The following is a 226,778-nucleotide window of genomic DNA, read 5'->3' as shown; positions in this document are numbered from 1 at the left end:
ACCGCCGGACCGCCGACCGGGATGTCGTCTGGGCCGAGATCAACCGAAAGGCAATGACGTGACGACTCCCCAGAACAGTGCCGGGAACGACGCCGGTCACGCGTCGGAAAGGCTGCTCGTGCTGATCAGCCGCGCGCTGGCCCCGTACGCCTTCAAGCCGGAGGCCGACAACCTCACCGAGCTGACGGCCGAGCTGCTCGCCCATACCCGGACCCTCCTGCCGGCTGCCGAGCGGCTCCGCGACGGCGACCAGCGGGTGGCCGGGGCGCTGGGCGACTGGGAGCAGCTGACCGCCGAGGGGGCCGGCAGCGGGCCGCTCGGGCCGTGGAACTACACCCGCGGGCTGGCCCGCGTCGCCCGCACCCTGCACCAGGCCCTCGGCCTGCACGGGTGCAGGCCCGAGCCGGAGTACGGGGTCGTGGCGGCGCCCTCGGCGTTCGGCCGGTGGCCGGGGTGAGCCCGGCCGGGCAGGTCGGCTACGTCCTGTGCTGCCTGGCGGTCCTCACCGCCGTCCTCCTGGCAGTCCTCTGAACCGGGGGCGGTCTGCGGGACGGGAGCCGTCGCCGCGGCGGCGGGGGGCTGCGGGGCGTCGTGCGCCGGGGTCTGCGCCGCCCTTCGCGCCGGGGCGGCCGAAGCCGGTGCGGGCGCCGCGGGCGGGACGGCGGCGGACGTACCCGGCGGGGGTCCGGAGATCCGGAACTGGTGCGTCGGCTTCCTCCCGTGCGTGCGCACACGTGCACGACCGCCGCCGGGGGCGAAGGGTGGTACGGGAGGAGGGGAACCGGCGGGTACGGCCCGGAAACGGGTCGCCACCAGGGGCGCTGCGTGCCCGGAGCCGGACTCGAACCGGCACGGCCTAAGGCCAGCGAGGTTTAAGCTCGCCGTGTCTGCATTCCACCATCCGGGCGAGGCGGGCGGCTCCGCGCGGAGCCTTGCAACGCAGGGTGAGCCTATCCGGAACCGCGACTCCGAACACGGGATGATCGTTTCTATGTTGTCTGATTTTATTGGCGCTTGAGGGATCGTCAGGCGCCAGAACGGGAAGTGGGCCCCCTGTGCGGCCCGCCCCGAAGCCGTGAACGCCTGTGTGGAATTGACGAGATTTCGATGGCCCGGGAAGGGATCCCGCCACCGGTGCGCGCCACCCTCCGCCACCCCCGCCCGCCCGGACCGAATGTCATACCAAAGGAGGAGGGCCCGGGTCCCCCGGTCAGACTCCAGTGGGCCGGAGAACCCGCACGGCGGCTGATTCCGCGGCGGCGTCCCGCCGCGAGGATGGAATACGTCCCGCAGACCGTGAGAGCAGTCCCCCAGGAGCCCCCCGTGACCACCATGAACCTCACCCCCCGCAGCACCGCCGTGGCCGCCCGCGCCACGCAGCTGTCCAAGGTGTACGGCCAGGGCGAGACCCAGGTGGTCGCGCTCGACAACGTGTCCGTGGACTTCGTCCAGGGCCAGTTCACCGCCATCATGGGCCCCTCCGGCTCCGGCAAGTCGACCCTCATGCACTGCGTCGCCGGACTCGACACCTTCTCCGGCGGCTCCGTCCGCATCGGCGAGACCGAGCTCGGCACCCTCAAGGACAAGCAGCTCACCCAGCTGCGCCGCGACAAGATCGGCTTCATCTTCCAGGCCTTCAACCTGCTGCCGACCCTGACCGCGCTGGAGAACATCACCCTCCCCATGGACATCGCCGGCCGCAAGGCCGACAAGCAGTGGCTGGACAAGGTCATCGAGATGGTCGGCCTCTCCGGCCGGCTGAGCCACCGCCCCACCCAGCTCTCCGGCGGCCAGCAGCAGCGCGTGGCCGTGGCCCGCGCCCTGGCCTCCAAGCCCGAGATCATCTTCGGCGACGAGCCCACCGGAAACCTGGACTCGCGCTCCGGCGCCGAGGTCCTCGGCTTCCTGCGCAACTCCGTGCGCGAGCTCGGCCAGACCGTCGTCATGGTCACCCACGACCCGGTCGCCGCCTCCTACGCCGACCGCGTCATCTTCCTCGCCGACGGCCGCATCGTCGACGAGATGCTGCGCCCGACCGCAGACGGCGTGCTCGACCGCATGAAGGCCTTCGACACCAAGGGCCGCACCAGCTGAGGCCCGCAGGCCGCCGCTCCCCCGGCGGCCGCGCCCAGCCCGCCCGCGCTCCTGATCCCGGCCCGGCCCCCGGCCCCGGCCGCGGCCCACCACGACCTCCTGGACTCCTCCACCATGTTCCGTACCGCGCTGCGCAACGTCCTCGCGCACAAGGCCAGGCTGATGATGACGGTGCTCGCCGTCGTCCTCGGCGTCGCCTTCGTCTCCGGCACCCTCGTCTTCACCGACACCCTCGGCAAGGCCCTCAGCGGCCAGTCCGCCAAGAGCTACGACAACGTCGCCGTCGTCGTCACCCACCACGGCTCGGCCCGCGGCGAGGACGGCGCCAAGGGCGAGCCCGGCATCAGCCAGAAGCGGGTCGACAAGGTCGCCGCCCTCGACGGGGTCGCCTCCGTCTCCGGCCGCGTCACCGGCTTCGCCGGCGTGGCCGACGCCAAGGGCAAGCTGATCGGCAACGGCTGGGCCAACGCCGGTTCCAACTTCGCCCCCGGCAAGGACGGCAAGGACCCCCGCTACGCGTTCACCGAGGGCAGCGGCCCCGCGGAGGACGGCGGGGTCGCCCTCGACAAGGAGACCGCCGCCAAGGGCGGGTACCAGGTCGGCGACCGGGTCCGCGTGGCCACCAACGGCCCGGTGAAGGAGTACACCCTGACCGGTGTCTTCACCACCGACGACGGCCAGGTCAACGCGGGCGGCAGCCTCGTCCTCTTCCACACCCCCGTCGCGCAGAAGCTGTACCTCCAGCCCGGCTTCTACTCCGAGCTGTCCGTGGCCGCCGAGCCCGGCGCCAGCGCCTCGGCGATCCAGCAGGAGATCCTGCCGGTCGTCGGCAAGGACCCGACCGTCCAGACCGGCGCCGCCCTCGCGGAGCGCCAGGCCAAGGACATCGAGGAGGGCATGAGCGGCATGAACCAGGTGCTGCTCGCCTTCGCCGCCATCGCCCTCTTCGTCGGCGTCTTCCTCATCTACAACACCTTCACCATGCTGGTCGCCCAGCGCACCAAGGAGCTCGCGCTGCTGCGCGCCGTCGGCGCCTCCCGCCGCCAGGTCAAGCGCTCCGTGCTCCTCGAAGCCCTCGTGGTCGGCCTGGTCTCCTCCGCGATCGGCCTCGCCGCCGGCGTGGGCCTCGCGGTGGCCCTGCGCTCCGCCATGGACGGCTTCGGCGCCAAGATCCCGGCCGGCCCGCTGGTCATCGGCCCGGACACCGTCGTCACCGCCCTGGTCATCGGCATCCTGGTCACCATGCTGGCCGCCTGGCTGCCGGCCCGCCGCACCGCGAAGATCGCCCCGGTCGCCGCCATGGGCAGCGCCCACCTGCCGGCCACCGCCAAGTCCCTGGTCGTCCGCAATTCCATCGGCGCGGTCCTCACCCTGGCCGGCCTGGCCGCGGTCGTCGCCGGCGCCTCCATGGGCTCCGACGGCCGCACCGTGATCGGCGGCGGCGCCTTCTTCGCCCTCATCGGCGTGATCGTCCTGATCCCGATGCTGTCCCGCCCGTTCATCGCCGCGATCCGCCCGCTGCTCCAGAAGGCCTTCGGGGTCTCCGGCAAGCTCGCCGCGCAGAACGCCGTCCGCAACCCGCGCCGTACCGGCGTCACCGCCGCCTCCCTGGCCATCGGCCTGACCCTGGTCACCGGCCTGACCGTGCTCGGCGTGACCGTCGGCCAGGCCGTCGACCGGATGACCACCGACGTGGTCAAGGCCGACTACATGGTCACCATGGCCAGCGGCGACAGCCTCGACAAGTCCGTGCTCCCCGCCCTGCGCAAGGCCCCCGGGGTCGAGGCCGCCAGCATCCAGCAGGCCGGCTGGTTCAAGACCGGCGGCGACACCTTCAGCTCGGTGTCGGGCGTCACCCCGAACGACGTCGACAAGGTCCTCGCCCTCGACGTGCTCAGCGGCTCGATGTCCTCGCTCGCCGACGGACAGGTCGCGGTCTCGGAGAAGACCGCGAAGAAGGCCGGTGTGAGCGTCGGCGGGACCGTGCAGGCCACGTTCGACGACGGCAAAAAGGCCTCACTGAAGGTCGGGGCGATCTTCAAGGAGAACGAGTTCGTCTCCCCGTACGTCCTGGACTCGAAGATCCTCGACGCCCACGCCAACGGCGAGCAGCCCCAGATCCGCGAGATCTTCGTCAAGACGGCCGGCGGGGAGTCCTCCGCCAACGAGCAGAAGATCATCGACGCGCTCGGCAACAACCCCGCCATCAGCGTCCAGGACCAGACCGACATCCGGAACACCTTCGGCGGCATCATCAACATGATGCTGAACATCATGTACGGCCTGCTCGGCATGGCCCTGCTGATCTCGGTCCTCGGAGTGGTCAACACCCTGGCGATGTCGGTGTTCGAGCGCCAGCAGGAGATCGGCATGCTGCGGGCCATCGGCCTGGACCGCGGCCGCGTCAAGAACATGATCCGCCTGGAGGCCGTGGCCATCTCCCTCTTCGGCGCGGTCCTGGGCGTGGGCCTCGGCACCTTCCTCGCCTGGGCCATCGGCCAGACCGTCAAGAGCTCGATCCCCGGCTACTCGCTGGTGGTCCCCTTCGACCGGATCGGCCTCTTCCTCCTGCTCGCCGCCCTGGTCGGCGTCCTGGCCGCCATGTGGCCGGCCCGCAGCGCCGCGAAGCTGAACATGCTGACGGCGATCAAGACCGAGTAGCAGGACCCCGGCACCCGGCACCGGGTACGCGCGAGGGCCCCGCGGCAGCACGCCACGGGGCCCTCCGCCGTTCCCGGCCGGACCGCCCCGGGGCCGCACCGGCCGGATCCGGCCTCAGCCCTCCTGCCACACCCGGGTCCGCAGCGGCAGCGCCGAGCCGCCGCGCCCGTCCGGGCGGACCGCGAGCACCTGGTTCACGCCCAGCCGGTTGTGCTCGAAGCCCAGCGCCGACGCGGCCATGTACAGCTGCCAGACCCGGGCCCGGCCCGGGGAGGTCAGCCGGACCGCCTCCGCCCAGTGCTCCTCCAGCCGCGCCACCCAGGCCCGCAGGGTCAGCCCGTAGTGCTCCCGGATCGACTCCACGTCCCGGACCTCGAAACCGGCCCGCTCCAGCTCCCCGACCGTGCTGCCCAGCGGGGACAGCTCCCCGTCGGGGAAGACGTACGCGTCGATGAACGCGTCGATGCGGTACGCCGATTCGTCCGGCTCCGGGCGGCGGGCGATCTGGTGGTTCAGCAGCCGGCCCGCCGGGCGCAGCAGCCCGTACAGCGTGCCGGCGTACTCGCGGTACCGGTCCGCGCCCACGTGCTCGGCCATCCCGGTCGAGGAGACCGCGTCGTACGGGCCGTCGCGGACGTCCCGGTAGTCCTGGACGCGGATCTCGATCCGGTCGGCGAGCCCCTCGCGGGCGATCCGCGCGCGGGCGTACGCGGCCTGCTCGGCGGAGAGGGTGATGCCGGTGACGCGGGCGCCGTGGGCGCGGGCGGCGTGCAGGGCCATGGAGCCCCAGCCGCAGCCCACGTCCAGCAGCCGGTCGCCCTCGGAGAGGGCCAGTTTGCGGCAGACCAGGTCGAGTTTGGCCCGCTGGGCCTCCTCCAGGGTGCTGCCGGGACTCCAGTAGGCGCAGGAGTACACCATGGACGGGCCGAGGACGCGCTCGTAGAAGGTGTTGCCCACGTCGTAGTGGTGGCTGACGGCCTGGCGGTCGCGGCCGCGGGTGTGCCGGGCGCCGGTGCGGCCGCGGGCCTCCTCGGGCGGCGGCGGGGGCGGGGGCCAGGGGCGGGCGATGCGGACGAGCTCCCCGGCGGCGGCCCGGACGGCGGGGTCCCGGAGCCGGGCGGCGGCCCTGGCGGGGGGTTTGGCGGGGGCCGCGGGGGCTGCGGCTGCCGGGTCCTGCGGGCCGCGCTCCCAGAGCAGTGCGCCGACCTGCTCCAGCAGCCCGTACAGGTCCCCGTCGGCGTCGAGCTCCCCGGCCACCCAGCCGCGGGCCAGGCCCAGCTCGCCCGGTTTCCACAGCAGCCGGCGCAGGGCCCGGCGGCGGCGGACCACCAGGACGGGGGCCCCGGGCGGGCCGGATTCGCTGCCGTCCCAGGCGCGGATCCGCAGTGGGAGGGGGGAGCCGAGCAGGGTCTCGGCGAGGGCGGTCAGCCGCGGAGCGGCGTCGGTCATGGCGAACACCTCCTGAGGGGCTCAACCAACCGCCCTACCCCGCCGCCTGCCCGCACAATCGGTGCGGACACGCCGGAGGGGGCCCTGAGCGGCCCCCGCGGGAACGCCGGAGGGGCCGCCCGCGAGGCCTCGGAAGGGCCCCGCCGGGAACGCCGGAGGGCCCCGCGGGCACGCCGAAGGGGCCGCCCGCACCACGGATGGCGGACGGCCCCTTCGGGGACGTGCGGTGCGGCGGCCCCCGCAGGGGGCGCTGCCGCGGGACCCCGGTCAGGGGGTCCGGTCGGACCGGGCCGGGGCCCGGGTCAGGAGGCCTTGGCCTTCTCGGCCTTCTCCACGGGGGCCGCGGCGACCGGGGCCGGCTTGGCGGCCTCGTAGAACTCCTCGCGCGGGGTCTCCAGCGCACCGAGGGAGACGACCTCGCGCTTGAGGAACATGCCGAGGGTCCAGTCAGCGAACACGCGGATCTTGCGGTTCCAGGTCGGCATGGCCATGCCGTGGTAGCCGCGGTGCATGTACCAGGCGAGGCGGCCCTTGAGCTTGATCTTCATCTTGCCCATGACGATCATCGCCACGCCCTTGTGGAGGCCGAGGCCCGCCACCGCACCCTTGTTGTGGTGCTCGTACTCCTTCTGCGGGAAGCCCCGCATACCGGAGACCACGTTGTCGCCGAGGACCTTGGCCTGGCGCAGCGCGTGCTGGGCGTTCGGCGGGCACCAGGCGTTCTCGACACCGGACTTGCGCAGGGCCATGTCCGGGACCTGGGCGTTGTCGCCCGCGGCCCAGATGTAGTCCGTGCCCTGCACCTGGAGGGTGGCGGCGGTGTCCACGTGGCCGCGGGGGCCGAGCGGGAGGCCGAAGCGGGCGAGGGCCGGGTTCGGCTTGACGCCGGCGGTCCACACGATGGTGTTGGAGTCGACCTCGAGGCCGTTCTTCAGCACCACGTGGCCGTCCACGCAGGAGTCCATGGAGGTGTTGAGGTAGATCTCGATGCCGCGGGACTCGAGGTGCTCCTTGCCCCAGGTGCCGAGCTTGGGCCCGACCTCGGGGAGGATCTTGTCGGCCGCGTCGACCAGGATGAAGCGCATGTCCTCGCGCTTGATCGTGGAGTAGTACTTGGCGGCGTCGCGGGCCATGTCCTCGACCTCGCCGATCGTCTCGGCACCGGCGAAGCCGCCGCCGACGAAGACGAAGGTGAGGGCGCGGCGGCGGACGTTCTCGTCCGTCGTCGACTCGGCCTTGTCGAGCTGCTCGAGTACGTGGTTGCGCAGGCCGATGCCCTCCTCGACGCCCTTCATGCCGATGCCCTGCTCGGCGAGGCCGGGGATCGGGAAGGTGCGGGAGACGGCGCCGAGCGCGATCACCAGGTAGTCGAAGGGCAGCTCGTACGCCTCGCCGACCAGCGGCGTGACGACGGCGACCTTGCGGTCCTGGTCGATGGTGGTGACCCGGCCGGTGAGAACCTCAGCCTTGGGCAGCACGCGTCGCAGCGGGACGACGACGTGCCGAGGCGAGATGTTGCCTGCGGCCACTTCGGGGAGGAAGGGCTGGTAGGTCATGTACGACCGCGGGTCGACGACCGTGACGGTCGCCTCGGCGTAGCGCATCTTCTTGAGAATGCGCTTGGCCGCGTACAGGCCTACGTACCCACCTCCTACAACGAGGATCCTGGGACGCTCCGTGGTGCTCATGCATCCGAGTATCCAGCACCCGTTGGAGGGCTGCTCGTGCGCCCCTTCACAAGGTACGGAAGGCCCTCTGTTACACTGCGCGGCCCGCGTGACCCAGGTCATGTTCCGGTACGGGAACCGCAGGGCCCGTGCACACGTTGTACACCCGCCCTGAACTGGTCTCCAGCCCTGTCCGCGGACTGGACCACCACCTTCGTTCATACGTCTGACACGGATGGCACACCCTCCGGCAATCAGACGAAAAGGGCCCGTCGACCTTGGATCGGCGCCGAAATACCCCTCGAACGCCTTCCATTGAGGCCGACAGGCTCTTTTTCCTTGTGAAGAACTTCACGAACTTTCTCCGGAGGCCGGGACCAAAGTCCCTCCGCGGGGGCCCTCCGGGGGCCCCGCGGGCCTCCGGAGGATGCCGGCGGAACCGCTCAGGCCAGCGACCAGGCGATGCCGTCGAGGATGTCGTGCTCGGAGACGACGACCTCCGCGGCGCCGGTGCGCTCCATGATCGCGAGGAGGACCAGGGCGCCCGCGCCGATGACGTCCACGCGGCCGGGGTGCATGACCCCGTACGCGGCGCGCTCGGCGTGGGTGGAGGTCAGCATCCGCCCGGTGATCTCGCGGACCGTCTCGTACGGGATCCGGGCGTGGTGGATGGCCGCGGAGTCGTACGCGTCCAGGCCCAGGGCGATCCCCGCGACCGTGGTCACGGAGCCGGCCAGGCCGACCAGGGTCCGGGCCCCGGCCAGAGGGACCGTCTCGGCCGCCAGATCGAGGGCGGCCTCGATGTCGGCGCGGACCGCCGCGACCTGCTCCGCGGTCGGCGGGTCGGTCACGGTCCCGTCCACGACCAGGTGCCGCTCGGTCATGCGGACGCAGCCGATGTCCACGGAGCGGGCGGCCTGCACGCGGTCGGCACCGACCACGAACTCCGTGGAGCCGCCGCCGATGTCCACCACCAGGAACGGCCGCTCCAGGTGCTCGTGCGCGGTCAGCTCCCTGGTGGCCCCGGTGAAGGAGAACTCCGCCTCCTGCTCCCCGGAGATCACCTCGGGCTCCACGCCCAAGACGGCGAGGACCCCGGCGGTGAACTCCTCGCGGTTCTCGGCGTCGCGGGAGGCCGAGGTGGCCACGAACCGCAGCCGCTCGGCGCCCAGCTCCTTGATCACGGCGGCGTACTCGCGGCAGGCCGCGAAGGTCCGCTCCAGGGCCTCGGGCGCCAGCCGGCCGGTCCGGTCCACGCCCTGGCCCAGCCGGACCACGGTCATCCGCCGGTCCAGCTCGACCAGCTCGCCGGTGGCCGGGTCGCAGTCCGCGACGAGCAGCCGGATGGAGTTCGTACCGCAGTCGACGGCCGCGACCCGGGTCACGCGGTCTCCTCCGTCCGCTCCCCGCACGCGGTGACGCAGGGGCCCTTGGCCCACCACTCGGGGAGCAGGGCCAGGGCCTCGTCGCCGAAGGGGTTCACGCCCGGGCCCGCGACCAGGGAGTGCCCGACGAGCACGTGCAGGCACTTGACCCGGTCCGGCATCCCGCCGGCGCTGGGGAAGCCCTCCAGCACCTCGATCGCGTCGCGGCGGCGGATGTAGTCCTCGTGCGCGGCCCGGTACTGCGCGGCCAGTTCGGGGTCGGTGGAGAGGCGGTCCTGCATCTCCTTCATCAGCCCCGAGCCCTCCAGGGTGCCGATGGCGGAGGCGGCCCGCGGGCAGGTCAGGTAGTACGTGGTGGGGAAGGGGGTGCCGTCGGGGAGGCGCGGGGCGGTCTCGACCACGTCGGGCTGTCCGCAGGGGCAGCGGTGCGCGATGGCCCGCAGTCCGCGCGGCGGACGGCCCAGCTGCTGCTGGAACGCGTCGATGTCGGCGGCCGTCGGCTCGGTGCGGTCGGTCTGGGGCGGGGGCGTCTGCATGCCTGCGGAAGTCTCTTCGTTCGGGTCCGGCGGACCGGCGCGGTCCGCGTCTGACTAGTTGTCTTCTGGGTGGTCGGCCTTGTCGACGCCGTCCCAGACGTTGGAGTACCAGGGCCGGTCGCTGGTGCCCTCCCCGGCGCGGCGGCGCTCCTCGGCCGCCTCCTCCGGGTCGATCACGGTGTAGCCGACCTCCCCGGGCCGTACGTAGTGGAGGTGGCGGCGGGCCTGCTGCTCGACGTACGCCGGGTCCTGCCAGCGCGCCTTCTCGTCCCGCAGCTCCTCCAGGCGCTGGCGGGCCTCGTCGGCGGTGCGCTGCTGCTCGGAGATGTCCGAGCGCTGGGACACGTACTGCCGCATGGGGTACGCGAGGGCGACGATCAGCGTGCACAGGACCAGGGCGAGCAGGGCCGCGCGGCCGGTCAGGCGGCTGCGCCGGACCTGGCGGCGGGACTGCGAGCGGTACACGTGGGCGGCGGTCCGCTCCCCGAGCTGCTTGAGCCTGGTCGCGGTGGAGAACCGGTCCCGGTTCCCGGCCATGTGTCCGCCTCCCTCACCTACACACGTACGTCCCCGCACACGGTACGGGACCGGGGGCGGGGACGTACGGAGGCTAGTGCTGCGATCGGAAAGGTTTGCCGTGGGCCGGTGCACCCTTCCGGTCGCAGCGCTGGACCTGCGGGGAGGTGATCAGCCCTTGAAGCGGGGGAACGCGCTGCGGCCCGCGTACACGGCGGCGTCGTCGAGGATCTCCTCGATGCGCAGCAGCTGGTTGTACTTGGCGACGCGGTCCGAGCGGGCCGGGGCGCCGGTCTTGATCTGGCCGCAGTTCACGGCGACGGCGAGGTCGGCGATGGTGACGTCCTCGGTCTCGCCGGAGCGGTGCGACATCATGCACTTGAAGCCGTTGCGCTGGGCCATCTCGACGGCGTCGAGGGTCTCGGTCAGGGAACCGATCTGGTTCACCTTCACGAGCAGGGCGTTGGCGGAGCCCTCCTCGATGCCGCGGGCGAGGCGCTCGGGGTTGGTGACGAAGAGGTCGTCGCCGACGATCTGGACCTTGGCGCCGAGCTTGTCGGTGATGACCTTCCAGCCGGCCCAGTCGTCCTCGAAGAGCGGGTCCTCGATGGAGACGAGCGGGTAGGCCTCGACGAGCTCCGCGTAGTACTCGGTCATCTCGGCGGCCGAGCGGGACTGGCCCTCGAACTCGTACTTGCCGTCCTTGTAGAACTCGGACGCGGCGACGTCGAGCGCGAGCGCGATGTCCTTGCCCGGGACGTAGCCGGCCTGCTTGATGGCCTCGACGATGAGGTCGAGGGCGGCGCGGTTGGAGTCCAGGTTCGGGGCGAAGCCGCCCTCGTCGCCCAGGCCGGTGGAGAGGCCCTTGGTGTGGAGGACCTTCTTGAGGGTGTGGTAGACCTCGGCACCCCAGCGCAGGGCCTCGGAGAAGGACTCGGCGCCGATCGGCGCGATCATGAACTCCTGGATGTCGACGTTGGAGTCGGCGTGCGACCCGCCGTTGAGGATGTTCATCATCGGAACGGGCAGCAGGTGCGCGTTCGGGCCGCCGAGGTAGCGGAACAGCGGCAGGTCCGAGGCCTCGGAGGCGGCGTGCGCCACGGCGAGGGAGACGCCCAGGATGGCGTTGGCGCCGAGGGAGCCCTTGTTGTCCGTGGCGTCCAGGTCGAACATGGCCTGGTCGATCAGGCGCTGCTCGGTGGCGTCGTAGCCGACGAGCTCCGGGCCGATCTGCTCGATGACGGCCAGGACGGCCTTCTCGACGCCCTTGCCCATGTAGCGGTTGGGGTCGCCGTCGCGGAGCTCGATGGCCTCGAAGGCACCGGTGGAGGCTCCGGACGGGACGGCAGCACGGCCGGTGCTGCCGTCGTCGAGGCCCACCTCGACCTCGACCGTGGGGTTGCCTCGGGAGTCCAGGATTTCCCGGGCTACGACGACGTCGATGGACGGCACGAGCATCTCCTTCTGGGATGTGACGCTGGGTGTGCGGCGGCGTGTGGGCCGTGCGGTGGCCCTGCCGGTCTAGAGCCTAACCGGCTCGGGGGGGTCGGCCGCCCGACCGCCCGGGTCCTGGGACGAAAAAGGGTCCGAATACCCGCCTTACAGGACATAAGACCCTTGATCAACTCCCCCGGGACACGCCGCCGCCCGGCGCGTCGGGGGGGATGACGCGCCGGGCGGGGCAGTCCGGTGCCGGGCGGGCCCGCGCGGGGCGCGGGCCTTCCGGTGACCCTGCGGATTCACCGCGGACGCGCAGGGCCGGGGGGGGTCAGGAGAGCTTGAGCATCTGGCCCGGGTAGATGAGGTTGGCGTCGGAGACGATGTCCCCGTTCAGCTCGAAGAGCTTCGCCCAGCCGCCGGCCACGCCGTTGGCGTCGGCGATGGTGCCGAGGGTGTCGCCGGCCTTGACCTCGTAGGAGCCGGTGCCCTTCTTGAAGCCCTGGGCCGCGCCGCGCTCGGAGCGGGTGGTGGGCGCGGACTCGCTGCGGGTCTCGGCGCGCTTCTCGGCCTTCTTCGTGGCGGAGGGCTTCGGGGCGGCGGGCTTCGAGGAGGAAGAGGAGCCGCTGCCGGCCTCGGAGGAGGCGTCGTTGGCGGCGCGGGAGAGGCCGACGCCGCAGCTCGGCCAGGCGCCCTTGCCCTGGACCGCGAGGACCTTCTCGGCCACGGCGATCTGCTGGGACTTGGAGGCCTGGTGGGCGTTGGGGGCGTACGCCGTGCCGCCGAAGCCGGCCCAGGTGGACGGGGCGAACTGCAGGCCGCCGTAGTAGCCGTTGCCGGTGTTGATCGACCAGTTGCCGCCGGACTCGCACTGGGCGACGGCGTCCCACTCGGAGGTGGTGGCGGCGCTGGCGGTGCCCGCGGCCATCAGCGGGGCGGCGATGGCGACACCGGTGACACCGGCGGCGGTCGCGATGCGGGTGGCCTTCGAGGGGCGGCGGTGCTTGCCCTTGCCGGAAAGCAGCATGGAACTTCTCCTCACCGACGCCTGCGAGGTGAGCTGTCGGGTTCGGGCGGTGAAGTCGCCCGGCCGTGCGTCTGGCGCACGGCTTCACCCCTAGCCGTCCCGTGACCGTCTCTCAACGGCCGGGCGCGGCACCTACCTTGGGTCCCCCGCTCCTGCCTTCGGCGCTTGCGCGACGACTGTTCCCCCCGGCCGCCGGCAGGATTCGGCGATGCGGTCGAAGGAGCCCGCGGTGGCGAGCGGTTCAGACCGTAGGCAGACGCCTCCCCGATGTTCAAGGACGGACATCGGGGAGAAAACGCCCATAGTTGACTCACCCACAGGAACGTTTGCGCAGGTGAGCGCGCGTATTACGGAATCATCACGGCGGGGCGCGCCAGTTGAGGCGAAGAGACGCATGTCTCATTTCCTCGAACTCGGACATTTAGTCCTGTAACGGGGCATCAAACCCGCGTCGAGCGGCCCGAAGTGTCCCTATTTCTCGCTTAGATCGAGATTCTGGCCGGGCTTGATGAGGTCCGCGTCCCCGCCGATGACGGACTCGTTCGCCTCGTACAGGGCGCCCCATCCGCCCTTCACACCCTTGGCGTCCGCGATCTCCGACAGGCTGTCACCCGCCTTGACGATGTACACGGGCTCCTCGGCCCCGGCCGCCGACGTGCCGTCAGCTCCGGTGCCGCCGGACTCGTCCGCGGGCGCGCCGCGGTGCTTGCCGGTGCCCTCGCCCGGGGCGGGAGTGGTGGCGGGACCCTCCGGGGTGGCGGGGACGGCCGGGCCGCCGGGGGTCGCCGGGATGCCCGGCGAGGCCGGGTCCGTGGCCCCGGGGGTGGCCGGGGTCGTCGGCGTGCCCGGGGTGGCCGGCGTGCCGGGGGTCGGGGTCGCCGGGTCGGTCGGGGTGCCGGGCGTGCCCGGGGTGGCGGGGACGGTCGGCGTGCCAGGGGTCGCGGGGACCGTGGGCGTACCGGGGGTGGCCGGGACGCTGGGCGTGCCCGGGGTCGCGGGCGGGGTGGGCGTACCCGGGGCGGCCGGCGGGGTGGGCTTCGCGGGGGCCTCCGGGGCGCCGGGGACCACGTGGTCGGGGCGCACCGGGGCCGGGCTGACCGGGCGGACGGAGTCCGCCGAGCCGGGGTCCACATCGGCCTTGGGGCCGGACTTGGTCAGTCCGGACGGGCCGGCGCACAGCGGCCAGGCCTCCGGGCCCTGCGCGGCGAGCACCCGCTCGGCCACGGCTATCTGCTGGGAGCGGGAGGCGAGGTCGGGGCGGGAGGCGAACTCGGTGCCGCCCGCGCCCTTCCACTGCTCCTGGGTGAACTGGAGCCCGCCGTAGGAGCCGTTGCCGAAGTCGGCGCTCCACGTGCCGCCGCTCTCGCACTCGGCGACCTTGTCCCACGTGGCGGTGTCGGCGGCTGATGCGGAGCCGGCGGCGAGCAGGGGCAGCGCGAGCGCCGAGCCGGTGACACCGGCCGTGACGACGATCGCGGGGGCCTGACGAGGCTTTCTGTGGCGGCCGTTCCCGGAGCGCATGAGGGTGGACCCTTCCCGTGGGCTGAGCAGGTGACGGCGAACGTAGCGGGCTTCGAACGCTTGTTACAAGTCGATGCAGCGCAGATCACGTAAAGATCACATTCCTGATGGTCCGTCAGGAATGATTGACTCCGGTTCAGTTCGCCCGCGGGGTGAACTCCACCGGCAGCGTGCGCAGTCCGCGCATGATGAGCCCGCCGCGCCAGCGCAGTTCGGACGGATCGACCGCGAGCCGCAGGTCCGGCAGCCGGGTCAGCAGGGTGGCCAGGGCCGTCTGGCCCTCCAGCCGGGCGAGCGGGGCGCCGAGGCAGTAGTGGATGCCGTGCCCGTAGCCCAGGTGCTGGTTGTCGGCGCGGGACAGGTCCAGGGAGTCCGGCTCCGCGAACCGCGCGGGATCGCGGTCCGCCGCCGCCAGCACCACGAGGACGGGGTCCCCCGCCGCGATCTCCCTGCCGCCCAGGGTCAGCGGGCGGGTGGCGAACCGCCAGGTGGCCAGCTCGACCGGGCCGTCGTAGCGCAGCAGCTCCTCCACGCCGGTGGCCAGCAGCCCCGTCTCCCCCGCGGCCAGCGAGGCCTGGAGGCGGGTGCGCTGGCCGGGGTTCGCGAAGAGGGAGTGGAGGCCGTTGCCGATGAGGTTCACGGTGGTCTCGAAGCCCGCGAAGAGGAGGATGAAGGCCATCGCGGCCGCCTCGTTCTCCGTCAGGTGCTCGCCGTGGTCGCTCGCCCGGATCAGCCCCGAGATGAGGTCTTCGCCCGGCTCGTCCCGCTTGCGGTGGATCAGCTCGACGAGGTAGTTGCGCATCTTCTTGACGGAGCGGGCCACCCCGCCCCGGGGGCCGCCGCCGTGCCGGATCATCATCCCGGCCCAGTCGCGGAAGTCGTCCTGGTCCTCCCGCGGTACGCCGAGCATCTCGCAGATGGCGTAGATGGGGAGCGGGAACGCGAACTCGTGGATGAGGTCCGCCTCCCCCCGCGCGGCGAACCCGTCGATGAGGTGGTCGGTCAGCTCCTGCACCCGCGGGGTGAACTCCGCGACGCGGCGCGGGGTGAAGGCCTTGGAGACCAGGCGCCGCAGCCGGGTGTGGTCCGGCGGGTCGATGTTGAGCAGGTGGGTCATCAGCTCGGCCTTGCGCTCACCGGGGATGCCCGTCTTGCCCTTGGCGTGGGCCGGCTCCGCGTGGTGCGCCGGATTCTTGCTCAAGCGCTGGTCGGCGAGGGCTTGGCGGGCGTCGGCGTACCGGGTGACGAGCCAGGCCTCCACCCCGCTGGGCAGCCGGGTGCGGTGCACGGGGGAGTGCTCGCGCAGCCACGCGTACGCCGGGTACGGATCGGTGGCGAACTCCCAGTCGAACAGGGTCGGGGCCGGGGGTGCGGCGGCGGCAGCGGCTGCTCCCCCGACGGGGCAGCCGGGGGCGGCGGGGTTCTCTTCGTGCACCTCCCGACCGTATCCCCTGCCGCGGGCACCCGCCCGAAGCACCCCATTTGGCCCCTTCGCCAAGGCTGTCCGTAGATCGGACAGGTCTTGACCTGGGGCGAGGAGGCGTTCCTACTTTCCGTTCTGTGGATGTGAAGATCTTGAAAAGCAGTTTCGCGGTGGTGGAGAGACGGGCCGAGCACGCGGTCAAGTTCTTCTACTCCCACCTGTTCTGGCACAACCCGGGGGTGCGCGCGATGTTCCCGCCGGACCCCGCGGACATGGAGCGGCAGCGGGACCGGCTCTTCGCGGCGCTCACGCACGTCATCGCCCACCTGGACGACGAGGCCGTCGGCCCGTACCTGCGCGACCTGGGGCGCGACCACCGCAAGTACCTCGCCGGCCCCGAGCACTACGCCGCCGTGGGCACCAGCCTCCTCGCCGCGCTCGCCGAGACCTCCGGCGAGGCCTGGACCCCCGCCGTGGAGAAGGCCTGGAGCGAGGCCTACTCCGTGATCGCGGAGACCATGATGGCCGGGGCCGCCGCCACCACCGAGCCGCCGTGGTGGGACGCCGAGATCGTCCGCCACCTCCAGTACGGGGAGGACATCGCGGTCCTGACCCTGCGCCCGCACGCCCCGCTCCCCTACTCCCCCGGCCAGTACCTCAGCCTGGGCACCGACCGGGTCCCCACGACTTGGCGCACGTACTCCATAGGCAACGCCCCCCGCCCCGACCACACCCTCGACCTGCACGTCAGCCGGATCGAGGAGGGCCGGGTCAGCACCGCCCTGGTCCGGGACGTGCAGCCCGGGGAGCGGGTCCGGCTGGGCGCGGCGGGCGGGTCGACGACCCTGCGCCGCGGGGCGGGCCGGCCGCTGACCTTCATCGCGGCCGGTACGGGCTGGGCGCCGGTGCGGGCGATGCTGGAGGAGCTCGTGCGCCACCCTCCCGATCAGGACGTACGCCTCTTCGCCGTGGCCCGCGACGCGGCGCACCTGTACGACCGGCCGCTGATCGACGGCTGGCAGCAGCGGCTGCCGTGGCTGTCCGTCACGTACATCACCCCCGCGCCGGGGCAGCACCGCAACCAGGCCACGGACCGGCTGCTGACCGCGCTGAGCAACCGGGGCCTGTGGCCCGACCAGGACGTCTACCTCAGCGGCCCGCCGCTGTTCGTCGAGGAGACCGCCCACCTCCTGGAGGAGCTGGGCGCGGACCCCGCGCGGCTGTTCCACGACTCCGTGCCCGCCGCCGGGACGGGCCGGACGCGGCCGACGGGCTTCGGCGAGTGGTTCCTCAACACCCCCGCCGTCCACTGGCACAACCCGTCCGGGCGGGCGCCCCGCGGCTGATCCCGTGCCGGGACCCGGACCGGCCCCTTTGGACCGGCCCCTTCCGCGCCAGCTCCTCCCGGCCTGCCGCGGCTAGTCCCCGAGGCCCTCCGCGGCCCGGATCGCGACCCGGTAGGCCCGGGCCGCCGCGCGCAGCGCGGTCTCCGGATCCACGCCGTCCGCCTCGGCGCGCGCCGCCAGGGCCAGCAGCTCGTACCCGATCCCCTCGCCCCGGGGCAGGTCCACGTCCAGTCCGCCCGTGCGGGCCCGGCCCGCGAGCTTGGTGGCCAGCGCCAGTCCGGGCTGCGTCAGCGGGACCCCGTCGGTCACCGAGTCGCGCTGCTTCTCCTCCGCCTTGGTGCGCATCCAGTGGGCCTTGACGTCCTCGGGGGTCTGCGCGGTCGCGTCCCCGAAGACGTGCGGGTGGCGGTGGACGAGCTTCTCGACGATGGTGGCGGCCACGTCGTCGATGGAGAAGGCGCCCCCGCCGTCCTCGCCGTCGGCGTCCCCGTCCTCCCCGTCCCCGTGGCCGTCCGCCCCGCCCGCTGCCCCCGCGGGCAGGCCCTCCTCGGCGATCCGGGCGTGGAAGACCACCTGGAGGAGTACGTCCCCCAGCTCCTCGCGGAGCTCCGCGCGGCTGCCCTGCTCGATGGCCTCGACCAGCTCGTAGGCCTCCTCGATCCCGTACTTCGCCAGCCCCTCGTGGGTCTGCCGGGAGGACCAGGGGCATTCGCGGCGGATCCGGTCCATGACCTGGACCAGGTCGAGCAGCCGGGCGCCGGGCAGGTCGTAGGAGCCGGGGAGCAGTTCGAGGTCCGGCATGCTGTGGCGGCCGGAGCCGGCGAGCCGGGCGAGTCCGTCGGTGAGCCGCCGGTCCCCCTCGCCGTCCAGGACGAGGACCACGGTGCGGCCGCCGGCGCAGGCGGCGACCAGCTCCCGGGCGTCCGGGCTCGTGTGCTCGACGGCGACGCCCGCCTCGTGCAGGTACGGCAGCTGCGGGTGGCCGGGGTCGGCGCACAGGACCAGGTCGGCGCCCCGCAGGGCCTGCCAGGCCTGCCAGGACAGCAGGCCGGGGGCGACCCGGTGGCTGGTGGTCAGCAGGACGATGCGGCCCGGGGACGGGGTCCCCGGGGCAGCGCTGTCGGCGGGGGCGGCGGGGCCGTGGGCGGAGGCGGGAACCGGAGCAGTCACCCTTCGAACCTACCTCCGCCGGGGGCTCAGCCCGTCACGGGTGCCCCGGCCGCCGCCTGCTGGGGCTTGCTGACCTGCCGGATCCACGAGGTGGTGCCGGCGGTCACGGCGAGCTGGGCGGGGTCCCAGGAGCCGTAGCGCGGGTTGACCTCCACGCCGAGCTCCTTCGCGGCCGCCGCGGCGGGCTCGGTGATCTTGCCCTCGCCGTACTTCTCGGTGAGCTTGGCCAGGATCACCTGGTCGCGGATGGCCCGGTCGATCTGGTCCGGGGCCAGCCCGCCCTTCTGGAGGGCGAGGGCCTCGAACTCGGCCCGGCCGCCGGACTGGGAGATCCGCTGCTTGCGGGCCTCGTCCAGGTCGGCGGTGGTGACCCGGATGCCCGCGTTCTCGGCGGTCCGGTCCAGGACCCGGCTCTGGATCATGGCGTTGAGCTTGTACTTCTCCAGCCCGGCCGTGTCGGCGATGAGCTGGGCCGCCTGCGGGGAGCGGGCCTGCGCCGCGCGCACGTCCTTCATCTGGGCCTGGAGGGCCGAGATCGTGATGCGTTCGCCGCCGACGACGGCCGCGGTGCCCGGCCGGGCCTCGCCCGAGCAGGCGGCGAGCAGGGGGGCCGCGACCAGCAGGGCGGCGGAGACGGAGAGCGCAGTGCGACGGTGCAAAGGAGCCTCCGGGCAGAGGGGGGCGGACGATTGTGCTTCGGTGCACAAGGCCGTGCGGTGACCGATGGTATGCAGTCGGGGTGGTCCGGGCCACCGATTCGACCAACGAGTCCCCGGGCGGGAGGGTGCGCCCGCCCGTACGGCCCTCCCGGCGCCCCTCCGCCCCGCTTCCCGGGGGCTGCCCCCGGGGTGCGGGCCTCAGCCCTGGACCTGCCCCAGCCAGTGCAGGGTGCGGCGCACCTCGCCGGGGAAGGGGTGGTGCGGACCGTGCAGCCGCTCGGCGTCGAAGAGCAGCCGGGCCAGGGTCTCGTGCGCGGCCGGCCGGTCCCCCAGAGTCAGCAGCAACTGGCCGATGCGGCGGCGGACTTCGAGGGGCAGCTCGCGGTCGTCGTTCGCGTACTGGTTCTCGAAGTAGGGCAGCAGCGAGCGGTACTCGGCCAGGGCCGCGGCCGGTTCGCCGAGCTGCTCCAGGCACTGCGCGGCCTCGTAGCGGAACCGCAGGGACCGCGGGTCGCCGGCGCCGGACTCGCGCGCGTACTCGTCGGCGAGCCGGCGCAGTTCGGGCAGGGCCCGCCGGTACTGGCCGTCGTCCATCAGCGTGGCCGCGTACTGCTTGCGCAGGGAGCGGACCACGGGGGAGTTCTCCCCGTGCTCCGAGGCGGCCGCGGGCAGGATCCCGCCGAGGATGTCCACGGCCTGGGTGAGCCGGCCCTCGTCGAGCAGCCGCTTGACCTCCTCCACCGCCCCGGCCACGTCGGCGCGGCCGGGCAGCGGCGGCACCGGGACGGAGGCGGGGGCCGCCGCCCGGTCCGGCCAGGGCGCGTGCGGGCGGACGAAGGGCCGGGTGGGGTCCAGGGGCCCGGCGCCGGCCGCGGCGGCCGTGCGCCCCGGGAGCAGCGGGGCCAGGGCCTCGTACACCTCCTGCGCGGAGCCGGGGCGGTGCTGCGGGTCCTTGGACAGCAGCCGCAGCACCAGGTCCTCCAGCAGCTGCGGCACCTCGGGGCGCAGCCGGCGCACCGGGACCGGGGGCTCGTACAGGTGCCGGTGGAGCACGCCGAGGGCGGTGGAGCCGGCGAAGGGGACCCCGCCGCTGAGGAGTTCGTGGAGGACCACGCCGAGGGCGTAGAGGTCGGTGGCCGGGCCGACGGCCCCGCCCATCGCCTGCTCGGGGGCCATGTACGCGGGGCTGCCGATGGGGGAGCCGGTGTGCGTCAGGCGGGTGGTGTCGGAGTCCATGACGGAGGCCACGCCGAGGTCGAGCACGACGACCGAGCCGTCCGGGCGGACCATCACGTTGCGCGGCTTGAGGTCGCGGTGGACGATCGGCACCGCGTGCACCGCGGAGAGCGCGGCGCACAGCTGCGCGGCCACGGAGACCGCCCAGGGCCAGGGGTAGGGGTCGTGCTCGGCGAGGTGGTCGGCGAGGTCGGCGCCCTCGACGTACTGCATGACGAGGTAGAGGTCGTCCACGTCGCTGCCGGCGTCGTGGACGGTGACCAGGCCGGGGTGGTCGACCTGGGCGGTGACGCGGCACTCGCGCACGAAGCGCCGCTTCATCTCCTCGGCGGCGGTGGCCCCGGGGCCGGTGACCTTGTCGGGGCGCAGCAGCTTGACGGCGACCCGCCGGTCGAGCCGCTGGTCGTACGCCGTCCAGACCTGGCCCATACCGCCCTGCCCGAGCAGGGTGGCGAGCTGGTACCGGTCCGCGATGACGCGTCCGCTCACTGGTCGCGCTCCTGGCGGCGCAGCAGCTCGCTGAGCTCGTCGAGTTCGGCGCGGACCTGCCCGATGCGGCGGGGCCCGGCGGGGTGCTGCGGGGCCGGGGGCTGGGGGGCGGGGGTCTGGTGCTGCTGCGGCACGGGCGTGTGGTGGGGCTGCGGCGGTACGGGCGTGTGCTGCGGGGGCGGGCCGGGGACGGGGGTGTGCTGGGCGGGCTGCACGGAGACCGCCGGGTATCCGTACCCCGGCTGGGGGGCCTGGACCTGGGCCGGGGGCTGCGGGCCCGGGCCGAGCCGCTCGAAGTGCTTGAGCTCGGCGTACAGGTAGTACGTCAGCACGCCGACGGTGTTGAGGCAGACCCACAGCAGGATGGTGACGGCCGTGCCGTCGCTCATCTCCTGGCTCTCGTCGTCCGGGACCTTCACGCCCGCGTAGATGAGCAGGCCCAGGTTCGACACCAGGGACAGGCCCACCAGCATCCAGTGCAGGGCCCGGCGCGTGACGATCGCAAGCCGCAGCATGGGCGCGAAGTTGAGGAACCCGCAGCTGAGCAGGGTCAGTGCGGAGAAGAGCGCGCGCAGCGCGGCCAGAGTGCTGCCGGCGGGGCGCCCCGGCTGCCGGGGGGCATGGCCTTGGCCGTGCATTGCTGCTCCTGACGGGTACGTGCCGGTTCGGGCGGGTCTGGGCTGGTGTGCGGTCCGGGCGGCGGACGACACCGGACGGACGGTCTCTTGAGCGTATACAGGGACGCCGACAGCGGGCCCCGGTTGTACCGAACCGTTGCGGAACCGAACCGTTGCGGGGCCGGACCGTTGCGCGGCCGTCAGGCCGGCACGCTGCCGTCGCCCAGCCCGTCGTACAGCCCCTGGACGAGCTGCTCCCCGAGCCGGCCGGCGGTCCGCAGGGCCTCCTCGAACTCGGCGAGGGCGCGGAACCGCTCGCCGTAGCGCTGCTGTTCGGCGGGCGGCAGCCGGGGCAGCTGGAGCCGGCGGGCGTCGAGCCGGCTGGCGGTGGAGGCGTAGCTGCTGGCCTGGCGGTGGTTGGCGGTGCCGCGCAGGAAGCCGGCCAGGAACCAGGGGTCGAGCGCGGCCGGATCGGGGCGCAGCAGCTGGAGGTTGCGCCCCAGCGGCTCCCCGGCGCCGGCGGCGTCGACGACCCGGACCGCGGATCCGGCGCCGACCACGGGCACGACCACGTCCCCGGCCTCGGTGAGCACGGGCTCCTCGGCGGCCCCGGCGGAGAGGATCACCAGGGCGCCTGCGCGGGCGAGTTCGCCGAGGGTGGTGGTGGTGCGGGTGAGGGCCCCGGGCGCGGGGGGCGCCCCGGCGGGGGCGCCGGGGGGCGGGGCGAGCCGGGCGGCCAGCGCGAGGGCCGCGTCGAGGCGGGCGCGTACGGAGCCCAGTTCGGCGGCGCCGCCTGCGGCGGCCGGGGGCGGGAGGTAGCGGGCGGGGGTGAGGTCCACGTCGTCGTCGAGGAGTTCGATGACGGGCACGGAGCGGGCCGTGCCGGGTACGGTCTCCAGCCGGCCCGCCTTCCCGAAGGCGGCCCAGGCCTCGGTGACGGCGCGGTGCACGGCGGGCCAGGAGGCCTTGTCCCGGCCGGTGTCCGCTGCGGCGTCCGGGCCGGCGCCCGCGCCCGTACCCGCTCCGATGCCCGCGGTCTCGACGAGGAGCAGTTCGGGGGCGGGCGCGGCGGCGGGGGCGGGCCGGCGCAGCACCCACAGGTGCAGCGGGATCCCGTACGGGGGCGCGGCCCCGGCGGGCAGGGCGATCACGGCGCGCAGGGCGCCGCGGCGCAGCAGGTCGGCGCGGATCCGGCGGCCGGAGCGGCGGGCGGCGGCGGCCGGGGGCATCAGCAGGACGGCGGTGCCGCCCTCGCGGAGCCGGGCCAGGGCGTGCTGGACCCAGGCGAGCTCGGACTCGGTGCGGGCGGGGAAGCCGTACTCCCAGCGCGGGTCGTAGGCCAGCTCCTCGTGCCCCCAGTTGCGCTCGTTGAAGGGCGGGTGGCAGAGCACGGCGTCGGCGCGCAGGGCGGGGAAGGCGTCGGCGCGCAGGCTGTCGGCGGCCGCGGTGCGCACGGCCGCGTCCCCGTGCAGGGCCAGCCGCAGGGCGGTGAGGGCGGCCAGCTCGGGCTGGGCGTCCTGGCCGTGGAGGGCGGCGGCCCGGGGGACGGCGCGCAGCAGTCCGCCGGTGCCGCAGGCCGGGTCCAGGACGGTGAGGGGGGCCGCTGCGGCGCCCGCGGGGGCGGCGAGGGCGGCCATCAGCTCGGCGGGGCCGGGCGGGGTCAGCGTGTACTGGCGGGGGTTGGCGTCGAGGTGGCGGCCGAGGAGGAACTCGAAGGCCTGGCGGGCGCCCAGTTCGGCGGCGAGCTCGGCGGCCCCGCGCAGCAGGGGGACGGCAGCGGCCGGGATGCCGGCGGCCGGGACCGGGTGCGCGGGGCCGAAGCGGGCGGTGAGCACCTGGTCGAGCACGGCGGGGAGGCGGGCCGCGAACTCCTCGTCGGAGGCGCGCGCGGGGGCCGCGCCCGCGCCGCTGCCGCCGCCCGCGCCGCCGGCCAGCTCCAGCCAGTCGGTGGGGCGGTCCCGTACGACGAGCAGGGCGCAGCCGGCGTGCACGAGGGCGGTGACGGCCCCGCCGGGGTGGCCGGACAGCTGCTGCCAGACGCGCTCGCGCAGCGGGACCTCGGCGAGCTTGCCCTGGTCGCGCAGCCACCGCTCGACCTCGGCGAGGGCGAAGGAGGGGCTGGTCTCGGTGCCGCCCGCGGGCTTGGGGAAGTCGGCGTGGCGGCGGCGCCAGTTGCTGACGGCGGCCCGGCCGACCCCGGCGAGCCGCGCGATCTCGGCGGCGGTCACCTCGGTTCCGGCGGTTCCGGCGGTTCCGGCGGTTCCGGCGGTGGGCTGCTCCCCGTGGTCCGGCACTGTGCTCGCTCCCTGTCAGGCGTCGGGCGTCCCGCGCTGTGCGCCGAGCATACCCGTACACATCCGAGAACCCTCTTCACGGCGTGAATCAATGAATCCCCGTGAGTCTTGTTGACTCGGTTCACAGCTTCTGCTGTGATTGCCTCAGTCTCCCCCACACCGCTCTGCCCGACCCCACCCAGGGAGTTCTCCCATGCGCACCACCACCCTCACGGCCACGGCCCTCGTCTCCGCCGCCCTGCTCGGGCTCACCGCGTGCGGCGGTGCCGGGAGCGGCAAGACGTCCGGCACCCCCGGCTCCGGCACCGGCTCCGGTTCCAAGCCGTCCGCGTCCGCCGAGCCCGCGCCGTACGCGGACCTGACCGGCCCGCAGCTGCTGGAGAAGTCCCTCGCCGCCAGCCGCAAAGCCGCCTCGCTGAGGGTCAAGGGGCAGGTCCTGGAAGAGGGCAAGGCCATGACGATGGACCTGGCCCTCAGCACGAAGGACGAGTGCCGCGGCACCATGCGCACGGCGGACGAGGGCGGCTTCGAGGTGATCAAGTCGGCCGGCACCGCCTACATCAAGGCGGACGAGGCCTTCTACCGCGCCGCGGGCAAGGGCGAGCCGAAGGAGCAGACCGACGCCGTCGTCGCCATGCTCGCGGGCCGCTGGATGAAGGCCCCCGCCTCCTCCCCCGACGCGAAGGACTTCGCCGGGATCTGCGACCTGGACGAGCTGCTGAAGGCCTTCGAGTCCGACACGAAGGGGGCCCGCAAGGGGGCGGTGGCCACCGTCGACGGGCAGAAGGCCGTCACCCTGACCGTGCCCGCCGACGAGGGCACCGCCACCGTCTACGTCGCCGCCGAGGGCGAGCCGTACCTCCTCAAGGCGGTCCAGAAGGGCGGCACCGACCCGGGCGAACTGGCCTTCTCCGACTACGACGAGCCCGTGGACGCCACCCCGCCCGCCGACAAGGACGTCATCGACGTCTCCAAGCTCGGCTGAGCCCCGCCGCCCGGCCGGTGCAGCCGCCCCGCGAGGGGAGGGCGGCTTCACCGGCCGCCGGGCCGGGCATATCCGTCAGGCGTACGACGCACAGGGGGGATCCACATGCACCAGCACGCCCGCATTCGCACCCGCTGCCGCGCGCTCGCCGCGAGCGCCCTCGCCTCCGTCGCCCTGGCAGGACTGACCGCCTGCGGCGGCGGCCCGGACGGCCCCGGGACCGGCAGGTCCGGCACCTCCGACGGCAAACCCGCCGCCACCCCGTCCGCCCCGCCCGAGGCTCCCGCCGAGCCGTTCGCCGAGCTCTCCGGGCCCGAGATCCACGCGAGGGCGTACGAGGCCACGAAGCGGGCCGAGTCCCTGCGGATCGCCGGCCGGGTCCGCTCGGACGGCAAGGAGATGGAGATGGACATCGCCCTGAACCTGAAGGGCGAGTGCGAGGGGACGGTGGTCCTCGGCGGCGGCGGCCGGGCCGAGATCGTCAAGTCCACCGCGTACCTCTACTACAAGGCCGACGAGGCCCTGTACCGCTCGCAGTCGAAGAACATGCCCCGGCGCCAGGTCGACGCGGTGGTCGCCTCGCTCGCGGACCGCTGGCTGAAGATGCGCGCCGACAGCCCCCAGGCCCGGCAGTCGGCGGGCATGTGCGACCTCGGCAAGCTCCTCGGCTCCTTCGGCAGCAGCCCGGTGGCCCGCAAGGGCCGGCTGTCGCAGGTCGGGGGGCAGGAGGCGATGACCGTCACCGCACCGAGCGCGGACGGGGGCACGGAGACGTACTACGTGGCCACGGACGGCAAGCCGTACCTGCTGCGCGCCGCCAAGACCGGCGGGACCGAGCCCGGGGACGTCACCTTCTCCGAGTACGACCGGCCGGTGGACGTCTCACCGCCCGCCGACAAGGACGTCGTCGACGCCGACAAGCTGCGCGGCGCGGGGCGCACGGCCTGACGGACGGCCCGGCGCACGGCCCGGCCTCGACTCCCGGCCCCGGTCCCGCCCGCCCGCCCTCAGCGGGCCAGGCGGGCCGGGGCCCGGGTCGGGCTGCCGCCCTCCGGCAGCCGCTGCTGCGGGCAGCGCTCCAGCACCCGCTTCATCGCGTCCCGCTCCGAACGGGTCACCCACAGCCCGTACTTGCCCTTCACCGCGACCTGCGAGGCCACGTACGCGCACCGGTGGGCGCGGTCGGCGGGCAGCCAGGTCGCAGCGTCGCCGTCGCCCTTGCGGCGGTTGGCCGAGGAGTCCACGGCGAGCAGGTTCAGCGGGTCGTTTATGTCGGCAGCCGTAACTGTCTCATCGATCTCTCCGTTATGTGCGCGTACAGCTTGTCTCACACGGGGAGGGTGGCTTGCACGCGATGGAGTCAGAGGACACGGGTACCGGCACCGAGACACCGGTACTGCTGCACCGGACAACACTCGGCCATGCAGTTCCCTTCGATGGGGACGCGGTGCTTCGGCGAGCCGGCGCCGACAAGGGCAGACCCTTCATCCTCGGGCCGGACGGCACCTACGACCTCCACCTCAACCGCTTCCTCCGCGACCTGGAGCACTGGGGCGTGCGATCGGAGAACAGCCGCATCGCCTACAGCACCGACGTCATGCTCTACTGCCGCTTCCTCCACGAGTCCCGGGGCGGCAAGTCCATCTGGGACACGGACGGCGCCGACCTCCGTGCATACAAGGCCGTACGCCTGCACGGCGACGGACCGGGCAGCGTGTCCGTGGCGACCTGGAACCGTTCCATCGCCGCGCTCGACAAGTGGGTGCAGTGGTCGCTGTGCGAGGAACTGCTGTCAGCGGAGCCGTTCCGGTACGTCGACAAGACCGTGGTGTCGCCGCAGGGACCGCAGCGAGTACGAGTCAACGCGGACGCCGAGCCCGAGACGCCCCGGCAGCCGATCCGGTTCCTGTCGCACGAGGACTTCATGCTCTGGCGGGACGTCGGCCTGCGAGGACTGCTGCCGGACGGCTCCCCGGACGCCAAGTGGCGTGGGCGCAACGGCGAACGCAACGCTCTCTTCGCCGATCTCCTGGTGTGCACCGGCATGCGGTTGGGCGAGGCCGCGAGCCTGCTGACGACGGAACTGCCGCCGGTGACCGGCAGACGTCTGATCGGCGACATCACCGTCTCGGCCGCCGTGGCAAAGCGCGGCAAGGCACGCACGGTGTACGTCCGTCCCCGGGTGGCCCGCGACCTGCACCACTACGTCGGTATCGAGCGGGACGAGCTGGTGCAGCGACGAGGCGTCCAGAACGTGTACGAGGCGCTTGCGGACCGTCTGCCGGTACGTCGGGCGAACCGGCACGCGCTCGTAGTCGAAAACGGATCCAGCTGGTCCTACTCGCGTATCGGCGCGGCGGACCGGGCACGGCTCGTCCAGGTCGACGGTCGAGGAGGAGTGGTCGGCCCCCTCTGTCTGTGGCTCGGTGAGAACGGGTTGCCGCTGCGGCGCAGTACCTGGCAGTCGGTCTTCCAACGGGCGAACGAGCGGTGTGCCGCCTTCGGGCTCGATTTCGACGTCCACCCGCACACCCTGCGGCACACGTTCGCGGTGCACATGCTCGGCCTCCTGCTGCGGCAGACCGTCCGGGCGCTCGGCATGCGCGAGGACCGCCGATTCACCCACGCGGAGGTGAAGCGCCTGCTCATCGGCAACCCTCTGCGCAAGCTCCAGCTCCTGCTCGGCCATCGCCACGAAGCGACCGTCTACTCGTACCTCGACGTGCTTGACGAGGCCCAGGAGATCGTGCTCGCGGCACTCGGCGACTGGGACGAACAGGCCGCCGCCTTCGAGCGGATCAGCTTGAACGCGGAGGAGAATCGGTGAGCCCGCGCCGCGTCCGCTTCCCTGCCGCTGTCGAGACCCCCGCCGCGGCCGCGCCCGTACCGACGATCGGTCCGGTGATCTTCACCGTGGATCTCAATGGAAGTCCCGAGAGTATCGACCTGTCAGGACTCCCGTGTCCGCGTCTCACCCGAGCTCTCGGCACTGCACTCGCTGAAGTCGTCAGCGCTCCCGGCACCCTGCGTGACCGGAATGGCGTCCGCTATGTCGTCAAACGCATTCGGGAGTTTGTCCAGTTCACGGCCGCCGCTCTCCCGGACTTCGCCGCCGACCTGCGTCTGAGTGACCTGAAGCCCGATCTCCTGGACGCGTTCGAGACGCGCCTGATCGCTCAGTACGGAGAGACGAGCAAGGAGCCGTACCTCACCATGACGTACCTCGTGCGGCTGCTGAAGCTGGTGCACGAGGCGCACCCCGACGCCTTCGGGGCCGCGTTTCACGCCCGTCTGGGCTTCACGTCGGCATCGGCCCACCGGGCGTCGAAGCCTCTCGACGCGTATCCGTTCCCAGTGCTCGACGCATTGGAGACCGCTGCCAGGGACGATGTCGCCCGCATCCGCGACCGAATCCTGGAGGGTGAGAAGCTGGCAGCTACGGGCCGCGACCCGCGCCAGCACGGATGGGACCGGCTGGAGAACATCCTCTGGTACATCGCCCACCACGGCCCGCTGACCCCCGACGACGCCTCGTACAAGATCCTGCGGTCCTGGGGCGGAAGAGAAGAACTCAACGGTCGTCTCCATCTCACCGCAAGGGACCTGGTGCCTTTCCTGCTCCTGCTCGCCTGCCAGACGGGCATGGAACCCGAGTGCATCCGACAGCTGCGCTCCGACTGCCTGGCGAGTCCGGCACGCGGCTACGTCAGCATTGCCTACGTCAAGAAGCGCGCCCCGGGTTCCACGCACAAGACGGTCAGGGTCACCGATGGCGGCTCGCTGCGCTTCCCCGGTGGCGTGATCCGACTGGCCCTACGTCTGACGAAACGCACCCGCGAGCTGATCGGCAGCGACGCCCTGTGGTGCGACGTCGGTCGTCACGGGCAGGCCCGGTCATCCTTCGACGGTCCGCAAGGATCGGCCATGAGCCGGCAGTGGATGTCCGAGCATGGGCTCGACCGCCTCACCGACCGCGACGGCGGGCCGGTCGCCCTGGACCTGCGGCGGGTACGCAAGACCGTCAAGTCCCGTCAGTACCTGCGCGCCGGCGGGGCCCTTGAGGACTTCGCCTCCGGCCACACCCGGCCGGTCGCCGCGAAGCATTACGCGGACATCGGCGCGCACGAGGAGACCCACGAGCAGGCAGTGGAGGCGGGCCTTAAGCAGGCGCTCGGCGCGGCGCTTTCACCACCTGTAGTGCTGTCCGACGACGGCGCACGACTCGACGACGGCCAGGCGGCGCTGACCACGCGGGAGATCGAGTCGGCGCTCTCCGGCGAGCAGGACGTATGGCTCGCCTCCTGCCGTGACTTCTTCGCCTCACCGTTCGCGCGCAAGCCCGGGGCGGCCTGCCCCGTCCCGGCCTGGGGCTGCCTGGAATGCCCGAACGCGGTGTTCACCAGCCGCCACCTGCCGAGCCTGCTGTCCTTCCTGGACTTCCTGGAGCGACAGCGCGAGGGGTATCCGGCCGCTGAGTGGACCGCGCGGTTCGGTCTCGCGTGGGATCGCATCGTCCACGGTGTCCGCGCCCGATTCAGTACGCGTCAGATCGCCACGGCGCAGGCCATCGCCGAGGGCGGCAGCGATCACCTGCTGCTGCCCGCGTCGTTCCTGGAGGTCATCGCATGACCGCCGTCCCCAAGCCACGAACCGGTGATCACGACCTGTCCTCGGCCTCGGAGTACGTGCTCCCGGAGCGGCTCACTCTGGGCCTGCCGAGCCGAGGTCCGCTCCTGTCCGAGGACGTCTGGGACCTGCGGTGCGTGCTGCCCCGCACCTGGCGGACGTGGCGGCTCGACTTCACGCAGATCGGCGATCCGCTGACACGGCGTACGGCCAAGGAGTACGTCGCCTCCCGCCTCCACCGGGGCTCCCTGGGCCTCGGCCCCATGAAGGCCACAGCAGCGGCCGGAGAGCTGCGCGTCTTCATCGCCGTGATGAACGACCTTCGGGAGATGGGCGCCCCACGGTTGGCCGCCGTCAGCCGCACCCACCTGAACGCCGTGCTGACGAGGTGGAGGCCCAGCCCGGGCAATGCCGTCCGTAACATCACGCTTCTCAAGCACCTGGCTGCCCACGGGCCGTTCCTGTCCCAGGACCGGCTGAACGTCCTGCCCTGGAACGGCCGCAGTGCCTATGCCGTCGCCGGGGTGCGGCGGGTCAAGGGAGAGAACGCCACCCCACGCATCCCCGAGGAGGTCCTCGCGCCGCTGCTGCGGGCAGCGCTCTTCTACGTGGAGAAGGCCAGCGGCGACGTCCTCGCCGCCCAGCGGGAGGTCTCCGCGCTCGAAGCAGCGCGCAAGGGCCAGAACCTCGGCCACGGCCAGGCACGCGAAAGGGTTCTGGCCCTTATCTCCGAACGCCGAGCGGCCGGTCGAGGCATCCCCGCGCTCCCCCGCGAGACCGCGCACACCGTCCCCGACGCCGTCACCGTCGACGGCGTACCGCAGAGCCCCAACCACCGCCTCGTCTCCCTTCTGAGCGGCTGCGGCAACTCTGCACATCTCCGACCGTTGATGGCCCAGGCCGGCGAGGACATCGGCTACGAGGAAGGCGGCCTGGACACTCCGATGTCCGAGTGGCCGACCACCGGCAGGCCGTGGCGCCCACGACTCAGCCCCTTCACGTTGGCCAACGAGCTGTCCTTCCTGCGAACGGCGTGCTGGATCGTCATCGCTTACCTGTCAGGGATGCGGGACGTGGAAGTTCGTGAGCTGGACCGCGACTGCGCCACTACCGAAACCGGCGCCGACGGGCGGCCCCGGTACAAACTCCGCGGACGGGTCTACAAGGGGAAGGACCGCAAGCTCAGCGGGGACGAGGCAGAGTGGGTGGTCCTCGATGTCGTACACAGGGCTGTCGCCGTTCTCAGGGAGATCAACGACGACCCGGGCCACCTCTTCGGCTACGACGGTGGCGGCCGCAACGGGTACGTACTCCTCAGCAACATGCCCCGGCGCATCAGAGCCTTCCGCGACCACCTCAACGATCTCTTCAGCACGGCGGATGAGCTCTACATCCCGCTGACGACAACGCCCCCGGACGCGCACTCACCGGACGCAGAAGACGAGGTCGAGGAAGACGCGCCAGAGCCCACGGCGCTTCCCTGGGCCTTCGACACCAGGCAGTTCCGGCGCAGTCTCGCCTGGCACATCGCCCACCAGCCCTTCGGCGTGGTCGCGGGCGCCCGCCAGTACAAGCACGCCGCGATCACCATGTTCGAGGGATACGCGGGAACCTCCGCCTCCGGCTTCGCCGACGAGGTCGCCGCCGAGGAAGCCGTTGCCAAGCTCGACTACGTCGAGGACCTCTACCACGACTGGAACGAGGGCGGTCGTTCCGCAGGTGGCGCCGCCCAGCGCATCGAGGCCGAGTTCGACCGCATCCGCCGTGAACTCGGGGACCTGCCGGGCGCGGTGGCCAGCCCGTCCCGGCTGAGGACGCTGCTGCAACACCTGACGAAGACCCTGCACCCCGGCGTCCTGAACGACTGCTTCTACCAGGCGGAGACGGCCGTGTGCCGCAAGCGGGCCAAGCCACTGGGACGCCCCGTCCCCATGCTCGACATGTGCATGCGCTGCCCCAACTCGCGGCGCTCCGCCGTCCATCTGCCTCGCCTGGAGCGGGCACACGACATGGCACAAGCAGAACTGGGCGAGGCAACCGACCTCCCGCGACTCCAGCACCTCGCCATCACCGAGCACCTGGCCACGCTCACCCACCTGATCGCCGAGATCAACCACGAGGACACCCGCCGATGACGGATTCCACGAACGAAACCCTCCTGACCGTCCGCACAGCCTTCGCCCGCCTGGCCCGGGAGAACCCCGGCCTGACCGACATCGATCACAAGATCATGCGCGCCTTCGAGCAGCTCATGCTCGGCCGCCCCGAGATCACCGATGGCCAGACATCGGCGGTGAACATCTGCGCCGAAGCCGGCGTCTCCAGGGCCTCGTACTACCGATCTCCCGTCGCCGCAGTGATCAAGGGGATTCTCAGCTCTCCCGAGGCCAGGCGTCCGGAGTCCGACGAGCTCAGGCAGGAGATCACCCGCCTGAAACAGTCCGAGCGGGAGCTCCGGAAGGAGAAGGCGGACGAGATCAGGGAACTGCGTGCCACCGTCGCGGCGTACGCGAACCAGATCCAGGTCCTGGCCCTCAGGAACGCGGAGCTGGAGGCGGATGCCCGTCGGCTCCAGGGTCAACTTGCCAGGGGACAAGCAAGTGTGGTCAGGCAGCTCAACCGCCTGGACACACGCGACGAGCCTCCTCTCTGTCCGACTTGAGTGTTGTCTGCCGGGCAGCCGTAAGAGGCGGAATCAGAAGGGGGGATCGTTGAAGAACGAGCCGGTCTGGGCAGGCACAACCGGCTCGCAAGCACGCTGCTGAAGGAGTGCGACGGCGTCGTTGACGCGCCCCAGGTCGATGAGGTGGTTGGCAAGGTCGTTTCTGTTCGCGGAGGCGTGCTGTTCGAGAACGACAACAGCCTCCTCGATGCGTCCGGCGCCGGCGAGCAGCTCGGCGATGTGCGGCGCCGCGTACGAGGTTCCGCCCTCGGGGTGGGATCGGGCCCGTGCGTCGCTTCGTCGATACGGCCCTGGCGTTCCCGGATGGTGGCAAGCAGCCCGATCGCGTAGTCGGGGTCGAGGCCGCGGCAGCACCATGGGCTGTCACAGCGGTGCTGCGCCGGGATCCGCGCAGCCAGCAGCGCGGCGATGTCTTCGTCCCGGCCTGTTCCTCCGACGATGTCGACCAGCGCGGCGGCGAGAAGGGGGTCTTCGATTCCGGCGCTCAGTCGAGTGACCGCCTCGTCCGTATGCCCGTACCGGGCCAGCAGGCGCGCGAAGAACTCCAGGGGGGACCCTCCCGTGCTCGCATACGGGCGGGACAGAGTGATCGCCTCCTCTGCCCGCCCCCAGCTCTCCAGCAGTTCCGCCTGGTGCCGGGCGGCCGGCCACCAGCCCGTGGCAACGTACGGAGCAAGCACCTCCAACGCCTGGGTTTGCCGACCCTGGTCACCGATCAACCGCGCCCATGCCCGCGCGCAGAACCATTCCCCACAACGAGCCTGGGACTCCACCTCGTCATGGTGGCCGAGCTCAAGAAGCCGGGAGACCAGGAGAGGGGGAATGCAGCCGGACAATGTCCGGGCCTGATGGTCGAGATCAGCAGCGTCCATGACTGCGCACCTTAGCCACCACGTCCGGCGGGGGCTGCGTAGCCCCGGGTCGGGACGGTCATGGGGATGCTGTCAGTCCTGGCACTGCTTCAACATCGTCGCCCTATCCGCTGGCGTCACGGCGAGGTCGTACTTGAGCGCCACCTGGGCGAACCGCACCGCGTACGAGCAGCGGATCGCCTTGTTCGGCGGCAGCCAGGACGCCGGGCCCGAGTCCCGCTTGGCGGAGTTCGCGGAGCCCGAGACCGGCAGAAGATTCAGCACGTCGTTGGCCAGCCGCTGCCGCTTCTCCTTGCTCCAGCGGGCCGCGCCCATCTGCCACGCGTAGGACAGCGGCACTACGTGGTCTATTTGGACCTCCGCGGCCTTCGACTTCTTCCAGACGATGTCCTTGCCGGTGTACGGGTCGTACAGGTCCATCGACACGACCACGCAGTCGGAACCGGCGCGGAACCGAACGTTGCGTCCGTGGAGTTTCAGCAAGTCGTTCCGCGTGTCACAGCCGTTCCTCGCCAGCGGTACGCCGTCCGCCGTGTCCATCCACGCGTAGCCGAACTCGCCGCGGTCATAGCCCGTCTTCGGCCCTCGCCCCTTGGTCGGCAGCTTGGAGATCAGCTCATGAGCTGCCGTCTCGTCCTTCTCGGACGAGACGGGGGCCAGCCCCGGCTTCGTGCCGTCGGGCGCGGCCAAAGGGCTGGATCCGTACTTGGCTGACGATGACGAGCCACCGCCCGACGAACCGCCTTCTCCGGAGAGTCCGCCGCCCGTGCAGCCCGCCAGGACCGTCCCGACAACCAGTACAGCCCCGGCATGCAGCACGCCGCTCGTGAGACACCGCCTGGCCACGCGACCACCTCTCCCCTGCGACACACCACCGTGAGACATCTAAACCGCCAACATAAGGTCGTTGGCGAACGCGATCCGCTTGCGGCGCTCCCAGCCCCCGGCCCCCTTCTGCCAGGCGTCCGACAGCGCGACCACGTGGTCGACGTCTATGGAGCCGTCCCCGCGGCGGAACTCCAGCCGGCGGCCCGTGTACGGGTCGCGCTCCAGCACCCCGGAGGCCACCTTGCAGCGGCGGGCGTCCTTGTACCGGGTGTCCTTCAGGTCGCGGGCGAGGATGTCCTCGCGGGTCCCGCAGCCGTTGCCGTCGGTGTCCAGCCAGGCCCGGCCGAACTCCTCGCGCGCGTAACCCGTCTTCGGGGCCCGCCCCTTCACCGTCAGCGCGTCCACCGCGGCCAGCGCCGGGCCGCCGGCCGCGGCGCCCGCCCCGCCCGGCCCCGGCCCGGCCCCCGCACCCCCCTGCCCCGTACAGCCCGCCAGGGCGGCCGCAGCCGTCAGGGCGCAGGCGAGGAGCAGGGCGGCGGAGGCGGGGTGACGGCGCATGGGGCCCGATCCTAGACACCGTGCCGTCCCGGGCTTTTCACCCCCTCGGCGAGCGAAAACCCCGAAGGGCGCGTACCGTCACAAACGGGACACGGAAGGAGCCCTCGCATGGGGATTTTCGACAGGTTCAAGGGTGGCCGGGACAAGGCGAAGGAGATGTCCGACGCCGCCGAGCAGCAGATCAACGAGAAGACCGGCGGCAAGTACGCCGACAAGGTCGACCAGGCCCAGCAGCAGATCGAGACCAAGCTCGGCATCGACGAGGACCCCACCAAGTAGGGCACTTCGGGAGCCGCCCGCGTCCGGCGCGGGCGGCTCCCGGTTTGTCCGGGCCCGGGATCCGGGGATCCGGGACCGCGGTCAGGACCCCAGGATCGTGGTCAGGAACTCCCCGGTCCAGGCGAGCAGTTCGCGTCCGACCAGCGGCTTGCCGCCGATCTTGCCCGTCTTCGGGCGCGGGATCAGCACCTGCGAGGCGGCCGGCTTGAGCACCGCCCCGGGGTAGAGCCGCTTGAGGCGCAGCTCCTGGGACTCCCTCAACTCCACCGGACCGAAGCGGATGTTGCTGCCCTGGAGGGTGATGTCGCCGACCCCGCAGGCCCGCGCGAGCATCCGCAGACCCGCCACCAGCAGCAGGTTCTCCACCGGCTCGGGCAGCTTGCCGTACCGGTCGGTGAGCTCCTCGCGGACCGCCCGGATGTCCTCCTCGGAGTTCGCGGAGGCGATGGCGCGGTAGGCCGCCAGGCGCAGCCGCTCGCCGGGGGCGTAGTCGTGCGGGACGTGCGCGTCGACGGGCAGCTCGATCTTGACCTCCAGCTGCTCCTCCTCCGCGCCCTCCCCGCCGTCCTCCAGGGACTTGCGGTAGTCCGCGACGGCCTCGCCGACCATGCGCACGTACAGGTCGAATCCGACGCCCGCGATGTGGCCGGACTGCTCCCCGCCGAGGAGGTTGCCCGCGCCGCGGATCTCCAGGTCCTTCATGGCCACGTACATGCCCGCGCCCATCTCGGTGTGCTGGGCGATGGTCGCGAGCCGCTCGTGCGCGGTCTCGGTGAGGGGCTTCTCCGGCGGGTACAGGAAGTAGGCGTACCCGCGCTCGCGGCCGCGGCCCACCCGGCCGCGCAGCTGGTGCAGCTGGCTGAGGCCGAAGTTGTCGCCGCGCTCGACGATGAGGGTGTTGGCGTTGGAGATGTCGATGCCCGACTCGACGATCGTCGTGGAGACGAGCACGTCGAACTTCTTCTCCCAGAAGTCGACCACGACCTGCTCCAGGGCCTGTTCCGACATCTGGCCGTGGGCGGTGGCGATCCGCGCCTCGGGCACGATCTCGCGCAGCCTGGCCGCGGCCCGGTCGATGGACTCGACGCGGTTGTGGATGTAGAAGACCTGGCCCTCGCGCAGGAGTTCGCGGCGGATGGCCGCGCCGATCTGCTTCTCCTCGTACGGGCCGACGAACGTGAGGACGGGGTGCCGCTCCTCCGGCGGGGTGGTGATGGTCGACATCTCGCGGATGCCGGTGACCGCCATCTCCAGGGTGCGGGGGATCGGGGTGGCGGACATGGTGAGGACGTCCACGTTGGCGCGGAGCTTCTTCAGCTGCTCCTTGTGCTCGACGCCGAAGCGCTGCTCCTCGTCGACGATGACGAGCCCGAGGTCCTTGAACTTCGTCTCGGAGGAGAACAGCCGGTGGGTGCCGATGACCACGTCCACCGAGCCCTCCTTGAGCCCCTCCAGGGTGGCCTTGGCCTCGGTGTCGGTCTGGAAGCGGGACAGGGCCCGGGTGACCACGGGGAACTGGCTGTAGCGCTCGGAGAAGGTGCCGTAGTGCTGCTGGACGAGCAGGGTGGTGGGCACCAGCACGGCGACCTGCTTGCCGTCCTGCACGGCCTTGAAGGCGGCCCGGACGGCGATCTCGGTCTTTCCGTAGCCGACGTCGCCGCAGATCAGCCGGTCCATCGGGACGGACTTCTCCATGTCCTCCTTGACCTCGGCGATCGTGGTCAGCTGGTCGGGGGTCTCGGCGTACGGGAAGGCGTCCTCCAGCTCCCGCTGCCAGGGGGTGTCGGGGCCGAAGGTGTGCCCGGGGGCCGCCATGCGGGCGCTGTACAGCTTGATGAGGTCGGCCGCGATCTCCTTGACGGCCTTCTTCGCCCGCGCCTTGGTCTTCGTCCAGTCGGCGCCGCCCAGCCGGTGCAGGGTGGGGGCCTCCCCGCCGACGTACTTGGTGACCTGCTCCAGCTGGTCGGTGGGGATGTACAGCCGGTCGCCGGGCTGGCCGCGCTTGGCGGGGGCGTACTCGACGAGCAGGTACTCGCGGGTGGCGCCCTGCACGGTGCGCTGCACCATCTCCAGGTAGCGGCCGACGCCGTGCTGCTCGTGGACGATGTAGTCGCCCGCGGCCAGGGTGAGCGGGTCGATGGTCTTGCGGCGCCGGGTGGGCATCCGGCCCAGGTCCTTGGTGGCGGTGCGCTGGCCGGTCAGGTCGGTCTCGGTGAGCACGGCCAGTTTGAGGACCGGGGCGACGAAGCCGGTGTCGAGGGAGCCGCAGGAGACGTGGACGAGCGCGGGTTCGAAGGCGGCGAGGTCGGCCTCCAGGCGGGCGGGGATGCCCTCGCCGCCGAGCACCTCGACGGTACGGGCGGCCGGGCCGTGGCCCTCGGTCAGGTACGCCGTGCGCCAGCCGTCGGCCAGCCAGCCCTTGGTGTCGGCGAGGGCGCGGGCGGTGTCGCCGCGGTAGGACTCGGCGGCGTGCATGCCGAGCTTGAGGGTGTCGCTGCCGGCCTCCTCGTCGGCGGCGAAGGGGGACACCGACCACCACATCATGCCGAGCTCGCGGGCCCGGTCGCGGACGTCCGCGATGCCCCACAGGGAGGCGGCGCCCACGTCGATGGGGGCGTCGCCGCCGCCCGCGGTGGCGGCCCAGGAGGCCTGGAGGAACTCCTGGCTGGTGGCCACCAGGTCGGAGGCCCGGGTGCGGACCCGCTCGGGGTCGCAGACCACGGCCATCGCCCCGGCGGGCAGCACGTCGAGCAGCAGCTCCATGTCGTCGACGAGGACCGGGGCCAGGGACTCCATGCCCTCGACGGCGATCCCCTCGGCGATCTTGCCGAGGAGCTCGCCCAGCTCGGGGTGGGCCGCGGCCAGCTCCGCGGCCCGCGCCCGGACCTCCGGGGTCAGCAGCAGCTCGCGGCAGGGCGCGGCCCACAGCCCGTGCTCGGCCACCTCCAGGGAGCGCTGGTCGGCGACCTTGAAGTAGCGGATCTCCTCGACCTCGTCACCCCAGAACTCGATGCGCAGCGGGTGCTCCTCGGTGGGCGGGAACACGTCGAGGATCCCGCCGCGCACGGCGAACTCCCCGCGCTTCTCCACCAGCTCCACCCGGGCGTACGCGGCGGCCGCCAGGGCCTCGGTGACCTCGCCGAGGTCGGCGCTCTCCCCCTGCCGCAGGGCCACCGGCACCAGGTCGCCCAGCCCCTTGACCTGCGGCTGGAGCACGGACCGGATCGGGGCCACGACCACCGAGACGGGGCCCGCGGCCGGGTCGTCCTTGCCGGGGTGCGCGAGCCGGCGCAGTACGGCCAGCCGACGGCCGACGGTGTCGCTGCGGGGCGAGAGCCGCTCGTGCGGCAGGGTCTCCCAGGACGGGTAGTCCACGACGGTGTGCGCGAGGTCCGCGGGCATCAGCGAGCGCAGCGCGGCGGCCAGGTCCTCGGCCTCGCGGCCGGTGGCGGTGACGGCGAGCACGGTCCGCCCGGTCCGCCGGGCCAGCGCGGCCACCGCGAAGGGCCGCGCGGCAGCGGGCCCGACGAGGTCGACGTGCATGCGGTTGCCGTCGCCGGCGGCCTTGACGGCCTCGTCCAGCGCGGGATCCTGGATGACGGCGTCGAGCAGTCCGTGCAGGCTCATGAGGAGGCTTTCCATCCGTGGTGGTCGGCGGTTCTTCCGGGACCGGGCCCCGGTTGCGCACCCGGTCGTCGCCTCGCGAAGAGGCCACGCGAAGCACCCGACACGTGGCACGGGCCGGGGCCTCCCACCCTACGGCGCCGCCGCCCAGCCCGCGCGTGGGAATGCCGTCACTCCGGAATCTCCGACGATCCCGACGATCCCGGGTTCGCCGAGGCCTTCGGGCCGAGTACCCCGGAGCAGACGTGACCCGCGACCAGTACATCCCTCTCTACGACGTGCCCGTCCTGGCCGTCTGAGGCGGGGCGCAGAGACCCCGGCCCGCACCGTGCGGGCCGGGGTCCTTCGCGTTCCCGGGCGGGGGGAGGCGAAAAAACGTGCGGATGCGTGTCAACCGGGGGGCGGGGCCCGTGCGTATACCCGGTGAGACCTGTCCACCACCGGGAGCCGTTTTGACCGTCGAGGAGTTCGAGGAGTTCTACGCTCACTCGGCCCAGCAGCTGGTGGGACAGGTGTACCTGATGACCGGCGACCTGCACGAGGCGCAGGACGTGGTCCAGGAGGCCTTCGTGCGGGCCTGGGACCGCCGGGCCAGGATCAGCCGGGACCTGGGGCCGCAGGCGTGGATCCGTACGGTGGCCTGGCGGCTGGCCGTGAGCCGGCGGCGGCGCCGTCGGGTGTCCGCGGAGGCCTGGCGGCGGCACGGGGCGCCCGGGGCCGCCCCGGCCCCGGAGCCCGGGACCGTGGCCCTGGTCGAGGCGCTGCGCGGGCTGCCGGAGCGGCAGCGGCGGGTGGCCGTCCTGCACTACGTGTGCGACCTGTCGGTGGAGCAGGTCGCCGCCGAGACGGGGATCTCCGCCGGAACCGTCAAGACCCACCTGTCCCGTGCCCGGGCCGCGCTGCGGCCCCGTCTGGAGGAGACCGCCGATGTCTGATCCGCTCGCCGAGGCGCTGAAGGGCGCCGCGCGGGAGGCCGGGAGGCTGGCCGTGCCCGCGGACGTGTCGGAGGTGGTGCGGCGCGGCAGCCGGCGGCGGCGCAGGCGGCTCGCGCTGCTCGCCGCGGGGGCCGTGTGCGTGCTCGCCGCGGGCGGGGTGCTGGGCGGCCTGGCGCTGGGGGCGCAGCCGGAGCTCGTGCGGCCTGCGGGTCCGGGGCCGGACCGGCAGGGGCAGCAGCAGCCGGAGCTGCCCTCGGAATCGGGCACGGCACCGCCGGTCGCACCGGGCTCGGGTACGCCCTCGGGCTCGGGTACGCCCTCGGGCTCGGGGGATCCTTCGGGGTCCGGGGAGCCGTCGGGGGCGGACGGCTCCTCCGGTGCCGGGGACCCGTCCGGGTCCGGGGACCCCTCGGGGGCCGGAACGCCCTCGGGGTCCGGGGCGCCCTCGGGTACGGGCCCGGGGGCGGACTCCGGGGCCGGGGCGTCCTCGCCGTCGTACGGGCCGCCGCCGACCGCGACGGCCGCCGGTGCCGCGGCCGGTCCGGCGGGCTCGCCTTCGCCTCCCGGGTCCACCTCGGCGTACGGTTCGACGGCGGGCCCGCTCCGGGGCCCGACCACGACGGCCGTCCCGCCCAGCACCGACGGTGCGTACCACCCGACCTTCCCGCCGGCCGGCTGAACCGAGGACCCCGCACATGCCCACCCCCTCCCGCCTCCCCGATTCCGCCGCGCCCGAGTCCCCCGACCACAGCGGCACCACCGCCGCGGCCGCACCCCCGCTGCCCGGGCCGCGGCCCGCCCCGGCCGGCGGACCCCGGCCGCAGGGGGCGCGGCCGGTCCGGGACTGGGTGCCGTACACCCCGTACGCCCTGGCCGGGCTGCTCTTCGCCGCGTACACGGCGCTCAGCGTGCTGCGGTACCGGCGGCTGGAGACGATGTCCTGGGACCTCGGGATCTTCGAGCAGGCGATCCGCGGGTACGCGCACCTCCAGGCGCCGGTGTCCGACCTCAAGGGCCCGGGCACGCACATACTCGGCGACCACTTCAGCCCGGTCACCGCCCTGATCGCCCCCGCGTACCGGCTCTTCCCCTCCCCCGTCACCCTCCTCGTGGTGCAGGCCGCCCTGTTCGCGCTGGCCGCGATACCCGTCACCCGGGCCTCCCAGCGGCTGCTGGGGCCCGGGCGGGGGCTCGCGATCGGGGTGGCCTTCGGGCTGTCCTGGGGGATCCAGCGGGCGGTGGAGTTCGACTTCCACGAGATCTGCTTCGCGGTGCCGCTGCTCGCCTTCTCCCTGGAGGCCCTGCTCGCCCGCCGCCACCGGGCCGCCCTGCTGTGGGCCCTGCCGCTGGTCCTCGTCAAGGAGGACCTCGGGGTGACGGTGGCCGCCCTCGCCCTCGTGGTGGCCCTGCGCGCCTGGAGAAACGATCCTCGGGCCGCCCGCTGGGCCCTCGCGGCCGCCGCCTTCGGGATCGTCGCCGCCGTCCTGACCTTCTTCGTCCTCATCCCCGCCTTCAACACCGGCGGCGACTACGACTACTGGAACAAGATCCAGGACGCCCGCGGCCCCCTCGACGGGCTCGGCACCAAGCTCCGCACCCTGCTGTGGGTACTGCTCCCCACCACCGCCCTGCTCGCCCTGCGCTCGCCCCTGCTGCTGGTGGCCCTGCCCACCCTCGGCTGGCGCATGGTCTCCGGCGACGACCACTACTGGGGCACGGACTGGCACTACAACGCCGTCCTGATGCCCGTGGTCCTGCTCGCCCTCGTCGACGCCGTCGACCGCTCCCGGCGCAGCTCCCGGCCCTGGCTGCGCTCCGCCGCCCTCCAGCTGCCCGCCGCCGCGGCCGCCGCCGCCCTGGCCCTGACCCCCTCGCTGCCGCTGGGCACCCTGACCGAGGGCCGCACGTACGAGAAGACGCAGCGCGTCACCGAGATCGAGGAGCTGTTCGCGCGGATCCCCGACGGCGCGAGCGTGGAGGCGGACATCGCGCCGATCTCGCGGCTGGCCTCCCGCTGCCGGGTCTTCTGGATCGGCGGGGCCAAGGACGAGGTGCCCGACTGGATCGTCTTCGACAACTCCACCGACTGGGTCCCCGACCCCCTCGGCTACGCCCGCCAGCTGCACCCCTCGGCCGAGTACGTCCGGGCCGGCACCGCCCACGGGTTCGTGCTCCTCAAGCGCACCGGCTGACGGCGGCCGCACCGGACGCCGCACCCCGTACGCGGAGGGGCCCGGTCCGCCGCGTACGGCGTACCGGGCCCCGCTGCTCCCCCGACCCGCGGCTCAGTCGGTCGCGATGGCGTTCAGGACGTTCATCCGGCCGGCCCTGAAGGCCGGGACCAGGGCGGCGGCCAGACCCACGAAGGCCGAGCCGACGAACACGGTCAGGATGGTCGGCCAGGGGATCTCGAGCACGTTCAGGCCCTCCAGCGCGAGGAGCTGCTGGGCCGCGGCCCCCCAGGTCATGCCCAGCCCCAGCCCCAGCAGGGCGCCGAAGAGGGCGATGACCACCGACTCCAGGCGGATCATGCGGCGCAGCTGGCGGCGGGAGAGGCCGATGGCGCGCATCAGGCCGATCTCGCGGGTCCGCTCGACCACCGACAGGGCCAGGGTGTTCACCACGCCCAGCACCGCGACGATGATCGCGAGGGCCAGGAGCCCGTACACCATGTTGAGCAGCTGGCCGACCTGGTCCTTCAGGTCCTGCTTGTAGTCGGCCTGGTCGAGCACCTTGTACTGCGGGTAGGCGGCCAGGGCCGTCTTGAGCTGCTCGTACGTGGCGTCGGCCGTGCCCTCCTCGGCCTTGGCGAGCAGCATGAACGGGCGGGGCATCCGGTCGGCGGACAGGTACCGCTCGGCCGTGGCCGTGCTGACGTACATGGCGCCCTTGTCGAGGTTGCCGCTGTCGGAGGCGATGGCGGCCACCCGCAGGGAGGCGGTCTCGCCGCCCTTGAAGGCGACCTTGAGCCGGTCGCCGACCCTGACCTTGTGCGCGTCGGCGTAGAGCGAGCCGACGGCGATGGCGTCCTTGCCGTAGGCGTCGGCGTGCTTGCCGGCGACCATCTCGCGGCGGACGTCCTCGGCGTAGGTCGGGTCGGTGGTGCTGAGGCTCTCCTGGACCTTCTTCCCGTCGGGCGAGGTGATCGTGGCGTCGACCCCGCGGTACGCCGTGACGTGGGCCAGGCCCTCGACCTTGCGCATGGCGGCCTCGGTCTGCGGCATCACCGGCTGTCCGGTCTGCGAGGTGACGATGTAGTCGGCGCCCACGGAGCGGTCCAGCTCCTCGGTCGCGGAGGCCACCATCGAGGAGCCGACCACCGACAGGCAGGCCACCAGGGCCAGGCCGATCATCAGGGCGGCGCCGGTGGCGCCGGTGCGGCGCGGGTTGCGCAGGGCGTTGCGCTCGGCGAGGCGGCCGACGGAGCCGAAGGGCCGCAGCACGACCCCGGAGAGCACCTTGACCACGGCGCCCGCCAGCAGCGGGCCGATCACGATGAACCCGACCAGGGTCAGGACCACGCCCAGGCCCAGCCACAGCGAGCCCTTGGCGGCCGCTTCGGCCGCAGTCGTCAGGTAGAGGCAGGCGGCGCCGGACCCGGTGAGGACCAGGCCCAGGACGGCCCGTACGACGCCCGCCTTGCGGTCCATCGGGGAGCCGGAGTCGCGCAGCGCGGCCATCGGGGAGACCTTGCCGGCCCGGCGGGCCGGGACGTACGCGGCGACGACGGTGACGACGATGCCGAGGAACACGCCGAGGGCCGGGGTGGTCCACAGGACGGTCAGGTCGTCGGTGGACAGGTTCATGCCCATCTGGCCCATGAGCTTCATGAGCCCGACGGCCAGGCCCACGCCCGCGCCGACGCCCAGCACCGAGCCGACGATGCCGAGGAGCAGGGCCTCGACGAGCACGGAGCGGTTGACCTGGTCGCGGCCGGCCCCGATGGCGCGCATCAGGCCGATCTCGCGGGTGCGCTGGGCGACCAGCATGGAGAAGGTGTTGAAGATCAGGAAGATGCCGACGAGGAAGGCGATCCCGGCGAAGCCGAGCATCACGTACTTCATCACGTCGAGGAAGGAGCCGATGTCCTTGCGGCCCTCGTCCGCGGACTCCTTGGCGGTCAGCAGCTTGTAGCCGGTGCCCAGTTCGGCGGCGACGGCCTTCTTCAGCTGCTCGTCGGAGACGCCCTCCTTCGCGACCACGTTGATGTGGGTGAACGCGCCGGGCTTGCCGAGCAGGGCCTGCTGGGCGGTGGGGGTGTCGAAGTAGACCACCGCCGCACCGGGGTTGGTCACCTTGAAGGAGGCGATGCCGGAGATCTTCGCGCGGACGTCGCCGGTGACGGCGATGGTGCGCAGCTCGTCACCCAGCTTGAGCCCGTGCTTGTCCGCGGTGTCCGCGTCGACCATCACCTGGGTGGGGCCGCGCGGGGCGTTCCCGGAGGTGATCTCCATCGAACGCAGCTCGTTGGCGTTCCAGTTGGCGGCGATGGTGGGGGCTCCGGTGGTGGAGCCCATGTTCTCGTTGTCCGCGTCCACGACGGTCACCGCGGTGGAGAAGACCACGCCCTCCGCAGACGCGGCGCCCTGCGCCTTCGCCGCCCTGTCCACCGCGGAGGCAGGCAGGGACTCGGGCTTGCCGCGCTGCGGGGTGTCCCCGCCGCCGCCCGCGCCCTTGGGGCTGACGGTGACGTCGGCGGCGCTGACGGCGAAGAGCTTGTCGAAGGTGGTGTTCATGGTGTCCGTGAACACCAGCGTGCCGCAGACGAAGGCCACGGACAGCAGGACCGCGACGGCGGACAGCGCCATGCGCCCCTTGTGCGCGAGGAAGTTGCGCATCGAGGTCTTGAGGACGGTCATGACGTCCGCCCGCGCGCGTCGAAGTCCTTCATGCGGTCGAGGACCTGCTCGGCGGTGGGGTTCTGCATCTCGTCCACGAGCCGGCCGTCGGCGAGGTAGAGCACCCGGTCCGCGTAGGAGGCGGCGACGGGGTCGTGGGTGACCATCACGATGGTCTGGCCGAGCTCGTCCACCGAGCGGCGCAGGAAGCCGAGGACCTCGGCGCCGGCCCGGGAGTCCAGGTTGCCGGTGGGCTCGTCCCCGAAGATGATCTCGGGGCGGGCCGCGAGGGCCCGGGCCACGGCCACGCGCTGCTGCTGGCCGCCGGAGAGCTGGGTGGGCCGGTGCTTCAGGCGCCCGGCCAGGCCCACGGTCTCCACGACCCGGTTCAGCCACTCCGCGTCGGGCTTGCGGCCCGCGATGTCCATCGGGAGCGTGATGTTCTCCAGGGCGTTGAGCGTCGGCAGCAGGTTGAACGCCTGGAATATGAAGCCGATCCGGTCCCGGCGCAGCTGCGTGAGCTTCTTGTCCTTCAGGCCGGTGATCTCGGTGTCGTCCAGGAAGATCTGCCCGCCCGAGACCGTGTCCAGCCCGGCCAGGCAGTGCATCAGCGTGGACTTGCCGGAGCCCGAGGGCCCCATGATCGCGGTGAACTGGCCGCGGAGGATGTCCACGTCCACGTGGTCGAGCGCGACGACCCGGGTCTCCCCCGACCCGTACGCCTTCAGCACCTGGCGCGCCCGCGCGGCGACGGCCGTACGCCCGCCCGTACCCCCGTGCCGGGGAATGGTCACAGCCGTAGTCACGGTTCTTCTCCTCGTTCGATCGTCTGGCGTCTTCGGGAAGTCTGTCCGGGCGGTTCCCCCTGCGCCCTGGTGCCCCTGGGCGTATCGCTCCGGGGGTTAGCCCCACCCCCGCCCTGTAGGAACCAGTTAAGGACACCGTCCGGCCGCTCACGTCCTCCGCCGGGACGAAAGGCCCCTGGGCCGAAGTACGGAAGTCCCCCTAGGGGATGTCCGCCCCTCGGACGAGGCGCTCTCGGGGATTCCCCCGGGCGCCGCCCGGTGAGAAGGTGTCCCGGGCAACTACATGCACAGTGAAAGGACTTCGGTGGGCGCAGGGGAGAGCGGTCCGCACGGCAGCACCGACGGCAGCGCGCACGGCCGCACGCACGGCAGCGCCACCCGGACCGGCCGCGGGGCCGCGCCCGGTGCGGCCCCGCCCGCCGGGCCCGGCCGGCCCGTGGTCGCCGCGATGATGCTCGCCATGGCCCTGGTGGCCCTCGAAGGCACCGTGGTCTCCACCGCCGTACCCCAGATCGTCGGCGACCTCGGCGGGTTCTCCGTCTTCTCCTGGCTCTTCTCCGGCTACCTCCTCGCCGTCACCGTCTCCCTGCCCGTGTACGGCAAGCTGTCCGACGCCCTCGGCCGCAAGCCCGTCCTGCTCTTCGGCGCGGCCCTCTTCCTCCTCGGCTCGGCCCTGTGCGCCGCCGCATGGGACATGGCCGCCCTGATCGCCTTCCGGATCCTCCAGGGACTGGGCGGCGGCGCCCTCCAGGGCACCGTGCAGACCCTGGCCGCCGACCTCTACCCCCTCAGCGAGCGGCCGCGGATCCAGGCCCGGATGTCCAGCGTCTGGGCCGTGTCCGCGGTGGCCGGCCCCGCCCTCGGCGGACTCCTCGCCACGTACGCCGACTGGCGCTGGATCTTCCTCGTCAACCTGCCCGTCGGCGCCCTGACCCTCTGGCTGACCGCCCGCCACCTGCGCGAGCCGCAGCGCGAACGGGCCGCCCGCCGCCCCCTCGACTGGCCCGGCGCCCTCGGCGTGTTCCTCTGCGGCGGGCTGCTGCTCCTCGCCCTGGTGCAGGGCGGGACGGCCTGGCCCTGGCTCTCCGCGCCCTCCCTGGGCCTGTTCGCCGCGACCGCCGTGCTCGCCGCCGCCGTCGTCGCGGTGGAGCGCCGCGCCGCGGACCCGATCCTGCCCGGCTGGGTCTGGCGCCGGCGCACCATCGCCACCGTCAACCTGGCCATGGCGGCGCTCGGCGTGCTGATGATCGCACCCGTGGTCTTCGTGCCCACGTACGCCCAGTCGGTGCTCGGACTCGACGCGGTGGCCGCCGGGCTGGTCATGAGCACCATGACGCTGAGCTGGCCGCTGTCGGCGGCCCTCAGCCAGCACGTCTACCGGCGCATCGGCTTCCGCAACACCGCCGTCCTCGGCATCACCCTCGCCCTGCTGTGCCTGGCCGCCTTCCCGCTGCTCCCCCACCCCGCGCAGCCCTGGCAGCCCGCCCTGCTCATGTTCGCCCTCGGCGCCGCCCTGGGACTCTTCCAACTCCCCCTGATCGTCGGGGTGCAGTCCACCGTCGGCTGGTCGGAGCGCGGCACCACCACCGCGTCCGTGCTCTTCTGCCGCCAGGTCGGCCAGAGCGTCGGCGCGGCCCTCTTCGGGGCCGTCGCCAACGCCACCCTCGCGGCGCGGCTCGCCGGGGCCCCCGTACCCGGAATGCCGGACCACCTCGACGGGGTCGCGCGGGCGCTGGAGCGGCCGGGGGCCCTGGGCGCGGAGGGTACGGAGTACCTGCGGTCGGCGGTGACCGCGGCCGTGGACCACGTCTTCCTCGGCGCCGCCGCCGCGGCCCTCGCCGCCCTCCTCGTCCTCCTCTGCGCGGCCCCGCGCCGCTTCCCCGTCCTCCCCGAGAACTCCTGACGCCCCGAAGGGAGTTGCGGCGGAGCGGGGGCTTGCCGCGGGGCGGGGGCGCGGGGTACCACTGCGGAGACCCGCGCGGCCGGACGGGGGCCACGGCGGACCACCGTGCCACGGCGGACCGCGTGCGGGTGACCGCACCACCTTCACGGGGGAACACGTATGACTGCTGCCCACTGGGCTGCGCTGGGCTCGCTGCTCCTGCTCGCCGCCGCCGGGTACCGCACCCTGCGCACCCGCCCCGAACCGGTCACCGGGCGGGACGGCCGCCTGTCCACCTCCAAGGCCCTCGCCCTGGGCTGGACGGCCGTCCTGCTGTGGATCCTGCTCTTCCTGCTCGGCTACGGGCTCACGGCAGGCGGCGGCACCCGCTGGTTCGAGGGCCCGGACGGCCCGCTCGACCGGCTGACCTCGGTCTACCTGCCGCTGCTCGGCGGCCCGTACGTGGCCCTCATCGGAGCCAAGGGCCTGGTCGGCGCCCGCCTGCGCAACGGCACCCTCGTCAAACCCCCGAAACCGGAAACCCCGTCGACCCTGCTGGCCCCGTCGGCCCTGCTGGCCCCGTCGGCCTTGCCGACCCCAGCGACCTCGCCAGCCCTGCCGACCCCGGTGACTCCGGCGACCCTGTCGGCCCCGTCAGCCTTGCCGACCCCAGCGACCTCGCCAGCCCTGCCGACCCCAGCGGCCCCGGTAGCCCTGCCGACCCCAGAGACCCTGTCGGCCCTGCCGACCCCAGCGGCCCCGGTAGCCCTGCCGACCCCGCCCGGCCGGGTCCCGCCCCGCCGCCGGCTCCCCCTCTCCGAGCTGGTCTCCAACGACAGCGGCCGCACCGATCTGGCCGACCTCCAGTACGTGGCCTTCAACCTGGTGACGATGGCGTACGTCGTCCTCTTCTTCGTCCGCGAGCCGGCGGCCGGGCTGCCGCACCTGCCGGACGAGATCTGGGCCCTGACCGGGGCCCCCGCGGTCGCGTACCTCGCCGGCAAGGCGGCCGGGCCGCCGAATCCGGTGATCACGCGGGTGCGGTGGGAGGGGGACGTGGTGACCGTCGAGGGCGGCGGGTTCACGGACGGGCTCGGCCAGGCGACCGTCACGGTCGACGGCACCCCCCAACCGGCCTCCCTGACCCCGGCCACCGGCGCCCCCTACGCGGCCGACACCTCCCCCACCGCGGCCGCTGGCTCCGCCGAGGCCTCTGCCGGTGCGGCGATCGGCGCACCCGCCCCCGGAACCCTCGTCTTCCCCCGCCCCCGCACCTCCCCACCCACCTTCACGGTGACGGTCACCACCCCCCACGGCCTCCGCAGCGACCCGTACACCTACCCGGGCTCTCCCTGACCCCCACGCCTCAATCGCCGGCGAGGCTAAAAGCCCCCGGGGCTCCGCCCCGGACCCCGTTCCGCGCGCTCCGCGCCCGGTGCGCTCAATCGCCGCGCGGGCTTGATATTGCCGCTGCGCGGCAAATCCAGCCCCGCCAGGGGGTCCCCCCGGACGAAGTCTGGGGGAGTTTGAGGCGCGGGGGTGTGGGGGCGGAGCCCCCGCTTCGGGAAGGGGCGGGGTGGGGAACAGGCCCCGGGCAAGCGGGGGGCGTCAGCCCTCGGCCGGGGTCGGGCGGGACGTCAGGGCGGCAAGGCTGGCCCGGACATGGTCCATATGCGCCCGCACCTCGTCCGCCCGCTCCGCATGTCCCCGCACCACCCCCTCCGTCTCCCGCACGACCCTCTCCTCCCGCACCCGCGCCGCAGCGACCAGCTCCGCGGCCCGCGCCTCCGCGTCCTCCTGCCCGTGCCGCGCCTCCTCCTCCGCACGGGCCCCGGCCCGCCGCGCCTCCGCGAGCCGGTTCTGCGCGTACTCCTCCAGTTCCGCGCAGCGCGCGTCCAGCTCCGCGGCCCGCGCCGCGTACCCCCGCTCGGCCGCCTCCCAGCGCTCCGTGTGCTCCCGCTCCTGCTCGGCCAGCAGGTCGGCCGCCCGCTGCCGGGTCTCCCGCAGCGCCGCCTGCGCCCCGGCGCGCCACTCCTCCGCGTCCCGCCGGGCCGCGGCCCGCAGTTCGTCGGCCTCGTCCGCGGCCCGCTGCAGGCCCTGCCGGGCCCGTACCTCCGTCTGCTCGCGGACCGCGTCCGCATCCGCGCGCGCGAGGTCCGCGAGCCGCTCCGCGCGGGCCTCGCCCGCCGCCCGCAGGTCGGCGGCGTCCGCGCGGGCGGTGATGCCGAGCTCCTCGGACTCCTCCTGGGCGAGGGCGAGGATCCGCCGGGCCCGCTCGGTGAGCAGTTCGTACGACGGCGGGGCCAGCCGGGACACGGCCTCGCGCAGCCGGGCCGCCTCGGCCTCCATCTCCTTGGCGAGGACGGTCAGCCGTGCGGCCCGCTCCCAGGCCTCGTCCCGGCTCGCGGAGAGCCGGGCGATCCGCTGGTCGACCTGCTCCATCCGGTACCCGCGGCCGCGAACGGTCGCGAAACCACGAGGTGACACGGCTGCACACATCCTGGGAGCCCCTCTCTCGGACTGCGGCGCACGGGCGCGGCGGCGCACGGCGCGGCGACGCGCCGCACCGCAGCCGGCCGGGACCGGGGCAGGGTGTGACACGACGGACAACACGGATCCGTTCTAGGATGCGCCATTTGCCGCCGGAAGCCGGAATCCGGACACGCGAAACGGCCGGCACCGCTCGACCAGCCAGGCCCACAGACCTACCGGCCTACAGCAGGCCGTCCCACATCTGCTCCAGCAGCACGGACCACCAGTTCTCCGGCGAGGCAGCGGCCGCCGGGTCCAGCCCGGCCAGGTTGGTCTGGAAGTCGACCGTCCAGCGCCCGGCCTGCTCCGGGGTCAGGTGCATCCGCAGCCGCCACATGTGCCCGAGCATCGCGAGGCAGCGCGCGAACTGCGGGAGGCTGGAGTTCACGAACTGCGGGGCCTGCGGCCCGCCGTCGGGACCGGCCTCCACCGGCACGGCGACGATGTGCGCCGTGCCGTACTGCACGCACAGCGCCTTGCCGAAGTCCGAGCCGACGACGAGGTACGAGGCCGCGTCCGGGGCCGCCTGCACCCCGCGCTGGGCGGCCAGCTCGGCCAGGGTCGGGACGGGCTGCCCCGGGGTCGCCTGCGCCCAGAAGAACGGACCGAAGTCCAGCGGCAGACCCGCCACGACCAGCGTGTGCGCGACGACCTCGGGCACGCCCTGCCGGGACACGGCCCGGTGGTCGTACCGGAACACGCCCTGCGGCCCGAAGGCCCCCACCAGCTCCTGCCCGATGGCCTCCATCGGGATCGCCGGCTGGAGCGGCACCTGCGGCAGCGGGGCCCGCACGGGCGCCGGCCGGGCCGGACCGTCCGCGACCTGGTGCAGCTCGCCCTGGTGGGTGAGCAGGTGGCGCATGCCCTGCTGGCGGCCGGCGTGGTCGGTGCCGTACGGGGCGACGCTCGTGATCCGGACCTGCGGCCAGGTCTCCCGGATCATCCGGGCGCAGTAGCCGCCGGGCAGCTCACAGGACTCCAGCTCGGTGTGGAGCTCCAGCACCTGCTGCGGCGGCACGTTCATGGCGCGCAGCTCGTACAGGATCTGCCACTCCGGGTGCGGGGTGCCGGGCGCCGAGCGGCGGATGAGCTGCTGCTCGGAGCCGTCGGGGCCGCGGTAGCGCAGGACGGCCTGGTAGCCGGGGCCGACCACGGGCACGCCGGGCGCGGGCTGCGGCCCGCCCTGCGGCGGCTGGTGCACGGGCGCGCCGGGCGGACCGGGCGGCGCCGGGACCCCGGCCGGAGCCGGGCCCGCCAGCATCGTGGCGGCGTGGTGGACGTCGCCGCCGGGCGCGCCGGGGGCCCCGGGCGGACCGGGGGGCACCGGCGGACCGGGGGGCGGGGGCACGGAGGGCCCGGCGAGCATGGTCGCCGCGTGCGGCGCGTCCCCGCGGGGGGCGCCGGGCGCACCGGGCGGCCCCGGGGGCGCGGGCGGGCCGGGCGGCGGCGGTACGGGGCCGGGGCCGCCGGTGACCGGCGGACCGGCCAGCATCGTGGCCGCGTGGTGCACCTCGTCCCGGCCGGGGGCTCCCGGCGGGCCGGGCGGCGCGGGCGGCGGCACCGGGCCCGCACCCGCGGCGCCGGGCACCCCGGGCGGACCGGGGGGCACGGGCGGCGGCGGTACGGAACCCGCACCGGGGCCCCCGGCCGGCGCCGGACCCGCGAGCATGGTCGGCGCGTAGTGCGCGTCACCGCCGCCGGGCGCGCGCGGCGCGTCGCCGGACGCCCCGTCGGCCGGGGCGGGGGGATCGGCAGGGGCCGGGCCGGCGACGGCCGGGTTCACGACGGTCCGGGGCAGGCTGCTGCCGCCCGCCATCAGCGTGGTCCTGGCCTCGGGGGCCACTCCGGAACCGCGGTCCTCCTCGGCATCCACGCCCGAGAGCGGGGGCGCGAAGACGGTCGCGGGCAGGGGTACGGAGCCGTCCTCCGACCCGGGCCGCGGGTTGGTGTCCGTACCGGCCCAGGGGGTCGCGTCCGCGGGCACCCCGGCGGACCCCGCCGGCTCGTACCCCGCTCCGGCAGCCGGCGCAGGGGGTACGGGGGGTACGGGAGGCGCGGCCGGAACCGGCGGCGCGCCCGGCACGGCCTCCGCCACGGGACCCGCAGCAGCCCCGGAACCCGACCCGGCCCCGAACCCGGAGCCAGAGCCAGACCCAGACCCGAACCCGGCCCCGGCCCCGGCCCCCGAGCCAGACTCGGAGCGAGACCTAGACCCGGCCCCCGACCCGGCCCCGGAAAGTCCCTCAGAGAGCGGCTCCGGTGCGGAAGGGGTCCCGGCCGCCAACCCGGCCGCGGACGCGTCCGCCCCCGCGGTCCCGCCCGGGATCCCGGCCCGGTCCGCGGCCTCCTGGAGCCACTCCGGCGGGCTCAGCATGAACGAGGTCTGCTCGGAGTCGATCCGCTGCGGCGGCACCGAGGCGTCCCCGCCCGCGGCGGGCTCGCCCCCGTACGCCTCCTCGAAGCGGCGGATGACCTCGCCGACGGGCAGCCCCGGCCACAGCGTGGCCTCACCGCTGTCCCGCGCGATGACCAGCCGCTGCCGGCCGCCGCCGGACACCGGCACGCCCGCCCGGTCCTCCGCCCACACCACGAAGCCGAGCCCGAACTCCCGCACCCGCACCTCGCGGTGCTGGTACGCGGGCACGTCCCCGTTGATCCACTCCTCGGCGCGCTCCTGCGCCTGCGCGAACGTCACCATCGGGTACTTACCCCTCCACCGGGACGACGCGCGCGAAGCCGCCGTCCACCATCAGCCCGGCCACCGTCTCCAGCTCCGGCGGACTGCCCGCCAGCCGCTCCAGGAAGCCGTCGAAATCGGCGCCGCAGGGCAGCAGCAGCCGCTCCACGCGCTCCTGCACCGACCAGCCGTCCTGGTCGCGCGCATCGTCGTACGGGCAGAACCACACCGAACCGGCGCCCTCGCCGCGCACCTTGACCGCGAGCAGGCCGCCCTGCACGAAGGCCGCGCAGAGGTAGTCCTTCGTCAGGTGGTCCCGCAGGCACTTGTTGACGTACACGAGGTCGTTGACCGCCGCCTCGTCGCGGACCGTCAGGAAGGGCTGGTCGACCAGCATCCCGAGCTCGGCGTCCAGCGCCACGCCCGCGGGCGCGCAGCCGCCCGCCACCTTCAGGAAGGAGCGGTACGACTCCGGCAGCCGGTAGCCGAGGTCCTCCTCGACGGCCTGGAGCTGCACCTCCGGGACCGCGACCACGGACTTCGACAGCCCGAGGTGCGCCGGGCGGCGCTCCTGGAGCGGCCGCGTGCCGCGCTTGGCGTGGTCCACGGCCGTGGTGGTCAGGCCCGCGTGGTGCCGCAGCAGTGCCTTGACCTCGACGGGGACCAGCTCCAGGCGCCGGGTGCCGGCGGCGTGGTGCCAGGTCCAGCCGTGCGGGGTCGCCACGGCGGGGACGGTGCCCCACAGCTCGTGGCCCGCGGCGTGCATCGCGGCGTTCGCGGACACGTAGTCCGTGAGGCGCAGCTCGTCGACGCCGAAGCCCTCCGGGGGATCGGCGATCTCGACGGCAGCGCGCGCGTACGGGGAGAAGTCGGGATGGCCGTTCCCGTCGATGCGCACGCCCCGGGGATAGCGGGCGGCACGGACCGGGTCGGGAAACTGCACGACCTGACCGGAGTACGCGGCGTTGGGTGGCGCGGCGTGCTGCCCGAGCCGACCTGTCGTCATGGCGGTAGCCCCCTGCTGGATCTGGCTGGTTCCGCACAGCCTATGCGGTAGGGCAACCCGGCCACCCTCCCCGTGCACCGCCCCCTCGCCCGCGGCCGGGAAGATCCGAATTGATACGAATATTCGACCCCGCTTCCGCACTGCTGCCGGTATTTGGCAGGCTGTGCCGACAGCACGGGGGCGTGCGCGACGGCGGAACCACCGCGGGGCCACGGGAGGGACAGCACCACCATGCAGAACACGGCAACACGCAACGACCGGGCACCGGAAGCCGCCGGAGACCCGCGGCGGCCCTGGAACGGCACCGAATCCGGCCGGGCGCCCGTCCTGCGCTTCCGCCGCGACGGCATCCTCCCCACCGTCGCCGCCGCCCTCTCCGTCCGCGGCGAGACCCTCACCGGCACGGCGGGCAAGGGCGACCGGCCGCCCGCCCTGCACCCCCTCGTCCAGGACTTCCTGGACACCCTCCCCACCGGGCGCCGCGAGCGCTTCACCGGCAGGTGTCCGGAGGCGATCCTGCTCTCCCGCCACCTCGCCGCCGCCGAGGCCGCCCGCAGCAGGCGCGCCTCCCGCAAGCCCCTCACCCACGGCGAGGCCCGCCGCTCCCTGCGCCAGGCCCGGATCACCGCCCGCCGCATCCGCGAGGACGGCGACCCGATGCACGGCACCTACGCCCCGCCCTGCCGGTCCTGCGAGGCGCTGCTCGCCCACTTCGGGGTCCGCCCCGTCGACCCGGCCCCGCCGGCCGGCGGCTCCGGCCAGACCACCCGCACCGACCGCCTGAAGGGTTGACCCGCCGATGCCCGCCGCACCCCGACCGGCCCGCCAGGCCCGCACCTCCCGCACCGCGCCCGCCGCCCGCACCGCGCAGCCCGCCGACCCCGGCGCTGCCGGCAGTGCCGGCCCTGCCGGTGCCGCCCCCGGCTACGCCGCCTCCTACGACCGCTCCTCCGCGACCCGCTTCCCGGTGTCCGTGGACACGGCGCTGCGCGCGGCGGGCTGGGAGCCGGGCCGCTGGGACATCAAGCAGGCCGAGTACTGGGCCGACGCCCTGCGCGACCACACCACCCCCGCCGGACACCGGCACACCGTCTTCCCGGCCGCAGTCGAGGCCTGGGCCGAGTTCGGCGGACTCGCCGTGGCCGCCGCCGGACCGGGCCGCCAGATCGCCCCCTCGGCCGTCCGGCTCGACCCCCTCACCGGGCTCCACCTGGCCCGCACCTTCGCCGACCTCGGCCGCGCCCTCGACGCCCCCGTCTGCCCGCTCGGCGTCGAGACCGGCGCCGGGTCCGGACCGGGCGCGGAGGACCGCGCCCACCTCGCCATCGACGCGGCCGGCCGCGTCTACTCCGTCGACCACACCGGAGACTGGTACCTCGGCGCGGGCATCGACGAGGCCCTCACCGCCCTGCTGACGGGCCTCCAGCCGATCCGCCTCACCACCGGCTGACCCCGCCGCCCCGCCCCCCTGCCTGCCCGCCTACTCCCCTTCCCCTTCTCCGTCCCCGCTGCCGCCCCCCGGCAGCACGGCCGACACCCGGAACCCGCCCGCGTCCGTCGGCCCCGACACGAACACCCCGCCCAGCCCGAGCACCCGCTCCCGCATCCCCACCAGCCCGTTCCCGCCGGACGGCAGCCCGGCATCCGCCACCGCGCCGTCCGAGGGCCCGTTCTCCACCTGCATCGCCACCTCGGCGTCCCGGTGCGCCAGCCGTACGGTCACCCGCGCCCCCGGCGCATGCTTGTGGCAGTTGGTCAACGCCTCCTGGACCACCCGGTACGCCGTCTGCTCCACCTCCGGCGGATAGCCGCGCACCTCCCCCTGGACCAGCAGCTCCACGGCCATCCCGGCCGCCCGCGACTGCCCCACCAGCACGTCGATCTCGGCCAGCGCCGGCCCCTCGTCCGCACCCGGGGGCGAGGACACGGCCGCAAGGGCCACGACCGCCGGACGGACCGCCGCCTGCGGCCGCGGCGCCTCGCTGGCCCGCAGCACGCCGAGCATCTCCCGCAGCTCGGTCAGCGCCTGCCGCCCCATGTCCCCGACCAGCGCCGCATTGCGCACCGCCTTCGCCGGATCCTTGACCGCCACCGCCTCCAGCGCCGCCGCGTGCACCACCATGAGGCTCACCCGGTGCGCCACCACGTCGTGCATCTCCCGGGCGATCCGGGTCCGCTCCTCCTGCCGCGCCCACTCCGCGCGCTCCTCGGCCCGGTCCGCGAGCAGCGACAGCTCCCGCTCCAGCGAGTCCGCCCGCTCGTGGAGGCTCTCCATGAGCCGCCGCCGGGCACCGACGTACAGCCCGAGCAGCACCGGCGGCGCGGTCAGCGCCACCGCCATGAACCCGCTCAGCATCAGCGTGTACGCCCAGCCCGCCTCGACGCCCCCCGGCGTGCGCGCGTACGTGACGACGAAGGTGCCCGCCAGCGACATCGAGGCCAGCACGGCCGTGATCCGCCGGGGCACCTCGGAAGCGGCCAGGGTGTACAGCCCCACGATCGACAGCAGGAACCCCATGGCCGCGGGCGTCACGGCGATCCCCAGCAGCACCACGGCCACCGGCCAGCGCCGCCGCAGCACCAGCACCGACCCGACCACCAGGCCGAACGGCACCCCCAGCGCCTCCGGCAGCCCCGCCTCCCCCGCGAAGAGCGCCCCTTCCACCGCGCACTCGACGGCCGACACCGCGCCGAGCGAAACATCGAGCACGGCGCTGCGCCGCCGCTCCCACCACCAGGGCCCGTCCCGCCCGGCCCCACCGTGCTGATCCCCCGTACCGGTCATACCGCCCAGCCTACGGGCGCACCCTCTGACGTACGCGAACGGAAATACCGGTGGATCGGCGGAGGCGCGCCGGACCGGGGCCGCAGACCGTCGCACCGGAGGGGCAGGGTGCGGCATAGTAGGTGCCGTCGGCGCGATCACCTGCGATCAACGGCGCCGAATGTCGGTTTTGGGTTGATTTGCCATCCCCTGTGGTGTAATGGCAGCACTGAGGTTTTTGGTACCTTAAGTCCGGGTTCGAATCCTGGCGGGGGAGCACACACATCCGGGTCCTGGCCTTCGCGGTCGGGACCCGCGCTCGTTACGGGTGCGTAGCCCCCCGGTATCCTTCGGAAGTCCACCCCCGAAAAGCCGAAGGGCACACCCGTGAGCGCCAACCGCCCGGCAGCCGTCGTCGTACTCGCAGCGGGTGAGGGCACCCGCATGAAGTCGGCCACCCCCAAGGTTCTCCACGACATCTGCGGGCGGTCGCTCGTCGGACACGTCGTCGCCGCCTCCCGCGAGCTGGAGCCCGAGCACCTCGTCGTGGTCGTCGGCCACGCGCGGGAGCAGGTGCAGGCCCACCTCGCCGAGATCGACGCCGGGGTCCGCACGGCCGTCCAGTACGAGCAGAACGGCACCGGCCACGCCGTGCGCATGGCGCTGGAGGAGCTGGGCGGGGTCGTCGACGGCACGGTCGTGGTCGTCTGCGGCGACACCCCGCTGCTGACCGGCGAGACCCTGGAGCAGCTGGTCGCCACCCACGGCGCGGACGGCAACGCCGTCACGGTCCTGACCGCCGAGGTCCCCGACTCCACCGGGTACGGGCGGATCGTCCGCGACCCGGCCACCGGGGCCGTCACCGCGATCGTGGAGCACAAGGACGCCTCCGAGGCCCAGCGCGCGATCCGCGAGATCAACTCCGGCGTGTTCGCCTTCGACGGGAAGCTGCTGGCGCAGGCCCTGGGCCAGGTCCGCACGGACAACAGCCAGGGCGAGGAGTACCTGACCGACGTGCTCGGCATCCTGCGCGGGGCCGGGCACCGCGTCGGCGCCGCCGTGGGCGGGGACCACCGGGAGATCCTGGGCATCAACAACCGCGTGCAGCTCGCGGAGGCCCGCGCCCTGCTGAACGCGCGCCTGCTGGAGCGGGCGATGCTCGCGGGCGTGACCGTGGTCGACCCGGGCAGCACCTTCGTGGACGTGACGGTGACCTTCGGGCAGGACGCCCTGGTCCACCCGGGCACGCAGCTGCACGGGGCCACCCACATCGCCGAGGGCGCCGAGGTCGGCCCGAACACCCGGCTGAGGAACACCCGCGTGGGCGCGGGGGCGCGGGTGGACAACACGGTGGCGGACTCCGCGGTGATCGACGCGGGCGCCAGCGTGGGCCCGTTCACGTACCTGCGGCCGGGGACGCACCTGGGGCCGAAGTCGAAGGCCGGCGCCTTCGTGGAGATGAAGAACGCGCAGGTCGGCGAGGGCTCCAAGGTCCCCCACCTGTCGTACGTCGGCGATGCGACGATCGGCGAGTACTCCAACATCGGCGCCGCGAGCGTGTTCGTGAACTACGACGGCGAGAGCAAGCACCACACCACGGTCGGCTCGCACTGCCGCACGGGGTCGGACAACATGTTTGTGGCTCCGGTCACCGTCGGGGACGGCGCGTACACCGCGGCCGGCTCCGTGATCACCAAGGATGTGCCGCCCGGCGCCCTGGCCGTGGCCCGCGGCCAGCAGCGGAATATCGAGGGCTGGGTGGCCCGCAAGCGTCCGGGAAGCGCCGCCGCACAGGCGGCTCAGTCGGCGGGTTCGCCTGCCGCCGGCGAAGTCTGACCGGAAACAGGTACGTCGTCGACGGCGTACCGTGATAGGTGCACGCAATTCGGCTGGCTCACCGTGCGCGGGACGGACGCGCGCGGGGGCGCAGCAGCAATCAACACGTCTGAGGAGACAGTGCTGTGACCGGGATCAAGACGACCGGCGAGAAGAAGCTGATGCTCTTCTCCGGCCGCGCCCACCCCGAGCTGGCCGAGGAGGTCGCGCACCAGCTGGGTGTCGGCCTCGTGCCGACCAAGGCCTTCGACTTCGCCAACGGTGAGATCTACGTCCGCTTCCAGGAGTCCGCGCGCGGCGCCGACTGCTTCCTGATCCAGAGCCACACGGCTCCGATCAACAAGTGGATCATGGAGCAGCTCATCATGATCGACGCGCTGAAGCGCGCGTCGGCCCGCTCCATCACCGTGATCATCCCGTCCTACGGGTACGCCCGCCAGGACAAGAAGCACAAGGGCCGCGAGCCGATCTCGGCCCGTCTGGTCGCGGACCTGCTGAAGACCGCGGGTGCGGACCGCATCCTGACGGTCGACCTGCACACCGACCAGATCCAGGGCTTCTTCGACGGCCCGGTGGACCACCTGTCGGCCCTGCCGGTCCTCGCGGACTACGTGGGCGCGAAGGTGGACCGCACGAAGCTCACGGTGGTCTCCCCGGACGCCGGCCGCGTGCGCGTGGCCGACCGCTGGTGCGACCGACTGGACGCGCCGCTGGCGATCGTCCACAAGCGCCGCGACAAGGACGTCGCCAACCAGGTGACCGTCCACGAGGTCGTCGGCGAGGTCAAGGGCCGGGTCTGCGTCCTGGTCGACGACATGATCGACACCGGCGGCACCATCTGCGCGGCGGCCGAGGCGCTGTTCGCGCACGGCGCCGAGGACGTCATCGTGACGGCCACGCACGGCATCCTGTCGGGCCCGGCGGCCGACCGCCTGAAGAACTCGAAGGTCTCGGAGTTCGTGTTCACGAACACCCTGCCGGACCCCTCGGACCTGGAGCTCGACAAGATCACCGTGCTGTCGATCGCGCCGACGATCGCGCGCGCGGTGCGCGAGGTCTTCGAGGACGGCTCCGTGACCTCGCTGTTCGAGGAGCAGGGCTGAGGGCTGAAGCCCGAAACCAGGCGCCTGAGGGCTGCGGCCTGAGGGTTCCGTAGATCGTTTTGGGGTGCGGCCTCCCCGCCGGGTAGACTCGCGAAGTTGCTCGGCGAGGGAGGCCGTACCTTTCGGTACGGCGATCCGTTATCGACGCGCTCTTCGTAGCAGGCCGTTAGTGGCCGGGTGACCCCTTCGTTTTCCGTCGTCACCCCACGAGGAGTGAGCATGTCCGAGGTCAAGCTTTCCGCTGAGCTCCGTACCGTCTTCGGCAAGGGCTCCGCCCGCCAGGCCCGCCGCGCCGCCCAGACCCCCGCGGTCATCTACGGCCACGGCACCACCCCGAAGCACGTCAACGTCGAGGCCCACGCCCTGATGATGGCCCTGAAGACCCCGAACGTCCTGATCTCCCTGGACATCGCGGGCGACGGCACCGAGCTGGTCATCCCGAAGGCCGTGCAGCGCCACCCCCTGAAGCCGGTCATCAACCACGTCGACTTCCTGATCGTCAAGAAGGGCGAGAAGGTCACCGTCGAGGTTCCGGTCCACACCGAGGGCGACCTGGCCGCCGGTGCGAACATGCTGGAGACCCTGCTGACGACCATCACGGTCGAGGCCGAGGCCACCCACATCCCCGAGGCCGTCACCGTCTCCATCGAGGGCCTGGAGGCCGGCGCCACGGTGCACGCCTCCGACCTGGTCCTCCCGAAGGGCACCACCCTGGCCGTGGACGGCGAGACCGCCGTCCTGCAGGTCGTGGCCCCGCAGGCCGAGGAGCCGGCCGCCGAGGCCGCCGAGGGCGACGAGGCCTGATCCTCCGCCTCGCATTGCCGAGCGACCGCCGTCCGGCTCCACTGGAGCGGGGCGGCGGTCGTGCCGTTTCTGGAGTTCTGGGAGCAAGGAGCCTCTCTCATGTCGGACGACTCGGCCCCCTGGCTGGTCGTGGGCCTCGGTAACCCGGGCCCGGAGTACGCGGGCAACCGCCACAACATCGGCTTCATGGTGGCGGACCTGCTGGCCGAGCGGATCGGCGGGAAGTTCAAGGCCCACAAGGCGCGGGCGCAGGTGCTGGAGGGCCGGATCGGCCCGCCGGGGCCGGCGAACCGCCGGATCGTGCTGGCCAAGCCCATGTCGTACATGAACCTGTCCGGCGGGCCGGTGACGGCGCTGCGGGACTTCTACAAGGTGCCGCTGGAGCGGATCGTCGCGGTGCACGACGAGCTGGACATCGACTACGCGACCCTGCGGCTGAAGCTGGGCGGCGGGGACAACGGGCACAACGGCCTGAAGTCGATGACGAAGTCGATGGGCCCGGACTACCACCGGGTGCGCTGCGGGATCGGCCGGCCGCCGGGCCGGATGCAGGTCGCGGACTTCGTGCTGAAGGACTTCTCCTCGACGGAGCGCAAGGAGCTGGACTGGTTCGTGGACCGGTCGGCGGACGCGGTGGAGTGCCTGGTCCTGGAGGGCCTGGAGCGGGCGCAGTCGGCGTACAACTCCTGATCCCGCGGCAAACGGCGGAGGGCCCCGCACCACACCGGTGCGGGGCCCTCGTGCGTGCGCGGCCGGGTCAGCCGGTGTTGCGCAGGCCGGCGGCGACGCCGTTGACCGTGAGCAGGAGGGCCCGGGACAGCAGCGGGTCCGGGTCCTCGCCGCGGGCGGCGGCGGCGCGCTGGCGGGCCAGCAGGGAGACCTGGAGGTAGGAGATCGGGTCCAGGTAGGCGTCCCGTACCGCGAAGGTCTGCTGGAGGACCGGCTGGGAGTCGAGGAGCTGCTCGCCGCCGGTGATGCGCAGGACCTCGGCGACGGTGAGGGCGTGCTCGGCCTCGATGACGGCGAAGACGTGCTTGAGCTCGTCGGGGACGAGGGTGTCGACGTAGTGGCGGGCGATCCGCAGGTCGGTCTTGGCCAGCGTCATCTCGACGTTGGAGAGGAAGTTGCGGAAGAAGTGCCAGCGCTCGCCCATCTCGGTGAGCACCTCGTCCTGGCCGGCCTCGCGCAGGGCCCTGAGGCCGGAGCCGACGCCGAACCAGCCGGGGACGATCTGGCGGGACTGGGTCCAGCCGAACACCCACGGGATGGCGCGCAGTCCGTCGAGGCCGGCGCCGGAGTCGGGGCGGCGGGAGGGCCGGGAGCCGAGGTGCAGGTCGGCGAGCTGGTCGACGGGGGTGGCCGCGAAGAAGTACGCGGGCAGGTCGGGGTCCTCGACGAGGCGGCGGTAGGCGGCGTGGGCGGCGTCGGAGACGATCTCCATGGCGCCGTCCCAGCGGGTGAGGGCCTCGTCGGACTGGCGCGGCGCGGTGTGCAGGGCGGAGGCCTGCAGGGTGGCGGCGACGGTCAGTTCGAGGTTCTCGCGGGCCAGCGAGGGGACGAGGTACTTGTCGGAGATGACCTCGCCCTGCTCGGTGACCTTGATCTCGCCTTCGAGGGTGCCCCAGGGCTGGGCGAGGATCGCGTCGTGGGAGGGGCCGCCGCCGCGGCCGACGGTGCCGCCGCGGCCGTGGAAGAGGCGCAGGCGGACCCCGTAGCGGTGGGCGACGTCGCGCAGCCGGCGCTGGGCGCGGTGGATCTCCCACTGGCTGGTGGTGATGCCGCCGAACTTGGAGGAGTCGGAGTAGCCGAGCATGACCTCCTGGACGTCGCCGCGCAGGGAGACGAGGCGGCGGTAGGAGGGGTCGGCGAGCATCTCGTCGAGGATGACGTCGGCGGCGCGCAGCTCGTCGGTGGTCTCCAGGAGCGGGACGATGCCGATCTTGGCCCAGCCGGCGTGCAGGTCGACGAGTCCGGCCTCGCGGGCCAGCAGGGCGGCGGCGAACACGTCGTCGGCGCCCTGGCACATCGAGATGATGTACGACTCGATGACCTCGGGGCCGAACTTCTCGAAGGCGTCCTTGATGGTGCCGAACACGCCGAGGGTCTTCTGCCCGGCCGCGTCGAGGGGCGCGGGGGTGGGGGCGAGGGGGCGGCGGGAGCGGAGCTCCTTGGCGAGGAGCTTCTGCCGGTACTCCCGGGGCATGTCGGCGTAGCGCCAGGACTCCTCGCCGAGCCGGTCGAAGAGCTGGCCGAGGGCGTGGTGGTGGGCGTCGGCGTGCTCGCGGACGTCCATGGTGGCGAGCTGGAGGCCGAAGGCGGCCAGGGTGCGGATGGTGCGGTCCATGCGGCCGTCGGCGAAGAGGCCGCCGCGGTGCTCGCGCAGGGAGGTCTGGATCAGGGTGAGGTCGGCGAGGAGCTCGGCGGTGCCGAGGTAGTCGCGGCCGTCCTCGTGGGAGGTGCCCTTGGCGAGGCGCTCGCGGGTGTTGAGGAGCTTCTGCCGGATGCAGGTGGCCTTGAGGCGGTACGGCTCCTCGGAGTTGAGGCGCTTGTACCGGGGGCTGATCTCGGGGAGGCGCTCCAGGTCGGCCTGGAGGGAGGTGAGCAGCTCCTCGGTGGCTCCGGCGTAGCGGATGGAGTTCGAGAGGAGGCCCCGCAGGAAGTCGACCAGCTCGAGGGCGTCGGTGATGCCGTGCTCGTGCTGGAGGATCAGCACCTCGCGGGTGACCTCGGGGGTGACGTTGGGGTTGCCGTCGCGGTCGCCGCCGATCCAGGTGCCGAAGGTCAGCGGGCGGGTGCCGGCGGGCAGCTCGACGCCGACGCGCTGGAGTTCCGCGGCGAGGTCCTCCAGGACGTCGCCGACGGCGCCGGCGTGCAGCTCGTCGAGGTAGTAGATGGCGTTGCGGGCCTCGTCGGCGGGTTCGGGGCGGGTGACCCGGAGCTCGTCGGTCTGCCAGACGAGGTCGATGTTCTCGGCGAGGCGCAGGTCGTGGCGGCGGCGGTCGCCGCTGCCGGTGACCGGCTCCTCCAGCAGGGCCGCGATGCGGCGGAGCTTGTTGAGGACGCTGCGGCGGGCCGCCTCGGTGGGGTGCGCGGTGAAGACGGGGCGCACGTTGAGGTTGCGGACGGTCTCGCGCAGGTGCTCGGGGTCGGCGTCCTTGAGCATGTCGGCCGTCCGGGCGAGCAGGCCGCCCTCGGCTGCGCGGTGGGCGCGCAGCTCCTTGCCGCGGTGCACCTGCTCGGTGACGTTGGCGAGGTGGAAGTAGGTGGAGAAGGCGCGCACGAGCTTGGCGGCGGTCTCCAGGTCGGTGTCGCCGAGGAGGGCGGCTGCGGCCTCGCCGTCGGTGCGGGTGAGGGCCCGTACCCGCTCGACGAGGTCGAGGAGCTCCTGGCCCTCCTGGCGGACGAGGGTCTCGCCGAGGAGGTCGCCGAGGCGGCGGATGTCCGCGCGCAGCTGGGCGTTCGCCGTGTCCGCCGGGGCTGATGCGCCCTGTGCGGCGGGGGTGGCGGGCGTGGTGGGGGTCTGGTCAGCACTGCTCACAGGTGCGGCTCCTTGCAGTGTTCGAGCGCCTTCTGGAGGTGGGCGGGCCGGGGGTGCGCGCGGCGTGGTGCCGCTCCTGGTGCACAGCTCCCGGTGCTGCCCGTGCGGACCGCGCTGTCCGACGGAGCTAAGGATAGGTGGCGTCGGCGCTGGTCCGGGCCATGTCTTGGGGGCTGGACACGGGGCTCGAGGGTCCCTCTTGCCGGATGGCCCCGCGCTGGGATACTTACGTCGCCGTAGGTTACGGGGCCGTAGGGTCGCGGCCGCGGCTCCTTCCTGCTTCCACACCCTCAGGGGACGCCCCATGACCATCAGCGCCGACGTGCTCGACGAGACCCCCGGGGAGGCCGGCGGTCCGCCGGTGTCCGCGACCCGGGGCGGAGAGAACAAGCGGTCCGTCGAGCAGGTCGCGCTGCTCCTCTTCATCACGGTGCCGTTCGTGGCGCTGGCCGCCGCGGTGCCGCTGGCCTGGGGCTGGGGGGTGAGCTGGCTGGACCTGGGGCTGATGGTCTTCATGTACTTCCTGGCCTGCCACGGCATCACCGTCGGCTTCCACCGGTACTTCACGCACGGCTCCTTCAAGGCGAAGCGGCCGCTGCGGATCGCCCTGGCGGTCATGGGCTCGCTGGCGGTGGAGGGGCCGCTGGTGCGCTGGGTGGCCGACCACCGCAAGCACCACAAGTACTCGGACCACGAGGGCGACCCGCATTCGCCGTGGCGCTTCGGCGAGTCGGTCCCGGCCCTGATGAAGGGCCTGTGGTGGGCGCACATCGGCTGGCTGTTCGACGAGGAGCAGACCGACCAGCAGAAGTACGCCCCCGACCTGATCAAGGATCCGGCGATCCGGCGGATCAGCCGCGACTTCATCTTCTGGACGATGCTGTCCCTGGCGATCCCGCCGCTGGTGGGCGGCCTGGTGACGATGTCCTGGTGGGGCGCCTTCACGGCGTTCTTCTGGGGTTCGCTGGTGCGGGTGGCGCTGCTGCACCACGTGACCTGGTCGATCAACTCGATCTGCCACGCCGTCGGCAAGCGCCCCTTCAAGTCGCGCGACCGCTCCGGCAACGTGTGGTGGCTGGCGGTGCTGTCCTGCGGGGAGTCCTGGCACAACCTGCACCACGCCGATCCGACCTCGGCCCGGCACGGGGTGCTGCGCGGCCAGGTGGACTCCAGCGCGCGTCTGATCCGCTGGTTCGAGCTGGCCGGCTGGGCCTCCGACGTGCGGTGGCCGTCCGCCTCGCGCATCGACGCCCGGCGCAAGGAGAATGCCGCGAACCCGGCATGATGGGGGACGTGGCGATCGACGGCAGCACCCCCAGCAGTGACAAACCCCGGCGTGGCCGCCGGGTCCGGATGACGGGTGCCGAGCGGCGCCAGCAGCTGCTCGACATCGGTCGCGCCCTGTTCGCGGAGAAGGGCTTCGAGGGCACCTCCGTGGAGGAGATCGCGGCGAAGGCCGGGGTGTCCAAGCCGGTGGTGTACGAGCACTTCGGCGGCAAGGAGGGCCTGTACGCGGTCGTCGTGGACCGGGAGATGCGGCAGCTGCTGGACGGGGTGACCGGGGCGCTCACGGCCGGGCATCCGCGGGAGCTGCTGGAGCAGGCCGCGTTCGCGCTGCTCGACTACATCGAGAGCTATACGGACGGGTTCCGGATCCTGGTCCGGGATTCCCCGGTGGCGCAGTCCACGGGTACCTTCGCCTCGCTGATCAGCGATATCGCCACGCAGGTGGAGGACATCCTCGGGCTGGAGTTCAAGGCCCGCGGATTCGACCCGAAGCTGGCCCCGCTGTACGCGCAGGCGCTGGTGGGGATGGTGGCGCTGACCGGGCAGTGGTGGCTGGAGACGCGCCGCCCGAAGAAGGCGGAGGTGGCCGCCCACCTGGTGAACCTGGCCTGGCACGGGCTGGACGGCCTGGAGGCCAAGCCCCGGCTGATGGGGCACCGCAAGAGCTGAACCGCCCCGCGGGTGGGACCCCGGCGGGAGCCCGGGCGGTGCGGACCGCCCGGGCTCCCGCATGTCCGCACCTGCCCGTACGCCATCTCGCGAAAAGGTTGTACTGAGATCATCTTCTTTTTTCCGAATGCGTCCGGATAGCCTCGGATTACATTCCGGGGGGATTCCTCTTGTGCGCCCGACCAGGCGCGGAAGGCCGCTGAACCGACCAGCCCCCCTCCCGGGACCCGCACTCGCGCAGACCTTCCTGGGGGGACCTTGTACGCCACGCGCGCCCGCCGCTTCGGCCGTACCGCCGCAGCCACCGCCGTCGCCCTCGCCGCCGGCACCCTGCTGGGTGCGGCCCCGGTCTCGGCCGCGGCGCCCGCCGCCCCGGCCGCGCCCGCCGCCCCGGGCCCGAAGCCGCGCTTCGACGCGGACGGAGACGGCAGGTCGGACGTGCTGTTCCGGGACCTCCAGGGGCGCTGGGCGGTGCTGACGAAGGACCTGCGGGATGCCGTGATCCGGCCGGAGCCCAAGGTCCAGATCGGGGCCTCGGCCACGACGGACTTCAAGGACGTCATCCCGCTCGGCGACCTCGGCAACGGCACCGGCCCGCGGCCCGAGGTGCTCACCCTGACCACGGACGGCAAGCTGTCGCTGCACGTGGACGCGGACACCGCCGCGGGCGGCACCGACTCGGTGGGCCCGTGGACCGGCGCGGGCTGGCAGATCTACAACAAGGTCCTGTCCCCCGGCGACCTCACCGGCGACGGCCGCTCCGACCTGCTGGCCCGCACCCACTCCGGCGACCTGTACCTGTACGAGGCCACCGACCACCCGAGCGTCCCCTTCGGGCCCCGCGTCAGGATCGGCGCGGGCTGGCAGAAGTACGACCAGCTGGTGGGGGTCAACGACACCGACGGCGACGGGATCGCCGAGCTGCTGGCCCGCGACACGGCGGGCACCCTGTACCGGTACACGGGCACGGGATCGGCGGGCGCCCCCTTCAAGCCGCCCGTCAAGGCCGCCACCGGCTACCAGGCCTACAGCTACCTGGCCGGTGTCGACGACCAGAACGGCGACGGGAGGCCCGACCTGCTGGCAGGCATCTCCCGGGGCGGCCACCCGGACCTGCTCCTGGGCAACTCCGCCGGCGGCTTCGACGAGGCGGGCACCCCGACCTTCTCCGGCGGCGCGGGCTTCGCCTCCACCGTCGCGGGCCAGGGCGGCAACCCTCACTTCGGCCGCCACGGGCTCCTCACCCGGGACTCCGCCGGCACCCTCTGGTGGTTCTGGGGGACCAACGGCGGCCTGAGCATGCCCCGCCAGGTCGGCGCGACGGGCGAGTTCAAGGGGCAGCGCATCAACGCCGCCTCCGGGATCGGCCACGACAGCGGCAGCACCAAGGTGCTGCGGATCACCGCCGGCGGCGCCCTGGAGCTCAACCGGAAGGCCGTGGCCTCCGGCTGGGGCGGCTACGACTACGCCTTCGGCCCCGGAGACCTCACCGGCGACGGGAAGGGCGACCTGCTCTCGCGCGACAAGGCCGGGATCCTGTGGCTGCACCCGGGCGACACCGACGGCACCGCGTTCGGGGCCCGCGTGCGGATCGGCGCGGGCTGGGGCGCGTACAACAAGATCACCGGCGCCGGCGACCTGACGGGCGACGGCCGCGGGGACCTGGTGGCCCGCGACGCCAAGGGCGACCTGTACCTCTACCGCGGCACCGGGACCGCCAAGGCCCCCTTCGCCGCCCGCGTGAAGACCGGCCACGGCTACCAGGTCTACAAGCACCTCGTCGTGGTCGGCGACATGACCGGCAACGGCCTCGCCGACCTGCTGGGCGTCCAGGCCGACGGCACCACGTGGCGCCACGAGCCCTCCGGCACCGGATCGCTGGAGCCGCGCATCAGGACCGGCTCCACCCAGGGCCTGGACTTCGCGCGCTTCCCGAACCTCTACTGACCCGCTCCCCCCGCCGGCCCGGGCGCCGGCACCCAAGCACTGGAGACAGCTTGAACACCTCGCGCCACCGGCGTGCGGGCCGCCTCGCGGCCTGCACCGCCCTCGCCCTCGCCGCCGGCACCCTGCTGGCCGTCGCCCCCGCCTCCGCCGCGGGCCCTGACGGCCCCCGGCGCGGCGCCGCGGAGCGCACCGCACCCGAGGCCCCGAAGCTCGACCTGCCGCTGCCGGAGGCCGCCCCGCGCCGCGCCGCCCTCGCCGCCGCGGGCGAGCCCGCCGCGCCCCGCTTCGACGCGAACCGCGACGGGGTCCCGGACCTCCTGTACCGGGCCCTGAGCGGCGACTACTACGTCGCGACGGGCGCCGACGCCGCCGACACCAAGATCTCGGTCGGCCAGAGCAACGAGTACCTCTCCTACAAGGACGTCATCCCGCTCCGCAACGGGGACGGGTACTCCGACCTGCTGACGCTGAGCACCGACGGCAAGCTGTCCCTGTTCGAGGGCTACGGCGAGCTGGGCAGCGCGTACACGCCCAGCTGGACCGGCAGCGGCTGGCAGATGTACAACAAGGTCCTCTCGCCGGGCGACCTGACCGGCGACGGCCGGGCGGACCTGCTGGCCCGCACCCACGCGGGCGTGCTCTACGTGTACGAGGGCACCGGCAGCCGCAGCCGGCCGTTCGGCGGCGCCGTGCGGATCGGCGGGGGCTGGCAGGCCTTCGACCAGGTCACCGGCACCAACGACGTCAACGGGGACGCGATCGCCGACCTCGTGGCCCGCGACTTCTCCGGCAACCTCTTCTCGTACATCGGCACGGGCAAGGCCGCGGCCCCCTTCAAGCCCGGCGTGAAGACCGGCTACGGCTACGGGATCTACAACCAGCTCGTCGGCGCGGACGACCTCACCGGCGACGGCCTGGGCGACATCGTCGCCCGCACCCCCTCGGGCGACGCGTACCTGTACGCCTCGAACGGCAGCGGCGGGGTCAAGGCGCGGGTCAAGCTCGGCTCCGGCTTCCACCCCATCAGCCAGTTCGCGAACCAGGGCGGCGTCCCCGACTTCGACCGCGCCGACCTCTTCGGCCGCGACGCGGCCGGCACGCTGTGGTGGTACTACGCCAAGGGCGACGGCACCCTGTCGAAGCGCCAGCAGGTCGGCGACAAGGCCGGCTGGAAGGGCGCGAAGATCGGCACCGCGTCCTCCCTCAAGCCCGTGCACGGCTTCGCGAACCTGCTGGAGGTGTTCAACAACCGCCTGTACGTCGACGGGACCGATCTGACCTCCGGCTGGAGCACGTACAACCACGTCACCGGCGCAGGCGACCTGACCGGGGACGGGAAGGGCGACCTGCTCGCCCGCGACAAGGCCGGGGTCCTCTACCTCTACAAGGGCAACGGGGCCGGCACCGGCTTCTCCTCCCGCATCCGGATCGGCTCGGGCTGGGGCGCCTTCAACAAGATCACCGGCGCCGGGGACCTGACCGGGGACGGCCGCGCCGACCTGGTCGCCCGCGCCGCCGACGGCGCCCTGTACCTGTACGCGGGCACCGGCTCCGCCACCGCCCCCTTCAAGGCCAAGGCCAGGATCGGCACCGGCTACCACATCTACAAGCAGCTGGTGGTGACCGGCGACCTCAACGGCGACGGCCGCGCCGACCTGGTCGCGACCGACTCCGCCGGCAGCCTCTGGCGCTACACCTCGTACGGAACCGGAAAGCTGACGGCCCGCGCGAAGATCGGTACCGGTTACCAGATCTACCCGAACCTGTACTAGTTTCCGAAGGTGCCCCGATCCCAAGGGTCGGGGCACCTCTGTGTGCATTGGGGGATCCTTTGACTAAGAATCTGGGCCGCGTCGCGGCCTGCACCGCACTGGCCCTGGCCGCCGGCACCCTGCTGTCGGCCCCGGCCCATGCCGCCGGCGACGACCGGCCGCCGCACCGCACGGTCGAGCGCTCCGCCCCGCAGTCCGGCGGGCACCCCGACCTCGACGTCTCGCTCCGCCAGGCCCCGCGCGGCACCTTCGCGGCCGCCGCCGGGCGCCTCGCACCGCGCTTCGACGCGGAGAAGGACGGCTTCCCGGACGTCCTGTACCGGGCCATCAACGGCCGGTACTACGTCCAGCCGGGCGCCACCGACCGGGACTTCGAGTACCGGGTCGGCACCGGCATCCGCGAGGACTTCGCGTACAAGGACGTCATCCCGGTCGGCAACCTGCGCGGGAGCGCGTACAGCGACCTGCTGACGCTGACCGCGGACGGCACCCTCGCCCTCTTCCGGGGCTACTCGAAGACGGCCACCGACTCGTCCGCCAACTGGTCGGGCCGCGGCTGGCAGATCTACAACAAGGTCTTCTCGCCCGGCGACCTGACCGGCGACGGCCGCGCCGACCTGCTGGCGCGCACGTACGGCGGCGTGCTCTACCTGTACCCGAGCAACGGCTCGGCCTCGGGCGACCCGTTCAAGTCCCGCGTGAAGGTGGGCTCTGGCTGGCAGGGCTACGACCAGATCACCGGCGCGAACGACCTCAACGGCGACAAGCACGCCGACCTCGTGGCCCGCGACGGCGCGGGCAACCTGTACACCCACCTGGGCACCGGAAAGGCCTCCGCGCCCTTCAAACCCCGCCTGAAGTCCGGCTTCGGCTGGCAGATCTACAACCAGGTGGCCGGCCTGGACGACCTGGACGGCGACGGCCGCGGCGACCTGCTCGCCCGCACCGTCGGCGGGTCCGCGTACGTGTACCTGAGCGACGGCCGGGGCGGCTTCAAGCCCCGGGCCGGCTTCGGCGCGGGCTGGAACATCGCCCGCCAGCTCGCGGCCCAGGGCGGTACGCCGGACATCGGCCGCAACGACCTGCTGGCGCGGGACGCGGTCGGCACCCTGTGGTGGTACTACTCCAAGAACAACGGCACGCTGGGCGCCCGCAAGCAGATCAGCAAGCCGGGCGGCTGGAAGGGCGCGACGCTCACGTACGTGTCCTCGCTGGACAACGACGACGACGCCGACATCCTCGAACTGTGGGACGGCGCCCTCTACATCGAGGGCCGGAAGATCGGCGTGGGCTGGGGCGTGTACAACCACGTCTTCGGCCCCGGCGACCTGAACGGCGACGGCCGCGGGGACCTGCTCGCCCGCGACAAGTCCGGGGTCCTGTGGCTCTACAAGGGCTACGGCACCAAGGTCTCCCCGCGGATCAGGGTCGGCTCGGGCTGGGGGGCGTACAACAAGCTCATCGGCGCGGGCGACCTCACCGGCGACGGGCGCGCGGACGTCGTGGCCCGTGCGGCCAACGGCAACCTGTACCTGTACCCGGGCACCGGCTCGGCCTCGGCGCCGTTCAAGTCCCGCGTCAAGATCGGCTCGAACTACGGCATCTACCGCCAGCTCGTCGTCACCGGCGACCTGACCGGCGACGGCCGCGCCGAGCTCGTGGGCACGGACTCCGCGGGCAAGCTGTGGCGCTACGACACCTACGGCAGCGGCAAGCTGGCAGCCCGCGCCAACATCGGCACCGGCTACGGGATCTACCCGAACCAGTACTGAGCGGACCGCACGGCCCCGGTGCCCCGTCCCCTCCCGCGAGGGGGCGGGGCACCGCCGTGTCCGCGGCCCGGCCGGTGCGCGGGCCGCCCGGCCGCACCCCCCCCGTTATGTTTTTCGCGGTCCTGCAACGGGACCGCTGGCCTCCGGGCCCGGTATGACTGTGTCCCCTCTGTCGAACGGATGGCCTGGGGGGTGGTGTCGCCGGGCCCGGCAGGTGCCGTCACAGACGCTGATGAGAGACCCGGCCGCCGCCCGGTCCGGCGCAATGCCGGGCAGTTCACGGGCGGCAGGTCTGCATAACGTGGATGCGCGAGCACGGTGCCACCGCCGAGGCCGGCACGGTCAACCACCTGCGGAAGGGTGCGATGTTAGACACCGAAGGCATAGGCGTCTTCCTCGGGATGGACGTCGGCAAGACCGCCCACCACGGCCACGGGCTCACCCCGGCCGGGAAGAAGGTCTTCGACAAGCCGATGCCCAACAGCGAACCCAAGCTGCGGGCCGTCTTCGACAAGCTCAAGACCAAGTTCGGCACCGTCCTGGTGGTCGTGGACCAGCCCGCCTCGATCGGGGCTCTGCCGCTGACCGTCGCCCGCGACGCCGGCTGCCAGGTCGCCTACCTGCCCGGACTGGCGATGCGGCGGATCGCCGACCTCTACCCGGGCGAGGCGAAAACCGACGCGAAGGACGCGGCGGTGATCTCAGACGCGGCCCGGACGATGCCGCACGTCCTGCGGTCGCTTGAGCTGACCGACGAGATCACCGCCGAACTCACGGTGCTGACCGGCTTCGACCAAGACCTCGCCGCCGAAGCCACCCGCACCTCCAACCGGATACGCGGCCTGCTCACCCAGTTCCACCCGTCGCTGGAACGCGTGCTCGGTCCCCGGCTGGACCACCCGGCCGTCACCTGGCTCCTCGAACGCCACGGATCGCCAGCCGCACTGCGCAAGGCCGGTCGCCGCAGACTCGTCGAGCTCATCCGCCCGAAGGCACCGCGGATGGCTCAGCGACTGATCGACGACGTCTTCGACGCCCTCGACGAACAAACCGTCAGGGTCCCGGGAACCGGGACCCTCGACATCGTGATCCCGTCCCTGGCTGCCTCGCTCACGGCGGTCCACGACCAGCGCCGGGCCCTGGAAGCCCAGATCAGCACCCTGCTGGAGGCCCACCCTCTTCACGCGGTCCTGACCTCGATGCCCGGGGTCGGCGTCAGGACCGCCGCAGTCCTGCTGGTCACCGTCGGCGACGGCACCAGCTTCCCAAGTGCCGCCCACCTCGCCTCATACGCCGGCCTCGCTCCCACGACGAAATCGTCGGGGACCTCGATCCACGGCGAACACGCACCACGAGGCGGAAACCGGCAGCTCAAACGCGCGATGTTCCTCTCCGCCTTCGCCTGCATGAACGCAGACCCGGCATCACGCGCCTACTACGACCGGCAGAGAGCCCGCGGCAAAACCCACACCCAGGCCCTCCTGCGACTCGCCCGCCAACGCATCAGCGTCCTGTTCGCCATGCTCCGAGACGGCACCTTCTACGAGTCCCGAACCCCCACCGTCACCCTCGCGGCATGACCACCCCAAACGACCCATACTCGGCACCACATCCTTGACGAAGGACATAGAGACACCCCCCCGCCCGTGTGGCCCGATCGTGACCGGTGGAGCCGGATAACCACTTCTGCCGCGGGATTCGCAGATGTACGCTGCACGCACACATCCCGGGGGGGGATACGCCGCTTCCGCGCGCACTGCGAGCCCTACTTCCGCGCGCCCTGGCCCGGCGACCAGATCCCATCCCCCGCAGCTTTCGTCCCAGGGGGGACCTTGAACATCTCGCGCCACAAGCGCCTCGGCCGCATCGCGGCCTGCACCGCCCTCGCCCTGGCCGCCGGCACGGCCCTCGCGGGCCCGGCCGCCGCGGACCAGGTCCGCCCGCCGAAGTCCCCGGTGCTGCAGGAGGGCCACGACGCCCCGCGGCCCGAGGCCGTCCGCCCCGCGCAGCGCGGCGCCCTGTCCGCGGGCAAGCCGGGGGCGTCCCGCTTCGACGTGGACGGCGACGGGTTCAGCGACCTGCTGTACCGCCAGATCGGCAACGAGTACCTGCTGAAGACCTTCTACGCGGAAGACGTCACCGTCACCTTCCCGGACAGCGACTCCGCGCAGACCTACAAGGACGTCGTCCCGCTCGGCAACGTCACGGATTCGGCGCAGCCCGAGGTCCTGACGCTCACCGTGAACGGCCGCCTCAGCCTGCTGCAGATGGAGCGCGGCGGCTCCCTCACCGACCTGGGCTGGTCCGGTGCCGGCTGGCAGATCTACAACAAGCTCGTGCCGGTCGGCGATATGACCGGCGACGGCCGCAACGACCTGCTGGCCCGCACCCACGGCGGCGACCTGTACCTCTACCCGGCCAGCGGCCGGGGCTACGGCGCCGACCCGTTCCGGGCCCGGATCAAGATCGGCGGCGGCTGGGGCGCGTACGACCAGCTCGTCGGCATCGGCGACACGGACCTGGACGGTGCCGGCGACCTCGTCGCCCGCACCCCCGGCGGGAAGCTCTACCACTACGCGGGCACCGGCAAGGCCGCCGCGCCGATGCGCAAGCCGGTCCAGATCGGCACCAACTGGCAGATCTACAACCAGCTGTTCACCGCCGACGGCGGCGACGTCATCGCCCGCGACCTCAGCGGCGTGATCTGGTACTACTCGCCGGTGCGCAACGGGCAGCTCAAGCCGCGCAAGCAGTTCGGCAAGGGCTGGCAGTACACGGACCTCTTCGCCGGCCAGGGCGGCATCCCCGCCCACGGCAAGTACCAGATGCTCGGGCGCAGCACCGGCAACACGCTGTACGAGTACACGGCCCGGAAGAACGGCACGTTCTGGCCCCGGGAGAAGGTCAGCGACGCGGGCGGCTGGCCCGACGACGCCCCGATCACCTTCGCGTCCTCGCTGAACAACCGCGGCTACGGCTCCTTCCTGTACGTCTACCAGGGGCACCTGTACCGCAGCGGCGAGCACGTCGGCGCGGGCTGGGGCGTCTACAACGCCCTGGCCGGGGTCGGCGACCTCAGCGGCGACGGCTACGGCGACCTGCTGGCCCGCGACAAGTCGGGCGTCCTCTACCTGTACCGCAGCTACGGCAGCGGACCGCACTTCTCCGCCCGCATCCGGGTCGGCTCGGGCTGGGGCCAGTACAACAAGCTCGTCGGGGCCGGCGACTTCACCGGGGACGGCCGGGCCGACCTGCTGGCGCGGACCGGGTCCGGGAACCTCTACCTGTACGCGGGCACCGGCGTCGCCAAGGCCCCGTTCAAGTCCCGGGTGAAGATCGGCACGGGCTGGGGGATCTACAACCGGCTCGCCGCCCCCGGCGACCTGACCGGCGACGGCCGCGCCGACCTGGTCGGCACCGACGCCAAGGGCAACGCGTACCGCTACGCCTCGACCGGTCTCGGCGGCTCCGCCACCCTGTCGAAGCGGGTCCTGCTCGGCGGCGGCTGGAACACGTACAAGAACCTCTACTGACCGGCCCGTCCGCCCCTGCGGCCCGTCCGGCGCGCCCCGTTCCCGCACTGCGGGGGCGGGGCGCCGCCGTGTGCGGCCCCGGCGGCCCGGCGGGCGTCAGGCGAGGGGCTCCAGGAACTCCAGGCGGTTGCCCACCGGGTCCTCGGAGAAGAAGCGGCGGTGCCCGGGGAGGTCCTCGTCCCAGACCACCTTGGCGCCGCGCTCGGCGAGCCGGGCCGCGTACTCCCGGATCCCGCGGACCCGCAGCCCCGGGTGGGCCTTGGCCGCGGGCCGGAAGTCCGCCTCGATGCCGAGGTGCAGCTGTACGGGCCCGGCGGCGAACCAGCAGCCGCCGCGGGCCGCGAGCACCGGCGGCTTGGGCACCTCGGTCATGCCGAGGACGTCGCGGTAGTAGCCGCGCAGCAGGTCCTCGCTGCCGGCGGGGGCGGCGAGCTGGACGTGGTCGACGGATTCGATCATGGCGCGGCTCCTAGTGCTGGGGGGCGGTGTTCTTGACCGCGACGGCGAACAGCCGGCGGAAGGGGTAGACCGTGCCGTGCGGGGCGGGCGGGTAGGCCTCGCGCAGGAGGTCGCGGTACTCGGCGAGGAAGGCCCCGGTGGCCTCCGGGTCCTGCGCGAGGGCGGTCAGGACGGGCCGCAGGGCGGTGCCCTTGACCCAGTCGAGCACCGGGTCGGTGCCGGTCATCACCTGGAGGTACGTGGTCTCCCAGACGTCGGCGGTGCAGCCGGCGGCGGTGAGGCGGGCGAGGTAGTCGGCGGGCTCCAGGGCGTGGCCGGAGCCCTCTCCGCGGCCCGAGAGCCGGTCGCGCCAGCGCGGGGACTCGACGAGTGCGGCGAGGAGGCGGTGGCTGGGCGCGGTGCCGTTGCCGGGGACCTGGAAGGCGAGGACCCCGCCGGGCGGGAGGGAGTCGATCCAGCCGGGGAGGGAGTCCCCGTGGCCGGGGACCCACTGGAGGGCGGCGTTGGAGACGATCAGGTCGTACGGCTCGGCGGGGGTCCAGCCGGCCAGGTCGGCGGGGCGGAAGTCCATGCTGCCGCCGCCGGGGGTGGGGCCGCCGTACCCGGCTGCGGCCTTCTCCAGCATCTGCGGGGAGTTGTCGAGGCCGGTGATCCGGGCGGCGGGCCAGCGCTCGGCGAGCAGGGCGGTGACGTTGCCGGCCCCGCAGCCGAGGTCGGCGATGCGCGGGGCCCGGGGGGCGCCGGGTGCGGCGGCCGCGGTCTGCGGGTCCGGGATGCGGGCCAGCAGGTCGAGGAAGGGGCGGGTGCGGTGTCCGGCGTGGTTCAGGTACTGCCGGGGGTCCCACACGGGTGTCGCAGGGGTCGAAGGCATGTCCATACCTCAAGATCAGCACGGAGATATCTTGATGTCAAGAGACTTCATATCGACAGACCCTTTACACTGATCGACATGGAGGACGAGGTCGACCGACTGGTCGCGGCATGGCGGCGGGAGCGCCCTGACCTCGACGTGGAACCGCTCGAAGTGCTCAGCCGGGTCAGCAGGCTCGCGCGCCACCTCGACCGGGCCCGTCGGCTTGCCTTCTCCGAGCACCAGTTGGAGCCGTGGGAGTTCGACGTGCTCACCTCGCTGCGCCGCGCCGGGGAGCCCTACCAGCTCTCCCCCGGGCAGCTCCTGACGCAGACCCTGGTCACCTCGGGCACGATGACGAACCGCATCGACCGGCTCGCGAAGAAGGGCCTGGTCGAGCGGCTCCCGGACCCCAACGACCGGCGCGGGGTCCTGGTCCGCCTGACCCCCGAGGGCCGCGACCGCGGCGACCAGGCGCTCGCCGGGCTGCTCGACCAGGAGCGGGCCATCCTGGCCCAGCTCCCGCGCGCCCAGCGGATGGAGCTGGCCGGGCTGCTACGCCGGCTGACCGCTCCGTTCGACAACATCCCCGGCTAGGTCCACGGGCCTGACCCCGGCCCGCCGGGCCAGGGCCACGGCCGCCAGCGTGGAGTGCACCCCGAGCTTGCCGAGCACGTTCTGCATGTGCGTGCGGACCGTGTGCGGGGACAGGAACAGCCGGGCGGCCACGTCCTTGCGGTTGAGCCCCGCGACCATGCAGCGCAGCACCTCGTGCTCGCGCGGGGTCAGGGACTCCACCAGCCGCTCGCTGTCCGTACGGTTCTTGCGGGCGGCCGTCAGCTCCCGCAGCACCCCCGTCAGCAGGGCGGGCGGCAGGTGCGTCTCCTCCCGCAGCACCCCGCGGATCACGGCGAGCAGCCGCGACAGGGAGCAGTCCTTGGCCACCCAGCCGGAGGCGCCCGCCTGGAGGGCCAGGGCGGCCCGGCGCGGATCGTCCCGCTCGGCCAGCACCACCGTGCGCACCGCGGGCTGGCTGGACCGCACGCCCGCGACCAGCGCGATCCCGTCGGGGGCGGCCGCGGGACCGCCCGCGGACGGCTCCGCCACCCGCACCGCCGCACCGGCCGCCGCCCCCGGCGGCCCGCCGGCCGCGGCGCCGAGGTCGGCGTCCACGAGCAGCACGTCGTACCTGCGCCCTTCCGAAGCACCGCGCTCCAGACAGCGCGCGGCAGCCGCCGCACTGCCCGCCGCGGACACGTCCACGTCGGGCTCCGCGGCGAGCGCAGCCGCGAGCGATTCGGCGAAAATACGGTGGTCGTCGACCACGAGAACCCGGATACGTACCACAGACACCCCCAAGGGTCGGGGAACGGACCGGCGCGGGTACGGCGCCCGGATCGGAGATGGATCAGCAGCTGCCGCGGCCGCCGCCGCAACTGGACTGCTACCCCGGTCCGGACGTCGTACCCGACTGTCTCGACCCCTGAATCAACACCGGCCCCCACCGGTGCTGTGCATCAGCGTAAGGGCCGCGGCGGGGAGCAGTTGGCCGAATCCCGGAAGTTCTTCGGAGGGATTTCCGCGGCGCGGCCCCCCAACTCCCGCGTACCGGAAGGTAGCTGTGCGGAAGGGTAGACCCGCGGGCGGACCGGTCCGGACCAGGACCCGACCGACATGGCCGGAAATGACCGCCGGGCCGCGGTGGCCGCCGTCAGCTCCCGTCGGCCTTCTCGGCCTCGCGCCGCAGGGCGAACTCCCAGGCGTCCCGGACGATTCCGGCCAGGTCCGAGCGGGTCGGGGTCCAGCCCAGCCGCTCCCGGGCGGTGGCCGCCGAGGCCACCAGCACCGCCGGGTCCCCGGCCCGGCGCGGGGCGGTCACCTCGGGGATCTCCCGCCCGGTCACCTTGCGGACGGTCTCGACCACCTCGCGGACCGAGAAGCCGTTGCCGTTGCCGAGGTTGCAGACCAGGTGCTCCCCGGGCGCGGCCGCCCTCAGCGCGGCGAGGTGCGCCTCCGCCAGGTCCGCCACGTGGATGTAGTCGCGCACGCAGGTGCCGTCGGGGGTCGGGTAGTCGTCCCCGTACACCGCGATGGAGGGGCGCTGCCCCAGGGCGACCTGGAGGACCAGGGGGATCAGGTGGGTCTCGGGGTCGTGGCGCTCGCCGTACCTGCCGTACGCCCCGGCCACGTTGAAGTAGCGCAGGGAGACGGCGGCGAGCCCGTGGGCCGTGCACTCCCCCGCGATCATGTGGTCCACGGCCAGCTTCGAGGCCCCGTACGGATTGGTCGGGGCGGTGGGCGAGGACTCGGTCAGGAGGCCTTCCGCGGGCTCGCCGTAGGTGGCGGCGGTGGAGGAGAAGACCAGCCGGCGGACCCCGGACTCCCGCATGGCGGTGAGCAGTTCGAGGGTGCCGCCCACGTTGTTGGCCCAGTACTTGCCCGGGTCGGCCACGGACTCGCCGACCTGCGAGGAGGCCGCGAAGTGCAGGACGGCGTCGTACGTGGGGTCGAGGTGGCGGGCGGCGTCCTGGATGCGGCCCTCGACGAGCCGGGCGCCCTCGGGGGCGCCGGCGGCGTGGCCGGTGGAAAGGTCGTCCAGCACGGTCACCTCGTGCCCCGCTTCGAGCAGGTGGGCCGCCACGACACTGCCGACGTATCCGGCTCCGCCGGTGACCAGGTACTTGTTCACTTGCCTGCCTCTCAGGGGAATGCGCCGATGGCACACGCTCGTACCGGATGAGGAGCCTCCGGGGAACGGCGCATGGCCGGCATCCCGCGCGCCGGTGAAGAACCGGTCCCCGTCAGTCCCTGGGCCCCGCCTGGGCCGGGACGACCGCCCGGTCCAGCAGACCGGTACGGGCGGCCAGGGCGGCGGCCTCCAGCCGGGAGCCTACGCCCAACTTCATGAGTACCCGCTGCACATGTGTGCGGGCTGTGCTCGGCGCGATGCTCATGCCGGCCGCGATCAGCCGGGTGTCCTCGCCCTCCGCGACCCGGACGAGCACCTCCACCTCGCGCGGGGTCAGCAGCTGGAGCAGCCGGCTGCCCTCGTCGTCGGGCTGCGCGGCCGGGTTGAGCAGCTCCGCGAAGGCGCCCTGGAGCAGCTGGGGGGCGACGGCGGCCTCGCCCGCGCGGGCCTTGGCGAGGGCCCGCTCCACCCCCTCGATGCGCTCGTCCTGGCGGACGTACCCGGAGGCGCCCGCGGCGAAGGCGGCGGCGATCCCGCGCGGGCTCGGCACCGGGCCGAGGACCACGACGGCGATCTGCGGCCGCTCCCGCTTGATCTTCACGATGGGGTCGAAGACCCCCGGCTCGGCAGGGGTCGCCGTGCCCAGCAGGCAGACCTCGGGGGCCCGGCTGATGACCAGCTCGGCCGCCCCCGCCGCCGGCGCGGCGGCGGCGAGCACGCGGTGTCCGCGCAGCTTCAGCGCCGAGGCCAGTGCCTCGGCCAGCAGCCGGTGCTCGTCGACCACCATGACCCGTACGCCCATGAGAGCCCCCAACCCGGTCCCGTCTGACCCGGCAAGCTACACGCTTGTTCGACGCCGTGGGCCTGATACCGCGCAGAAGCCCCCGGAAGGCCGAAGTGGGTGCCCCCCGTGTCCGGGAGGCACCCACCTCTGTCCGTGCGCGTCCGTACCGCCGCCTGCTCCTAGCGGGCCCGGTAGCCGACGATCAGGAAGTCCCGGCCCACGTCGGCGCTGTACGGCTTGTCGATCATGGTCTCGGAGCTGAAGAGGTAGCCGCCCGCGTACCGGATCTCCGCGTAGTTGCTGGAGAAGCTGGTCTCCTTGGCGCGGATGTCGGTGTCGGCGGGGTTCTCCATCAGCACGGTCGGCTTCATCGTCTTCGGGTCGATGCTGAGGATCTGGCCGCCCGTCTTGTACGAGGGCCACTTGTAGGCGATGAGGTTCGGGCCGTCCATCCGCAGCGGGAAGAGCAGGCGGCCGGTGCCCGCGTCGGCGCGGTCGGTGGTCTGCTTGCCCGTGGTCAGGTCGAAGGAGACGATCTCGTTGGTGCGCCCGTACTTCTCGCCCGGGTCGTCGTGCTCGGCGGACGGCAGGTAGATCCGGCCGTTGCCGACGGCGACCTTCTCGCAGACCTCGACGCCCGTGCCGGTACGGCAGTTGGGGGCGTACTTCTTCTTTCCGAGGCCGATGCGGGTCTTGAGGGCGCCGGTCTTCTCGTCGATGGAGAAGACGTCGCTCATGGTGCCGGTGTTGTTCAGGTCGGTGCTGACCACCAGCGGGACGGTGGAGACGATGCTGGCCCAGGAGATGCCGGGCGGCATCTTGTACGTGGACAGGGGCGCGCCGGTCTGCCGGTCCAGGAACTGGGCCTGGAGGTACTGGGCGCCGTAGTCCCCGCACTTGCGGATGACCGCGAGGCCGGGGCCGCCGCCGTAGCCCATGTCGTAGCAGGAGTCGGCGTCGACCTTGGGGGTCCACAGGTTGCGGCCGTCCGAGAGCTTCCAGGCGGCGCCGCCGCCGAGGCCGCCCGCGGCGACGGTGTCGCCGCTGACGGTCACCTCCTTGAAGTCGACCTTCTCGTCCCCGCTGGTGCTCCCCTTGGTGGAGTTGCGCCACAGCAGCTTGCCGGAGGCGAGGTCGACCACGCCGACCTCGCTGCAGGGCTGGCGGTTGTACTTGCCGACCCGGGGCGCGGCCTCGAAGACGATCGGGGTCTTCCCGCCGCTGACGTGCTTGGTCGTGGCGCAGACCTGGCCGGGCAGGTCGAGGGTCCACTTCGGCTTCAGGGTGGCGGGGTCGTACCCGACGATCTTGCGGATGCCCGTCTTGGCGTACACCGAATCGGTGATCCAGGAGCCGGCCACGTTGACGAGGATCTCGGTCTTGGGGACCGGGACGGCGGCCACGAGCTGCGAGGCCGGGTCCGCCGGGGGCTTCTCCGAGGCGGCGGCCGCGGGGGCGTCCACGGCTCCGGAGGAGCCGCCGGAGCCGGCTCCCTTGCCGTCCGTGCCCTGGGCGGTGGGCTTCTTCAGGCCCGGCTCGTCCGCGGGCTGGGCCGCGTACCAGAAGCCGCCGACGACGATCAGCGCGATGGCGGCCACGGCGGCCGTGACGATCAGCAGCTGGTTGCGCTTGTCGTTGCCGCCGCCCTTGCCCGCGGGACCCGCGGGGGGCTGCGGCGCGCCCGGCCCGTACATGGGCTGGGTCGGGGGCTGCGGGGCGTACTGCGGATAGCCGTAGCCGGCCTGCGGGGGCTGCTGCGGGTACCCGTATCCGGGCGGAGCCTGGGGGTAGCCGTAACCGGGGTCCCCCTGGTGGCCGGGCATCGGCGGCGGCGCCCCGAAACCGCCCGCCGGCGGCTCCTGGGGCGCTCCGAAACCGCCCTGCGGGGGCTGGTTCGGGGGTGGGGGCGGCGGGGTGCTCATCGGGTGGCTTCTGCCTCTCGGGTTGCGTGCGGGGTCACTTGCCGAAGGCCAGGAGGAGCTTCTCCTTCACGCCGTCCTTGCCCAGGAGGCGGGTGGCGGAGAGGTAGAAGCGGCCGTCCGCGTAGGCGATCTGCGGGGTGTAGAAGGAGTCCTCCACGTCCTTGGCCGCGTCCGGGTGGCGCAGGACCGTCGTGGGCTTCGAGGCCCCGGGCGCCAGCGCGACCACGGAGCCGCCGCTCTTGTACGAGGGCTCCTGGTAGGCGTACAGGGTGCCGTTCTCGGCGCGGAGGGGGACGAGGCTGTGGCCGGGGGCGGCCTTGACCCGCTGGCCCGCCTTGCCGGTGCCGAGGTCGAAGGAGACGATCTCGTTGTCCCGGCCCGCGGTCATCAGCTGGAAGACGCTGCCGTTGACCACGGCGCCGGTGCAGCCCTGGAGGTCGCGGCCGGACACGGTGAACGGGCAGTTCGGGGCGAACTTGCCCCGGCCTGCCAGCGAGCTGCGCTTGGTGCCGTCGGCGTTGAGGACGACGATGGCGCGCTGGTTCTTGTCCTTGCTGGCCGTGTCGATGACGACGGGGTCCACGGAGTAGACCTTGGCGACCTTGAAGGTGGCGGGGAGCTTGTAGGTCCAGCGGACCTTGCCGGTGGCCGGGTCGATGCCCTCGACCTGCTCGTCGCGCTTCTCCGCGCCGAACGAGCAGGTGGTGACGGCGACCAGGCGGCTGCCGCCCGCGTACTCGTCGGCCAGGCAGGGGCCGTCGGCGCGAGCAAAGAGCTTGGAGCCGTCGCTGACCTTGAAGGCGCTGGAGGGGCCGATGCGGCTGACGGCGACGGTGTCCCCGCTGATGGCGAGGTTGAGGCGGGTCATGATGTCGAAGAGGCCCTCCTTGAGGACCTCCTTCGTCCAGCCGACGGCGCCGGTCTTGATGTCGATCTGCTTGAGCTGGTTGCAGTCGGCCGACTTGCCGTCGTTCTCCTTGAAGGCGACCACGGTCTTGCCGTCGGCGGTGGTCTGGCGGGAGGCCCCGCAGATCTCGCCGGCCAGCGGGACGGTCCACTTCCTGCGCCCGTCGGTGGCCGAGTAGCCGGTCACCGAGGTGTACGCGCCCTTGGCGACGATGCCGCCCGCGATCCACATGCCGGGGGCGTCGGCGCCGTCGCCGGGCACGTCGATGTCGTTGGTCTTGAGGAAGAGGACCTTGTCCTCGCCCTGCTTGCGGCCGGCGTTGAAGTCGGTCTCGGCCTCGCCGCCGTCGCCGGTGCCGTCGCCGAGGTCCACGCTGGGCGCGGGGGCGGGCTTGCCCTTGCCGTCGGCGGGCTGGGCGGCGGGCTTCTCCGGCTCGTCCCCGGAGAGCAGCAGGTACCCGCCCCCGCCGAGCGCGAGGACTCCGGCCACGGAGGCGGCGACGACCGCGAGGAGCTTCCCGCGGGGCCGCGGGCGCGGGCCGCCGGGGTGCGGTCCGGGGCCGCCGGGCGGGGGCGGCGGCGGGTAGCCGTGGCCCGGCTGCTGCTGCGGCTGTCCGTAGGGGGGCGGCGGCTGCTGCCCGAACGGGGGCTGCTGCGGGGGCTGCTGGGCGTACGGGTTCGGCTGCTGCGGCTGGCCGTACTGGTTCGGCTGCTGCGGCTGCTGTCCGTACGGGTTCGGGGGCTGCTGCGCGTACGGGTTCGGGGGCTGCTGGGGGTATCCGTAGCCGGGCTGCGGCGGGCCGGGCAGGTGTCCGTAACCGGACGGTACGGGAGGCTGGTTCGGCGGCTCGTGGGGCGGCTGAGTCATCAGCTCGTACCTTCTGCTTCGGGGCGCGGGGACGGCGGGCGACGTTCTTTCTATCACCACCGACCGCATGCGAACGGGCCGGTCCGCCCCCTGTACCCAAGGGAGGACCGGCCCGTGACACCGCCGTTATCAGGCCGTCCGGCGGCCGGACGGGGGTGTGTCCTACGCGTCCTCGGCCAGCTCCAGCCAGCGCATCTCCAACTCGTCGCGCTCCCCGATCAGTTCCCGGAGCTCCGCGTCGAGCTTGGCGACCTTCTCGAAGTCGGTGGCGTTGTCGGCGATCTGGGCGTGCAGGTGGGTCTCGCGGTCCGAGATCTTGTTGAGCTGGCGCTCGATCTTCTGGAGCTCCTTCTTCGCGGCGCGCGCGTCCCCGGCGGACTTCTCCTTCGCGGGGGCGGCCTGCGCGGCGGGCGCGGCGGCCGGGGCGGCGGCCTCGGCCATCCGGCGGCGGCGCTCCAGGTACTCGTCGATGCCGCGGGGCAGCATCCGCAGGGCCTGGTCCCCGAGCAGGGCGAGCACCGTGTCGGTGGTGCGCTCGATGAAGAACCGGTCGTGGCTGATGACGATCATCGAGCCGGGCCAGCCGTCGAGGAGGTCCTCCAGCTGGGTCAGGGTCTCGATGTCGAGGTCGTTGGTCGGCTCGTCGAGGAAGAGCACGTTCGGCTCGTCCATCAGGAGGCGCAGGATCTGCAGGCGGCGGCGCTCGCCGCCGGAGAGGTCGCCCACGGGCGTCCACTGCTTCTCCTTGGTGAAGCCGAACTGCTCGCACAGCTGCCCGGCCGTCATCTCGCGGCCCTTGCCGAGGTCCACCCGGTCGCGGACCCGCTGTACGGCCTCCAGCACCCGCAGGGAGGGGTCGAGCTCGCCGACCTCCTGGGAGAGGTAGGCGAGCCGTACGGTCTTGCCGACGGTGACGGTGCCCCCGGCGGGCTGGGCCTCGCCCTGGGTGCGAGCGGCCTCGGCGAGGGCCCGCAGCAGGGAGGTCTTGCCGGCGCCGTTGACGCCGACCAGGCCGATCCGGTCGCCGGGGCCGAGCTGCCAGGTGAGGTGCTTGAGGAGGGTCTTGGGGCCGGCCTCGACGGTGACGTCCTCGAGCTCGAACACGGTCTTGCCGAGGCGGGCGTTGGCGAAGCGCATCAGCTCGGAGCGGTCGCGCGGCGGCGGCACGTCGGCGATGAGCTCGTTGGCGGCCTCGATGCGGTAGCGGGGCTTGGAGGTGCGGGCCGGGGCGCCGCGGCGCAGCCAGGCCAGCTCCTTGCGCATCAGGTTCTGCCGCTTCTGCTCCTCGGTGGCGGCGATCCGCTCGCGCTCGGCGCGCGCGAACACGTAGTCGCTGTAGCCGCCCTCGTACTCGTGCACCTCGCCGCGCTGCACGTCCCACATGCGGGTGCAGACCTGGTCGAGGAACCAGCGGTCGTGGGTGACGCAGACGAGGGCCGAGCGGCGCTCCTGGAGGTGGCCGGCCAGCCAGGCGATGCCCTCGACGTCGAGGTGGTTGGTGGGCTCGTCGAGGACGAGGAGGTCCTGCTCGGCGATGAGCAGCTTGGCGAGGGCGATGCGGCGGCGCTCGCCGCCGGAGAGGGGGGCGATGACGGTGTCGAGGCCGTTCTCGAAGCCCGGCAGGTCGAGTCCGCCGAAGAGGCCGGTGAGCACGTCGCGGACCTTGGCGTTGCCGGCCCACTCGTGGTCCGCCATATCGCGGATGATCTCGTGGCGGATGGTGGCGGCCGGGTCCAGGGAGTCGTGCTGGGTGAGGATCCCCAGGCGGGCGCCGCCGGTGTGGGTGACGCGGCCGGTGTCGGGCTCCTCCAGCCTGGCGAGCATCCGGATCAGGGTGGTCTTGCCGTCGCCGTTGCGGCCGACGACTCCGATCCGGTCCCCCTCCGAGACGCCGAGGGAGATGCCGTCGAGCAGGGCGCGGGTGCCGTACACCTTGCTCACTGCCTCGACATTGACCAGGTTGACGGCCATCAGACGCGCTCCAATTCGGGGGTTCAGCTCAGCCCCTCACCCTAACCTTCCGCGCGGACCCGCAGCGCTCCACCAGCGCCCACCCGGCGAGGGCGGCCGCGAGGGCGGCGGGGGCGGTGACGGGTACGGCGACCAGCACGGCGCTGTGGCCGTCGAGCAGTCCGCCGAGCCCGGTCATGGACAGCCCGAGGATTCCGAACAGGGACAGGGTGGTGCCGGCGGCGGCGAGGGCGCCGGAGCCGGGTGCGGGGGCAGCGGGGGTGGAGGCAGAGGCGGGCCCTGCCGCACGCGGGCGCCCGCCCGGTGCCTCGAACCGCCGGAACGCGGCGACGAGCAGGGCGGTCAGTGCGGCCGCGGCGAGCAGCCGTACGGGCACCTGGGCCCACCAGGCCGCGGTGGCGGGTTCGGGCAGCCGGGCGCCGAGGGCGAGCTGGGCGCCGTACACGCCGAGCATGGCGGTGAGGTGCCAGAGGAAGGCGGTCATGGCGATCCCGTTGGCGGCGACGACGGCCCGCCAGGGCCGGGGGCGGGCGAGCAGGGCGGCGGCGGGGCGGCGCAGCAGCTCGACGGCGCCGGTGAGCCAGAGCCCGTGGCAGAGCAGGGCGAGGGTGGGCGGGGCCATGTTGGAGACCTTCTCTCCGGGCATCCCGACCATGGACAGCGGGTACGGGCCGAGGGCGACCAGCAGGACGGCCCCGGCGGCTCCGGCGGCGGCGAGCAGCGCGGGCCGGGTGAGGCGGCCGTCGGCGCGCAGGAAGCCGAGCTGGTGGACGGCGAGCCAGACGAAGGCGAAGTTCAGGAACTCGGCGTACGGGACCCCGGCGGCGAACCGCAGCAGGTCCACGGCGGCCGCGGCTCCCGCGAGTGCGGCGAAGGCCCCCCAGCCGTAGCGCTCGTGGAGCTTCAGCAGGGGCGGGGTGAGGGCGACCGCGGCGAGGTAGATGCCGACGAACCAGAGCGGCTGGGTGACCAGCCGCAGCGCGGCCCCGGTGAGTCCGGCTCCCCCGCCCGCGAGCTGTACGGCCAGGGCGGCGGCGGTCCACACCAGGACGAAGGCGAGGGTGGGCCGCAGCAGCCGGCGCAGCCGGGCCCGCAGGAAGACGGCGTAGACGGGCCCGGCGGGCATCCGGCGGACCAGCGACCGGTAGGACAGGGCGTGCGAGAAGCCGCCGACGAAGAAGAACACCGGCATCACCTGGAACACCCAGGTGAGCACCTGGAGCCCGGGCAGCACGGCGAGGAGGTTCCCGATCCGCCCGTCGGCGCCCACGGCGGCCATCAGCCAGTGCCCGAGCACCACGGTCCCGAGCGAGGCGACCCGCAGCAGGTCGACGTACCGGTCGCGCGACTGCGGTGTGGCCGCGGCGAGTTCGGAGGCTTTGTGTCCCATGCCCCCACCGTCCCGCCCCGTCCGGCCCGGCGGTAGCGCTCGGGTACTCAGCCCGGCCTGAGTACGCGGGGGCTCAGCCCGGGAGGACCGTGGCGCCCGGGGCGGGGGAGGTGGCGGTGCGGGTGGTGCGGCAGGTGGTGGAGGCTTCGAGGGCGGCGGCGACCTTGGCGGCGGACTCCGGGTCGCGGACCAGGAAGGCGGTGGTGGGGCCGGAGCCGGAGACCAGGGCGGCGAGGGCGCCGCCGCCGAGTCCGGCGGCGAGGGTGCCGGCCAGCTGCGGGCGCAGGGAGAGGGCCGCGGGCTGGAGGTCGTTGGTGAGGACGGCGGCCAGCGCGTCGGGGTCCCCGGCGCGCAGGGCGTCGAGGAGGGCCGGGGAGGCCTGGGGCGCGGGGACCGCGCGGTCGGCGGCGAGCCGGTCGAACTCGCGGAACACCGCGGGGGTGGACAGCCCGCCGTCGGCGAGGGCGAAGACCCAGTGGAAGGGCCCGGCGGACAGCCCGGTGAGGTGCTCGCCGCGGCCGGTGCCGAGGGCGGCCCCGCCGACCAGGCTGAAGGGGACGTCGCTGCCGAGTTCGGCGCACATGTCGAGGAGGTCCGCGCGGGGGGTGCGAAGGCCCCACAGGGTGTCGCAGGCCAGCAGGGCGCCGGCGCCGTCGGCGCTGCCCCCGGCCATGCCGCCGGCCACGGGGATGTCCTTGGCGATGTGGAGGTGCACGTCGGGGTCGATCCCGTGCCGGGCGGCGAGGAGTTCGGCGGCCCGGGCGGCGAGGTTGCCGCGGTCGAGGGGCACCTGGTCGGCGTACGGGCCGGAGCAGGTGACGGACACCCCGGCGCCGGGGGCGGCGGGGGTCGCGGTGACCTCGTCGTACAGGGAGACCGCGAGGAAGACGTTGGCGAGGTCGTGGAAGCCGTCGGGGCGGGCGGGGCCCACCGCGAGCTGCACGTTGACCTTCGCGGGCACGCGGACGGTGACGGGGGCGGGCGCGGCGCCGGTCCCCGGGGCGGTGGCGGTCACAGGGCGCCCTTCTCCGGCGCGGGCTTGTTCTCGGCGATGCGGGCGAACTCCTCGACGGTGAGGGCTTCGCCGCGGGCCTGCGGGGAGATCCCGGCGCCGACCAGCGCGGTCTCGGCCGCGGCCGCGGTGCCGGCCCAGCCGGCCAGGGCGGCGCGCAGGGTCTTGCGGCGCTGCGCGAAGGCCGCGTCGACCACCGCGAAGACCTCGGCCTTGGTGGCGGTGGTCTTCACCGGCTCGGCCCGGCGGACCAGGGAGACGAGCCCGGAGTCCACGTTGGGCGCGGGCCAGAACACGTTGCGGCCGATGGCTCCGGCGCGCTTGACCTCGCAGTACCAGTTGGCCTTGACGGAGGGCACGCCGTAGACCTTGTTGCCCGGGCGGGCCGCGAGCCGGTCGGCGACCTCCGACTGCACCATGACGAGGGTCCGCTCGATGCTGGGGAAGCGGTCGAGCATGTGCAGCAGCACGGGTACGGACACGTTGTACGGGAGGTTGGCGACCAGCGCGGTCGGCGCCGGGCCGGGCAGCTCCTGCACCAGCAGGGCGTCGGAGTGCACGAGCGCGAAGCGGTCCTTCCTCGCGGGCAGCCGGGCCTCGATGGTGGCGGGCAGCGCGGCCGCGAGGACGTCGTCGATCTCGACGGCGGTGACCCGGTCGGCGGCCTCCAGCAGGGCCAGGGTCAGCGAGCCCAGTCCGGGCCCGATCTCGACCACGACGTCGTCGGGGCGCACCCCGGCCGTGCGCACGATGCGGCGCACGGTGTTGGCGTCGATGACGAAGTTCTGGCCCTTCTGCTTCGTCGGGCGCACGCCGAGGACCGTGGCCAGTTCACGGATGTCGGCGGGCCCGAGGAGGGCGTCGGAGGCCTCGGACGGGCTGTCGGGGGCCTCGGGGGCTGCGGCTTCTTCGGGCTGCGGTGCGGTGCTCACCGGTAAAGCCTACGGCCGCAGTGGGGCCACGGACTCGCCCCCCGCTGCACGTAGAGCTTCTTGGCCCGGTACGTCTGCTCGCTGGCGCTGGCGTCCTGGGCCCGGCCGCTGCCGCCGAGCCCCCGCCAGGTGCCCGGGTCGAACTGGTACAGGCCCCCGTACGTGCCCGAGGGGTCCACGGCCCCGGGCCGCCCGCCGGACTCGCACTGGGCGAGCGCGGCCCAGTCCAGCCCGTCCGCACCGGCCACGGAGGTCGGCAGGGGCTTCGTACCGACCTTGACGACCTGGGTGACGGGGGTGCGGACGATCTCCTCGGTGACCCGGCGGGGCTTCTGGCGGACCCCGTTGACGGTGCGCAGGGCGTACGTGACCCGGCGGGCGCCGGGCCGGCCGGCCCGTTCGACGATTTCGGTGCCGGCGAAGACGGACGGGTCCTTGATCCGCTCGATGTCGTACGGGATCTGCTCCTCGCGGACCTCGCGGGAGCCGGTGATGCGCAGCACGGTGACGGTCTGGCCGTCGCGGGGGAAGGAGTCGGGGGCCACGGAGGTGGTGTCCTCGCCGTGGAGGGTGATCCCGGCCTGTTCGAGGGCCTCGCGGATGGTGGCGGCGTTGGTGCGCAGGGTGCGTTCGCGGCCGTCGGCCATGAAGGTGACGGTGCGTTCGGTGCGGACGCTGAGGGCGAGTCCGCGACGGGAGATCGGCGCGGAGCGGGAGGCGGAGAGGTAGGCGCCCTCGGCGCGGACCCCGAGCTGGCGCAGGGCGCCGTCCACGGTGCGGGCGGTGGTCCACACCTGGCGGCGGCTGCCGTCGAGGGTGAGGAGGAGGGGGCGGCCGTAGCGCAGGACCACCTCGTCGCCGTCGGAGAGGGCGGCGTCGGGGGCGGGGGAGACGAGGTCGTGGTCGCCGACGCCGAGGCCTTCGGCGGCGAGCAGTTCGTCCACGCCGCCGGCGAAGGTGTGCAGGTTGCGGGGGACCCCGTCCACGGTGAGGCGGACGGCCTTGTCGGTGGCGACGAAGGCGGTGGTGCCGCCGGCGAGGAAGGCGACGACGAGGGCCTGCGGGACGATCCGCCGCCAGCTGTCCGCGCCGGGCGAGCGTCGGGACTGCCGGGCCGGGCGGCCCCGCGAACCCTGCCGTCGGGCCCGGGCGGGCGGGGCGGCCGGCGAGGGCCGTCCCGCGGAGCCGGGCTGGGCGGGCCCCGCGGGCTGACCGGCGGGGTCGGCGGGACCGGCGGGGTCGGTGAGGAGGTCCGGGGGAGCTGCTACGTCTACGAGGTCTACGAGTTCTGCGGGATCCATGAGGCTCGTGAGGCCTGCGAGGTCGGCACGGTCCGTGAGACCTGCAAGGTCGGCACGGTCCGTGAGACCTGCAAGGTCGGCACGGTCCGCGAGGCCTGTGGGAGCCGCGGACCGGTCCCGCCCGTCCCTGCGGTCGCGCCGGTCGCGCGTGTCCCGGCGGTCCCGGGGGTCGGGGGGGTCCTGGTCCGGGAGGGTGGCCCGGCCGGACGGTTCGGCCCGGGCGCTCCGGCTGCCGCGGCCGGTCCGGGCCCCCTGGCGGCGGCGGGCCGCCCGGCCCGGGGGCGGAGCCCCGCCGCCCTCCGGACCGGAGGCCGGGACGGGGTCGCCGGCGGGGTCCGCGGGGGCGCCACCGGAGCCGGCGGGGGAGGCCCCGCCGTCGCCGTACGGGGCGGCGGCGGACGGGTCGGGGGCGTACGGGTCGTACGGGTCCGGACCACCGTCCGCGTACGGATCCGCAGTCCCTCCTCCATACGTATCCGGGCCACCGTCCGCGTACGGATCCCCGGCACCGCCTGCATAAGGATCTGGACCACCGCCTGCGTACGGGTCCGCGGCACCGCCTGCGTAAGAGGTCGCGGTCGCGGCTGCGGTGGCGGCTGCGTGGCGGGCCGCCCCGCCGTGGTCGGAGCCGCTCCCGTAGGGGGCACCTGGGGCGTACGGCGCGCCCGCGTACCCGGGGTCCGCCTGCGGCGCGCCCTCGTACGGGAGGCCCGCGCCCCCGTACGGGGAGCCGCCGTACGGCCCGTCGTCCGCGTACCCGCCCCCGCCCGCGTAGGCGTCCACCACCGTGTACCCGGGACCCGCTCCGTACCCGTCGGCCTCCGGCCCGTAGCCGGAACCGGGGCCGGCGCCGTAGGGGTCACCGGCGCCGTACGCACCACCGCCGCCACCCCCGCCGTACCCGTACGGATCCCCGTCCCCGTACGGATCCCCCGCCGCGTACGGCGACCCGCCGGAAACGGCCGCCCCGCGGCGGCGGCGCCCGGTGCCCGGGGCGGGTCCGGCGGCGGGCGGCGGGGGTCCGCCCTGCTCCGGTACGGGAGCGGCGGCGGTGGCCGGTCCCGTACCGGGGACCGCCCGTCGGCGTCCGGAGGCCCGGTGGCTGCCCTGCGTTTCGCTCACGACGCTCGCTCCCTGGTGGTTCGGGCAGGGGAGACTAGCGGAGCACCGGTCACGCAACAAAGCGGCACGACTACGCTGCGTACGGACTCTGCGGTGCGCCCGGTCACGCCCCGGTCACGCGCGCGTCGTGCCGTCCGCCCCCGCAGGACCCGGCGGCGGGCCGCCACGGACCCCGCGGCGGCCTCAGTAGGCGAAGGCGCGGGCCGTGTTCGCGGCGAGGGCGGTGGCGAGGGAGTCCTCGTCGGTGCCCCGGGCGGCGGCCATCGCCCGCACCGTGATCGGAATGAGATACGGGGCGTTGGGCCGTCCGCGGTACGGGGCGGGCGTCAGGTACGGCGCGTCCGTCTCGACCAGGATCCGCTCCAGGGGGGTCACGGCGAGCGCGTCGCGCAGCCCCTGGGCGTTCTTGAAGGTGACCGTCCCGGCGAAGGACAGGTAGTACCCGGCGGCGGCGCACTCGCGGGCCATTTCGGCGTCCCCGGAGTAGCAGTGGAAGACGGTCCGCTCGGGGGCGCCCTCCTCGCGCAGGATCCGCAGCACGTCGGCGTGGGCCTCGCGGTCGTGGATGACGAGGGCCTTGCCGAGCCGCTTGGCGATCTCGATGTGGGCGCGGAAGGAGGCCTCCTGGGCGGCCATGCCCTCGGGGCCGGTGCGGAAGTAGTCGAGCCCGGTCTCGCCGACGGCCTTGACCTGCGGGAGGGCGGCGAGGCGCTCGATCTCGGCGAGGGCGTCGTCGAGGGCGGCCTGCCCGCCGCCGGGCCGGGCCCCCTGGCGCGACCAGCCGTCGGGATCCCCGTGCACGATGCGGGGAGCCTCGTTGGGGTGCAGGGCGACGGCCGCGTGCACGTTCTCGTACCGGGCCGCGGTCTCGGCGGCCCACATCGAGCCCTTCACGTCGCAGCCCACCTGGACGACGACGTCCACCCCGACGGAGGCGGCCTTGGCGAGGGCCTCCTCGACCGTGCCGCCCTGCATGTCCAGGTGGGTGTGGGAGTCGGCCACCGCCACCCGCAGGGGCTCGGGCAGCGGCGGCGGGGCGTCCTTGGAAGAGCTCATAGGCCGATCTTATGAGGAGCCGCCGGGCCGGAACACGCCCCTGATCCGGGCCATGAGCCCCGGGGGGCCCGCCGGCTCGGCCTCCGTGACCGCGACCGGCCCGGGGGCGTCGTGGGCCTCGGGGCCCGCGTCGGGGTGGTGCCGGCCGTGCCGCCGGCCGCGGTCGTCCCCGGTGGAGGGGACGGGGCCCGCGATGCCGGGGGCGATCCGGTGGTGGAAGAGCCGGTCGACCACCGCGTCGACGGAGGAGACCTGCCCCGCCCGCATGATCCGCACCACGTGCCCGCCGCAGTTCATGCAGGTGGGCCGCGACAGCGGGGAGGGCACCCGCTCGCCGTTCACGGTGTAGACGATGAAGGGCTGGCCGCGGCCGTCGGTGTGGTGCTGGATCTCGTAGGACTGCTCCCAGCCGTACCCGCACCTCATGCACGCGAAGGAGTACGCCTCGTGGACGGTGCCCGCGCCGGGGGCGGCGGGGGCGGGAACGGGGGTGTCTGCGATCTCACTCATGCCAGCTCCTCTGGTCCGCTGGTGACACTTGCCAGTGGACGCCTCTTCCGGCGGGAGCGCATCAGGCCCTGTCGAGTATTGGACCGCCTTTGGACAGTTCATGCCCAAAGCGCCCGGTGCGCGGCCTAAGCTTTGCTTTTCAGGTTAGCCCTTTACCGGCTTATGGCACCTTGTGTTCCGCATTCTTTGCCGCGACGACGGCGTCGAACACCTCCCGCTTGGGAAGGCCCGCCTCGGCGGCGACGGCCGCGATGGCCTCCTTGCGCCGCTCCCCCGCCTCCTCCCGCACCCGCACCCGCCGCACCAGCTCCGCCGGGTCGAGCTCGGCGGGCCCGGTCTCGGCCGCGCCCTCGACCACGACGGTGATCTCGCCGCGGACCCCCTCGGCGGCCCAGGCGGCCAGCTCGCCGAGCCCGCCGCGCTTGACCTCCTCGTAGGTCTTGGTCAGTTCGCGGCAGACGGCGGCCCGCCGGTCCGCGCCGAAGACCTCCGCCATCGCGGCGAGGGTGTCGTCCAGCCGGTGCGGGGCCTCGAAGTAGACGAGGGTGCGCCGCTCGTCCGCGACCTCGCGCAGCTTCCCGAGCCGCTCCCCCGCCTTGCGCGGCAGGAAGCCCTCGAAGCAGAAGCGGTCCACGGGCAGTCCGGACAGGGCGAGCGCGGTCAGCACCGCGGAGGGCCCGGGCACGGCCGTGACCTTGATGTCCTTCTCCACCGCGGCCGCGACCAGCCGGTAGCCGGGGTCCGAGACCGAGGGCATGCCGGCGTCGGTGACCAGCAGCACCCGGGCGCCGCCCTCCAGGGCCTCGACCAGCTCGGGGGTGCGGGCGGACTCGTTGCCCTCGAAGTACGAGAGGACCCGGCCGGAGGTGTGGATGCCGAGGGCGCGCGTGAGCCCGCGCAGCCGCCGGGTGTCCTCGGCCGCGATCACGTCGGCGGTCTCCAGCTCGACCGCCAGCCGGGGCGGGGCGTCGCCGATCTCCCCGATGGGCGTGCCGGCGAGGACGAGGACCCCGGCACCGGATGCGGAGCCGGCGGCGGAAGGCTGCTGTTCAGTCACCCGACCATCCTCGCAGCCCCGATCACCTGAATCGCACAGATGCGTTCCCTACGATGACCCGGTGACCAGTACAGCGACCTCCCCCACCGGCCCCGCGGGGGCTCCGCCCGGACCCCCGGGCGCCGAAGAGCCGCCCGCCTGGGCGAGCCGGCTGCGCCGCTTCGGCTACACCCCGTCGGCCGCGGGGCGCGCGGACGTGCGCACCCGTCTCGTGCCGCCGTACGCGCAGCCGTCCGCGCACCTCTGGTCGGCCCTGGGCGTGTCCGCGGCCTCGGCGGCGGCGCTCCAGCGGGTGCTGGCGTGGGCGGGTCCGCTGCTGGTGGCGCTGGTGGCCGGGGTGCTGCGGTTCGTGGACCTGGGCAGCCCGAAGGCGGTGATATTCGACGAGACGTACTACGCCAAGGACGCCTGGGCCACGATCCGGCAGGGCTACGAGGCCAGTTGGCCCAAGGACATCGACAAGTCGATCATCGCGAACCCGGACGGGGTCAGCCTGCCCGTGGACCCCGGGTACGTGGTGCACCCGCCGGTGGGCAAGTGGGTCATCGGCCTCGGCGAGTGGGTGTTCGGCTTCGACCCCTTCGGCTGGCGGTTCATGACGGCGCTGCTGGGCACCGTGTCGGTGCTGCTGCTGTGCCGGATCGGGCGGCGGCTGTTCCGCTCCACCTTCCTGGGCTGCCTGGCGGGCGCCCTGCTGGCGGTGGACGGGCTGCACTTCGTGATGAGCCGCACGGCCCTGCTCGACCTGGTCCTCATGTTCTTCGTCCTGGCGGCCTTCGGGGCGCTGCTCGTGGACCGCGACAAGGCCCGCGAACGGCTCGCGGCGGCCCTGCCGGTGGACGGGGACGGCCGGTCGCGGCCCGACGCGCGGATCGCGGAGACCCTGCGGCTGGGGTGGCGCCCCTGGCGGATCCTGGCCGGGGTCTGCCTGGGCCTGGCCTTCGGCACGAAGTGGAACGGCCTGGTCGTCCTCGCCTTCTTCGGCCTGCTGACCGTGGCGTGGGACGCCTCCGCCCGGCGGGTGGCCGGCGCGGGCGCCCCGTACGCGGCCATGCTCCGCCGGGACGCCCTGCCGGCCTTCCTCTCGACCGTACCGGTGGCCCTGGCCACCTACCTGGCCTCCTGGACGGGCTGGATCCTCAGCCCCGACACCGGCAGGGGCGGCTACTTCCGCGACTGGTCGGCCAAGCAGGGCGGGGTGTCCTGGCTGCCGGACTGGCTGACGAGCCTGTGGCACTACGAGACCGAGGTGTACAAGTTCCACGTGGGCCTGACCTCGGGCCACACCTACGAGTCGAACCCGTGGAGCTGGCTGGTCCTGGGCCGCCCGGTCTCCTACTTCTACGAGTCCCCGGCCCCCGGCGCGGACGGCTGCCCCGCCACCGAGACCGCCAAGTGCGCCCGCGAGGTACTGGCCCTCGGCACCCCGCTGCTGTGGTGGACGGCCTGCTTCGCCCTCCTGTACGTGCTGTGGAGGTGGGCCTTCCGCCGGGACTGGCGGGCGGGCGCGATCGTCTGCGCGGTGGCCGCCGGCTACCTGCCCTGGTTCAACTACCAGGAGCGGACCATCTTCTACTTCTACGCCGTGGTCTTCGTCCCGTACCTCTGCCTGGCCGTAGCCATGATGATCGGCGCCCTCCTCGGCCCCGCCGGCTCCTCAGAACGCCGCCGCGCCGCGGGCGCCATCGGCGCCGGGGTACTGGTCCTGCTGATCGTGTGGAACTTCATCTACTTCTATCCGATCTACACGGGCGAGACGCTCCCCATGGAGTCCTGGCGGAACCGGATGTGGCTGGACACCTGGGTCTAGACCGCCGTATGGAGCAGCAGCGGCCCGCGGGCGGCTCGCGCCGGGCCCGCGGCCGCCTCGCTGCGGGCCCGGGTGGTGGCGGAGCGGGGGATCGTGGAAGTCCTGGCGGGCCGCGGGCGTTGCACCATGGGAGACGGCGCCGCAGCGGCGCCGCACTGCGGTGCAGGCGAGCGGGCGAGGAGGGCGGACGTGGACGTCCGGGGCACGGTGGCGGCGGGGTACGAGCCCGTCAGGGACGCGTTCGTGCGCAATTTCACGGAGCGCGGGGACCGGGGCGCGGCCGTGGCCGTGTACCGGGACGGGCGCCGGGTCGTGGACCTGTGGGCCGGGACCCGGGACGCCGACGGGGGCGGCGGGCCCTGGCAGCGGGACACCGCGCAGATCGTCCGCTCCGCCACCAAGGGCGTGGCCGCGGCCGTCCCGCTGCTGCTCCACGAGCGCGGGCTGCTGGACCTGGACGCGCCCGTGGGCTCGTACTGGCCCGAGTTCAAGGCGGGCGGCAAGGACCGGGCGCTGGTGCGGCACCTGCTCTCGCACCGCGCGGGCGTCCCCGCCCTCGACACCCCGCTGAGCCCCGCCGAGGCCGTCGACGGGATATCGGGGCCGCGCGCGGTCGCCGCCCAGGAGGCCTTCTGGGAGCCCGGTACGGCGCACGGCTACCACGCCCAGACCTTCGGCTGGCTGCTGGACGAGCTGGTGCTGCGGATCACCGGCCGCTCGCTGGGCCGCTGGCTGGCCGAGGAGGTCGCCGCCCCGCTCGGGCTCGACCTGTGGATCGGGCTGCCGCCGGAGCAGGCGCACCGTGCGGGCCGGGTCGGCGCCTTCGAACCCCCCGCGCAGGCCGCGGGCACCCTGCGCACGCGCCCCCGGCGCGAGGTGGCGGCCGCCTACGGGGACCCGTCCTCGCTGACCCGCCGCGCCTTCGCCGCGATCGACCCGCTCCCCGACGAGAACGATCCCGCCTACCGCGCCGGCGAACTGCCCTCCTCCGCCGGCATCGCCACCGCCGACGCGCTCGCCCGCTTCTACGCGGCGGCGATCGGCGACCTGGCCGACGCGCCCCGGCTGTTCTCCCCCGCGACCGCGGAACTGGCCCGCACCGAGGAGGCCGCGGGCACCGACCGGGTCCTGCTCGTCGGCACCCGCTTCGGCCCGGGCTACATGCTGCACGGCCCGGCCTCGCCCCTGCTGGGCCCCGGCTCCTTCGGGCACCCCGGCCGCGGCGGCTCGCTGGGCTTCGCCGACCCGGACTCCGGGACCTCCTTCGGGTACGTCACGAACTCCCTGGCCAAGAGCGTCACCGCGGACCCCCGCGCCCAGGCCCTGGTCCGGGCCCTGCGGACGGTGGTCTGAGCCGGCGGATCCGCCCTACCGCGCCGGGACCGCCCGCGGGTCGAAGCCGAACGGCAGCTCCAGCCGGTGCGCCCGCATCAGCTCCTCGTCGCACAGCAGCTCGCTGGTGGCCCCGTCCGCGGCGATGACACCCTCGCTCAGCACCACCGAGCGCGGGCACAGCTCCAGGGCGTACGGCAGGTCGTGCGTGACCATCAGCACGGTCACGTCGAGGGAGCGCAGGATGTCGGCGAGCTCGCGCCGCGAGGCCGGGTCCAGGTTGGAGGAGGGCTCGTCGAGGACGAGGATCTCCGGCTCCATGGCCAGCACCGTGGCCACGGCCACCCGCCGCCGCTGCCCGAAGGACAGGTGGTGCGGGGGCCGGTCGGCGTACGCGGCCATCCCGACCCGGTCGAGGGCGGTGCGCACCCGCTGCTCCAGTTCGGCGCCGCGCAGTCCGGCGGTGGCGGGCCCGAAGGCCACGTCCTCGCGCACGGTCGGCATGAACAGCTGGTCGTCGGGGTCCTGGAAGACGATCCCGACCCGGCGCCGGATCTCGGCGAGGTGGCGCTTCGCCACGGGCAGCCCGGCCACCTTCACGGAGCCGACCCCGCCGCCGAGGATGCCGTTGAGGTGCAGCACGAGGGTGGTCTTGCCGGCCCCGTTGGGCCCGAGCAGCGCGACCCGCTCGCCGCGCCCGACGGTCAGGTCGACGCCGAAGAGGGCCTGGTGACCGTCGGGGTAGGCGAAGGCCAGCCCGCTGACTTCGAGGGAGGGTGCGGTGGTGTTCACAGGGTCCATCCCATCAGGCAGACGGCCAGGGCGGCGGCGGGGAGGGCGGCGGCCCGGGCCCACTGGGCGCGGGAGGCGGTGACCTCGTCGATCACGGGCATGGTGCCGGTGTAGCCGCGGCTCACCATGGCGAGGTGGACGCGCTCGCCGCGCTCGTAGGAGCGGATGAAGAGGGCGCCGGCGGTTTTGGCGAGGACGCCCCAGTGCCGGATGCCCCGGGCCTCGAACCCGCGGGAGCGGCGGGCCACCGACATCCGGCGCAGCTCGTCGGCGACCACGTCCCCGTACCGGACCATGAACGAGGCGATCTCCACCAGCAGGGGCGGCAGGCGCAGCCGGCGCAGGCCCTGGAGGAGGTCGCGCAGCTCGGTGGTGGAGGCGAGGACCACGGAGGCGGCGACGCCGAGGGTGCCCTTGGCGAGGACGTTCCAGGCGCCCCACAGGCCGGGGGTGCTGAGCGAGAGGCCGAGCACCTCTACCCGCTCGCCCTCGGCGACGAAGGGCATGAGCAGGGCGAAGGCCACGAACGGCACCTCGATCAGCATCCGGCGCAGCATGAACCCGGCGGGGATGCGGGCCAGCGCCGCCGCCCCGGCGATCAGGAGGGCGTACGCGCCGAAGGCCCACACCGCCTCGCGGGGCGTGGACACGACGACGAGGACGAAGCCGAGCACCGCGGCGAGCTTGCAGTGCGGCGGGAGCCGGTGGACGGGCGAGTCGCCGTGCCGGTAGAGCCGGTGCGCGTGGCCGGCGCCCACGGGGTGGTCAGCCCCCCTGGCCGGCGGGGGTGCCCGACGAGGGCGGGGCGAGCGGGGCGGCCTCGCGGCGGGCGCGTACGGCGAAGAAGATCCCGGTGCCCAGGAGGGCGGTGGCGCCCACGCCGACGATGCCGGCGGCGCCGACGGAGAGGCGCTCGTTCTCGACGTCCTTGACGGCGTAGTCGGCGAGCGGGGAGTCGGCGGTGGCGTGCTCGTACTCCTCGGCCTTGGCGTCGAAGCCCTGCTCGGCGGCGACCTTCTCCAGGCCGTCGGGGCTGGCGGAGGCGTAGAAGGAGACGGCGCCGGCCAGGACGAAGGCGGTGGCGAGGCCGGCGGCCCACACGGGGCGTACGGACCGGGCGGGGGCGGCGGCGGGCGCGGCAGGCACGGCAGGCACGTCAACGAGCTCGCCGTCGACCCGCAGCTTGAGGGGCGCCGACAGGCCGCGGGCCCCGTACACGAGGTCGGGGCGGACGGCGAGCACCGAGCCGACGGTGGCGGTGGTGATCAGGGCCTCCCCGAGGCCGATGAGGAGGTGGACGCCGACCATCGCGACGAGCACCTTGCCGAGCGGCACCTCGGCGATCCCGCCGAGCCCGTAGAGCAGGGTGAAGGCGGCCGCGGAGGCGGGTACGGAGACCAGCGATCCGGCGAAGGTGGCCGCGGTCACCGCGCGGCGGCCGCGGGGCAGGAGCTTGACCAGGGCGCGGAAGATCCCGTAGCCGACGAGTACGGGCACGATGCCGATCAGGACGATGTTCACGCCGAGGGCCGACAGGCCGCCGTCCGCGAAGAGCACGCCCTGCATGAGCAGGACCACGGAGATGCAGAGGATGCCGGTGCAGGGGCCGACGAGTATCGCGGCCAGGGCCCCGCCGAGCAGGTGGCCGCTGGTGCCGGCGGCCACGGGGAAGTTCAGCATCTGGAGGGCGAAGACGAAGGCGGCGACGAGTCCGGCCAGCGGAGCCGTCCGCTCGTCGAGCTCGCGCCGGGCCCCCTTGAGGGACACCGCCACTGCGCCGACGGCCACGACGCCGGCGGCGACGGACACGGGGGCGTCGATGAATCCGTCGGGCACATGCATGGAGGGCTCCGCTTCTTCACAAAATCCTTAACCGCTCAAGAATAGTGCCCACCTGCAAATGATTGGCAAGAGCGTCCGCATCACGAAAAGGCTGCGAGCGAATTCGCGGGTATATGCGACATTGGGGAGTAAATACGGAGAGCGGCGAAGAGCGTGAGGAGCGGGATCGTGACGTCTGCGTCGATCGAAGAGCGGGTCCGGGCCCGGGTGATCACGGATGACCCCCTCTACCGCGCGGTCCCCGTCTCCCTCCGTTTCGCCTCCGCCGAGCCCCTGGCCGTACGGATCGTCTTCCCGCCGGACCTCTCCCCCGAGGGCGCGGAGAACGAGTGGGTCTTCTCGCGGACCCTCCTGGAGACCGGCCTCCAGTCGCCCACGGGCAGCGGGGACGTCCGGGTCTGGCCCTGCGGACGGGTGCAGACCGTGGTCGAGCTTCACTCTCCTGACGGAGTGGCGGTCATCCAGTTCGACAGCTCGGCCCTGCGCCGGTTCCTGAGGCGCACGTACGCGGCTACGGGCAGCGCCGCCCCGAAGCGCACGCCCGTCACGCGCTGACGCTGACGCGCCGGAGGCCCGGCCGCTCCCCCGCTGCGGGGTGCGTCCGGGCCTCCGGGCCGTTCCGGCGTCTGCCGGTTCAGGCGTCAGGCGTTGACGAGCTCGCGCTCCTCCTTGCCCGGGGTCTGGTCGTCGCCGGTGCCCAGGTGCTTGCGCAGCCCCTCGCCCTCGACGTCCACGTTCGGCATCAGCTTGTCCAGCCAGGCCGGCAGCCACCAGGCCTTGTGGCCCAGCAGGGCCAGGACGGCCGGGACGATGGCCATGCGGACCACGAAGGCGTCGAAGAACACCGCGACCGCGAGGCCGAAGCCGATCATCTTGACCATCTGCTCGCTGGAGCCGATGAAGCCCGCGAACACCGCGATCATGATCACCGCGGCGGCGGTGACCACCCGGGCGCCGTGCTGGAAGCCCGTGACGATGGCCTGGCCGGGCCGCTCCCCGTGCACGTAGGCCTCGCGCATCCGGGTCACGAGGAAGACCTCGTAGTCCATGGCCAGTCCGAACACCACGCCCACCATGAAGATCGGCATCATGCTCATGATCGGGCCGGTCTGCTCCACCCCGAAGAGCGAGGCCAGCCAGCCCCACTGGAAGACGGCCACGACGGCGCCGAGGGCGGCCACCACCGAGAGGAGGAAGCCGAGCGCGGCCTTCAGCGGCACCAGGATCGAGCGGAAGACGAGCACCAGCAGCAGGAAGGCGAGGCCGACGACGAGCGCCAGGTAGGGCAGCAGCGCGTCGTTCATCTTCTGCGAGAAGTCGATGTTCATCGCGGTCTGGCCGGAGACCAGCACCTCGGCGCCGGTGTCCTTCTTGATGCCGGCACCGGCGTCGCGGATCTCGTGGACGAGCTCCTCGGTGGCCGCCGAGGAGGGCCGGTCCTTCGGGATCACGGTGACGGTGGTGGTGTCCCCGGCCTTGTTGGGCTGCCCGGGGATGACGGCGACGACCCCGTCGAGCTTCTTGACGGTCTCGGTCACCCGGTCGACGGCGCCGTCGAGGTCCTGGGCGTCCTTGCGGTCGACGACCAGCAGCAGCGGGCCGTTGAAGCCCGGGCCGAACCCGTCGGACAGCAGGTCGTAGGCCTTGCGCTGGGTGGTGGACACCGGCTGCGCGCCGTCGTCCGGCAGGCCCATCTCCAGCTTGGAGGCGGGGATGGCGACGGCGCCGAGGCCGATCACTCCGGCCAGCAGCACCAGCACGGGGCGGCGCAGCACGAAGCGGGCCCAGCGGGTGCCGCCGTTGGGCTTCTCCCCGGCGCCGGCCGGGCGGCCCTTGCCGAAGAGCTTCGACTTGGTGCCCGCGGGCAGCACCTTCCTGCCGGCGAAGCCGAGCATGGCCGGTACGAGGGTCAGGGCGACGAGGACGGCGATGACCACCGTGCCCGCCGCGGCGAAGCCCATCTTGGTCAGCATCGGGATGTTGACCACGGCGAGGCCGACGAGGGCGATGACCACGGTCAGACCGGCGAAGACCACCGCGGATCCGGCCGTTCCGGCGGCCCGGCCCGCGGCCTCCTCGCGCTCGCGGCCCTCGGCCAGCTCGGCCCGGTAGCGGGACACGATGAAGAGGGCGTAGTCGATGCCGACCGCGAGGCCGATCATCATCGCGAGGGTGGAAGTGGTGGAGCCGAGGTCGAGCACGCTGGCGAGCGCGGTGATCGAGGAGACGCCGATGCCCACGCCGATCAGGGCGGTGAGCAGCGGGAGCCCGGCCGCGATCAGCGAGCCGAAGGTGATGACCAGGACGATCGCCGCGACGATCACGCCGATGATCTCGCCCGAGCCGGTCTCCGGGACGGCCATCAGGGCGTCGCCGCCGATCTCGACGGTGAGCCCGGCCTGCTGGGCCTCCTTGCCGGAGTCCTTCAGGGCCTCGCGGGTCTCGTCGCTCAGCTCCATGCCGCTGACCTTGTAGGTCACGGAGGCGTAGGCGGTCGTACCGTCCTGGCTGATCGCCTTGCCCTGGTACGGGTCGACCACGCCGGCGACCTCGTCGGAGCCCGAGCGCAGGTCCTCGACGGTCCTCTCGACCTCGGCCTTCACGGCGGGGTCGGTGACCTTCTTGCCCTCGGGCGCCTTGAAGACGACACGGGCGGTGGCGCCGTCGGCACGCTGGCCGGGGAAGCGCTGTTCGAGCAGGTCGAAGGCCTTCTGGGCCTCGGTGCCGGGTATGGAGAAGGAGCTCGACGTCGGGGTGGCGGCGGAGCCCGCGCCGAAGCCGGCGAGCAGCAGCAGAGCCACCCAGACGAGGGCGACGAGGCGGCGGCGCCTGAAGGCGCCCCTGCCGAGCCGGTAGAGGAAGGTAGCCACGGGGTGGTACTCCCGTTCAAGTCGTGGTGCGGAACAGGGCGTGTGGAAGCCGCCCGACGACGAGAGCGGCGCCTGTCAGGTGGGTCCTGCTGGGGAGTGGGCGGTGCGGGTGGTTCCGGTTGGTGCCTGTGGTTCGGGTCTTGCGGGTGGTGCGGGTCGTGCGGGTTTTGCCGTCTCTTCAGACGCCGAGGGCGGGGAGTACCACGGAGTCGATGAAATCGCCGAGGAACTGCCGGTCCACCGACCTGTCCTCGATCAGCGGGAGCGCGATGAACGCCCCGATGAGCATGTGCGGCACGAACTCCAGCGCCGGCCGGTCCGCGGCGATCTCGCCCCGGTCCACCGCCCGCTGGAGCATCCCCTGGAGACCGGTGATCTCCGGGTCGACGAGCAGTTCGCGCAGGGCGCGGTGGAGCTCGGGGCTCTCGTGCACCGCATGGGCGAGGCCGCGGATCAGCGCCGTGTCCTTGGCCATCTGGGCGTCGTCCGAGTGGGCGACCATCACGGCGAAGTCGCCCCGCAGGGTGCCCGTGTCGATCTCGCTGAGCGACATGGGCTGCGTACAGCGCATGGCGCGGGCGACCAGCTCCGGCTTGCTCCCCCACTGGCGGTAGAGGGTGGCCTTGCTGGACTTCGTACGGGCGGCGACGGCGTCCATGGTCAGCGCCTCGTACCCGACCTCCCGCAGGAGGTCGAGGACGGCCTCGTGCAGCTCGGCCTCCCGCTCCGGGGTGATCCGGCTGCGCCGGGACGTGACCGGTTCGGCCATCTCCGGGACTCCCATCCGAACGAAACGGTTTCGTACTGCTAAGACAGTACCCCGCCCCCCAGGGAAACGAAACCGTTTCGTTTCCACTCGGCCAGGTACGGGGCGTGAGGTGGATCACCAGTACGAGTTGCCGGGCCCCCCTGCCGCGGAAAGCATGGGGGGGTGAGCCACGACCTCGCGTACCTCCGGTTCCCGCACCTCCACGACGATCTGCTGTGCTTCGCCGCCGAGGACGACCTGTGGGTGGCCCCCCTGGTCCCCGAGGGCGCGGAGCCCGGCCGGGCCTGGCGGATCACCGTCGACCGCACCCGCGTCGGCCACCCCCGCTTCTCCCCCGACGGGCGCCACATCGCCTTCACGACCTGGCGCAGCCTCGACCCCGAGGTCCACCTCGCACCCGTGGACGGCGGCCCGGCCCGCCGGCTCAGCTACTGGGGCTCCACCGACACCCGGGTCTGCGGCTGGACCCCGCCCGGCGAGGACGGCCGCAGCGACATCCTGGCCGTCTCCTCCCACGGCCAGCCCTTCTCCTACTTCTCCTGGGCCTACTGCCTGCCCACCGACGGCAGCCCCGGCGGCCGCCTCCCCTGGGGCCCGGTCGCCGATATCGCGGTCCACGAGGGCCCGCCCGGCCCGGAGGGCGCCGCCGAGCGCCGCACCCTGCTCCTCACCGGCAAGCCCCCGCACGAGCCCGCCGCCTGGAAGCGCTACCGCGGCGGCGCCACCGGCCGCCTGTGGCTGCACGGCGAACGGCTCCTGCCGCACCTCGAAGGCCACCTCGACTCGCCCATGTTCACGGCCGGCCGGATCGCCTTCCTCTCCGACCACGAGGGCACCGGCAACCTCTACTCCTGCCTCCCCGACGGCACCGGCCTGCGCCGCCACACCGACCACGCGGACTTCTACGCCCGGCACGCCTCCAGCGACGGGCAGCGGATCGTCTACCAGTGCGCGGGGGAGCTCTGGCTGGTCGAGTCCCTGGAGCCCGGTGCGGTGCCGCGGCGGCTCCCGGTCCGGCTGGGCGGCCCCCGGGCCGGCCGCCGCCCGTACTCCGTCCCGGCGGCGCACCACGTGGACGGGCTCAGCGTGGACGCGACCGGGCGGGCCAGCGCGGTCGCCGTGCGCGGCAGCCTGTACTGGCTCACCCACCGGGACGGGCCCGCCCGCACCATCGCCGACACCCCGGGGGTCCGCGTCCGGCTCCCGGAGATGCTGGGCAGCGGCGGGCAGGTCGCGTACGTGACCTCGGCCGAGGGGGAGGACGCCGTCGAGATCGCGTACCTGCCCCGGGCCACGGGCGACCGCGAACCCCGGCGGCTGGCCTCCGGCCGGCTGGGGCGCGTACTGGAACTGGTCTCCGACCCGGACGGCGAACGGCTCGCGGTGGCCTCCAACGACGGCCGGCTGCTGCTGATCGACGCGCGGGAGCCGGACACGGCGGACACAGAGGACGAGACGGAGGAGGAGCACGAGGCAGAGGAGGAGGACGAGGAAGCCGAGGGGACTGCGGACGAGCCCCCGGAGCCGCCCGCAGAGCCCGCGGAGCCCGCAGCGCCCGAAGAGCCCGAAGAGCCCGGACAGGTCACCGAGCTCATCCGCTCCATCAACGGCCCCGTCACCGACCTCGCCTTCTCCCCCGACGGCAACTGGCTGACCTGGTCCCACCCCGGCATCGGCCGCTCCCTGCGCCAGATCAAGATGGCCCGGATCGCCGGCCCCGGCGCCCCCTTGGTGGTGGACGTGACGAACGGCCGCTTCGAGGACGAGAACCCGGTCTTCACCAGCGACGGCCGCTACCTCGCCTTCCTCTCCTGGCGCGGTTTCGACCCGGTCTACGACGTGCACACCGGCGACCTGTCCTTCCCGCTCGGCTGCCGCCCGTACCTCGTCCCGCTCTCCTCCGCCACGCCCTCCCCCTTCGCCCTGTCCCCCGACGGCCGCCCCGCCGCGGGCGGGCTGGACCCGCGCGAGGGCGGCACCGGCGACGGCACGGTGACCGTGGAGGCGGAGGGGCTGGAGAACCGCGTCACGCCCTTCCCCGTGACCGCCTCCAAGTACTCGGCGCTGTACCCGGTCTCCGGCGGCGGGCTGGTCTGGCTGCGCTGGCCCATCTCGGGGGCGCTCGGCGAGACCTTCGCCAATCCGAACGACACCTCCGGCAAGCCCACCCTGGAGCACTTCGACATCACCAAGGCCCGCAAGACCGAACTGGCCTCCGGGCTGGACTGGTTCGCCGTCAGCGGGGACGGCAGCCGACTGGTCGTCAACGACGACGGGGACCTGCGGGCCGTACCCGCCACCGAGTCCGGGGACGGCGACTCCACCGTCTACCTCGACCTGCGCCGCATCCTGCACGAGGTGGACCCGCCCTCCGAATGGCGCCAGGCCTTCGACGAGGCCGGACGCATCATCCGCAGCTACTTCTGGGAGCCCGGCATGTGCGGGGTGGACTGGGACGGCGTACTGGACCAGTACCGGCCGCTGGTCGAACGGGTCGCCTCCCCGGACGAGTTCGCCGACCTGCTGCGCGAGGTCCTCGGCGAACTGGGCACCTCCCACGCGTACGTCGCCCCCGCCCGCCGCAACGAGGGGCCGCCCCACTACCAGCGGGCCATGGGACTGCTCGGCACCAACTTCGTTCCCCGCGACGGGCAGTGGACCGTCAAGCGGATCCTGCCCGGCGACTCCTCCGACTCCAAGGCCCGCTCCCCGCTGGCCGGTACGGGCATCCGCGAGGGGGCCGCCCTCACCCACGTCGACGGCCGCCCCGTGGACCCGGTCACCGGCCCGTACCCGCTGCTGGCCGCGGCCGGCGGCACCACCGTCGAACTGACCTTCCGGCCCGCGGGCGAGGGCGGCGGACCGGCCCGCCGGGTGGCCGTGGTCCCCCTCGTCGACGAGCGGCCCCTGCGCTACCAGGACTGGGTGGCCAAGCGCCGCGCCGTGGTCCGCGAGATCAGCGGGGGCCGGTGCGGGTACCTGCACATCCCCGACATGGGCGGCTCCGGCTGGGCGCAGTTCAACCGCGACCTGCGGATGGAGGTCTCGCGTCCGGCGCTGATCGTGGACGTGCGGGGCAATGCGGGCGGCCACATCAGCGAACTCGTCGTGGAGAAGCTGAGCCGCAGCATCCTGGGCTGGGACCTGACGCGCAACGCCCAGCCCGTCTCGTACGCCTCCAACGCCCCGCGCGGACCGGTCGTGGCCCTCGCCGACGAGGCCACCTCCTCCGACGGGGACATGATCACCGCGGCCTTCAAACTGCTCGGCCTCGGCCCGGTGGTCGGCCAGCGCACCTGGGGCGGGGTGGTCGGCATGACGGGCCGGCACACCCTGGGCGACGGGACGGTGATCACGGTCCCGATGAACGCCGCCTGGTTCCCCGAGTACGGCTGGTCCGTGGAGAACCACGGGGTCGAACCCGACGTCGCCGTCCTGCGCACCCCGCTGGACTGGGCCGAGGGGCGGCACGCCCAGCTCGACGACGCGGTGTTCCTCGCGCTCGAACTGCTGGAGCACGACCCGGCCGCGGTCCCGCCCGGCTACGGCGACGTACCCGACCGCTCCCGCCCGCCCCTCCCGCCGCGCGCCTGACGGGGCACGGCAGAGGGGCACGGTCCGCATGCGGACCGTGCCCCTCACCGGCGCCGCGTGTGCGATTCCCGGTAGCAGTCGGGAACGGCGCCCCGGCGCGACGGGCTCCCGGACGCCTGGCGGCTACTTCCCGTCGAGCTCGTCGCGCAGGTCGTCGAAGGACTGCTGCGGGGAGTCCTTCTGCTCCTTCGCCTGCGCGGCCCGCTCGGAGGCCTCGTCCTGCGCGCCCTGAGCGCCCTGCTGCGCCCGTTCCCGGAGCTGCCTGGCCTTTTCCTCGAACTGGTCCTTGATGCCCATGCGGTTCCCTCCTGGAGGGGTTTCGGTGGGTGGCCCGACCAGCCTCACACGGGGCGGCGCGCCCCGCACCTCGGACGATGACCCTCAGTGACGCCGGGCACGCGCCTCCTCGTCGGCGGCGCCGCCCGCGCCGACCAGCCCGGTGGGGGCCCCGGCGAGCCGGGGCTCGAACCGCCGCATCTCCCGCTGTCCGACCGTCCCGATGAGCGCGGGCAGGTAGCCGCGGGTGCCCTGCATCCCGCGCAGCCACCACTGCGCGTACACGTGGGCGCTGCGGCGGGCGATCCCCGCGACGATCCGGTCCACGGCCGGGCCGAGCGGGTACGTGCGGTTCGCCGGCCAGGGCAGCCGCTGCCGCAGCTCCCTCATGACCTCGTTCTGGTCGGCGCCGCGCACCATGTCGGTGTCGGTCCAGGACAGGTAGCCCACGCCCACCTTGACCCCCTTGTGCCCGACCTCGGCCCGCAGGCAGTGCGCGAAGGCCTCGACCCCGGATTTGGAGGCGCAGTACGCCGTCATCATCGGGGCCGGGGTCATCGCCGCGAGGGAGGCGATCTGGAGGAAGTAGCCGCGGCTCTCGGTCAGCACGGGCAGGAAGGCCCGGGCCGTCACGGCGCTCCCGATCAGGTTGACCTCGATGACGCGGCGCCAGGCCCCGGGGTCGGACGCGGCGAAGGGGCCGCCCGCGGCCACCCCGGCGTTCGCGACCACGATGTCCACCTTGCCGAAGTGCTGCTTGACCTCCTCGGCCACCCGGGCCATGGCCTCGTGGTCGGTGACGTCGGCGTACCAGTGGTGGCTGTCGGTGTGGAGCCGCTCGGAGACCTCCTTGAGGGCCTCGGGCTCCAGCCCCACGAGGGCGATCCTCGCCCCGCGCGCGGACAGTTTGCGGGCCAGCAGCTCCCCGACCCCGCGGGCCGCGCCCGTCACGACGGCGACCTGGCCTTCCAGACTGCTGCGCGTGCTCACGGCGTCTCCTCCTGGGCGGGGTGGGACTGCTGGGACTGCTGAGAGTGCTGGGCAGGTACGGAAGCGGGTACGGCAGCGGGTGCGGGTGCGGCCGCCGTGAGGTGGTCGGCGACCAGCCCCGCGATCAGGGCGGTGACGGCCTCGGGGGCCTCCACCGGAGTCATGTGGCCCACGCCGGTGAGCTCGGTCAGGCCCGTGCACTGCGGCAGGGCCGCGGCGAGGGCGCGGGCGTGGACGGGCGGGGTGAGCCGGTCCGCGGTGCCCGCGAGTACGGCGGCGGGCACCCGCAGGGCGCGGACCCCGTGGTCGAGGTCGAGCCCGGCCAGGACGTGGGACCAGGCGTGGCGCACGGGGGCCGGGCAGGCGTGCACGATCCGGGCGCAGGCGTCGACCCGGTCCGGGGCGGCCCCGGGCCCCATGGTGGCGTACTTGAGCACGGCGCGGGCCACGGGGTTGACCGGGCCGAGCGGGGCGCGGGAGCCGAGCACGGCCCGGGTGATGCGGGTGCGGGCCGGTCCGGGCCGCAGCGGCAGCACGAGGGACTCCTCGACCAGCCGGGAGCTGCCGGTGCTGCACAGCAGGACGGCGGCGGCGCGCCCGGTGAAGGCGGGGCGGCCGGCGGCGGCCATGACGGTCATCCCGCCCATGGAGTGCCCGGCGACCACGGCCCGCTCCCCGGGGGCGAGGACGGCGTCCATGACGGCGGTGAGGTCGTCGGCCAGGGCGTCCGCGGTGTACCGGTGGGCGGCGGGGCTGCGGCCGTGGCCCCGCTGGTCGTAGGCGATCACGCGGTGGCCGTCGGACAGGGCGCGGATCTGCTCGGCCCAGAAGGCGGTGGAGCAGGTCCAGCCGTGGGCGAGGACCACCGCCGGGGCGTCCGCGGGCCCGTACTCCTCGACGTGGAGGCGGGAGCCGTCGGCGGAGAGGGCGACGAGCTCGCGCCGGGCCGCGGGCGGCCGCGGCGGCCCGGGGAGGCGCGTCAGGCGGCTCATGCCGCCCCCTCCGCTGCGGCGGGGGTCCCGGCGTCCGCGGCGGCGGGCGGCCCGGCGGGGGCGGAGACGGGCGGCGCGGCGGGGGCGGGCACGGCGGCCACGGCGGCGCGGGCCCGGCCCCGGTCCCGGTGGCGCACGACCTCGTACTCGGTCAGGTCCACGGCCCGGGTCTCGCGCCGGAACTCCCCGGTGGTGCCGGGCCAGACGGTGGTGTTGCGGCCGTTCGCGTCGAGGTACCAGCTGGTGCAGCCGCCGGTGTTCCAGACGGTGCGCGTCATGCGGTCCTGCACCCGGCGGTTCCAGGCGTGCACGGCCGAGGGCCGGGCGGCCAGGGCGGCGCGGCCCCCGAGCATCCCGAGCTGGCGCAGGTAGTCCGCCATGTAGTTCAGCTGGGACTCGATCATGAGGATCATCGAGCTGTTGCCGAGCCCGGTGTTCGGGCCGATGATCGTCATCCAGTTGGGGAAGCCTGCGGCGGTGGCCCCGCGGAGGGACTGCATGCCGTCCTTCCAGCTCTCGGCGAGGGTGTGGCCGTCGGCGCCCACCACCCGGTCGGCGATCGGCATGTCGGTGACGTGGAAGCCGGTCCCGAAGATGATCGCGTCGACCTCGGTCTCCGTACCGTCCGCGGCGACCAGGGTGTTCCCGCGGACCTCGGACAGCCCGGAGGCGACCAGGTCGACATTCGGGCGGGCGAGGGCCGGGTAGTACTCGCTGGAGAGCAGGATCCGCTTGCAGCCGATCCGGTACGAGGGGGTCAGCTTGGCCCGCAGCGCCGGGTCCTTGATCGAGCGGGCCATGTTGGCCCTGGCCATGGACTCGATCAGCCCGAGCTGGTCGGGGTGCTTGGTGAAGGCGCTGACCTGGAGCTCCCGGATCCCCCAGAGCAGTCCGCGGCGGGCGGCCCGGGTGAAGGGCAGCTGGCGGTGCAGCCAGCGCTCCGCCCCGCTGATCGCCCGGTCGGTGCGCGGCAGCACCCAGGGGGGCGTGCGCTGGAAGAGGGTGAGCCGGCCCACCCCGGGGGCGATGGCGGGCACGATCTGGATGGCGGAGGCGCCGGTGCCGACCATGGCGATCCGCTTGCCGCGCAGGTCGTAGTCGTGGTCCCAGCGGGCGGAGTGGAAGACCTTGCCGGGGAACTCCGCGAGCCCGGGGATCTCGGGGGTCTTGGGGTCGGAGAGCGGCCCGGTGGCGGAGACGACCACGTCGGCGACCAGGTCCCCGGCGGAGGTCTCGATCTCCCAGTAGAGCTCCTCGGCGTTCCAGCGCATCATCCGCACCTCGGTGTCCAGCCGGATGTGCCGGCGCAGTCCGAAGGTGTCGGCGACCTGCTCCAGGTAGGCGCGGATGTGGCGCTGGCCGGAGAAGGTGCGGGGCCAGTCGGGGTTGGGGGCGAAGGAGAAGGAGTACAGGTGGGAGGGGACGTCGCAGGCGCATCCGGGGTAGTCGTTGTCGCGCCAGGTGCCGCCCACGGATCCGGCGCGCTCCAGCACGACGAAGTCGGTGATCCCCTCGCGGCGGAGCCGGACCGCGGCACCCAGGCCGCCGAACCCGGATCCGATCACCGCCACCCGTACGTGCTCGCGCCCGTCCTCGCGCACGTGCCCGCTCTCACGATCGGTCATGCCGCCGCCCTCCCGCAGTCCCTGTCCCGAGTACCACGACCTTGCCAGCAATCACTGGCACGATTCGGAGGGTAGAGCAGCTCCGTACTCATGGGTAGGGGCCGCGCAGGGAAAGTTACCGACGGTACGAAGCCCACCCCATAGGCTGCGCCCGTGGTGGAACACGAAGAACCCGCGGCACCGGACGCCCGAAAAGCCGAACCGCCCTCGCCCTCGCCCTCGCCCTCGCCCAGCACCGTACGCGAGTACCGGATGGACGAGCTCGCCGAGGCGGCCGGGCTGCCGGTGCGCACCGTGCGCTTCTACCGCGAGCGCAGACTCCTCCCGCCGCCGCGCCGCGAGGGCCGCATCGCCTGGTACGACGAACACCACCTGGCCCGGCTGCGCACCATCACCGCCCTCCTGGAGCGCGGCCACACCCTCGGCGGCATCGCGGAACTGACCGCCGCCTTCGAGAGCGGCCGGGACGTGGGCCAGCTCGGCGAACTGCTCGGCCTCGGCGGCGGGGCGGGCCTCGGCTGGTCCGAGGAGACCCCGGTCCGGCTGACGCCCGAGGCCCTGGCCGACTACTTCGAGGGCGAGGTCACCCCCGAGAACCTGGCCGCCTCCCTCGCCCTGGGCTACCTCGCCGTCGACGGCGACGAGATCGTGCACGTCAGCCGCCGCCTGCTCGACGTCTCCTCCGCCCTGGTCCGCGAGGGCGTCCCGCTGGCGGCCGTCCTGGAGGCGGGCCGCCGGGTCCGCGCGCACGCCGACGCGATGGCGGAACTCTTCGCCGACCTGGTCACGGCACACCTGCCCCCGCCGGCCCCGGAGGACTTCCCGGCGGCCATGGACCGGCTGCGCCCCCTGGCCAAGAGCGTGATCGAGGCGGAACTCTCCATGGCCATGGACCGCAGACTCCACGCCACGGGCCGGACGCGGGACGGGGAGGGGGACGGGCCGGGGGACGGAGAGCCTGGCCGGACGCCCGCCGCGCCCCCTTCCCGGACTTCCCAGACTCCTCAGACCTCGTAGACGACGGTCACCGGCGCGTGGTCCGACCACCGCTCGGGATGCGTCTCGGCCCGCTCCACCTGCGCCTTCACGGCCCGCGCGGCCAGCCCCGGGGTGGCCACGTGCAGGTCGATGCGCCATCCGGCGTCGTTGTCGAAGGCCCGCCCCCGGTAGGACCACCAGGAGTACGGCCCCTCGCCCTCGGGCTGCAGCGCGCGCACCACGTCCACGTACCCGCCCTCACCCTCGGCGGTGCCGTAGACCTTCCCCAGCCACTCGCGCTCCTCGGGGAGGAACCCGGCGTTCTTGCGGTTGGTCTTCCAGTTCTTGAGGTCGGCCTCCTGGTGGCAGATGTTCCAGTCGCCGCACACCAGCACCTCGCGGCCCCCGGCCGCCGCCCGTACCCGCAGCTCGGCGAGGTAGGGCAGGAACTCCGCCATGAACCGGTACTTCTCCTCCTGCTTCTCGGTCCCCGCCTCGCCCGAGGGCAGGTAGAGGCTGGCCACGGTCACACCCGGCAGGTCGACCTCCAGGTAGCGCCCGCTGCCGTCGAACTCGTCGCTGCCGAACCCGACCTGCACCCGCTCCGGAGCCCGCCGCGAGTACACCGCGACCCCCGCCCGCCCCTTGGCCGCGGCCGGCGCGAAGACGGTGTGCCAGCCCTCGGGCTCCCGGACCCCGTCCGGAATCTGCCCGGCCTCGGCCCGGACCTCCTGGAGGAGGACCACATCGGCGCCGGTCCCGGCCAGCCACGGCACGAAGCCCTTCTTGGCGGCGGCCCGGATCCCATTCACATTCACGGAGGTAACGGTGAGAAGCATCCGGGCACCTTACCTCCGCCCCGCAGCCCCTTCCGTACGATGTCCGCATGTCGAACGGGATCGAACTGCGCGCCACCACCTACGACCACCCCGACGCGGTGAAGCTGAACGACCAGGTCCAGCTCGAATACCGCGAGCGCTACCAGGGCGAGGGCGACGCGACCCCGCTCGACCCGGCGATGTTCGCTCCCCCGAACGGGCTCTACCTCCTCGCCTACGACGCCGCGGGCGCACCCGTGGCCAGCGGCGCCTGGCGCGCGCAGGAGGAGAACGAGGAGGGCTACTCCGACGGCGACGCCGAGATCAAGCGCATGTACGTGGTCCCGGAGGCCCGCGGCCTGGGCCTGGCCCGCCGCATCCTGGCCGAACTGGAATCCGACGCCCGCGCGGCCGGCCGCACCCGCATGGCCCTGGAAACGGGCGACCAGCAGCCGGAGGCCATCGCCCTCTACCTCTCCAGCGGCTACGACTACTGCAAGAAGTTCGGCCTCTACCGCACCTACGAAAACAGCCGCTGCATGTCAAAACCCCTCACGCCCTGAGGAGCGGACGCCGGGCCTGGGGCGGGGGCGCGGGCACCGCCACACGCTCCAGCCCACCCACGCCCCCACCCCCACAGCGGCCGCGGTGCTAGCCCCCACCTCACCCGTGCCACCTCCACCTCAGGCTCCAGCCCACCGCGTCACCGCCCCCACAGCAGCCCGCGGCACGAGCCCCCTACCCGCGCCACCGCCACACGCTCCAGCCCACCGCGTCACCACCCCCGCCAGCACGCCCCACCCGACCGGCATTTGCCCACCACCCCCACGGCGGTCCGGGGTACGGCGCTCAACCCGAACGCGATCAGCAGGCTGGCCGGAGTCCCGGCGCAGGGTCGGGTCACCTCCGGGTCCCGTCTAGAGCCCGTCTATCCAGCCTCGCCGGCGTTTGAGGCGCGGGGTCTGGGGCGGAGCCCCAGTTCGGGAAGGGGCGGGTAGGGGAACCGGCTCCGCGCAGCGGCCCCCCGACCCCGGGCCCACCTCTCTGACCCCTTACCCGGGTCGGGAAGGTTCTCCGGTGTCTGCTCGCATGTCTGAGGGTGCGGCCGTCCCGCGGCACCCTGTCAAGGGCGCTTCGCGTCGCTGCGCGATGGCCCTGCGGGCCACCCTTGACAGGCCACCACGGGACGGCAAGTCCCAGACTTGCCAGCAGCCACAGGAGAAAAAGCAGCAGGGGGACCAGGAACCCGGCCGGTCCGAATCGCCAGGCTGGCCAGAGCCCCGGCTGACCCCCGCCCTCCGGGCGGAAAGACCACAAGCCGCGGCGGATCGCTACACAGCCACGGCCGACTCAGCGACCTCCGGGCCGCCCTCGGCTGGGCAAAAGCCGCCGCTGGCCGGCACCCGCACCGTGCTCTACGTACCACCAGGCGGTACGACGGCCACCCGGCGCGGCACGCGGCCGCCCGCGTCACCCACGGTCACGGTCACGGCAGCCCGGGATTCGACGCAAACCCCCACTCACCGGATCCAGTGAAGAGATTCGCTCGTACGAGCGAAGGGGCGTGACTCCAGACCAGCATGATCGAAACACTCTCCGTAAGCAGTTCGCTACTTTCCGCAGCGAGCCCTTACCTTCAGGAGTTCCGTCATGCGCTTCCCGCGTTCCCTCGCGGCGACCTTCGCCGCCACCGCCCTGCTCTTCGGCCTCGGCACGGCGACGGCGACCCCCGCCGCCGCCAACCCCTGCGGGTTCTACGAGACCCATTCCGACGCCTGGTACAACCACTGCGCGACCAATACCCGCGTGGTCATCGAGGTGGAGGTCTGGGGGCCGAACTACGAGCGCTGCGTGGGCCCCGGCGACACCTGGCTGGGCTCTGCGAGCAAGATCGACGGCGCCTGGTACGTGGGGCGCACCTGCTGACCCGACGCACCGCACCCCCCTCACCACCCCTCCGGTGAAAGCCTGCCGGCGGCCCCCACCGCCGGCAGGCCCCCGCCCCCAGCCCCATGGGCCGCTCACACCGCGCGGCGCCCCGTGACGTGCCCGCCGTCCACCCGCAGCGCGTGGCCGGTGACGAACTCCGCCCCCGCCAGGTACAGGACGGCCTCCGCGATCTCCGGCGCCTCCCCCACCCGGTCGAGCAGCGCCAGGCCGGCCAGGGAGTCCACCTCGCCGCCCGCGTGCAGCGGGGTGCGGACGATGCCGGGGGCGACCAGGTTGACGCGGATGCCCTCGGCGGCCAGCTCGGCCGCAAGGCTCGTGGTCAGGGCGTGCACCCCGCCCTTGCTCACCACGGGCGCGCTGGCCGGCAGCGCGGCGAGGCCGTGGTCCACCAGCACGGTGCCGATGTTGACGATGCTGCCGCCGCGCCCCTGGGCGCGCAGCTGCCGTACCACGGCCTGCGTGGTGAGGTAGGTCCCCTTGAGGTTGCCGGAGAGGTAGCCGTCGAGTTCCTCCTCGGTGACCTCCGTGAAGGGCTTCGGGGCGAAGGTCCCTGCGTTGTTGACCAGGACGTCCACCCCGCCGAACCGCGCCACGGCGGTTCGCACCAGGGCCGCCCCGGTGGCGGCCGATCCGATGCCCCCGGCCACCTGCGCCACCCGCTCCGGATGCCCCAGCCCGGCCGCGGCCGTGGCGAGCCGCCCGGGGTCGCGCCCGTTGAGCACGACGTTGGCGCCGTCCGCCAGGAAGGCCCGCGCGATGTCCAGCCCGATGCCGCCGGACGATCCCGTCACCACGGCGGTGCGGGTGCGGGCGGGCGGGGTGGTGGGGTGCGGTGCAGAGGACACGGTGGACTCCCTTGGTTCGTATGCCCGTTGGAGGGCCTGCATGCCGGTGGTCCGGCACGTACGAACCTAGGAGGCCGCCATCCATAACGCCACGACGAAGATCGAAGCCTGTCATAATCCGCGGTTATGGCAATGGATATGGACCTGCGGGACCTCGAACTGATCTCCGCCACCGCCGAGGCCGGCAGCCTCACCGCCGCCGCCGAGCGGCTCTTCGTCAGCCAGCCCGCCCTCAGCCAGCGGCTGACCCGGCTCGAAGACCGTCTCGGCATGCGCCTGTTCGAGCGCAGCGGCCGCCGCCTGGTCCCGAACGCGGCGGGCCGCCGGATGCTGGTGGCGGCCCGTCAGGTGCTCGGCGAACTGGAGTCGGTCACCCGCGACCTGCGCGAGATGCGCGAGGGGCGGGACCGGCACGTCCGCTTCACCGCGCAGTGCAGCACCACCTTCCCGTGGCTGCCCCCGGTCCTGCGGGCCTTCCGCGCCCGGCACCCCGAGGCCGAGGTCCGCATCGTCACGGCCGCCGACGACGCCCCCGTACGCGCCCTGCTGAGCGACCGGATCGACGTGGCGCTGGTGACCAAGCCCGATGTGGAGATGGACCGGGTGCGCGCCGTACCGCTCTTCCAGGACGAGATGGTGGCCGTGGTCCCGGCCGAGCACCCGTGGGCCCGCCTCCCCCACGTGGCCGCGGAGCACTTCACCGGCGCGCACCTGGTGCTGTACGAGGTCTACGACCAGAACCGCATCCCCTCGTTCCCGCTCCCGGTCCCGCACGGCGCCCGCCCGGCCCGGATCAGCACCGTGCCGGTGATCACGGACCTGCTGATCGAGATGGTGGCCGGCGGACAGGGGGTCACCGTGCTCCCCCACTGGGTGGCGGCCCCGTACGCCGCCTCGCACTCCCTCGCCCTGGTGCCGCTCGGCCCCGAGCCCCTGACCCGCACCTGGTTCCTGGCCACCCGCCGCGACCCGCCGGCCCCGCACCTCGCCGCCTTCGTCGAGGAGCTCACCGCCCGGCTCGGCGAACAGCCGCCGAAGGGCCCCTGAAAGGGGCGGGGAAGGGGAACAAAAGCAGAGGTCCCGCCCGATCTGATGATCGGGCGGGACCTCTATGTCTGTGGACCTGTGGGGATTTGAACCCCAGACCCCCTCGATGCGAACGAGGTGCGCTACCAGACTGCGCCACAGGCCCTTGCGACGTGTGAAACATTAGCATCCCCGTCGGCGGATCCAAAAATCCGATCCCCGCAGGTCATGCCTCACTCGTTCGCGGCCCTCGGACGGTCCTCGGACTCGTACTGGTCGAACAGCGGCGTGCGGCCGCGCTCGCGCGGCCGGCGGCGGTCGGCCGGGCGCTGCTGGCGCTCGTTCGGAGCGGGGGCGGGGGCCTCCGGCTCCTGCGCCGCGCCGCCCTTCCCTCCGGCCGCCCGGCCGGGGTTCCGCCCCTGCGCGCCGCGGCCCGCGTCCTGGGTGCGGGCCCGCAGCCGCGGGTCGGTGGGTTCGGCGGTGCTGGAGCGGGCGGCGCTCCAGGACTCGGCCGGGCCCGAGGCCCGCGGGGCCACGGGCGCGGTGACGTACGTGGGCAGCGGGACCGGTACGGGCTCCCAGCTGTCCCCGCGGGCGGGGCCGCGCTCGCGCTCGCGCTGCTGGTCCACCCATTCGGCGTGGTCGGTCTGCTCCACGAGGGCCCGGCGGCCCGCTTCCTGCGGGGAGACCGCGGGGGCGGGCTCGGGCTCGGCCGGGGCGGGTCCGGCGCCGGTGTCCGGGTCGTGGCGGCGGGTGCGGTTCTCGCGCAGGTGCCGCGCCGCGGCCTCGGCCCGGCGGCGGTCCATGGTGAAGGAGAACCGCCGCCGCTCCTGGATCCGCAGGTGGGCGATGTAGGCGCTGAGCATGACGGCCGGGATGCCGGGCACCCACAGCAGGTGCAGGCCGCCGACCGCGGCGACGACGGCGCCGAGGGTGAAGGCGAGGAAGAGCATCGCGGTGGTGCGCCGGCGGCGGGCCAGCACCTGGGAGCGCTGGCGCCGGGCGCGCTCCGCCGCGGCCGCCCCGGCCGACTCGGCGGCGGACTGCTCCTCGCGTTCGCGGTGCGCCCAGTCCGCCGGTTCCTCCGGGAGGGGCCTGGGGTCCGTACGGGTCGCGGGCACGCCGAAGGCCCGGGCGTCGACCTCGACGGAGCTGATCGCTTCCGTCGCGGCGTCCGGGTCCACCGGGTCGGCCGGCTCCGTCAGGGGCTGCGCCTCTGCACCGCGCTCACGCAATTCCTTGGCATAACGGCGCTCCATACCGGCCCGGCCCGACAAGAGCCGGATGGCGGTGGAGAAGCGTTCCGTCGGACGGGCTTCGTTCAGCTCGTCCTGCCTCCGGAGCCACATGGGCACCAAGTAGGCGGCCCAGGCCCCGACAATGACTGCGTAGATGAGGCCGCTGCTGCTCACATCTCACACCGTAGAGGGGTACGGGCGACGGCATCCGCCAATTGGGCCGGTGTGTCGCACGATCTGGCTGATATCACGGACTTTTTTTGTGATTCTTCGGATCAGTTTATGGATGAATGAGTCGGTAATTCGAACAAACTTTTTATTTCTGTGCTCCGTCGGACCGTGTCCGGTGCCAGCGGCGCAGCAGCCCCTCCGGAACCTCGTCGGCCGTCAGGGCGAACACCAGGTGGTCCCGCCAGGCGCCGTCGATGTGGAGGTAGCGCGGCCGCAGCCCCTCCTCGCGGAATCCGAGCTTCTCCACGACCCGGCGGCTCGGCCCGTTCTCGGGGCGGATGCACACCTCGATGCGGTGCAGTCCGACCGTGCCGAAGCAGTGGTCGACCGCCAGCGCGACCGCCGTCGGCATGACCCCGCGGCCCGCCACCTCGCGGTCCACCCAGTACCCCACGTGCCCCGCGCACATCGAGCCCCAGGTGATCCCGGCGACCGTCAGCTGCCCGGCCATCCGGCCCTCGTACTCGATCACGAAGGGCAGCATCCGGCCGGCGTTCGCCTCGGCCCGCAGGTGGCGGACCATCTGCCGGTAGGTGGGGCGCTCGACCACCGGGCCCCAGGGGGCCGGCGGCGGGATGGTCGCCTCCCAGGGCCTGAGCCACTCGCGGTTGCGCCGGTTGACCTCGCGCCAGGCCGCCTGGTCGCGCAGCCTTATCGGCCGGAGGACGACGGGGCCGTCCGCCAGCACCGCCGGCCAGGAGGGACGGTTCAGCTCGTGCTCCCGGTGGGTCGCGGGTGGTCGCCGCCGCGGATCTGGTCCACGGCGTGCAGCAGGATGCGGTCCAGTACGGCGAGCCCGTCGCGGACCCCGCCCGGGGAGCCGGGCAGGTTCACGACCAGGGTGCGGCCCGCCACCCCGGCCAGGCCCCGGGACAGGGCGGCCGTGGGCACCTTGGCCAGGCCCTCGGCGCGGATCGCCTGCGGGATGCCGGGGACCTCGTAGTCCAGGACGCGGGCGGTGGCGTCGGGGGTGCGGTCGGTGGGCGAGATGCCCGTACCGCCGGTGGTGAGGATGACGTCGTACCCGGCGGCGACGCCCTCGCGCAGGGCCGCTTCGACCGGGTCGCCGTCGGGGACCACGCGCGGCCCGTCCACGGCGAAGCCGAGTGCGGTCAGGCCGGCAACGAGGAGCGGGCCGCCCTTGTCCTCGTAGACGCCCGCGGAGGCGCGGTTGGAGGCCGTGACGACCAGGGCGCGCAGGGCGGCTGCGGGGCCGCCGGGGGTGGTCACGCGCGGCTCCAGTCGCCCGACTTGCCGCCGGTCTTCTCCTCCACGCGCACGTCCGTGATGACGGCGCCCTTGTCGACGGCCTTGACCATGTCGACCACGGTGAGGCCGGCGACCGCGACGGCCGTCAGGGCCTCCATCTCGACGCCCGTGCGGTCGGTGGTCTTGACGGTGGCGAGGATCTCCACGGCGTCGTCGGCCACGGACAGGTCCAGCTTGACCCCCGAGACGGCGAGGGGGTGGCACAGCGGGATCAGGTCGGGGGTCTTCTTGGCGCCCATGATCCCGGCGATGCGGGCGGTGGCGAGGGCGTCGCCCTTGGGGACGCCCTCGCCGCGCAGGAGTTCCACGACGCGCGGGGAGACGAGCACCCGCCCGCTGGCGCGGGCCGTGCGGGTGGTGACGTCCTTCTCGGAGACGTCGACCATCCGGGCCGCGCCGGCCTCGTCGATGTGGGTCAGCCTGTTCTGCGCACCTGGGGTACTCATGTGGTTGTGCCGCTCCCGGTCCGGGCCCGCAGACGTTCGTGCGAGGCCTGTGTGGGCCAACACGCTACCCGCACCCGCGCACGTTCAGCGGAGCAGGACCACTTCCAGCTCGGTGCCGGGCTCCACCGAAGTGACGTCCTCCGGTACGACGATCAGCGAGTCGGCGTGCGCCAGCGCGGCGATCAGGTGCGAGCCGGATCCGCCCACGGGGCTGACCGTGCCCCGCTCGGAGTCGTACGCGCCGCGCAGGAACTGCCGGCGGGCCGCCGGGGAGCCGATGGCCTTCTCCGAGTCGAGGACGGCGCGGACCACCGGGCGGTGCAGTTCGGGCAGGCCCATCAGGGCGCGGATGGCGGGGCGCACGAAGAGCTCGAAGGAGACGTACGAGGAGACGGGGTTGCCCGGCAGGGCGAGCAGCGGGGTGTGGTCGGGGCCGATGGAGCCGAAGCCCTGGGGCTTGCCGGGCTGCATGGCGAGCTTGCGGAAGTCGATGCCGCTGCCGGGCTCGTCCTCGTCGCCGACGGAGGACAGGGCCTCCTTGACCACGTCGTACGCGCCGACGCTGACCCCGCCGGTGGTGACCAGCAGGTCGGCGCGGATGAGCTGGTCCTCGATGGTGGAGCGGAGGGTCTCGGCCTCGTCGGCGACGGCGCCGACGCGGTAGGCGATGGCTCCGGCGTCGCGGGCGGCGGCGGCGAGGGCGAAGCTGTTCGAGTCGTAGATCCGGCCGTCCGTCAGGGGTTCGCCGGGCTGGACCAGTTCGCTGCCGGTGGAGAGCACGACCACGCGCGGGCGGGGGCGGACCCGGACGGTGCCCCGGCCGATGGCCGCGAGCAGGGCGATCTGCGGGGGGCCGAGGACCGTGCCGGCGCTGAGCGCGAGGTCTCCGGCCTGGACGTCGCTGCCGCGGGAGCGGACGTGCGCGCGGGCCTCCGCGGCCCGGTGCACCCGGACCGTGCCGGCGGCGCCCTCGGGGGCCTCGCTGGCGGGGGTCATCCCGGAGACGGCACCGGCCCCGGCGCCGCCGTCGGTCCACTCGACCGGGACCACGGCCTCCGCGCCGGGCGGCAGGGGGGCGCCGGTCATGATGCGGGCGGCCTCGCCGGGTCCCACGGCGGGCAGTTCGCCACTGCCCGCCGCGACGTCCCCGACGACCGTCAGCACCGCGGGGAACTCCTCGCTCGCCCCCTGGACGTCGGCCACCCGGACGGCGTACCCGTCCATGGAGCTGTTGTCGAAGGGCGGCAGGGCGACGGGCACGGTGACGTCCTCGACCAGGACACAGCCCTGGGCGTCCAGCAGCTGGAGCTCGATCGGCTCCAGCGGGCGGACCGCGGCGAGGATGTCGGAGAGGTGCTCGTCCACCGACCAGAGGCGCTGGCGGCCGGTGTCCTGCGGTGCGGTGCTGCTCAAGGTGCTACATCTCCTCGTCGACGTAACTGCGGAGCCAGCTGCGGAACTCCGGGCCGAGGTCCTCGCGCTCGCAGGCGAGTCGGACGATGGCGCGGAGGTAGTCCCCGCGGTCGCCGGTGTCGTAGCGGCGGCCCGTGAAGACCACCCCGTGCACCGGGCCGCCGACGGACTCGTCCTCGGCAAGCTTCTGCAGGGCGTCGGTGAGCTGGATCTCCCCACCGCGGCCCGGCTCGGTCTCACGCAGTATGTCGAACACGGCGGGGTTCAGGACGTACCGTCCGATGACCGCGTAGTTACTCGGAGCTTCCGACGGATCGGGCTTCTCGACCAGTCCGGTGACTCGTACGACGTCGTCCTCGTCGGTCTTCTCCACGGCCGCACAGCCGTAGAGGTGCACCTGGGACGGATCGACCTCCATGAGGGCGATGACGCTGCCGCCGGTGCGCGCCTGGATGTCCACCATGCGCGAGAGCAGCGGGTCGCGGGGGTCGATGAGGTCGTCGCCGAGGAGTACGGCGAAGGGCTCGCGGCCCACGTGGGGCGCGGCGCAGAGCACGGCGTGGCCGAGGCCGCGCGGGTCGCCCTGGCGGACGTAGTGCATGGTGGCCAGGTCGCTGGACTCCTGGACCTTCTTCAGGCGGTCGTCGTCGCCCTTGGCCGCGAGGGCCGACTCGAGCTCGTAGTTCCGGTCGAAGTGGTCCTCGAGCGGTCGCTTGTTGCGGCCCGTGATCATCAGGACGTCGGTCAGTCCGGCCGAGACGGCTTCCTCCACCACGTACTGGATCGCCGGCTTGTCGACGACCGGCAGCATTTCCTTGGGGGTGGCTTTGGTGGCCGGCAGGAAGCGGGTGCCGAGTCCGGCTGCCGGGATGACAGCCTTGGTGATCACTGAGTGCGACATCGTCATGGCGGCACGATAGCCCCTGTGCTGGTGAGCAAGGTGAGATTCAGGTAAATAGCAGCTGATTTAGAAGGGTTTGAGAACTCCACGTGGGAGAGAACCGTTCCGCCAAATCGGACCTTCGGCGCGAACTGCTCGCCGCCCGTCGCGCCTTGTCCCCGCAGGACAGGGAGTCCGCGGCCCGCGGGCTGGCCCGGCAGGCCCTCGGGCTGCCGGAGCTGTCGGCTGCCAGGACGGTCGCCGCGTACGTCTCGGTCGGCTCCGAGCCCGGTACGCAGGCCCTGCTCGACGCCCTGCACGGGCGCGGGATCCGGGTCCTGCTGCCCGTACTGATGCCCGACAACGACCTCGACTGGGCCTTGTACGAAGGTCCCGGGAGCCTGGCGCCGGTGCAGCACGCGGGCAAGATGCAGCTGCTGGAGCCGGCCGGGCCCCGGCTCGGCCCCGGGGCGGTCACCGCCGCCGACACCGTCCTGCTGCCCGGGCTCGCCGTGGACGGCCGCGGGATGCGGCTGGGCCGGGGCGGCGGCTCGTACGACCGGGTGCTCGCCCGGCTCGGGCGGGCCGGGGCGCAGCCGGCCCTCGTCGTGCTGCTCTACGCGCACGAGGTGGTCGCGCGGGTCCCGGAGGAGCCGCACGACCACCCCGTCCAGGCGGTGGTGACCCCGGCGGGGGTCACGCGCTTCTGAGGGCCGGGGCCCCCGTCAGGGCTCGAGCGTCAGCGTGTCGGCGGTCGCCTTGTCGACCGCCGCCTTGCTGAACGGCCACTCCAGGAGCTCGCCCCTGGCCCACAGGTCCGTCTGGTCCGTGTAGTGGCTGCTGTAGGCGTGCCCGGAGGCGCCGGTCAGGTTGATCCAGCGGGACTTGTCCAGGTCGTTGAGGTTGACGACCATCCGCATGGACGGGACCCAGGTGACCCCGTAGCCGCTCGCGGCGTTCCAGCCGGTGGCGTTGACGGTGGCCTCACCGCCGCCCAGGTTCCACGGGCCGCGGTTGAGGAGCCACTGCATGAAGCCGGGGCCCTCGGTGCCGATGGTCTGGTTCTTCAGGGTCAGCTGGTGCAGGCGGCCCCAGCTCCAGGTGCCGCTGTCCTTGCCGAGCTTGGCGGTCAGCTCCCAGGTCGCGTCCTCCATGGCCCGGGCGAACAGCTCGTCGCGGGTGTCGGTGGCCTCGTCCAGGCGGGTGCCCGGGGACTTCCACCAGTCCGACTTCTCGTCCTGCATCAGCCGGCGGACCACCTCGAACCAGCGGTCGCCGCCGTCGGGCTGCGCCGACTCCTCGTCGCGCTCGCCGCACTCGCGCACCAGCTCGGCCAGGTCGTCGGCCGGGCCGCTGCTGTCGGGCGAGTGGACGTAGAGGCAGCTGCCCTCGATGCGGAGCTCCTTGGGCATCTTGTTGCCGAAGGCCAGCTTGAGGATGTTGCGCCAGACGGCGTTGAAGTACGCCGCGGCGGCCGAGTCGGGCTCCTGGGTGTAGTTCCAGCCCTCCAGCAGCTTCTGGGCCCGGCGGACGTCCGGGTCCGAGACCTGGATCTTCGACAGGACGGGCGCGAGCAGCGTGGCGATCTCGCTGCTGTTGTCCATCTGCATGGTGCGCATGTCGTCGGTCGAGACCTTGCCGCTGTCCTTGACCTTCGCCTCGATGAGGTCGTTGATCCGCTGGCTGCGGGCGCCGTAGCCCCAGTCGGTGGTCAGCGTGTACGGGTACTTGCCCTCGCCGGTCTGCACGGCCGCCTGGTTGGCGGTCACGATGAACCCGCGCTTGGGGTTGTACTCCCAGGGCAGCTCCTCCTGGGGGATCCAGCCGCCGTCTCCGTCGGTCTCGGCGTCGCTGCCGGTGGAGCTCCCGTCGGAGGCGGAGCCGTCCCCGTCAGCGGCGCCCGCCCTGGCGGACTTCCACGCGTACTTCGAGTCCCAGCCGGGGGCGGGGGTGCTGCCGTCGCCGGCGCCGCGCAGCGGGATCCGGCCGGGCATCTGGTAGCCGATGTTGCCGTGGGCGCCCTTGCCGTCGGCGTAGATCAGGTTCTGCGAGGGGACCTCGAAGTCGCGGGCGGCGGCCCGGAAGGAGTCGAAGTCCTTGGCGCGGTTGAGCTTGAAGACGGCGTCCATGGACCTGCCCGGGTCGAGGGCGGTCCAGCGCAGGGCCACGCCGTAGCCGGTGCCGCGGTCGGGGGCGGAGGTCGGGACGGGGGCGCGGGAGCCGACGGCGGCGAGCTCGTCGCTGCGGTCGGAGACCAGCGGGCCGTTGTTGGTGGAGCGGACCGTGATGGTCTTGCTCTCGCCGCCGGCGACCTCGATGACCTCTTCGCGGGTGGTGAGGGGCAGGACCTTGCCGTCGTACCGGTAGCCCTCGGGGGTGATCTGCTCCAGGTAGAGGTCGGTGACGTCGGCGCCGTTGTTGGTCATGCCCCAGGCGATGTCCTTGTTGTGGCCGATGACCACGCCCGGCATGCCGGAGAAGGTGAAGCCGGAGACGTCGTAGCGGCACTGCGCCGAGACGGTGCGGCAGTGCAGGCCCATCTGGTACCAGACCGAGGGCAGCTGCGGGGAGAGGTGCGGATCGTTGGCGAGCAGGGGCTTGCCGGTGGTGGTGGAGGTGCCGGCGACCACCCAGGAGTTCGATCCGATGCCGCTGCCGTTGGGGCCGAGGAGGGCGGGGATCTCGTCGAGGGTCTTGGACAGGGCGCTGAGCTGGGCCTTGAGGCCCTCGCCGGTGCCGCCCTGGGCGCTGATGCCGCTGAAGCCCCCGTCCGAAGAGGAGGAGCCGTTCGAGCCGCCCGCGCGGGAGGACCCGCCCTGGGGGACGTACCCGTCGGAGGAGTCGACGGTGCCGCCCTCGACGATCGGGCGGTTCCGGTCGAAGGGGTAGGGCGGGTAGAGCTCGGAGATCTGCTTCTTGGAGAGGCGGCCGGCCATGAGGGAGCGGTCGATCTCGTCCTGCATGTTGCCGCGCAGGTCCCAGGCCATGGCCTTGAGCCAGGCCACGGAGTCGACCGGGGTCCAGGGCTCGGGGGCGTAGTCGTCGGTGAGCTTGAGGGCCGCGTGCTCGACGGAGAGGTCCTTGCCGGACTTCCCCTTGAGGTACGCATTGACCCCCTCGGAGTACGCCTGGAGGTACTTCTTGGTCTCCGGGGAGAGCTTGGTGTCGTACTCGGTCTGCGCGACCCGGCGCCAGCCGAGGGTGCGCAGGAAGGCGTCGGTCTCGACCTGGCCGCTGCCGAACATCTCGGAGAGCCGGCCGGAGGTCATGTGGCGGCGGACGTCCATCTCCCAGAAGCGGTCCTGCGCCTGCACGAAGCCCTGGGCGCGGAACAGGTCCTCGTCCGTGTCCGCGTAGAGCTGCGGGATGCCCTTGCCGTCGCGCTTGACCTCGACGGGGGCGGACAGGCCTTCGAGCCTGAGGGTCCCGGTGGTCTGCGGGAAGGAGGCGCGGACGCCGTCCACCGTCCAGTAGGCGCCGTAGCCGACGCCCGCAACGAGCGCCAGCACCAGGACGAGGACGATCAGACGGCCTCGTCGTCCCTTCTTCTTGGGGGAAGGGGCGGATTCGTTCGCGGGCATCGCTGTCCTTCGAGGGGGCAGTGTGGTCCTGGAGTGCTGGGAGCAACCATAGGCGCAGCGTCCACCCCGTTCGGACGCGGTGTCAGGGACTTTGTCGAACAGGCGTTTCACAATGTGGCAAGGGAGTCAAGAAATCGTCAAAGATTAGGTAAGGTAACGAAGTACTGGCCGCCGGGCCGGAACTCCCCCGTGTCGTCACGGCACGCTGCGCAGCGAAACGATCCGGCGCCCCCGAAGACCGCTTCCAGGGAAAGGGCCGTGCGCTGACCGTCCACCAGCTCAACGAGCTTCTGCTGATCTGTTCGGCCGTCCTCCTCATCGCCGTGGCCGCCGTGCGCATCTCCTCGCGCAGCGGCCTCCCCAGCCTGCTCATCTACCTGGGCATCGGGATCGCGATCGGACAGGACGGGATCGGCAACGTCGTCTTCGACAACGCCGAGCTCACGCAGGTCATCGGCTATGCGGCGCTGGTGGTGATCCTCGCCGAGGGCGGTCTCGGCACGAAGTGGAAAGAGGTCAGACCGGCCCTGCCGGCCGCGGTCTCGCTCTCCCTGGTGGGCGTCGCGATCAGCGTCGGCGTGACCGCGGCGGGCGCCCACTACCTGGTCGGGCTGGAGTGGCGGCAGGCCCTGCTGATCGGCGCCGTCGTCTCCTCCACGGACGCCGCGGCCGTCTTCTCCGTCCTGCGCAAGGTGCCGCTGCCCTCGCGCGTGACGGGCGTCCTGGAGGCCGAGTCCGGCTTCAACGACGCCCCGGTCGTCATCCTCGTCGTGGCCTTCGCCACCGTCGGACCGGTCGACTCCTGGTACGTGCTCGTGGCGAAGATCGCACTGGAGCTGGCGATCGGCGCCGCCATCGGCCTCGCCGTCGGCTGGCTGGGCGCGTTCGGCCTGCGGCACGTGGCCCTGCCCGCGTCCGGCCTCTACCCGATCGCCGTGATGGCCATCGCCGTCGTCGCGTACGCGGCGGGCGCGCTCGCGCACGGCTCGGGCTTCCTCGCCGTCTACCTGGCCGCGATGGTGCTCGGCAACGCGAAGCTGCCGCACTGGCCGGCGACCCGGGGGTTCGCAGACGGCCTGGGCTGGATAGCCCAGATCGGCATGTTCGTCCTGCTCGGCCTGCTGGTGACCCCGCACGAGCTCGTCAACGACTTCTGGCCCGCGGTACTCGTCGGCCTGGTGCTGACGATGGTCGCCCGGCCGCTGGAGGTCTTCATCAGCCTGCTGCCGTTCCGGATGCCCTGGCAGGAGAAGGCCCTGATGTCCTGGGCCGGGCTGCGCGGAGCGGTGCCCATCATCCTGGCCACGATCCCCATGGTCTCGGGGATCGAGGGCAGCGAGCGGGTCTTCAACATCGTCTTCGTGCTCGTGGTCGTCTACACCCTGATCCAGGGCCCGACCCTGCCGTGGCTGGCCCGCAAGCTGAACCTGGGCGACTCCGACCGGGGCGCCAGCGACCTCGGCATCGAGTCCGCCCCGCTGGAGAAGCTGCGCGGGCACCTGCTCTCCTTCGCCATCCCCGAGGCCTCGCGGATGCACGGGGTCGAGGTCAGCGAGCTGCGGCTGCCCGCCGGGGCCTCCGTGACCCTCGTCGTGCGGGACGAGAAGAGCTTCGTACCGCTGCCGTCGACCGTGCTGCGGCGCGGGGACGAGCTGCTCGTCGTGGCCACGGACCCGGTGCGGGACGCGGCCGAGGCGCGGCTGCGCGCGGTGGCGCGGGGCGGCAAGCTGGCGGGCTGGCTGGGGACGGGCGGACCGTAGGCTCGTAGGTTCCTACGAGGATGCCTCGAGCGGCGGCAGGGCCGCACTCGCGCGCATTACGGACAGCGGAGGCGTGCCCACCCAAACGCCTCGTTAAACGTAGGTGAACTCACCCGCTGTCTCAGGAATCACAGGTGCGCCCGCAGCACATCCCTGTACCATGAAGACACACCAATCGACCAACTCTGCCTGATGCAGAGCTGGCGCGACCGCTCGGCGGCCGTGGCCCCCTCCCGCAGTGGGTGGCCCAGGTATCACTCGGTTCTGCGCATGAGGACAGCTCTCGGGGCTCCGATGTACGGGTGCGGCCCACAAAGCACGCACCGTCCGCAGACGGGGGCCCTACCAGGTGGCAGAAAGGCCAGGCCGTGGCATCCGCGGTCACGACCGAGAAGTCCCGAGCGGGTTACGGGCAGCTGCTGCGCACGCCGGGCGCCCTCAGCTTCCTGCTCCCGGGGTTCGCCGCCCGGCAGCCCTTCGCGATGCTGACCATCGGCATCGTCCTGCTCGTCCAGCACACCACCGGCTCCTTCGGCAGCGCGGGCATCGTCGCCGCCGTCACCGGCGTCTCCATGGCCCTGTTCGCCCCGCAGATGGGCAAGCTGGCCGACCGCATCGGCCAGAGCGCCGTCCTGGTGCCGGTCGTGCTCGCGCACGCCGCCGCCGTCAGCGCCCTGACCGCCCTCGCACTGCTCGGGGCCCCGCTGTGGGCGCTCGCGCTGGCCGCCGTACCCGCGGGCGCCTCGGTGCCGCAGGTCGGCCCCATGGTCCGGGCCCGCTGGGCCGCCAAGCTGGAGGGCGAGCGCGCGCACCTGCTGCCGACCGCCGCCGCCTTCGAGTCCGTGACGGACGAGTTCACCTTCGTCGTCGGCCCGGTGCTGGCGACCTTCCTGTGCACCCAGGTCCACCCCGCGGCGGGCCTGATCACCGAGGCCGCGCTGACCTTGATCGGCGGTCTGCTCTTCGCCGCGCAGCGGCGCACCCAGCCCAAGCCGGCGGGCCGCGGCTCCCTGACGGGCGAGAAGCACGCCTCCGCGCTGTCCGTGCCGGGCGTCCGCGTCCTGATCGTGGCCTTCCTGGGCATCGGCGCCGTCTTCGGCGGCATGCAGGTCTCCCTGGCCGCCTTCTCCGAGGAGATCGGCAACCCCTCCGCGAACGGCCTGCTGTACGGCGTCTTCGCGGCCGGCAACATGATCGCGGGCATCGCCTGCGGCGCCATCGCCTGGAAGATCGGCCCGCGCCGCCGCCTGATCCTCGGCTACGTCGCCCTGACCGCCGCCGCCTCCGTCCTGTGGGCCGCGAACGACGCGCTGCTGCTGGGCGCGCTGGGCCTGGTCGTCGGCCTGAGCATCGCCCCGGCCCTGATCACCGGCTACACGATGGTCGAGCGGCTGGTCCCGGCCGCCTCGCGCACCGAGGCCTTCACCTGGCTGACCGGCGCGGTCGCCTTCGGCCAGGCCGCGGCCGTGACGGTCGCGGGCCGGCTGACGGACTCGTACGGGTCCGGCGCCGGGTTCCTGGTGCCGCTGGTCGCCACCGCGCTGGCGCTGGTGACGGTCGTGGCCCTGCGGTCGCGGCTGGCGCCGAAGGCCCCGAGCCGGATCGTGCGGGGGGCGGGCGCGGCTGCTGCCCCTGCCGGCTCCACCGCGGCCTCCGGCACTGCTTCGGAGACTGTTTCCGGGGGTGGCTCCGCGGGGGGTTCCGTGGAGGGCTCCGGGGCTGGTTCCGCCGCCGCGCCGGCCGCTCGTACGGCGGTCCGCGAGGCCGCTCCGGAGCGTGTCCTCGGTCACCGCGTACCGGTGACGGTGGACTGATCCGGCGGAATACGTCACCATGGAGCGTCGTTAGCACTCATTGAGTCAGAGTGCCAGGAGGAAATTCGTGCCGACCTACCAGTACCAGTGCACCGAGTGCGGCGAAGGCCTCGAGGCGGTGCAGAAGTTCACCGATGACGCCCTGACCGAGTGCCCGAGCTGCAAGGGACGCCTGAAGAAGGTGTTCTCCGCGGTCGGCATCGTCTTCAAGGGCTCCGGCTTCTACCGCAACGACAGCCGCGGTGCGTCGTCGAGCAGCTCCCCGGCCTCGAAGCCGACGTCTTCGAGCACGTCGGGCGCGTCGACTGCGGCTCCCGCCGCCTCGTCGTCCGCCTCGTCCTCGTCGTCGGCTTCCTCCTCGGCTTCGTCGAGCAGCACGCCGGCCGCCTGAGCGCGCCGCACACCTCGCGGAAGGCCCCGCACCCCCTCGGGTGCGGGGCCTTCCGCATGGGCCCGTACGGCTCTGAGCAGGGCGCCCGCCTAGGCTGGGGGCATGGTGAACGCAGAGATCGGCGTAATCGGCGGTTCGGGCTTCTACTCCTTCCTTGAGGACGTCTCCGAGATCGAGGTGGAGACCCCCTACGGCGCTCCCAGCGACTCGCTCTTCCTGGGTGAGCTGGCCGGGCGCCGGGTCGCCTTCCTGCCCCGGCACGGACGCAGCCACAAGGTGCCGCCCCACAAGATCAACTACCGGGCGAACCTGTGGGCGCTGCGCTCCGTCGGCGTGCGCCAGGTGCTGGGGCCGTGCGCGGTGGGCGGGCTGCGGGCCGAGTACGGGCCGGGCACGCTGCTCGTACCGGACCAGCTGGTCGACCGTACGAAGGGCCGCAAGCAGACCTTCTTCGACGGGGAGGCCCTGCCGGACGGGACGGTGCCGAACGTCGTCCACACCACCTTCGCCGACCCGTACTGCCCGGCCGGGCGGACGGCCGCCATGGCCTCCGCGCGCGGGCGCGGCTGGGAGCCGGTGGACGGGGGCACGATGGTGGTGATCGAGGGGCCGCGGTTCTCGACCCGCGCGGAATCGCAGTGGCACGCGGCGATGGGCTGGTCCGTGGTCGGCATGACCGGGCACCCGGAGGCCGTCCTCGCCCGCGAGCTGGGGCTCTGCTACACCTCGATGGCGCTGGTCACGGACCTGGACGCGGGTGCGGAGACGGGCGAGGGGGTCTCCCACACCGAGGTGCTGAAGGTGTTCGGCGAGAACGTGGGGCGGCTGCGCGAGGTGCTCTTCGACGCGGTGGCGGCGCTGCCGGCGACGGAGGCGCGGGACTGCCTGTGCACGCACGCGCACGACGGCTGGGACCTGGGGATCGAGCTGCCGTAGCCCGTGGGGGTGAGGGGGTTGTCCACAGGCGGGGGACGGTCCACAGGGCCGGGCGGGAATCGGGGAGGGGGCGGATCGTGAGGGGTGTCCGGGCGAAGGGTCCGGGCGGTGGAATCCCCGAACTCCCTCACGACGGGCGGTGGTCGGCATGTCCGGCACGATGCGCGCACGGCAGGACCGTGCAGGAACCCCTCTCTCCCCCTCCACTGCGCTGACCGGCCCTGGCGGCCTTGCGGGCCCTGCCGGGTTTACGGGCTCGGCTGGCTTTACCGACTCGGCCGGCCTTGCCGGCTCGGGTGGCGTTGCCGGTGCGGGTGGCCTTGTCGACTCGGGTGGCCTTGTCGGCTCGGGTGGCGTTGCCGGCGCGGGTGGCCTTGTCGGCGCGGCTCGCTCGGCGGGCTTTGCCGGCTCTGCTGGCCCTCCCTCTCCTCCCGCTCCTCCTGGGCTTCCCGCCCTTCCCGGCAGCCCCCCTCCCCCGCCGGGGGCGCCTCCCGGCTGCCCGCCGCCCCGTGGGGTCCCGGAGTTCGCCCCGCTGCGGGTGGGGCGGGGCGGGGACCGGCTGAGGCGGGCGCTGCGGCGCAGGCGGCGGGTGACGGCGGCCGGGCTGGCGGTGGCTGCTGCCGCGCTCGCGGCGGCGGGTCCGGAGGCCCGGGCCTCCCGCAGCGGGCCGGCTCCCGCGCCGCCCCCGCCGCGCGCCGAGGCGGTGCGGCTGGTCTCCGCGCCCGTCCGCATCGCGGATGCGGCGACGGTGCGGCTGCTGCGGCCCGGTGACCGGGTGGACGTGGTGGCCGCAGCCGGCGGCCAGGGCGCCGAGGCGGGGCAGGCGCGGGTGCTGGCGCTGGCGGCGCGGGTGGCCGAAGTGCCCGTACCGGAAGCGGGAGTTGGCGAGAGCGGAGCGCTGGTGGTGCTCTCCGTGCCGCGCGGGACCGCTCGTACGCTGGTGGCCGCGGGTGCGGTCTCGCGGCTGGCGGTGACGCTGTGCTGATTCGCACGCGCGGACGGTCAAGTCAGCTGAACGCGTGCGCCGATTGGACAGCACGGGCCCGGACTGCCGTATTTTTCGGAACCGTTGACTCCGTGTCCTGCTGCCGATGCGACACATGCGAAGAGAGGCTCAGTGGTGAGCGAGAAGAAGAAGGAGAGCGTCCTGGCCGGATTCAGGGCTTTCCTGATGCGCGGGAACGTGGTGGACCTGGCGGTCGCCGTGGTCATCGGTGCGGCGTTCACGAACGTCGTGAACTCCGTGGTGAAGGGCATCATCAACCCGCTGGTCGGCGCGATCGGGACGAAGGACCTCAACAACTACTCGTCCTGCCTGAAGTCCCCGTGCGAGACCAACGCCGCGGGCGATGTGGTCTCGGGTGTACCGATCATGTGGGGCTCGGTGCTCTCCGCGGCCCTGAGCTTCGTGATCACCGCCGCGGTGGTCTACTTCCTGATGGTCCTGCCGATGGCGAAGTACCTGTCCAAGGTGGAGGCCCGCCGGAAGGCCAAGGAGGGCGTGAAGGAGACCCTGGACGTCACCGAGCTGGAGGTCCTCAAGGAGATCCGGGACGCCCTGGTGGCGCAGCGCGGGTCCGGCGAGGGCTCTGCGGGCGGCGCGGGCCGCGGCCCGGTGGTCTGACCCCTCCGCAGCGGCCGGACCGCCCGGCGGGACCGGTCCGCCCGGTTCCCCGGGCGGGACCGGTCCGGCCGGATCAGAGGTGGTGCGGCGGCTTCTCGTCGAGGAAGCGCGCGAGGTCGGCTGCGCTGCCACTGCCGGAGGAGGGCCGCTCGCCCCACCCCCGGTCCGTGTCGTCGGCGGACTGCCGGTCGAGCGGGTCGTCGAAGTCCAGCACGGGCTTGGGCCGGGGCTTGCCGTGCGGCTCCGGCGAGGCGGGTGCGGGAGTGGGGGCGGTGCTCATGCCTCCAGGGTACGGCGGGGGCCCGGCCAGGTCAGCTGGGTGCCTCGGCGCCCTTGCGGGCGTAGAACCACCAGCACACGGCGAGGCAGGTGGCGTAGAAGGCGATGAAGCACCACAGGGCACTGGTGACGGGGAAGTTCGCGAACATCGCCGGGATGAAGAAGAAGCCGTAGGCCGCGATGGCCGAGGAGAAGCCGGTGACCGCTCCCGCCTCCATCTCGGACTGCTTGAGCGCCGCGGCCTGGGCCTCGGGCCCCTGCCCGGCGGCGGCCCGGGAGTGCTGGTCCCGGAAGATCACGGGGATCTGCCGGAAGGTCGAGCCGTTGCCCAGGCCGGAGAAGAAGAAGGCCGCCAGGAAGCCCAGGAAGAAGGTCCAGAAGTCGCCCTGGTCCAAGCCGGAGGGCAGGGCGGAGATGACGACGACGAGCGAGGCCGCCATGCCGACGAAGGACAGCATGGTGACCCTGGCGCCGCCGATCTTGTCGGAGAGCCAGCCGCCGGCCCAGCGCATCAGCGCGCCGACGAAGGGGCCGATCCAGGCGTAGGTGGTGGCCTGGTAGCCCTGGGCCTGGAAGTTGTCCTTGATCAGCAGGGGCAGGCCCGCGGCGAAGCCGATGAAGGATCCGAAGGTGCCCACGTACAGCCAGGTCATCAGCCAGTTGTGCTTGCGCTTGAAGATGATCTTCTGCTGGCTGAAGGGGGCCGCTGCGACCTTCAGGTCGTTCATCAGGAACCAGGCCAGCAGGGCCACGACCACCAGCAGCGGCACCCAGAGGAAGGCGCCGTTCTGCAGCCAGATGTCGGTGTTGTTCTTGGTGTCTCGCTGGGGGCCGCCTGCCGGGGCGCCGAGCACGGCGGCGGTGACCACCAGCGGGGCGACCAGCTGGACGACGCTCACGCCCAGGTTGCCGAGGCCGCCGTTGAGCCCGTTGGCGCTGCCCTTCTCCCGCTTGGGGAAGAAGAAGCCGATGTTCGACATCGAGGAGGCGAAGTTGGCGCCGCCGATCCCGCAGACCGCCGCGATCAGCACCATCTCCCAGTAGGGCGTCGCCGTGTCCTGGAGCGCGAAGCCGAGCCACAGCATCGGGGCGATCAGGATGAAGGTGCTGAAGGCGGTGAACTTCCGCTCGCCGAAGATCGGGCCGATGAAGGTGTACAGGATGCGGAAGGTACCGCCCGTGATGCCCGGGATCGCGGTCAGCCAGAACAGCTGCGATTTCGAGTAGCCGAAGCCGACGTCGGTCAGCCGGACCACGGTCACCGACCAGACCTGCCAGACCACGAAGCCGAGCATCAGGGCGGGGATCGAGACCCACAGGTTCCGCTGGGCCACCCTGCGGCCGGTGGCCTGCCAGAAGGAGTCGTCCTCGGGCCGCCAGTCGCCGATGGTGGTGCCGGGCCGGTAGGTGTCGGCCCGGTGCGGGCGCGGTCCGGAGTTCGTCGTGCGTATGGACATGGTCATCGGTCCTTCGGGTCGAGGAGCCAGAGGCCGAGGACGACCAGGAAGGACAGGACCAGGAATCCCGCCCCCCACCAGGCCGTGCCGGTATCGCCCTGCATCCACTCGTTGACGGTGACGGTCAGCGCCCAGAGCTGGCCGACCACCACCGTCAGGGCCAGGACCAGGCGGGCCGTCAGCTTCGAGGAGCGCTCGGGCTCCTGCTCGGTGCCGGCGCCCGGGCCGGGGCCGGTGTGCCGGATCCGGGGGTCGCCGTAGCCGCTCGTCGCGCGGATCTGGGGATAGCGCTCGCTGACCGGGCGGTTCAGCCGCGGCTGGGCGCTGCCGGGGCTGTAGGCGGGCCGGGGGGGTACCTGCGGTTCGCTCATGTCCGCCTGCTCTCGGTGGAGCGGGCCGCGCCGGGACAGCCGAAGCGTGCTGCCATCTCGGGGCGGGACTCGCTGAACTGCCGGCACAAGGCCTCCTTGTCCGGTTCTCCCGACCGTGCGGTGGCGACGGCCCAGACGCTGCCGTCGGGCTCCTCGATCAGGAAGATCCTGGGGAGCGGGCGCGGCGGCGGGCCCGCGGACACCTCGCCCGTACGCGCGTCGAAGATCCCCTCGTGGCAGGGGCAGTACAGCTCCCCCTCGGCCCCGCGGTCCTCGCGCCAGAGCACGGCGCAGGCCAGGTGGGTGCAGACGGCGGAGTAGCCGACGAGGGTGCCGTCCTGGAGGCGGACCGCGAGGGCCCGGTCCTCCTCCTCGGGGTAGCGGAAGGCCACGGACTCGCCCGGCAGCAGCCGGTCGGTGACCTTCTTGGGCTCGGGCGCCCCCTCGCTGTCCCCGTGCCGGTGCAGGATGCCGGAGGCCACGCCGATGCCGCCGATGGCGAGGCCGCCGGAGACGGTGGCCACGATCCTCAGGTAGTCGCGGCGGGTGGTCAGGGAGTCGGCGCTGATGCGGTCGCGCAGCTGCGCGTGGGCCGCGTCGGCGGTGTCGGGGGAGGTGTCTGCGGGGTCGCCGCCGGGGGCCGGGGCGGGCTGTTCGGTCACGCTCATCGGACGTCCACTCCGTTGACCTCGACGACGGGCAGGCCGCCGGGAACCGGCCACTGGACCTTCTCGGCGGGCACGACCATCGCCACGCCGGTGTTGACCACGACGTCCCCGAAGGCGAAGGAGTCGGCGACCTGCACCCCGGGGCGCTCGGCCTGGAGTTCCTCGAGCGTCCCGTAGAACAGCGCCCCGGTGGGGCAGACCGTGGCGCACATGGGGGCCAGGCCGTAGGCGGTGCGGTCGTAGCAGAGGTTGCACTTCATCTGGAGCTTCGCCTGGAGGTCGATCTTCGGGACTCCGAAGGGGCAGGCGTTGACGCAGTTGGCACAGCCGATGCAGCGGGTGGTGTCGGCCTGCTGCACCACGCCGTCGGCGGTCACGAGGATCGCATCGGCGGGGCAGACCTCGGCGCAGGGGGCCACCGGGTCCTCGCAGTGCATGCAGACGGTGGGAAGGGAGGCGACGGAGCGACCGGGTTCGGTGTAGTCGAGGTGGATCATGGACTTGCCGCGGTGCGAATCGCATTCGCGGCAGGCGGAGACGCAGGCCTGGCAGCCGATGCAGCGCCCCGGGTCGATGAAGATCGTCTTTCCCATCATGGCGGGGCTCAGCCTCTCTCCGCCGTGCCACGGCCCTGGGGGGACGTGGGCGGCAGGGGGTCGGTGCGGGAGACCTGGGTTTCCGGGTAGGCCTCGCGGCCGGGCGCGGTGGGAGGGGCCGGGACCTCGTCGATCCGCTCGGCGGCCTCGATCCGGGCGGCGCAGACCTTGTACTCGGGGATCTTCGAGCGGGGGTCCAGGGCGTCGATGGTGAGGGCGTTGGCGGCCGTGGGCACGGGCCAGTGGTACGGGACGAAGACCGTGTCCGGGCGGATGGCCTCGGTGACCAGGGCGGGGAAGACCTCGCTGCCGCGGCGGGTGACGACGCGCACGGGGTCGCCGTTGCGGAAGCCGTGCGAGGGGTGGACCTCCACCCAGGGGCGGGGGGTCTGCTCGACCAGGGCGCCGAGGCGGCGGGTCTGGTTGCCGGACAGGAAGTGGGCGACGGTGCGCCCGGTGGTGAGGGAGAGGGGGAACTCCTCGGTGTAGGCGTCCATGGGGGGATGCCATTCGACGACCTGCATGTGGATCTTGCCGTCGGGGTGGTAGGTGCGGCCGTCCTCGAAGAGGCGGGGGGTGCCCGGGTGGTCGGTGGCGGGGCAGGGCCAGGAGATCCCGCCGGTCTCCTCCAGCCGGTCGTAGGTGATCCCGTAGTAGTCGTTGACGGTGCCGGCCGAGGCGGTGCGCAGCTCCTCGAAGACCTCGCGGGAGCCGGGGAAGTCGAACTTGTCCCCCGCGCCGAGGCGTTTGGCGAGTTCGCAGATCACCCAGGTGTCGGTGCGCACACCGGCGGGGGGTTCCTGGGCCTTGTTGTGCTTGACCACCCGGGCTTCGGCGTTGGCCATGACGCCTTCGTCCTCGGCCCAGGTGGTGACGGGGAAGACCACGTGGGCGTTGGCCGCGGTTTCGGAGAGGAAGAAGTCGAATTGGGCGTGGAACTCGGCGGTGTCGTACCCGTCCTTGACCACTGCGTAGTTGGGCAGGGAGACGAACGGGTTGTTGCAGATGCCGATCAGGCCGCGGATCTCGCGGCGCTGCATCTGCCAGACCATCTCCATCATGGAGGTGCCTGCGGCGGGGAGTTCGGACTCCTCGATGCCCCAGATCTCGCAGATCTGGCGGCGGTGCTCGGGGTTGCTGATCGAGCGGCCGCCGGGGAGGAGGTCGGACTTCTGGCCGTGTTCGCGGCCGCCCTGTCCGTTGCCCTGGCCGGTGATGGTGCCGTAGCCGGCGCCGGGCTTGCCGATGTTGCCGGTGGCGACGCACAGGTTGATGACGGTGAGGCAGTTCTCGACGCCCTGGGAGTGGTGCTCGATGCCCCGGGCGTGCCAGGCCATGGCCTTGCCGGCGCCCGCGAAGGCCCGCGCGACCTGGACGACCTGCTCGGCGGGGATCCCGCAGATCTCGGCGGCCCGCTCGGGCGGGTACGCGGCGACGGTGTCGCGGACCTCCTCCCAGCCGGTGGTGTGGGCGCCGACGTAGGCCTCGTCGTCCAGACCCTCCTTGATGACGACGTGGAGGACGGCGTTGAAGAAGGCGGCGTCGGTGCCGGGCTTGAGGGCGACGTGGATGTCGGCGGTGCGGGCGATGGCCGTCTCGCGCGGGTCCACGACGATGAGGGTGGCGCCCCGGTCGCGGGCCCCCCACAGGTACTGGGTCATGACGGGGAAGCACTCGCCGACGTTGGAGCCGGCGATGAGCAGGCAGTCGGTGAGGAGGATGTCGGAGAAGGGGTTGCCGGCCCGGTCGATGCCGAAGGCGAGCTTGTTGGCGCCTGCGGCGCTGACCATGCACAGGCGGCCGTTGTAGTCGACGTGCTTGGTCTTGAGGGCGATCCGGGCGAACTTGCCCACGAGGTAGGTCTTCTCGGAGAAGAGGCTCGCGCCGCCGAGCAGGCCGAAGGCGTCGTTGCCGTACCGGCCCTGGATGCGCCGGATCTCGGAGACGGTGAAGTCGAGGGCCTCCTCCCAGGAGGCCTCCCGGAAGGGCTCTTCGCGGGAGCGCCGCATCAGCGGGGCGGTGAGCCGGTCGGGGTGGTTGACCTGCTGGTAGGCGTTGATGCCCTTGGGGCAGAGCCGCATGCGGTTGATGTCGTGGTTGCGGGGTTCGACCCCGAAGACCTTGCCGCCCGCGTCCACCCGCAGGTACATCCCGCACTGGACCCCGCAGAAGCAGCAGTGGGTGGGGACGAGGGTCTCGCCGTTCTGGTCGGCGTGCCACTGGTCGGCCGGGATGCCGCCGGCGTCGCGGAAGTTCCGGGTTCCGGGCGGGGCGATCGACGGGTCGATCGGGAGCTGCCGGGATGAGGACTTCGGCTGGGGGGCGGCGGTCATTTGAAGCCCTTCTTGACGTGGGTGAGGTAGGCGTTGCCGCGCAGCACGCGCTTGCAGCGCGGGCAGTACTCGGCCCATTCGTCGAAGTCGAGCTTCAGGTCGCGCATGGTGCCGCGCAGGTTCTCCACGTAGGGGGCGGTGTCGACGGGTTCGCCGCAGCGCTTGCAGGCGAAGACCTTCTCGTCCTGGCGGCCCGTGTACTTGAACAGCTGCATGCCGACGGCCGCGGGCCGCTGGACGATGTGGAAGAACTTCCCGAAGGGGATGTAGATCAGGGTGAAGACCACCGAGACCATGTGCAGGATCGCCAGGAACTCGTAGCCGCCGCCGTGCAGGAAGATCGAGGAGAAGGTGAGGAGGAGGCCCGTCACGGAGATGACGATCAGCATGATCAGCGGGAGCAGGTCGTAGGCGAACCGCTGGCCGGTGATGGCCCCGCGGTCCTTCATGCGCCGCCACAGGAAGTAGGAGGCGCCGGGGATGACGAGGAGCGCGGCGACGTCGAGGCCGTGGAACATCAGCCAGCCGATGATGTTCAGGGAGTCGAAGCCGAGGACCTTGAAGCCCCAGATCCGCATCTCGTAGCCGGGTCCGGACCCGGTGGACGAGGTGAAGGTGAACCAGCCCCAGGTGAGGGGGAAGGTGATCAGGGCGGCCAGGATGCAGCCCCAGAAGATCAGCTGGTGGGCGGCCCAGCGGGCGTGCGAGCGGGCCCCGAGGAACTTCTGGAAGCCGAGGTAGGTGGCGATCATCTTCGGCAGGGCGGTGGGCGCTTTGCGGAAGTTGGCCGTGGAGAAGAGGCTCCCGAAGCCCTTCTTGAACAGTCTGCGCGCGCCCGGGGAGGACACCCACACGGTGTAGCGGTAGGCGACCCCGAAGGCCAGGAAGACCGTGGCGACTGCGTACGGCAGCAGGGCCGAGTCGAAGTCGCGCAGGAACCGGCTGCCCAGGACGATCGCGACGACGAGCAGGAGGGAGACGGCCGTGCCGGCCAGAGTGGCCCGTGCGGTGACGGAGCGCCTGGCCGGCGGTGGCTGGGGCGCCTCGGGGGGAGGTGCCGGAGGAGGCGGGGAGGCGACTGCTTCTGTGGGCTCGGACACAGAACCACGCTAGGTGGTGTGACCTGGTTCAGCCCGTTATGCCGGGTCTGGTTGTCGGCCGAACGGGTTAGACGGCGTGGAGGCCTTCGGCGGCGAAGACCTCCCTGGCCCCGGCGATCTGCTGCGGGGTCGGGGAGGGGGTGTCCCGGAGGGTGAAGTCCATGCCGAGGGCGTCCCACTTCGACTCGCCCAGCTTGTGGAAGGGGAGCACGTCGACGCGGGAGACGTTGCCGAGGGAGCTGGCGAAGCGGGCCACGCCCTCGATGTTCTCGCGGGCGTCCGTCAGCCCGGGGACCAGGACGAAGCGCAGGTGGACCTCCTTGCCGAGGCAGGCGAGGCGGCGGGCGAAGTCCAGGGTGGGCTGGAGGGCGCGTCCGGTGACCCTGCGGTAGGTCTCGGGCTCCCAGGACTTGATGTCGAGGAGGACGAGGTCCACGTCGCGCAGCAGGGCGTCGGTGGCGCGGGCCCCGAGGAAGCCGGAGGTGTCGAGGGCGGTGTGCAGGCCGAGCTCGTGCTTCATGCGGTGCAGGAGTTCGCCCGCGAAGACCGGCTGGAGCAGCGGTTCCCCGCCGGAGACGGTGGCGCCGCCGCCCGAGGCGGCGATGAAGCGGGTGTACTTGCGGGCCTCGGCGATGACGTCGTCGGCGGAGGTGCGCTTGCCGTTGCGCATCCGCATGGTGTCGGGGTTGTGGCAGTACAGGCAGGTCAGGGGGCAGCCGGAGAGGAAGGTGACGAAGCGGGTGCCGGGGCCGTCCACACCGGTGGACAGGTCCCAGGAGTGCACCGAGCCCTCGCTCGGCCGGTGGGTGGCCGCGGCCGCGGGGGTGGCGCAGGCGCTGGGGCCGGCGGGGGCGGCGGAAGCGGCAGCGGCGGCGGGTCCGACGGGGATGCTCGGGCCGAGGAGGACGGTCATGGCAGGTTCCTCTCGAGGGGGCGGGCGGATGGGCGGGTGGTGCGGTGCGGCGCGGTCCGGGGCCGGGGTGAGGGTCCGGCCCCGGGCCGCGCGGCCGGTGGGGCTCCCGGAGGGGTCAGAGGGAGCCGTGGAAGGTGCGGTTCAGGACGTCGAGCTGCTGGTCGCGGGTCAGCCGGACGAAGTTCACCGCGTAGCCGCTGACGCGGATGGTGAGCTGCGGGTAGTTCTCCGGGTGCTCCATGGCGTCCTTGAGCGTCTCCCGGTTGAGGACGTTGACGTTCATGTGGAAGCCGTCGCTGGCCATGTAGCCGTCGAGGACCCCGGCCAGGTTCCTGATCCGCTCCTCGGGGGTGCGGCCCAGGCCGTCGGGGGTGACGGTGTTGGTCAGCGAGATCCCGTCCTCGGCGTCCCGGTAGGGCAGCTTGGCCACGGACAGGGCCGAGGTGACGTAGCCGTGGGTGTCGCGGCCGTTCATCGGGTTGGCGCCCGGGGAGAAGGGCTCGCCGGCGCGGCGGCCGTCGGGGGTGTTGCCGGTCTTCTTTCCGTAGACCACGTTGGAGGTGATGGTCAGCACGGACTGGGTGTGCTCGGCGTTGCGGTAGGTGGGGTGCTTGCGCACCTTCTTCATGAACTCCTCGACCAGCCAGACGGCCATGTCGTCGACCCGGTCGTCGTTGTTGCCGAAGGCCGGGTACTCGCCCTCGACGGTGTAGTCGGTGGCCAGGCCGGTCTCGTCGCGGTGGGCGGTGACCCTGGCGTACTTGATGGCGGACAGGGAGTCGGCGGCCACCGAGAGGCCGGCGATGCCGCAGGCCATGGTGCGGTGGACGTCGCGGTCGTGGAGGGCCATCTCGATGCGCTCGTAGGCGTACCGGTCGTGCATGTAGTGGATGACGTTCAGGGCGTGGACGTAGGTGCTCGCGAGCCACTCCATCTGCGCGTCGAACTTCTCCATCATCTGCGCGTAGTCGAGGACCTCGCTGGTGAGGGCGCCGGTGGCGGGGCCGACCTGGGCGCCGGACTTCTCGTCCCGGCCGCCGTTGATCGCGTACAGGAGGGTCTTGGCGAGGTTGACGCGGGCGCCGAAGAACTGCATCTGCTTGCCGACGGGCATCGCGGAGACACAGCAGGCGATGGCGGTGTCGTCGCCGAAGCGCGGGCGCATCAGCTCGTCGGACTCGTACTGCACCGAGGAGGTGTCGATGGAGACCCTGGCGCAGAACTCCTTGAAGCCCTGGGGCAGCTGCGGGGACCAGAAGACCGTCATGTTCGGCTCGGGGGCCGGGCCGAGGTTGTAGAGGGTCTGGAGGTAGCGGAAGGAGGTCCTGGTGACCAGCGGGCGGCCGTCCTCGCCCATGCCGGCGATGGACTCGGTCACCCAGGTCGGGTCGCCGGAGAACAGCTCGTCGTACTCGGGGGTGCGCAGGAAGCGCACGATCCGGAGCTTGATGATGAAGTCGTCGACGAGCTCCTGGGCCTGCTCCTCGGTGAGGAGCCCGGACTCGATGTCGCGCTGGAGGTAGACGTCGATGAAGGTGGAGGTGCGGCCCAGCGACATCGCGGCGCCGTTCTGCTCCTTCACGGCGGCGAGGTAGGCGAAGTAGAGCCACTGGATGGCCTCGCGGCCGGTGCCGGCGGGGGCCGAGATGTCGTACCCGTACGTCGCCGCCATGGCCTTCAGCTCGCCGAGGGCGCGCATCTGCTCCGAGAGCTCCTCGCGCAGCCGGATGGTCTCCTCCAGCGGCCGGTGGCCGGCGGGCAGGGTGTCGAGCTCGGCCTTCTCCTCCTTCTTGACCTGGATGAGGCGGTCGACGCCGTACAGGGCCACGCGGCGGTAGTCGCCGATGATGCGGCCGCGGCCGTAGGCGTCCGGGAGTCCGGTGACGATGCCGGCCTTGCGGGCGGCGCGGATCTCGGGGGTGTAGGCGTCGAAGACCCCGGCGTTGTGGGTCTTGCGGTACTCCGTGAAGACCTTCTCCAGCTCCTCGGAGACCGGGTAGCCGTAGGTCTCCAGGGCGCCGGCCACCATGCGCCAGCCGCCGTACGGCATGATCGCGCGCTTGAGCGGGGCGTCGGTCTGGAGGCCGACGATGAGGTCCTTGGCGCGGTCGATGTAGCCGGGGGCGTGCGCGGTGATGGTGGAGGGGATGTCGTACGCGATGTCGTAGACGCCCTTCTCGCGCTCCTCCGGGAACTTGTCGGTGATCGCCTTCCAGACGGCCGTGGTGCGCTCAGTGGGCCCGGCGAGGAAGGAGTCGTCGCCCTCGTACGGCGTGTAGTTCTGCTGGATGAAGTCGCGGACGTCGATGGCGTCGCGCCACAGGCCGCCCTTGAAGCCCTTCCAGACCCCGTCGTTGACCGTTGCTTCCGCAGGAGTGGCAGTCATGGCCCGCACCTTCCGAGTCGCTTCGTCGCTTGCCTCCATTCCACTCCTTTTGATCGATCATTTGTGTCCGCGTTGGTCCCCTCCTGGCACCCGAAGGTCCCGGCCCCCATCCGGGCCCACACCCCCGCACCGCATCTGACCTGCGATTTCAAGGAGGACCAAGGTCCACTGTGCGCTTGTGAAAGCATTCACAAGAATCTCGTCGGGGCGGTACGGCAGCGGGCCGGGTCCGCCGCAGCAGACCCGGCCCGCAGGCCCGCACCGGACTCCCTAGCTGGGCGCCTCGGCGCCCTTGCGGGCGTAGAACCACCAGGCCACGACCACGCAGCTGGCGTAGAAGCCCACGAAGCCCCACATCGCGCTGGTCACCGCGAAGTTGGCGAACATCGCCGGGATGAAGAAGAACCCGTACGCGGCGATGGCGGCCGTGAAGCCGGTGACCGCGCCCGACTCGATCTCCGCCTGCTTCAGGGCGGCGGCGTACTCGGGGGTGCCCTCCGCCAGCCCCTTCAGGTGCTGGTTGCGGAAGATCACCGGGATCTGCCGGAAGGTGGAGCCGTTGCCGATGCCGGAGAAGAAGAACGCCGACAGGAAGCAGAAGAAGAACCCGTAGAAGCTGCCCGGGGAGGAGCCGGAGGGCAGGAAGGTGATCACGCCGATGATCGAGCCGGCCATGCCGACGAAGGACAGGATCGTCACCCGCGCGCCGCCCAGCTTGTCCGCGATCCAGCCGCCCGCCCAGCGCGCCAGGGCGCCCAGCGCCGGGCCCATCCAGGCGTAGGTGGCCACGGAGTAGTCCGGGAAGGTGGTCTTGATCAGCAGCGGCAGGGCGGCGGCGAAGCCGATGAAGGAGCCGAAGGTGCCCACGTACAGCCAGGTCATCAGCCAGTTGTGCTTGCGCTTGAAGATGATCTTCTGCTGGCTGAAGGGGGTCGAGGCCACCTTGAGGTCGTTCTGCCCGAACCAGGACACGAGCGCGAGGACCACCAGGACCGGGACCCAGACGAAGGCCGCGTTCTGCAGGTAGATCTCCGACCCGTCGGCCTTCTTCTGGCCGGCGCCGATCGCCAGGACGGAGGTGGTGATCAGGATCGGGGTGAGCAGCTGCACCACGGAGACGCCGAGGTTGCCCAGGCCGCCGTTGATGCCCGTGGCGTTGCCCTTCTCCTGCTTGGGGTAGAAGAAGCCGATGTTGGCCAGCGAGGAGGAGAAGTTCGCGCCGCCGATGCCGCAGAGGGCGGCGATGCCGATCATCACGGCGTACGGGGTCTCGGGGTTCTGCACCGCGAAGCCCAGCCACAGCAGCGGGACGATCAGCACGACCGTGGACAGGGCCGTGAACCGGCGCTGGCCGATCCTCGGGCCGAGGAAGGTGTAGAAGATCCGCGCGGTGCCGCCGGTCAGTCCGGGCACGGCGGTGAGCCAGAACAGCTGGGACTGGCTGAAGCCGAAGCCGACGTCCTTCAGGTTCGTCGCCGTGATGCTCCAGACCTGCCAGACCACGAAGGCCACCAGCAGGGCGGGCACCGCGATCCACAGGTTGCGGGTGGCGACCCGCTTGCCGGTGGACCGCCAGAACGACGGATCCTCCGGGGTCCAGTCGGTGATGGTGCGCCCCGGACGGTACTGCTCCGGGTCGGGGGCGGTGAGCGGTCGTACCGCTTCCTGCGTGGCGGAACTCATGGGGCGTCCTGACACGTTGAGAGGGCTGAGACGGGTCCTTGCCTATCCAGGTTCCGCCCGCGCGGGGCCCCCGCGTCAGGGGCGAACGTCGCGTGGGCGACGGGACAAGGTCCCGCCGCCCACACTCCGTTGGACCACACGCGCAGGCCCACACGCGCAGGCCCGCCCGCCGGGCGTCCGCCGGGCGTGCGGGGCCGGCCCGCTCAGCCGAGTTCGACCACCGGGAGCGCCACCTGCGGATCGTCCAGGCAGACCCCGGTGCGCAGGTCGAAGACCTGCTTGTGCATCGGCGAGGCCACGACCGGCACCCCGTCGCGCGTGCCCATGATCCCGTGGGCGATCACCGCGGCCCCCGAGTACGGGTCCCGGTTCCCGACGGCGTACACGGCGCCCGCGCGGTCCTTGAACAGGGCGGCCTCGGTGCCGTCCGCGAGGACGGCCCGCCGCCCGCGGCCCGGCTCCAGCACCCCCGCCCCGAAGTCCGCACCGGGACCGTCGCCCGCGCCCGCACCGCGGCCCGCCGTCCCGCCCAGGGGCCCGAAGCGCTCCAGCGCCGCCGGATCCTCCAGCACGGCCTGCCACTCGTCCTCGTACGCGGCCACGTGCCGCTCCATCTGCGCCTCCAGTTCGGCGCAGATCCCCAGCGAGTCCTCGACCAGCACCTCGCGCAGGTGCCGGACGCCCTCCCCGGAGCCGCCGAGGCGCTCCAGCCAGGCCGCCGTGCGCTCCAGCCGTTCGCCGGTGCGCACGTAGTACATGAGGAACCGGTCGACCAGTGCGAACAGCTCCCCCGCCGACAGGTCGGAGGCCAGCAGGTCGGCGTGGCGCGGCACCGCGCCGCCGTTGCCGCCCACGTACAGGTTCCAGCCCTTGGCGGTGGCGATGACCCCGATGTCCTTGCCGCGGGCCTCGGCGCACTCGCGCAGGCAGCCCGAGACCCCGCCCTTGAACTTGTGCGGGGTGCGCAGCCCCCGGTAGCGCAGCTCCAGGTCGACGGCGAGCTGGATCGAATCGCCCTGCCCGAAGCGGCAGAAGCGGGCACCGACGCAGGACTTCACCGCGCGCAGGGACTTCCCGTACGCCTGCCCCGACTCGAAGCCCGCGCCGCCGAGCCGCCGCCAGATGTCCGGCAGCTGTTCGGCCCTCGCGCCGAACAGGCCGATCCGCTGGGCGCCGGTGATCTTCGTGTAGAGCCCGTAGTCCCGGGCGACCTCGCCGAGGGCGACGATCTGCTCGGGGCTGATCTCGCCGCCCGCGACCCTCGGGACCACCGAATAGGTGCCGTCCTTCTGGAGGTTGGCGAGGAAGAGGTCGTTGGAGTCCTGGAGGGAGGCCTGTTCGCCCTCCAGGATGTGCCGCAGGCCGAGTTCGGGCGCGAGGGTGCCGAGGACGTTCGCGACCACCGGCTTGCAGACCTCGCAGCCCTCTCCGCCGCTGCCGTGGGCCGCCAGCAGCTCGCTGAAGGAGCGGATCCGCTCCCTGCGGACCGTCTCGTAGATCTCGGAGCGGGTCAGCGCGAAGTGCTCGCACAGCCCCCGCTGCTTCTCGACCCCGGCGGCGGCGAGTTCGGCGTCGAGGACGGCCTGGAGGGTGCCGAGACAGCCGCCGCAGCCGGTCCCGGCCTTGGTGCACTTCTTGATCCCGCCGAGGTCGGTCAGGGAGTGCTCGGCGACCGCCGTGCGGACCTGCGCCTTGGTGACGTTGTGGCAGCTGCACACCACGGCCTCGTCGGGCAGCGATTCGGCGCCGGGCAGCGACTGCGCGGTGCCGGAGGCGGGCAGCAGGAAGGCCTCGGGCGGGGCGGGGAGCTGCCGGCCCGCGTGCGGTTTGAGGGAGCCGTAGGCCCCGGCGTCGCCGACGAGGATGCCGCCGAGGAGGGAGCCGTCGGGGCCCAGCAGCAGCTTCTTGTACACGCCCTCGCGGGTGTCGGAGAAGACCACGGACACCGCGCCGTCGCGGCCCTCGGGGGCGAAGGGGTCGCCGAAGGAGGCCACGTCGGCGCCCATCAGCTTGAGCTTGGTGGAGGTGTCGGCCCCGGTGAAGACGGTCCGGCCGTCGCCCGCGAGGGCGTCCGCGACGGTCTCGGCCATCTGGTAGCCGGGGGCGACCAGCCCGTACACCCGCCCGTCGGCGGTCTGCGCGCACTCCCCGACGGCGTAGACGTACGGGTCGCTGGTGCGGCAGTGCGCGTCCACGACCACGCCGCCGCGGTCCCCCACGGCGAGCCCGCACTCCCGGGCCAGCCGGTCGCGCGGCCGCACTCCGGCCGAGAAGACGACCAGGTCGGCGCTGATCTCCTCGCCGCTGGTCAGCCGCAGGGCGCGGGTGCGGCCCGCGGCGTCGGTGCGGACCCCGCCGGCGCCGACCCCGGTGTGCACGGCCACGCCCATGGACTCGATGGTGGCGCGCAGCGCGGCGGCCCCGCCGTCGTCGACCTGGAGCGGCATCAGGCGGGGCGCGAACTCGACCACGTGCGTGGTCAGTCCGAGGGTCCGCAGGGCGCCCGCGGCCTCCAGCCCGAGCAGTCCGCCGCCGATCACGACGCCGGTGCGGGAGTGGGCGGCGTAGGCGGTGAGGGCCTCGACGTCGTCGAGGGTGCGGTACGTGAAGCAGCCCTCGGCGTCGGCGCCCTCGATCGGGGGCACGAAGGGGTACGAGCCGGTGGCCAGCACGAGCGCGTCGTAGCGGACCGCGGCGCCGGAGGCGGTGGTGACCGTGCGGGCCGCGGTGTCGATCTGCGCGGCCGGGTCGCCGAGTCGCAGGTCGATGCCGTGGTCCTCGATGAACCCGGGCTCCCCGAGGGAGAGTTCGGCCGCCCCGGTGCCGGTGAAGGCGGCGGACAGGTGCACCCGGTCGTAGGCGGGGCGACGCTCCTCGGCGAGGACGACGGCCCGCCAGCCGGCGCCGTCCGGCGCGCCGGGGGCGGCGAGCGCGCCCCGCTCCGCGAGCGCCTCCAGCAGGCGGTGCCCCACCATGCCGTGGCCGATGACTACCAGCGTCTGCGCCATGGGTCTCTCCGTTGCCCTCGCGTGCCTGTGCTTTCGACCGTAGGTCGGCCGCCGGGGCCCGGACCGCCGAAAAGGACCCCGGCGGGCGGGACCCGGGACCCCCTTCCGCCCGGGACCTGCGACCCGCCCGCCGGGCCTTTGGACGCCCCCGCGCGGACGCCGGCGGGGCCTAGCGTGGGCAGGGGCGCCCGGACCGCCCGCCGCCCCCGCAGCCGGACCGGATCCGCACCGCCCGCGCGGGGCCGGGGCGGACCGCACCCGCGCCCCGGACGCCCGTACGGACACCCGGACCGGACCGGGCGGGCCCGACCCGCCCCGCCCGGCCGGCCCGGAACGGAACGGACTGGCCCCGACCGGACCGGACCGGAACCGGATCAGCCCGCCCCGCCGAGGAGGAAGGCACCCCCATGCTCGTACTCGCCGTGCACGGCAGCGCGGTCCCCGCGGCCGCCGCCACCATCGGCCGCCTCGCGGACTCCGTCGCCTCCCTGCACGGGGTGCGCCCCCTGGTCGGCCACCTCGACCTCCAGCGGCCCTCCCTCGCCGAGGCGGTCCGCGCACACCCCGGGGCGGTGGTGGTCCCCCTGCTGCTCGGCGACGGCTACCACCGCCGGGTGGACATCCCGGCAGTCCTCGCGGGCACCGGCTGCGTCCTGGCCGAGGGCCTCGGCGGGGAGCCCGACATCGGGCTCGCGCTGTACGGGCGGCTGCGCGAGGCCGAGCTGCGGATCTGCCCGCACGCCCGGGCGGACGCCGTGGTCGTGGCGGGCGCGGGCTCCTCCCGCCCGGGCGGGAACGCCGGTACGGAGACGGCCGCGGCCCAGCTGTCCCTGCTCCTGAACTCCCCGGCCCCCGGGGAGCGGGCCCCCACGAGCCGCACAGCCCCCGTTCCCCCCGCCACCCCCGCCATCCCGGTAGTCCCCGCCATCCCCGTAGTCCCCGCCTACCTGACCTCCGCCACCCCCACCGTCCCCGAGTCCCTGGACCGCCTGCGGGCGGCCGGGTACCGCCGGATCGCGGTCGCCGCGCACCTGCTGGCCCCCGGCCGGTTCACCCGCACCCTGGCCGCCTCCGGCGCCTGGGCGGTCACCGAGCCGCTCGCGGACCACCCCCGGGTGGCCCGCCTGGTGGCGCGGCGGGCAGCCGCGGCCGCCCCGGCCGCCCGTACCGCGTCAGCCGCCTGACCGCTCCCGGTCCCGGCGGGCGGGCGCCTGCGGTCCCGCCCGCCCGATCCGCCCGACCCGCCCGATCCGCCCGCCCGATCCGACCTGCCGACCCCGCCCGGCCCCGCCAGAGCGGCTCCCCCGCCCCCGCGCAGCCGCCCGGGGCATGGCGCCCGCCCGGACCGCGCGCCGGTACGGGCGGGCGCGCGTACCCGTGCTGTCCTGGGCCGATGGCGTACCTCCCGATGACCGCTCGCAGCCGCGCCGAGGAGCACCGCGCGGCCACCCCGCTGGAGCTGTTCTTCGACCTCTGTTTCGTGGTCGCGGTGGCCCAGGCGGGCCGGCAGCTGGTGCACGCGCTGGCGGAGAACCACCCCGGCACCGGCATCACCGGCTACCTGTTCGTCTTCTTCGGCGTGTGGTGGGCCTGGATGAACTTCACCTGGTTCGCCTCCGCCTACGACGTGGACGACGTCCCGTACCGCATCGCGACCCTGGTGCAGATCTCCGGCGTGCTCGTGTACTCCGCGGGGATCCCCCGGGCGTTCAACGACAACGACTGGACCGTGGCCGTCATCGGCTACCTGGTCATGCGCGTGGCCCTGACGGCCCAGTGGCTGCGGGCCGCCGCCGCGGAGGGCCCCGGCACGGCCCGGCAGTGCGCGCTGCGGTACGCCCTCGGACTGGTGGTCTGCCAGGCGGGCTGGATCGGCCTCCTGTGGGCACCGGAGGGGGCGCGGCGCTGGCTGTTCCTGGTGCTGGTCGTGGCGGAGCTGCTCGTTCCGGTGTTCGCGGAGCGCAGCCACCAGACCCCCTGGCACCCGCACCACATCGCGGAGCGGTACGGGCTGTTCACGATCATCGTGCTCGGCGAGACCATCGCGGCGGCGACGGTGGCCGTGCAGTCGGCGCTGGACGAGCACGAGGCGCTGGACCTGCTGCTGCCGATCGCGGCGGGCGGGCTGCTGCTGGTGTTCGCGGCCTGGTGGATCTACTTCGCCGTACCCGTGCACGAGCGGCTGGGCTCCAACCGGGAGGCCATCCCCTGGGGCTACGGGCACTTCGTGATCTTCGGGTCGGCGGCGGCGATCGGGGCGGGCATCGAGGTGGCCGTCGAGCACGCGGTGGGCAAGGCGCACGTCTCCACGGTCGCGGCGAACGCGGCGGTGACCGTGCCGGCGGCGGTGTTCCTGATCGCCGTCTGGCTGCTGCACTCCCGGCACTTCAAGAGCGGACCGGCGCAGCAGGCGCTGCTGCCCCTGACCGCGGCGGCGGTCCTGGCGTGCACGTACACCGGCTCGTACGGGGTGCTGTGGGTCGGGCTGGTCGCGGCCCTCGCGGTGGGGGTCGGGGTCGCCCTCGCCCACGGGAACGTCCGCGTCCCCTCCTGACCGCCGCGCCCGGCACCGTACGTCACCTCCCGCGCACCCGCGGCGTTCTAGCGGCAGGACGCGCGACGGCACACGCGCGGCAGGACGCGCGACAGGAAAGAGGTACGGCCATGAGGATCCCGGCACAGGGCGCGGGCGAGCCGGCGGGACCGGCGGGAGTCGGGCAGCCGGCGGGCGCGCCGACGGCGCCCGGCCTGGCGGACCCGGCGTTCTGGCAGCTGCCCCCGGCCGACCGGCTGGCGCACTTCGCCGCCCTGCGCGCCCTGGACTCCCCCGTGTACGTGCCCGAGGGCCGCGGCCGGGGGCACTGGGCGCTGGTCCGGCACGCCGACGTGCAGGAGGCGAGCCGGCTGCCGAAGGTGTTCGCCAGCGCCCCGGGGGTGACGACCCCGGAGCCGGCCCGCTGGGTGCGCGCGCTGTTCGGGGACTCGATGGTGAACCTGGACGGGCCCGACCACGCCCGGCTGCGCAAGGTCGTACAGCGGGCCTTCACCCCGCGGCTGCTCGCGCAGGCGGAGCGGGACATCGACGCGGTGGCCGCGCGGATCGTGGACGACATGCTGGCGCAGCGGCCGCAGGAGTTCGTCACCGCGGTGTCCTCGCGGCTGCCCCTGGAGGTGATCTGCAACATGATGGGGATCCCGGAGCGCTACCGTCCGGAGATCGCCGACCGGGTCAACCACGCCTCCGAGAACATCGGGGTCGAGCGGGGCCTCGCCGACCGGCTGCGGATGCCCGGCCGGGGGCTGCGCGCGCTGGCCCGGATGCAGCGGATGGTGGCGGGGATCGGGCGGGAGCGGCGGCGCGATCCGCAGGACGACCTGATCTCCGCGCTGGTGACCGCGAACGTGGACGGACAGGCCCTGGGCGCGCGCCAGTTGGGGGCGTTCTTCTCGCTGCTGATGGTGGCGGGGGTGGAGACCACCCGCAACGCCATCACCCACGGGCTGGCCCTGCTCACCGATCATCCGGACCAACGGGAGCTGCTGGTCTCAGACTTCGGGGCGTACGCGGACGGGGCGGTGGACGAGATCGTCCGGCACTCCACGCCGATCATCCAGTTCCGCCGGACGGTGGCGGCCGAACACACCCTGGGAGGGCGGACTTTCCTGCCGGGCGAGAAGGTGGTGCTGTACTACGCCTCCGCGAACCGCGACGAGGCGGTCTTCGGGCCCGATCCCGACGCCTTCGACATCACCCGCAGCCCCAATCCCCACCTCGGGTTCGGGGGCGGCGGACCGCACTTCTGCCTGGGGGCCCATCTGGCCCGGCAGGAGATGAAGGCCCTGTTCCGGGAGCTGCTGACCCGCCCGCGGGACCTGCGCGCGGTGGGCCTGCCCGATCTCGCCGGGTCGAACTTCGACAACCGCGTCCGGTCGCTGAAGTTCACGTTCACGCCGTAGTCCGTGCCGCGCGGTGGACCGGCCGCCGCCGGGCGGGCTGGGGGCCCGGCGGCGGCCGGCGGCCGCGGCGGCGCAGGGTCACTTGCGCAGCTTGGTCACCGGAAGCACGATGTGCGCGCTGCTGGTCAGGTTGGCCTCGTTGCCCGCGAAGGCCTGGAGCATGTCGGCGGTGACGGGGCGCCCGGGCTGGGCCTCGGGCCAGGGGCGGGTGGCGAAGAGGAAGTACACCTGCCCGGACTCGTCGGCCGCGGCGATCCACTCCGGCGGGGCGCTGCACTTGGCGTTGAGTCCGGGCATGGTCAGGGCGGCCTGCTCGGCCTCGACCAGCACGGTGATCGGGAAGCCGGGGCGGCTGGTGCCGTCCAGGACCTCGGTGCCGATGGGCAGTCCGATCTCCCCGAGCAGCTCGCGGGCGGCCTCCTCGGCGGCGGCGGGGCCGCCCTCGCCGTCGCCGAGCGAATAGGCCAGCAGGTACGGGACGTCGTGGCCCTCTTCGGGGTCGCCGATCCACGCGAGGACGGAAAGGGTGCCCAGCCGGGCGGCGCGCGTGGTCGCGGATTCGGTGTGAGTCGAAGTCATGCGCCGCACCCTAGTGGTCTTTTCCCCGCGCCTTTCGCGGCCGTTCACCTGGTCGGGCTAGATACCCCTAGATATGCCAGAACCCTTCCCCGGAATTCGGCTGCATGTTCGCGTCCCGGTACTGGAGCTGAACAATGCGCACGTTCTCCGGAATATCGAACACCACCCATCCCTCGACCCGCTCCCCGACCTCCAGGGATTCAAAGGAGAGCGGCTCGCCGGTGGTGAGCCGGCCCGCCTTGACGGCGGGGTGGCGGCGCCCCTCGCCGTCGATCGCCCACATCTTCCCGAGCTCCCCGTACGAGGCCCCGCCCACGTTGACGAAGGCCATGTCCGCGCCGACCCAGCGCCTGCCCTCGGCCGGCGCGCGCCCCTTCTCGGCGCTCACGGCGGGGTCCACGTACGCGTCGAGCACCGCCTGCAGGTGCCGTCCGACCCCGCGTCCGTGCAGGTTGACGGCCTCTCCGAGGCGGGCGGGGCGCCGGTCCCCCTGCCCCGCGCCCCCCGCGCCCCGCCCTTCGGCCTTCCCCGCGTCCCTCCCCCCGGCGGCCGGGGCCGCGGGGGCGTGGGCGGGGGAGGCGGCCGGGTCGGAGAGCTCGGCGCGGGGGGCGCTCTGGCAGCCCGCCGTACCGAGCAGGAGCAGGGGCAGGAAGGCCAGGGTGAGGGGGGCGGCTTGCCGCATGAGGGGGCGCGTGGGGGGTCGCATGGGGGTCCCTTCGGGGCTGGGTGCGGCCATCCTCACGCGGCCGCACGGGCAAATGCCCATAACGACACGGGCGACTGCGGTGAGTTCCGGGCACGCGATCAGCACAATTCGGTTCGACGGCTCCCGCCGCCGCCCCCACGATCCCGGAGGAAAAGCATGCGCATTCCCGCAGTCGCCGCCGCCTGCCTGGCCCTGACGGCCCTTTTCGCCACGCCCGCCGCCGCCCAGGGCTTCGACGGTGACATCTCCGTACGAGACGAGGCGCATATCGCGCCCGACGGGACCCTCACCCTTTCCGGCGGCTACCGCTGCGAGGGTGTGTCACCCACAGGGAGGGTCTTCGTGGCCAGCAGCCTGGTCCAGGACGTGCACGGCAGCGAGCGCCGGATCGGCTTCAACGGCACGGAGGCGGTCTGTGACGGCCGCTGGCACGAGTGGCGCAGCAGCGGCCCCGTGGACGGGCTGGTGCGGATGGGCTTCCACGACGGCCCGGCGCGGGTGGACGCCCGGCTGATGACCCTGGGCTCCGAGGGCGGTCTGCCGGCCCCGCGGGTCCTCAGCGGGCACGAGCACCCGGTGGTGCTCCACGACCACCGCAGCTGACGGGACCGGCCTCACCCGGCTCCCCCCGCCGCGCGCTGACGGCCACGCCGACTGCCGTCAGCGGCACTCGGGGGCGATCCCGGACACCGACAGGTAGGCCACCGAGCGGCAGCCGGGCCCTTCCGGGGCCCGGTCCGCCGCGTACGCGGCGAGGGCGGGGATCCCCGCCGCGACGAGCAGCAGCAGTGCCAGCAGTCCCTTGACCGGGACACCGGCGGTACGGGCTCCCGGGCCGGGCTCCGCCGGTGTGCCCGGCGACCCCGCCCTCCCCGGCGCCCCCGGTGCGCTCCGCCCGGCCGGGCGGCTCACGGCGTGTTCCGTTCCATGGGCCGATCATCACCCCGCGGACGGGGGTCCACAACCGGGAGTAGCCGTACGGGCACCCTCCGCTCCCGCGGTCCCGCTCAGCCCTCCCCCGGCGCCTCGAACTCGCACCACACGGCCTTCCCGTCGCCCCGGGACTCCACCCCCCAGTGCGCGGCCAGCGCGTCCACCAGCAGCAGCCCGCGCCCGGTGGTGGCCGCCTCGCCGGGGGTGCGGCGGCGCGGCCAGACGCTGGAGCGGTCCTTGACCCAGAGCCGGATCCGGCGGACCGGCTCGGGCAGCACCTCCATGGTGAGCACGGCCCCGCCTTCGGTGTGCAGGAGGGCGTTGACGAGCAGTTCGCCTGCGGCCAGCTCCACGTCGTCGGCCAGTCCCGGCATCCCCCAGTCGCGCAGGGCCTGCCGCAGGGCGTAGCGGGCCTCGGAGAGGCCCTCGGGGTCGGCCTGGTGGACGTACTGGTGGATGCGCGGGGCCCGGTGGGTGCCGGGGTCGGGGGCGCGGCGCAGGACGAGCAGGGCCACGTCGTCCCCGGAGCCCCAGCGCTCCCAGAGCCGGTCGGAGAGGTGGTCGGCGAGGGCCCCGGCCTGCTGGGGGCCGCTGCGGACGGCCTGGGCCAGGGCGTCCATGCCGGCGGTGATGGCCGTGCCGGGCTCCTCGACGAGGCCGTCGGTGCACAGCACGAGGGTCTCGCCGGGCACGAGGTCGAGGCGGGTCTCGGGGAACTCCTCCTGTTCGAAGACGGAGGCGAGGCCGAGCGGTAGCCCGCCGCGCAGGTTGGGCCAGCCGGTACGGCCGTCCGTGTGGCGGATCAGCGGCCCCAGGTGCCCCGCGCGCACCGCCCGTACCCCGCCGGTCTCCAGGTCGACCTGGGCGTACGTGCAGGTGGCGAAGCGCTCGGTGTCCAGTTCGGCGAGGAAGCGGGAGGCGCGGGCGAGCACGGTGGAAGGCGGGTGCCCCTCCCCCGCGTACGCGCGCAGGGCGATCCGCAGCTGGCCCATGATGGCGGCGGCGTGGGTGTCGTGGCCCTGGACGTCGCCGACGACGATGCCGACCCGGTCGCGGGGCAGGGCGATCACGTCGTACCAGTCCCCGCCGACCTCCCGGCCGCTCCAGGCCGAGTGGTAGCGCACGGCGATCTCGCCGCCGGTGATCTCGGGGATGCGGCGCGGCAGCATGGCGGCCTGGAGGCCGGTGGCGAACTCCCGCTCCTGGTCGAAGAGCAGGGCCCGCTGGAGGGACTGGGCGACGATGCCGGCGAGGCCGAGGCACAGGTTGCGCTCCTCGGGGCTGAACTCGGTGCGCCGCCGGTAGAAGAGCACGAGTCCGCCGATGGCCTTGGCCTGGGCGATCAGCGGCAGGTAGGCGGCCGCGTCGTACTCGATGCGCTCCAGGTACGGCCCGATCAGCGGGAACTCCTCGCCGAGGGCGCCGAGCGAGGTGGCGAAACGTGCCTGCCGGGTGAGCACCGCCTGCGAGAGCGGCAGCTGGCCGTCCAGCCGGGTGAACCTGCGCTCGCTGAGGATCTCCAGGGACTCCCCGCTCAGCGCGATGATCTTGATGGCGCCGTTCTCGACCAGCCCCAGCGCCAGCCCGTCCGCGCCGAGCCGCTCCAGGGCCCCCGCGCCGGTCAGCGTGGCCGTCACGTCGTCCACGGTGACCGCCCGCGACAGGGCCTCGGTGGTGCGCTGCACGATCGTGGTCTGCTTGGCGCGGGCCGCCTCCAGCTTCCGCAGCAGCGTGGAGTGGGCCAGCTCGGCGGTGGCGTCGCGGACGATGCCCACGATCCGGCGGGCCGAGCCGTCGGACTCCCGCAGGATCCGGCCCTGCGTGTGCGTCCACTGCTCCTCGCCGTCGCGGCGCTGCACCGTGAAGTACGAGCCGTACGAGGACTCGCCCGCGGCCAGCGCCGCCTCGACGGCCGCGGAGAGCCGGGCCCCGTCGTCCTCGGGCACGCGCAGGCCCAGGCCCTCCGGGGTCCCGTCGAACTCCCCCGGCGCCAGGTCGAAGACGGACATGCCGCCCGCGTCGAGATCGAGCGTGCCGCGGTCCAGGTCCCAGACGAAACTGCCCATCCGGTTCAGGGCCAGCCGCTCGCCCGGCCCGATCCCGGGCTCCGCCTCGCTCATGGACCACCTCCCGGTACTGGTGTCAGGGGCCGGGCCAGCACGGCTGCGAGATCAGCCGCTCCCACTCCTCGTCAGGATGCCCGGGAAGGGTCCGCCCGGCCTCCCGCCAGCGCTTGAGGAGGGAGGAGTAGATCTCCGACTGGTCGTACTGCTCCGTACGGGGCCGGGCCGGGGGCTGCTCCCCGCGGCTCGCGGGAATGCGCACCCAACCCCGGCCCTGTGCCCGCTCCGGGCGCATCGCGAACCCCTCTCACCGCATGGACGACTTCGGGTACCCGGTGCCGAGCCCCGCCCGGCCGGCGCTGCCGCCGGCGCCGGAGGAGCCCGGGCGCCGCCCGCCGGCACCCAGGCGCCGGCGGACTCCTGCCACCAGTCTCCCCGCCGCGAAGCCCGCGCCGTGTACAAATCGCATGGAAGGGCCGAATGAGGGAGCGGTCAGCAGCCCCGCGAAGAACAGCCCGGGGTACGAGGACTCGAATCCGGCGCTCAGCTCCGGCGAGCCGCCGCCCCCGACCCGCCGCAGCCCCGCCCGCAGCCCCGCGTCCAGCAGCTCCAGCCGGTCCAGGTCCGGTACGAACCCGGTGGCCGCGATCACGTGCCCGGTGTCCACCACCACGTTCTCGCCCGCCTCCGTGGTGAGCCCCAGCCGGGTCCGCGACCCGGCCGCGATGGCCCGCTGGAGCCGGTGCCCCAGCAGGACGGGCACCCTGCCCTCGAAGCGCTCCCGCAGCCACCAGGCCCCCGCCGGGCCCAGTGCGGTGGCCGCGATCCGCTCCCGGGTCGCGGCCGGCAGCCGCCGCACCGCCCAGGGCAGCTCGGACCAGACCCAGCTGCGCCAGCCGGTGCCCAGCCCCGAGTGCGGGTTGCGCAGTGCGGTGAGGGCGGGCCGCTCCAGCGGGTGCGGCAGGGTGTTCCAGTGCAGCCGTCCCGCGCGGGCCACCAGCCGGGGCCGGGCGCCCAGCTCGGCCAGCAGGGTGGCGGTCTCCAGGGCGGCCTGCCCGGCGCCGATCACGGTGACGTCCTGGTCGCGGAAGCGGCCCAGGTCGCGGTGGCCGCTGCTGTGCGAGACGTGCGCCGCAGGCAGTCCCCGCAGGGCCCGCGGGTAGTGCACGAAGGGCATCACCCCGACCGCGAGGGCCACGGCCCGGGACACCAGCACGACCCCCTCCGCGGTGGTGGTGCGGAAGCCGTCCCCCTCCGGGCTCACCCCGGTGACGGTCAGCTCCTCCACGGGCGGCCCGGCCTGCCGGGCGAACCACTGCCCGTACTCGCTGTACACCCCGATCGGCAGCGGCCGGCCGTGCTCGGCGGGCAACCCCCGCTCCGCGCAGAACGCGGCGAGCCCGTGCGCCCCGCCGGGTGCGGACAGGTTCGAGGACCAGGGCTCGGACTTCAGGTACATCCCGTCGGGCATGTGGTCGCGCCAGGAGGCCATCGGCCGGCCGAGGACGCGTACGGACAGCCCCGCCGCGGCCGCGTGCGCGCCGACCGACAGCCCGTACGGGCCCGCCCCGACCACCACGAGGTCGTCCGTCTGCTTCATGAGCGCCCCCATGCGCGTCCCCTTCTCTCGGTACTCCGGCCGGGACCGGTCCGCGGCCCCGTTCATCGCGCGGCCGGGGCGCGCCCGGAACCGTCGCGGCTGTGGTCCGCCTGGGCGGCCGGGGTGTCCTCCCCGCCGCGCTGCCGGGGCGCCCGTACGGCGGCCCGGGCGCCGCGGCGGCCCTGGGCGGGGATCCCGCGCAGCGCCGACCAGACCCGGGCGCCGCCCTTCTGCGCCCCCCGGCCGAGGAGGGCCCCGGCCATCCCGAGGAAGGGCAGCGGGTCCCCGGCGGAGAACCAGGCGGGCTCCACCGGCCCCCCGCCCCCGCGGCCGGGCACCGACCGGGGCGCCGCGAGCGCCGCCAGCAGGGCGTAGTTCTCGGCGACGAAGACCCGGCCCGGCCCCCCGGCCCGGCGCGGCACCTGCTGCCCCGTCAGGTCCAGGTAGAGGGCCCGTACGAGGTCCAGCCCGGCGGTGTCGGTGAACAGCCGGAACTGGGCTCCGGGCCGCGGGTTGAAGTCCAGCAGCCGGGGGTTGCCCTGCGGGTCGCGGCGGAAGTCCAGGTCGAGGATGCCCGCGTAGCCCAGGCGCTCCGCCAGCCGCAGCCCGGCCCGCTCGACGGCGGGCTCGGGCAGCCAGCGGCCCATGGCCGTCAGCCCGGTGCGCACGGGCCAGGACAGCTCCTTGCGGCCGGAGCCGGCGAGCAGCGGGCGGCCCCCGGCGGCGAAGCAGCCGTGGAAGAACCAGTCCGTGCCGGGGCCGCCGGGCAGGTAGCGCTGGAGCAGCAGCCGGCTGCCGGCCTCCTCCCGCCGCTCGTAGAGCCTGCGGGCCTCGGCGGCCGTGGCGATCAGGGTGGTGCTGCGCAGCCCGGTCCCGGCGGGCAGCAGCCAGGGGCGGCTCCACTTGGCGATCACGGGCAGGCCGAGCCGCCAGGCGTCCGCGGCGGCCTCCGCGGCGCTGCCGGGCACGGCCGTCTCCGGGTGTCCGACGCCCCAGCGGGCGCACAGCCCGGCCAGCTCGGCCTTGTCGGCGACGCTCAGCGGGAGTTCGGGCGGCTGGCGGGGGCACAGGTAGCGGTCCGTCAGCCGGGGGGTGATCGCGGGCAGGGTGATGGCGCTGCGGTCGTCCATGGCGATCAGTACCGCCGGGCGCCCGATGCGCTCGGAGGCGCGCACCAGGCTGGCGGCCAGGGCCTCGGGCGAACCGTCGCCGCCGGGGCCTCGGTGGGAGGCGCGCAGGTGGCGCGAGCGGGACACCGGCCCGCCCCCGTCCTCGACCAGGGCGTGCACCTCGATGCCCGCGCGGCCCAGGGATCTGACGGCGCCGAGGGTTCCGTGGTGGAAGGGGTTCGGGTCGAGCCTGAGGAGCAGTACGGGCACATCCGTGGCGAACACGTGCATGAAACGGGTCTTTCACCTAGTCGGGCCAAGCAGAGGGTGTGCGCAGTCGCGAATGGCCTACCTCGGGGCCACCAGACAGGCCATTAGTCGGATTTGATGCCTAACGTCGTTGTCAAGCGCACCGATTCAGGGAGCCAGGAAAGCTCAGGAGACGCCATGCCCAAACCACGCCGCAGACTGGTGTGCACCTGCATCGGCACGGTCACGGCCGGGCTGCTCGCCACGGGTGCCGCGATCGCCGCCCCCGAGGACGAGGCCGCCCGGTCTTCGGGAACCGCAGTGGGTGCCTACCTCCACTACGGGGCACCGGGCGTGGCCCGGATGCAGCAGCTGTCCGCCTGGCTGGGCGGCCGCGAACTGCGCGTGGGTCACACCTACTTGCCCGGCGACCTGTGGGCCAACATCGAGGGCAAGTCCGAGTTCGTCCGGGACTGGGCCGAATGGCGCCGGGCGAAGGAGGACCGGCTGTTCGTCCTGAACGTGCCGATGCAGGAGCGCAACGAGGCCGGGGTCCCGGACCACGAGGTAGCCCGGCTGATCCGGGCCGGCGCCGAGGGCCGCTTCGACCGGCACTTCACGAAGCTCGCCGAGCGCCTGGTCTCCCTGGGCGTCCCGGACACGGTGATCGTGCTCGGCTGGGAGATGAACGGCATCACCTACACCCACCGGTGCGCGCCCGACCCGGAGAACTGGAAGGCGTACTGGCGGCGCATCGTGACGGCGATGCGCGCGGTCCCCGGACAGCAGTTCCGCTTCGACTTCGCCCCGAACCGCGGTACGGACGCCATCGGCTGGACCCGCTGCTACCCCGGCGACGACGTGGTCGACATCATCGGGATGGACTCGTACGACCAGGCGCCGGGCCGGACCTTCGACGAGCAGATCAGCCAGCCGTACGGGCTCCAGCAGCACGTGGACTTCGCGAAGGCGCACGGCAAGCAGATCTCGTACCCCGAGTGGGGGCTGTTCCGGCACGGGGACAACCCCGAGTACATGCGGCGGATGCTCGCGTGGATCGAGCAGCACAAGCCGCTCTACCACACGATCACGGACTACTGCCCGCACGGCGTCTGGCAGTGCAGCCAGAACCCGCGCTCCTCCAAGGTCTTCAAGGACTCCCTGACGGTCCGCCCCGGCCCGGTGGTCCCGAGCCCGGTGGTCCCGAGCCCGGTCGTGCCCAGCCCGGTGGTCCCCAGCCCTGTGGTCCCGAGCCCGGTGGTCCCCAGCCCGGTGGTCCCGAGCCCGGTCGTCCCCAGCCCGGTGGCCCCGAGCCCCGCCCTGCCGAGCCCGGTCGTTCCGAGCCCCGTGGTCCCCAGCCCGGTCGTCCCGAGCCCCGTGGTCCCGAGCCCCGGCGTCTCCGTGCCGCCCGTGTTCCCGCCGAAGCCGGTCGAGCCCCCGGAGCCGCCGAAGCCGCCGGTGCCGCCCGCCAACCGCAAGGAGTGGTGCGTCCCCGTCGACTTCAGCGACTGGCTGTCCAAGCTGGTGGGCAGGCAGAAGGTCTGCGTCAGCGTCGACTGGGACGCGGACGACAAGTACTGGCCCTTCTAGCAGGCCCGCCGGCACGGCTCCGCCCATCAGTGCCTCGCACCGTCCGCACGCCACTCGTTGATCCGGTTCCGCCAGTCGCGGGCGGCGGGCAGCGCCTCCCTCAGGGCGCTGACCGCCCGCTCGCGACCGGTCAGCTGGGACTCGTACAGGCGCAGGAGCGGCAGGTGCGAGCTGCGGGCCAGCAGGAACCGCCGGTTGACCACGGTCTCGGGGCGCCAGTGGTTCTTGTACGGCTCGTTGCCCCGCAGCAGGCTCAGCACGCCCCGGCCCTCCGCCTGGGCGTGCCGGGCCTCGTGGCGCAGCAGCATCGTGGCCACGTCCACCTTCTTCGCCCGCAGCTCCGGGTCGGCCCCGTACAGGTAACCGCCGCTGAGCCCCGGCGACATGAGGGTGACGGTCGCGGCCACCACCCGGCCCTCCAGCCGGAACTCCGTCAGCCGGGCGTCGCCGCTGCGCACCATCCGCCGGGTGGCCCGGGTCAGGTGCTCGGCGAAGCGGGGCCGCAGGTGCTCGGGGGTCACCCCGCGCCCCCGCCACTGCTTCTCGTGCAGCCGCAGCATCGTCTTCACCGTGCCCGGCACCTCGTGCTCCGAGACCTGGTGCTCCTCGATGCCCAGCGCGTCGATCTTGCGGACCTTCGCGCGGGTGCGCTGCGCCCCGGAGGACGGCATCCGCTTGACCAGCTCGTCGAAGGGCACGACGGGGAACTCCGCGCAGGAGGAGTCCTGGAGGCTGCCGGTGATCCCCGGCCAGGCCTCGGCCAGCCGCTCCACGGCGGCCCCCGGCCGCACCTCCCGGAGGTCCACCACCGCGCCCCGCGCGGCCTCGTGCAGCCCGCCGGCGAGCGCGGGCAGCACCTCGGCGGCGTACCGCTCGTCGGCGAGTACGTCGAAGTAGTCGGTGATCCCGCCGCCCAGCGGGACCAGCAGCGGCAGCGGCCGGTGCACCAGCATCAGCGGGGCCGCGCCGACGAGCACCCCGGCCCGCCGGACCAGGACGATCCGCAGCCGCCCCTCCTTGCCGTACGACAGCCACCAGGAGTGGAGCCAGGCGTGGCTCTGGAAGGGCGTGGCGCTCGGACAGCCGCGCAGCAGCCGGTTCCACGCCTCCTCCAGCCCGGCGAACTGCCTCGGGTCCCGGCACAGGGTCACCGACAGCTCCCGGGGCCCGCGGGGCGCCCCCGTGGAGCACGTGGTCATCGCACCGGCTCCTTCACGGCGGCGGCCGCGGCGGCTTCGGCGGCCCCGCCCTGGGCGGGGGCGGGCAGGCTGGTGTGTGCGGCGGGGGCCGGCCGGGGACCGGCGGCGGCCGCGGCGGGCTCCTGGCGGCGGGCCCGGGGCAGCGCCAGCAGGGCCAGTCCGCCGAGCAGCCCGCCGGCGCAGAGCCCGACGGCCCCGCTGATCGCGGCGGAGGGCGAGGCGGGGTCGGTGGGGGTGACGGCCTCGCTGAACAGCAGCAGCCGCACCCCGGTGTTCTTGGCCTGCTGGTTGCTGCTGAGGGTCAGGGCGTCGGCGACGGCGTTGGCGATGTCGGCGGCCTCGGCGGCCCGCCCGGAGGTGCCGGTGATCGCGATCATCGGGGACTCGGGGGAGGTCTCCGCCCGGACGCGGGTGCGCAGTTCGCGGGCGGGGACGCCGGCCCGCGGCTGGGCGTAGGCGAGGGTGGCCTGGCCGGTGGCGATCCGGGCGTACGCCTGGGAGAAGCCGAGGGCGGTGGCCGGGTCGGTGCCCTCGGCGGGCACGGCGACCACGTAGCCGGTGGCGGCGTACTCGGGGGCCTTCAGGACCCCGTAGGCGGTCCCCGCGGCGAGGCCGAGGACGGCGCAGGCGGGCAGCGGCCACCAGGCGGGCGGCGGGAGCAGCCGGGAGCGGGCCCTGCGGCCGCGGCGGGCGGCCGCGGCGGAGCCGGTCGCGGGGGCGGCGGGGGCGGCGGGCTTCGGATCGGCGCCGGGGGCGGCGGACTCGGCCATGTGCGTGCTCACTTCTTCGTGGAGGAGGCGGAAACGGGGGCGGGGGGCGAAGGGGGGACCGGCCGGCGCACGGGCGCGAGCGCCTGCGCGTACACGTCGAGGAGGCGTTCGGCGCTGTGGGCGATGTCGTAGCGGTGGACCACGGGCGGCGGGGGCAGGCGCGGGGCGCCGCTCTCGCGCAGCCCGCGCAGCGCGGCCGCGAGCTCGCCGGCGGCGGGGCCGATCCGGCGGGCCCCGGGGGCCTGGTCGGGGGGCAGGTCGTCGATGGCGGGGCAGGTGACGTGCAGGACGGGCAGTCCGGCGGCGAGGGCCTCGACCACCGCGAGCCCGAAGGCCTCCTCCCGGGACGGCGAGACGAACACGTCCATCGCCGAGAGCAGGGCGGGGACCCCGGGGGTGCGCCCGTCGGGCCCGTCGCCGAGCGGGTCCCGCTCCCCCAGCAGGTGGATCCGGTCGGCGGCGCCGAGCCGTCCGGCGAGCCGGCGCAGCGCCTCGCGCTCGGGCCCGTCGCCGACGAGGACGAGCCGGGCCCCGGGCAGGGCGGCCACGGCCTCGACGAGTACGTCGAACCGCTTGCCGGGGACGAGCCGGCCGACCCCGCCGGCCACGAAGGCGTCGGCGGGCAGCCCGGTCCGGGCGCGGGCGGCGGCGCGGGCCGCCGGGTCGAAGCGGAAGCGGGCGGCCTCGATGCCGTTGGGGACCACGTGGACCCGCGCGGCGGGCACCCCCCAGTCGCGCAGCCGGCCGGCGACGGTCTCGGACACGGCGACGGTGGCCGCGCCGAGCCGTTCGGTGGCCAGGTAGAGGCGGCGGACCCCCGGGGACAGCGGCCGGCCCTCGATCTCGGCCTCGCCGAGGGAGTGCTCGGTGGCCACGGTCGCGCCCACGCCCGCGACCCGGGCCGCGAGCCGCCCGTACACGCAGGCGCGGTAGAGGTGGGTGTGGACGAGGTCGTAGCGGCCGCGGCGCATGAAGGAGGCCAGCCGCGGCAGGGCGCGCAGGTCGCGGTTGCCGCGCATCCCGAGGTTGACCACGCGCACGCCGTCGCTGCGCAGGCCCTCGGCGACCGGTCCGGGGTTGGTGAGGGTGAGCACGTCGCAGCGCATCGGGAGGTGGCGCAGCAGCAGCCGCAGCTGCTGTTCGGCCCCGCCGACCCCGAGGCCGGTGATGACGTGCAGGATCTTCGGGGTCCCGGTCACCGGCGGGCCCCCCGCAGGGACTTGAGCCCGTACCGCAGCCGCTTGGCGCGCATCCGCAGGTCGCGGTCGGCCTGGCTGACGTGGGTGCGGGGCAGGGCGTACGGGCCGCCGAGCCGGCCGGCGTCGATGGCGCAGGCGTAGGAGTAGCCGGCGGTGCGGGCGGCGGCGGCGACGCGGCGGTCGACGAATCCGTACGGGTAGCAGAAGCCCTCGGGGGCGGTGCCGGTGATCTCGCGCAGGGCCTCGCGGCTGCCGGCGAGCTCCTGTTCCAGCACGTCGTCGGGGACGGCGGTCAGATCGCGGTGGAGGAGCCCGTGGGAGCCGATCTCCACCCCGGCGGCGGCCGTCTCGCGGATCCCGTCGGCGGTCAGCAGGGGCTTGCGGGGGCCCAGCGGGTCCCAGACGTTGTCGGAGCCGAGCCGGCCGGGCAGGACGAAGAGGGTGGCGGTGCATTCGTAGCGGCGCAGCAGCGGCAGGGCGTGCGCGGGGAAGTCGGCGTAGCCGTCGTCGAAGGTCAGCCCGACCAGCCCGGCCCCGGTCCCGGCGGAGCGGGCGGCGCGCAGCTCCGCGACGGAGACCCCGCGCAGGCCCCGCGAGCGCAGCCACAGCAGCTGGGCCTCCAGGGCGGCGGGGGTGACGGTGATGCCGTACGGGTCCTCGGCCGGGTCGGTGAACTCGGCGACCGAGTGGTACATGAGCACCCAGGGCGGCCGGGGCCTGGGGGAGCGGAAGCGGCGCGCGGGCGGGGCGCCGGCGGTCGCCGTGTCAGCGGACATGACGGAACCTCTGGGTCAGGAAGGCGGGCAGGGCGTTGACCTCCATGGCCCTCATGGCCATTCCGGAGGCGACGAACATGGCGGGTACGAGCAGGCAGCCGAGGGCGGCGCTGAGCAGCGGGCTGGGGATCATCGGCCCGGCGAGCCAGCCGGTGCCGGTGGCGGCGGCCGCGGCGGCGGCGAGCCGGCCGATGCTGACGGCGACCCGGCGGACCTGGATGGCGATGACCCGGCTGCCGAGCCCGTGCAGGAGCAGGGCGGCGGCGGTGGAGATGCCGGCGGCGTTGGCGGCGGCGATCCCGTACGTGCCCCACCAGCCCACGGCGAAGGCCCCCGCGACGATGTTGACGAGGAGTCCCGCGGCCATGGCGGCCATCGGGAACCAGGTCGGCTTGGCGGTGGCGAAGAAGGGCCGGCTGAGCGCGCCGACCAGGCAGTGGCCGAGCAGCCCGAGGGCGTACACGCGCATGATCCCGGCGGTGGCGAGGGTGTCCTCGTGGGTGAACGCGCCGCGTTCGAAGAGGACTTGGATGATCTGCGGGGCGTAGCCGATGACGAGGGCGGTGCCCATGAGCACGGCCAGGGAGGCCAGGGCGAGGTCCTGCTCGACGCGGCGCCGGGCCTTCTCGCGCTCCCCTGCGGCCATGGCCTGGGCGACCACGGGGAAGGTGACGGTGCAGATCATCAGGGAGAGCACCATCGGCATCTGCGCGACCTTCTGCGCGTAGTTGAGGTGCGAGATGGCGCCCGGTTCGAGGGAGGCGGCGAGGAAGCGCTCGACGAGCACCTGCGACTGCCGGAAGACGGCGAAGATGATGACGGGGGCGAGGACCCCGAGGGCGAGCAGGGTGGGCCGGTCGCGGTCCCGCTCGTGCCGGGCGGCCCGGCGGGCGTGCGGGGCTCCGAGGCCCACGTGCTTCAGGAATCCGGGGAGCTGGACGAGGATCATCAGCAGTCCGCCGGCGGCCACCCCGGCGGCCGCGGCCCGCACCCCCCACACGCTGTGCAGGGCGAGCATGGTGGCGATGATCCCGACGTTGTACGCGACGTAGATCGCGGCCGGGGGCAGGTAGCGGCGGTGGGCGCGCAGCCCGGCGCTGAAGTACCCGGCGATCCCGAAGGTCAGCACGGTCAGGGCGGTCAGGCGGGTGCACTGGACGGCGAGGTCCGGGTCCGGCAGTCCGGGGGCGAGGACCGCGACCACGAGGGGCGCGGCGACCACCAGGACGAGGGCCACGCCGGCCAGTACGAGGGCGAGCCGGGGCAGGGTGGCGCCGACGAGCAGCCGGACGGGGTCCTGGGCCCGCGCCTCGCGGCGGGTGAGCCCGGCCCGGCCGGCGGCCCGCCGCGCCAGCGCGTGGCTGAAGGCGGGGACCATCAGCAGGGCCATCGCGTCCTCGATCAGCAGGGTCGAGGCCATCTCGGGGACGGTCCACGCGATGAGGAAGGCGTCGCTGTCGTGGCCCGCGCCGAAGAGGTGGGCGATGGTCTGGTCGCGCAGCAGTCCGAGCACGGCGCCGGCCGCGGTCATCACGGCGGTGACCGCGGCCGCCTTGGCCAGGAAGCGCCCGAGCGGCGCGGGCCCGTCGGGCTTCCCGTCGGGGGACCCGTCCCCGGGGGGCGGTCCGCCCGGTGCGCCGGCCTCCGGCTCCAGGCGCTCGGACCCGGCCCGGGCCGGGCCGGGGCCGGGCGGCCCGGGGCGGCCCAGCTCCTTGAAGGGCAGCACCGGGCCGGCCGGGGGGCGCTCCGGCCCGGCCGGGCGCGGCGGGCCCCCGGCCGGGAGCCGCTGGATGCCCATGGCGGGCGTGGTGTCGGTCACCGGCCCGCCGGGGCCGCCGCGCGGGCCGGGCGGGGCCGGGGGGCGGGGCGGGACTGGAGGGGCAGGGGGGCCGGCTGAGGGTCGGCGGAGCCGAGGCCCCACCAGGCCGCGAGGCCGATGACCACACCGGTGAGGACGGTGGAGGGGCCGCCGATGTCGGCGTACAGGAAGTCGGTGAGCTGCCAGGCGAGCAGGCCGGTGGCGACCAGCCCGCAGTCGCGCGCCCGGCGGGCGGCGGGGTCGGGGGCGAGGAGCCGGCGGACCCCGGCGACCAGCAGGACGGCCCAGCCGCCGGCGAGGGCGGTGAGCCCGATCAGCCCCTGCTCGCTGAGGACCAGGAGGTACATGTTGTGCGGGGACAGCAGGGGCTGGCGTACGTAGCCCTGGCCGGCGCCCGCGGTGTCGCTGCCGGAGGACAGGCCGAGGGTGGCGTGCCCGTCGCGGTGGGCGGGGAAGCCCTTGAGGCCGACGCCGGTGGCGGGCCGCTCCTGCCACATCGCCCCGGCGGCGGCCCACATGGTGTACCGGTCGGTGACGGACTGGTCGGGGGCGGAGCCGACCTGGGTGATGCTGGCGAGCCGCTCGGCCATCATCGCGGAGCCGACCCCGAAGCCGCCGACGAGCACGACCCCGGCGGCGACGAGCACGGCGAGCACGCGGACGGCCCGGCGGATCCCGGCCAGCACCATCACGGCGAGCGCGGCGGCCGCGGTGGCGATCCACGCACCCCGGCTGAAGGACAGGACGAGCGGGACGACGAGGGCGAGCGAGGCGGCCGTGGCGGCCGTGCGCAGCCGCCGGGACACGGAGCCCTCGGGGGCGAGGGCGACGGCGCTCGCGGCGATCAGCCCGTACGCGACGACGGTGGCCATGCCCATCACGTCGCCGGGCCCGAAGGTGCCGACGGCGCGGATGTCCTCGCCCTGGTAGGAGGCCCCGGTGTGGGTGGCGTACTGGACCACGCCGACGGCCCCCTGGACCAGGGCCAGCACCACGAAGCACGCGGCGGCCAGCCGGAATTCGCGCGCGTCCCGAACGAGCAGCACCACGGCCGCCGGGACCAGCACGAACACCTGGAGGTAGCGCACGAACCCGGGCAGTGCGGCGTACGGGTCCCCGGCGGTGGCCGTGGCGACCGCGAGGCCCACGGCGGGCAGGCCCAGCACCACGGCGGCGAGCGGGGTGAGCACCCGCACCCGGCCCCGCAGCGCCTGGACGGCGCACACCCCGACCAGCAGCAGCGAGGCCGCGTCGGCGGGGCCGACCTTGCCGGAGGCGGTGGCGTCGCCGGCGGGCAGCGGGAGCAGCAGGAGCAGGACGGTGGCGGCGAGCGGCAGCAGCGGCCAGTGGTCGCGCAGCAGCCGGGCGGCGGGCCCGGGCGGTGCGGCGGGCGCGAGTCTGCTCATGGTTAGCTGCCCCCCAGCCGGAAGCGGAAGAAGGAGGCGGCGGTCCGGGCCAGGATCCACAGGTCCTGCCGGAGCGACCAGGTGTCGATGTAGTGGTTGTCGAAGCGGGCCCGGTCCTCGATGGAGGTGTCCCCGCGCAGTCCGTTGATCTGGGCCAGCCCGGTGATGCCGACGGGCATCCGGTGGCGAGCCTCGTACCCGGGGTGCAGGCTGCTGAACTTGGCGACGAAGAAGGGCCGTTCGGGCCGCGGACCGACCAGGCTCATGTCACCCCGTACGACGTTCCACAGCTGGGGCAGCTCGTCGAGGGAGGACTTGCGCAGGAAGCTGCCGACGGGTCCCATCCGGTGGTCGTTCGCCACGGTCCAGCGGGTCGCCGACTCGTGCTCGTCGGCGGGGCGCAGCGTGCGGAACTTCAGCAGGGTGAACGGGCGCCCGTACAGGCCGACCCGCTCCTGCCGGAAGATCACCCCGGGCCCGTCGGAGAGCCGTACGGCAGCGGCGCACAGCGCCATCACCGGGGCCGCGCACAGCAGCGCGGCCAGGGCGAGGGAGGAGTCCATCAGCCGCTTGACGCGCCGCTCCACCGGCCGGGCCGGGCGGGGCAGCAGCGGCTGTACGGCGTAGCCCCACAGCTGGTCGTCGGGCTGGGCCACGCGCATCCCGGTGACCTTCGCGGTGCCCGCCGGGTCGACGAGCCACATCCGGCAGCCGTGGTCGTGGAAGAGCCGCACCAGGGCGGCGGTGCGCTCGTCGGCCTCGGGGGGCCGGGTGAACACGGCCTCGCGCACGGAGTTCTGGATGACGGCGCGGCGCACGTCCTCGTGGGTGGCCAGGGCCGGCAGGCCGCCGCCCTCGCCCTCCCCCGCCGGGCCCGGGTCGGCCAGCCCGACCGGCCGCAGCCCGTACTCGGGCCGCCCCTGGAGGGCGGCGGCCACGGCCCGCGCGCCCGCCCCGGGCCCGACGACCAGCGCCGACCGCGGCCGGCGCACCGCCGTACGGCGCCACAGCAGGTGGACGGCCCCGCGCCCGGCGCAGGCCAGGAGGGACTGGAGGGCGACGGCGGCGGCCAGGGCGCCCCAGCCCAGCGCGTGGCGGGGGCCGAGGGCCGCGGCCACGGCCGCGGCGGCGCACCAGAGCACCGCGGACCGGCCGGCCAGGGCGGGGAGTTCGAGGAGGGCCGAGGGGGAGAGCCGGGGCCGGTAGAGCCCGGCCTGCGCGTGCAGGGCGGCCAGCGCCACCGCGAGCGGCCCGGCGGCCTGCAGCTGCCAGGCGGGCCCCGGTACGGCCGCCGCGGTCGCCGCCGCGGCCAGCACGTCGGCGCCGAGCAGCGGGAGGACCCCGCCGCGGCGGCGCACCCGCTGCGGCCGCACGGCGGACCGGGCCTGTTCGGCCTGCGGGGCGCGGGGCGGGTGGATCGAGGCCGCGGCCGGGCGTACGGCGGTGGCGTGGGCGGCCCCGGCCGCCGGTGCCGCGGCGGGTCCGGCGCCCTGGCGGCCGGTGTGCCGCGCGTGTGCGCTCTCCATGGTCATCGGCTGTTGCGCTCCTCGGTCAAGGGCCGGGGCCGGCCCAGCAGTTCGTGGTACAGGCCGGTGACCGCGGCCGCGGTGCGCCGCACGTCGAACTCCGTACGCGCGTGCTCCTGGGCCTGGCGCCCCAGCGTGTCGAGCAGCCGCGGTTCCGCGAGGAGCCGGCCCAGCGCCTTGGCCAGCGCCGTCGGGTCCTCCGGCGGTACCAGGCACAGCTGCGCCTGGCCGGGCGGCAGGCTCTCGCGCGCACCGCTGACGTCCGACACCACGACCGGGCGGCCGCACGCCATGGCCTCCAGCGGGGCGAGCGCCATGCCCTCCCACCGCGACGGCAGTACAACGAGATCGGCGGCCTGAAGCCACGGCCTGATGTCCGCGGCGGCTCCCGCGAACAGCACCCCGGGCGGGGCGCTCTGGCGCAGCCGTTCGGCGTCCGGGCCGTCCCCGACCAGCACGAGCCGGGCGCTGGGGGCGTGGGCGGTGACCTCCCGCCAGGCCCGCAGCAGGACGTCCTGGCCCTTCTGCTGGCACAGGCGTCCGACGCAGACGGCGAGGGGGCCCTGCGGGGAGGACTGGGAGAGCAGCGGCAGGGCGGCGCGCGCGGCGCAGCGCTCGTCCCCGCCGTCGGGGCGGAACCGGTCGAGGTCGACGCCGTTGCGGACCACGGACCAGCGCGCGGAGATCCCCGCGGACTCCCCGGCCCGGCGCTCGGCTTCGCTGACGCACAGCACCCGGTCGGCCCAGCGGGCGCCGAAGCGCTCCCAGCGCAGGGCGAGGGCGGCGGTGGTGCCGCCGACGGCGTCGAAGGACCAGGCGTGCGGCTGGAAGAGGGTGGGCAGGGTGCCGCGGACCGCGAGCCGGCCGGCGAGCCCGGCCTTGGCGCTGTGGGCGTGCAGCAGGCCGGGGCGGACCCGGCGCACCACGCGGGCGGCGCCGAGCACCTCGGCGGCGAGTGCGGGGCCGGGGGCCCGCCCGGCCCGCCAGGCGTGGACCTCGGCCCCGGCCTCGCGGGCGGCGGCGGCCAGCCCGCCGCCGGGCGGGCAGGCGACGACGGCCCGCAGCCCCTCGCGGGTCTGGGCCCGGACGAGGTCGGTGACCACCCGGGCGACCCCGCCGTCCACGGGCTGGACGAGGTGGAGGACGGTCAGCCGGTCCCCGGCCGACGGGTGCGTGTGAGTTTGCGAGCCTGACTGCACGTCGAACGTTCTCCGTACGTTCAGCGGCGTGCGTCTGCCTGGACGAAGAGCACGCCGAGGAAATGACCCTGGTCTTCGGCCTCGAACCTGAAGTCCAGGCCGTGGGCGCCGCCGGACAGCGCGGGAGAGAGATCGAATACGTCCGCGTCATATCCGAGACTATTCATATGATCGGGCTGCCGCTTGAATCCGGGGCGCCCGAATTCCGTGATCGTAGAATTCATCACATCATCGGAAGGATTGGCGGAATTACCGAGGCGCACCCGCCGGCCGCTGTCCGCGGTCACGCTGAGCGAATCGCCGCGCGCGCCCCGGTCCCCGTCGTAGCCGACCACCCCGGCCCGGCCCGCGGCCCCGGCCGGCACGTTCATCCCCGTCATCCGGACCGAGGCGCCGCGGCCCTCCTCCAACGCCTCGAAACCGTCCCAGAGCGACAGCTCCCGCAGCGGCTCCCTGTCGTGCTCGTAGGCCACGACGAGGGTCCAGCCGCCCCAGGCGCCGACCTCCGAGTCCCCCTTGGCGATGTTCACCTGGGCCACCGTCCACACCCCGGAGCCGTGCGCCCGCACCAGCGGGGTCACGTCCGCCGAGGCCTGGTACGCATCGCTGCCGTCGGTGTCCCGGTGCCCGATCCGGGTGTCGGCCAGTACCGCCTTGTACTTCCCGCCCGGCTCCGCGATCAGCACCCGACCGTTGTCCTCCGGCGGCTTCTGCTCCGAGACCCGCAGGTTCCCGCCCCAGTACAGCCTGGCGTACGTCACCCGGCCCCCGGCCGGGATCCGCAGCTCGGCGCGGGTCGAGTTGTAGGTGTTCGGGTCCTTGTCGAGGTCGTTGTAGAGCATGTCGTACGCCCCGTTGACCCCGTCCCCGCCCCGCCTGACCGCCCGGCACGCCGGCGCGTCCGCCTGGACGTACCAGGCGCAGCCGATGCCCGAGTTCGAGGCCCGCACCAGCCCGCCCCGCTGGACGGCGTGGTAGCGCTGCGTGAAGGGGATCCGGGCCGACTCCTCCTGCGCGGAGACCTCGTACGCCCCGGCGGAGACCGCCGGAAGTCCCGCGGAAAGCCCCAGGCAGGTGAGCGCGGCGAGGGCTCCGAAGGCCGTGCGCCCAATCGACTTCGCAGCCATCGGCATGACCCGGTCTCCAATTTCGATCAAGGCGTCAAAACAGGAGTGCACTTTGTCAGAAATCAGGGGGGAAATCACGCCGGACTCGCTCGTACGGCCTTTTGGGCGATGGCGCGCACCCTCATGCGCGGCGCGTCGTTATGGGGGTGCACCATTGTTCGAACCGAAAGGAAATGGCGACATGAAGAAGAGGCTGATGCGTGGTGCCACGCTGGCGATCGCGGGCACTGCGGTGCTGGTCGGCGGCGCGGGCATGGCCTCCGCCCACGGCGACAGCGGGGCGAGCGCCGAGGGCGTCGCCGCACACTCCCCGGGCGTCCTGAGCGGCAACCTGGTCCAGGTCCCGGTCCACGTCCCGGTGAACGTGTGTGGCAACACCGTGAACGTGATCGCCCTCCTGAACCCCGCCTTCGGCAACACCTGCGTCAACAAGTAGCCCTGGCGGCAAGGGCGGTGGAAGTGCCCGGCAGGCGCGTGGCCGCTCGCCGGGCACTTCCGCGTCCACACCGCCATCCGGGTGAACAGACGCAACCCGGACCCCGGCCGGGCAGTTGATCCGGTCGCTCCTGTACCGGGCAATCCTTCAGAAAAGGGACGACAGTGATCAAGAAGATGATGGCCTCGGCGGCGGTAGCGGCCTCCGTCGTGGGCATGGGCGCGACGCAGGCGATGGCTATCGGAAACGACGGCGGCGTCAACACCGTCAACGGCAACGGCGCCGCCCAGATCTACGGCAACCAGGCCACCTACGGGAACATGAGCCCGCAGATGGCGCTCATCCAGGGCTCCCTCAACAAGCCCTGTGTCGCGCTGCCGGTCAAGGGCAACCTGCAGTCCCTCGTGGGCCTCGTCAACGTCGGTGTCCAGGACATCCCGATCCTGTCCGCCCCGCAGACCCAGCAGTGCACCGAGAACTCCACGCAGGCGAAGGGCGACGAGCCGCTCTCCCACATCCTGCAGAACATCCCGGTGCTCTCCGGCAACGCGTCCGCCGGCAGCTGATCCAGGCAGCCCCGCGCGCACGAGGCCGCCGCGACCCCCGCGGGTCGCGGCGGCCTCGTCGTCTCGGCGGGGCCGGAATTGCCCACCCCCCAATTCCGCCCCCGCCGGCCGGCAATGATTTGCCGGAATTCACCCCCGGGGCATCGGAGTGAAATCCGGGACACTCCCCGGAAATGAGCGGTTTCTTTTCCCGGACCGGATCGTTACTAATGACGCAGCGGTGTTGACGGACAGGAAACTGTGTGCGCAGCGCGAGGGTCGTGTATGCGACATACACCTCTGCGGGAAGGAAATTCAAAATGAAGTACGCGAAGACTGCTGCAGCCGTCGCCGGTGTCCTGATGGCTGCCGGTGCGGCCACCCCGGCCATGGCCGACTCCGAGGCCCTCGGCAAGGCCGTCGGCTCCCCCGGCGTCCTCTCCGGCAACCTGGTCCAGGTCCCGGTCCACGTCCCGGTGAACGTCTGCGGCAACGCGATCTCCGTCATCGGCGCCCTGAACCCGGCCTTCGGCAACGTCTGCGTCAACGACTGACGCGAAGCCGCGTCTGCCGCCCGCAAGGGCGAACCTCCTCGGGGTGGCCTCGGAGTGCACGGCGGTGCACTCCGAGGCCACCTTGAATTCCAGCGCCGGCCAAGGAGCCGGCAGACAGGGAAGGACCCATGCGACAGGTACTGAGCCGACAGGTACTCGGCAAGGGGATGCTCACCGCCGCGGCGGCCTCGAGTCTGCTGTCACTCGGGGCGGGCGCGGCGTACGCGCACCCGGGGGCCTCGGCCGAGGCCGCGCACTCTCCGGGCGTCCTGTCCGGCAACAGCGTCTCGGTACCGGTCACGCTGTCCCCGAACGTCTGCGGCAACAGCGTGGACGGCGCCGCCATGCTCAACCCCGCGATGGGCAACGGCTGCGCGACCCACACCTCCTCCGCCCCCCGCGGCTACGGGGGATACGACTACGAGCGCCACCTCGACGAGACCACCGTCCGCGAGTACGAGCGCTACCTCGCCGAGCGGTACGAGCGCGAGCGCGCCCGCGAGCGCGAGGAGCAGCGCCAGGAGGGCTACGGCACGGGCCGCCACCGCGCGGACCGCCACGAGGGCGGGCACCACGGCGGCCACCACGGCCCCGGGTACGGGCACGAGGAGCACGACGAGGAGTGCGACGAGCCGCACGCGGGCCCCCCGCGCGCCCCCGAGCCCCGCCCGGCGCACCCGCCGCAGCCCCGGGCGGAGCCCAAGCCCCAGCCGGTGCACGAGGCCCCGCCCCCGGCGCCCGCGCCCGCGCCCAAGCCCGAGCCGAAGCCCGAACCCAAGCCCGAGCCGGTCCCCGCGCCGGTGCTGGAGGCGCCCGCCCCGGTGCCCGCACCGCTGCCGGCCCCCGCGCCCGCGCCGGAGCCGCTCCCCGCCCCGGTCCCCGTACCGCCGGTGCAGGAGGCGGAGACCCTCCCGGCCCCCGTCCCCGCGCCCGCCCCCGAGCCGGTGGCCGCGGCGCCCGTCCCCGCGCCCGCACCCGCCCCGGCGGCGGAGGCGCCCGAGCCGCGTCCCCGGCTCGGACACCAGGAGCAGCCCGCCCCCGCGGCGCCCGGCGCCCCCGTCACCCTGCCCGCCCCGGCGGCCGTGACCCCGGACACCCCCGCGGCCCCGGTGCTGGACCAGCCGCCGGCCAACCCGGCGGGCGACCGCCCGGTGGACGTCGCCGTACCGCCCGCCCCGGCCCCGGCGGCCGGCGGTCCCGCGGTGACCCCGCTCCCCGCCCCGGCCCCCGCGCCGGCCCCGCTGCCCGCCCCGCTCCCGGCCCCGGCCGCGGACGTGCCCGTACTCGCCGAGACCGGGGCGGGCGACCCGCTCACCGCGGCCGCGTTCGGCGCCGGGATCCTGCTCGGCGGCGCGATTCTCTACCGTCGCTCGCGCGTCTCCTGAAACTGGCGTTCGGCGATTCATCGGAAAAGACGGAAAGCGGGAAGGACGGCCGGAGAATCCCCTCGGGTGATTCTCCGGCCGTTTGTCATTCCGGCTCCGCGAAGAAAGCCCGGGGGACGGAGTTTCCGCACAGGACAGGAATCGTTACCCAGGTCGAAAGCGGTGCGACGGGTGCCGCTGGAGAAAGGTATTCGAAATGAAGTTCTCGAAGGCCGCCGCCGTCCTCGCCGGATCGGTGGCCGCGCTCGGCGCCGCCTCCCCCGCCATCGCCGCCGGACCGGCGGAGCTGCCCCCCATGAGCGCGACCAGCGGTCTGGCCGAGGTGCTCGACGCCCAGGCCCCCGTGGCCGAGAACCTCGGGCGGCACGTGGTGAACGCGTTCGACGAGCAGAACGCCGCGGTGGGCACGGCGCTCGGCGCGGTGGGCCGGATCAACCAGGCGAAGAACGACCTGCCCGGCGAGGCCCTCAAGACCGGCAACGCGCTCACCCAGTCCTCGCCGATGCTCGGCGGGGTGAAGCTCAACGGCGGCAGCTGAACCCGTACCGCCGCACGAAAGCCGTCCGCGCCCCCGCAGCAGGGGGCGCGGACGGCTTTCGTACGCGGGGCAGTTGTGCACGGGCCGTCGTGCACGCGGCAGGGCCCGGACACGGCTGTGGCGCCGCCGGCCGGGGGGCCGGGGCGCCACAGGCGAGCGCGACGACGAGATCAGTCGTTGACGCAGGTGTTGCCGAACGCGGGGTTCAGCAGGCCGACCAGGTTGGCGGAGTTGCCGCAGACGTTGACCGGCACGTGCACCGGGACCTGGCCCAGGTTGCCCGAGAGGACGCCGGGCGAGCCCACGGCAGCACCCTCGGCCGCGGAGTCGGCAGCGGCGGTACCGGCGGCCGCGCCCGCGGCGAGACCGGCGGTGGCCAGGACCAGGGCGGCCTTCTTGGCAGAGTTCATGGGAAGTGCACCTTCTCTTCGACGTTCTGCCCCGATCCGGGGCTCACACCGAGCGAAACGTCCCACTCTGCACGACGACACGGCTCGGGGCTCAATCAGACCTGTTCAGCCCAATCCGCGCCCCTGCGGGCGCCGTCACCACCAGGCCCCCTTGGGGACCTCCGGCAGGGCCGGGAGCTTGGGCAGGTCCGCCGGGGCCGCCGGTACGGGCGGCGCCTCCACCGGGAGGGCGGGGGCCGGCGGCAGCTCGGGCGCCGGGAGGGCGGGGGCCGGGAGCTCGGGCGCCGGCAGCTCCGGAACGTCCGGCACCTCAGGCACCTCGGGCACTGCGGGCACCTCAGGCACCTCGGGCACCGCAGGCACCTCGGGGACTTCAGGCACCTCGGGCAGCGCAGGGACCTCCGGCACGCCCGGGACCTCCGGCAGCGGCGGGAGCTTCGGGACCTCGACCGGGATCTCCGGCAGTCCGGGCAGCTCCGGGAGCGCGGGCAGCGGCGGGAGCTTGATGTCCGGCAGCGGCGGGAGCTTCGGCAGCTCGATCGGCGGCAGCTTCACCCCCGGGGGCAGCAGCCCCTCCAGGGACTTCGTCAGGCCTTCGAGGAGCTTGCCGAGGGTGGCGAGCAGGTCGTCCACGGGACCGGCCCGGTCCTCGACCCGCTGCTGTACGGGGGCGGTCCGCCCGGTCTGCCAGGCGGACCGGGCACCGGAGCCGTCGCGGTCCGCCGCCACAGCGGGGGCGGCCGCGCCGAAGACTATGGCGGCGCTGACGACCGAAGAGGCGGCGAGGACGCGGGCGCGGGACGGCTTCTTGCGGTGCATGGGTGTTCCTTTGCGCAGGATCGAGCGGCTTCGGGCGGGACGGAAGGTCCCTCACCCACCGTGTGGAACGCGACTACGGTCCGCAACAGGATCTTGGAGCGCCGCAGGTCGCCGCACCCGTGCCCGAAGCCCGTACAGGCGGCCCCGTGCCCGGCGCCCGAGCCGCGCAGGGGCGCCCGGGGGCCCGTACGAAAAGCTCCGCGCGCGCGGGCCGTTTGAGTGAAGCAGCGGAACCAACCCCGGCAACGCCCAGTTGATCAGGGCGCTCCACTAGCGGGCACTCGTGCGACAAAAGGACCAATCTCATGCTCAAGAAGATCATGGCCACCGCTGCGGTCACCGCCTCCGTGCTCGGCACAGGTGCCGCCATGGCCTCCCCCGCCCTGGCCATCGGCAACGACAACGGCATCAACACCGTCAACGGCAACGGCGCCCAGCAGGTCTACGGCAACCAGAAGACCCACGGCGACATGAGCCCGCAGCTCGGCGTGGTCCAGGGCACCCTGAACAAGCCCTGCATCGGCATCCCGGCGAAGGTCAACGCCCAGTCGATCCTGGCCCTGGTCAACGTCGGCGTCCAGGACATCCCGGTCCTCTCCGCCCCGCAGACCCAGCAGTGCACCGAGAACTCCACGCAGGCGAAGGGCGACGAGCCGCTCTCGCACATCCTCAGCAACATCCCGGTGCTCTCCGGCAACGGCGCCGTCGGCAGCTGATCACCGCTCCTCCTTCCGGTTCGGGCCGCTTGAGCCCGTGGAGCGAAGACGACGAAGCCCCGGCAGCCTCCAGCTGCCGGGGCTTCGCCCCGTTCCGGGCCCGGGTGCGCCGGTCAGCTCGTCCAGAACTCCCACCAGCGGGTCAGGACCAGCATCCCGATCACCCCGAGGTGCAGCACCGGGGGCACCCAGGGGAACTCCCCGAGGAAGGACCGCAGCCAGCGCGGGGCCGGCAGCACCTCCTCGCGGACGTTGCGCGCGAGGGTGGCCCAGAACATCAGGATCGTGGCCGTCCAGGCCAGGCAGCACCACAGGCACAGGGCGTTGATCTCGTACAGGGACTGCTGCATCAGCCAGGTGCAGAAGCCGACGCCGAAGAGCTGGCCCGCGCTCAGGCCCAGCCAGAACCAGCTGCGGTGGCGGGCGCCGGCCAGCAGGGCCGCGCCGATGCAGACCACCATCCCGTACGTCACCAGCCCGAGCATGGGGTTGGGGAAGCCGAAGACGGAGGCCTGCTCGCTCGTCATGACGCTGCCGCAGGAGACCACGGGGTTGAGGCTGCAGGCGGGCTTGAAGTCCGGGTCCTCCAGCAGGTGGAACTTGTCGAGGGTGATCACCCAGGCGGCGAGCAGTCCCGCCGCTCCCGTGACCACCAGCAGCCAGGCCAACCCGCGGTCCGCTCCGGCCTGTTCGCCTTCTTGTCGACTGCGGGGGCGGCCCTGCTGCCGGGGGATCGCCTCGTCCGCTGTTTTCGTTGCCATGGCCGCACCATACCTCCGCATTACGGCGCAGAATTGGCCAATCCGCCCTGACCTCAGGCAAGTTGGCCGGACGGGGCGTGCGGGCGGGTTGACGGGGGGTCCACGGGGGACTGACGGGGTGTCCACCGGGGGCTGACGCGGGCCGCTCCGTCTGCCGGGGCGCCACCTGCGGGAACCATCCGAAGTGGTCGTGCGTTTTCCCGAACCCGGGCCGCGGTGTCGGACCCAGGGGCTACGTTGAGCGTTCGTGGAGTGACAAACTGCGACGGGCTGGAGACCTGCGTTGAGCGATCCGAGCGACCCGAGCGACCCGTTCGAGACCACCGAGGCGCACCTGGAGCGGCTCCTCGGCCGGGCCCTGAACTCCTTCGACCTGCCCGACTCCCTGGTGGAGCGCCTGGGTTCGGCGCTGGCGCACAGCTCCTCGCTCCACTCCTCGCACCACGACCCGGCCACCGGGGTGCACCGGGAGACCTTCCGGCACACGTACCTGCTGGCCGACGGCGGCGCGGTCTCGCTGTGGGAGCTGGCGCACCGCCCGGCCGGCCCGGCGGGCCTGCGGCACGAGGTGTTCGCGGCCCGGTCGGAGCTTCACCTCGCGGTGAACCGGCTGTTCGCCGCGGAGCCGGGGCAGGCGGGGGCGCCGGACCGGGGCGCGCCCGAACTGGACTACTGCGGAGGCGACTTCGCGGCAGCGGCGGCGGAGAACGGTACGGATCCGGAAGCGGATGCGGACGGGGAGGAGCCGGAGGGCGCGGCGGCGCTGGGGGCCCTGCTGGCGCGCGGTCCCGGGCTGCCCGAGCAGCGCCGGACCTTCGCGGTCGAGGGCTCGGCGGACCATGCGCGGCGGCTGCTGCGGCGGGCGGAGAACGGGGACCGGCCGGGCGCTGCCGTGGCCCGCCTGCTGCGCTCGGCGTACGCGCACCACATCACGCAGGCCTTCGGCGGCCGGCCGGGCGCGGCGCGGACCCGGGAGCCCGGTTTCACGCTGTACGAGCACGCCTTCGTGCTGGCGGACGGCCGGGAGCTGAGCCTGTGGGAGGTCGAGCACACGGCCACGCCGGACGGCCGCCACATGTGCGAGGTGTACGCGACCGAGGCGGCCGCGCGGGAGGCCATGGAGCTGCGCGCGCGGGTGCGCTGACGGGCCGCCCGGTCCGCCCCGCCGGATGCGGAGGAGGCTCAGCGGGCGGTGAGCGGGAGGTCCAGCGGGGGGTCCGCGGTGATGCGGACCCCGGCGGGCCGGAGGTCGGCGGGGGTCGGCATGGCGCTGCCCGGCAGCTGGACGGCGGCGGCGCCGTGGGCGAGGGCCGAGGCGAGGGCCCCGGGGCCGGTGCCGCCCGCGATGAGGAACCCGGCCAGGGAGGCGTCGCCGGCGCCCACGTCGCTGCGGGGCCCGGGGGCGGGCGCGGTGCCGTAGTGGACTCCCCCGGGGCCGACGAGCAGCTGGCCGTCGGCGCCGAGGCTGGCCAGGACGGCTCCGGCGCCGCGGGAGCGGAGCTCCTCGGCGGCCCCGACGGCGTCCCCGAGGGTGGCCAGGGGGCGGCCGACGGCCTCGGCGAGCTCGTGGGCGTTGGGCTTGACCAGGTCCGGGCGGGCGGCGAGGGCCGCGGTCAGGGCGGGTCCGGAGGTGTCCAGGGCGACCCGGGCCCCGGCGGCACGCACGGCCTCGACCAGCTCCCCGTACCACTCGGGGGCGAGTCCGCGCGGGAGGCTGCCGCAGCAGGCGGTCCAGTGGGCGGCGGCGGCCTGGGTGCGGACGGTGGCGAGGAGGAGTTCCGCCTCGGCGCCGGTGAGTTCGGGTCCGGGAGCGTTGATCTTGGTGAGGGTGCCGTCGGGTTCGGCGACGGAGATGTTGGCGCGGGTGTGGCCCGCGATCGAGACGGCCGTGACGTCCACCCCGAGCCCGCCGAGGAGTTCGGCCATCAGGGCCCCGGCGGTGCCGCCGAGCGGGAGGACCGCGGTGGTGCGGCGGCCGGCGGCGGCCACGGCCCGGGAGACGTTGACCCCCTTGCCGCCCGGGTCCATCCGGTCGGCCGTGGCGCGCAGCACGGCGCCGCGCGTCAGGGCGGGGACCTCGTAGGCGCGGTCCAGGGAGGGGTTGGGGGTGACGGTGAGGATCATGCGAGCGCGACTTCCGTACCGGCGGCCTCGATCGCCGCCTGTTGGGCGGGGTCCAGCCCCGCGTCGGTGATGAGCAGGTCGATGTCGGCGAAGGAGGCGAAGCGGGCGAAGTGCTCGCGGCCCGCCTTGGCGGAGTCGGCGAGCAGGACCACGCGGCGGGCGGCGGCGACGGCGGCGCGTTTGACCGCGGCCTCGGCGAGGTCGGGGGTGGTGAGTCCGCCGGCGGCGGAGAAGCCGTTGGCGGCGAGGAAGAGGACGTCGGCGCGGATCTCCGCGTAGGCGCGCAGGGCCCAGGCGTCGACGGCGGCGCGGGTGCGGTGCCGGACCCGGCCGCCGACCAGGTGCAGTTCCAGCCCGGGGTGGGCGGAGAGCCGGGTGGCCACGGGCAGGGCGTGGGTGACCACGGTGAGGGTGGACTCGGCGGGGATGCGGGCGGCGAGGCGGGCGACGGTGCTGCCCGCGTCGAGGATGACGCTGCCGTCCGGCGGGAGCTCGGTGAGGGCGGCGGCCGCGATGCGGTCCTTCTCGGGGGCGGCGGTGGCCTCGCGCTCGGCGAGGTCCGGTTCGAACTCCAGGCTGCCGGCGGGTACGGCGCCCCCGTGCACCCGGCGCAGGAGTCCGGCCCGGTCGAGGGCCTTCAGGTCGCGGCGCACGGTCTCGGCGGTGACCTGGAACTCCCCGGCGAGGGACAGGACGTCGACGCGGCCCGCCGCGCGGGCGAGGCGGAGGATCTCCTGTCGGCGTTCCGCGGCGTACATGTGGGTTTAGTTCCGTTTCGGTCCGTTACATGTGGGTTCGCTTCCACTTTACGGGCCAAAACTAAGGAAAGTACAGAGAAACGGACATGCCCGCCGGAGGGGCGGGCATGTCCGTGAGGGGCGGGGCGGGGTTCGGCGAACCCGCGCCCGGGCGGGCCGGGTCTCAGACGGAGACCTTCTCGGGGGCCCCGCCGTCCAGGGCCTCCTCGCCGAGGGCGCCCGCCTCGGCCTCGTGGGCGACGCCCTGCCGCTGCCGGGCGGGGAGGGCGAACATCACCGAGAAGATGACCACCAGCACGCCGACGACCCACCACAGCGCCTGCTGGAAGCCCTCGGCGAAGGCCAGCGCCGGGCCGTCCTTCGGCAGCCGGTCGTCGATGACGGTGAAGAAGACCACCGAGACCAGGCCGAGGCCGAGCGCGTTGCCCATCTGGCCCGTGGTGTTGATCAGGCCGGAGGCCGAGCCGGCGTGCTCGCGGGGCACCTCGGAGAGGACCGCGTCGGTCAGCGGGGCCACGATCAGGCCCATGCCGATGCCCATCACGATCAGCGGGGCGGCCATCTGGAGCGGGGTGATCTCCAGCCCGTAGCGGCCGGACTCCCAGATGTAGAGGAGCAGTCCCGCACCCATCGTCAGGGCTCCGGCCTGGAGGACCTTGCGGCCGAAGCGGGGGACGAGCTTCTGGACGGACATGCCGGCCGCCACCGAGACGGCGATCGAGAAGGGCACGCCGGTGCCGCCCGCCTTCAGGGCGCTCCAGCCCAGGCCGACCTGCATGTACAGGGTCCACACGAGGAAGAAGATGCCGGTCGCGATGCCGAAGGTCAGCTGGACGGCGATGCCCGCGGCGAAGCTCTTGATCTTGAACAGGGAGAGCTCGACCAGCGGGGAGCCGTCCTTGCGGGTCTTGCGCCGCTCGTGCGCGAGGAAGACGGCGAAGACGGCGGGCGCGGCGGCCATGCTCACGAAGCCCCACGCCGGCCAGTCGTTCTCGCGGCCCTGCGTGAGGGGGTAGATCAGCATGACCATGCCGAGGGTGGCCAGGACCACGCCGACGAGGTCGAGACCGAGGGCCTTGGGGGCCTTGGACTCCGAGATGTAGCGCATCCCGAGGATCAGGCCGGCGATGCCGACGGGCAGGTTGATCAGGAAGATCGGGCGCCATTCGAGGCCGAAGAGGTTCCACTCGGTGAGCAGGGCGCCGAGGATCGGGCCGGACACGGCGCCGAGGCCGACGATGGCGCCGAAGATGCCGAAGACCTTGCCGCGCTCGTGGGCCGGGAAGGTGACGTGGATGATGGCGAGCACCTGGGGGACCATCATCGCGGCCATCGAGCCCTGGAGCAGCCGCGAGGCGACCAGCATCTCCTGGTTGGCCGCCAGTCCGCAGAGGGCGGAGGCGACGGTGAAACCGGCGATGCCGAAGAGGAAGAGCCGCTTGCGGCCGTAGATGTCGCCGAGGCGGCCGCCCGTGATCAGGCCGGCGGCGAAGGCGAGCGCGTAGCCCGCGGTGATCCACTGGATGGCGCTCGTGCTGGTGCCGAGGTCCTGCTGGAGGCTGGGGATCGCGATGTTGACGATCGTGACGTCGACCAGGTCCATGAAGGCGGCGGTCATGACGATGACCAGGGCCAGCCAGCGGCGGCGGTCGGCGGTACGGGCGGCCTCGTCGGCCGCGGATATCCCGGGCCCGTCGGACCCGGGCTTCTTGGACTGCTCGGTGCTCATGGGGAAGAACGTAGACCCTAAGTAGGACAGTTCGTGGCCTATTTCGCTGGCAACCTTGGTCCATGACCGACACACCGGCGCGACTGCTGACCCTGTTGTCGCTCCTCCAGACCCCGCGGGAGTGGCCCGGCCGAGAACTGGCCGAGCGTCTCGCGGTGAGCGCGCGCACCATCAGGCGGGACATCGACCGCCTGCGGGAACTGGGGTACCCCGTGGAGGCCTCGCTCGGGGCCGAGGGCGGATACCGGCTGGTCGCGGGCGCGGCCATGCCGCCGCTGCTGCTGGACGACGAGGAGGCCGTGGCCATCGCGGTCGGCCTGCGGGCCGGGGCGGGCCATGCGATCGAGGGGGTGGAGGAGGCGTCCGTACGGGCCCTGGCCAAGCTGGAGCAGGTGCTGCCGGCCCGGCTGCGGCACCGGGTCGGCGCCCTGCAGTCGGCGACGGTGCCGCTGACGCGGGGGGACGGGGCGAGCATCGATCCGCGGACGCTGACGGTGATCGCGGGCGCGGTGGCGGGGCGGGAGCGGCTGCGGTTCGCGTACCGGGCCGGGGACGGGGCGGCCTCGAAGCGGCTCGTCGAGCCGTACCGGCTGGTGTCGACGGGGTGGCGGTGGTACCTGGCCGCGTACGACGCGGACCGGGAGGACTGGCGGACGTTCCGGGTGGACCGGATCAGTGAGCCGTTCGCGACGGGGGCGCGGTTCGCTCCGCGGGAGGTGCCGTTGGGGGATGTGGCGGCGTACGTCGCCCAGGCGGTGCGGGGGCGGCAGACGGGCCCGTACCGGGTGGACGTGGCGTTCCGCGCCAGCGCGGAGGAGGTGGCGGCGGTCATCCCGGCCTGGCTGGGCACACCGGAGCCGGATCCGGACGGGGGTGTGGGTGTGGGTGTGGGTGTGGGTCCCGGTCCGGATGCGGATGCGGGTGGGGGTCCGGGGTGTCGGCTGCGGTTCGACACGTCGGACGCGATGGAGTGGGTGGCCGTCCGGCTGGCCATGACCGGTCTCCCCTTCACCGTCGTGTCGCCCGCGGAACTGGCGGACGCGGCCAGCGGGCTCGGCTCCCGCCTGACCGCCGCAGCCGCCGCCCACTAACCGCACCGGGCCCCGGCCCCGGCCCCCGGTGCGCTCAATCGCCGCGCGGGCTGGATGTGCCGGGGCCGCAGCTCGGCTGCGGGCCGACCGATTCTCGGGAGGCAGCCCGCCACCCCTGCCGGCGCTCCGCGCCGGGTGCGCTCAAACGCCGCGCGGGCTGGATTTGCCGCGGTCGCACCTCCGGTGCGGGCCCGCCGGGGGCGGCGGGAGCCGGGGCGACACCACCCCCGGCCCCGGGCGCTCCGCGCCACGGTGCGCTCAAACGCCGCGCGGGCTGGATTCTGCTGCGGTCGCACCCCGGGTGCGGGGCCAGCGGGTCCGCGGTGGCCGGAGGCCGCCCTTCGCCCGTTCCCGGGCGCTGCGCGCCCGGTGCGCTCAAACGCCGCGCGGGCTGGGTTTGGTGCGGTCGCACCTCGGGTGCGGGGATCCGGCCTTGCCGCAGGCGCGGGGCAGGGGCTGGACCGATGCAGGGGGTCCGGCCTTGCCGAAGGCTCGCGGTCGGAGGCTGGACCGACGCCGGAAATCCAGCCCCGCCGGCGATTGAGGCGCGGGGGCCGGGGCGGAGCCCCGGAGGTGCGGGGTAGGGGGGAGCCCCGGCACCAGGGGGGTGGGTGCCGGGGCTCGCATGGGGGGGGTTAGGCGACGGCGTCGAAGCCGGTGTCGTGGGCCATGCGCTTCAGTTCGAGGAGGGCGTGCTTCTCGATCTGGCGGATGCGCTCACGGGTCAGGCCGTGCTGCTTGCCGACCTCCGTCAGGGTCCGCTCGCGGCCGTCGTCGATGCCGTACCGCATCTTGATGATCGAGGCCGTCCGCTGGTCCAGCTTGCCGATCAGGTCCTCCAGCTCCTCGCTGCGCAGGAGGGACAGGACGGACTGCTCGGGCGAGACCGCCGAGGTGTCCTCCAGGAGGTCGCCGAACTGCGTGTCGCCCTCGTCGTCCACGGACATGTTCAGGCTGACCGGGTCGCGGGCCCAGTCCAGGACGTCGGCCACGCGCTTCGGGTTCGAGTCCAGCTCGGCGGCGATCTCCGTGTGCTCCGGGTCGCGGCCGTGCTCCCTGTTGAACTCGCGCTGGACCCGGCGGATGCGGCCGAGCTCCTCCACGAGGTGGACGGGGAGGCGGATCGTGCGCGACTGGTCGGCTATCGAGCGCGTGACCGCCTGGCGGATCCACCAGGTCGCGTACGTGGAGAACTTGAAGCCCTTGGCGTAGTCGAACTTCTCCACGGCGCGGACCAGGCCGGCGTTCCCCTCCTGGATGAGGTCGAGGAGGGGGAGGCCGCTGCGCGGGTACCGGCGGGCCACGGCGACGACCAGGCGGAGGTTCGACCGGATGAAGACCTCCTTGGCCCGGTCGCCCTCGGCGGCCAGCGCCTCCAGCTCCTCGCGGCCGACCTCGGCGCCCTTTATCTGCGGGACCTCGCCGTCGAGTATCTGGCGGGCGAAGACCCCCGCCTCGATCATCTGGGAGAGCTCGACTTCCTTGGCCGCGTCGAGGAGCGGGGTGCGGGCGATCTCGTCCAGGTACATGCCGACCAGGTCGCGGTCGGCGATCTCCGCGCGGACGGCGCGAGCGCTGCTGGCCGATTCGGACTGACGGCGGGCGACGGCGCGGGTTGCCATGCGTGCTCCCTTGCAAAGAGTTCGGTCGCGGTGCGGCTGGTGCGGCCCCCGGAACACTCTCCCGAGTGCCCGCATCCGATGGAAACAACGACTGGAATCGGGACAGAATTCCCACGCCGCGTGCCATTTTTCGAGATCTTGCAGTATCCTGCGCCGCCGCACCGGTGGTGGAGGTCGCTCCGCCGGTGAAACCCCTGGTCAGGGGAGTTGCGCCCGCTCTTGCGCCTCCGCCCCTGAAGACGGCGAACACTGCCCCCCGGTTGCCCGGGAGGCGGTGTCAATTGCCGGATTCGCTCCGGAAGGGGCGGTTCCGCCCCGGTGGGGAGGGCCGTCGGCCCCCGTCAGTGGACGATGACCGGGACGGCCGGCTCGGCCGCGTCCGCACCGGTGCCGCCGGAGGCGGCCGTGACGCCCGTACCCGGGCGGCCGGTGTTGATCAGGGCGAAGGCGATGGCCGCGGAGGCCGCGAGGATGCCGACCGCCCACCAGATCGCGGCGGCGTACCCGTGCACCATGGCCTGCGCCTGGAGCGCCTGCTGCGCGGCGGTCCCGCCCGCGCCCTCGGCTGCGTGCGAGGTCAGGTAGGCGGTGGTGGCGGAGGCGGCGATGGTGTTCAGCAGGGCCGTGCCGATGGCGCCGCCGACCTGCTGGGAGGTGTTGACCATCGCGGAGGCCACGCCCGCGTCCTTCGGGTCCACCCCGTGGGTGGCCAGGGACATCGCCGGCATGAAGGCCGTACCCATGCCGAGGCCCAGGAGCAGCTGCGCCGGGAGGATCAGCGCCGCGTACGAGGAGCCGACCTCCAGCTGGGTGAGCAGCAGCATGCCCGTGCCGGCGACCAGGAAGCCGGGGCCCATCAGCATCCGGGGCGGGACCCGGGTCATCAGGCGGGCGCCGATCTGGGTGGAGCCGGTGATCATGCCGACGACCATCGGCAGGAAGGCGAAGCCGGTCTTGAGCGGGGAGTACCCCTTGACCACCTGGAGGTAGTAGGTGAGGAAGAGGAACAGGCCGAACATCGCGATGACGGCCAGACCCAGCGACAGGTAGACGCCGCCGCGGTTGCGCTCGGTCAGGACGCGCAGCGGGAGCAGCGGGGAGCGGACCTTGGCCTCGGTGAGGACGAAGGCGCCGAGCAGGAGCACGGAGCCGGCGAACAGGCCCAGGGTGACCGGGTCGGTCCAGCCGTCGGACTCGGCGCGGGTGAACCCGTAGACGAGGGCGACCAGGCCGAGGGTGGACAGGACCACGCCGGGGATGTCGAGCGGGGCGCGGTTGCGGGCGCCCTTGGGCTCGTGGATCACGAACCAGGCGCCGACGGCGGCCACGATCGCGAAGGGGATGTTGACGAAGAAGGTCCAGCGCCAGTTCAGGTACTCGGTGAGGAAGCCGCCGAGGATCAGGCCGACGGCGCCGCCGCCGCCCGCGATGGCCCCGTAGATGCCGAAGGCCTTGGCGCGCTCGCGGGCGTCGGTGAACATGACGGCGAGCAGGGAGAGGGCGGCGGGGGCCAGCAGGGCTCCGAAGGCGCCCTGGAGGGCGCGGGCGCCGAGCATCGCGGCCTCGCCGGTGGCCGCGCCGCCGAGGGCGGAGGCGGCCGCGAAGCCGATGAGGCCCACGACGAAGGCGTTCTTGCGGCCCCACAGGTCGGCGATGCGGCCGCCGAAGAGCAGGAGTCCGCCGAAGGCCAGGGCGTACGCCGTGATGACCCACTGGCGGTTGCCGTCGGAGATCCCCAGGTCCTGCTGGGCGGAGGGCAGGGCGATGTTCACGATCGTCGCGTCGAGCACGACCATCAGCTGGGCCAGGGCGATGAAGACCAGGGCCTTCCAGCGGCTGGGGTCGGCCTGCGGCAGCGCTGCGGCCGCCGTCTCGGGCGTTTTGGGCATGGGGGTATCCACCTCGTGGTGCGGTACTGGTGCGGGGTGCGGAGCAAGTCGTGGGAAGCGGGGGCGCGCGGGGGCCGCGGCTCCATGCGGGAGGGCTGCGGCTAGCGGCCCCGCTTCAGGTCCTCGAAGGTGACGGCCTCGCCCGGGAGCACGCTCCGGGCGGGGGCGCGCAGCCCGTCGAGGAACAGCTGGAGGTGCCGGTGGACGAACCGGTCGGCGTCGAGGCAGGCGCTGCCGGGCAGCGGGCGGCTGAGCTGTGAGAGGGCGACCATCAGGTCGCCGACGGCCACGTCCGGGCGCAGCTGCCCGGACGAGCGGGCCTGGGCCATCAGGTCCTCGACGGCCTGCTCCAGCTCGGTGCGGGTGGCCTCCAGCTCGGGGTGCTCGTGGTCGAAGGAGCCGGAGAGCATCGGGCACAGGGCCCCGATCCGCTCGTCGGCCGCGCCGTGCACGAACCGGGCGAGGGCCTCGAAGGGGTCCTCCTCCTCGGCAAGGGCCGATTCGGCCTGGGCGCAGACCCGGTCCAGGGCGTACAGGACCACGTGGTGGGCGAGGGTGGTGCGGTCGGGGAAGTGCCGGTACAGCGTGGCGTTCCCGACGCCGGCACGGCGGGCGATCTCGTCGAGGGCCGCCTCCACGCCGTGCTCCACGAACATCTCGCGGGCGGCGAGGAGGATGCGTTCGCGGTTGCGCAGGGCGTCGGCGCGCGGGCGCGGCACCTTGGCGGGGGCGGGGGCGGCGCCGCGGCGGGTGCGGGGGGCCGGTCCGCCGTCGCAGGCGGGCCCCGGCCCCGGGACGGGATCCGCGGCGGCCCCGCGGGCGACGCCCTGGGCGAGGCCCTCGGCGACCGCTGCGACCGCGGACGGGTCGCGCGGCACGTCGGGTGCCGGGGTGGCGGTCTGGTCCACGGCGGGTGCTCCTCGGTCGCTGTCGTCGGATGTCCTGCCCGGGCCGGCTGGCCCAGCGGTACGGGCCTGCGGTACGGGCGGGTCCTGGCGGGCCGTCCCCGGTCAGGCAAACGGGGAGCGTTTCCCCGTTTCGAGTACGCAGGTGTAAACGGGGACTCGATCCCCGCTTATTTCTCGCTCGAATGTGACCTGCATCACACCCCGCCCCACGTTCGGCCCCTCCCCGCGCGCGGCCGCGCACGACCCGTCGGAGGGTGATCGCACGAGCGCAGACCGGGTCCGGCCGGCTGCCGCAGAACCGAAGGCGAGCGGATGCCGCAGACCCGCCACCGGATATGCAGACACCGCCGGACCAGTGCCTACATCGGACTCACCGCACTGGCCCTCGGCGTGTGCGCCACCGCCAGCACCGGCACCGGCCACCCGGCGCGCAGCACTGCCGGGCCCGTGGCCGCGACCGGGGAGTCGGCGCTCGCGCCCTGCCGGATCTCCGGGGCGATGGGGGTGCAGATGTCCGAGGGGCTGCCGACCCCGCCCGGGTACTCCCGCTCGACGGGCCAGGTCCGCGCCCTCAACCTCATGATCGACTTCCCCGACGCCAAAGGGGAGGGCACCGCCCTGGACCGGCTGGCCGAGTTCTTCCCGCAGACCTCGGACTGGTTCCGCACCAGCTCGTACGGAAAGCTCAGCTACCGGCCCGAGTCCCCCGTCAAGACCTGGCTGCGGATGCCGATGCCGTTCGCCGCGTACGGGATCGAGCGCGGGTCCCCGTACGAACCGGGCTACCGGCAACTCGTGGAGCACATCGTGCAGGCCGCCGACCCCGAGGTGGACTTCAGCGCGTACGACCTGGTCAACATCCTGGTCACCCCGAACGCCGGGCCCTCCGCCCTGGACACCGTGCTCTCGGTGACCTTCTCCGGCAACGCCGAGGCGCCGGTCGCGGACGGGGTGCCGCTGGCGAACACCTCGTTCGTCTACAGCCGCCAGGACGACGGCTCGGGCTCGTACCGCGAGACCGGCTACCGCGTCCTGCCCCACGAGAACGGCCACGTCTTCGGCCTGCCCGACCTCTACACCGCCGAGGGCGGCGGAGCGGTGGGCCACTGGGACATCATGAGCGAGGACTGGGGGGCCAACAACGACCTCCTGGGCTGGCACAAGTGGAAGCTCGGCTGGCTGGACGGCAGCCAGATCAGCTGCGCCTCCCAGCCCGGTACGAGCGACCACGTCCTGTCCCCGCTCGCGGTCAAGGGCGGCACCAAGCTGGCCTTCGTACCCGTCTCCGAGTCGGCCGGCTTCGCCGTGGAGGTCCGCACCCCGGCCGGCAACGACGAGGCCGTCTGCAAACCGGGCGTACTCGTCTACAGGGTCGACTCCGAGGTGGACACCGGCCGCGGACCGGTGGTCATCGCCGACAGCGCCGCCGAGAGCGGGGGCTGCACCCGCCGCCCCAACGTCCACGCGGAACTCTCCGACGCCCCGTACGCACCCGGCGAGACCTTCACGGACGAGGAGAGCGGGGTCAGCGTCTCGGTGGTCGGCGAACTGCGCAGCGGCAGCTACCAGGTCCGCATCACCCGCCCCTGATCCGGCCGCCCGGCACCCTCCGCCGCACAGGGCGCGGCCGGGCCCGCCGCGGCCCGCGGACCCGCCGCCCGACCGGCCGCACACCGCGCCGCGGAGGCGTCCCCCGATCCGCTACCCTGTCCCTGGGCTGCCCTTGGGCGGCCCGGCGCCTTCGTAGCTCAGGGGATAGAGCACGGCTCTCCTAAAGCCGGTGTCGCAGGTTCGAATCCTGCCGGGGGCACAGTGCAGACGGGTGGAGGCCCGGTCGCTTCGAGCGACCGGGCCTCCTTCGTGTTCCGGGGTGCCGCCCCGGGAGCGGTCAGGCCGCCGCGACGAGGTCGGGGGCAGGGCCTTCGCCCGCTTCGCGACGGAGGCGGGGGCGGGGGCGGTGGAGTGGCGCGTACGTCGGTGAGGTAACGGGCGGGCGGAGGGGCAGGCGCGGTGGCATGAAGGAATCCGGACGGGCCCGAGGGGGTGCATATCCAAGCAGATGTGCATATGCTCCGAATAGTCCGATTGAGTGTTCCCGAAGGAGTGACGACGGGATGGCGAACGAGCGGAAGAACGACCTCCGTGCGGCGATGCAGGACCGGCTGCCGGGCCACGAACCCCCCTCGAAGGGGCACGGGTTCGACGGTCCCGTCCGCAGCAAGGTCAAGGGCGGACCGCATACGAAGGCGGCCCTCAAGCGCGCCGGCAGCCCCCAGGGCGACCGGATCGGCGAGCGGAGCAAGGGCCTCAGTTAGCCGCCCGTACGGGCAGGACCGCCCTGCGGGCGGGATGCAGTAGATGCAGTAGATGCAAGAACGAGCGGGATGCGGGTTGTGGCCCTCCCGGCCGGTGGGGATCGGCTGGGAGGGCCTTCGCATGTCCGGGCACGGGCAGGCGGGCTACGGGGCCGGCGGGGCCTGCCGGTCGGCCTCGGTGAGCAGGGTGTCCGGGCAGGCCGTGCCGCGGGGCAGCTGGTACGGGGCCGCCAGCCGGTAGGTGCCGGGGCCCGGTGCCAGCAGGACCGTCCACTCGCCGCCCGAGGCGTCGGGGGCGGTGGGGAAGAGGCAGCCGGCGGGGTTGGCGGTCTCCGTCGGCGGCTCGACGCCCTCGCCCGCGGCGTCGACCAGGCCGAGCCAGGGCGAGTACGGCACCCGGATCCACACCCGGCCGGCCTGCGGCACGTCCACGACCAGCTCGCCCGCGTCCGCCCGCCGGGCGACCGCCGGCAGGGAGGCCAGCGGGGCGGCTTCGCGGACCCGGTACAGCTGCCAGTTGTCGTCGCCCCAGACCCGCTCCAGGTACGGCAGGCCCGCCCTGATCAGCTCGGCCTCGCGCACTCCCCCGGAGTCCGGCCGGGCCGCGGGCAGCACCACGTAGTGCACGGCCCAGCGGTCGAGCCAGTCGCGGTAGCTGGCGGCGTCGAGCGTGTCGTCGTAGAAGAGCGGGTTGCGCTCCAGGTCGGCCTGGCGGTTCCAGCCGCGGGCCAGGTTCACGTACGGGGCGAAGGCCGAGGACTCGCGGTGGCTGCTGGCCGGGACCACCTCCACCCGGCCGCGGTCCATCCCGGGCCGCTGGAGCCGGTCGACGAGCGGGGCGAGCTCGCGGTTCCAGGCCGCTTCGGGGGTGGTGCGGACGATGTCCATGACGCTGTTGGCCGTGATCCAGGAGTTCAGACCGGCGAAGGCCAGCAGGAGGGCGTACCACTTGCGGGAGCGGCGCACGGTGTGGGGCAGGGCGGCCAGCAGGACCACCCCGGCGAAGAGCATCGCGAAGCGGGTGACGTTGGAGCCGACCTGCGAGTCGACCAGCCAGGTCAGCGCCACACCCGCCGCGTACACGGCCGCGGCGAGCCGTACGGTCTTCCAGTCGCGCGGCACCAGCAGGGCGGTCAGCACGGCGAAGGTGAAGGGCAGCGAGGCCGAGCCCAGGGACAGCGGCTGCGTGCCGGAGAAGGGGAACAGCCAGGCGGACAGCCCGACCACGGCCACCGGTGCCAGCCCGAGCGCGTACGCCCCGGGCCGCCGGCCGCTCAGGAACAGGGCCGCCGCGACCACCCCGAGGAACAGCCCGGCCACCGGCGAGGCGGCCGTGGCCAGCCCGGCCAGCGGTACGGCGGCGGCGGCCTTGCCCCAGCGGCGGCGGGCCCACTTACGCGGCCAGCAGAAGACCGCTGCCACCGCGCCGAGGGCGAACATCGCCCCGAGCCCGAAGGTCACGCGGCCGGAGAGGGCGTTGCAGAAGAGGGCGAAGACCCCGGCGAGGGCGGGCGGCAGCGGATTGCGGACGGCGCCCCGGCAGCGGCAGAGGATCAGCGCCAGCAGGCCCGCGGAGACCGTCCCGGCGATCATCATCGTGGTCCGGACGCCGAGGACGGACATCAGGTACGGGGAGACGACGCTGTACGAGACGGGGTGCATCCCGCCGTACCAGGCCAGGTTGTAGGCGGAGTCCGGGTGCCGGCCGACGAACTCGGCCCAGGCGTCCTGCGCGGCGAGGTCGCCGCCGCTGCTGGCGAAGAAGAGGAACCAGGCCACGTGGAGTACGGCGGCCAGGGCGGTCGCGGTGCCGACGGCGTGGGCCGTGGGGTGGGTGTGGCGGAGGGTGCGCCAGCTGCGGAGGGGGCGGAGGAGGTGGAAGGGACTCGGGGAGCCGGGCCCGGAACCGGAACCGGGCGCGGGCGCGGGCGCGGACCCCGTCCCGGCGCCGTCCGCGGGCGCGGCGGCGCCCGCCGCCGCGGGGTCCTGCGGCCCCCTCGGCGGAGACTTCGGCTCGGCGCTCGTCACTCCGTCGCTCCCCACATCGTTCCTCCCCCTCGGGTCGCCCACTGAGACGTGCACCGGCACCCCGGGGTTGCCCGGGGTGCCGGTGCACGGTCGTGCCCTGCGCGGCTCCTGCGCTGCGCGGATCCTGGCGTACGCGCTTCACGGCGTACGGGCCGGTCAGCCCACGCGCGTCAGCTTCTTGCCGAAGCCCGGTTCGGTCAGGTCGGCCTGGAGGGCCACCGGCACCTTGACCTGGCTGGCGCCCGAGCCGACCGTCAGCGTGCCGATCTCCGTACCCGCCTTGGCGGTGTGCGGGACCGGGGAGCCGCCGGAGAGCTTGACGTCCACCTTCAGGGACGGCCAGCCGATCGCGTCCACGTCGGCGGTGGCCACCACCGGGGTCCGGCCGCCGAGCCCGTCGTCCACGTACCCGACCACGTCGCCCTTCTTGATCACCTTCGCGCCGGTGAGCATGTCCTGGGTCTCCAGCATCATCTTCTTGCTGGCCTGGATGGCGGTGTCGAGGATCGGGACCCCGTGCTGCCCGAGGACGGCGCCGACGATGAACTGGTCCGTCTTGCCGACCCGCTTGTAGGCGGCGAAGAGCAGGTTGCCGCCGGCGGCGGTGGTGCTGCCGGTCTTGATCCCGAGGGCGTTGTTGAACGGGACGAGGCTGTTCCAGTTGTTCCAGTCCTTGCCGGTGTGGTCGGTCCACTTCGGCAGCCGGGTGATGTCCCGCAGGACCGGGATCTCGACGAGCTTGAGGCCCAGCTTCACCTGGTCCTCGGCGGTGCTGACCGTGGTCGCGTCCAGGCCCGAGGGGTCCGTGTACGTGGTGTTGGTCATGCCGAGTTCCTTGGCCGTGTCGTTCATCTTCTTGACGAACGCCTCCTGGGAACCGGAGTCCCAGCGGGCCAGCAGCCGGGCGATGTTGTTGGCCGAGGGGATCATGAGCGCGGCGATGGCGTCGTACTCGCTGATCTTGTCGCCCTCGCGGGCGGTGTTGAGGGTGGACTCGTTGTCCGTCTTATCCTTCTGGCCCTCCACCTCCGCGGTCTTGTCGATATCGATCATCTTGCCCTTTTCGCCCCGCTTGAAGGGGTGGTCGCGCAGGATGATGTACGCCGTCATCGACTTGGTGACGGAGGCGATCGGGATGGGCTTCTGCTCGCCGTACGAGCCGACGGTGCCGAGGCCGGTGGCGGACATCCAGGCCTGGCCCTCGTCCGGCGGGGTCAGCTCCGGCTTCTGCCCGGCGAAGGTGTACGCGTCCGAGGCGGTCATCTTCAGCGAGGGCTCGGGCAGCGGGCGGACCAGCTGCACGACGGCCAGGATGATGCCGAGCAGGACCACCAGCGGGGTCCAGATCTTGAACCGGCGGACGGTGGTGCGCAGGGCGCTCGGCGGCGGGGGCGGGTTGTTCGTCAGGTCCGCGAGCATGTCGAGCGGGGGCTTGGGCGGCAGGGGCTGCTGCTTGGTCCGCTCGGTCTCGCCCAGCGAGGCGGGGGTCGCCGCGCCCGGGGCGGGGTGGGCGGCCGGGGCCGCTGCGCTGGGAGCGGGGGCCGGGCGGGCGTCGTCCGTGCGCAGGGGCACGAAGGTGCTCGGGCGCTCGGCCTGGCCGGCCGGGGCGGCCTGGCCCGCGGGGTGGGGCCGGTTCGGCTGGTTCGGCTGCTGCGACTGGTTCGGCTGGTTGGCCGCGGGGGCCGGCTTGGGCACCCGGAAGACGGCGGTCTCCTGGTCCACGGGACCGGCGGCAGCGGGCTTCGCGGCCGCGCCGGACTGCGGGGCCGGACCGGCCTTCGGGGCGTCGGCGGCCTTCGGGGGCCCGTCGGTCCGGGGGGCCCGGAAGACGGCGGTGGGCTGGTCGACGGAGCCGGGGCGCGGGGCGGACCCCGGCTTGATCGCCTTCAGGACGGTGGTCTCGTCGGCGGGGGCGTCGGGCGCGGCACCGGGCTTGGCGCCGGGCCGGCCGATGGCGCGGAACACGGTGGTGTCGCCGTCGACGGGCGCACCCGTACCGGCGCCGCGACCGCCCTTCGCCCCGGAACCGGCCTCGGAACCCGGTTCCGCTTTCCCCTCGGCGGTGGCCGCCCAGGCCGCCACGGAGGCGCGTCCCGCGTCCTCGTCGGCGGGCGCACCGGTACGCGGCGGGGCGATCCGCGGATCCACGGAGGCGGCGGGCGCCGCGGGGGCTGCCGGAGCCGCGGGTGCTGCTGCGGGGCGGGCCTCGCGGCGCCCTTCGGCGGCGTCGGGTCCGGCGTCCGTACGGGGCTCCGAAGCGGAATCGGACGCGGGGCCTGCGGGCCTGGCGGCGGGCTCCGCCGGCTTGGCGGCCTTGCCGCGGCCCCCGAACCAGTCGGTGTCGGTGCCGGACGCGGCGGCGGGCGTACGGGATCCCCCCTCACCTGCGCCTGCGGCGGGCGTGGACCCGGCGCCGGGGAGCGGCCGCGCACCGAACGCGTTGAACGCACGGGTGGTCGTGTCACCGGCACCGGCGGCCCGGCCGGCGGCAGAACCGGAATCCCCGTCGGCGCCCGCGTCCCCGCCCGTACGGCCGGATGTGGATCCCGACGCGGGCCCGGAGTCGGCGGCCGGCCCGGAGCCCGCCGGAGCCGCCCCGAACGCGCTGAAGGGGCGGCTGGATGCCGCGGCGGAGCCCGGACCGGACACGGCCGCAGGGGCCGCTCCCGAGCCGGACTCGGATTCCGCTTCCGCTTCCGAACCACCGGAGGCGGCCGGAGCGGCCTTGGACAGCGCACCCGCAGCACCGGAACCGGCAGACGCCCCACCGGACACGGACCGGCCACCGGCCGGGTCCCCGTCGGAGGCGGAGGCGGCATCGGAGTCGGCAGAGGAGGGCTTACCGGCAGCCGCCTGAGCAGCCGGGGAGTCGGCCGCGCGGCCCGCGGCGGCAGCGCCGCCGGACCGGGTCGCGGGGCCGGAGTCCGAGCCCGCGGCTGCGGAAGCGGAATCCCGAACCGGGGACGCCGGAGCGGAGGCCTCCGGGGACGCCGCCGGGGCGGAACCCGTACCCGAGTCGACCGGACCGGAGTCCGAGCCGTTCTTGCCGGACCGCGAATCCGCGCCCGAGCCGGAGCCCTGCGCGCCCGGGGTCGCGGTCGAGGTCGAGGTCGAGGTCGCGCCCGCCGTCTCGGAAGCCGAAGCGGAGTCCCGGGCCGCAGCCGGACCATCGGGCCGTGCGTCCGGGTCCGGGCCTGACGTGCCCGGCGCATCGGAGGCGGCGTCCTCGGCGTCCCGGGGCGCGGCCGGGCGCGCGGGCGGGGTCGGGGTTTCGGTGGGGTCGGGGGCTTTTCGGGACGGGAGGCGGGGATCGCGCTCCGGCGTCGGATCCGCCGTGCCCGACGTACCCGACGAACCCTGCTCTACCGACTTGTCGGGGGACTCGCCCGCCACCAGTTCCTCCTCGCTCGCTGTCGCTCGGCCTACTCGCCCGGCCCGGCCGGCTGTCCGAACCGTCTACCAGTGTCCCGTCTCGGGGGCATCGCCCCCGTGCTAGACGAGAACGACATAGCTGCCGGTTCCCACCCAAACCGTCCACGCACTCTCGACAGATGAATGTGAGAGGGGTCACCCTGTCACTCATCCACGCGGGGAGGCATGGATGGGCAGGAGCCGCAGAACAATTCCGGAGGAGCTTCTGCTGCTCGCCTTGGACCCGACCACGGGAACCACGGCGCAGCCGCAGTCGCTCGACCTCGGCCTGGCCGGGGCCCAGCTAGTAGAGCTGGCTCTGGCCGGACGGATAGCCCCTGACGGGGATCGTATCGCCGTGGTGATGCCACGGCCGACAGGAGATCCGACCCTGGACTCCGCACTGGAACTGCTGCGCAGGCGCGGCAGCCCGGTACGGGCCGTCCACTGGATCGGCGGACCCCGCCTGGGGCTCCGCCAGACGTACCTCTCGCACCTGGAGCGCTGCGGCATGGTGCATGCCGTGGCGGGACAGATGTGCGGGGTGCTGCCGACGACTCGCTACCAGGCGACGGACACGGCGATCAGCCGGGAGATCAGGGCCCGGCTGGACAGTGCGATCCGCACCGGCGTACCGCCGGACCCGCGGACCGCGGCGCTTGCCGCGCTGGCCCACTCGGTCGGGCTCGGCAAGCACCTGTACCCCGGCAACGAGGGACGGTCCTCGCGGTCGAGGCTGCGGGACCTGATCAGGCACGACCCGATGGGCGGACTCGTGGCGCACGCCGTGATGGACGTCCAGAACGGCGTGGGTGCGCAGCCGCGGCGCGCGTCCGCACCGAACCCCGGGCACCAGCCGGCCCCGGCCGGCGCCAGGGTCGCGGCGGGCGGGGTTCCGCTCCAGCCGCGCAGGGGCGCGATGGCTCGCGCCGTCGCGCACTAGACCGGACCACCCACCCGGTCGGCACGAAGTGACGAAGTACGGAGCACGGTGACGGAGTACTGAGCACAGTTGGGAGCCCAGTACGAAGCGCTGTCATGCGAACCGCCGGTGCGCGGGGCGCCGGGGCCGGCCTTGCCGGTCCCGGTCGCCCCGCGCATCCGTGTTCCCTCCCCCGGCCCCGGCCCGGTCTCTCGCTCTTTCCTGCGGCTTTCCCAGCGCAGTGACACCTTTCGGTGGCAATCTGCACAGCAACAGATACGCAGAGAAACAGTGTTGAGAGAAGGTGCCGTTCCCGTGGCGTCCAATGTCAACCCCACCGTCCGACGCCGCCGACTGGGCATGGAGCTCCGCAAGCTCCGCGAGGACAAGGGCATGACGGCCGAGCAGGTCGCCGAGCGCCTGCTGGTCTCCCAGTCCAAGATCAGCAGACTGGAGAACGGCCGCCGTTCGATCAGCCAGCGCGACGTCCGCGACCTGTGCGACGTGTACGAGGTCGAGGACCGCCGCCTGGTCGACTCGCTGATGCAGATGGCGAAGGACTCCCGCCAGCAGGGCTGGTGGCACGCCTTCGGCGATATCCCGTACAGCGTGTACATCGGCCTGGAGACCGATGCCGCCTCGCTGCGCGTGTACGAGCCGCAGATCATCCCCGGGCTGCTCCAGACCCCCGAATACGCGGCGGCCATCGTGCGCGGCGCGCTCCCGGAGACCGCGCAGGCGGACATCGAGAAGCGCGTGCAGGTGCGGATGCGCCGGCAGGACCGGATCGCGGAGGAGGAGCAGGGGCCGGATCGCGGGCCGCTGCGGCTGTGGGCGGTGGTCGACGAGGCCGCGCTGCGGCGCCGGGTCGGTGATGCGCAGGTCATGGTGCGGCAGCTGGAGCACCTGATGAGGCAGTCCGAGCTGCCGCACGTGACGGTGCAGGTGATGCCGTTCAGCATGGGCGCGCACCCCGGCGTGAACGGCCAGTACGCGATCCTGGAGTTCCCCGACGCCTCGGACTCGACGGTGGTCTACATCGAGGGGGTCACCAGCGACCTGTACCTGGAGAAGGCCAACGACGTCCAGAAGTACAGCGTCATGTACGAGCACCTGCGCGCGCAGGCGCTGAACGTGGACCAGACCCGGGACTTCATCGCGGAGATCATCGAGCAGCACGCGGGCACGTAGCCGGGGCACGGCGGCCGGGGCACGGCGGCCGGGGCACCGGTCGGCGGGACGGTCAGGGGAGGGGTCGGCGGAGACGGTCCAGAGGGATCGTTCATGCGCAAATCAGGCCACGCGGCCCGCATCGGCCGAAAAATGGGCAGGTCAGGGCCCTTTCCGGGAGCGGCGGGCACGGTACACCGTCACCGCCCGGCCGCGGAAGACTCCAACTGAATATGCCATCCGGTCGAGTGAACGGCTCCTTCGCGGCGAGGTCCGGCCGAGTAGCGTCGATCACGCCAACCAGTCAGCAGGTTGGCGCAATCAACCCGACTCCCAGATCCGGAGCGAAAAATGGCCATTCACCTGGGCTCGACGGACCAGTGGACGAAGTCCTCGTACTCGGCCGGCAACGGCGCGTGCGTCGAGGTCAAGTCCCCCCTCGCCACGGAGATCGCGGTGCAGGACTCGAAGGTGCAGGGCGGCCCGGCCCTGAACTTCGCGCCCGGCTCGTGGACCTCGTTCGTCGCCGGTGTGACCCGCGGACCGCTGGGCTAAGTCGCCTGAACATCCAAGAGCACACCTCAGCCGAACCATCCGCATTACCCGCACCACCGGTACGACCGGAACCACCCGCAGTACCGACCAGAGCCCTCTCGACTGGCCCGCCGTCCCGGCCGAGGGGGCTCGGCCATGCCGCCGCTACCGCAGCTGGTCCACGTACCGGTCGGTGCCCGGCACGGTGGGGATGAAGGGGGCCACCAGTTCCACCCGGCCCAGCCCCGCCTCCGCCACCTCCCCGTCCAGCCCGAGGAACCGCTCCCAGCACTCCCGCGGATCGGCCTCCAGGAACCACAGCAGGGTCAGCCGGGTGTCCACCCCCTCGACCTGCTTCACGTAGGTCATCCGGTCCCCCGGCAGCGGGGTCGGCCGGAAGGCCGTGACCATGGCCGCCGGGCCGCCCGCCAGCCGCTTCGGCAGGGCCCGCGAGCGCAGCCACTCCAGCAGCTCCTCCCGCTGCTCCGGCCCCTGCGCGTCGACCACCTGGAGCACCAGCCCGCGGTACGGGTGGTCGAGGGCGTGGAAGTCCCGGGGGCCCGCGGCCCCGTCCCGGTAGACGGTCGCCGCGTGGTCCTGGAAGGACGTGAAGACGTGGGTGCGGTCCTGGTAGACGCGGCCGTCGCGGTTGAGCCGCTTGTTGATGCCGACGGTCCACTTCATGTGCTCGTCGTAGCGGCCCTCGGTGACCCAGTACGTGGAGAGGTAGCAGCCCGCCGCGACCGGCTGGGCCACCGCCGACTTCTCCGGGTAGCGCAGCTCCTGGAGCTCGCGGGTGGCGACCCAGCGGCGGCCCGCGTACATCCAGGGCATGGCCATCGCGCCGGCGTAGTAGTGGTCGTCCTCGTACCAGCGGTTGTACGCGTACTCGTGGCCCGGGTGCGGTTCGACCATGGTGATCAGGGCGTGCCCGGGGCGGACCCCGTAGGGGCCTACGGCGGCCAGGGCGGCGTACTCCTCGGGGCGGGTGTCGGCGGGGCGGGTGCCGGCGGGGTGCTCCCCGGCCCTCCTGCTCTCGTCTGTCGTCATGCTGCGTGTGTAGCTGATGGCGCATCAGATGGGGAGGGGGCCGCCGGGCCGCACCCGGCGGACGGGCCGGGGACCTTCTTCGCATAGGGTGCCCGAGCACATCGAACGGGGAGGGGAAACCCACACCATGCACACATCCATCAAGAAGGCCGCCGCGACCACGGCGGGCTTCGCACTCGCCCTCGGCGCCGGTCTCGGCCTCGGAGTGGCCGGCGCCGCGCCGGCGCAGGCCGCGGGCGCGTACGGGAACTGTCCGGCGGGCTCCTTCTGCGCCTGGAAGACGGACGGCGCCACCGGCACCATGTTGAAGATCAACAAGGACGTGCCGGACCTCGGGGCGTACGGGTTCGACAACAAGATCCGCGCGTACTCGAACCGCACCGCGCTGATCGCCTGCCTGTACTCCGAGAAGAACTACGCGTACCAGACCTACTGGGCGGCGAAGCCCGACGCGCACGGCGCCGGGTCCAGCGGGCCGGCCGAGGCGGACAAGAGCTCGGTGAAGTTCGTCCGCACCGAGCGGGAGTGCGTGCTGCCCGGCCACCCGGACTGGCGGGCCGAGTTCCGCCCGTACAGCGCGTCGGCCTTCGGCGACCTCAACCACGACCGGCGCGCGGACGTCCTGTCCCGCGACACGGCCGGGCGGCTGTGGTTCGCGTCCGGGGCCGGCGGCGGGCGGATCGTGGGCAGCGGCGGCTGGAACGGCATGAACGCCCTGACCCGGCACGGGGACGTCGACCACGACGGGCGCGAGGACCTGATCGCCCGCGAGGCGGCCACCGGGAAGCTGTGGCTGTACCCGGGCAGGGGCGACGGCTCCTTCGGCGCCCGCAGGCTGATCGGCTCGGGCGGCTGGAACGGCATGAGCGGGATCACCGCCTTCGGGGACCTGGCCGGCGACAGCGGGTCCGACGTGATCGCCGTCGAGAAGTCCACCGGGAAGCTGTGGCTGTACCCCGGCCGGTCCGGCGCCGCCATGACCGAGCGCAGGCTGATCGGCACCGGCGGGTGGAACGGCATGGACGCGCTGGTCGCGGCCGGGGATGTGGACCAGGACGGGCATCCCGACCTGTACGCGCGGGAGGCCGCCACCGGCAAGCTGTGGTTCTACCCGGGCCGCAGCTCCGGGCTCGGCGCCCGGACCCCGCTCGGTGCGGGCTGGAACGCGATGGCGGCCGTCCTGTCCGTCGGGGACACCACCGGGGACGGCAAGCCGGACCTTTCGACTGTCACGAACAGCCAGTACAAGATCAACGGCAGCGCCGGCCACGCCGGCTGGCTGGTCTCCTACCCGGGCCGCGGCAACGGCCTCCTCGAGCCGGGGCGGCTTGCGCACGGCGAGTGGTGGGGCCTGAACGGGGTCTTCTAGCGGGTGGCGGGTGCGGGTGCGGGCACCCCGGACCCGGCCCCGCTATCCGGGCCCCGGGGCTCCGCCCCGCACCCCGCGCCTCAATCGCCGGCGAGGCTGGAGTTGCCCCCGAGCAGGGACGGCAAAGCACCCCGGCTCCCCCGTTCCGCGCGCTACGCGCCCGGTGCGCTCAATCGCCGCGCAGGCTTGGTGTTGCCCCCGCCGCCTGAAATCTGCGGCCACGCGGGGGTCCGGGCACACCCAGCCCCGCCGGCGTTTGAGGCGCGGGGTGCGGGGCGTAGCCCCGGGGGGGCGTGGGGGTGGTGGTTACCGTTGGGTCTCGATCGGGAGGGGGGTTACAACCCGGGGGGTTGGGGGGCCGTCTCACTTTTTGCGGGTGGGCCGTGGGGAGGGAGATGTCCGGATGGGCCGGGGTGCTGTGCGCCGTACGGGCGCTGTGGTGCTGACGGCGTTCGCCGCGTTCGCGGCGCCCGCTGCCGTCGCGGCGCCGGCCGGAACGGCAGGTGCCGGGTGGACCGATTTGCGGAGTCGGGTTGAGGAGGACCGGGTCGGGGTGGCCCCGGACGGGGACCGGGGTCCGCTCGCGGTCAGGCCCGCGTTCCGGCACGAGGCCGGTGTGCTCCGGGGGCGGACCATCGTCCTGGAGATCCGCGTCGCCGACACCCGGCAGGGCCTGACGCTCCCCCTCGCCTACGAGAACTGCCACTACTCCCCCACCCGCACCTCCGCGCTCTGCGTGTTCCCGAACGCCGTGAAGCCCGGCGAGGCCTTCGAGACGGACCGGCCGGTGCAGGTGGTCAACGCGTACTGCTGCCAGTACAGCGGCTACGTCGACTACGCCTTCGAGGCCTGGGACGCCAAGCAGGTCGACTGGTACGTGCAGAGCATGGAGGCCGGGGTCCCGGACGGGGACGGCACCCGGCGGCTCGGCCTGCGGCCCGTCAGGGGTGAGGGGGAGGGCGAGGGCCGGTGGCGGACGCTCGGGGGCGCCGGGAGCGGCGTCGTCCGGGTGGAGACGGCCGGGTTCGATCCCGCCGGGGACCTCGCGGTGCCCGAGTTCACCCTCCGCGGCAAGGCGGGCGACCACCAGCGCGTGGACCTCGTCCCGATGACCGGCCCGGTGGGGCGGGAGCTGCCCGCGACGGTGTTCATCCGGCTGCCCGAGGGGGTCTCCAACGATCCCCCGGAGCCGGGCACCTATCCCGCGGACGAGACGTACTGCACCTCCGACCGCGACGGCACCGTCCGCTGCCCGGTCAAGGGTCCGGCCGGGCCGCAGCTGCGGGTGCGCATCGACCGGGCCGTCCCGGGGGCGGAGGGCCGGATCTGGACGGACGCCCCGGCGGGTGATCCGTTCAAGGAGAACAACTCCCGGCCGGTGCACATGCTCGCCCTCGGTGAGGACGGGAAGCCCCTGCGGACGAACCCCCGGGACACGGCGCTGCTGGTCGCGGGGGCGGGTGCGGCCGGGGCCGTCGTCCTCGGCGGTGCGGGCTACGCGGTCTCCCTCCTCCGCCGGATGCGGGCGAGGGCACGGGTACGGGCGAGGGCGAGGGCACGGGTGAGGGCTGGGGGGCGCAGGGCTCGGGGGCGGCGGCGCAAGAGGTAGCGGGGAGGGGCGGGCAGGGCGGCACGCGGGGGCGCGGAGGGCTCGTTCTGCGGTCAACGCGGGTATGGGGTAAGGGAGTCCAGGGGGTGGACAGGTGGGTGCTGGATACACGGTTCCGCCGCTAGGGTGACCGGCACCCCCACCCGTACCAGCACGGGCACCCGCACCACCGCCCGCACCCGCACCCCCGTACCCCCGTCCGCACCCGCACCCCCAGGAGCCCCCATGCGCGCCCAGCCCCCCGCGTTCGCCGCCCGCGCCACCGCCGTCGAGGCCTCCGCCGTGCGGGAGATCCTCGCCCTGACCGCCCGGCCCGGGGTGGTCTCGTTCGCGGGCGGGCTGCCCGCGCCCGAGCTGTTCGACGCGGCCGGGCTGGGTGCCGCGTACGCCGGTGTCTTCGCGGACGGGGCGCGCCGGGCGCTCCAGTACTCGACGACCGAGGGCGCGCCCGAGCTGCGGGCGGCCGTCGCGGAGCGGCTGTCGGGCCGCGGGCTGCCGAGCGGTGCCGGGGACCTGCTGGTGACCACCGGTTCGCAGCAGGCGCTGACGCTGATCACCGCGACGCTGGTCGAGCCCGGTGACGTGGTGCTGGTGGAGAACCCGACCTACCTGGCCGCGCTCCAGTGCTTCGGGTTCGCGGGGGCGCGCGTGGTGCCGGTGCCGTGCGACGCGTACGGGATGCTGCCCGATGCGCTGGAGGAGATCGTGCTCCGGGAGCGGCCCAAGCTGCTCTACACGGTCCCGACCTTCCAGAACCCCACCGGCCGCACCCTGCCCGCCGGCCGCCGGGCCGCGGTGGCCTCGACCGCCGGGCGGCTCGGGCTGTGGATCGTCGAGGACGACCCGTACGGGGAGCTGCGCTACGAGGGCGCGCAGGTGCCGTGGATAGCGGGGCACCCGGGGGCCGAGGACCGCACGGCGCTGCTCGGCAGCTTCTCCAAGATCCTCGCGCCGGGGCTGCGGCTGGGCTGGCTGCGCGCCCCGGCCGGGCTGCTGAGGGCCGCGACGGTGGCCAAGCAGGCCGCCGACCTGCACACCTCGACCGTGGACCAGCTGGCCGCCGCCCGCTATCTGGCGGCCTCGGACCTGGACGCGCACGTGGCGCGGATCTGCGCCGCCTACCGGGAGCGGCGGGACGCGCTGCTGGCGGGGCTGGACGGGGCGCTGCCGGCGGGTTCCTCGTGGAACCGGCCGGAGGGCGGCATGTTCGTGTGGGCGCGGCTGCCGGAGGGGTACGACGCGACGGCGTTCCTGAAGGAGGCGGTGGCGCGGGACGTGGCCTTCGTGCCGGGCGCGCCCTTCTTCACGGGCACCCCGGACCCGCGGACCCTGCGGCTGTCGTTCACGACGCACACCCCGGAGGAGATCGGGGAGGGGCTGCGCCGGCTGGGACGGGCCGCGGCCGCCGTCCAGTAAGGGGTGCAGGTGGGGGCCAACACCCCACCTGAAGGAATTATGTGACGTCCCGTCAGATTCTTGCGTCGGATGTCTGGGAACCGCACGGGCCCCGCGCTAACCTCCGCCGCATGATTTCCACGGTTGTCTGGGGAACCGGCAACGTGGGCCGCGCCGCCATCCGCGCCGTCGCGGCCCACCCGGCACTGCACCTGACGGACGTGATCGTCCACGATCCCGGGAAGGTCGGCCGCGACGCGGGCGAACTGGCCGGACTCCACGAGCCGCTGGGCGTCGCGGCCACCGACGACATCGGGGCGGTCCTCGCCGCCGGACCGCGCGCCGTCGTGTACGCGGCCACCGGCGACATCCGCCCGGACGAGGCCCTCGCCGACCTGGTACGGGCGGTCCGCGCCGGTGCGGTGGTCGTGACCCCCGCCCTCTACCCCCTCTACGATCCGCGCAACGCCCCGCCCGAGTTCCGCGATCCGCTGCTGGCGGCCGTGGCCGAGGGCGGCGGATCCCTGTTCGCCTCCGGGGTGGACCCCGGCTGGGGGAACGACGTACTGCCGCTGCTGCTCAGCGGGCTCGGGTCGACCGTGGACGCCATCCGCTGCCAGGAGGTCTTCGACTACTCCACGTACGAGCAGGAGCACTCGGTCCGCTACCTCGTCGGGATGGGCCAGCCCCTGGACTACACGGCGCCCATGCTCATCGAATCGGTCCCGACCATGGTGTGGGGCGGGCAGGTGCGGATGATGGCCCGCGCGCTGGGCGTGGAGCTGGAGGAGATCCGCGAGACGATGGAGCGCCGTCCGCTGGCGCAGACCGTGCAGACCCGCACGATGGGCGGGTTCGAGGCGGGCACGCAGGGCGCGGTCCGCTTCGAGGTGCAGGGGATCGTCGGCGGGGAGCCGCGGATCGTCATCGAGCACGTGACCCGCATCCACCCCGACTGCGCCCCCGACTGGCCGGTGCCGCCGGACGGTTCGGGCGCGCACCGGGTGATCATCGAGGGCCGGCCGCGGATCGAGGTGACGGTGGAGGCGAGCGACGAGGGCGAGAACCGGTCCGCGGGCGGCAACGCCACGGCCGTCGGCCGGCTGGTCGGGGCGATCGACTGGCTCGCGGAGGCGGAGCCGGGACTCTACGACGCGCTGGACGTGCCGCTGCGCCCGGCGGTCGGCCGACTGGGAAGGAAGGGCTGAACCGTGCGGATCGACATCCCCGAGGGCAAGCACCCGATCGAGTTCGTGTGGGGCGAGATCGTGCCCGAGATCGGCATGGCCGCCTCCAACTTCTCCCTGTCCGTGTACGCCCACACCAAGCTGGGGCTGCGGGAGTTCGAGGCGGCCCGGCTGCGGATCGCGCAGATCAACGGCTGCGGGTTCTGCCTGGACTGGCGGACCGACCGGGACGGCGAGAAGGTCGAGGAGGAGTTCGCGGACGCGGTCGCCGAGTGGCGGACCACGGAGTCCTTCGACGTCCGGACCCGGCTGGCCGCGGAGTACGCGGAGCGGTACGCGCTGGACCACCACGGGCTGGACGAGGAGTTCTGGTCGCGGATGGCCGCGCAGTACAGCCAGGCGGAGATCGTGGAGCTGACCATGAGCATCGGCTCCTGGCTGGCCTTCGGGCGGCTCAACCGGGTGCTGGGGCTGGACGCGGTGTGCGTCCTTCCCACGGAGTAGCGGAGCGCGCGGCGGGTCCCGGCCGCGGGTGCGGGTCCCGCCCCTGCGCGGGACCCGCCCCGTCCGGAGCCCGCGGGCTCAGAGGTCGGTGGCGATGATCTTCTCGATGTTCCGTTCGGCCAGCGCCGTGATGGTGACGAACGGGTTGACGCTCGTATTGCCGGGGATGAGCGCCCCGTCGATCACGTACAGGCCCTGGTAGCCGTGCAGGCGCCCGTAGTTGTCGGTGGCCTTGCCGAGGACCGCGCCGCCGAGCGGGTGGTAGGTGAGGTGGTCGCCCCAGACCTTGTTGCCGCCGAAGAGGTCGGTCCGGTAGATCGTCCCCTCCTTCGAGTTGATCTTGTCGAAGATGGTCTTGGCGGCGTTGATGGAGGGCTGCTTCCAGGCCTGCTGCCAGCTGAGGTCGACCCTGCCGGCGGCCGCGTTCCAGGTGAACTCGGCCCGGTTCGGGTTCTTGGTGATGGAGAGGTAGAAGGACGCGTACGTCTCGATGCCGGTGGGCAGCGGGGCGACCTCCGCGAAGGCGCCGCCCGCCTCCCAGTTGTCGATGCCGGCGGTGGGCATGGAGGCCTGGAGCTTGCCGGTGGCGTCCCACATGTGGTTGGCGCGGCCGCACATCACGTTGCCGTTGTCGCCCCAGCCCTTGCCGACCTCGCCGTTGAGGGCGGGCAGGGCCCCGGTGGCCTTGAGGCGTACGAGCAGCTTGCTGGTGCCGACGCTGCCCGCGGCGAAGAACACCCGGTCGGCGGTGACGTTCTTGACGGCCGTGGTGGTGCCGCCGGTGTCGAGGACCTCGATGGAGACGCTGTAGCCGCCGCCGGGGGCCGGGGTGACGGTGGTGACCCGGTGCAGCGGGGAGATCGTGACGCGGCCGGTGGCGCGGGCCTGGGCCAGGTAGGTCTTCTGGAGGGTCTTCTTGCCGTGGTTGTTGCCGTAGAGGACCTCGCCGGCCAGGGCGGACTTGGTGGCGGTGCCGGCCGCCTCCTGCTTCATGTACTCCCAGTCGTAGACGTTGGGCACGAAGACGAAGGGGAAGCCGGAGCGCTGGGCGTGCTTGCGGCCGACGCGGGCGTACTGGTAGCAGGCCGCGGACTCCCACCAGGCCGGGTCGACGTCCGTGACCCCGAGTCCGGCGTTGGCGCGCGGGTAGTAGACGTCGTACATCTCGTCGGCGTCGACGGTGGGCAGGACGGCGGCGAAGCGGTCCCGGCGGGGGGTGACGGCCATGCCGCCGTTGACGAGGGAGCCGCCGCCGACGCCGCGGCCCTGGTAGACGGTGATCCCGGCGAACTCCTCGGCGTCGAGGATGCCGGTGTAGCGGGGGATGTCCTTGTCGAGGGGGAAGCCGAGGAAGTTGCTCAGGGGCTGCTTGGTGCGGGTGCGCAGCCAGAAGGAGCGGTGGTCGGGCTTGGTGGTGTTGGCGAAGATCTTGCCGTCGCTGCCGGGGGTGTCCCAGGCCATGCCCATCTCGACCATGTGGACGTCGACCCCGGCCTGCGCCAGGCGCAGGGCGGCCACGGAGCCGCCGTAGCCGGTGCCGACGATCAGGACGGGCACGTGCGCCCCGGGGTCGATCGCGGCGGCCGCGGCTCCGGGGCCGGTGGCCGCCGCATGGGCGGGGCCCACCTGGGCCGAGAGGGTCAGCGCGCCCAGAATAGAACCGGTTCCTACGAGGAACCGGCGACGGGATACACCCTGGGGATCCGTAGCCGACGTGCGGGAACGGGGGGTGTTGTCGCTCATGTGACCTTCCTCACTCTTGGCGGAAGAGAAACACGTTCTACTGCTGCCAGGATGGGAAGTCACTACGTACCCGTAGGTAACTTTTGCCCCTCTCCTACACCTTTGTCACGGTGCGCTGACAGGCCGCTGACGGGGCGTCACCGGCCCGCCGGACCGGATCACGACGCCGCGGGGCCGATCCGCCGCCTCTCCCCGCCTCCTGGTCGACTCCGGGCAGCGCGCCGCGAGCGGATCCGGCCAGTGCCGCGATTCCCCTGGCCCGGCCGATGATTTTCCGGCCCGTCGCACGTCTATCTCTCTGGCAAGCGACGACAAGAGCTAAGGCGGGCGCACACGATGACGGTCACACGGGGCTATGCGGAGCTCAGCGGATCCGGGCTGTCCCTGTACTACGAAGAGCACGGCTCCGGCGAGCCGCTGGTGCTCCTGCACGGCGGGCTCGCCTCCGCCGAGACCTTCACCCCACTGCTGCCCGCCCTCGCCGCCCAGCGCCGGGTGATCCTCCTCGACCTCCAGGGCCACGGCCGCACCGCCGACGTCCCCGGCCGCCCGCTGCGCCCCCAGACCCTGGCCGACGACGTCGTCGCCCTGCTGCACCACCTGGGGCTCGGCCGGGCCGACGTCCTCGGCTACTCCCTGGGGGCCTCGGTGGCCCTGCGCGCGGCCATCCAGCACCCGCAGGCCGTCCGCCGCCTGGTGCTGCTCTCGGCCCCCTGCCGGCGCGACGGCTGGCACCCGGAGGTGCTGGCCTCGATGGAGGTGATGCGGGAGGCCGCCGCGGAGCCGATGAAGGAGTCGGCGCTCTACGAGTCGTACGTGCGCCTCGCGCAGCGCCCCGAGGACTGGGCGGCGCTCGTCGCCAAGACCGGCGAGCTGCTGCGCGAGGAGTACGACTGGACGGCCGAGACCGCCGGGGTCACCGCCCCGACCCTCCTGGTGTACGCCGACGCGGACGCCGTGCGGCCCGCCCACATGGTCGAGTTCTACGGGCTGCTCGGCGGCGGGCTGCGCGATCCGGGCCCGCAGGGCGGGGACCGCCCTGCCTCGCGCCTGGCCGTCCTGCCGGGCACGAGCCACTACGACATGCTGTCGTCCCCGTCCCTCCCGCCGGCCGTGATCCCGTTCCTGTACTTCTGACGGGCCGCCCCCGGGATCAGAGCAGCCCGACCGCCTCCGCCCACCAGCGGCCCCAGCCGTGCGCGTCCGCGAGCGAGGGCAGGACGAGCCCGGCCAGGAGGGCGGCGGGCCCGGACAGCATCGTGTAGACCATCACGGGCGGATCGGTGTCCGGCCCGAGTGCCTCGACCAGCTGCCCGACGGCCAGCATCCACACCAGCACCACCACGAGCAGCGCCCCGACCGCGAAGGCGGTCAGCGCACCGGCCCCCGGCCCGCCCTCCGCGGGCCGGACGGCAGCCGAGAAGACCGCGGCGGCGGTCCCGGCCAGGGCGGCCACCAGGCTCCCGCCCACCCAGTCCCGGGCCCGCGGCGCCCGCCCCGGCGCCTTCTCCCCTGCCGGGGGTGCGGATTCCCGTACGGGATCCGGGGCCGGACCGGCCGGTTTGGTGAGCGGTACGGCAGCCCCGCGCGGCCCCGGTTCGGGCCCCTGTACGGGCTCCGGGTCGGGTCCGGCTCCCCCGTCCCCGGCCAGGTCGGCCCGCAGCAGCCCAACCGTGCGTTCCTGTCCCGCCAAGCGGGCCTCGAACAGGCTCAGTTCGTCCTCAGCGCCCGTGTCCGCGCCCGCGCCACCGCCCACCGGCGGCTCGTCCGCCCCCGGTACGCCCGCCGCGACCGCAGCCGCCCTGGCCCGCTCCAGGTCGCCCGCCGCGGCCAGCCTCAGCGCGAAGAACTCCTCGCGGAGCGCGCGGGCCCTCGCCAACGCCCTTGTACACCGCTCCCGCTCGCCCGGCCCGGCCTCTCGCAGCCGTACGGCCAGGTTCTCCAGCTCCACGCAGCGCAGCGCCGCCGCCTGGGCCTCCACGATCAGTTCCGCCTGCCGGGCGCGGGCCCGGACCAGTTCGAGCAGGGCCTCGGCCGCCCGCTCCCCGTTTCCGGTGGACATGCCCCCAGTGCAGCAGATCCGGGCGAACGGCGGGTGCCGCCCACATGGACGCGTAGGGGTTCACGGCGTGCGCCGGGTTCCGGTGCGATCACCTTCATGCTAGGCAGCCCGGCCCGGCCGGGCGCGGCACTCGGGGCAGGGGCCGCGGGTCGGGGCGCGGTGGGCGCGGTCGCAGGTGTCGCAGTTCTGGAGGGGGTCGAGGTTCCGCTCCGGGGCACGGTGGGCGGGGGTGACGGGGGTCTGGCGGTGGACGGGGGCCTCGGGCGGCAGGAGGGCCTTCAGGCGGTGGGCCAGGAAGGCGGCCGGGTAGCGGAGGTCCTGCGGGAGGTTCGCCGTGAGGACCCGTACGGCCACCTCCGGTACGGCGCCCCTGACCAGCCATTCCGCCAGCAGCGGGGTCAGCCGGACGAGGTCCCGCTCGGAGAGCAGGAGGCGGGGGTTGCGGTGGCGCAGGGCGGCGAGGTGGTGGCGGGCCTCGCGCTCCACGGGGGTGGCGGGCCGCTCGGCCGCGGGCGGTACGGGCGCGGGGGCGGGCGGAGGCGGTACGGGCGCGGGAGCCGGGGTGGGCGGCCGGTCCGGGGGCGGCGGGTCGGTGCCGGGGCCCGGGTCGGGGTCCTCGGGGGCTCCCGGGCGGTTGTACGAGTACGTACGGGTGATCACGCGGCCGTTGGGGAGGCGGACCCGCTCGCGGAAGAGGTACCCGTACGCCTCCAGCTCCCGCAGGGCACCGGCGATGCGGTGCTCGCCCTCGGGGAAGCGGGTGGCGAGGTCCCTGATGCCGACGGGGGTGCCGGCGGGCACGGACTGGATGTAGAGCGCCAGGCCGCGGGCCGTCAGGGACAGTTCGGGGTGCTGGGCGAGGTGGTCTCCGACCACGGTGAAGTGGTGGTCGTGGCGGTGGTTCACGTGGATCACGCCGACGGGTCGGCGGGCTCGCCGGACCGGGTCGTGGGAACCCGGAATGCGGGACTCTACGCACGGGTGCGCGTTAGGCTCATCGAAAGCCATCGGGAAGCGCTACTTCCTGTCGCTTAGGCCCTCGGCCGGGATCGTCAGTCCCGCCGGGGGCCCACTGTCTGGGTGATTCGCCGCGGCGAGCATATGCCTGCCAACCCAGCCGAAATCCAGCCCAGTTGGCACAGTTCACCCGTCCGAGGGACGAGAGCGGCGGTTGGGTTTGGTAGGGGTTCTTTCCCCCGGTTCTTAGGTCTTTTAGGGCCGTTCGGCGCCGCGTCGCGGTCAGCCGCGATGCGGTTACAGCGGGGCCGGCGGGAGGTCGATCTCCGCCCAGACCACCTTGCCGGGCGGGGCCCCCTGCACCACCCCCCACCGCTCGGCCAGCGCCTCGACCACCCGCATCCCGAGCCCGCCCTCCTCCGTCGCCTCCGCATCCCGGACCACCGGCACCCGGTCACCCCGCGCATCCGCCACCTCGATCCGGAGCATGGACCGGGACAGGGTCATCGCGATCCGGAAGTCGCGTCCCGGTACGCGGCCGTGGGTGATCGCGTTCGCGGTCAACTCGGCCACGACGTGCGCACTGACGGTCAACGGGGCTCCCCAGGTGCGGAGTTGTTCGAGTGCGAGCAGCCGCCCGAGGCGGGCGGCGCGGGGGGTTGCGGACAGTTGCACAGAGAACGTCTGTGCGGGAGCGTCGAGTTCACGAGTTTGTTCGTTCATGCGACTCAGCGTGACCGCGCGTCCCTACCCTGAACAGCGCCGACGCCGGTACGTACGGAGACTGTCCGGAGCTTGTCCACTGCTGTCCGGGCTGTCCGGAGCGGGCGTCGGGTACCGGGCGTTGAGGAGGTGGGCGCATGAGCGCGGACAGCATCGGTGGCAGCGGCGCGGACGAGGCGGGCTGGGAGGTCGACCCGGAGGACGAGCAGGGGGCGGCGGTAATCGCGGCGATCGGTCGCCAGCTGCGGGTGTGGCGCGAGAGCGCGGGGCTGCGGGCGGCCGAGTTCGCCAAGCGGATCGGCTACGGCGAGGACCTCGTCTACAAGGTGGAGGCGGGCAAGCGGATTCCTCGCCCCGAGTACCTGGACAAGGTGGACGAGGTGCTGCAGGCCGGCGGCAAGATCAGCGCGATGCGGCACGACGTGGAACAGGTCCGGTACCCGAAGCCGGTTCGCGACTTGGCGAAGCTGGAGACCCGGGCCGTGGAGTTGCTGTCGTACGGGAACCACAACATCCACGGGCTGCTTCAGACGCCGGAGTATGCGCGCGCACTGCTGGAAACGTGGCGCCCTGCCTACGACGAGAGCGAGATCGAGCGCCTGCTCGCAGCACGGATGGCACGCCAGAGCATCTTCAGTCGCACTCCTATGCCGACTCTGAGCTTCGTCCTGGAGGAGGCAACCCTTCGGCGGCCGATTGGGGGCAGAATGGTACTGCGCCGACAGCTCGAACACCTGCTGGAGATCGCTGGGCTTCGCGGTGTGGACGTTCAGGTAATGCTGACCAACCTCGAAGACCACGCCGGGATGGGGGGCCTGATCCACGTGCTCAAGTTCGGTGATGGAACCGGAGTTGGCCGCGCGGAAGGCGAGTTCGGCAGCCGTCCGGTCTCCGACCCCAAGCACCTGAGGGTCCTTGAGCTGCGGTATGGCATCATCCGGGCCCAGGCTCTCCCCCCGAGGGAGTCACTGGCCTTCATCGAGCAAGTGCTGGGAGAAACATGATCCACACGCCTGAGCTGGAGTGGTTCAAGAGCAGTTACAGCGACAGCAGCAACGGCAACGACTGCGTCGAAGTCGCCTGGCGCAAGAGCAGCTACAGCGACAGCAGTGAAGGCGACGACTGCGTCGAGGTGGCCGCCACCCCCGCCACCGTCCACGTCCGCGACTCCAAGACCGTCCCCGGCCCCCAGCTGGCCTTCGGCCCCGCCGCCTGGGCCGGGTTCGTCGCGTACGCCGCCGCGCACTGAGCGGCGACGGCGGGCGCCGTCCGGGAAGCAGGCCGCCCGCCCGCGCGAGGACTCGCGCAGGCGGGCGGACGGCTGAGCGGGCGGATCAGAAGATGCCGTTGTAGACCTGCCAGCCGCCGGCGAGGTGCTTCCTGTCGGTGAAGGTGCCCTTGCCGGTGCCGGACCAGAGGGAGATGTTCCCGGCGGCGCTGTCGCGCGCCAGGAGGTCGGCGCGGCCGTCACCCGTCATGTCGCCGGGGCCCACGAGGGTGTTGTACGCGTAGCTGAAGTACTGGACCAGGACGGCGCGGGGGCCGAACTTGCCGTTGCCGAGGCCGTAGCTGCGCGACAGGAGGTTCTTGGAGTCGTGCAGGACGAGGTCCCCGATGCCGTCGCCGTTGAGGTCACCGACGCCGACGATCTTCTTGTAGTCCTTGAAGTTGTAGCTCAGGCCGATGCGCGGGGCGAGGATGCCGGACGCGGTGGTCGTGTACAGGTACAGGCCGCCGGTCTTCGGGTCGCGGGCGATCAGGTCGGGACGGCCGTCCTTCGTGACGTCACCAACGCCCGTCAGGAGGTCGTAGACGTTCCAGCCCTTGCCGAGCACCTTGTGCTTCGTGGTGGGCTTCAGCATCTCGCCGCAGGCCGGGGTGTACAGCCGCATCTCGCCGGTCGCCGGGATGCGGACCAGGACGTCGTTGCAGCGGTCGCCGTTCGTGTCACCGAACGGGACCGGGCGGAAGCCCTTGGGCCAGCCCGTGGAGGTCTGGTAGCCGGAGAAGTTGCCGGTGGCGGCGTTCCCGTACGCGACGCGCAGGGTGCCGGTCGACGTGGTCTGGAAGACGTCGCCGATGCCGTCCGGGGCCCCCGCGCGCGAGCCGAAGTCGCGGTGGACGGCGGCGCCGGACTTCACGGTGACCGTGCCGCTCGCCAGGGTCTGCTGCTGCGCGCCGTTGCGGCCGGTGGCGGCCAGGGTCCACGCGAGCGGACCGGTGCGGGCGAGGACCGTACCGGCCTGGTCGCGGCCGTTCCACTTCGGGGCGAGGGTGTCCTTGCCCGTACCGGACGCGGCGCCCTCCAGGACGCGGAAGATCTTTCCGTCCGGTGCGGTGAGGGTCAGGCGCCAGGAGTCGGCCGGCTGGTCCAGCTTCCACACCGGGGCCCACACCACGCTGGCGGACGTGCTCTTCGCCAGGTCGGCCGCGGCCGGGACGGCGGCGGAGGCGACCTCCAGCGGCCGCACGGCCGTACGGGAGGACACGGGACCCGGGGCGGAGGTCCACAGGGCCGTGGCCGTCCCGGAGGCCCCCGCCGCGATCTGGACCGGTTCGGCCGGTCGCGGCGAGCGGTCCGTCTGCGGGAGCGGCAGCGGGGCCGTCCAGGCGTTGTCGGAGGAGGTGCGGGCGACCGTGACGGCCCCGGCCTTCTGCCCGAGGATCTCGGACCAGATCACGCGGACGGTGCCGTCGGGTCCGACCGCCGCGTCCATGGGGCCGGAGAAGTTCCGGGTGTTGTGCCGCTGCCGCTGCCAGGTGGTGCCGCCCCCGGGCAGGGTGGCGCTCACGGCCCCGGTGGTGATCGGGTTCGCCTCCTGGTCGTCGCCCTCGTAGTGCTCCTTCCAGACCAGCGTCACGTCCCCGTCCGGGGCGATCAGCGGCTCGGGCGCCGCGATCTGCGTCTCGAAGCCCCGGTACGGCACCGGGGAGGGGCCGGTCCAGGCCCCGCCGGGCCGCTTGACGGCCGCGTACACGTTGTTGGTGAACTCCCAGCCCGGGTCGTTCCAGGGCCAGGACACCACGAGGGTGCCGTCGCCGCCCGCGCCCGCGTTCGGCGGCTGGGTGCCCCGCGACGGGGTCCCGAGGGCGGCGGGCGCGCTCCACTCCCCGGCGGCGCCAGTGCGCTCCGAGGTCTTGACCACGGCCTTGTCGTCGCCGTTCGTGTGGCGGAACACGACCAGGGCGTGCCCGGCGGCGTTCACGGCGACGTCGGCGCTGTCGACCGTACCGGCCGAGTCCCCGTCCCCGCCCGGGGTGTCGACCCCGGCGAGCGCCAGCACGGCGGGCGCGGACCAGGTGCCGTCGAGGCCGCGGGAGGCCGTGAACACGGCCGTGGACATGCCGTCCGGGCCCTTCGCGGACCAAGCGGCCACCGCGGTGCCCTGCGGGCCCGCGGCCACCTGGAAGGCGTCGACGACCCGGCCGGCGGCCGCGGCGAGCAGCTCCTCCGGCTCCGACCACACCCCGGCGCGCAGGGTCGCGGTCAGCAGCCGGGTCGCGGGCGCGGGCTGCCCGGCCGCCGGGGCGGCGGACTCCGCCCAGGTCACCGTGGCCCCGCCCGAGGGGTCGGCGGCCACCCGCACGGGCAGGCGGGAGGACACGCCGGTGGCCGTGAAGCCCGCGTCCTTCCACGTCTCGCCGTCGGCGGCCCGGACCGTGGCGGTCAGCTTCCCGTCCCCCTGCCACAGCGCCAGGGCCGAGCCGTCGGCCAGCACGGTCAGCTCGGCGGGCTCCCCGGCCTGCCCGGCCACGGCGGCCGACACGGGGAGGTTCCAGAGCGGGAGCACGGCGGCCTGCGCGGTGCCGGAGGTGAGCAGCGGGGCGGCGAAGCCCCCGGAGACCACCAGCGCGGCCGTGGTGACCGCGGCGGCCAGCCGGCCCTGCGTGCGTGTACGTGCGCGTGCGCCCATCAGGTGCATTCCCTTTCCCCGTGGCTCTACAGGCGACCACGCGCGCGTACTGCCGCGGGTGGCCGGGAGGTTGGACCGGCGGGGCGGGCGGATGGTTGTACGCACGATCGAACCGGGTTCCCGGATGCCACCGGGGCGCGGCGAAGGCGGTGCTCCCCACCCCCGTGGAGGAACACCGCCTTCGTGTCCGTACCGGCGTACAACCGGCCTACCGGCCTACCGGCGTGTCAGTGGACGCCGTTGTAGACCTGCCAGCCCGTGGCGAGCTGCGTGCGGCCGCCGTAGGTGCCCTGGCCGGTGCCGTTCCAGCGCCAGATCCTCCCGGAGGAGTCGCGGCCCAGGAGGTCGGCGCGGCCGTCGCCGGTCATGTCGCCGGGGCCCACCAGGTCGGTGTACGAGGCGCTGAAGTTCGTGACGATCGCGGTGCGGGCGCCGAACTTGCCGTTGCCGAGGCCGTAGCTGCGCCACAGGGTGTTGGCGGAGTCGTGCAGGAGGACGTCCCCGATGCCGTCGCCGTTGAGGTCGCCGGCGCCGAGGATCTTCTTGTAGTCCTTGAAGGCGGTGCTCAGGCCGACGCGCGGGGCGAGGATGCCGGTGCTGGTGGTGGTGTAGAGGTACAGCCCGCCGGTCTTCGGGTCGCGGGCGAGGAGGTCGGGGCGGCCGTCCTTCGTCACGTCTCCGACGCCCGTCATGAGGTCGTAGACGTTCCAGCCCTTGCCGAGCACCTTGTGCTTGGTGGTGGGCTTCAGGACCTCGCCGCAGGCGGGGGTGTACAGGCGCATCTCGCCGGTCGCCGGGATGCGGACCAGGGTGTCGTTGCAGCGGTCGCCGTTCGTGTCCCCGAAGGGGACCGGGCGGAAGCCCGCGGGCCAGCCGGTGCTGGTGCTGCTGCCGCTGAAGTTGCCGGTGGCGCGGTTGCCGTACGCGATGCGCAGGGACCCGGCCGCGGTGGTCTGGAAGAAGTCGCCCGTACCGTCCGGGGTGTTGGCCGTACCGCTGAAGTCGCGGTGCACGGCGGCGCCGCCCCTGAGGGTGACCGTGCCGCCGGCGATCCGCGCCGGGGCGGCCGTGGAGGCGGCGGGGGCGGCGGCCAGCTCCCAGGCGAGCGGGCCGTTGGGGGCCGGCTGGCGGGAGTCGGTCAGGCCGTCCCAGCGGGGGCGGACCTGCTCGGACGCGGTGCTGCCGGCGGCCGGGGCGAGGGTGCGCAGGGTCCGGCCCGCCGGGTCCTTCAGCGTCAGGGTCCAGCGGACCGGCTGGTTCGCGGTCCAGGACGGATCCCAGGCCGGGGTGTTGACGGCGCCGTAGGACGCGGTGGCGGGGACGGTGGAGGCGGTCACGGCCACGGGCGGGGCGGTGCTCGTACGGGCCGTGTAGAGGTGGTTCTCCTGCTCCTCGACCGCCGCCCACCACAGGGCGGTGCTCGCACCGTCCGGGCCGACCGCGATCTCGGGGAACTCCTCGACCTCGCTGAGGTGCGTCTGCGCGATCCGGGCCGGAGCGGTCCAGACACCGGTCTTCGGGTCACGGGCGGCCTCCGTGGCATGGAAGTCCCGGTTCGAGTCCGGCCAGGCCTGCGACCACACCACGCGGATGGTGCCGTCCCGGCCGATGGCCGAGTCGACCTGGTCGCGGAGCTCGTACTCGGTGCCGCGGGCCAGGTCGACGGGCTGGGACCAGGCCGTGTCCTGGCGGCCCAGGGACGAGGCGTAGACGTACGCCCTGCCCTCGGGGCCCGCCCACTGGCGCCAGACGAGGGTCACGCCGCCGTCGGGCGCGACCAGCGGCTCGGGGGTGGCCACGTAGCCGTCGTGCGGGTTGACGACCACCCTGCGCTGCGGGCCCCACCCGTCGGCCGCGGAGTGGCGCACGCTGGCGTAGATGGAGAGGGTGGTGCCGTCGCCCTCCTCGTCCACCTCCTCGACGGTCCAGGAGACGGCCGAGGTGCCGTACGGGCCCGCACTGATCTCGGGCTTGGCGATCCCCGGGGCGTACGCGTTCAGCGCCACCGGCCCGCCCCAGGCGGCATCGGGGGACGGTCGGGTGACGGTTTCGAGGCGGGTGGTCCTCTCGTCCAGGCCGACCGCGTGGCGGAACACGACCACCGCGGCGCCGGCGGAGTCCACGGCCACGGCCGGGGCCGTCAGGAGGTCCTGCTCCGAGGCCGCCTTCGCGAGCTCGACCGGCTCGCCCCAGGTGCCGGCCGGGGTGCGGGTCGCGGCGTGGACCGCGTTCGTACGGGTGGGCCAGGGGCCCGTCGACCAGGCGGCGGTGAACGAGCCGTCCGGGCCGGCGGCGGCCCGCATCCGGCCGAGGGTGCGGCCGGCCACGGCGGGCAGCACCTCCGCCGGGTCCGACCACGCGCCGGTCTTCGTGTTCACGGTGGCCGCCGCGATGCGGCCCTCGATGTTGCCTTCCTGGGTGGGGTCGTAGTTCGGGCGCTCACCCCAGACGACGGCGACCTCGTCGCCCGAACCGGCCACGACCTGGAGGTCGGAGAAGTCGGTCGGGACCTTGGCGAGCTGCTTCGGGGTGCTCCAGTCGTCGGACTTCGGGCCGCGGAGGGAGGCGAGGAGCTGGAAGCCGGCGGGGGTGGTGTTCGGGTACGCGGCCCAGACGGCGACGGCGGAGCCGTCGGCCGCGATCACGAGCTGCTTCTGCGAGATGGTCGTGTAGCGGGCCGTGCCGAGGGGGTGGGCGGTGTTCCAGGGCTGGAGGGAGGTCCCGGTCGAGGTCGCGGCGGCCGCTGCCTTTGCCGCGACCGGGGCCGCGGTGGCGAGGGGGGCGGCGCTGAGGGCGCTGCCGGTGAGCAGGCCGACGGTGGTGACTGCGATGGCGAGTCGGCGTGCGCGGACGTGTGCGCCCATGGAGCGGGTTCCTTTCCCCGTACGAAGGTCGATCGCAGGTATGACCCGCGCCCCGCAGCAATGGTTGTACGCCGCTCCAAACCTTTTCCGTGCCGCCCCGGACCGGACCGGACCCCGAGTCCAAACCCCCGCTGCACGAGCCTCCCCCCACCCCGCCCCTTCCCGAAAGCAGGGGCTCCGCCCCGTACCCCGCGCCTCAAACGCCGGCGGGGCTGGATTGCCGCCTGGACTGGATTGCCGCCTGGAGCGGCAAGATCCAGCCCGCGCGGCGATTGAGCGCACCGGGCGCGCAGCGCCCGGTATCGGGGCCCGGGGCGGAGCCCCGGAACCACCCGACGCGCGGAGGCAGAGCAACAGGCCCGGCCAACTCCAGCCCCGCCGGCGATTGAGGCGCGGGGTACGGGGCGGAGCCCCGGAACAGCACCGACCAGCGGCACGAGACCCACCCAGCCCCGCCGAACCCAGCCCCGCCGGCGATTGAGGCGCGGGTACGGGGCGGAGCCCCGGAACCACCCGACATGCGGAGGTGGAGGGGCCGGGTCGGTCGGGGTCAGCCCCGTCGGGGGTTGGGGGTGCGGGAAGGGTTCCCGTCTTGGGGTGGTGGGGTTAATCTGACGGGCCGTCAGGTAGGAACCCCCCGCCGGGAGGCGAACGCGCATGCTGTTGCAGGGGAAGACCGTCATCGTCTCCGGCGTCGGCGCCGGACTCGGGCACCAGGTCGCCGCCGCCGTCGTACGGGAGGGCGGGAACGCCGTCCTCGGCGCCCGGACCGAGGCGAATCTCGCCAAATCCGCCGCCGAGATCGACCCCGACGGCACCCACACCGCGTACCGGACGACCGACATCGGGGACGAGGCCCAGTGCGCCGCCCTGGCGGCCCTCGCGGTCGAGCGCTTCGGCGGGGTCGACGCCGTCGTGCACGTCGCCGCCTGGGACTCGTACTTCGGCGGGCTCCAGGACGCCGACTTCGGGACCTGGGCCCAGATCCTCGACGTCAACCTCCTCGGCACGCTGCGCATGACCCGCGCCTGCCTGCCCGCCCTCAAGGAGCGCGGCGGCTCGGTCGTGATCATCGGTACGCAGTCCGCGATCGCCGCCCCGAACGAGGTGCAGCAGGCCGCGTACGCCGCCTCGAAGGGGGCGCTGACCTCCACGATGTACTCGATGGCCCGTGAGCTGGGGCCGTACCGGATCCGGGTCAACACCGTGCTGCCCGGCTGGATGTGGGGCCCGCCGGTCCAGGCCTTCGTCACCTTCACCGCGCACGGCGAGAACGTCAGCGAGGAGGAGGTGCTCGGGCGCCTCACCTCGCGGATGGCACTGCCCGACCTGGCGACCGACGGGGACGTGGCCGACGCCGCGGCCTTCCTCGCCTCGGACCGGGCCCGGGCGATCACCGGCCAGCAGCTGCTGGTCAACGCGGGAGAGGTGATGCGGTGAGGAGGAGGGCAGGGGGAGGGGCTCCTCCGGGGGAGGTCCCCCAGGGGCAGCGGCAGGGCCAGGGGTGCGGGCAGGGGCCCGTGGCCGGAGACCGTCCCTCTGCCGCTCCGGCGGCGAACCGTATGCTCCAGAGATGACCAGCAACCCCCAGCAGCCGCCCACCGCCACCGCCATGCGGCGGGCGCTGAAAAGGGCCCGTGACGGGGTCGCGCTCGATACCGCCGAGGCGGCCGTCCTGCTCCAGGCGCGCGGCGCGGACCTCGCGGACCTGACGGGCTCCGCCGCGCGCGTGCGCGACGCGGGGCTCGCGGCCGCCGGGCGGCCCGGCGTCATCACGTACTCGAAGAGCGTGTTCATCCCGCTCACCCGGCTGTGCCGGGACAAGTGCCACTACTGCACCTTCGCCACCGTGCCGGGCCGGCTGCGGCGCGAGGGCCACGGGATGTTCATGTCCCCCGACGAGGTGCTGGACATCGCCCGCCGCGGCGCCGCCCTCGGCTGCAAGGAAGCCCTCATCACCCTCGGGGACAAGCCCGAGGACCGCTGGCCCGAGGCCCGCGAGTGGCTGGAGGCGGCCGGGTACGACGACACGCTGTCGTACGTGCGCGCCATGTCGGTCCGGATCCTGGAGGAGACCGGGCTGCTGCCCCACCTCAACCCCGGCGTGATGTCCTGGGCGGACTTCCAGCGCCTCAAGCCGGTGGCGCCCAGCATGGGCATGATGCTCGAGACCACCGCCACCCGCCTGTGGTCCGAGCCCGGCGGCCCCCACCACGGCTCCCCGGACAAGGAGCCCGCCGTGCGGCTGCGGGTGCTGGAGGACGCCGGGCGGTCCTCGGTGCCCTTCACCTCCGGGCTGCTCATCGGGATCGGCGAGACGTACGAGGAGCGCGCCGAATCCCTCTTCGCCCTGCGCCGGATATCGCGCTCCCACCACGGCATCCAGGAGCTGATCATCCAGAACTTCCGCGCCAAGCCGGACACGGCCATGCGCGGGATGCCGGACGCCGAGATCGACGACCTGGTCGCCACCGTGGCCGTCGCCCGGCACATCATGGGCCCCGCCGCGAACCTCCAGGCCCCGCCCAACCTGGTCGACGGGGAGTACGCCCGCCTGCTCGGCGCCGGCATCGACGACTGGGGCGGGGTCTCCCCCCTCACCCCCGACCACGTCAACCCCGAGCGGCCCTGGCCTCAGATCGACCTGCTCGCGGAGCGGTCCGCGGAGGCGGGCTTCGAGCTGCGCGAACGGCTCTGCGTGTATCCGGAGTTCGTACTGCGCGGGGAGCCCTGGCTCGATCCGCGGGTCCTGCCGCACGTACGGGCCCTCGCCGATCCGCAGACCGGGCTGGCACGCCCGGACGCGGTGGTGGAGGGGCACCCCTGGCAGGAGCCCGAGGAGGAGTTCGGGGCCGGGGCGGCCGGGGGCGGGCGTACGGACCTCTTCCGGACCATCGACACCGAGGGCCGGACCGGCGACCGCCGCTCCGACTTCGACGCCGTGTACGGGGACTGGGAGGCGCTGCGCGAGCAGGCCGCGCCCGGGATGGCCCCCGAGCGGACCGACGGGGACGTCCGCCAGGCCCTCGCCCAGGCCGCCGACGACCCGACGAAACTGACCGACGCGGAGGCCCTGGCCCTGCTCCACGCCGACGGGCCCGCCCTCGACGCGCTCTGCCGCATCGCCGACGACCTGCGGAAATCGGTGGTCGGGGACGAGGTCACGTACATCGTCACGCGCAACATCAACTTCACCAACGTCTGCTACACCGGCTGCCGCTTCTGCGCCTTCGCCCAGCGCCGCACCGACGCCGACGCCTACACCCTCTCGCTGGAGCAGGTCGCCGACCGGGCCGCACAGGCCTGGGACGTCGGCGCGGTCGAGGTCTGCATGCAGGGCGGGATCCACCCCGACCTGCCGGGCACGGCCTACTTCGACATCGCGCGCGCGGTGAAGGAGCGGGTGCCGGGGATCCACGTCCACGCCTTCTCCCCCATGGAGGTCGTCAACGGGGCCACCCGGACCGGGATGTCCGTACGCGACTGGCTGACGGCCGCCAAGGAGGCCGGACTCGACTCCATCCCCGGCACGGCCGCCGAGATCCTCGACGACGAGGTCCGCTGGGTCCTCACCAAGGGCAAACTGCCCGCCGCCGACTGGATCGACGTCGTCACGACGGCGCACGAACTCGGCATCCGCTCCTCGTCCACCATGATGTACGGGCACGTGGACCAGCCCCGGCACTGGCTCGGGCACCTGCGGACCCTGGCCCGCATCCAGGAACGGACCGGCGGCTTCACGGAGTTCGTGACCCTGCCCTTCATCCACACCAACGCCCCGGTGTACCTGGCGGGCATCGCCCGCCCCGGCCCGACCGTCCGCGACAACAGGGCCGTCACGGCCATGGCCCGCATCCTCCTCCACCCGCACATCACCAACATCCAGACCAGCTGGGTGAAGCTGGGCGCGGAGGGCGCGGCGGAGATGCTGCGCTCGGGGGCCAACGACCTGGGCGGCACCCTGATGGAGGAGACCATCTCCCGGATGGCGGGCTCGGGTTACGGCTCGTACAAGGCGGTACGCGACCTGGTCGCCATCGCGGACGCGGCGGGCCGCCCGTCCCGGCCGCGGACCACCCTGTACGGGGAGGTCCCGCAGGAGCGGCAGCGGACGGCCGCGGCCTCGGACGGGCACCTGCCGGAGCTGCTGCCGGTACTGGACTGAGGCGGCTGGGGCGGCTGGGGCGGCTGAGCTGAGGCCGAGGGCGGCCGGGGGCGGCGGATACCGGACTGCGGCGCGGCTTGATCCGGCCGTTCTGCGCCGGTTCTGAGCTCACTTGGCGGACGGGCGACGGGCCGGGTCCGTTTGCGCCGGATGCTGTCCGTTACAGTGCTGCGCCAGCGCCTTTGGGGGGGTTCGAGTGAGCTCAGCGAGTCCGGCGGCCGCCGCGGCGGCGGTCACGACCACGGCCACGACGACGGGTGCGGAGGCCACGGCTGCGGCGGCTGCGGGTACGGCACCCGCCGCGACCGCGACCAGGGCGGGTGGCGGAACCGGAAGCGGAACCGGAACCGGGCGGGTCTGGGGGCGGGCCGAGCAGCAGGACTTCCGCAGCCGGGTCCGCGGCGCCCTGCTGGGGAGCGCGATCGGGGACGCCCTCGGGGCCCCGGTGGCCGGGCTGACCCTGGCCGGGATCCGGGAGCGGCACGGCATGGAAGGCCTGGGCGAGCCGACGGATCCGGCCACCCCCGCGGACGGCCGGCGGGGGGCGGTCACCGCCGCCACCCAGCTGACCCTGTTCACCGTGGACGGCCTGATCAGGGCGCACGTACGGCGGGACACCGGGGCCTGGCACCCGCCGACCGACATCCACCGCGCGTACCTGCGCTGGGCCGCCACCCAGCGCGACTGGGGCCCCGACGAACGGCGCAAGGACAACGGCTGGCTGGCACAGGAGGAGTGGCTCTACGCCCGCCGCAGCCCCGCCCGCGCCTGCCTGACCGGCTTCGGTGACGAGGTCCTCGGCACCCTCGCCGCCCCGAAGAACCCCGACGCGCGCGACGCGGGAGCCGCCGTCCGCTCGGCGCCCTTCGGACTGCTGGTCGGCTGGGAGCCGCAGCTCGTCCTCCAACTGGCCGTCGAATGCGCCGCACAGAGCCACGGGCACCCGGCGGCGTACCTGAGCGCGGGGGCGTTCGCCGTCATCGTGCACGGGCTGGCCCGCGGCGAGACCCTGGACACGGCCGTGCAGCGGGCCCTGGGGCTGCTGGGCTCCCGGCCGGGCCGGCAGCCGGTCACCGACGCCCTCCAGCGGGCCCTGGGCGCCGTACGGCAGGGCCTGCCGTCGCCGAGCCTCGTGGAATCCCTCTCGCTGTCCCTCTCCCTCGCCCCCGGCGAGGACCTCGGGCACACCGCGGAGGACTCCCTCGCCATCGCCGTGTACTGCGCCCTCGTCGCGGACGACCTCCGCCACGGGCTGCGGCTGGCGGTCAACCACGGCGGCGACTCCGCGGCCACCGGGGCGCTGTGCGGGGCGCTGTTGGGGGCGCTGCACGGGGAGACCGGGCTGCCGGCGCCGTGGCTGGCCGGGCTGGAGGGGCGGGCGGCCGTCCTCCAGATCGCCGACGACTTCTCGATGGAGATGACCCAGGGCCCGTCCCTCCACGGCCCCTCAACCCCCGCCGGCCCCTGGCTCTCCCGCTACCCCCGCGCCTGACCGCTGCCCCCGGGTCCCGCTGCGCGGGGCCTGTTCCCCTACCCGCCCCCAGACTCCGTCCGGGGGGGGGGACCCCCTCCTTCCCGAAAGCAGGAGCTCCGCCCCCACACCCCCGCGCCTCAAACGCCGGCGGGGCTGGGGGATGGCCGGGGTGGGTCGGTCGCGTGCGGGTGGGCGGGTGGTTTCGGGGCTCCGCCCCGCACCCCGCGCCTCAAACGCCGGCGAGGCTGGATGTCGGGGCTCCGCCCCGGACCCCGGTTCCGTGCGCTGCGCGCACGGTGCGCTCAATCGCCGCGCGGGCTGGATTTTGCTCCGCAAAATCATCAGCCCAGCGCGGCGGCATCAGCCACATCCAGCCCCGCCGGCGTTTGAGGCGCGGGGTCTGGGGCGGAGCCCCAGGAACGGGAAGGGGCGGGGTGGGGAACAGCCCCGCGCAGCGGACGGCCCGCCCCCGACCCGCCGGACGGCGTCAGCGGTACGGGAGTTCGGCCAGTTCGCGCGTCAGGCGGGACCGGAGGCGCGGGATGCGGGACAGGAGGGGGAGGACCGCGTTCCGCAGGTGGCGGGCGGGGGCCCGGCGGACGGTCGCGACCCGGGTCATGCGGTCGGTCAGGGCGACGACGCGGAGGGCCACGGGCCGCCGGGCCGCTTCGTAGGCGGCCAGGGCATCGGCGGCGGCAGGAGCGATGGACGCGGCAGGAGCGACGGCAGGGGGCACGGCACCAGCACCACCGGCACCGGCACCGGCACCGGCACCACCCGCACCCGGCGTAGCCGCAACGGCCCGGATCAGCGCCAGCCCCAGCGCCCGCCCGTCCTGGATGCCGGTGTTCATGCCCTGGCCGCCCGCGGGGCTGTGGACGTGGGCCGCATCCCCGGCCAGGGCCAGGCGGCCGGCCGCGTACCGGTCGGCGACCCGGTGGTGGATGCGGAACCGCGAGGACCAGACCAGTTCGCGTACCACCGCCCGCCCCGGCGCCCGCCCGTCCAGCAGGGACTGGACGAAGGCGGCAGCGGGCTCGGCGGGGGCCTCCCCCACGGTCGCCACGACCCGGTACCGGTCCCGGCCCGGCAGCGGGGCGACGACCGTCAGCCCCTCGGCGCCGAAGCCGAGCGAGACCTCGTCCGGCCCCGGCGCCCAGTCCATGACCACGTCCGCGAGGACGAAGGACTCGGCGTACGAGCCGCCGGAGAAGCCGATCCCGGCCGCCTCCCGCACCGTGCTGTGCATCCCGTCGGCCCCGACGGCGTACGCGGCCCGCAGGGTCTCGCCCCCGGCGGTGGTGAGGAGCACGCCCTCCGCGTCCTGCACCACGCCCGTGACCTCGTACGGCCGGTGGACCTCCCCGCCCAGCGCCCGCAGCCGGCGCAGCAGGACGGCCTCGGTCTCGTACTGGGGGACCATCAGCGCGTACGGGTGCGCGGTCGGCAGCCCGTCGAAGGAGAGGGCGGCGAGGGTGCGGGCGCCGTCGCGGACGGCGAAGCGGGTGACGGGCCGGCCGAGGGCGACGAGCTCGGCGGTCAGCGAGCCGCCGGGGTCGATCTCGTCGAGCACTTCGAGGGTCCGGGCGTGGACGACGGCGGCGCGCGAGGTGTTGGCCCCCTCGGCCTGCCGGTCCAGCAGCACGAAGGGGACGCCCGCCCCGGCGAGGGTGACGGCGAGGGCCAGGCCGGTGGGCCCGGCGCCGACGATGGCGACCCCGGTACGGGCGGGCAGCGCGGGGCGTCCGGACGGCGGTACGGGGAGTGCGGCGTTGCTGGTCATGGCGGCCTCTCCTCCTGCGGTCCCGTCGGGCCAACGGTCGTTGGCCAACGGCTGTTGACTTGAGGATGCGCCCGTCCGGGCAGGCTTGTCAACGCTTGTTGGCCAACACATGTTGGCGTACTCTCGGGCCATGACCGAACCCGCCCGCTCCGACCGCACGAAGGCGGCCATCCGCCAGGCCGCGCGCACCCGCTTCGCCGCCCAGGGCTACGAGCGCACCACGATCCGCGCCGTCGCGGCCGACGCGGGCATCGACCCGTCGATGGTCATGCGCTACTTCGGCAGCAAGGAGGGGCTCTTCGAGGCGGCCCTCGCCATCGACCTGCGGCTCCCGGACCTGTCCGCCGTACCCCCGCAGGAGCTGGCCGCCGCCCTCGTCCGGCACTTCGTCGACCGCTGGGAGGGCGATCCCGCCGACGACGCGCTGCTCGTCCTCCTGCGCTCGGCGGTCACCAACGAGCAGGCCGCCGAGCGGATGCGGGCCGTCTTCGCCACCCAGGTGCAGCCCGCCCTCGCCGCCGCCCTCGGCCCCGAGCGGGCCGCCGCCCGCGCCGGGCTGGTCTCCGCCCAGCTGCTGGGCCTCGGCCTGACCCGCTACCTGCTGCGGCTGCCCGCGGTGACCGCCCTCTCCCGGGAGGAGCTCGTCGCCGCCCTGGCCCCCGCCCTGACGGCCACCGTCACCGCCCCCTGACCCCGTCACGGCGACTGCGGTGGCTGCGGCAACTGCGGCGGCTGGCGCACAACAGCCGTGGAGCACTCGGCAATTGGAGGCGCAGACCGTACGTTGGGGGGCCCACGGCCCCACGTGACGGAGGTTGCCTGCCCATGCGGATCGCGACGACCATCTTCCTGACCGACCGGACCATCACGCCCGTACGGCTCGCGCGCGAGCTGGAGGAGCGCGGCTTCCACGGGCTCTACCTCCCCGAGCACACCCACATCCCGGTCAGCCGGGAGTCGGCCGCCCCCATGGGCGGGGGGCTGCCCGAGCAGTACGGCCGCACGCTCGACCCCTTCGTGGCCCTCGGCCAGGCCGCCGCGGTCACCGCACGCCTCGCGCTCGGCACCGGGATCACCCTGGTCGCCCAGCACGACCCGATCGCCCTCGCCAAGCAGGTCGCCACCCTGGACCTGGTCAGCGGCGGCCGCTTCACCCTCGGCATCGGCTACGGCTGGAACGTGGAAGAAGCCGCCGACCACGGGGTGGAGTGGCGCACCCGGCGGGCCCTGGTCGAGGACCGGATGGCACTGATGCGGGCCCTGTGGGCCCCCGAACCGACCGCGTACGAGGGCCCGTTCGGATCCGTACGGGCCAGCGAGGCCCATCCGAAGCCGGTACAGCCGCCCCGCACCCTCGCGGGCGGCGGCCCGCTCCACGGACCCCGCACCCTGATCGGCGGGGCCGCCGGGCCGATCCTCTTCTCGCACATCTCCCGCTCCACGGACGGCTGGATGCCGATCGGCGGCCGCGGGCTGACGGAGTCCCTGCCGGTGCTGCGCCGGGCCTGGGAGGAGGCGGGGCGCGACCCGAAGTCCCTCACGGTCCTCCCGTACGCCGTCCACCCGACGGCCGGCAAGCTCGCCCACTTCGCGGACCTGGGGATGGAGGAGATCGTCGCCCAACTCCCCTCCGCCGAGGAGCCGGAGGTCCTGCGGACCCTCGACGGACTGGCCGCCTTCCTCTGAACCGCCCGGGGGCCGCCCGAGGGCTCCACCCCGGAGCCGGGGCCGGGAGCCGGGAGCCGGGAGCCGGCCGGCTACGACTTGCGCGCCTCGTTCAGGATCCGCAGCGGGGCCAGCAGCCCGTACCCCGTGTCGCGGCGGGCCGCCCGTACCCCCGCCTGCTCGACCAGGGTCAGCTGGTGCTCCATCAGGGAGATCATCGTGCGGCCCACCCGGCGCAGGCCGGGCGCCGCCAGGTCCACCACGTCCGCCGCCGCGCCCAGCGCCGTACGGGCCAGGGCGCACTCCCCGGCCAGGAGGGCCCGTACGCCCCCGGTGTCCGCGCCCTGCTCCAGTTCGGCGCGGGTCACGCCGTGCTCCGCCAGCCGCTCCAGCGGCAGGCAGAGCCGGCCGCCGGCCAGGTCCCCGGCGAGGTCCGCGAGGAAGTCCACGCGCTGGGCGGCGTCCACGAACCGCCGCCAGGCCGCGGCCTGCTCCTCGTCCGGCCCGCCGCGGTACTGGAGCCCGGTGAAGACCACGATGCCCGGCCAGGCGTACGCGTCCAGGTAGCCCTGGAAGTCCTCCTCCGTACCGAAGCCGGAGAACCCTGCCTCCGCCTGCGCCGCCCCCTCCAGGAAGGTGTACACCCAGTGCTCGGGCAGGCCCCGCGCCGCGACCGCGTGCGCGTACGCCCGCAGCACCGGGTCCTCGCTGCTACCGGACTCCAGGGCGTCCGTCACGCGGGCGGTCAGCAGCTTCAGTTCGCGCTCGGGCTCCTCGCCCTCGGCCACGTCGTCGACCAGGTTCATGAAGGCCAGCCCGGCCGCCAGGAAGGGCACCAGCTCGGCGTCCGCGAGCAGCCGCAGGGCCAGGTAGGGCGCCTGCTCGCGCCGCAGCACCCGGCGGGCGGCCGTCGTGTAGTCGGCCCGTATCTCGGGGTCGTTGATCTCGGCGGCGGTGAGGGTGGCAGGCCAGCTCGGCACGGTGCGCGCGCTCCTTATGGGGGTCGTCGTACGGTCACTAGGACGTACGACGTAGGGCGTGTGGTTGCCAACCGTACCGACCGGCACCGTCAGGACAGTCGGGGAGACGCCCGGCCGAGCGGCCGGGGAGGCGTTCACCACCGCGGGCCCCGAAGGCATGCGCCCCCAGGCAGCAAGCCCCTCGACCCCGTGGCCGGGCCCGCCGCCCGCAACCGCTCCCGGCTCCCCCGCGTCCTCCCCCCATGGACGCCAAGCCGCCCCCGGCCGCCGCAGCCGCGCGCCCGCCACGCCCGTCCCGGCTGCTCCACGCCCTCCGCCAGCTGCTGCGCTTCAGCTGGATCCAGGCCCGCGCCTGCACCTTCGCCGTGGCCCTGGTCGGCGGGATCGCCGCCTCGTCCCTCGTACCGGAGGCCGTCTGGGCCTCCTTCCCGCGCTGGCTGCCGCTGGGCCGGTACGACGTGCTCCTCGGATACGGGCTCCTGATCTCCGTACTCGCCCGCCGCCTGGGCCGCGAGAGCTCCCGCGACCTCACCGTGATCGCCTGCTGCCACCTCGCCGGGCTGGTCTTCGAGCTGGCCAAGGTCCGCCTCGGCTCGTGGAGTTATCCGGAGGAGGCGCTGACGAAGTTCGGCGGGGTGCCGCTGTACAGCGGGTTCCTGTACGCGGCCGTGGGCAGTTACGTCTGCCGCGCCTGGCACCTCTTCGGGCTGGGCCTGTACCGCTACCGGGCCCGCGCGATGGCCGCCCTCGCCCTCGCCGTCTACGCCAACTTCCTCACCCACCACTGGCTGCCCGACGCCCGCTGGCTGCTCGCCGGGCTGCTGCTGTGCGCCACCGCCGGCACCCGGGTCGGCTACACGGTGGGCCCGCAGCGCTACCGGATGCCGCTGGCCCTGGCCTTCGCCCTCATCGGCTTCTTCCTCTGGGTCGCGGAGAACGCCGCCACGTACGCGGGGGCGTGGAGCTACCCCCACCAACTCGACGGCTGGGAACCGGTGTCGCTGTCGAAGTTCGCCGCCTGGTCCCTGCTGATCACCGTGCTGTTCGTACCGGCCGCCGGCCGCTTCCCCGAAACCCTCGCGGCCCGGCTCGCGGCCGCCCTCCCCCGGCGCCCCGCGCTCACCTCGCGGGCCCGTCGCGGCCGTGCCTAGGCTGGGAGGAGTGTCGAATCCCGCCCCATCGCGGAGGAGGCCCGTCGTGCACGGTTCGGGAAAGCGATTGCGCCGCAGCTGGACGGCCCTGGCGGCCGCCGGACTGCTGGCCGTACCGGTGGCCGCGGCCACCTCCGGCACCTCGTACGCCGCCCGGACCGCCACCCCGCCGGGCCTGGCCCTCCCCGCCGCCTTCCTGCCCGAGGCCGCCCCCGGAGCCGATCCGCCCGCCGCCCGCGCACCCGCCCAGGACGAGTTCCGGGAGCTGGACGACGCGACGGCCCGCGAGCTGGACGAGGCCATCGAGCAGGTG

183 protein-coding genes, 4 tRNA genes and 1 riboswitch (1 of these 188 only partly in view) are annotated in these 226,778 nt (G+C 73.6%); of the genes, 80 read left to right on the top strand and 107 right to left on the bottom strand.

Annotated elements, in window-relative coordinates; translation table 11 throughout:
• Positions 1 to 58: 58 nt before the first annotated feature.
• Positions 59 to 457: a DUF6415 family natural product biosynthesis protein gene (locus tag ACZ7JZ_RS07030; RefSeq protein WP_470934040.1), complete on the top strand. Its 399-nt coding sequence runs from the start codon at positions 59 to 61 to the stop codon at positions 455 to 457.
• Between the two features lie 369 nt (positions 458 to 826).
• Here the strand turns inward: ACZ7JZ_RS07030 and ACZ7JZ_RS07025 are convergent.
• Positions 827 to 907 (bottom strand) — tRNA-Leu (locus tag ACZ7JZ_RS07025).
• A gap of 425 nt (positions 908 to 1,332) precedes the next feature.
• Here ACZ7JZ_RS07025 and ACZ7JZ_RS07020 point away from each other — a divergent pair.
• Positions 1,333 to 2,094, top strand: a complete 762-nt coding sequence (locus ACZ7JZ_RS07020) for an ABC transporter ATP-binding protein (RefSeq protein ID WP_470934206.1) — start codon at positions 1,333 to 1,335, stop codon at positions 2,092 to 2,094.
• A 114-nt stretch (positions 2,095 to 2,208) separates the two neighbouring features.
• A complete protein-coding gene (locus ACZ7JZ_RS07015) occupies positions 2,209 to 4,755 on the top strand; it encodes an ABC transporter permease (RefSeq protein WP_470934038.1) in 2,547 nt (848 codons plus the stop codon).
• A 114-nt stretch (positions 4,756 to 4,869) separates the two neighbouring features.
• On the opposite strand, the gene ACZ7JZ_RS07010 is transcribed toward ACZ7JZ_RS07015, so the two are convergent.
• From ACZ7JZ_RS07010 to ACZ7JZ_RS06970, 9 genes are all read right to left on the bottom strand, one after another.
• Positions 4,870 to 6,204 (bottom strand): class I SAM-dependent methyltransferase, encoded by a 1,335-nt coding sequence (locus tag ACZ7JZ_RS07010; protein ID WP_470934036.1) that lies wholly within the window; start codon positions 6,202 to 6,204, stop codon positions 4,870 to 4,872.
• Between the two features lie 302 nt (positions 6,205 to 6,506).
• On the bottom strand, positions 6,507 to 7,892 hold the full coding sequence (locus ACZ7JZ_RS07005) for an NAD(P)/FAD-dependent oxidoreductase (RefSeq protein ID WP_470934034.1): 1,386 nt from the start codon (positions 7,890 to 7,892) through the stop codon (positions 6,507 to 6,509).
• 422 nt (positions 7,893 to 8,314) lie between these two features.
• Positions 8,315 to 9,256, bottom strand: a complete 942-nt coding sequence (locus ACZ7JZ_RS07000) for a Ppx/GppA phosphatase family protein (protein WP_470934032.1) — start codon at positions 9,254 to 9,256, stop codon at positions 8,315 to 8,317.
• Positions 9,253 to 9,792, bottom strand: coding sequence for a DUF501 domain-containing protein (locus ACZ7JZ_RS06995; protein WP_470934030.1), 540 nt, complete (start codon positions 9,790 to 9,792; stop codon positions 9,253 to 9,255). The genes ACZ7JZ_RS07000 and ACZ7JZ_RS06995 overlap by 4 nt, the downstream gene beginning before the upstream one ends.
• 54 nt (positions 9,793 to 9,846) lie before the next feature.
• Positions 9,847 to 10,329, bottom strand: coding sequence for an FtsB family cell division protein (locus ACZ7JZ_RS06990; protein WP_470934028.1), 483 nt, complete (start codon positions 10,327 to 10,329; stop codon positions 9,847 to 9,849).
• 150 nt (positions 10,330 to 10,479) lie between these two features.
• Positions 10,480 to 11,766, bottom strand: a complete 1,287-nt coding sequence (eno, locus tag ACZ7JZ_RS06985; protein ID WP_470934026.1) for a phosphopyruvate hydratase — start codon at positions 11,764 to 11,766, stop codon at positions 10,480 to 10,482.
• Between the two features lie 310 nt (positions 11,767 to 12,076).
• A complete protein-coding gene (locus tag ACZ7JZ_RS06980; protein ID WP_470934024.1) occupies positions 12,077 to 12,772 on the bottom strand; it encodes a transglycosylase family protein in 696 nt (231 codons plus the stop codon).
• Between the two features lie 3 nt (positions 12,773 to 12,775).
• A riboswitch (cyclic di-AMP (ydaO/yuaA leader) is annotated at positions 12,776 to 12,946 on the bottom strand.
• Positions 12,947 to 13,243: 297 nt separating this feature from the next.
• Positions 13,244 to 14,293, bottom strand: coding sequence for a transglycosylase family protein (locus ACZ7JZ_RS06975; protein WP_470934022.1), 1,050 nt, complete (start codon positions 14,291 to 14,293; stop codon positions 13,244 to 13,246).
• A gap of 136 nt (positions 14,294 to 14,429) precedes the next feature.
• Entirely contained in the window at positions 14,430 to 15,728 is a 1,299-nt protein-coding gene (locus ACZ7JZ_RS06970) for a cytochrome P450 family protein (RefSeq protein ID WP_470934020.1), read from the bottom strand.
• Positions 15,729 to 15,886: 158 nt separating this feature from the next.
• Between ACZ7JZ_RS06970 and ACZ7JZ_RS06965 the strand changes: the two genes are divergently transcribed.
• Positions 15,887 to 17,062 carry a globin domain-containing protein gene (locus tag ACZ7JZ_RS06965; RefSeq protein ID WP_470934018.1) on the top strand — a complete coding sequence of 392 codons (1,176 nt, stop codon included), beginning with the start codon at positions 15,887 to 15,889 and terminating at the stop codon, positions 17,060 to 17,062.
• 72 nt (positions 17,063 to 17,134) lie between these two features.
• Here ACZ7JZ_RS06965 and ACZ7JZ_RS06960 read toward each other — a convergent pair whose 3' ends face one another.
• From ACZ7JZ_RS06960 to ACZ7JZ_RS06940, 5 genes are all read right to left on the bottom strand, one after another.
• The gene (locus ACZ7JZ_RS06960; RefSeq protein WP_470934016.1) at positions 17,135 to 18,232 is read right to left on the bottom strand and encodes a nucleoside triphosphate pyrophosphohydrolase; all 1,098 of its coding nucleotides are present in this window, start codon (positions 18,230 to 18,232) and stop codon (positions 17,135 to 17,137) included.
• A gap of 26 nt (positions 18,233 to 18,258) precedes the next feature.
• A complete protein-coding gene (locus ACZ7JZ_RS06955) occupies positions 18,259 to 18,891 on the bottom strand; it encodes a SurA N-terminal domain-containing protein (RefSeq protein WP_470934014.1) in 633 nt (210 codons plus the stop codon).
• A gap of 198 nt (positions 18,892 to 19,089) precedes the next feature.
• Positions 19,090 to 20,616, bottom strand: a complete 1,527-nt coding sequence (locus ACZ7JZ_RS06950; RefSeq protein WP_470934012.1) for a protein kinase domain-containing protein — start codon at positions 20,614 to 20,616, stop codon at positions 19,090 to 19,092.
• A complete protein-coding gene (locus ACZ7JZ_RS06945; protein WP_470934010.1) occupies positions 20,613 to 21,254 on the bottom strand; it encodes a hypothetical protein in 642 nt (213 codons plus the stop codon). The genes ACZ7JZ_RS06950 and ACZ7JZ_RS06945 overlap by 4 nt, the downstream gene beginning before the upstream one ends.
• A gap of 179 nt (positions 21,255 to 21,433) precedes the next feature.
• Complete coding sequence (locus ACZ7JZ_RS06940; RefSeq protein WP_470934204.1) at positions 21,434 to 23,461, bottom strand: N-6 DNA methylase; 2,028 nt, start codon at positions 23,459 to 23,461, stop codon at positions 21,434 to 21,436.
• Between the two features lie 259 nt (positions 23,462 to 23,720).
• On the opposite strand from ACZ7JZ_RS06940, the gene ACZ7JZ_RS06935 reads away from it, so the two are divergent.
• Positions 23,721 to 24,512 carry a hypothetical protein gene (locus ACZ7JZ_RS06935; RefSeq protein ID WP_470934008.1) on the top strand — a complete coding sequence of 264 codons (792 nt, stop codon included), beginning with the start codon at positions 23,721 to 23,723 and terminating at the stop codon, positions 24,510 to 24,512.
• A gap of 105 nt (positions 24,513 to 24,617) precedes the next feature.
• Positions 24,618 to 25,460: a hypothetical protein gene (locus ACZ7JZ_RS06930; protein ID WP_470934006.1), complete on the top strand. Its 843-nt coding sequence runs from the start codon at positions 24,618 to 24,620 to the stop codon at positions 25,458 to 25,460.
• Positions 25,461 to 25,519: 59 nt separating this feature from the next.
• On the opposite strand, the gene ACZ7JZ_RS06925 is transcribed toward ACZ7JZ_RS06930, so the two are convergent.
• Positions 25,520 to 25,810, bottom strand: a complete 291-nt coding sequence (locus ACZ7JZ_RS06925; protein ID WP_470934202.1) for a GmrSD restriction endonuclease domain-containing protein — start codon at positions 25,808 to 25,810, stop codon at positions 25,520 to 25,522.
• Positions 25,811 to 25,866: 56 nt separating this feature from the next.
• Between ACZ7JZ_RS06925 and ACZ7JZ_RS06920 the strand changes: the two genes are divergently transcribed.
• Genes ACZ7JZ_RS06920 through ACZ7JZ_RS06905 form a run of 4 tightly spaced genes read left to right on the top strand, consistent with a single transcriptional unit; the run spans position 25,867 to position 31,800 of the window.
• Entirely contained in the window at positions 25,867 to 27,339 is a 1,473-nt protein-coding gene (locus ACZ7JZ_RS06920) for a tyrosine-type recombinase/integrase (RefSeq protein ID WP_470934200.1), read from the top strand.
• Positions 27,336 to 29,141: a hypothetical protein gene (locus ACZ7JZ_RS06915; protein ID WP_470934004.1), complete on the top strand. Its 1,806-nt coding sequence runs from the start codon at positions 27,336 to 27,338 to the stop codon at positions 29,139 to 29,141. The genes ACZ7JZ_RS06920 and ACZ7JZ_RS06915 overlap by 4 nt, the downstream gene beginning before the upstream one ends.
• Positions 29,138 to 31,273 (top strand): hypothetical protein, encoded by a 2,136-nt coding sequence (locus ACZ7JZ_RS06910; RefSeq protein ID WP_470934002.1) that lies wholly within the window; start codon positions 29,138 to 29,140, stop codon positions 31,271 to 31,273. The genes ACZ7JZ_RS06915 and ACZ7JZ_RS06910 overlap by 4 nt, the downstream gene beginning before the upstream one ends.
• Positions 31,270 to 31,800, top strand: a complete 531-nt coding sequence (locus ACZ7JZ_RS06905; RefSeq protein ID WP_470934000.1) for a hypothetical protein — start codon at positions 31,270 to 31,272, stop codon at positions 31,798 to 31,800. The genes ACZ7JZ_RS06910 and ACZ7JZ_RS06905 overlap by 4 nt, the downstream gene beginning before the upstream one ends.
• 965 nt (positions 31,801 to 32,765) lie before the next feature.
• On the opposite strand, the gene ACZ7JZ_RS06900 is transcribed toward ACZ7JZ_RS06905, so the two are convergent.
• Together ACZ7JZ_RS06900 and ACZ7JZ_RS06895 are read right to left on the bottom strand one after the other, a co-directional pair.
• Positions 32,766 to 33,578 (bottom strand): HNH endonuclease family protein, encoded by an 813-nt coding sequence (locus tag ACZ7JZ_RS06900; protein WP_470933998.1) that lies wholly within the window; start codon positions 33,576 to 33,578, stop codon positions 32,766 to 32,768.
• Positions 33,579 to 34,079, bottom strand: a complete 501-nt coding sequence (locus ACZ7JZ_RS06895; protein WP_470933997.1) for an HNH endonuclease family protein — start codon at positions 34,077 to 34,079, stop codon at positions 33,579 to 33,581.
• Positions 34,080 to 34,187: 108 nt separating this feature from the next.
• Between ACZ7JZ_RS06895 and ACZ7JZ_RS06890 the strand changes: the two genes are divergently transcribed.
• The gene (locus ACZ7JZ_RS06890) at positions 34,188 to 34,358 is read left to right on the top strand and encodes an antitoxin (protein ID WP_470933996.1); all 171 of its coding nucleotides are present in this window, start codon (positions 34,188 to 34,190) and stop codon (positions 34,356 to 34,358) included.
• Positions 34,359 to 34,439: 81 nt separating this feature from the next.
• On the opposite strand, the gene mfd is transcribed toward ACZ7JZ_RS06890, so the two are convergent.
• Positions 34,440 to 37,985, bottom strand: a complete 3,546-nt coding sequence (mfd, locus tag ACZ7JZ_RS06885; protein WP_470933995.1) for a transcription-repair coupling factor — start codon at positions 37,983 to 37,985, stop codon at positions 34,440 to 34,442.
• 449 nt (positions 37,986 to 38,434) lie between these two features.
• Here mfd and ACZ7JZ_RS06880 point away from each other — a divergent pair, with 449 nt between their 5' ends.
• Genes ACZ7JZ_RS06880 through ACZ7JZ_RS06870 form a run of 3 tightly spaced genes read left to right on the top strand, consistent with a single transcriptional unit; the run spans position 38,435 to position 41,109 of the window.
• Positions 38,435 to 38,917 carry a SigE family RNA polymerase sigma factor gene (locus ACZ7JZ_RS06880; RefSeq protein WP_470933994.1) on the top strand — a complete coding sequence of 161 codons (483 nt, stop codon included), beginning with the start codon at positions 38,435 to 38,437 and terminating at the stop codon, positions 38,915 to 38,917.
• On the top strand, positions 38,910 to 39,596 hold the full coding sequence (locus ACZ7JZ_RS06875) for a hypothetical protein (RefSeq protein WP_470933992.1): 687 nt from the start codon (positions 38,910 to 38,912) through the stop codon (positions 39,594 to 39,596). Before ACZ7JZ_RS06880 ends, ACZ7JZ_RS06875 begins: the two co-directional genes overlap by 8 nt.
• Positions 39,597 to 39,612: 16 nt before the next feature.
• Complete coding sequence (locus tag ACZ7JZ_RS06870; RefSeq protein ID WP_470933990.1) at positions 39,613 to 41,109, top strand: DUF2079 domain-containing protein; 1,497 nt, start codon at positions 39,613 to 39,615, stop codon at positions 41,107 to 41,109.
• A 93-nt stretch (positions 41,110 to 41,202) separates the two neighbouring features.
• Here ACZ7JZ_RS06870 and ACZ7JZ_RS06865 read toward each other — a convergent pair whose 3' ends face one another.
• Both ACZ7JZ_RS06865 and ACZ7JZ_RS06860 read right to left on the bottom strand, forming a co-directional pair.
• Positions 41,203 to 43,776 (bottom strand): ABC transporter permease, encoded by a 2,574-nt coding sequence (locus tag ACZ7JZ_RS06865; protein WP_470933988.1) that lies wholly within the window; start codon positions 43,774 to 43,776, stop codon positions 41,203 to 41,205.
• Positions 43,773 to 44,561: an ABC transporter ATP-binding protein gene (locus ACZ7JZ_RS06860; RefSeq protein ID WP_470933986.1), complete on the bottom strand. Its 789-nt coding sequence runs from the start codon at positions 44,559 to 44,561 to the stop codon at positions 43,773 to 43,775. Before ACZ7JZ_RS06860 ends, ACZ7JZ_RS06865 begins: the two co-directional genes overlap by 4 nt.
• A 283-nt stretch (positions 44,562 to 44,844) precedes the next feature.
• Between ACZ7JZ_RS06860 and ACZ7JZ_RS06855 the strand changes: the two genes are divergently transcribed.
• Positions 44,845 to 46,464, top strand: a complete 1,620-nt coding sequence (locus tag ACZ7JZ_RS06855) for an MFS transporter (protein ID WP_470933984.1) — start codon at positions 44,845 to 44,847, stop codon at positions 46,462 to 46,464.
• 159 nt (positions 46,465 to 46,623) lie between these two features.
• A complete protein-coding gene (locus tag ACZ7JZ_RS06850; protein WP_470933982.1) occupies positions 46,624 to 47,799 on the top strand; it encodes a hypothetical protein in 1,176 nt (391 codons plus the stop codon).
• A gap of 252 nt (positions 47,800 to 48,051) precedes the next feature.
• On the opposite strand, the gene ACZ7JZ_RS06845 is transcribed toward ACZ7JZ_RS06850, so the two are convergent.
• The 3 genes from ACZ7JZ_RS06845 to ACZ7JZ_RS06835 form a co-directional block, all read right to left on the bottom strand.
• On the bottom strand, positions 48,052 to 48,930 hold the full coding sequence (locus ACZ7JZ_RS06845) for a cellulose-binding protein (RefSeq protein ID WP_470933980.1): 879 nt from the start codon (positions 48,928 to 48,930) through the stop codon (positions 48,052 to 48,054).
• Between the two features lie 226 nt (positions 48,931 to 49,156).
• Complete coding sequence (locus ACZ7JZ_RS06840; protein ID WP_470933978.1) at positions 49,157 to 51,673, bottom strand: SUKH-4 family immunity protein; 2,517 nt, start codon at positions 51,671 to 51,673, stop codon at positions 49,157 to 49,159.
• A gap of 7 nt (positions 51,674 to 51,680) precedes the next feature.
• Positions 51,681 to 52,658 (bottom strand): SMI1/KNR4 family protein, encoded by a 978-nt coding sequence (locus tag ACZ7JZ_RS06835; RefSeq protein WP_470933976.1) that lies wholly within the window; start codon positions 52,656 to 52,658, stop codon positions 51,681 to 51,683.
• A gap of 231 nt (positions 52,659 to 52,889) precedes the next feature.
• Here ACZ7JZ_RS06835 and ACZ7JZ_RS06830 point away from each other — a divergent pair, with 231 nt between their 5' ends.
• On the top strand, positions 52,890 to 53,450 hold the full coding sequence (locus tag ACZ7JZ_RS06830) for a YwqJ-related putative deaminase (RefSeq protein ID WP_470933974.1): 561 nt from the start codon (positions 52,890 to 52,892) through the stop codon (positions 53,448 to 53,450).
• Between the two features lie 7 nt (positions 53,451 to 53,457).
• Complete coding sequence (locus tag ACZ7JZ_RS06825; RefSeq protein ID WP_470933972.1) at positions 53,458 to 54,108, top strand: SUKH-3 domain-containing protein; 651 nt, start codon at positions 53,458 to 53,460, stop codon at positions 54,106 to 54,108.
• Positions 54,109 to 54,138: 30 nt separating this feature from the next.
• On the opposite strand, the gene ACZ7JZ_RS06820 is transcribed toward ACZ7JZ_RS06825, so the two are convergent.
• Positions 54,139 to 55,443, bottom strand: coding sequence for a sensor histidine kinase (locus tag ACZ7JZ_RS06820; RefSeq protein ID WP_470933970.1), 1,305 nt, complete (start codon positions 55,441 to 55,443; stop codon positions 54,139 to 54,141).
• Positions 55,444 to 55,628: 185 nt separating this feature from the next.
• Between ACZ7JZ_RS06820 and ACZ7JZ_RS06815 the strand changes: the two genes are divergently transcribed.
• The 5 genes from ACZ7JZ_RS06815 to pth all read left to right on the top strand — a co-directional run bounded on the left by ACZ7JZ_RS06815 (position 55,629) and on the right by pth (position 59,855).
• A tRNA-Gln gene (locus ACZ7JZ_RS06815) sits at positions 55,629 to 55,699 on the top strand.
• Positions 55,700 to 55,809: 110 nt separating this feature from the next.
• Positions 55,810 to 57,258, top strand: a complete 1,449-nt coding sequence (gene glmU, locus ACZ7JZ_RS06810) for a bifunctional UDP-N-acetylglucosamine diphosphorylase/glucosamine-1-phosphate N-acetyltransferase GlmU (protein WP_470933968.1) — start codon at positions 55,810 to 55,812, stop codon at positions 57,256 to 57,258.
• A 125-nt stretch (positions 57,259 to 57,383) separates the two neighbouring features.
• Entirely contained in the window at positions 57,384 to 58,361 is a 978-nt protein-coding gene (locus ACZ7JZ_RS06805) for a ribose-phosphate diphosphokinase (RefSeq protein WP_470933966.1), read from the top strand.
• 219 nt (positions 58,362 to 58,580) lie between these two features.
• Complete coding sequence (locus ACZ7JZ_RS06800; protein WP_470933964.1) at positions 58,581 to 59,165, top strand: 50S ribosomal protein L25/general stress protein Ctc; 585 nt, start codon at positions 58,581 to 58,583, stop codon at positions 59,163 to 59,165.
• A gap of 99 nt (positions 59,166 to 59,264) precedes the next feature.
• Positions 59,265 to 59,855 carry an aminoacyl-tRNA hydrolase gene (gene pth, locus ACZ7JZ_RS06795; RefSeq protein WP_470933962.1) on the top strand — a complete coding sequence of 197 codons (591 nt, stop codon included), beginning with the start codon at positions 59,265 to 59,267 and terminating at the stop codon, positions 59,853 to 59,855.
• A 67-nt stretch (positions 59,856 to 59,922) separates the two neighbouring features.
• On the opposite strand, the gene ppc is transcribed toward pth, so the two are convergent.
• Positions 59,923 to 62,703 carry a phosphoenolpyruvate carboxylase gene (gene ppc / locus ACZ7JZ_RS06790; protein WP_470933960.1) on the bottom strand — a complete coding sequence of 927 codons (2,781 nt, stop codon included), beginning with the start codon at positions 62,701 to 62,703 and terminating at the stop codon, positions 59,923 to 59,925.
• A gap of 304 nt (positions 62,704 to 63,007) precedes the next feature.
• Here ppc and ACZ7JZ_RS06785 point away from each other — a divergent pair, with 304 nt between their 5' ends.
• The 7 genes from ACZ7JZ_RS06785 to ACZ7JZ_RS06755 all read left to right on the top strand — a co-directional run bounded on the left by ACZ7JZ_RS06785 (position 63,008) and on the right by ACZ7JZ_RS06755 (position 73,683).
• Entirely contained in the window at positions 63,008 to 63,988 is a 981-nt protein-coding gene (locus tag ACZ7JZ_RS06785; protein WP_470933958.1) for an acyl-CoA desaturase, read from the top strand.
• Positions 63,985 to 64,659 carry a TetR family transcriptional regulator gene (locus ACZ7JZ_RS06780; RefSeq protein ID WP_470933956.1) on the top strand — a complete coding sequence of 225 codons (675 nt, stop codon included), beginning with the start codon at positions 63,985 to 63,987 and terminating at the stop codon, positions 64,657 to 64,659. Before ACZ7JZ_RS06785 ends, ACZ7JZ_RS06780 begins: the two co-directional genes overlap by 4 nt.
• A gap of 258 nt (positions 64,660 to 64,917) precedes the next feature.
• The gene (locus ACZ7JZ_RS06775; RefSeq protein ID WP_470933954.1) at positions 64,918 to 66,606 is read left to right on the top strand and encodes an FG-GAP repeat domain-containing protein; all 1,689 of its coding nucleotides are present in this window, start codon (positions 64,918 to 64,920) and stop codon (positions 66,604 to 66,606) included.
• A gap of 50 nt (positions 66,607 to 66,656) precedes the next feature.
• Positions 66,657 to 68,378 carry an FG-GAP repeat domain-containing protein gene (locus tag ACZ7JZ_RS06770; protein WP_470933952.1) on the top strand — a complete coding sequence of 574 codons (1,722 nt, stop codon included), beginning with the start codon at positions 66,657 to 66,659 and terminating at the stop codon, positions 68,376 to 68,378.
• Between the two features lie 59 nt (positions 68,379 to 68,437).
• A complete protein-coding gene (locus tag ACZ7JZ_RS06765) occupies positions 68,438 to 70,150 on the top strand; it encodes an FG-GAP repeat domain-containing protein (protein ID WP_470933950.1) in 1,713 nt (570 codons plus the stop codon).
• Positions 70,151 to 70,515: 365 nt separating this feature from the next.
• Complete coding sequence (locus ACZ7JZ_RS06760) at positions 70,516 to 71,730, top strand: IS110 family RNA-guided transposase (protein WP_470934198.1); 1,215 nt, start codon at positions 70,516 to 70,518, stop codon at positions 71,728 to 71,730.
• Between the two features lie 252 nt (positions 71,731 to 71,982).
• A complete protein-coding gene (locus ACZ7JZ_RS06755) occupies positions 71,983 to 73,683 on the top strand; it encodes an FG-GAP repeat domain-containing protein (protein ID WP_470933948.1) in 1,701 nt (566 codons plus the stop codon).
• Between the two features lie 96 nt (positions 73,684 to 73,779).
• On the opposite strand, the gene ACZ7JZ_RS06750 is transcribed toward ACZ7JZ_RS06755, so the two are convergent.
• Both ACZ7JZ_RS06750 and ACZ7JZ_RS06745 read right to left on the bottom strand, forming a co-directional pair.
• Positions 73,780 to 74,142, bottom strand: a complete 363-nt coding sequence (locus ACZ7JZ_RS06750; protein ID WP_470933946.1) for a VOC family protein — start codon at positions 74,140 to 74,142, stop codon at positions 73,780 to 73,782.
• Positions 74,143 to 74,152: 10 nt separating this feature from the next.
• Positions 74,153 to 75,013 carry a trans-aconitate 2-methyltransferase gene (locus ACZ7JZ_RS06745; RefSeq protein ID WP_470933944.1) on the bottom strand — a complete coding sequence of 287 codons (861 nt, stop codon included), beginning with the start codon at positions 75,011 to 75,013 and terminating at the stop codon, positions 74,153 to 74,155.
• Between the two features lie 78 nt (positions 75,014 to 75,091).
• Here ACZ7JZ_RS06745 and ACZ7JZ_RS06740 point away from each other — a divergent pair, with 78 nt between their 5' ends.
• A complete protein-coding gene (locus tag ACZ7JZ_RS06740; RefSeq protein WP_470933942.1) occupies positions 75,092 to 75,589 on the top strand; it encodes a MarR family winged helix-turn-helix transcriptional regulator in 498 nt (165 codons plus the stop codon).
• Here the strand turns inward: ACZ7JZ_RS06740 and ACZ7JZ_RS06735 are convergent.
• The 13 genes from ACZ7JZ_RS06735 to rsmI all read right to left on the bottom strand — a co-directional run bounded on the left by ACZ7JZ_RS06735 (position 75,548) and on the right by rsmI (position 92,512).
• The gene (locus ACZ7JZ_RS06735; protein WP_470934196.1) at positions 75,548 to 76,339 is read right to left on the bottom strand and encodes a LuxR C-terminal-related transcriptional regulator; all 792 of its coding nucleotides are present in this window, start codon (positions 76,337 to 76,339) and stop codon (positions 75,548 to 75,550) included. The two genes, ACZ7JZ_RS06740 and ACZ7JZ_RS06735, sit on opposite strands and share 42 nt — an antisense overlap.
• Before the next feature lie 364 nt (positions 76,340 to 76,703).
• The gene (gene galE, locus ACZ7JZ_RS06730) at positions 76,704 to 77,681 is read right to left on the bottom strand and encodes a UDP-glucose 4-epimerase GalE (RefSeq protein ID WP_470933940.1); all 978 of its coding nucleotides are present in this window, start codon (positions 77,679 to 77,681) and stop codon (positions 76,704 to 76,706) included.
• A 112-nt stretch (positions 77,682 to 77,793) separates the two neighbouring features.
• The gene (locus ACZ7JZ_RS06725; protein WP_470933938.1) at positions 77,794 to 78,483 is read right to left on the bottom strand and encodes a helix-turn-helix transcriptional regulator; all 690 of its coding nucleotides are present in this window, start codon (positions 78,481 to 78,483) and stop codon (positions 77,794 to 77,796) included.
• A 161-nt stretch (positions 78,484 to 78,644) separates the two neighbouring features.
• A complete protein-coding gene (locus ACZ7JZ_RS06720) occupies positions 78,645 to 80,387 on the bottom strand; it encodes a proline-rich domain-containing protein (RefSeq protein ID WP_470933936.1) in 1,743 nt (580 codons plus the stop codon).
• A 34-nt stretch (positions 80,388 to 80,421) separates the two neighbouring features.
• Positions 80,422 to 82,161: an outer membrane protein assembly factor BamB family protein gene (locus tag ACZ7JZ_RS06715; protein ID WP_470933934.1), complete on the bottom strand. Its 1,740-nt coding sequence runs from the start codon at positions 82,159 to 82,161 to the stop codon at positions 80,422 to 80,424.
• A 162-nt stretch (positions 82,162 to 82,323) separates the two neighbouring features.
• On the bottom strand, positions 82,324 to 84,132 hold the full coding sequence (locus ACZ7JZ_RS06710; protein WP_470933932.1) for an ABC-F family ATP-binding cassette domain-containing protein: 1,809 nt from the start codon (positions 84,130 to 84,132) through the stop codon (positions 82,324 to 82,326).
• Between the two features lie 28 nt (positions 84,133 to 84,160).
• The gene (locus tag ACZ7JZ_RS06705; RefSeq protein ID WP_470933930.1) at positions 84,161 to 85,522 is read right to left on the bottom strand and encodes an acyltransferase family protein; all 1,362 of its coding nucleotides are present in this window, start codon (positions 85,520 to 85,522) and stop codon (positions 84,161 to 84,163) included.
• Positions 85,523 to 85,595: 73 nt separating this feature from the next.
• Positions 85,596 to 86,537, bottom strand: a complete 942-nt coding sequence (locus ACZ7JZ_RS06700; RefSeq protein ID WP_470933928.1) for a 4-(cytidine 5'-diphospho)-2-C-methyl-D-erythritol kinase — start codon at positions 86,535 to 86,537, stop codon at positions 85,596 to 85,598.
• Positions 86,534 to 87,466 (bottom strand): 16S rRNA (adenine(1518)-N(6)/adenine(1519)-N(6))-dimethyltransferase RsmA, encoded by a 933-nt coding sequence (gene rsmA, locus ACZ7JZ_RS06695; protein WP_470933926.1) that lies wholly within the window; start codon positions 87,464 to 87,466, stop codon positions 86,534 to 86,536. The genes ACZ7JZ_RS06700 and rsmA overlap by 4 nt, the downstream gene beginning before the upstream one ends.
• Complete coding sequence (locus tag ACZ7JZ_RS06690) at positions 87,463 to 88,767, bottom strand: ubiquitin-like domain-containing protein (RefSeq protein ID WP_470934194.1); 1,305 nt, start codon at positions 88,765 to 88,767, stop codon at positions 87,463 to 87,465. Before ACZ7JZ_RS06690 ends, rsmA begins: the two co-directional genes overlap by 4 nt.
• Positions 88,768 to 90,072: 1,305 nt before the next feature.
• Positions 90,073 to 90,945 carry a TatD family hydrolase gene (locus ACZ7JZ_RS06685; protein WP_470933924.1) on the bottom strand — a complete coding sequence of 291 codons (873 nt, stop codon included), beginning with the start codon at positions 90,943 to 90,945 and terminating at the stop codon, positions 90,073 to 90,075.
• 9 nt (positions 90,946 to 90,954) lie between these two features.
• Positions 90,955 to 91,455, bottom strand: coding sequence for a hypothetical protein (locus ACZ7JZ_RS06680; protein WP_470933922.1), 501 nt, complete (start codon positions 91,453 to 91,455; stop codon positions 90,955 to 90,957).
• A gap of 160 nt (positions 91,456 to 91,615) precedes the next feature.
• Positions 91,616 to 92,512, bottom strand: coding sequence for a 16S rRNA (cytidine(1402)-2'-O)-methyltransferase (gene rsmI, locus ACZ7JZ_RS06675; protein ID WP_470933920.1), 897 nt, complete (start codon positions 92,510 to 92,512; stop codon positions 91,616 to 91,618).
• A gap of 61 nt (positions 92,513 to 92,573) precedes the next feature.
• Here rsmI and ACZ7JZ_RS06670 point away from each other — a divergent pair, with 61 nt between their 5' ends.
• The gene (locus tag ACZ7JZ_RS06670) at positions 92,574 to 94,322 is read left to right on the top strand and encodes a dolichyl-phosphate-mannose--protein mannosyltransferase (protein ID WP_470933918.1); all 1,749 of its coding nucleotides are present in this window, start codon (positions 92,574 to 92,576) and stop codon (positions 94,320 to 94,322) included.
• Positions 94,323 to 94,448: 126 nt separating this feature from the next.
• On the top strand, positions 94,449 to 95,675 hold the full coding sequence (locus tag ACZ7JZ_RS06665; RefSeq protein WP_470933916.1) for a serine hydrolase domain-containing protein: 1,227 nt from the start codon (positions 94,449 to 94,451) through the stop codon (positions 95,673 to 95,675).
• Between the two features lie 15 nt (positions 95,676 to 95,690).
• Here ACZ7JZ_RS06665 and ACZ7JZ_RS06660 read toward each other — a convergent pair whose 3' ends face one another.
• Genes ACZ7JZ_RS06660 through ACZ7JZ_RS06650 form a run of 3 tightly spaced genes read right to left on the bottom strand, consistent with a single transcriptional unit; the run spans position 95,691 to position 98,288 of the window.
• Positions 95,691 to 96,455 carry an energy-coupling factor ABC transporter ATP-binding protein gene (locus ACZ7JZ_RS06660; protein ID WP_470933914.1) on the bottom strand — a complete coding sequence of 255 codons (765 nt, stop codon included), beginning with the start codon at positions 96,453 to 96,455 and terminating at the stop codon, positions 95,691 to 95,693.
• On the bottom strand, positions 96,443 to 97,204 hold the full coding sequence (cbiQ, locus tag ACZ7JZ_RS06655; protein ID WP_470933912.1) for a cobalt ECF transporter T component CbiQ: 762 nt from the start codon (positions 97,202 to 97,204) through the stop codon (positions 96,443 to 96,445). The genes ACZ7JZ_RS06660 and cbiQ overlap by 13 nt, the downstream gene beginning before the upstream one ends.
• A 7-nt stretch (positions 97,205 to 97,211) precedes the next feature.
• The gene (locus ACZ7JZ_RS06650; protein WP_470933910.1) at positions 97,212 to 98,288 is read right to left on the bottom strand and encodes an energy-coupling factor ABC transporter permease; all 1,077 of its coding nucleotides are present in this window, start codon (positions 98,286 to 98,288) and stop codon (positions 97,212 to 97,214) included.
• A 168-nt stretch (positions 98,289 to 98,456) separates the two neighbouring features.
• Here ACZ7JZ_RS06650 and ACZ7JZ_RS06645 point away from each other — a divergent pair, with 168 nt between their 5' ends.
• Positions 98,457 to 98,843 (top strand): SsgA family sporulation/cell division regulator, encoded by a 387-nt coding sequence (locus tag ACZ7JZ_RS06645; protein ID WP_470933908.1) that lies wholly within the window; start codon positions 98,457 to 98,459, stop codon positions 98,841 to 98,843.
• Between the two features lie 86 nt (positions 98,844 to 98,929).
• Here ACZ7JZ_RS06645 and ACZ7JZ_RS06640 read toward each other — a convergent pair whose 3' ends face one another.
• The gene (locus ACZ7JZ_RS06640; RefSeq protein WP_470933906.1) at positions 98,930 to 101,158 is read right to left on the bottom strand and encodes an MMPL family transporter; all 2,229 of its coding nucleotides are present in this window, start codon (positions 101,156 to 101,158) and stop codon (positions 98,930 to 98,932) included.
• A 178-nt stretch (positions 101,159 to 101,336) separates the two neighbouring features.
• A complete protein-coding gene (locus ACZ7JZ_RS06635) occupies positions 101,337 to 101,927 on the bottom strand; it encodes a TetR/AcrR family transcriptional regulator (RefSeq protein WP_470933904.1) in 591 nt (196 codons plus the stop codon).
• 162 nt (positions 101,928 to 102,089) lie between these two features.
• Between ACZ7JZ_RS06635 and ACZ7JZ_RS06630 the strand changes: the two genes are divergently transcribed.
• Positions 102,090 to 105,521, top strand: a complete 3,432-nt coding sequence (locus tag ACZ7JZ_RS06630; protein WP_470933902.1) for a S41 family peptidase — start codon at positions 102,090 to 102,092, stop codon at positions 105,519 to 105,521.
• Between the two features lie 123 nt (positions 105,522 to 105,644).
• Here the strand turns inward: ACZ7JZ_RS06630 and ACZ7JZ_RS06625 are convergent, their stop codons facing one another.
• From ACZ7JZ_RS06625 to ACZ7JZ_RS06610, 4 genes are all read right to left on the bottom strand, one after another.
• Positions 105,645 to 105,818 (bottom strand): hypothetical protein, encoded by a 174-nt coding sequence (locus tag ACZ7JZ_RS06625; RefSeq protein WP_470933900.1) that lies wholly within the window; start codon positions 105,816 to 105,818, stop codon positions 105,645 to 105,647.
• Between the two features lie 84 nt (positions 105,819 to 105,902).
• Positions 105,903 to 106,787, bottom strand: a complete 885-nt coding sequence (locus tag ACZ7JZ_RS06620) for an SDR family oxidoreductase (RefSeq protein WP_470933898.1) — start codon at positions 106,785 to 106,787, stop codon at positions 105,903 to 105,905.
• Positions 106,784 to 107,779, bottom strand: a complete 996-nt coding sequence (locus ACZ7JZ_RS06615) for an alpha/beta fold hydrolase (protein ID WP_470933896.1) — start codon at positions 107,777 to 107,779, stop codon at positions 106,784 to 106,786. The genes ACZ7JZ_RS06620 and ACZ7JZ_RS06615 overlap by 4 nt, the downstream gene beginning before the upstream one ends.
• Positions 107,776 to 109,404 carry a flavin-containing monooxygenase gene (locus tag ACZ7JZ_RS06610; protein WP_470933894.1) on the bottom strand — a complete coding sequence of 543 codons (1,629 nt, stop codon included), beginning with the start codon at positions 109,402 to 109,404 and terminating at the stop codon, positions 107,776 to 107,778. The genes ACZ7JZ_RS06615 and ACZ7JZ_RS06610 overlap by 4 nt, the downstream gene beginning before the upstream one ends.
• A gap of 252 nt (positions 109,405 to 109,656) precedes the next feature.
• Between ACZ7JZ_RS06610 and ACZ7JZ_RS06605 the strand changes: the two genes are divergently transcribed.
• The gene (locus ACZ7JZ_RS06605) at positions 109,657 to 110,421 is read left to right on the top strand and encodes a MerR family transcriptional regulator (protein ID WP_470934192.1); all 765 of its coding nucleotides are present in this window, start codon (positions 109,657 to 109,659) and stop codon (positions 110,419 to 110,421) included.
• Here the strand turns inward: ACZ7JZ_RS06605 and ACZ7JZ_RS06600 are convergent.
• Positions 110,409 to 111,221 carry an exodeoxyribonuclease III gene (locus tag ACZ7JZ_RS06600; protein ID WP_470933892.1) on the bottom strand — a complete coding sequence of 271 codons (813 nt, stop codon included), beginning with the start codon at positions 111,219 to 111,221 and terminating at the stop codon, positions 110,409 to 110,411. The genes ACZ7JZ_RS06605 and ACZ7JZ_RS06600 overlap by 13 nt on opposite strands.
• 47 nt (positions 111,222 to 111,268) lie before the next feature.
• Here ACZ7JZ_RS06600 and ACZ7JZ_RS06595 point away from each other — a divergent pair, with 47 nt between their 5' ends.
• Together ACZ7JZ_RS06595 and ACZ7JZ_RS06590 are read left to right on the top strand one after the other, a co-directional pair.
• Positions 111,269 to 111,763: a GNAT family N-acetyltransferase gene (locus tag ACZ7JZ_RS06595; protein WP_470933890.1), complete on the top strand. Its 495-nt coding sequence runs from the start codon at positions 111,269 to 111,271 to the stop codon at positions 111,761 to 111,763.
• 1,087 nt (positions 111,764 to 112,850) lie between these two features.
• Positions 112,851 to 113,126 carry a DUF6355 family natural product biosynthesis protein gene (locus tag ACZ7JZ_RS06590; protein WP_470933888.1) on the top strand — a complete coding sequence of 92 codons (276 nt, stop codon included), beginning with the start codon at positions 112,851 to 112,853 and terminating at the stop codon, positions 113,124 to 113,126.
• Between the two features lie 95 nt (positions 113,127 to 113,221).
• Here the strand turns inward: ACZ7JZ_RS06590 and ACZ7JZ_RS06585 are convergent, their stop codons facing one another.
• Positions 113,222 to 113,995 carry an SDR family NAD(P)-dependent oxidoreductase gene (locus tag ACZ7JZ_RS06585; RefSeq protein WP_470933886.1) on the bottom strand — a complete coding sequence of 258 codons (774 nt, stop codon included), beginning with the start codon at positions 113,993 to 113,995 and terminating at the stop codon, positions 113,222 to 113,224.
• Between the two features lie 126 nt (positions 113,996 to 114,121).
• Between ACZ7JZ_RS06585 and ACZ7JZ_RS06580 the strand changes: the two genes are divergently transcribed.
• Positions 114,122 to 115,042 carry a LysR family transcriptional regulator gene (locus ACZ7JZ_RS06580; RefSeq protein WP_470933884.1) on the top strand — a complete coding sequence of 307 codons (921 nt, stop codon included), beginning with the start codon at positions 114,122 to 114,124 and terminating at the stop codon, positions 115,040 to 115,042.
• A gap of 71 nt (positions 115,043 to 115,113) precedes the next feature.
• On the opposite strand, the gene ACZ7JZ_RS06575 is transcribed toward ACZ7JZ_RS06580, so the two are convergent.
• The 7 genes from ACZ7JZ_RS06575 to galU all read right to left on the bottom strand — a co-directional run bounded on the left by ACZ7JZ_RS06575 (position 115,114) and on the right by galU (position 120,525).
• Positions 115,114 to 115,187 (bottom strand) — tRNA-Ala (locus tag ACZ7JZ_RS06575).
• A 67-nt stretch (positions 115,188 to 115,254) separates the two neighbouring features.
• Positions 115,255 to 116,433 carry a divisome protein SepX/GlpR gene (gene sepX / locus ACZ7JZ_RS06570; protein WP_470933882.1) on the bottom strand — a complete coding sequence of 393 codons (1,179 nt, stop codon included), beginning with the start codon at positions 116,431 to 116,433 and terminating at the stop codon, positions 115,255 to 115,257.
• A 142-nt stretch (positions 116,434 to 116,575) separates the two neighbouring features.
• Positions 116,576 to 117,202: a GNAT family N-acetyltransferase gene (locus tag ACZ7JZ_RS06565; protein ID WP_470934190.1), complete on the bottom strand. Its 627-nt coding sequence runs from the start codon at positions 117,200 to 117,202 to the stop codon at positions 116,576 to 116,578.
• A complete protein-coding gene (locus ACZ7JZ_RS06560) occupies positions 117,199 to 117,720 on the bottom strand; it encodes a MogA/MoaB family molybdenum cofactor biosynthesis protein (RefSeq protein ID WP_470933880.1) in 522 nt (173 codons plus the stop codon). The genes ACZ7JZ_RS06565 and ACZ7JZ_RS06560 overlap by 4 nt, the downstream gene beginning before the upstream one ends.
• The gene (moaC, locus tag ACZ7JZ_RS06555; RefSeq protein ID WP_470933878.1) at positions 117,717 to 118,205 is read right to left on the bottom strand and encodes a cyclic pyranopterin monophosphate synthase MoaC; all 489 of its coding nucleotides are present in this window, start codon (positions 118,203 to 118,205) and stop codon (positions 117,717 to 117,719) included. Before moaC ends, ACZ7JZ_RS06560 begins: the two co-directional genes overlap by 4 nt.
• A gap of 84 nt (positions 118,206 to 118,289) precedes the next feature.
• The gene (gene glp, locus ACZ7JZ_RS06550) at positions 118,290 to 119,618 is read right to left on the bottom strand and encodes a molybdotransferase-like divisome protein Glp (protein ID WP_470933876.1); all 1,329 of its coding nucleotides are present in this window, start codon (positions 119,616 to 119,618) and stop codon (positions 118,290 to 118,292) included.
• Positions 119,619 to 119,622: 4 nt separating this feature from the next.
• On the bottom strand, positions 119,623 to 120,525 hold the full coding sequence (galU, locus tag ACZ7JZ_RS06545; protein WP_470933874.1) for a UTP--glucose-1-phosphate uridylyltransferase GalU: 903 nt from the start codon (positions 120,523 to 120,525) through the stop codon (positions 119,623 to 119,625).
• A gap of 83 nt (positions 120,526 to 120,608) precedes the next feature.
• On the opposite strand from galU, the gene ACZ7JZ_RS06540 reads away from it, so the two are divergent.
• Positions 120,609 to 121,208: a 5-formyltetrahydrofolate cyclo-ligase gene (locus ACZ7JZ_RS06540; RefSeq protein ID WP_470933872.1), complete on the top strand. Its 600-nt coding sequence runs from the start codon at positions 120,609 to 120,611 to the stop codon at positions 121,206 to 121,208.
• A gap of 15 nt (positions 121,209 to 121,223) precedes the next feature.
• Here the strand turns inward: ACZ7JZ_RS06540 and ACZ7JZ_RS06535 are convergent, their stop codons facing one another.
• A complete protein-coding gene (locus tag ACZ7JZ_RS06535; protein ID WP_470933870.1) occupies positions 121,224 to 124,079 on the bottom strand; it encodes a penicillin acylase family protein in 2,856 nt (951 codons plus the stop codon).
• Between the two features lie 263 nt (positions 124,080 to 124,342).
• Between ACZ7JZ_RS06535 and ACZ7JZ_RS06530 the strand changes: the two genes are divergently transcribed.
• From ACZ7JZ_RS06530 to mscL, 6 genes are all read left to right on the top strand, one after another.
• A complete protein-coding gene (locus ACZ7JZ_RS06530) occupies positions 124,343 to 125,839 on the top strand; it encodes a potassium/proton antiporter (protein ID WP_470934188.1) in 1,497 nt (498 codons plus the stop codon).
• 368 nt (positions 125,840 to 126,207) lie between these two features.
• A complete protein-coding gene (locus ACZ7JZ_RS06525; protein ID WP_470933868.1) occupies positions 126,208 to 127,653 on the top strand; it encodes an MFS transporter in 1,446 nt (481 codons plus the stop codon).
• A gap of 67 nt (positions 127,654 to 127,720) precedes the next feature.
• A complete protein-coding gene (locus ACZ7JZ_RS06520) occupies positions 127,721 to 128,044 on the top strand; it encodes an FmdB family zinc ribbon protein (protein WP_470933866.1) in 324 nt (107 codons plus the stop codon).
• Positions 128,045 to 128,146: 102 nt separating this feature from the next.
• A complete protein-coding gene (locus tag ACZ7JZ_RS06515; RefSeq protein ID WP_470933864.1) occupies positions 128,147 to 128,980 on the top strand; it encodes an S-methyl-5'-thioadenosine phosphorylase in 834 nt (277 codons plus the stop codon).
• Positions 128,981 to 129,569: 589 nt separating this feature from the next.
• Positions 129,570 to 129,965: a hypothetical protein gene (locus tag ACZ7JZ_RS06510; RefSeq protein WP_470933862.1), complete on the top strand. Its 396-nt coding sequence runs from the start codon at positions 129,570 to 129,572 to the stop codon at positions 129,963 to 129,965.
• 135 nt (positions 129,966 to 130,100) lie between these two features.
• Positions 130,101 to 130,604 carry a large conductance mechanosensitive channel protein MscL gene (mscL, locus tag ACZ7JZ_RS06505; protein WP_470933860.1) on the top strand — a complete coding sequence of 168 codons (504 nt, stop codon included), beginning with the start codon at positions 130,101 to 130,103 and terminating at the stop codon, positions 130,602 to 130,604.
• A 73-nt stretch (positions 130,605 to 130,677) separates the two neighbouring features.
• Here mscL and ACZ7JZ_RS06500 read toward each other — a convergent pair whose 3' ends face one another.
• From ACZ7JZ_RS06500 to nirB, 11 genes are all read right to left on the bottom strand, one after another.
• On the bottom strand, positions 130,678 to 130,884 hold the full coding sequence (locus tag ACZ7JZ_RS06500; RefSeq protein ID WP_470933858.1) for a hypothetical protein: 207 nt from the start codon (positions 130,882 to 130,884) through the stop codon (positions 130,678 to 130,680).
• 31 nt (positions 130,885 to 130,915) lie between these two features.
• Complete coding sequence (locus tag ACZ7JZ_RS06495; RefSeq protein WP_470933856.1) at positions 130,916 to 132,340, bottom strand: NarK family nitrate/nitrite MFS transporter; 1,425 nt, start codon at positions 132,338 to 132,340, stop codon at positions 130,916 to 130,918.
• A gap of 2 nt (positions 132,341 to 132,342) precedes the next feature.
• Positions 132,343 to 132,711, bottom strand: a complete 369-nt coding sequence (locus ACZ7JZ_RS06490; RefSeq protein WP_470933854.1) for a hypothetical protein — start codon at positions 132,709 to 132,711, stop codon at positions 132,343 to 132,345.
• A complete protein-coding gene (locus ACZ7JZ_RS06485) occupies positions 132,708 to 133,379 on the bottom strand; it encodes a Rieske (2Fe-2S) protein (protein ID WP_470933852.1) in 672 nt (223 codons plus the stop codon). The genes ACZ7JZ_RS06490 and ACZ7JZ_RS06485 overlap by 4 nt, the downstream gene beginning before the upstream one ends.
• Positions 133,376 to 133,975, bottom strand: coding sequence for a 4Fe-4S dicluster domain-containing protein (locus ACZ7JZ_RS06480; protein ID WP_470933850.1), 600 nt, complete (start codon positions 133,973 to 133,975; stop codon positions 133,376 to 133,378). The genes ACZ7JZ_RS06485 and ACZ7JZ_RS06480 overlap by 4 nt, the downstream gene beginning before the upstream one ends.
• A gap of 8 nt (positions 133,976 to 133,983) precedes the next feature.
• A complete protein-coding gene (locus tag ACZ7JZ_RS06475) occupies positions 133,984 to 136,308 on the bottom strand; it encodes a molybdopterin oxidoreductase family protein (RefSeq protein ID WP_470933848.1) in 2,325 nt (774 codons plus the stop codon).
• Positions 136,305 to 137,408 (bottom strand): MFS transporter, encoded by a 1,104-nt coding sequence (locus ACZ7JZ_RS06470; protein WP_470933846.1) that lies wholly within the window; start codon positions 137,406 to 137,408, stop codon positions 136,305 to 136,307. The genes ACZ7JZ_RS06475 and ACZ7JZ_RS06470 overlap by 4 nt, the downstream gene beginning before the upstream one ends.
• Positions 137,409 to 137,475: 67 nt before the next feature.
• Positions 137,476 to 138,321, bottom strand: coding sequence for a pyruvate formate-lyase-activating protein (gene pflA, locus ACZ7JZ_RS06465; RefSeq protein WP_470933844.1), 846 nt, complete (start codon positions 138,319 to 138,321; stop codon positions 137,476 to 137,478).
• Between the two features lie 115 nt (positions 138,322 to 138,436).
• Positions 138,437 to 140,707, bottom strand: coding sequence for a formate C-acetyltransferase (gene pflB / locus ACZ7JZ_RS06460; protein WP_470933842.1), 2,271 nt, complete (start codon positions 140,705 to 140,707; stop codon positions 138,437 to 138,439).
• Positions 140,708 to 140,977: 270 nt separating this feature from the next.
• Complete coding sequence (locus ACZ7JZ_RS06455; RefSeq protein ID WP_470933840.1) at positions 140,978 to 142,390, bottom strand: NarK family nitrate/nitrite MFS transporter; 1,413 nt, start codon at positions 142,388 to 142,390, stop codon at positions 140,978 to 140,980.
• A 203-nt stretch (positions 142,391 to 142,593) separates the two neighbouring features.
• Positions 142,594 to 145,398, bottom strand: a complete 2,805-nt coding sequence (nirB, locus tag ACZ7JZ_RS06450; RefSeq protein ID WP_470933838.1) for a nitrite reductase large subunit NirB — start codon at positions 145,396 to 145,398, stop codon at positions 142,594 to 142,596.
• Positions 145,399 to 145,805: 407 nt separating this feature from the next.
• On the opposite strand from nirB, the gene ACZ7JZ_RS06445 reads away from it, so the two are divergent.
• The 3 genes from ACZ7JZ_RS06445 (at position 145,806) to ACZ7JZ_RS06435 (ending at position 149,355) form a co-directional block, all read left to right on the top strand.
• On the top strand, positions 145,806 to 146,582 hold the full coding sequence (locus ACZ7JZ_RS06445; protein WP_470933836.1) for a sirohydrochlorin chelatase: 777 nt from the start codon (positions 145,806 to 145,808) through the stop codon (positions 146,580 to 146,582).
• 209 nt (positions 146,583 to 146,791) lie between these two features.
• Positions 146,792 to 147,952 carry a low temperature requirement protein A gene (locus tag ACZ7JZ_RS06440; protein ID WP_470933834.1) on the top strand — a complete coding sequence of 387 codons (1,161 nt, stop codon included), beginning with the start codon at positions 146,792 to 146,794 and terminating at the stop codon, positions 147,950 to 147,952.
• Positions 147,953 to 148,062: 110 nt separating this feature from the next.
• Entirely contained in the window at positions 148,063 to 149,355 is a 1,293-nt protein-coding gene (locus ACZ7JZ_RS06435) for a cytochrome P450 (protein ID WP_470933832.1), read from the top strand.
• Positions 149,356 to 149,433: 78 nt separating this feature from the next.
• Here the strand turns inward: ACZ7JZ_RS06435 and ACZ7JZ_RS06430 are convergent, their stop codons facing one another.
• Together ACZ7JZ_RS06430 and ACZ7JZ_RS06425 are read right to left on the bottom strand one after the other, a co-directional pair.
• Positions 149,434 to 149,934 (bottom strand): DUF5949 family protein, encoded by a 501-nt coding sequence (locus tag ACZ7JZ_RS06430; protein ID WP_470933830.1) that lies wholly within the window; start codon positions 149,932 to 149,934, stop codon positions 149,434 to 149,436.
• A 67-nt stretch (positions 149,935 to 150,001) separates the two neighbouring features.
• Entirely contained in the window at positions 150,002 to 150,640 is a 639-nt protein-coding gene (locus ACZ7JZ_RS06425) for a DUF4352 domain-containing protein (protein ID WP_470933828.1), read from the bottom strand.
• Between the two features lie 156 nt (positions 150,641 to 150,796).
• On the opposite strand from ACZ7JZ_RS06425, the gene ACZ7JZ_RS06420 reads away from it, so the two are divergent.
• Entirely contained in the window at positions 150,797 to 151,243 is a 447-nt protein-coding gene (locus ACZ7JZ_RS06420) for a DUF6299 family protein (RefSeq protein ID WP_470933826.1), read from the top strand.
• 57 nt (positions 151,244 to 151,300) lie between these two features.
• On the opposite strand, the gene ACZ7JZ_RS06415 is transcribed toward ACZ7JZ_RS06420, so the two are convergent.
• From ACZ7JZ_RS06415 to ACZ7JZ_RS06395, 5 genes are all read right to left on the bottom strand, one after another.
• Positions 151,301 to 151,552, bottom strand: a complete 252-nt coding sequence (locus ACZ7JZ_RS06415; RefSeq protein ID WP_470933824.1) for a hypothetical protein — start codon at positions 151,550 to 151,552, stop codon at positions 151,301 to 151,303.
• Between the two features lie 95 nt (positions 151,553 to 151,647).
• The gene (locus ACZ7JZ_RS06410; protein ID WP_470933822.1) at positions 151,648 to 153,693 is read right to left on the bottom strand and encodes a SpoIIE family protein phosphatase; all 2,046 of its coding nucleotides are present in this window, start codon (positions 153,691 to 153,693) and stop codon (positions 151,648 to 151,650) included.
• 22 nt (positions 153,694 to 153,715) lie between these two features.
• Positions 153,716 to 153,898, bottom strand: a complete 183-nt coding sequence (locus tag ACZ7JZ_RS06405; RefSeq protein ID WP_470933820.1) for a hypothetical protein — start codon at positions 153,896 to 153,898, stop codon at positions 153,716 to 153,718.
• A gap of 45 nt (positions 153,899 to 153,943) precedes the next feature.
• The gene (locus tag ACZ7JZ_RS06400) at positions 153,944 to 155,236 is read right to left on the bottom strand and encodes an NAD(P)-binding domain-containing protein (RefSeq protein ID WP_470933818.1); all 1,293 of its coding nucleotides are present in this window, start codon (positions 155,234 to 155,236) and stop codon (positions 153,944 to 153,946) included.
• Positions 155,237 to 155,298: 62 nt separating this feature from the next.
• Complete coding sequence (locus tag ACZ7JZ_RS06395; RefSeq protein WP_470933816.1) at positions 155,299 to 156,636, bottom strand: carboxylate--amine ligase; 1,338 nt, start codon at positions 156,634 to 156,636, stop codon at positions 155,299 to 155,301.
• A 156-nt stretch (positions 156,637 to 156,792) separates the two neighbouring features.
• Here ACZ7JZ_RS06395 and ACZ7JZ_RS06390 point away from each other — a divergent pair, with 156 nt between their 5' ends.
• Positions 156,793 to 158,184, top strand: a complete 1,392-nt coding sequence (locus ACZ7JZ_RS06390) for a glycoside hydrolase family 26 protein (protein WP_470933814.1) — start codon at positions 156,793 to 156,795, stop codon at positions 158,182 to 158,184.
• 26 nt (positions 158,185 to 158,210) lie between these two features.
• On the opposite strand, the gene ACZ7JZ_RS06385 is transcribed toward ACZ7JZ_RS06390, so the two are convergent.
• From ACZ7JZ_RS06385 to ACZ7JZ_RS06345, 9 genes are all read right to left on the bottom strand, one after another.
• Positions 158,211 to 159,383, bottom strand: a complete 1,173-nt coding sequence (locus ACZ7JZ_RS06385; protein WP_470933812.1) for a GNAT family N-acetyltransferase — start codon at positions 159,381 to 159,383, stop codon at positions 158,211 to 158,213.
• Positions 159,380 to 160,153: a YveK family protein gene (locus ACZ7JZ_RS06380; protein WP_470933810.1), complete on the bottom strand. Its 774-nt coding sequence runs from the start codon at positions 160,151 to 160,153 to the stop codon at positions 159,380 to 159,382. Before ACZ7JZ_RS06380 ends, ACZ7JZ_RS06385 begins: the two co-directional genes overlap by 4 nt.
• An 8-nt stretch (positions 160,154 to 160,161) precedes the next feature.
• Entirely contained in the window at positions 160,162 to 161,352 is a 1,191-nt protein-coding gene (locus ACZ7JZ_RS06375; RefSeq protein WP_470933808.1) for a glycosyltransferase, read from the bottom strand.
• The gene (locus tag ACZ7JZ_RS06370; RefSeq protein WP_470933806.1) at positions 161,349 to 162,128 is read right to left on the bottom strand and encodes a polysaccharide deacetylase family protein; all 780 of its coding nucleotides are present in this window, start codon (positions 162,126 to 162,128) and stop codon (positions 161,349 to 161,351) included. Before ACZ7JZ_RS06370 ends, ACZ7JZ_RS06375 begins: the two co-directional genes overlap by 4 nt.
• Complete coding sequence (murJ, locus tag ACZ7JZ_RS06365; protein ID WP_470933804.1) at positions 162,118 to 163,947, bottom strand: murein biosynthesis integral membrane protein MurJ; 1,830 nt, start codon at positions 163,945 to 163,947, stop codon at positions 162,118 to 162,120. Before murJ ends, ACZ7JZ_RS06370 begins: the two co-directional genes overlap by 11 nt.
• On the bottom strand, positions 163,944 to 165,353 hold the full coding sequence (locus tag ACZ7JZ_RS06360; RefSeq protein ID WP_470933802.1) for an O-antigen ligase family protein: 1,410 nt from the start codon (positions 165,351 to 165,353) through the stop codon (positions 163,944 to 163,946). The genes murJ and ACZ7JZ_RS06360 overlap by 4 nt, the downstream gene beginning before the upstream one ends.
• 2 nt (positions 165,354 to 165,355) lie before the next feature.
• Positions 165,356 to 166,879: an exopolysaccharide biosynthesis polyprenyl glycosylphosphotransferase gene (locus ACZ7JZ_RS06355; RefSeq protein WP_470934186.1), complete on the bottom strand. Its 1,524-nt coding sequence runs from the start codon at positions 166,877 to 166,879 to the stop codon at positions 165,356 to 165,358.
• A 2-nt stretch (positions 166,880 to 166,881) separates the two neighbouring features.
• Positions 166,882 to 168,003, bottom strand: a complete 1,122-nt coding sequence (locus tag ACZ7JZ_RS06350; protein ID WP_470933800.1) for a glycosyltransferase — start codon at positions 168,001 to 168,003, stop codon at positions 166,882 to 166,884.
• 95 nt (positions 168,004 to 168,098) lie between these two features.
• Positions 168,099 to 169,211 (bottom strand): DUF3344 domain-containing protein, encoded by a 1,113-nt coding sequence (locus ACZ7JZ_RS06345; protein ID WP_470933798.1) that lies wholly within the window; start codon positions 169,209 to 169,211, stop codon positions 168,099 to 168,101.
• A gap of 175 nt (positions 169,212 to 169,386) precedes the next feature.
• On the opposite strand from ACZ7JZ_RS06345, the gene ACZ7JZ_RS06340 reads away from it, so the two are divergent.
• From ACZ7JZ_RS06340 to ACZ7JZ_RS06320, 5 genes are all read left to right on the top strand, one after another.
• On the top strand, positions 169,387 to 169,641 hold the full coding sequence (locus ACZ7JZ_RS06340; RefSeq protein WP_470933796.1) for a chaplin: 255 nt from the start codon (positions 169,387 to 169,389) through the stop codon (positions 169,639 to 169,641).
• A gap of 164 nt (positions 169,642 to 169,805) precedes the next feature.
• The gene (locus tag ACZ7JZ_RS06335; RefSeq protein WP_470933794.1) at positions 169,806 to 170,207 is read left to right on the top strand and encodes a rodlin; all 402 of its coding nucleotides are present in this window, start codon (positions 169,806 to 169,808) and stop codon (positions 170,205 to 170,207) included.
• Positions 170,208 to 170,506: 299 nt separating this feature from the next.
• Positions 170,507 to 170,740: a chaplin gene (locus tag ACZ7JZ_RS06330; protein ID WP_470933792.1), complete on the top strand. Its 234-nt coding sequence runs from the start codon at positions 170,507 to 170,509 to the stop codon at positions 170,738 to 170,740.
• Between the two features lie 128 nt (positions 170,741 to 170,868).
• Positions 170,869 to 172,125 carry a chaplin gene (locus ACZ7JZ_RS06325; protein WP_470933790.1) on the top strand — a complete coding sequence of 419 codons (1,257 nt, stop codon included), beginning with the start codon at positions 170,869 to 170,871 and terminating at the stop codon, positions 172,123 to 172,125.
• 196 nt (positions 172,126 to 172,321) lie between these two features.
• Positions 172,322 to 172,663, top strand: a complete 342-nt coding sequence (locus ACZ7JZ_RS06320; protein WP_470933788.1) for a hypothetical protein — start codon at positions 172,322 to 172,324, stop codon at positions 172,661 to 172,663.
• A gap of 170 nt (positions 172,664 to 172,833) precedes the next feature.
• On the opposite strand, the gene ACZ7JZ_RS06315 is transcribed toward ACZ7JZ_RS06320, so the two are convergent.
• Both ACZ7JZ_RS06315 and ACZ7JZ_RS06310 read right to left on the bottom strand, forming a co-directional pair.
• A complete protein-coding gene (locus tag ACZ7JZ_RS06315) occupies positions 172,834 to 173,073 on the bottom strand; it encodes a chaplin (protein WP_470933786.1) in 240 nt (79 codons plus the stop codon).
• 135 nt (positions 173,074 to 173,208) lie between these two features.
• Positions 173,209 to 173,892, bottom strand: coding sequence for a hypothetical protein (locus ACZ7JZ_RS06310; protein WP_470933784.1), 684 nt, complete (start codon positions 173,890 to 173,892; stop codon positions 173,209 to 173,211).
• A 305-nt stretch (positions 173,893 to 174,197) separates the two neighbouring features.
• Here ACZ7JZ_RS06310 and ACZ7JZ_RS06305 point away from each other — a divergent pair, with 305 nt between their 5' ends.
• A complete protein-coding gene (locus ACZ7JZ_RS06305) occupies positions 174,198 to 174,608 on the top strand; it encodes a rodlin (protein ID WP_470933782.1) in 411 nt (136 codons plus the stop codon).
• 113 nt (positions 174,609 to 174,721) lie between these two features.
• Here ACZ7JZ_RS06305 and ACZ7JZ_RS06300 read toward each other — a convergent pair whose 3' ends face one another.
• Positions 174,722 to 175,369 (bottom strand): vitamin K epoxide reductase family protein, encoded by a 648-nt coding sequence (locus ACZ7JZ_RS06300; RefSeq protein WP_470933780.1) that lies wholly within the window; start codon positions 175,367 to 175,369, stop codon positions 174,722 to 174,724.
• Between the two features lie 283 nt (positions 175,370 to 175,652).
• Here ACZ7JZ_RS06300 and ACZ7JZ_RS06295 point away from each other — a divergent pair, with 283 nt between their 5' ends.
• Positions 175,653 to 176,513, top strand: coding sequence for a DUF6227 family protein (locus ACZ7JZ_RS06295; RefSeq protein ID WP_470933778.1), 861 nt, complete (start codon positions 175,653 to 175,655; stop codon positions 176,511 to 176,513).
• 38 nt (positions 176,514 to 176,551) lie between these two features.
• Here the strand turns inward: ACZ7JZ_RS06295 and pfkB are convergent, their stop codons facing one another.
• The 3 genes from pfkB to ACZ7JZ_RS06280 form a co-directional block, all read right to left on the bottom strand.
• On the bottom strand, positions 176,552 to 177,493 hold the full coding sequence (gene pfkB, locus ACZ7JZ_RS06290; RefSeq protein WP_470933776.1) for a 1-phosphofructokinase: 942 nt from the start codon (positions 177,491 to 177,493) through the stop codon (positions 176,552 to 176,554).
• Positions 177,490 to 178,251 carry a DeoR/GlpR family DNA-binding transcription regulator gene (locus ACZ7JZ_RS06285; RefSeq protein WP_470933774.1) on the bottom strand — a complete coding sequence of 254 codons (762 nt, stop codon included), beginning with the start codon at positions 178,249 to 178,251 and terminating at the stop codon, positions 177,490 to 177,492. The genes pfkB and ACZ7JZ_RS06285 overlap by 4 nt, the downstream gene beginning before the upstream one ends.
• 163 nt (positions 178,252 to 178,414) lie before the next feature.
• On the bottom strand, positions 178,415 to 179,980 hold the full coding sequence (locus ACZ7JZ_RS06280; protein ID WP_470933772.1) for an MFS transporter: 1,566 nt from the start codon (positions 179,978 to 179,980) through the stop codon (positions 178,415 to 178,417).
• Between the two features lie 62 nt (positions 179,981 to 180,042).
• Between ACZ7JZ_RS06280 and ACZ7JZ_RS06275 the strand changes: the two genes are divergently transcribed.
• Complete coding sequence (locus ACZ7JZ_RS06275; protein ID WP_470933770.1) at positions 180,043 to 181,071, top strand: helix-turn-helix transcriptional regulator; 1,029 nt, start codon at positions 180,043 to 180,045, stop codon at positions 181,069 to 181,071.
• A 635-nt stretch (positions 181,072 to 181,706) separates the two neighbouring features.
• Here ACZ7JZ_RS06275 and ACZ7JZ_RS06270 read toward each other — a convergent pair.
• The 3 genes from ACZ7JZ_RS06270 to ACZ7JZ_RS06260 form a co-directional block, all read right to left on the bottom strand.
• The gene (locus ACZ7JZ_RS06270) at positions 181,707 to 182,693 is read right to left on the bottom strand and encodes a sigma-70 family RNA polymerase sigma factor (RefSeq protein ID WP_470933768.1); all 987 of its coding nucleotides are present in this window, start codon (positions 182,691 to 182,693) and stop codon (positions 181,707 to 181,709) included.
• Positions 182,694 to 183,034: 341 nt separating this feature from the next.
• Positions 183,035 to 184,582 (bottom strand): MFS transporter, encoded by a 1,548-nt coding sequence (locus ACZ7JZ_RS06265; RefSeq protein WP_470933766.1) that lies wholly within the window; start codon positions 184,580 to 184,582, stop codon positions 183,035 to 183,037.
• Between the two features lie 101 nt (positions 184,583 to 184,683).
• Positions 184,684 to 185,301: a TetR/AcrR family transcriptional regulator gene (locus tag ACZ7JZ_RS06260; protein ID WP_470934184.1), complete on the bottom strand. Its 618-nt coding sequence runs from the start codon at positions 185,299 to 185,301 to the stop codon at positions 184,684 to 184,686.
• Between the two features lie 501 nt (positions 185,302 to 185,802).
• Between ACZ7JZ_RS06260 and ACZ7JZ_RS06255 the strand changes: the two genes are divergently transcribed.
• The 3 genes from ACZ7JZ_RS06255 (at position 185,803) to ACZ7JZ_RS06245 (ending at position 187,805) form a co-directional block, all read left to right on the top strand.
• A complete protein-coding gene (locus ACZ7JZ_RS06255; RefSeq protein ID WP_470933764.1) occupies positions 185,803 to 187,080 on the top strand; it encodes a M6 family metalloprotease domain-containing protein in 1,278 nt (425 codons plus the stop codon).
• A 147-nt stretch (positions 187,081 to 187,227) separates the two neighbouring features.
• A tRNA-Arg gene (locus tag ACZ7JZ_RS06250) sits at positions 187,228 to 187,300 on the top strand.
• Between the two features lie 304 nt (positions 187,301 to 187,604).
• Positions 187,605 to 187,805 (top strand): hypothetical protein, encoded by a 201-nt coding sequence (locus ACZ7JZ_RS06245; protein ID WP_470933762.1) that lies wholly within the window; start codon positions 187,605 to 187,607, stop codon positions 187,803 to 187,805.
• A 144-nt stretch (positions 187,806 to 187,949) separates the two neighbouring features.
• Here the strand turns inward: ACZ7JZ_RS06245 and ACZ7JZ_RS06240 are convergent, their stop codons facing one another.
• On the bottom strand, positions 187,950 to 189,833 hold the full coding sequence (locus ACZ7JZ_RS06240) for an MFS transporter (RefSeq protein WP_470933760.1): 1,884 nt from the start codon (positions 189,831 to 189,833) through the stop codon (positions 187,950 to 187,952).
• Between the two features lie 156 nt (positions 189,834 to 189,989).
• Positions 189,990 to 192,482, bottom strand: coding sequence for a serine hydrolase (locus tag ACZ7JZ_RS06235; RefSeq protein WP_470933758.1), 2,493 nt, complete (start codon positions 192,480 to 192,482; stop codon positions 189,990 to 189,992).
• A 952-nt stretch (positions 192,483 to 193,434) separates the two neighbouring features.
• On the opposite strand from ACZ7JZ_RS06235, the gene ACZ7JZ_RS06230 reads away from it, so the two are divergent.
• The 3 genes from ACZ7JZ_RS06230 (at position 193,435) to ACZ7JZ_RS06220 (ending at position 195,891) form a co-directional block, all read left to right on the top strand.
• A complete protein-coding gene (locus tag ACZ7JZ_RS06230; protein WP_470933756.1) occupies positions 193,435 to 194,187 on the top strand; it encodes a GOLPH3/VPS74 family protein in 753 nt (250 codons plus the stop codon).
• A 294-nt stretch (positions 194,188 to 194,481) separates the two neighbouring features.
• Positions 194,482 to 195,357 carry a helix-turn-helix domain-containing protein gene (locus ACZ7JZ_RS06225; RefSeq protein ID WP_470933754.1) on the top strand — a complete coding sequence of 292 codons (876 nt, stop codon included), beginning with the start codon at positions 194,482 to 194,484 and terminating at the stop codon, positions 195,355 to 195,357.
• Positions 195,358 to 195,687: 330 nt separating this feature from the next.
• A complete protein-coding gene (locus tag ACZ7JZ_RS06220) occupies positions 195,688 to 195,891 on the top strand; it encodes a DUF397 domain-containing protein (RefSeq protein ID WP_470933752.1) in 204 nt (67 codons plus the stop codon).
• Between the two features lie 144 nt (positions 195,892 to 196,035).
• Here ACZ7JZ_RS06220 and ACZ7JZ_RS06215 read toward each other — a convergent pair whose 3' ends face one another.
• Complete coding sequence (locus ACZ7JZ_RS06215) at positions 196,036 to 196,920, bottom strand: hypothetical protein (protein ID WP_470933750.1); 885 nt, start codon at positions 196,918 to 196,920, stop codon at positions 196,036 to 196,038.
• A 127-nt stretch (positions 196,921 to 197,047) separates the two neighbouring features.
• On the opposite strand from ACZ7JZ_RS06215, the gene ACZ7JZ_RS06210 reads away from it, so the two are divergent.
• From ACZ7JZ_RS06210 to ACZ7JZ_RS06190, 5 genes are all read left to right on the top strand, one after another.
• The gene (locus ACZ7JZ_RS06210) at positions 197,048 to 198,289 is read left to right on the top strand and encodes an FG-GAP-like repeat-containing protein (protein ID WP_470933748.1); all 1,242 of its coding nucleotides are present in this window, start codon (positions 197,048 to 197,050) and stop codon (positions 198,287 to 198,289) included.
• 520 nt (positions 198,290 to 198,809) lie between these two features.
• Positions 198,810 to 199,898: a hypothetical protein gene (locus ACZ7JZ_RS06205; protein WP_470933746.1), complete on the top strand. Its 1,089-nt coding sequence runs from the start codon at positions 198,810 to 198,812 to the stop codon at positions 199,896 to 199,898.
• A 225-nt stretch (positions 199,899 to 200,123) separates the two neighbouring features.
• On the top strand, positions 200,124 to 201,314 hold the full coding sequence (locus tag ACZ7JZ_RS06200) for an aminotransferase-like domain-containing protein (protein ID WP_470934182.1): 1,191 nt from the start codon (positions 200,124 to 200,126) through the stop codon (positions 201,312 to 201,314).
• Positions 201,315 to 201,424: 110 nt separating this feature from the next.
• Positions 201,425 to 202,501, top strand: coding sequence for an NAD(P)H-dependent amine dehydrogenase family protein (locus ACZ7JZ_RS06195; protein WP_470933744.1), 1,077 nt, complete (start codon positions 201,425 to 201,427; stop codon positions 202,499 to 202,501).
• 3 nt (positions 202,502 to 202,504) lie between these two features.
• The gene (locus ACZ7JZ_RS06190; RefSeq protein WP_470933742.1) at positions 202,505 to 202,984 is read left to right on the top strand and encodes a carboxymuconolactone decarboxylase family protein; all 480 of its coding nucleotides are present in this window, start codon (positions 202,505 to 202,507) and stop codon (positions 202,982 to 202,984) included.
• A gap of 78 nt (positions 202,985 to 203,062) precedes the next feature.
• Here the strand turns inward: ACZ7JZ_RS06190 and ACZ7JZ_RS06185 are convergent, their stop codons facing one another.
• A complete protein-coding gene (locus tag ACZ7JZ_RS06185) occupies positions 203,063 to 204,727 on the bottom strand; it encodes a GMC oxidoreductase (protein WP_470933740.1) in 1,665 nt (554 codons plus the stop codon).
• A 336-nt stretch (positions 204,728 to 205,063) separates the two neighbouring features.
• Between ACZ7JZ_RS06185 and ACZ7JZ_RS06180 the strand changes: the two genes are divergently transcribed.
• Positions 205,064 to 205,864, top strand: a complete 801-nt coding sequence (locus ACZ7JZ_RS06180) for an alpha/beta fold hydrolase (RefSeq protein ID WP_470933738.1) — start codon at positions 205,064 to 205,066, stop codon at positions 205,862 to 205,864.
• 16 nt (positions 205,865 to 205,880) lie between these two features.
• On the opposite strand, the gene ACZ7JZ_RS06175 is transcribed toward ACZ7JZ_RS06180, so the two are convergent.
• The 3 genes from ACZ7JZ_RS06175 to ACZ7JZ_RS06165 form a co-directional block, all read right to left on the bottom strand.
• Positions 205,881 to 206,789 carry a hypothetical protein gene (locus ACZ7JZ_RS06175; RefSeq protein ID WP_470933736.1) on the bottom strand — a complete coding sequence of 303 codons (909 nt, stop codon included), beginning with the start codon at positions 206,787 to 206,789 and terminating at the stop codon, positions 205,881 to 205,883.
• A 99-nt stretch (positions 206,790 to 206,888) separates the two neighbouring features.
• Positions 206,889 to 207,704: a helix-turn-helix domain-containing protein gene (locus ACZ7JZ_RS06170; RefSeq protein ID WP_470933734.1), complete on the bottom strand. Its 816-nt coding sequence runs from the start codon at positions 207,702 to 207,704 to the stop codon at positions 206,889 to 206,891.
• Between the two features lie 339 nt (positions 207,705 to 208,043).
• Positions 208,044 to 208,469, bottom strand: coding sequence for an ATP-binding protein (locus tag ACZ7JZ_RS06165; protein ID WP_470933732.1), 426 nt, complete (start codon positions 208,467 to 208,469; stop codon positions 208,044 to 208,046).
• Between the two features lie 137 nt (positions 208,470 to 208,606).
• Here ACZ7JZ_RS06165 and ACZ7JZ_RS06160 point away from each other — a divergent pair, with 137 nt between their 5' ends.
• Both ACZ7JZ_RS06160 and ACZ7JZ_RS06155 read left to right on the top strand, forming a co-directional pair.
• Positions 208,607 to 209,473, top strand: a complete 867-nt coding sequence (locus ACZ7JZ_RS06160; protein ID WP_470933730.1) for a helix-turn-helix domain-containing protein — start codon at positions 208,607 to 208,609, stop codon at positions 209,471 to 209,473.
• Positions 209,470 to 209,718 carry a DUF397 domain-containing protein gene (locus tag ACZ7JZ_RS06155; protein ID WP_470933728.1) on the top strand — a complete coding sequence of 83 codons (249 nt, stop codon included), beginning with the start codon at positions 209,470 to 209,472 and terminating at the stop codon, positions 209,716 to 209,718. Before ACZ7JZ_RS06160 ends, ACZ7JZ_RS06155 begins: the two co-directional genes overlap by 4 nt.
• 85 nt (positions 209,719 to 209,803) lie before the next feature.
• On the opposite strand, the gene ACZ7JZ_RS06150 is transcribed toward ACZ7JZ_RS06155, so the two are convergent.
• Positions 209,804 to 212,383: an FG-GAP repeat domain-containing protein gene (locus ACZ7JZ_RS06150; RefSeq protein WP_470933726.1), complete on the bottom strand. Its 2,580-nt coding sequence runs from the start codon at positions 212,381 to 212,383 to the stop codon at positions 209,804 to 209,806.
• Positions 212,384 to 212,610: 227 nt separating this feature from the next.
• Positions 212,611 to 215,247: an FG-GAP repeat domain-containing protein gene (locus ACZ7JZ_RS06145; RefSeq protein ID WP_470933724.1), complete on the bottom strand. Its 2,637-nt coding sequence runs from the start codon at positions 215,245 to 215,247 to the stop codon at positions 212,611 to 212,613.
• A gap of 657 nt (positions 215,248 to 215,904) precedes the next feature.
• On the opposite strand from ACZ7JZ_RS06145, the gene ACZ7JZ_RS06140 reads away from it, so the two are divergent.
• The 3 genes from ACZ7JZ_RS06140 (at position 215,905) to ACZ7JZ_RS06130 (ending at position 220,904) form a co-directional block, all read left to right on the top strand.
• The gene (locus ACZ7JZ_RS06140) at positions 215,905 to 216,687 is read left to right on the top strand and encodes an SDR family oxidoreductase (protein ID WP_470933722.1); all 783 of its coding nucleotides are present in this window, start codon (positions 215,905 to 215,907) and stop codon (positions 216,685 to 216,687) included.
• A 133-nt stretch (positions 216,688 to 216,820) separates the two neighbouring features.
• The gene (locus ACZ7JZ_RS06135; protein WP_470933720.1) at positions 216,821 to 219,412 is read left to right on the top strand and encodes a bifunctional FO biosynthesis protein CofGH; all 2,592 of its coding nucleotides are present in this window, start codon (positions 216,821 to 216,823) and stop codon (positions 219,410 to 219,412) included.
• A gap of 196 nt (positions 219,413 to 219,608) precedes the next feature.
• A complete protein-coding gene (locus ACZ7JZ_RS06130) occupies positions 219,609 to 220,904 on the top strand; it encodes an ADP-ribosylglycohydrolase family protein (protein WP_470933718.1) in 1,296 nt (431 codons plus the stop codon).
• 469 nt (positions 220,905 to 221,373) lie between these two features.
• Here the strand turns inward: ACZ7JZ_RS06130 and ACZ7JZ_RS06125 are convergent, their stop codons facing one another.
• The gene (locus ACZ7JZ_RS06125) at positions 221,374 to 222,669 is read right to left on the bottom strand and encodes an FAD-dependent monooxygenase (RefSeq protein WP_470933716.1); all 1,296 of its coding nucleotides are present in this window, start codon (positions 222,667 to 222,669) and stop codon (positions 221,374 to 221,376) included.
• A gap of 130 nt (positions 222,670 to 222,799) precedes the next feature.
• On the opposite strand from ACZ7JZ_RS06125, the gene ACZ7JZ_RS06120 reads away from it, so the two are divergent.
• On the top strand, positions 222,800 to 223,360 hold the full coding sequence (locus ACZ7JZ_RS06120) for a TetR/AcrR family transcriptional regulator (protein WP_470933714.1): 561 nt from the start codon (positions 222,800 to 222,802) through the stop codon (positions 223,358 to 223,360).
• 134 nt (positions 223,361 to 223,494) lie between these two features.
• Positions 223,495 to 224,355, top strand: coding sequence for a TIGR03619 family F420-dependent LLM class oxidoreductase (locus tag ACZ7JZ_RS06115; protein WP_470933712.1), 861 nt, complete (start codon positions 223,495 to 223,497; stop codon positions 224,353 to 224,355).
• 71 nt (positions 224,356 to 224,426) lie between these two features.
• On the opposite strand, the gene ACZ7JZ_RS06110 is transcribed toward ACZ7JZ_RS06115, so the two are convergent.
• Positions 224,427 to 225,314 (bottom strand): phytoene/squalene synthase family protein, encoded by an 888-nt coding sequence (locus tag ACZ7JZ_RS06110; protein WP_470933710.1) that lies wholly within the window; start codon positions 225,312 to 225,314, stop codon positions 224,427 to 224,429.
• A 242-nt stretch (positions 225,315 to 225,556) separates the two neighbouring features.
• Here ACZ7JZ_RS06110 and ACZ7JZ_RS06105 point away from each other — a divergent pair, with 242 nt between their 5' ends.
• Entirely contained in the window at positions 225,557 to 226,465 is a 909-nt protein-coding gene (locus tag ACZ7JZ_RS06105) for a DUF817 domain-containing protein (protein WP_470933708.1), read from the top strand.
• Between the two features lie 46 nt (positions 226,466 to 226,511).
• A protein-coding gene (locus ACZ7JZ_RS06100) for a serine hydrolase domain-containing protein (protein ID WP_470933706.1) crosses the window boundary here: on the top strand, positions 226,512 to 226,778 show its 5' end (the start). Its footprint extends 1,065 nt past the window's final position; only the first 267 of its 1,332 coding nucleotides appear in the window; the start codon lies at positions 226,512 to 226,514; its stop codon lies beyond the right edge, outside the window.

Source organism: Streptomyces sp. NPDC038213, assembly GCF_055600495.1.
This window is presented reverse-complemented; position numbering and strand designations above follow the sequence as displayed.

What these genes read in the sequence shown, in the direction of transcription:
- ACZ7JZ_RS07020 (WP_470934206.1), top strand. Translation starts at nt 1,333, where the DNA reads ATGAACCTCACCCCCCGCAGCACCGCCGTGGCCGCCCGCGCCACGCAG.
- ACZ7JZ_RS07015 (WP_470934038.1), top strand. Translation starts at nt 2,209, where the DNA reads ATGTTCCGTACCGCGCTGCGCAACGTCCTCGCGCACAAGGCCAGGCTG.
- ACZ7JZ_RS07010 (WP_470934036.1), bottom strand. Translation starts at nt 6,204, where the DNA reads ATGACCGACGCCGCTCCGCGGCTGACCGCCCTCGCCGAGACCCTGCTC.
- ACZ7JZ_RS07005 (WP_470934034.1), bottom strand. Translation starts at nt 7,892, where the DNA reads ATGAGCACCACGGAGCGTCCCAGGATCCTCGTTGTAGGAGGTGGGTAC.
- ACZ7JZ_RS06995 (WP_470934030.1), bottom strand. Translation starts at nt 9,792, where the DNA reads ATGCAGACGCCCCCGCCCCAGACCGACCGCACCGAGCCGACGGCCGCC.
- ACZ7JZ_RS06990 (WP_470934028.1), bottom strand. Translation starts at nt 10,329, where the DNA reads ATGGCCGGGAACCGGGACCGGTTCTCCACCGCGACCAGGCTCAAGCAG.
- eno (WP_470934026.1), bottom strand. Translation starts at nt 11,766, where the DNA reads ATGCTCGTGCCGTCCATCGACGTCGTCGTAGCCCGGGAAATCCTGGAC.
- ACZ7JZ_RS06980 (WP_470934024.1), bottom strand. Translation starts at nt 12,772, where the DNA reads ATGCTGCTTTCCGGCAAGGGCAAGCACCGCCGCCCCTCGAAGGCCACC.
- ACZ7JZ_RS06975 (WP_470934022.1), bottom strand. Translation starts at nt 14,293, where the DNA reads ATGCGCTCCGGGAACGGCCGCCACAGAAAGCCTCGTCAGGCCCCCGCG.
- ACZ7JZ_RS06945 (WP_470934010.1), bottom strand. Translation starts at nt 21,254, where the DNA reads ATGCACGGCCAAGGCCATGCCCCCCGGCAGCCGGGGCGCCCCGCCGGC.
- ACZ7JZ_RS06935 (WP_470934008.1), top strand. Translation starts at nt 23,721, where the DNA reads ATGCGCACCACCACCCTCACGGCCACGGCCCTCGTCTCCGCCGCCCTG.
- ACZ7JZ_RS06930 (WP_470934006.1), top strand. Translation starts at nt 24,618, where the DNA reads ATGCACCAGCACGCCCGCATTCGCACCCGCTGCCGCGCGCTCGCCGCG.
- ACZ7JZ_RS06920 (WP_470934200.1), top strand. Translation starts at nt 25,867, where the DNA reads ATGGAGTCAGAGGACACGGGTACCGGCACCGAGACACCGGTACTGCTG.
- ACZ7JZ_RS06910 (WP_470934002.1), top strand. Translation starts at nt 29,138, where the DNA reads ATGACCGCCGTCCCCAAGCCACGAACCGGTGATCACGACCTGTCCTCG.
- ACZ7JZ_RS06905 (WP_470934000.1), top strand. Translation starts at nt 31,270, where the DNA reads ATGACGGATTCCACGAACGAAACCCTCCTGACCGTCCGCACAGCCTTC.
- ACZ7JZ_RS06900 (WP_470933998.1), bottom strand. Translation starts at nt 33,578, where the DNA reads ATGTCTCACGGTGGTGTGTCGCAGGGGAGAGGTGGTCGCGTGGCCAGG.
- ACZ7JZ_RS06895 (WP_470933997.1), bottom strand. Translation starts at nt 34,079, where the DNA reads ATGCGCCGTCACCCCGCCTCCGCCGCCCTGCTCCTCGCCTGCGCCCTG.
- ACZ7JZ_RS06890 (WP_470933996.1), top strand. Translation starts at nt 34,188, where the DNA reads ATGGGGATTTTCGACAGGTTCAAGGGTGGCCGGGACAAGGCGAAGGAG.
- mfd (WP_470933995.1), bottom strand. Translation starts at nt 37,985, where the DNA reads ATGAGCCTGCACGGACTGCTCGACGCCGTCATCCAGGATCCCGCGCTG.
- ACZ7JZ_RS06875 (WP_470933992.1), top strand. Translation starts at nt 38,910, where the DNA reads ATGTCTGATCCGCTCGCCGAGGCGCTGAAGGGCGCCGCGCGGGAGGCC.
- ACZ7JZ_RS06870 (WP_470933990.1), top strand. Translation starts at nt 39,613, where the DNA reads ATGCCCACCCCCTCCCGCCTCCCCGATTCCGCCGCGCCCGAGTCCCCC.
- ACZ7JZ_RS06865 (WP_470933988.1), bottom strand. Translation starts at nt 43,776, where the DNA reads ATGACCGTCCTCAAGACCTCGATGCGCAACTTCCTCGCGCACAAGGGG.
- ACZ7JZ_RS06855 (WP_470933984.1), top strand. Translation starts at nt 44,845, where the DNA reads ATGCACAGTGAAAGGACTTCGGTGGGCGCAGGGGAGAGCGGTCCGCAC.
- ACZ7JZ_RS06850 (WP_470933982.1), top strand. Translation starts at nt 46,624, where the DNA reads ATGACTGCTGCCCACTGGGCTGCGCTGGGCTCGCTGCTCCTGCTCGCC.
- ACZ7JZ_RS06840 (WP_470933978.1), bottom strand. Translation starts at nt 51,673, where the DNA reads ATGGTGACGTTCGCGCAGGCGCAGGAGCGCGCCGAGGAGTGGATCAAC.
- ACZ7JZ_RS06835 (WP_470933976.1), bottom strand. Translation starts at nt 52,658, where the DNA reads ATGACGACAGGTCGGCTCGGGCAGCACGCCGCGCCACCCAACGCCGCG.
- ACZ7JZ_RS06830 (WP_470933974.1), top strand. Translation starts at nt 52,890, where the DNA reads ATGCAGAACACGGCAACACGCAACGACCGGGCACCGGAAGCCGCCGGA.
- ACZ7JZ_RS06825 (WP_470933972.1), top strand. Translation starts at nt 53,458, where the DNA reads ATGCCCGCCGCACCCCGACCGGCCCGCCAGGCCCGCACCTCCCGCACC.
- ACZ7JZ_RS06820 (WP_470933970.1), bottom strand. Translation starts at nt 55,443, where the DNA reads ATGACCGGTACGGGGGATCAGCACGGTGGGGCCGGGCGGGACGGGCCC.
- ACZ7JZ_RS06800 (WP_470933964.1), top strand. Translation starts at nt 58,581, where the DNA reads ATGTCCGAGGTCAAGCTTTCCGCTGAGCTCCGTACCGTCTTCGGCAAG.
- pth (WP_470933962.1), top strand. Translation starts at nt 59,265, where the DNA reads ATGTCGGACGACTCGGCCCCCTGGCTGGTCGTGGGCCTCGGTAACCCG.
- ACZ7JZ_RS06785 (WP_470933958.1), top strand. Translation starts at nt 63,008, where the DNA reads ATGACCATCAGCGCCGACGTGCTCGACGAGACCCCCGGGGAGGCCGGC.
- ACZ7JZ_RS06780 (WP_470933956.1), top strand. Translation starts at nt 63,985, where the DNA reads ATGATGGGGGACGTGGCGATCGACGGCAGCACCCCCAGCAGTGACAAA.
- ACZ7JZ_RS06760 (WP_470934198.1), top strand. Translation starts at nt 70,516, where the DNA reads ATGTTAGACACCGAAGGCATAGGCGTCTTCCTCGGGATGGACGTCGGC.
- ACZ7JZ_RS06750 (WP_470933946.1), bottom strand. Translation starts at nt 74,142, where the DNA reads ATGATCGAATCCGTCGACCACGTCCAGCTCGCCGCCCCCGCCGGCAGC.
- ACZ7JZ_RS06745 (WP_470933944.1), bottom strand. Translation starts at nt 75,013, where the DNA reads ATGCCTTCGACCCCTGCGACACCCGTGTGGGACCCCCGGCAGTACCTG.
- ACZ7JZ_RS06740 (WP_470933942.1), top strand. Translation starts at nt 75,092, where the DNA reads ATGGAGGACGAGGTCGACCGACTGGTCGCGGCATGGCGGCGGGAGCGC.
- ACZ7JZ_RS06725 (WP_470933938.1), bottom strand. Translation starts at nt 78,483, where the DNA reads ATGGGCGTACGGGTCATGGTGGTCGACGAGCACCGGCTGCTGGCCGAG.
- ACZ7JZ_RS06720 (WP_470933936.1), bottom strand. Translation starts at nt 80,387, where the DNA reads ATGAGCACCCCGCCGCCCCCACCCCCGAACCAGCCCCCGCAGGGCGGT.
- ACZ7JZ_RS06715 (WP_470933934.1), bottom strand. Translation starts at nt 82,161, where the DNA reads ATGACTCAGCCGCCCCACGAGCCGCCGAACCAGCCTCCCGTACCGTCC.
- ACZ7JZ_RS06710 (WP_470933932.1), bottom strand. Translation starts at nt 84,132, where the DNA reads ATGGCCGTCAACCTGGTCAATGTCGAGGCAGTGAGCAAGGTGTACGGC.
- ACZ7JZ_RS06705 (WP_470933930.1), bottom strand. Translation starts at nt 85,522, where the DNA reads ATGGGACACAAAGCCTCCGAACTCGCCGCGGCCACACCGCAGTCGCGC.
- ACZ7JZ_RS06690 (WP_470934194.1), bottom strand. Translation starts at nt 88,767, where the DNA reads ATGGATCCCGCAGAACTCGTAGACCTCGTAGACGTAGCAGCTCCCCCG.
- ACZ7JZ_RS06685 (WP_470933924.1), bottom strand. Translation starts at nt 90,945, where the DNA reads ATGAGCTCTTCCAAGGACGCCCCGCCGCCGCTGCCCGAGCCCCTGCGG.
- ACZ7JZ_RS06680 (WP_470933922.1), bottom strand. Translation starts at nt 91,455, where the DNA reads ATGAGTGAGATCGCAGACACCCCCGTTCCCGCCCCCGCCGCCCCCGGC.
- ACZ7JZ_RS06665 (WP_470933916.1), top strand. Translation starts at nt 94,449, where the DNA reads ATGGGAGACGGCGCCGCAGCGGCGCCGCACTGCGGTGCAGGCGAGCGG.
- ACZ7JZ_RS06660 (WP_470933914.1), bottom strand. Translation starts at nt 96,455, where the DNA reads ATGGACCCTGTGAACACCACCGCACCCTCCCTCGAAGTCAGCGGGCTG.
- ACZ7JZ_RS06650 (WP_470933910.1), bottom strand. Translation starts at nt 98,288, where the DNA reads ATGCATGTGCCCGACGGATTCATCGACGCCCCCGTGTCCGTCGCCGCC.
- ACZ7JZ_RS06635 (WP_470933904.1), bottom strand. Translation starts at nt 101,927, where the DNA reads ATGGCCGAACCGGTCACGTCCCGGCGCAGCCGGATCACCCCGGAGCGG.
- ACZ7JZ_RS06625 (WP_470933900.1), bottom strand. Translation starts at nt 105,818, where the DNA reads ATGGGCATCAAGGACCAGTTCGAGGAAAAGGCCAGGCAGCTCCGGGAA.
- ACZ7JZ_RS06615 (WP_470933896.1), bottom strand. Translation starts at nt 107,779, where the DNA reads ATGAGCCGCCTGACGCGCCTCCCCGGGCCGCCGCGGCCGCCCGCGGCC.
- ACZ7JZ_RS06610 (WP_470933894.1), bottom strand. Translation starts at nt 109,404, where the DNA reads ATGACCGATCGTGAGAGCGGGCACGTGCGCGAGGACGGGCGCGAGCAC.
- ACZ7JZ_RS06605 (WP_470934192.1), top strand. Translation starts at nt 109,657, where the DNA reads ATGGACGAGCTCGCCGAGGCGGCCGGGCTGCCGGTGCGCACCGTGCGC.
- ACZ7JZ_RS06600 (WP_470933892.1), bottom strand. Translation starts at nt 111,221, where the DNA reads ATGCTTCTCACCGTTACCTCCGTGAATGTGAATGGGATCCGGGCCGCC.
- ACZ7JZ_RS06595 (WP_470933890.1), top strand. Translation starts at nt 111,269, where the DNA reads ATGTCGAACGGGATCGAACTGCGCGCCACCACCTACGACCACCCCGAC.
- ACZ7JZ_RS06590 (WP_470933888.1), top strand. Translation starts at nt 112,851, where the DNA reads ATGCGCTTCCCGCGTTCCCTCGCGGCGACCTTCGCCGCCACCGCCCTG.
- ACZ7JZ_RS06580 (WP_470933884.1), top strand. Translation starts at nt 114,122, where the DNA reads ATGGCAATGGATATGGACCTGCGGGACCTCGAACTGATCTCCGCCACC.
- moaC (WP_470933878.1), bottom strand. Translation starts at nt 118,205, where the DNA reads ATGAGTACCCCAGGTGCGCAGAACAGGCTGACCCACATCGACGAGGCC.
- galU (WP_470933874.1), bottom strand. Translation starts at nt 120,525, where the DNA reads ATGACGATGTCGCACTCAGTGATCACCAAGGCTGTCATCCCGGCAGCC.
- ACZ7JZ_RS06535 (WP_470933870.1), bottom strand. Translation starts at nt 124,079, where the DNA reads ATGCCCGCGAACGAATCCGCCCCTTCCCCCAAGAAGAAGGGACGACGA.
- ACZ7JZ_RS06515 (WP_470933864.1), top strand. Translation starts at nt 128,147, where the DNA reads ATGGTGAACGCAGAGATCGGCGTAATCGGCGGTTCGGGCTTCTACTCC.
- ACZ7JZ_RS06500 (WP_470933858.1), bottom strand. Translation starts at nt 130,884, where the DNA reads ATGAGCACCGCCCCCACTCCCGCACCCGCCTCGCCGGAGCCGCACGGC.
- ACZ7JZ_RS06495 (WP_470933856.1), bottom strand. Translation starts at nt 132,340, where the DNA reads ATGTCCATACGCACGACGAACTCCGGACCGCGCCCGCACCGGGCCGAC.
- ACZ7JZ_RS06490 (WP_470933854.1), bottom strand. Translation starts at nt 132,711, where the DNA reads ATGAGCGAACCGCAGGTACCCCCCCGGCCCGCCTACAGCCCCGGCAGC.
- ACZ7JZ_RS06485 (WP_470933852.1), bottom strand. Translation starts at nt 133,379, where the DNA reads ATGAGCGTGACCGAACAGCCCGCCCCGGCCCCCGGCGGCGACCCCGCA.
- ACZ7JZ_RS06480 (WP_470933850.1), bottom strand. Translation starts at nt 133,975, where the DNA reads ATGATGGGAAAGACGATCTTCATCGACCCGGGGCGCTGCATCGGCTGC.
- ACZ7JZ_RS06475 (WP_470933848.1), bottom strand. Translation starts at nt 136,308, where the DNA reads ATGACCGCCGCCCCCCAGCCGAAGTCCTCATCCCGGCAGCTCCCGATC.
- pflA (WP_470933844.1), bottom strand. Translation starts at nt 138,321, where the DNA reads ATGACCGTCCTCCTCGGCCCGAGCATCCCCGTCGGACCCGCCGCCGCT.
- pflB (WP_470933842.1), bottom strand. Translation starts at nt 140,707, where the DNA reads ATGACTGCCACTCCTGCGGAAGCAACGGTCAACGACGGGGTCTGGAAG.
- ACZ7JZ_RS06455 (WP_470933840.1), bottom strand. Translation starts at nt 142,390, where the DNA reads ATGAGTTCCGCCACGCAGGAAGCGGTACGACCGCTCACCGCCCCCGAC.
- nirB (WP_470933838.1), bottom strand. Translation starts at nt 145,398, where the DNA reads ATGGCGCAGACGCTGGTAGTCATCGGCCACGGCATGGTGGGGCACCGC.
- ACZ7JZ_RS06445 (WP_470933836.1), top strand. Translation starts at nt 145,806, where the DNA reads ATGCTCGTACTCGCCGTGCACGGCAGCGCGGTCCCCGCGGCCGCCGCC.
- ACZ7JZ_RS06440 (WP_470933834.1), top strand. Translation starts at nt 146,792, where the DNA reads ATGGCGTACCTCCCGATGACCGCTCGCAGCCGCGCCGAGGAGCACCGC.
- ACZ7JZ_RS06435 (WP_470933832.1), top strand. Translation starts at nt 148,063, where the DNA reads ATGAGGATCCCGGCACAGGGCGCGGGCGAGCCGGCGGGACCGGCGGGA.
- ACZ7JZ_RS06430 (WP_470933830.1), bottom strand. Translation starts at nt 149,934, where the DNA reads ATGACTTCGACTCACACCGAATCCGCGACCACGCGCGCCGCCCGGCTG.
- ACZ7JZ_RS06425 (WP_470933828.1), bottom strand. Translation starts at nt 150,640, where the DNA reads ATGCGACCCCCCACGCGCCCCCTCATGCGGCAAGCCGCCCCCCTCACC.
- ACZ7JZ_RS06420 (WP_470933826.1), top strand. Translation starts at nt 150,797, where the DNA reads ATGCGCATTCCCGCAGTCGCCGCCGCCTGCCTGGCCCTGACGGCCCTT.
- ACZ7JZ_RS06410 (WP_470933822.1), bottom strand. Translation starts at nt 153,693, where the DNA reads ATGAGCGAGGCGGAGCCCGGGATCGGGCCGGGCGAGCGGCTGGCCCTG.
- ACZ7JZ_RS06400 (WP_470933818.1), bottom strand. Translation starts at nt 155,236, where the DNA reads ATGAAGCAGACGGACGACCTCGTGGTGGTCGGGGCGGGCCCGTACGGG.
- ACZ7JZ_RS06395 (WP_470933816.1), bottom strand. Translation starts at nt 156,636, where the DNA reads ATGCACGTGTTCGCCACGGATGTGCCCGTACTGCTCCTCAGGCTCGAC.
- ACZ7JZ_RS06390 (WP_470933814.1), top strand. Translation starts at nt 156,793, where the DNA reads ATGCCCAAACCACGCCGCAGACTGGTGTGCACCTGCATCGGCACGGTC.
- ACZ7JZ_RS06385 (WP_470933812.1), bottom strand. Translation starts at nt 159,383, where the DNA reads ATGACCACGTGCTCCACGGGGGCGCCCCGCGGGCCCCGGGAGCTGTCG.
- ACZ7JZ_RS06380 (WP_470933810.1), bottom strand. Translation starts at nt 160,153, where the DNA reads ATGGCCGAGTCCGCCGCCCCCGGCGCCGATCCGAAGCCCGCCGCCCCC.
- ACZ7JZ_RS06370 (WP_470933806.1), bottom strand. Translation starts at nt 162,128, where the DNA reads ATGTCCGCTGACACGGCGACCGCCGGCGCCCCGCCCGCGCGCCGCTTC.
- ACZ7JZ_RS06360 (WP_470933802.1), bottom strand. Translation starts at nt 165,353, where the DNA reads ATGAGCAGACTCGCGCCCGCCGCACCGCCCGGGCCCGCCGCCCGGCTG.
- ACZ7JZ_RS06355 (WP_470934186.1), bottom strand. Translation starts at nt 166,879, where the DNA reads ATGGAGAGCGCACACGCGCGGCACACCGGCCGCCAGGGCGCCGGACCC.
- ACZ7JZ_RS06345 (WP_470933798.1), bottom strand. Translation starts at nt 169,211, where the DNA reads ATGCCGATGGCTGCGAAGTCGATTGGGCGCACGGCCTTCGGAGCCCTC.
- ACZ7JZ_RS06340 (WP_470933796.1), top strand. Translation starts at nt 169,387, where the DNA reads ATGAAGAAGAGGCTGATGCGTGGTGCCACGCTGGCGATCGCGGGCACT.
- ACZ7JZ_RS06330 (WP_470933792.1), top strand. Translation starts at nt 170,507, where the DNA reads ATGAAGTACGCGAAGACTGCTGCAGCCGTCGCCGGTGTCCTGATGGCT.
- ACZ7JZ_RS06325 (WP_470933790.1), top strand. Translation starts at nt 170,869, where the DNA reads ATGCGACAGGTACTGAGCCGACAGGTACTCGGCAAGGGGATGCTCACC.
- ACZ7JZ_RS06320 (WP_470933788.1), top strand. Translation starts at nt 172,322, where the DNA reads ATGAAGTTCTCGAAGGCCGCCGCCGTCCTCGCCGGATCGGTGGCCGCG.
- ACZ7JZ_RS06315 (WP_470933786.1), bottom strand. Translation starts at nt 173,073, where the DNA reads ATGAACTCTGCCAAGAAGGCCGCCCTGGTCCTGGCCACCGCCGGTCTC.
- ACZ7JZ_RS06310 (WP_470933784.1), bottom strand. Translation starts at nt 173,892, where the DNA reads ATGCACCGCAAGAAGCCGTCCCGCGCCCGCGTCCTCGCCGCCTCTTCG.
- ACZ7JZ_RS06305 (WP_470933782.1), top strand. Translation starts at nt 174,198, where the DNA reads ATGCTCAAGAAGATCATGGCCACCGCTGCGGTCACCGCCTCCGTGCTC.
- ACZ7JZ_RS06300 (WP_470933780.1), bottom strand. Translation starts at nt 175,369, where the DNA reads ATGGCAACGAAAACAGCGGACGAGGCGATCCCCCGGCAGCAGGGCCGC.
- pfkB (WP_470933776.1), bottom strand. Translation starts at nt 177,493, where the DNA reads ATGATCCTCACCGTCACCCCCAACCCCTCCCTGGACCGCGCCTACGAG.
- ACZ7JZ_RS06285 (WP_470933774.1), bottom strand. Translation starts at nt 178,251, where the DNA reads ATGTACGCCGCGGAACGCCGACAGGAGATCCTCCGCCTCGCCCGCGCG.
- ACZ7JZ_RS06280 (WP_470933772.1), bottom strand. Translation starts at nt 179,980, where the DNA reads ATGAGCACCGAGCAGTCCAAGAAGCCCGGGTCCGACGGGCCCGGGATA.
- ACZ7JZ_RS06275 (WP_470933770.1), top strand. Translation starts at nt 180,043, where the DNA reads ATGACCGACACACCGGCGCGACTGCTGACCCTGTTGTCGCTCCTCCAG.
- ACZ7JZ_RS06270 (WP_470933768.1), bottom strand. Translation starts at nt 182,693, where the DNA reads ATGGCAACCCGCGCCGTCGCCCGCCGTCAGTCCGAATCGGCCAGCAGC.
- ACZ7JZ_RS06265 (WP_470933766.1), bottom strand. Translation starts at nt 184,582, where the DNA reads ATGCCCAAAACGCCCGAGACGGCGGCCGCAGCGCTGCCGCAGGCCGAC.
- ACZ7JZ_RS06255 (WP_470933764.1), top strand. Translation starts at nt 185,803, where the DNA reads ATGCCGCAGACCCGCCACCGGATATGCAGACACCGCCGGACCAGTGCC.
- ACZ7JZ_RS06245 (WP_470933762.1), top strand. Translation starts at nt 187,605, where the DNA reads ATGGCGAACGAGCGGAAGAACGACCTCCGTGCGGCGATGCAGGACCGG.
- ACZ7JZ_RS06230 (WP_470933756.1), top strand. Translation starts at nt 193,435, where the DNA reads ATGGGCAGGAGCCGCAGAACAATTCCGGAGGAGCTTCTGCTGCTCGCC.
- ACZ7JZ_RS06220 (WP_470933752.1), top strand. Translation starts at nt 195,688, where the DNA reads ATGGCCATTCACCTGGGCTCGACGGACCAGTGGACGAAGTCCTCGTAC.
- ACZ7JZ_RS06215 (WP_470933750.1), bottom strand. Translation starts at nt 196,920, where the DNA reads ATGACGACAGACGAGAGCAGGAGGGCCGGGGAGCACCCCGCCGGCACC.
- ACZ7JZ_RS06210 (WP_470933748.1), top strand. Translation starts at nt 197,048, where the DNA reads ATGCACACATCCATCAAGAAGGCCGCCGCGACCACGGCGGGCTTCGCA.
- ACZ7JZ_RS06200 (WP_470934182.1), top strand. Translation starts at nt 200,124, where the DNA reads ATGCGCGCCCAGCCCCCCGCGTTCGCCGCCCGCGCCACCGCCGTCGAG.
- ACZ7JZ_RS06195 (WP_470933744.1), top strand. Translation starts at nt 201,425, where the DNA reads ATGATTTCCACGGTTGTCTGGGGAACCGGCAACGTGGGCCGCGCCGCC.
- ACZ7JZ_RS06185 (WP_470933740.1), bottom strand. Translation starts at nt 204,727, where the DNA reads ATGAGCGACAACACCCCCCGTTCCCGCACGTCGGCTACGGATCCCCAG.
- ACZ7JZ_RS06180 (WP_470933738.1), top strand. Translation starts at nt 205,064, where the DNA reads ATGACGGTCACACGGGGCTATGCGGAGCTCAGCGGATCCGGGCTGTCC.
- ACZ7JZ_RS06175 (WP_470933736.1), bottom strand. Translation starts at nt 206,789, where the DNA reads ATGTCCACCGGAAACGGGGAGCGGGCGGCCGAGGCCCTGCTCGAACTG.
- ACZ7JZ_RS06165 (WP_470933732.1), bottom strand. Translation starts at nt 208,469, where the DNA reads ATGAACGAACAAACTCGTGAACTCGACGCTCCCGCACAGACGTTCTCT.
- ACZ7JZ_RS06160 (WP_470933730.1), top strand. Translation starts at nt 208,607, where the DNA reads ATGAGCGCGGACAGCATCGGTGGCAGCGGCGCGGACGAGGCGGGCTGG.
- ACZ7JZ_RS06155 (WP_470933728.1), top strand. Translation starts at nt 209,470, where the DNA reads ATGATCCACACGCCTGAGCTGGAGTGGTTCAAGAGCAGTTACAGCGAC.
- ACZ7JZ_RS06150 (WP_470933726.1), bottom strand. Translation starts at nt 212,383, where the DNA reads ATGGGCGCACGCGCACGTACACGCACGCAGGGCCGGCTGGCCGCCGCG.
- ACZ7JZ_RS06145 (WP_470933724.1), bottom strand. Translation starts at nt 215,247, where the DNA reads ATGGGCGCACACGTCCGCGCACGCCGACTCGCCATCGCAGTCACCACC.
- ACZ7JZ_RS06140 (WP_470933722.1), top strand. Translation starts at nt 215,905, where the DNA reads ATGCTGTTGCAGGGGAAGACCGTCATCGTCTCCGGCGTCGGCGCCGGA.
- ACZ7JZ_RS06135 (WP_470933720.1), top strand. Translation starts at nt 216,821, where the DNA reads ATGACCAGCAACCCCCAGCAGCCGCCCACCGCCACCGCCATGCGGCGG.
- ACZ7JZ_RS06125 (WP_470933716.1), bottom strand. Translation starts at nt 222,669, where the DNA reads ATGACCAGCAACGCCGCACTCCCCGTACCGCCGTCCGGACGCCCCGCG.
- ACZ7JZ_RS06120 (WP_470933714.1), top strand. Translation starts at nt 222,800, where the DNA reads ATGACCGAACCCGCCCGCTCCGACCGCACGAAGGCGGCCATCCGCCAG.
- ACZ7JZ_RS06115 (WP_470933712.1), top strand. Translation starts at nt 223,495, where the DNA reads ATGCGGATCGCGACGACCATCTTCCTGACCGACCGGACCATCACGCCC.
- ACZ7JZ_RS06105 (WP_470933708.1), top strand. Translation starts at nt 225,557, where the DNA reads ATGGACGCCAAGCCGCCCCCGGCCGCCGCAGCCGCGCGCCCGCCACGC.